Source organism: Lutimaribacter saemankumensis (assembly GCF_900100005.1).
Classification (GTDB): domain Bacteria; phylum Pseudomonadota; class Alphaproteobacteria; order Rhodobacterales; family Rhodobacteraceae; genus Lutimaribacter; species Lutimaribacter saemankumensis.
Genome location: NZ_FNEB01000003.1, coordinates 1 through 214,499, shown reverse-complemented (window position 1 = coordinate 214,499; position 214,499 = coordinate 1). Strand labels below are relative to the sequence as shown.

239 protein-coding genes, 2 tRNA genes and 1 riboswitch (1 of these 242 running past the window's edge) are annotated in these 214,499 nt (G+C 64.6%); of the genes, 123 read left to right on the top strand and 118 right to left on the bottom strand.

Translation table 11 applies throughout. The features are described 5' to 3' along the window. On the top strand, positions 1–1,233 hold the 3' portion of the coding sequence (locus tag BLT50_RS08260) for a hypothetical protein (protein WP_425433941.1). It extends 1,140 nt beyond the left edge of the window; 1,233 of the gene's 2,373 nt are visible here — the last part of the coding sequence; the start codon falls outside the window, past its left edge; the stop codon is at positions 1,231–1,233. A gap of 60 nt (positions 1,234–1,293) precedes the next feature. Here BLT50_RS08260 and BLT50_RS08255 read toward each other — a convergent pair whose 3' ends face one another. Together BLT50_RS08255 and BLT50_RS08250 are read right to left on the bottom strand one after the other, a co-directional pair. After that, positions 1,294–1,524: a DUF2842 domain-containing protein gene (locus BLT50_RS08255; protein ID WP_090028189.1), complete on the bottom strand. Its 231-nt coding sequence runs from the start codon at positions 1,522–1,524 to the stop codon at positions 1,294–1,296. Beyond that, a complete protein-coding gene (locus tag BLT50_RS08250; protein ID WP_090028188.1) occupies positions 1,524–2,819 on the bottom strand; it encodes an adenylosuccinate synthase in 1,296 nt (431 codons plus the stop codon). The genes BLT50_RS08255 and BLT50_RS08250 overlap by 1 nt, the downstream gene beginning before the upstream one ends. Positions 2,820–2,959: 140 nt before the next feature. Here BLT50_RS08250 and BLT50_RS08245 point away from each other — a divergent pair, with 140 nt between their 5' ends. Continuing rightward, the gene (locus BLT50_RS08245; RefSeq protein WP_090028187.1) at positions 2,960–3,355 is read left to right on the top strand and encodes a DUF6524 family protein; all 396 of its coding nucleotides are present in this window, start codon (positions 2,960–2,962) and stop codon (positions 3,353–3,355) included. A 147-nt stretch (positions 3,356–3,502) separates the two neighbouring features. On the opposite strand, the gene BLT50_RS08240 is transcribed toward BLT50_RS08245, so the two are convergent. From BLT50_RS08240 to nthA, 3 genes are read right to left on the bottom strand one after another with little or no spacing between them, the layout of a single operon-like run. Further along, a complete protein-coding gene (locus tag BLT50_RS08240; RefSeq protein WP_090028186.1) occupies positions 3,503–3,820 on the bottom strand; it encodes a nitrile hydratase accessory protein in 318 nt (105 codons plus the stop codon). Then, complete coding sequence (nthB, locus tag BLT50_RS08235) at positions 3,817–4,488, bottom strand: nitrile hydratase subunit beta (protein WP_090028185.1); 672 nt, start codon at positions 4,486–4,488, stop codon at positions 3,817–3,819. The genes BLT50_RS08240 and nthB overlap by 4 nt, the downstream gene beginning before the upstream one ends. Continuing rightward, positions 4,485–5,105: a nitrile hydratase subunit alpha gene (gene nthA / locus BLT50_RS08230; RefSeq protein ID WP_090028184.1), complete on the bottom strand. Its 621-nt coding sequence runs from the start codon at positions 5,103–5,105 to the stop codon at positions 4,485–4,487. Before nthA ends, nthB begins: the two co-directional genes overlap by 4 nt. A 117-nt stretch (positions 5,106–5,222) precedes the next feature. On the opposite strand from nthA, the gene secG reads away from it, so the two are divergent. Together secG and BLT50_RS08220 are read left to right on the top strand one after the other, a co-directional pair. Further along, entirely contained in the window at positions 5,223–5,588 is a 366-nt protein-coding gene (gene secG, locus BLT50_RS08225) for a preprotein translocase subunit SecG (RefSeq protein ID WP_090028183.1), read from the top strand. A gap of 168 nt (positions 5,589–5,756) precedes the next feature. After that, a complete protein-coding gene (locus tag BLT50_RS08220; RefSeq protein ID WP_090028182.1) occupies positions 5,757–7,400 on the top strand; it encodes a CTP synthase in 1,644 nt (547 codons plus the stop codon). A gap of 16 nt (positions 7,401–7,416) precedes the next feature. On the opposite strand, the gene BLT50_RS08215 is transcribed toward BLT50_RS08220, so the two are convergent. Then, positions 7,417–8,013, bottom strand: a complete 597-nt coding sequence (locus tag BLT50_RS08215; protein ID WP_139170494.1) for a hypothetical protein — start codon at positions 8,011–8,013, stop codon at positions 7,417–7,419. Between the two features lie 849 nt (positions 8,014–8,862). On the opposite strand from BLT50_RS08215, the gene BLT50_RS08210 reads away from it, so the two are divergent. The 8 genes from BLT50_RS08210 (at position 8,863) to BLT50_RS08175 (ending at position 14,148) form a co-directional block, all read left to right on the top strand. Next, complete coding sequence (locus BLT50_RS08210; protein WP_090028339.1) at positions 8,863–9,156, top strand: DUF1330 domain-containing protein; 294 nt, start codon at positions 8,863–8,865, stop codon at positions 9,154–9,156. Beyond that, positions 9,156–9,623, top strand: a complete 468-nt coding sequence (locus BLT50_RS08205; protein WP_090028180.1) for a tellurite resistance TerB family protein — start codon at positions 9,156–9,158, stop codon at positions 9,621–9,623. The genes BLT50_RS08210 and BLT50_RS08205 overlap by 1 nt, the downstream gene beginning before the upstream one ends. A gap of 42 nt (positions 9,624–9,665) precedes the next feature. Further along, on the top strand, positions 9,666–10,406 hold the full coding sequence (locus BLT50_RS08200; RefSeq protein ID WP_139170493.1) for a hypothetical protein: 741 nt from the start codon (positions 9,666–9,668) through the stop codon (positions 10,404–10,406). Then, a complete protein-coding gene (locus BLT50_RS08195; protein WP_090028178.1) occupies positions 10,348–10,788 on the top strand; it encodes a tellurite resistance TerB family protein in 441 nt (146 codons plus the stop codon). The genes BLT50_RS08200 and BLT50_RS08195 overlap by 59 nt, the downstream gene beginning before the upstream one ends. Continuing rightward, on the top strand, positions 10,785–11,525 hold the full coding sequence (locus tag BLT50_RS08190) for a phosphate/phosphite/phosphonate ABC transporter substrate-binding protein (protein ID WP_090028177.1): 741 nt from the start codon (positions 10,785–10,787) through the stop codon (positions 11,523–11,525). The genes BLT50_RS08195 and BLT50_RS08190 overlap by 4 nt, the downstream gene beginning before the upstream one ends. A gap of 141 nt (positions 11,526–11,666) precedes the next feature. After that, the gene (locus BLT50_RS08185) at positions 11,667–12,443 is read left to right on the top strand and encodes an ABC transporter ATP-binding protein (RefSeq protein ID WP_090028176.1); all 777 of its coding nucleotides are present in this window, start codon (positions 11,667–11,669) and stop codon (positions 12,441–12,443) included. Between the two features lie 34 nt (positions 12,444–12,477). Beyond that, positions 12,478–13,209 (top strand): transporter substrate-binding domain-containing protein, encoded by a 732-nt coding sequence (locus BLT50_RS08180; protein WP_090028175.1) that lies wholly within the window; start codon positions 12,478–12,480, stop codon positions 13,207–13,209. Positions 13,210–13,263: 54 nt separating this feature from the next. After that, entirely contained in the window at positions 13,264–14,148 is an 885-nt protein-coding gene (locus BLT50_RS08175; RefSeq protein WP_090028174.1) for an ABC transporter permease, read from the top strand. A 26-nt stretch (positions 14,149–14,174) separates the two neighbouring features. On the opposite strand, the gene BLT50_RS08170 is transcribed toward BLT50_RS08175, so the two are convergent. Next, entirely contained in the window at positions 14,175–15,056 is an 882-nt protein-coding gene (locus BLT50_RS08170; protein WP_090028173.1) for a tellurite resistance TerB family protein, read from the bottom strand. 71 nt (positions 15,057–15,127) lie between these two features. On the opposite strand from BLT50_RS08170, the gene BLT50_RS08165 reads away from it, so the two are divergent. The 7 genes from BLT50_RS08165 (at position 15,128) to BLT50_RS08135 (ending at position 23,191) form a co-directional block, all read left to right on the top strand. Continuing rightward, positions 15,128–15,934, top strand: coding sequence for an ABC transporter permease (locus tag BLT50_RS08165; protein WP_090028172.1), 807 nt, complete (start codon positions 15,128–15,130; stop codon positions 15,932–15,934). Between the two features lie 105 nt (positions 15,935–16,039). Beyond that, positions 16,040–17,389, top strand: coding sequence for a glutamine synthetase family protein (locus tag BLT50_RS08160; RefSeq protein WP_090028171.1), 1,350 nt, complete (start codon positions 16,040–16,042; stop codon positions 17,387–17,389). Positions 17,390–17,454: 65 nt separating this feature from the next. Beyond that, positions 17,455–18,150: a type 1 glutamine amidotransferase gene (locus BLT50_RS08155; protein ID WP_090028170.1), complete on the top strand. Its 696-nt coding sequence runs from the start codon at positions 17,455–17,457 to the stop codon at positions 18,148–18,150. Then, entirely contained in the window at positions 18,147–19,505 is a 1,359-nt protein-coding gene (locus tag BLT50_RS08150; protein WP_090028169.1) for a glutamine synthetase family protein, read from the top strand. The genes BLT50_RS08155 and BLT50_RS08150 overlap by 4 nt, the downstream gene beginning before the upstream one ends. A gap of 102 nt (positions 19,506–19,607) precedes the next feature. Beyond that, the gene (locus tag BLT50_RS08145) at positions 19,608–20,912 is read left to right on the top strand and encodes an NAD(P)/FAD-dependent oxidoreductase (protein WP_090028168.1); all 1,305 of its coding nucleotides are present in this window, start codon (positions 19,608–19,610) and stop codon (positions 20,910–20,912) included. 117 nt (positions 20,913–21,029) lie between these two features. Continuing rightward, positions 21,030–22,229 carry a DegT/DnrJ/EryC1/StrS family aminotransferase gene (locus BLT50_RS08140; RefSeq protein WP_090028167.1) on the top strand — a complete coding sequence of 400 codons (1,200 nt, stop codon included), beginning with the start codon at positions 21,030–21,032 and terminating at the stop codon, positions 22,227–22,229. Positions 22,230–22,288: 59 nt separating this feature from the next. Beyond that, on the top strand, positions 22,289–23,191 hold the full coding sequence (locus BLT50_RS08135) for an aminotransferase class IV (RefSeq protein WP_090028166.1): 903 nt from the start codon (positions 22,289–22,291) through the stop codon (positions 23,189–23,191). A 12-nt stretch (positions 23,192–23,203) separates the two neighbouring features. Here BLT50_RS08135 and BLT50_RS08130 read toward each other — a convergent pair whose 3' ends face one another. From BLT50_RS08130 to BLT50_RS08115, 4 genes are all read right to left on the bottom strand, one after another. Then, complete coding sequence (locus BLT50_RS08130; RefSeq protein ID WP_090028165.1) at positions 23,204–24,169, bottom strand: LysR family transcriptional regulator; 966 nt, start codon at positions 24,167–24,169, stop codon at positions 23,204–23,206. 6 nt (positions 24,170–24,175) lie between these two features. Then, positions 24,176–24,742 (bottom strand): polyhydroxyalkanoate synthesis repressor PhaR, encoded by a 567-nt coding sequence (gene phaR / locus BLT50_RS08125; RefSeq protein WP_090028164.1) that lies wholly within the window; start codon positions 24,740–24,742, stop codon positions 24,176–24,178. Between the two features lie 141 nt (positions 24,743–24,883). Further along, entirely contained in the window at positions 24,884–25,330 is a 447-nt protein-coding gene (locus BLT50_RS08120) for a phasin, PhaP (RefSeq protein ID WP_090028338.1), read from the bottom strand. A 132-nt stretch (positions 25,331–25,462) separates the two neighbouring features. Further along, entirely contained in the window at positions 25,463–27,256 is a 1,794-nt protein-coding gene (locus BLT50_RS08115; protein ID WP_090028163.1) for a PHA/PHB synthase family protein, read from the bottom strand. 113 nt (positions 27,257–27,369) lie between these two features. On the opposite strand from BLT50_RS08115, the gene phaZ reads away from it, so the two are divergent. After that, a complete protein-coding gene (gene phaZ, locus BLT50_RS08110) occupies positions 27,370–28,644 on the top strand; it encodes a polyhydroxyalkanoate depolymerase (protein ID WP_090028337.1) in 1,275 nt (424 codons plus the stop codon). 7 nt (positions 28,645–28,651) lie between these two features. Here phaZ and BLT50_RS08105 read toward each other — a convergent pair whose 3' ends face one another. The 7 genes from BLT50_RS08105 to BLT50_RS08075 all read right to left on the bottom strand — a co-directional run bounded on the left by BLT50_RS08105 (position 28,652) and on the right by BLT50_RS08075 (position 35,037). Beyond that, a complete protein-coding gene (locus tag BLT50_RS08105) occupies positions 28,652–28,891 on the bottom strand; it encodes a hypothetical protein (protein WP_090028162.1) in 240 nt (79 codons plus the stop codon). After that, the gene (locus tag BLT50_RS08100) at positions 28,881–30,368 is read right to left on the bottom strand and encodes a citrate lyase subunit alpha (RefSeq protein WP_090028161.1); all 1,488 of its coding nucleotides are present in this window, start codon (positions 30,366–30,368) and stop codon (positions 28,881–28,883) included. The genes BLT50_RS08105 and BLT50_RS08100 overlap by 11 nt, the downstream gene beginning before the upstream one ends. Beyond that, entirely contained in the window at positions 30,365–31,075 is a 711-nt protein-coding gene (locus BLT50_RS08095; RefSeq protein WP_090028160.1) for an alpha/beta fold hydrolase, read from the bottom strand. Before BLT50_RS08095 ends, BLT50_RS08100 begins: the two co-directional genes overlap by 4 nt. 73 nt (positions 31,076–31,148) lie before the next feature. Next, complete coding sequence (locus BLT50_RS08090) at positions 31,149–32,129, bottom strand: alpha/beta hydrolase (protein ID WP_090028159.1); 981 nt, start codon at positions 32,127–32,129, stop codon at positions 31,149–31,151. Then, positions 32,129–32,890 carry an alpha/beta fold hydrolase gene (locus BLT50_RS08085; RefSeq protein WP_090028158.1) on the bottom strand — a complete coding sequence of 254 codons (762 nt, stop codon included), beginning with the start codon at positions 32,888–32,890 and terminating at the stop codon, positions 32,129–32,131. The genes BLT50_RS08090 and BLT50_RS08085 overlap by 1 nt, the downstream gene beginning before the upstream one ends. Positions 32,891–32,894: 4 nt before the next feature. After that, on the bottom strand, positions 32,895–33,716 hold the full coding sequence (locus BLT50_RS08080; protein WP_175491426.1) for a creatininase family protein: 822 nt from the start codon (positions 33,714–33,716) through the stop codon (positions 32,895–32,897). A 64-nt stretch (positions 33,717–33,780) separates the two neighbouring features. Next, a complete protein-coding gene (locus BLT50_RS08075) occupies positions 33,781–35,037 on the bottom strand; it encodes an MFS transporter (protein ID WP_090028156.1) in 1,257 nt (418 codons plus the stop codon). Positions 35,038–35,231: 194 nt separating this feature from the next. On the opposite strand from BLT50_RS08075, the gene thrS reads away from it, so the two are divergent. The 5 genes from thrS to BLT50_RS08050 all read left to right on the top strand — a co-directional run bounded on the left by thrS (position 35,232) and on the right by BLT50_RS08050 (position 40,021). Further along, positions 35,232–37,211 carry a threonine--tRNA ligase gene (gene thrS / locus BLT50_RS08070; protein WP_090028155.1) on the top strand — a complete coding sequence of 660 codons (1,980 nt, stop codon included), beginning with the start codon at positions 35,232–35,234 and terminating at the stop codon, positions 37,209–37,211. A gap of 229 nt (positions 37,212–37,440) precedes the next feature. After that, on the top strand, positions 37,441–37,731 hold the full coding sequence (locus BLT50_RS08065; RefSeq protein WP_090028154.1) for a BufA1 family periplasmic bufferin-type metallophore: 291 nt from the start codon (positions 37,441–37,443) through the stop codon (positions 37,729–37,731). Positions 37,732–37,797: 66 nt separating this feature from the next. Further along, the gene (gene bufB / locus BLT50_RS08060) at positions 37,798–38,649 is read left to right on the top strand and encodes an MNIO family bufferin maturase (protein ID WP_090028153.1); all 852 of its coding nucleotides are present in this window, start codon (positions 37,798–37,800) and stop codon (positions 38,647–38,649) included. Beyond that, positions 38,646–39,401 (top strand): HvfC/BufC N-terminal domain-containing protein, encoded by a 756-nt coding sequence (locus BLT50_RS08055; RefSeq protein ID WP_090028152.1) that lies wholly within the window; start codon positions 38,646–38,648, stop codon positions 39,399–39,401. The genes bufB and BLT50_RS08055 overlap by 4 nt, the downstream gene beginning before the upstream one ends. Beyond that, positions 39,398–40,021 (top strand): DoxX family membrane protein, encoded by a 624-nt coding sequence (locus tag BLT50_RS08050; protein WP_090028151.1) that lies wholly within the window; start codon positions 39,398–39,400, stop codon positions 40,019–40,021. The genes BLT50_RS08055 and BLT50_RS08050 overlap by 4 nt, the downstream gene beginning before the upstream one ends. Here the strand turns inward: BLT50_RS08050 and BLT50_RS08045 are convergent. Beyond that, positions 39,933–40,301, bottom strand: coding sequence for a hypothetical protein (locus tag BLT50_RS08045; RefSeq protein ID WP_090028150.1), 369 nt, complete (start codon positions 40,299–40,301; stop codon positions 39,933–39,935). The two genes, BLT50_RS08050 and BLT50_RS08045, sit on opposite strands and share 89 nt — an antisense overlap. Before the next feature lie 21 nt (positions 40,302–40,322). Then, the gene (locus tag BLT50_RS08040) at positions 40,323–40,637 is read right to left on the bottom strand and encodes an arsenate reductase family protein (RefSeq protein ID WP_090028149.1); all 315 of its coding nucleotides are present in this window, start codon (positions 40,635–40,637) and stop codon (positions 40,323–40,325) included. Positions 40,638–40,845: 208 nt separating this feature from the next. On the opposite strand from BLT50_RS08040, the gene BLT50_RS08035 reads away from it, so the two are divergent. Further along, the gene (locus tag BLT50_RS08035) at positions 40,846–41,052 is read left to right on the top strand and encodes a cold-shock protein (RefSeq protein WP_090028148.1); all 207 of its coding nucleotides are present in this window, start codon (positions 40,846–40,848) and stop codon (positions 41,050–41,052) included. A 60-nt stretch (positions 41,053–41,112) separates the two neighbouring features. On the opposite strand, the gene BLT50_RS08030 is transcribed toward BLT50_RS08035, so the two are convergent. From BLT50_RS08030 to BLT50_RS08015, 4 genes are all read right to left on the bottom strand, one after another. Next, positions 41,113–41,397, bottom strand: a complete 285-nt coding sequence (locus BLT50_RS08030) for a hypothetical protein (protein WP_090028147.1) — start codon at positions 41,395–41,397, stop codon at positions 41,113–41,115. A gap of 129 nt (positions 41,398–41,526) precedes the next feature. Then, complete coding sequence (locus BLT50_RS08025) at positions 41,527–41,934, bottom strand: DUF2177 family protein (RefSeq protein WP_090028146.1); 408 nt, start codon at positions 41,932–41,934, stop codon at positions 41,527–41,529. A 133-nt stretch (positions 41,935–42,067) separates the two neighbouring features. Beyond that, the gene (scpA, locus tag BLT50_RS08020; protein WP_090028145.1) at positions 42,068–44,194 is read right to left on the bottom strand and encodes a methylmalonyl-CoA mutase; all 2,127 of its coding nucleotides are present in this window, start codon (positions 44,192–44,194) and stop codon (positions 42,068–42,070) included. Continuing rightward, complete coding sequence (locus tag BLT50_RS08015) at positions 44,160–45,167, bottom strand: hypothetical protein (RefSeq protein WP_245723331.1); 1,008 nt, start codon at positions 45,165–45,167, stop codon at positions 44,160–44,162. The genes scpA and BLT50_RS08015 overlap by 35 nt, the downstream gene beginning before the upstream one ends. Before the next feature lie 111 nt (positions 45,168–45,278). On the opposite strand from BLT50_RS08015, the gene BLT50_RS08010 reads away from it, so the two are divergent. Then, positions 45,279–45,731, top strand: a complete 453-nt coding sequence (locus BLT50_RS08010; RefSeq protein ID WP_090028144.1) for a DUF4174 domain-containing protein — start codon at positions 45,279–45,281, stop codon at positions 45,729–45,731. 1 nt (position 45,732) lies between these two features. Here the strand turns inward: BLT50_RS08010 and BLT50_RS08005 are convergent, their stop codons facing one another. From BLT50_RS08005 to BLT50_RS07970, 10 genes are all read right to left on the bottom strand, one after another. Further along, entirely contained in the window at positions 45,733–46,275 is a 543-nt protein-coding gene (locus BLT50_RS08005) for a hypothetical protein (protein ID WP_139170492.1), read from the bottom strand. 48 nt (positions 46,276–46,323) lie between these two features. Next, positions 46,324–48,369, bottom strand: coding sequence for an acetyl-CoA carboxylase biotin carboxylase subunit (locus BLT50_RS08000; protein WP_090028142.1), 2,046 nt, complete (start codon positions 48,367–48,369; stop codon positions 46,324–46,326). 123 nt (positions 48,370–48,492) lie between these two features. Beyond that, positions 48,493–48,621 carry a hypothetical protein gene (locus BLT50_RS19695; protein ID WP_281241630.1) on the bottom strand — a complete coding sequence of 43 codons (129 nt, stop codon included), beginning with the start codon at positions 48,619–48,621 and terminating at the stop codon, positions 48,493–48,495. Positions 48,622–48,722: 101 nt separating this feature from the next. After that, entirely contained in the window at positions 48,723–48,926 is a 204-nt protein-coding gene (locus BLT50_RS07995; protein WP_090028141.1) for a hypothetical protein, read from the bottom strand. Positions 48,927–49,281: 355 nt separating this feature from the next. Continuing rightward, entirely contained in the window at positions 49,282–49,626 is a 345-nt protein-coding gene (locus BLT50_RS07990) for a hypothetical protein (RefSeq protein ID WP_090028140.1), read from the bottom strand. Between the two features lie 42 nt (positions 49,627–49,668). Continuing rightward, entirely contained in the window at positions 49,669–50,076 is a 408-nt protein-coding gene (locus BLT50_RS19000; RefSeq protein WP_139170491.1) for a hypothetical protein, read from the bottom strand. Between the two features lie 150 nt (positions 50,077–50,226). Beyond that, a complete protein-coding gene (locus BLT50_RS19260) occupies positions 50,227–50,370 on the bottom strand; it encodes a hypothetical protein (protein ID WP_175491425.1) in 144 nt (47 codons plus the stop codon). A 214-nt stretch (positions 50,371–50,584) separates the two neighbouring features. Further along, positions 50,585–50,995: a DUF6497 family protein gene (locus BLT50_RS07980; protein WP_090028138.1), complete on the bottom strand. Its 411-nt coding sequence runs from the start codon at positions 50,993–50,995 to the stop codon at positions 50,585–50,587. After that, a complete protein-coding gene (locus BLT50_RS07975; protein WP_090028137.1) occupies positions 50,985–51,347 on the bottom strand; it encodes a hypothetical protein in 363 nt (120 codons plus the stop codon). Before BLT50_RS07975 ends, BLT50_RS07980 begins: the two co-directional genes overlap by 11 nt. Before the next feature lie 63 nt (positions 51,348–51,410). Further along, complete coding sequence (locus BLT50_RS07970) at positions 51,411–52,943, bottom strand: acyl-CoA carboxylase subunit beta (protein WP_090028136.1); 1,533 nt, start codon at positions 52,941–52,943, stop codon at positions 51,411–51,413. 168 nt (positions 52,944–53,111) lie between these two features. Here BLT50_RS07970 and BLT50_RS07965 point away from each other — a divergent pair, with 168 nt between their 5' ends. Both BLT50_RS07965 and BLT50_RS07960 read left to right on the top strand, forming a co-directional pair. Continuing rightward, the gene (locus BLT50_RS07965; protein WP_090028135.1) at positions 53,112–54,326 is read left to right on the top strand and encodes a multidrug effflux MFS transporter; all 1,215 of its coding nucleotides are present in this window, start codon (positions 53,112–53,114) and stop codon (positions 54,324–54,326) included. A 72-nt stretch (positions 54,327–54,398) separates the two neighbouring features. Then, positions 54,399–55,796 (top strand): helix-turn-helix domain-containing protein, encoded by a 1,398-nt coding sequence (locus BLT50_RS07960; protein ID WP_090028134.1) that lies wholly within the window; start codon positions 54,399–54,401, stop codon positions 55,794–55,796. Between the two features lie 84 nt (positions 55,797–55,880). Here the strand turns inward: BLT50_RS07960 and BLT50_RS07955 are convergent, their stop codons facing one another. The 7 genes from BLT50_RS07955 to betI form a co-directional block, all read right to left on the bottom strand. After that, a complete protein-coding gene (locus tag BLT50_RS07955; RefSeq protein WP_090028133.1) occupies positions 55,881–56,120 on the bottom strand; it encodes an HP1242/YdcH family protein in 240 nt (79 codons plus the stop codon). A 106-nt stretch (positions 56,121–56,226) separates the two neighbouring features. After that, positions 56,227–56,793 carry a hemerythrin domain-containing protein gene (locus BLT50_RS07950; protein ID WP_090028132.1) on the bottom strand — a complete coding sequence of 189 codons (567 nt, stop codon included), beginning with the start codon at positions 56,791–56,793 and terminating at the stop codon, positions 56,227–56,229. 64 nt (positions 56,794–56,857) lie between these two features. After that, the gene (locus tag BLT50_RS07945; RefSeq protein ID WP_090028131.1) at positions 56,858–57,526 is read right to left on the bottom strand and encodes a thermonuclease family protein; all 669 of its coding nucleotides are present in this window, start codon (positions 57,524–57,526) and stop codon (positions 56,858–56,860) included. Between the two features lie 65 nt (positions 57,527–57,591). Further along, positions 57,592–59,250, bottom strand: coding sequence for a choline dehydrogenase (gene betA / locus BLT50_RS07940; RefSeq protein ID WP_090028335.1), 1,659 nt, complete (start codon positions 59,248–59,250; stop codon positions 57,592–57,594). A 25-nt stretch (positions 59,251–59,275) separates the two neighbouring features. Then, positions 59,276–60,736 (bottom strand): betaine-aldehyde dehydrogenase, encoded by a 1,461-nt coding sequence (gene betB, locus BLT50_RS07935; protein ID WP_090028130.1) that lies wholly within the window; start codon positions 60,734–60,736, stop codon positions 59,276–59,278. Positions 60,737–60,784: 48 nt separating this feature from the next. After that, a complete protein-coding gene (gene betC / locus BLT50_RS07930; RefSeq protein WP_090028129.1) occupies positions 60,785–62,293 on the bottom strand; it encodes a choline-sulfatase in 1,509 nt (502 codons plus the stop codon). Continuing rightward, entirely contained in the window at positions 62,290–62,874 is a 585-nt protein-coding gene (gene betI, locus BLT50_RS07925) for a choline-binding transcriptional repressor BetI (protein ID WP_090028128.1), read from the bottom strand. Before betI ends, betC begins: the two co-directional genes overlap by 4 nt. 93 nt (positions 62,875–62,967) lie before the next feature. On the opposite strand from betI, the gene choX reads away from it, so the two are divergent. Genes choX through choV form a run of 3 tightly spaced genes read left to right on the top strand, consistent with a single transcriptional unit; the run spans position 62,968 to position 65,819 of the window. Beyond that, positions 62,968–63,894 (top strand): choline ABC transporter substrate-binding protein, encoded by a 927-nt coding sequence (gene choX / locus BLT50_RS07920; protein WP_090028127.1) that lies wholly within the window; start codon positions 62,968–62,970, stop codon positions 63,892–63,894. Positions 63,895–63,948: 54 nt separating this feature from the next. After that, positions 63,949–64,800: a choline ABC transporter permease subunit gene (choW, locus tag BLT50_RS07915; RefSeq protein WP_090028126.1), complete on the top strand. Its 852-nt coding sequence runs from the start codon at positions 63,949–63,951 to the stop codon at positions 64,798–64,800. Further along, on the top strand, positions 64,797–65,819 hold the full coding sequence (choV, locus tag BLT50_RS07910; protein WP_090028125.1) for a choline ABC transporter ATP-binding protein: 1,023 nt from the start codon (positions 64,797–64,799) through the stop codon (positions 65,817–65,819). The genes choW and choV overlap by 4 nt, the downstream gene beginning before the upstream one ends. Before the next feature lie 21 nt (positions 65,820–65,840). On the opposite strand, the gene BLT50_RS07905 is transcribed toward choV, so the two are convergent. From BLT50_RS07905 to BLT50_RS07895, 3 genes are all read right to left on the bottom strand, one after another. Further along, complete coding sequence (locus BLT50_RS07905) at positions 65,841–66,749, bottom strand: DMT family transporter (protein WP_245723330.1); 909 nt, start codon at positions 66,747–66,749, stop codon at positions 65,841–65,843. 42 nt (positions 66,750–66,791) lie between these two features. Beyond that, positions 66,792–67,388: a LysE/ArgO family amino acid transporter gene (locus BLT50_RS07900; RefSeq protein WP_090028123.1), complete on the bottom strand. Its 597-nt coding sequence runs from the start codon at positions 67,386–67,388 to the stop codon at positions 66,792–66,794. Positions 67,389–67,839: 451 nt separating this feature from the next. Next, entirely contained in the window at positions 67,840–68,580 is a 741-nt protein-coding gene (locus BLT50_RS07895) for a YebC/PmpR family DNA-binding transcriptional regulator (protein WP_090028122.1), read from the bottom strand. Positions 68,581–68,750: 170 nt separating this feature from the next. Here BLT50_RS07895 and bchE point away from each other — a divergent pair, with 170 nt between their 5' ends. The 3 genes from bchE to BLT50_RS07880 are packed head-to-tail and all read left to right on the top strand — an operon-like array spanning position 68,751 to position 72,816. Beyond that, a complete protein-coding gene (gene bchE / locus BLT50_RS07890) occupies positions 68,751–70,412 on the top strand; it encodes a magnesium-protoporphyrin IX monomethyl ester anaerobic oxidative cyclase (protein ID WP_090028121.1) in 1,662 nt (553 codons plus the stop codon). Then, a complete protein-coding gene (bchJ, locus tag BLT50_RS07885; RefSeq protein ID WP_090028120.1) occupies positions 70,405–71,001 on the top strand; it encodes a bacteriochlorophyll 4-vinyl reductase in 597 nt (198 codons plus the stop codon). Before bchE ends, bchJ begins: the two co-directional genes overlap by 8 nt. A 42-nt stretch (positions 71,002–71,043) precedes the next feature. Beyond that, positions 71,044–72,816 carry an SLC13 family permease gene (locus BLT50_RS07880; RefSeq protein WP_090028119.1) on the top strand — a complete coding sequence of 591 codons (1,773 nt, stop codon included), beginning with the start codon at positions 71,044–71,046 and terminating at the stop codon, positions 72,814–72,816. 3 nt (positions 72,817–72,819) lie between these two features. Here the strand turns inward: BLT50_RS07880 and BLT50_RS07875 are convergent, their stop codons facing one another. The 8 genes from BLT50_RS07875 to fabA form a co-directional block, all read right to left on the bottom strand. Then, on the bottom strand, positions 72,820–74,598 hold the full coding sequence (locus tag BLT50_RS07875; protein WP_090028118.1) for an SLC13 family permease: 1,779 nt from the start codon (positions 74,596–74,598) through the stop codon (positions 72,820–72,822). 24 nt (positions 74,599–74,622) lie between these two features. Beyond that, positions 74,623–75,555: a DMT family transporter gene (locus BLT50_RS07870; protein WP_090028117.1), complete on the bottom strand. Its 933-nt coding sequence runs from the start codon at positions 75,553–75,555 to the stop codon at positions 74,623–74,625. Next, positions 75,552–76,364 carry a TIGR00282 family metallophosphoesterase gene (locus BLT50_RS07865; RefSeq protein WP_090028116.1) on the bottom strand — a complete coding sequence of 271 codons (813 nt, stop codon included), beginning with the start codon at positions 76,362–76,364 and terminating at the stop codon, positions 75,552–75,554. Before BLT50_RS07865 ends, BLT50_RS07870 begins: the two co-directional genes overlap by 4 nt. Before the next feature lie 138 nt (positions 76,365–76,502). Further along, positions 76,503–77,294, bottom strand: coding sequence for an enoyl-ACP reductase FabI (locus BLT50_RS07860; RefSeq protein WP_090028115.1), 792 nt, complete (start codon positions 77,292–77,294; stop codon positions 76,503–76,505). A gap of 7 nt (positions 77,295–77,301) precedes the next feature. Next, positions 77,302–78,531, bottom strand: coding sequence for a beta-ketoacyl-ACP synthase I (gene fabB / locus BLT50_RS07855; protein ID WP_090028334.1), 1,230 nt, complete (start codon positions 78,529–78,531; stop codon positions 77,302–77,304). A 102-nt stretch (positions 78,532–78,633) separates the two neighbouring features. Beyond that, on the bottom strand, positions 78,634–79,140 hold the full coding sequence (locus BLT50_RS07850; protein ID WP_090028114.1) for an REP-associated tyrosine transposase: 507 nt from the start codon (positions 79,138–79,140) through the stop codon (positions 78,634–78,636). A 56-nt stretch (positions 79,141–79,196) separates the two neighbouring features. Beyond that, complete coding sequence (locus BLT50_RS07845; RefSeq protein WP_090028113.1) at positions 79,197–79,526, bottom strand: zinc ribbon domain-containing protein YjdM; 330 nt, start codon at positions 79,524–79,526, stop codon at positions 79,197–79,199. A 13-nt stretch (positions 79,527–79,539) separates the two neighbouring features. Next, on the bottom strand, positions 79,540–80,049 hold the full coding sequence (gene fabA / locus BLT50_RS07840; RefSeq protein ID WP_090028112.1) for a bifunctional 3-hydroxydecanoyl-ACP dehydratase/trans-2-decenoyl-ACP isomerase: 510 nt from the start codon (positions 80,047–80,049) through the stop codon (positions 79,540–79,542). 176 nt (positions 80,050–80,225) lie between these two features. Between fabA and irrA the strand changes: the two genes are divergently transcribed. After that, complete coding sequence (gene irrA, locus BLT50_RS07835) at positions 80,226–80,648, top strand: iron response transcriptional regulator IrrA (RefSeq protein WP_090028111.1); 423 nt, start codon at positions 80,226–80,228, stop codon at positions 80,646–80,648. 230 nt (positions 80,649–80,878) lie between these two features. On the opposite strand, the gene BLT50_RS07830 is transcribed toward irrA, so the two are convergent. From BLT50_RS07830 to BLT50_RS07815, 4 genes are all read right to left on the bottom strand, one after another. After that, positions 80,879–81,208 (bottom strand): hypothetical protein, encoded by a 330-nt coding sequence (locus BLT50_RS07830; protein ID WP_090028110.1) that lies wholly within the window; start codon positions 81,206–81,208, stop codon positions 80,879–80,881. Between the two features lie 121 nt (positions 81,209–81,329). Next, positions 81,330–82,307, bottom strand: a complete 978-nt coding sequence (locus BLT50_RS07825; protein ID WP_090028109.1) for a threonine ammonia-lyase — start codon at positions 82,305–82,307, stop codon at positions 81,330–81,332. Beyond that, a complete protein-coding gene (locus tag BLT50_RS07820; RefSeq protein ID WP_090028108.1) occupies positions 82,304–83,128 on the bottom strand; it encodes an alpha/beta fold hydrolase in 825 nt (274 codons plus the stop codon). The genes BLT50_RS07825 and BLT50_RS07820 overlap by 4 nt, the downstream gene beginning before the upstream one ends. Continuing rightward, positions 83,128–83,814 carry a haloacid dehalogenase type II gene (locus BLT50_RS07815; protein ID WP_090028107.1) on the bottom strand — a complete coding sequence of 229 codons (687 nt, stop codon included), beginning with the start codon at positions 83,812–83,814 and terminating at the stop codon, positions 83,128–83,130. Before BLT50_RS07815 ends, BLT50_RS07820 begins: the two co-directional genes overlap by 1 nt. A 180-nt stretch (positions 83,815–83,994) precedes the next feature. On the opposite strand from BLT50_RS07815, the gene BLT50_RS07810 reads away from it, so the two are divergent. The 4 genes from BLT50_RS07810 (at position 83,995) to BLT50_RS07795 (ending at position 86,126) form a co-directional block, all read left to right on the top strand. After that, a complete protein-coding gene (locus BLT50_RS07810; protein WP_090028106.1) occupies positions 83,995–84,423 on the top strand; it encodes an FKBP-type peptidyl-prolyl cis-trans isomerase in 429 nt (142 codons plus the stop codon). A gap of 168 nt (positions 84,424–84,591) precedes the next feature. Then, positions 84,592–84,810 (top strand): hypothetical protein, encoded by a 219-nt coding sequence (locus BLT50_RS07805; RefSeq protein ID WP_090028105.1) that lies wholly within the window; start codon positions 84,592–84,594, stop codon positions 84,808–84,810. 72 nt (positions 84,811–84,882) lie between these two features. After that, on the top strand, positions 84,883–85,458 hold the full coding sequence (locus tag BLT50_RS07800) for a hypothetical protein (protein WP_090028104.1): 576 nt from the start codon (positions 84,883–84,885) through the stop codon (positions 85,456–85,458). Positions 85,459–85,577: 119 nt separating this feature from the next. Continuing rightward, complete coding sequence (locus tag BLT50_RS07795; RefSeq protein WP_245723329.1) at positions 85,578–86,126, top strand: hypothetical protein; 549 nt, start codon at positions 85,578–85,580, stop codon at positions 86,124–86,126. Between the two features lie 9 nt (positions 86,127–86,135). On the opposite strand, the gene BLT50_RS07790 is transcribed toward BLT50_RS07795, so the two are convergent. Then, positions 86,136–87,053, bottom strand: a complete 918-nt coding sequence (locus tag BLT50_RS07790) for a DMT family transporter (protein ID WP_245723328.1) — start codon at positions 87,051–87,053, stop codon at positions 86,136–86,138. A gap of 86 nt (positions 87,054–87,139) precedes the next feature. Here BLT50_RS07790 and BLT50_RS07785 point away from each other — a divergent pair, with 86 nt between their 5' ends. From BLT50_RS07785 to truA, 3 genes are read left to right on the top strand one after another with little or no spacing between them, the layout of a single operon-like run. Further along, the gene (locus BLT50_RS07785; RefSeq protein ID WP_090028101.1) at positions 87,140–88,765 is read left to right on the top strand and encodes an AMP-binding protein; all 1,626 of its coding nucleotides are present in this window, start codon (positions 87,140–87,142) and stop codon (positions 88,763–88,765) included. Between the two features lie 6 nt (positions 88,766–88,771). Beyond that, entirely contained in the window at positions 88,772–90,538 is a 1,767-nt protein-coding gene (locus BLT50_RS07780) for a carboxyl transferase domain-containing protein (protein WP_090028100.1), read from the top strand. A 51-nt stretch (positions 90,539–90,589) separates the two neighbouring features. Then, positions 90,590–91,357 carry a tRNA pseudouridine(38-40) synthase TruA gene (truA, locus tag BLT50_RS07775; RefSeq protein WP_090028099.1) on the top strand — a complete coding sequence of 256 codons (768 nt, stop codon included), beginning with the start codon at positions 90,590–90,592 and terminating at the stop codon, positions 91,355–91,357. Between the two features lie 94 nt (positions 91,358–91,451). On the opposite strand, the gene BLT50_RS07770 is transcribed toward truA, so the two are convergent. The 3 genes from BLT50_RS07770 to BLT50_RS07760 are packed head-to-tail and all read right to left on the bottom strand — an operon-like array spanning position 91,452 to position 94,380. After that, the gene (locus tag BLT50_RS07770) at positions 91,452–92,216 is read right to left on the bottom strand and encodes a LamB/YcsF family protein (RefSeq protein WP_090028098.1); all 765 of its coding nucleotides are present in this window, start codon (positions 92,214–92,216) and stop codon (positions 91,452–91,454) included. After that, positions 92,213–93,145 carry a hypothetical protein gene (locus BLT50_RS07765; RefSeq protein WP_090028097.1) on the bottom strand — a complete coding sequence of 311 codons (933 nt, stop codon included), beginning with the start codon at positions 93,143–93,145 and terminating at the stop codon, positions 92,213–92,215. The genes BLT50_RS07770 and BLT50_RS07765 overlap by 4 nt, the downstream gene beginning before the upstream one ends. Continuing rightward, positions 93,142–94,380: an NAD(P)/FAD-dependent oxidoreductase gene (locus BLT50_RS07760; protein ID WP_090028096.1), complete on the bottom strand. Its 1,239-nt coding sequence runs from the start codon at positions 94,378–94,380 to the stop codon at positions 93,142–93,144. The genes BLT50_RS07765 and BLT50_RS07760 overlap by 4 nt, the downstream gene beginning before the upstream one ends. A 144-nt stretch (positions 94,381–94,524) precedes the next feature. Between BLT50_RS07760 and BLT50_RS07755 the strand changes: the two genes are divergently transcribed. From BLT50_RS07755 to trpB, 10 genes are all read left to right on the top strand, one after another. Beyond that, complete coding sequence (locus BLT50_RS07755) at positions 94,525–95,226, top strand: hypothetical protein (RefSeq protein WP_090028095.1); 702 nt, start codon at positions 94,525–94,527, stop codon at positions 95,224–95,226. 117 nt (positions 95,227–95,343) lie between these two features. Continuing rightward, positions 95,344–96,690 carry a 3-phosphoshikimate 1-carboxyvinyltransferase gene (aroA, locus tag BLT50_RS07750; protein ID WP_090028094.1) on the top strand — a complete coding sequence of 449 codons (1,347 nt, stop codon included), beginning with the start codon at positions 95,344–95,346 and terminating at the stop codon, positions 96,688–96,690. A gap of 103 nt (positions 96,691–96,793) precedes the next feature. Beyond that, on the top strand, positions 96,794–97,159 hold the full coding sequence (locus BLT50_RS07745; protein ID WP_090028093.1) for a hypothetical protein: 366 nt from the start codon (positions 96,794–96,796) through the stop codon (positions 97,157–97,159). Between the two features lie 73 nt (positions 97,160–97,232). Further along, the gene (gene cmk / locus BLT50_RS07740) at positions 97,233–97,853 is read left to right on the top strand and encodes a (d)CMP kinase (protein WP_090028092.1); all 621 of its coding nucleotides are present in this window, start codon (positions 97,233–97,235) and stop codon (positions 97,851–97,853) included. Continuing rightward, positions 97,850–98,848, top strand: coding sequence for an aldo/keto reductase (locus tag BLT50_RS07735; RefSeq protein ID WP_090028091.1), 999 nt, complete (start codon positions 97,850–97,852; stop codon positions 98,846–98,848). The genes cmk and BLT50_RS07735 overlap by 4 nt, the downstream gene beginning before the upstream one ends. A 218-nt stretch (positions 98,849–99,066) precedes the next feature. Further along, on the top strand, positions 99,067–100,821 hold the full coding sequence (rpsA, locus tag BLT50_RS07730) for a 30S ribosomal protein S1 (protein WP_281241628.1): 1,755 nt from the start codon (positions 99,067–99,069) through the stop codon (positions 100,819–100,821). Positions 100,822–101,105: 284 nt separating this feature from the next. After that, positions 101,106–101,387, top strand: coding sequence for an integration host factor subunit beta (gene ihfB, locus BLT50_RS07725; protein ID WP_090028089.1), 282 nt, complete (start codon positions 101,106–101,108; stop codon positions 101,385–101,387). Positions 101,388–101,393: 6 nt separating this feature from the next. Next, positions 101,394–101,753, top strand: coding sequence for a lipopolysaccharide assembly protein LapA domain-containing protein (locus BLT50_RS07720; RefSeq protein WP_090028088.1), 360 nt, complete (start codon positions 101,394–101,396; stop codon positions 101,751–101,753). Positions 101,754–101,760: 7 nt separating this feature from the next. Next, entirely contained in the window at positions 101,761–102,408 is a 648-nt protein-coding gene (locus BLT50_RS07715; protein WP_090028087.1) for a phosphoribosylanthranilate isomerase, read from the top strand. A gap of 97 nt (positions 102,409–102,505) precedes the next feature. Beyond that, a complete protein-coding gene (gene trpB / locus BLT50_RS07710; RefSeq protein ID WP_090028086.1) occupies positions 102,506–103,759 on the top strand; it encodes a tryptophan synthase subunit beta in 1,254 nt (417 codons plus the stop codon). Between the two features lie 68 nt (positions 103,760–103,827). Here trpB and BLT50_RS07705 read toward each other — a convergent pair whose 3' ends face one another. The 4 genes from BLT50_RS07705 to pth all read right to left on the bottom strand — a co-directional run bounded on the left by BLT50_RS07705 (position 103,828) and on the right by pth (position 107,160). Then, positions 103,828–104,202, bottom strand: coding sequence for a DUF2237 family protein (locus BLT50_RS07705; protein WP_090028085.1), 375 nt, complete (start codon positions 104,200–104,202; stop codon positions 103,828–103,830). A 3-nt stretch (positions 104,203–104,205) separates the two neighbouring features. After that, positions 104,206–105,378, bottom strand: coding sequence for a serine hydrolase domain-containing protein (locus BLT50_RS07700; RefSeq protein WP_090028084.1), 1,173 nt, complete (start codon positions 105,376–105,378; stop codon positions 104,206–104,208). Between the two features lie 73 nt (positions 105,379–105,451). After that, positions 105,452–106,486 carry a DUF2332 domain-containing protein gene (locus tag BLT50_RS07695; RefSeq protein WP_090028083.1) on the bottom strand — a complete coding sequence of 345 codons (1,035 nt, stop codon included), beginning with the start codon at positions 106,484–106,486 and terminating at the stop codon, positions 105,452–105,454. Next, the gene (gene pth / locus BLT50_RS07690) at positions 106,483–107,160 is read right to left on the bottom strand and encodes an aminoacyl-tRNA hydrolase (RefSeq protein ID WP_090028082.1); all 678 of its coding nucleotides are present in this window, start codon (positions 107,158–107,160) and stop codon (positions 106,483–106,485) included. Before pth ends, BLT50_RS07695 begins: the two co-directional genes overlap by 4 nt. 87 nt (positions 107,161–107,247) lie before the next feature. On the opposite strand from pth, the gene hmuQ reads away from it, so the two are divergent. After that, positions 107,248–107,571, top strand: coding sequence for a heme-degrading protein HmuQ (gene hmuQ / locus BLT50_RS07685; protein WP_090028081.1), 324 nt, complete (start codon positions 107,248–107,250; stop codon positions 107,569–107,571). 63 nt (positions 107,572–107,634) lie between these two features. Here hmuQ and BLT50_RS07680 read toward each other — a convergent pair whose 3' ends face one another. Next, on the bottom strand, positions 107,635–108,285 hold the full coding sequence (locus BLT50_RS07680; RefSeq protein ID WP_090028080.1) for a 50S ribosomal protein L25/general stress protein Ctc: 651 nt from the start codon (positions 108,283–108,285) through the stop codon (positions 107,635–107,637). A 467-nt stretch (positions 108,286–108,752) separates the two neighbouring features. Continuing rightward, entirely contained in the window at positions 108,753–110,147 is a 1,395-nt protein-coding gene (locus BLT50_RS07675) for an MORN repeat-containing protein (protein WP_090028079.1), read from the bottom strand. 173 nt (positions 110,148–110,320) lie between these two features. Here BLT50_RS07675 and BLT50_RS07670 point away from each other — a divergent pair, with 173 nt between their 5' ends. Then, entirely contained in the window at positions 110,321–111,979 is a 1,659-nt protein-coding gene (locus tag BLT50_RS07670) for an NAD+ synthase (protein ID WP_090028078.1), read from the top strand. Positions 111,980–112,086: 107 nt separating this feature from the next. Next, the gene (locus BLT50_RS19255; RefSeq protein ID WP_175491424.1) at positions 112,087–112,245 is read left to right on the top strand and encodes a hypothetical protein; all 159 of its coding nucleotides are present in this window, start codon (positions 112,087–112,089) and stop codon (positions 112,243–112,245) included. Between the two features lie 6 nt (positions 112,246–112,251). On the opposite strand, the gene BLT50_RS07665 is transcribed toward BLT50_RS19255, so the two are convergent. After that, positions 112,252–112,644 (bottom strand): metallopeptidase family protein, encoded by a 393-nt coding sequence (locus BLT50_RS07665; RefSeq protein WP_090028077.1) that lies wholly within the window; start codon positions 112,642–112,644, stop codon positions 112,252–112,254. A gap of 128 nt (positions 112,645–112,772) precedes the next feature. On the opposite strand from BLT50_RS07665, the gene BLT50_RS07660 reads away from it, so the two are divergent. After that, a complete protein-coding gene (locus BLT50_RS07660) occupies positions 112,773–113,324 on the top strand; it encodes a 2OG-Fe(II) oxygenase (protein ID WP_090028076.1) in 552 nt (183 codons plus the stop codon). A gap of 10 nt (positions 113,325–113,334) precedes the next feature. Here BLT50_RS07660 and trmB read toward each other — a convergent pair whose 3' ends face one another. The 6 genes from trmB to ybeY all read right to left on the bottom strand — a co-directional run bounded on the left by trmB (position 113,335) and on the right by ybeY (position 119,093). Further along, positions 113,335–114,048, bottom strand: coding sequence for a tRNA (guanosine(46)-N7)-methyltransferase TrmB (gene trmB / locus BLT50_RS07655; protein ID WP_090028075.1), 714 nt, complete (start codon positions 114,046–114,048; stop codon positions 113,335–113,337). A 49-nt stretch (positions 114,049–114,097) separates the two neighbouring features. Beyond that, the gene (locus BLT50_RS07650; RefSeq protein WP_090028074.1) at positions 114,098–114,727 is read right to left on the bottom strand and encodes a glutathione S-transferase family protein; all 630 of its coding nucleotides are present in this window, start codon (positions 114,725–114,727) and stop codon (positions 114,098–114,100) included. Between the two features lie 120 nt (positions 114,728–114,847). Further along, on the bottom strand, positions 114,848–116,029 hold the full coding sequence (metK, locus tag BLT50_RS07645) for a methionine adenosyltransferase (RefSeq protein ID WP_090028073.1): 1,182 nt from the start codon (positions 116,027–116,029) through the stop codon (positions 114,848–114,850). A 6-nt stretch (positions 116,030–116,035) separates the two neighbouring features. Further along, positions 116,036–116,083: riboswitch (SAM-SAH riboswitch) on the bottom strand. Between the two features lie 33 nt (positions 116,084–116,116). Then, positions 116,117–117,655 carry an apolipoprotein N-acyltransferase gene (gene lnt / locus BLT50_RS07640; protein WP_090028072.1) on the bottom strand — a complete coding sequence of 513 codons (1,539 nt, stop codon included), beginning with the start codon at positions 117,653–117,655 and terminating at the stop codon, positions 116,117–116,119. Between the two features lies 1 nt (position 117,656). Next, positions 117,657–118,556, bottom strand: a complete 900-nt coding sequence (locus BLT50_RS07635; protein ID WP_090028071.1) for a hemolysin family protein — start codon at positions 118,554–118,556, stop codon at positions 117,657–117,659. 36 nt (positions 118,557–118,592) lie between these two features. Further along, positions 118,593–119,093, bottom strand: coding sequence for an rRNA maturation RNase YbeY (ybeY, locus tag BLT50_RS07630; RefSeq protein WP_090028070.1), 501 nt, complete (start codon positions 119,091–119,093; stop codon positions 118,593–118,595). 109 nt (positions 119,094–119,202) lie between these two features. Between ybeY and BLT50_RS07625 the strand changes: the two genes are divergently transcribed. Next, positions 119,203–120,015, top strand: coding sequence for a hypothetical protein (locus BLT50_RS07625; RefSeq protein ID WP_090028069.1), 813 nt, complete (start codon positions 119,203–119,205; stop codon positions 120,013–120,015). Between the two features lie 4 nt (positions 120,016–120,019). After that, positions 120,020–120,673 carry a Fe2+-dependent dioxygenase gene (locus BLT50_RS07620; RefSeq protein WP_090028068.1) on the top strand — a complete coding sequence of 218 codons (654 nt, stop codon included), beginning with the start codon at positions 120,020–120,022 and terminating at the stop codon, positions 120,671–120,673. Positions 120,674–120,725: 52 nt separating this feature from the next. On the opposite strand, the gene BLT50_RS07615 is transcribed toward BLT50_RS07620, so the two are convergent. The 4 genes from BLT50_RS07615 to miaB all read right to left on the bottom strand — a co-directional run bounded on the left by BLT50_RS07615 (position 120,726) and on the right by miaB (position 124,329). Continuing rightward, positions 120,726–121,739, bottom strand: coding sequence for a PhoH family protein (locus BLT50_RS07615; protein ID WP_090028067.1), 1,014 nt, complete (start codon positions 121,737–121,739; stop codon positions 120,726–120,728). Positions 121,740–121,888: 149 nt separating this feature from the next. After that, positions 121,889–122,206, bottom strand: a complete 318-nt coding sequence (locus BLT50_RS07610; RefSeq protein ID WP_090028066.1) for a hypothetical protein — start codon at positions 122,204–122,206, stop codon at positions 121,889–121,891. 12 nt (positions 122,207–122,218) lie between these two features. Next, the gene (locus BLT50_RS07605) at positions 122,219–122,806 is read right to left on the bottom strand and encodes an OmpA family protein (RefSeq protein WP_245723327.1); all 588 of its coding nucleotides are present in this window, start codon (positions 122,804–122,806) and stop codon (positions 122,219–122,221) included. Positions 122,807–123,006: 200 nt separating this feature from the next. Then, complete coding sequence (gene miaB / locus BLT50_RS07600) at positions 123,007–124,329, bottom strand: tRNA (N6-isopentenyl adenosine(37)-C2)-methylthiotransferase MiaB (protein ID WP_090028332.1); 1,323 nt, start codon at positions 124,327–124,329, stop codon at positions 123,007–123,009. A gap of 114 nt (positions 124,330–124,443) precedes the next feature. Between miaB and BLT50_RS07595 the strand changes: the two genes are divergently transcribed. Beyond that, complete coding sequence (locus BLT50_RS07595) at positions 124,444–125,310, top strand: glycosyltransferase family 2 protein (protein WP_090028065.1); 867 nt, start codon at positions 124,444–124,446, stop codon at positions 125,308–125,310. A 134-nt stretch (positions 125,311–125,444) separates the two neighbouring features. Here BLT50_RS07595 and BLT50_RS07590 read toward each other — a convergent pair whose 3' ends face one another. The 3 genes from BLT50_RS07590 to argH are packed head-to-tail and all read right to left on the bottom strand — an operon-like array spanning position 125,445 to position 127,298. Further along, positions 125,445–125,759, bottom strand: coding sequence for a DUF2834 domain-containing protein (locus tag BLT50_RS07590; RefSeq protein ID WP_090028064.1), 315 nt, complete (start codon positions 125,757–125,759; stop codon positions 125,445–125,447). 1 nt (position 125,760) lies between these two features. Further along, positions 125,761–125,910, bottom strand: coding sequence for an argininosuccinate lyase (locus BLT50_RS18995; RefSeq protein ID WP_139170490.1), 150 nt, complete (start codon positions 125,908–125,910; stop codon positions 125,761–125,763). Further along, positions 125,907–127,298, bottom strand: a complete 1,392-nt coding sequence (gene argH / locus BLT50_RS07585; RefSeq protein ID WP_090028063.1) for an argininosuccinate lyase — start codon at positions 127,296–127,298, stop codon at positions 125,907–125,909. The genes BLT50_RS18995 and argH overlap by 4 nt, the downstream gene beginning before the upstream one ends. Positions 127,299–127,319: 21 nt before the next feature. On the opposite strand from argH, the gene BLT50_RS07580 reads away from it, so the two are divergent. The 3 genes from BLT50_RS07580 (at position 127,320) to BLT50_RS07570 (ending at position 129,315) form a co-directional block, all read left to right on the top strand. Beyond that, positions 127,320–127,925 (top strand): TlpA family protein disulfide reductase, encoded by a 606-nt coding sequence (locus BLT50_RS07580; RefSeq protein ID WP_090028062.1) that lies wholly within the window; start codon positions 127,320–127,322, stop codon positions 127,923–127,925. Between the two features lie 62 nt (positions 127,926–127,987). Then, entirely contained in the window at positions 127,988–128,380 is a 393-nt protein-coding gene (locus BLT50_RS07575) for a hypothetical protein (protein WP_090028061.1), read from the top strand. Continuing rightward, a complete protein-coding gene (locus BLT50_RS07570; protein WP_090028060.1) occupies positions 128,377–129,315 on the top strand; it encodes a sterol desaturase family protein in 939 nt (312 codons plus the stop codon). Before BLT50_RS07575 ends, BLT50_RS07570 begins: the two co-directional genes overlap by 4 nt. A gap of 12 nt (positions 129,316–129,327) precedes the next feature. On the opposite strand, the gene BLT50_RS07565 is transcribed toward BLT50_RS07570, so the two are convergent. Next, the gene (locus BLT50_RS07565) at positions 129,328–130,314 is read right to left on the bottom strand and encodes an NADPH:quinone reductase (protein ID WP_090028059.1); all 987 of its coding nucleotides are present in this window, start codon (positions 130,312–130,314) and stop codon (positions 129,328–129,330) included. Between the two features lie 82 nt (positions 130,315–130,396). Continuing rightward, on the bottom strand, positions 130,397–131,971 hold the full coding sequence (locus BLT50_RS07560) for a bifunctional metallophosphatase/5'-nucleotidase (protein WP_090028058.1): 1,575 nt from the start codon (positions 131,969–131,971) through the stop codon (positions 130,397–130,399). Positions 131,972–132,096: 125 nt separating this feature from the next. Between BLT50_RS07560 and BLT50_RS07555 the strand changes: the two genes are divergently transcribed. From BLT50_RS07555 to arsC, 3 genes are read left to right on the top strand one after another with little or no spacing between them, the layout of a single operon-like run. After that, a complete protein-coding gene (locus BLT50_RS07555) occupies positions 132,097–132,435 on the top strand; it encodes a DUF952 domain-containing protein (RefSeq protein WP_090028331.1) in 339 nt (112 codons plus the stop codon). After that, positions 132,432–133,490: a quinone-dependent dihydroorotate dehydrogenase gene (locus BLT50_RS07550; protein ID WP_090028057.1), complete on the top strand. Its 1,059-nt coding sequence runs from the start codon at positions 132,432–132,434 to the stop codon at positions 133,488–133,490. The genes BLT50_RS07555 and BLT50_RS07550 overlap by 4 nt, the downstream gene beginning before the upstream one ends. Next, positions 133,487–133,825 (top strand): arsenate reductase (glutaredoxin), encoded by a 339-nt coding sequence (arsC, locus tag BLT50_RS07545; RefSeq protein ID WP_090028056.1) that lies wholly within the window; start codon positions 133,487–133,489, stop codon positions 133,823–133,825. Before BLT50_RS07550 ends, arsC begins: the two co-directional genes overlap by 4 nt. A 97-nt stretch (positions 133,826–133,922) precedes the next feature. On the opposite strand, the gene BLT50_RS07540 is transcribed toward arsC, so the two are convergent. From BLT50_RS07540 to BLT50_RS07530, 3 genes are read right to left on the bottom strand one after another with little or no spacing between them, the layout of a single operon-like run. After that, positions 133,923–135,251: an MATE family efflux transporter gene (locus BLT50_RS07540; RefSeq protein WP_090028055.1), complete on the bottom strand. Its 1,329-nt coding sequence runs from the start codon at positions 135,249–135,251 to the stop codon at positions 133,923–133,925. Then, on the bottom strand, positions 135,244–135,753 hold the full coding sequence (locus BLT50_RS07535; RefSeq protein ID WP_090028054.1) for a PaaI family thioesterase: 510 nt from the start codon (positions 135,751–135,753) through the stop codon (positions 135,244–135,246). The genes BLT50_RS07540 and BLT50_RS07535 overlap by 8 nt, the downstream gene beginning before the upstream one ends. Then, on the bottom strand, positions 135,750–136,169 hold the full coding sequence (locus BLT50_RS07530; protein ID WP_090028053.1) for a PaaI family thioesterase: 420 nt from the start codon (positions 136,167–136,169) through the stop codon (positions 135,750–135,752). The genes BLT50_RS07535 and BLT50_RS07530 overlap by 4 nt, the downstream gene beginning before the upstream one ends. Before the next feature lie 126 nt (positions 136,170–136,295). Here BLT50_RS07530 and BLT50_RS07525 point away from each other — a divergent pair, with 126 nt between their 5' ends. The 8 genes from BLT50_RS07525 (at position 136,296) to BLT50_RS07490 (ending at position 144,771) form a co-directional block, all read left to right on the top strand. Further along, positions 136,296–137,435, top strand: a complete 1,140-nt coding sequence (locus BLT50_RS07525; RefSeq protein ID WP_090028052.1) for a putative manganese transporter — start codon at positions 136,296–136,298, stop codon at positions 137,433–137,435. Positions 137,436–137,498: 63 nt separating this feature from the next. Continuing rightward, positions 137,499–137,873 carry a MerR family transcriptional regulator gene (locus BLT50_RS07520; protein ID WP_090028051.1) on the top strand — a complete coding sequence of 125 codons (375 nt, stop codon included), beginning with the start codon at positions 137,499–137,501 and terminating at the stop codon, positions 137,871–137,873. 227 nt (positions 137,874–138,100) lie between these two features. After that, the gene (locus BLT50_RS07515; RefSeq protein ID WP_090028050.1) at positions 138,101–138,502 is read left to right on the top strand and encodes a MerR family transcriptional regulator; all 402 of its coding nucleotides are present in this window, start codon (positions 138,101–138,103) and stop codon (positions 138,500–138,502) included. 42 nt (positions 138,503–138,544) lie between these two features. Continuing rightward, positions 138,545–140,323, top strand: a complete 1,779-nt coding sequence (locus BLT50_RS07510; protein WP_090028049.1) for an acyl-CoA dehydrogenase C-terminal domain-containing protein — start codon at positions 138,545–138,547, stop codon at positions 140,321–140,323. Positions 140,324–140,369: 46 nt separating this feature from the next. Then, entirely contained in the window at positions 140,370–140,582 is a 213-nt protein-coding gene (locus BLT50_RS07505) for a hypothetical protein (RefSeq protein ID WP_090028048.1), read from the top strand. Positions 140,583–140,704: 122 nt separating this feature from the next. Next, positions 140,705–141,337 (top strand): glutathione S-transferase family protein, encoded by a 633-nt coding sequence (locus BLT50_RS07500; protein WP_090028047.1) that lies wholly within the window; start codon positions 140,705–140,707, stop codon positions 141,335–141,337. Between the two features lie 14 nt (positions 141,338–141,351). Next, entirely contained in the window at positions 141,352–142,563 is a 1,212-nt protein-coding gene (locus BLT50_RS07495) for an acetyl-CoA C-acetyltransferase (protein ID WP_090028330.1), read from the top strand. A 12-nt stretch (positions 142,564–142,575) separates the two neighbouring features. Continuing rightward, positions 142,576–144,771 carry a 3-hydroxyacyl-CoA dehydrogenase NAD-binding domain-containing protein gene (locus BLT50_RS07490; protein ID WP_090028046.1) on the top strand — a complete coding sequence of 732 codons (2,196 nt, stop codon included), beginning with the start codon at positions 142,576–142,578 and terminating at the stop codon, positions 144,769–144,771. 147 nt (positions 144,772–144,918) lie between these two features. Here BLT50_RS07490 and BLT50_RS07485 read toward each other — a convergent pair whose 3' ends face one another. Further along, positions 144,919–145,569, bottom strand: a complete 651-nt coding sequence (locus BLT50_RS07485; protein ID WP_090028045.1) for a sulfotransferase family 2 domain-containing protein — start codon at positions 145,567–145,569, stop codon at positions 144,919–144,921. A gap of 11 nt (positions 145,570–145,580) precedes the next feature. Between BLT50_RS07485 and BLT50_RS07480 the strand changes: the two genes are divergently transcribed. Then, positions 145,581–146,891, top strand: a complete 1,311-nt coding sequence (locus BLT50_RS07480; RefSeq protein WP_090028044.1) for a lytic murein transglycosylase — start codon at positions 145,581–145,583, stop codon at positions 146,889–146,891. Positions 146,892–146,897: 6 nt separating this feature from the next. Here the strand turns inward: BLT50_RS07480 and BLT50_RS07475 are convergent, their stop codons facing one another. After that, entirely contained in the window at positions 146,898–147,467 is a 570-nt protein-coding gene (locus BLT50_RS07475) for a DNA-3-methyladenine glycosylase I (protein ID WP_090028043.1), read from the bottom strand. Between the two features lie 112 nt (positions 147,468–147,579). Between BLT50_RS07475 and BLT50_RS07470 the strand changes: the two genes are divergently transcribed. From BLT50_RS07470 to BLT50_RS07450, 5 genes are all read left to right on the top strand, one after another. Further along, the gene (locus tag BLT50_RS07470; protein WP_090028329.1) at positions 147,580–148,419 is read left to right on the top strand and encodes an EAL domain-containing protein; all 840 of its coding nucleotides are present in this window, start codon (positions 147,580–147,582) and stop codon (positions 148,417–148,419) included. 116 nt (positions 148,420–148,535) lie between these two features. Then, positions 148,536–149,711 (top strand): acetyl-CoA C-acetyltransferase, encoded by a 1,176-nt coding sequence (locus BLT50_RS07465; protein WP_090028328.1) that lies wholly within the window; start codon positions 148,536–148,538, stop codon positions 149,709–149,711. A gap of 165 nt (positions 149,712–149,876) precedes the next feature. Next, entirely contained in the window at positions 149,877–150,599 is a 723-nt protein-coding gene (phbB, locus tag BLT50_RS07460; protein WP_090028042.1) for an acetoacetyl-CoA reductase, read from the top strand. 149 nt (positions 150,600–150,748) lie between these two features. After that, positions 150,749–151,681 carry a VOC family protein gene (locus BLT50_RS07455; protein WP_090028041.1) on the top strand — a complete coding sequence of 311 codons (933 nt, stop codon included), beginning with the start codon at positions 150,749–150,751 and terminating at the stop codon, positions 151,679–151,681. Next, positions 151,674–152,276, top strand: a complete 603-nt coding sequence (locus tag BLT50_RS07450; RefSeq protein ID WP_245723326.1) for an alpha/beta hydrolase — start codon at positions 151,674–151,676, stop codon at positions 152,274–152,276. Before BLT50_RS07455 ends, BLT50_RS07450 begins: the two co-directional genes overlap by 8 nt. Positions 152,277–152,363: 87 nt before the next feature. Here the strand turns inward: BLT50_RS07450 and BLT50_RS07445 are convergent, their stop codons facing one another. From BLT50_RS07445 to BLT50_RS07435, 3 genes are all read right to left on the bottom strand, one after another. Beyond that, positions 152,364–152,537, bottom strand: coding sequence for a YdcH family protein (locus BLT50_RS07445; RefSeq protein ID WP_090028039.1), 174 nt, complete (start codon positions 152,535–152,537; stop codon positions 152,364–152,366). A gap of 107 nt (positions 152,538–152,644) precedes the next feature. Further along, positions 152,645–153,391, bottom strand: coding sequence for a tRNA1(Val) (adenine(37)-N6)-methyltransferase (locus BLT50_RS07440; protein WP_090028038.1), 747 nt, complete (start codon positions 153,389–153,391; stop codon positions 152,645–152,647). Further along, positions 153,384–153,599 carry a putative signal transducing protein gene (locus BLT50_RS07435; RefSeq protein ID WP_090028037.1) on the bottom strand — a complete coding sequence of 72 codons (216 nt, stop codon included), beginning with the start codon at positions 153,597–153,599 and terminating at the stop codon, positions 153,384–153,386. Before BLT50_RS07435 ends, BLT50_RS07440 begins: the two co-directional genes overlap by 8 nt. Positions 153,600–153,654: 55 nt before the next feature. Between BLT50_RS07435 and BLT50_RS07430 the strand changes: the two genes are divergently transcribed. Continuing rightward, on the top strand, positions 153,655–154,656 hold the full coding sequence (locus tag BLT50_RS07430) for a polyprenyl synthetase family protein (RefSeq protein WP_090028036.1): 1,002 nt from the start codon (positions 153,655–153,657) through the stop codon (positions 154,654–154,656). Here the strand turns inward: BLT50_RS07430 and BLT50_RS07425 are convergent. The 3 genes from BLT50_RS07425 to BLT50_RS07415 form a co-directional block, all read right to left on the bottom strand. Continuing rightward, complete coding sequence (locus tag BLT50_RS07425; protein WP_090028035.1) at positions 154,649–155,473, bottom strand: 4-(cytidine 5'-diphospho)-2-C-methyl-D-erythritol kinase; 825 nt, start codon at positions 155,471–155,473, stop codon at positions 154,649–154,651. The genes BLT50_RS07430 and BLT50_RS07425 overlap by 8 nt on opposite strands. Further along, complete coding sequence (locus BLT50_RS07420) at positions 155,463–157,136, bottom strand: tetratricopeptide repeat protein (protein WP_090028034.1); 1,674 nt, start codon at positions 157,134–157,136, stop codon at positions 155,463–155,465. Before BLT50_RS07420 ends, BLT50_RS07425 begins: the two co-directional genes overlap by 11 nt. Before the next feature lie 192 nt (positions 157,137–157,328). Beyond that, complete coding sequence (locus BLT50_RS07415; RefSeq protein WP_090028033.1) at positions 157,329–158,975, bottom strand: electron transfer flavoprotein-ubiquinone oxidoreductase; 1,647 nt, start codon at positions 158,973–158,975, stop codon at positions 157,329–157,331. A 241-nt stretch (positions 158,976–159,216) separates the two neighbouring features. On the opposite strand from BLT50_RS07415, the gene greA reads away from it, so the two are divergent. The 4 genes from greA (at position 159,217) to BLT50_RS07395 (ending at position 161,851) form a co-directional block, all read left to right on the top strand. Then, entirely contained in the window at positions 159,217–159,687 is a 471-nt protein-coding gene (greA, locus tag BLT50_RS07410; protein WP_090028032.1) for a transcription elongation factor GreA, read from the top strand. A gap of 28 nt (positions 159,688–159,715) precedes the next feature. Next, positions 159,716–160,732, top strand: a complete 1,017-nt coding sequence (locus BLT50_RS07405) for a hypothetical protein (protein ID WP_090028031.1) — start codon at positions 159,716–159,718, stop codon at positions 160,730–160,732. Between the two features lie 76 nt (positions 160,733–160,808). Continuing rightward, positions 160,809–161,528: an AzlC family ABC transporter permease gene (locus tag BLT50_RS07400; RefSeq protein WP_090028030.1), complete on the top strand. Its 720-nt coding sequence runs from the start codon at positions 160,809–160,811 to the stop codon at positions 161,526–161,528. Beyond that, on the top strand, positions 161,525–161,851 hold the full coding sequence (locus BLT50_RS07395; RefSeq protein WP_090028029.1) for an AzlD domain-containing protein: 327 nt from the start codon (positions 161,525–161,527) through the stop codon (positions 161,849–161,851). Before BLT50_RS07400 ends, BLT50_RS07395 begins: the two co-directional genes overlap by 4 nt. A gap of 6 nt (positions 161,852–161,857) precedes the next feature. On the opposite strand, the gene BLT50_RS07390 is transcribed toward BLT50_RS07395, so the two are convergent. The 4 genes from BLT50_RS07390 to BLT50_RS07375 all read right to left on the bottom strand — a co-directional run bounded on the left by BLT50_RS07390 (position 161,858) and on the right by BLT50_RS07375 (position 165,596). Continuing rightward, positions 161,858–162,565, bottom strand: a complete 708-nt coding sequence (locus tag BLT50_RS07390; RefSeq protein ID WP_245723325.1) for a hypothetical protein — start codon at positions 162,563–162,565, stop codon at positions 161,858–161,860. Positions 162,566–162,611: 46 nt separating this feature from the next. Then, entirely contained in the window at positions 162,612–162,746 is a 135-nt protein-coding gene (locus BLT50_RS07385; RefSeq protein ID WP_090028028.1) for an aa3-type cytochrome c oxidase subunit IV, read from the bottom strand. Between the two features lie 109 nt (positions 162,747–162,855). Next, positions 162,856–163,902: an MBL fold metallo-hydrolase gene (locus tag BLT50_RS07380; RefSeq protein ID WP_090028027.1), complete on the bottom strand. Its 1,047-nt coding sequence runs from the start codon at positions 163,900–163,902 to the stop codon at positions 162,856–162,858. Continuing rightward, the gene (locus tag BLT50_RS07375) at positions 163,902–165,596 is read right to left on the bottom strand and encodes an acyl-CoA dehydrogenase family protein (RefSeq protein ID WP_090028026.1); all 1,695 of its coding nucleotides are present in this window, start codon (positions 165,594–165,596) and stop codon (positions 163,902–163,904) included. The genes BLT50_RS07380 and BLT50_RS07375 overlap by 1 nt, the downstream gene beginning before the upstream one ends. 115 nt (positions 165,597–165,711) lie before the next feature. Between BLT50_RS07375 and BLT50_RS07370 the strand changes: the two genes are divergently transcribed. The 6 genes from BLT50_RS07370 to BLT50_RS07345 all read left to right on the top strand — a co-directional run bounded on the left by BLT50_RS07370 (position 165,712) and on the right by BLT50_RS07345 (position 173,587). Beyond that, positions 165,712–166,653, top strand: coding sequence for an L-threonylcarbamoyladenylate synthase (locus BLT50_RS07370; RefSeq protein ID WP_090028025.1), 942 nt, complete (start codon positions 165,712–165,714; stop codon positions 166,651–166,653). Positions 166,654–166,691: 38 nt separating this feature from the next. Further along, positions 166,692–167,480, top strand: coding sequence for a uracil-DNA glycosylase (locus BLT50_RS07365; protein WP_090028024.1), 789 nt, complete (start codon positions 166,692–166,694; stop codon positions 167,478–167,480). Then, positions 167,480–168,073 carry a metallophosphoesterase family protein gene (locus tag BLT50_RS07360; RefSeq protein ID WP_090028023.1) on the top strand — a complete coding sequence of 198 codons (594 nt, stop codon included), beginning with the start codon at positions 167,480–167,482 and terminating at the stop codon, positions 168,071–168,073. The genes BLT50_RS07365 and BLT50_RS07360 overlap by 1 nt, the downstream gene beginning before the upstream one ends. Positions 168,074–168,084: 11 nt before the next feature. Next, on the top strand, positions 168,085–168,627 hold the full coding sequence (gene moaB, locus BLT50_RS07355) for a molybdenum cofactor biosynthesis protein B (RefSeq protein ID WP_090028022.1): 543 nt from the start codon (positions 168,085–168,087) through the stop codon (positions 168,625–168,627). 97 nt (positions 168,628–168,724) lie between these two features. Then, on the top strand, positions 168,725–170,191 hold the full coding sequence (locus BLT50_RS07350) for an efflux RND transporter periplasmic adaptor subunit (protein ID WP_090028021.1): 1,467 nt from the start codon (positions 168,725–168,727) through the stop codon (positions 170,189–170,191). A gap of 3 nt (positions 170,192–170,194) precedes the next feature. Beyond that, positions 170,195–173,587: an efflux RND transporter permease subunit gene (locus tag BLT50_RS07345; RefSeq protein WP_090028020.1), complete on the top strand. Its 3,393-nt coding sequence runs from the start codon at positions 170,195–170,197 to the stop codon at positions 173,585–173,587. Positions 173,588–173,596: 9 nt separating this feature from the next. On the opposite strand, the gene rlmH is transcribed toward BLT50_RS07345, so the two are convergent. From rlmH to BLT50_RS07330, 3 genes are all read right to left on the bottom strand, one after another. Then, positions 173,597–174,067: a 23S rRNA (pseudouridine(1915)-N(3))-methyltransferase RlmH gene (gene rlmH / locus BLT50_RS07340; RefSeq protein ID WP_090028019.1), complete on the bottom strand. Its 471-nt coding sequence runs from the start codon at positions 174,065–174,067 to the stop codon at positions 173,597–173,599. Next, positions 174,068–174,439 carry a ribosome silencing factor gene (gene rsfS / locus BLT50_RS07335; protein ID WP_090028018.1) on the bottom strand — a complete coding sequence of 124 codons (372 nt, stop codon included), beginning with the start codon at positions 174,437–174,439 and terminating at the stop codon, positions 174,068–174,070. Between the two features lie 210 nt (positions 174,440–174,649). Beyond that, positions 174,650–175,987, bottom strand: a complete 1,338-nt coding sequence (locus BLT50_RS07330) for a mechanosensitive ion channel family protein (RefSeq protein WP_090028017.1) — start codon at positions 175,985–175,987, stop codon at positions 174,650–174,652. Positions 175,988–176,242: 255 nt separating this feature from the next. Here BLT50_RS07330 and leuC point away from each other — a divergent pair, with 255 nt between their 5' ends. From leuC to BLT50_RS07305, 4 genes are all read left to right on the top strand, one after another. Beyond that, entirely contained in the window at positions 176,243–177,646 is a 1,404-nt protein-coding gene (gene leuC, locus BLT50_RS07320) for a 3-isopropylmalate dehydratase large subunit (protein ID WP_090028015.1), read from the top strand. Further along, complete coding sequence (gene leuD, locus BLT50_RS07315) at positions 177,646–178,251, top strand: 3-isopropylmalate dehydratase small subunit (RefSeq protein WP_090028014.1); 606 nt, start codon at positions 177,646–177,648, stop codon at positions 178,249–178,251. The genes leuC and leuD overlap by 1 nt, the downstream gene beginning before the upstream one ends. 355 nt (positions 178,252–178,606) lie before the next feature. Beyond that, positions 178,607–179,440, top strand: coding sequence for a hypothetical protein (locus tag BLT50_RS07310; RefSeq protein WP_245723324.1), 834 nt, complete (start codon positions 178,607–178,609; stop codon positions 179,438–179,440). Between the two features lie 8 nt (positions 179,441–179,448). Beyond that, complete coding sequence (locus BLT50_RS07305) at positions 179,449–180,480, top strand: endonuclease/exonuclease/phosphatase family protein (protein WP_245723323.1); 1,032 nt, start codon at positions 179,449–179,451, stop codon at positions 180,478–180,480. Here BLT50_RS07305 and BLT50_RS07300 read toward each other — a convergent pair. After that, positions 180,477–181,340 (bottom strand): Rossmann-fold NAD(P)-binding domain-containing protein, encoded by an 864-nt coding sequence (locus BLT50_RS07300; protein ID WP_090028327.1) that lies wholly within the window; start codon positions 181,338–181,340, stop codon positions 180,477–180,479. The two genes, BLT50_RS07305 and BLT50_RS07300, sit on opposite strands and share 4 nt — an antisense overlap. Positions 181,341–181,431: 91 nt before the next feature. Between BLT50_RS07300 and BLT50_RS07295 the strand changes: the two genes are divergently transcribed. Together BLT50_RS07295 and leuB are read left to right on the top strand one after the other, a co-directional pair. After that, positions 181,432–182,328: a LysR family transcriptional regulator gene (locus BLT50_RS07295; RefSeq protein WP_090028012.1), complete on the top strand. Its 897-nt coding sequence runs from the start codon at positions 181,432–181,434 to the stop codon at positions 182,326–182,328. A gap of 61 nt (positions 182,329–182,389) precedes the next feature. Next, positions 182,390–183,496, top strand: coding sequence for a 3-isopropylmalate dehydrogenase (leuB, locus tag BLT50_RS07290; RefSeq protein WP_090028011.1), 1,107 nt, complete (start codon positions 182,390–182,392; stop codon positions 183,494–183,496). Here the strand turns inward: leuB and BLT50_RS07285 are convergent, their stop codons facing one another. Then, on the bottom strand, positions 183,497–185,164 hold the full coding sequence (locus BLT50_RS07285; protein WP_090028010.1) for a Na/Pi cotransporter family protein: 1,668 nt from the start codon (positions 185,162–185,164) through the stop codon (positions 183,497–183,499). A gap of 58 nt (positions 185,165–185,222) precedes the next feature. Between BLT50_RS07285 and BLT50_RS07280 the strand changes: the two genes are divergently transcribed. From BLT50_RS07280 to BLT50_RS07270, 3 genes are all read left to right on the top strand, one after another. Continuing rightward, positions 185,223–185,299, top strand: a tRNA-Pro gene (locus tag BLT50_RS07280). Positions 185,300–185,430: 131 nt separating this feature from the next. Next, the gene (locus BLT50_RS07275; RefSeq protein ID WP_139170489.1) at positions 185,431–185,724 is read left to right on the top strand and encodes a DUF6455 family protein; all 294 of its coding nucleotides are present in this window, start codon (positions 185,431–185,433) and stop codon (positions 185,722–185,724) included. 149 nt (positions 185,725–185,873) lie between these two features. Further along, on the top strand, positions 185,874–186,059 hold the full coding sequence (locus BLT50_RS07270; RefSeq protein ID WP_090028325.1) for a CTP synthetase: 186 nt from the start codon (positions 185,874–185,876) through the stop codon (positions 186,057–186,059). Between the two features lie 4 nt (positions 186,060–186,063). On the opposite strand, the gene BLT50_RS07265 is transcribed toward BLT50_RS07270, so the two are convergent. Further along, complete coding sequence (locus BLT50_RS07265) at positions 186,064–186,831, bottom strand: alpha/beta fold hydrolase (RefSeq protein WP_090028008.1); 768 nt, start codon at positions 186,829–186,831, stop codon at positions 186,064–186,066. Between the two features lie 65 nt (positions 186,832–186,896). Between BLT50_RS07265 and BLT50_RS07260 the strand changes: the two genes are divergently transcribed. Next, positions 186,897–187,268: a hypothetical protein gene (locus BLT50_RS07260; protein WP_090028007.1), complete on the top strand. Its 372-nt coding sequence runs from the start codon at positions 186,897–186,899 to the stop codon at positions 187,266–187,268. Positions 187,269–187,372: 104 nt separating this feature from the next. On the opposite strand, the gene glyA is transcribed toward BLT50_RS07260, so the two are convergent. Next, complete coding sequence (glyA, locus tag BLT50_RS07255; protein ID WP_090028006.1) at positions 187,373–188,656, bottom strand: serine hydroxymethyltransferase; 1,284 nt, start codon at positions 188,654–188,656, stop codon at positions 187,373–187,375. A 184-nt stretch (positions 188,657–188,840) separates the two neighbouring features. On the opposite strand from glyA, the gene BLT50_RS07250 reads away from it, so the two are divergent. Beyond that, positions 188,841–189,602, top strand: a complete 762-nt coding sequence (locus BLT50_RS07250) for an NAD kinase (RefSeq protein ID WP_090028005.1) — start codon at positions 188,841–188,843, stop codon at positions 189,600–189,602. Between the two features lie 120 nt (positions 189,603–189,722). On the opposite strand, the gene BLT50_RS07245 is transcribed toward BLT50_RS07250, so the two are convergent. Together BLT50_RS07245 and BLT50_RS07240 are read right to left on the bottom strand one after the other, a co-directional pair. Then, positions 189,723–189,986, bottom strand: coding sequence for a DUF6455 family protein (locus BLT50_RS07245; RefSeq protein ID WP_090028004.1), 264 nt, complete (start codon positions 189,984–189,986; stop codon positions 189,723–189,725). Positions 189,987–190,052: 66 nt separating this feature from the next. Next, a complete protein-coding gene (locus tag BLT50_RS07240) occupies positions 190,053–190,415 on the bottom strand; it encodes a YigZ family protein (RefSeq protein WP_090028003.1) in 363 nt (120 codons plus the stop codon). Positions 190,416–190,526: 111 nt separating this feature from the next. Between BLT50_RS07240 and BLT50_RS07235 the strand changes: the two genes are divergently transcribed. Continuing rightward, positions 190,527–190,808, top strand: coding sequence for a CBU_0592 family membrane protein (locus BLT50_RS07235; RefSeq protein WP_090028324.1), 282 nt, complete (start codon positions 190,527–190,529; stop codon positions 190,806–190,808). Here BLT50_RS07235 and BLT50_RS07230 read toward each other — a convergent pair. Then, positions 190,805–191,509 carry a M48 family metallopeptidase gene (locus BLT50_RS07230; RefSeq protein ID WP_090028323.1) on the bottom strand — a complete coding sequence of 235 codons (705 nt, stop codon included), beginning with the start codon at positions 191,507–191,509 and terminating at the stop codon, positions 190,805–190,807. The two genes, BLT50_RS07235 and BLT50_RS07230, sit on opposite strands and share 4 nt — an antisense overlap. Positions 191,510–191,627: 118 nt before the next feature. On the opposite strand from BLT50_RS07230, the gene BLT50_RS07225 reads away from it, so the two are divergent. Further along, positions 191,628–191,861, top strand: coding sequence for a hypothetical protein (locus BLT50_RS07225; protein ID WP_090028002.1), 234 nt, complete (start codon positions 191,628–191,630; stop codon positions 191,859–191,861). 9 nt (positions 191,862–191,870) lie between these two features. Here BLT50_RS07225 and BLT50_RS07220 read toward each other — a convergent pair whose 3' ends face one another. Then, positions 191,871–192,131: a DUF167 domain-containing protein gene (locus tag BLT50_RS07220; protein ID WP_090028001.1), complete on the bottom strand. Its 261-nt coding sequence runs from the start codon at positions 192,129–192,131 to the stop codon at positions 191,871–191,873. A 71-nt stretch (positions 192,132–192,202) separates the two neighbouring features. Here BLT50_RS07220 and BLT50_RS07215 point away from each other — a divergent pair, with 71 nt between their 5' ends. From BLT50_RS07215 to BLT50_RS07205, 3 genes are read left to right on the top strand one after another with little or no spacing between them, the layout of a single operon-like run. After that, on the top strand, positions 192,203–193,315 hold the full coding sequence (locus tag BLT50_RS07215) for a class II histone deacetylase (RefSeq protein ID WP_090028000.1): 1,113 nt from the start codon (positions 192,203–192,205) through the stop codon (positions 193,313–193,315). A 49-nt stretch (positions 193,316–193,364) separates the two neighbouring features. Beyond that, positions 193,365–193,943 (top strand): nitroreductase family protein, encoded by a 579-nt coding sequence (locus BLT50_RS07210; protein ID WP_090027999.1) that lies wholly within the window; start codon positions 193,365–193,367, stop codon positions 193,941–193,943. Then, positions 193,928–194,644, top strand: a complete 717-nt coding sequence (locus tag BLT50_RS07205) for an EI24 domain-containing protein (protein ID WP_245723322.1) — start codon at positions 193,928–193,930, stop codon at positions 194,642–194,644. The genes BLT50_RS07210 and BLT50_RS07205 overlap by 16 nt, the downstream gene beginning before the upstream one ends. A gap of 21 nt (positions 194,645–194,665) precedes the next feature. On the opposite strand, the gene BLT50_RS07200 is transcribed toward BLT50_RS07205, so the two are convergent. Together BLT50_RS07200 and mce are read right to left on the bottom strand one after the other, a co-directional pair. Then, on the bottom strand, positions 194,666–194,950 hold the full coding sequence (locus tag BLT50_RS07200; protein WP_090027998.1) for a DUF1467 family protein: 285 nt from the start codon (positions 194,948–194,950) through the stop codon (positions 194,666–194,668). Beyond that, a complete protein-coding gene (gene mce, locus BLT50_RS07195; RefSeq protein ID WP_090028321.1) occupies positions 194,950–195,354 on the bottom strand; it encodes a methylmalonyl-CoA epimerase in 405 nt (134 codons plus the stop codon). Before mce ends, BLT50_RS07200 begins: the two co-directional genes overlap by 1 nt. 159 nt (positions 195,355–195,513) lie before the next feature. Here mce and BLT50_RS07190 point away from each other — a divergent pair, with 159 nt between their 5' ends. Beyond that, positions 195,514–196,230 carry a response regulator gene (locus BLT50_RS07190; RefSeq protein ID WP_090027997.1) on the top strand — a complete coding sequence of 239 codons (717 nt, stop codon included), beginning with the start codon at positions 195,514–195,516 and terminating at the stop codon, positions 196,228–196,230. Positions 196,231–196,239: 9 nt separating this feature from the next. Here the strand turns inward: BLT50_RS07190 and BLT50_RS07185 are convergent, their stop codons facing one another. Both BLT50_RS07185 and aspS read right to left on the bottom strand, forming a co-directional pair. Further along, on the bottom strand, positions 196,240–196,953 hold the full coding sequence (locus BLT50_RS07185) for a GNAT family N-acetyltransferase (RefSeq protein WP_090027996.1): 714 nt from the start codon (positions 196,951–196,953) through the stop codon (positions 196,240–196,242). Positions 196,954–197,031: 78 nt separating this feature from the next. After that, positions 197,032–198,807: an aspartate--tRNA ligase gene (aspS, locus tag BLT50_RS07180; RefSeq protein WP_090027995.1), complete on the bottom strand. Its 1,776-nt coding sequence runs from the start codon at positions 198,805–198,807 to the stop codon at positions 197,032–197,034. Between the two features lie 269 nt (positions 198,808–199,076). Between aspS and BLT50_RS07175 the strand changes: the two genes are divergently transcribed. Beyond that, the gene (locus BLT50_RS07175; RefSeq protein WP_090027994.1) at positions 199,077–200,306 is read left to right on the top strand and encodes an SAM-dependent methyltransferase; all 1,230 of its coding nucleotides are present in this window, start codon (positions 199,077–199,079) and stop codon (positions 200,304–200,306) included. Positions 200,307–200,309: 3 nt separating this feature from the next. On the opposite strand, the gene BLT50_RS07170 is transcribed toward BLT50_RS07175, so the two are convergent. Next, positions 200,310–201,119 (bottom strand): protein-disulfide reductase DsbD domain-containing protein, encoded by an 810-nt coding sequence (locus BLT50_RS07170; protein WP_090027993.1) that lies wholly within the window; start codon positions 201,117–201,119, stop codon positions 200,310–200,312. Between the two features lie 138 nt (positions 201,120–201,257). On the opposite strand from BLT50_RS07170, the gene BLT50_RS07165 reads away from it, so the two are divergent. The 8 genes from BLT50_RS07165 (at position 201,258) to plsY (ending at position 206,811) form a co-directional block, all read left to right on the top strand. Next, complete coding sequence (locus tag BLT50_RS07165) at positions 201,258–201,824, top strand: YqgE/AlgH family protein (RefSeq protein WP_090028320.1); 567 nt, start codon at positions 201,258–201,260, stop codon at positions 201,822–201,824. A 69-nt stretch (positions 201,825–201,893) separates the two neighbouring features. Next, entirely contained in the window at positions 201,894–202,853 is a 960-nt protein-coding gene (locus BLT50_RS07160; protein ID WP_090027992.1) for an aspartate carbamoyltransferase catalytic subunit, read from the top strand. Next, the gene (locus BLT50_RS07155; protein WP_090027991.1) at positions 202,850–203,389 is read left to right on the top strand and encodes a hypothetical protein; all 540 of its coding nucleotides are present in this window, start codon (positions 202,850–202,852) and stop codon (positions 203,387–203,389) included. Before BLT50_RS07160 ends, BLT50_RS07155 begins: the two co-directional genes overlap by 4 nt. Continuing rightward, positions 203,386–203,832: a hypothetical protein gene (locus tag BLT50_RS07150; protein WP_090027990.1), complete on the top strand. Its 447-nt coding sequence runs from the start codon at positions 203,386–203,388 to the stop codon at positions 203,830–203,832. Before BLT50_RS07155 ends, BLT50_RS07150 begins: the two co-directional genes overlap by 4 nt. Further along, positions 203,825–204,283, top strand: coding sequence for a hypothetical protein (locus BLT50_RS07145; protein ID WP_090027989.1), 459 nt, complete (start codon positions 203,825–203,827; stop codon positions 204,281–204,283). Before BLT50_RS07150 ends, BLT50_RS07145 begins: the two co-directional genes overlap by 8 nt. Continuing rightward, positions 204,280–204,858 carry a hypothetical protein gene (locus tag BLT50_RS07140; protein ID WP_090027988.1) on the top strand — a complete coding sequence of 193 codons (579 nt, stop codon included), beginning with the start codon at positions 204,280–204,282 and terminating at the stop codon, positions 204,856–204,858. The genes BLT50_RS07145 and BLT50_RS07140 overlap by 4 nt, the downstream gene beginning before the upstream one ends. A 67-nt stretch (positions 204,859–204,925) precedes the next feature. Continuing rightward, positions 204,926–206,206: a dihydroorotase gene (gene pyrC, locus BLT50_RS07135; protein ID WP_090027987.1), complete on the top strand. Its 1,281-nt coding sequence runs from the start codon at positions 204,926–204,928 to the stop codon at positions 206,204–206,206. Beyond that, positions 206,206–206,811 carry a glycerol-3-phosphate 1-O-acyltransferase PlsY gene (gene plsY, locus BLT50_RS07130; RefSeq protein ID WP_090027986.1) on the top strand — a complete coding sequence of 202 codons (606 nt, stop codon included), beginning with the start codon at positions 206,206–206,208 and terminating at the stop codon, positions 206,809–206,811. The genes pyrC and plsY overlap by 1 nt, the downstream gene beginning before the upstream one ends. 9 nt (positions 206,812–206,820) lie before the next feature. Here the strand turns inward: plsY and ggt are convergent, their stop codons facing one another. Together ggt and BLT50_RS07120 are read right to left on the bottom strand one after the other, a co-directional pair. Then, complete coding sequence (gene ggt, locus BLT50_RS07125; protein WP_090027985.1) at positions 206,821–208,596, bottom strand: gamma-glutamyltransferase; 1,776 nt, start codon at positions 208,594–208,596, stop codon at positions 206,821–206,823. A gap of 180 nt (positions 208,597–208,776) precedes the next feature. Further along, positions 208,777–209,763, bottom strand: coding sequence for a 2-hydroxyacid dehydrogenase (locus BLT50_RS07120; RefSeq protein WP_090028319.1), 987 nt, complete (start codon positions 209,761–209,763; stop codon positions 208,777–208,779). A gap of 112 nt (positions 209,764–209,875) precedes the next feature. Here BLT50_RS07120 and BLT50_RS07115 point away from each other — a divergent pair, with 112 nt between their 5' ends. Further along, complete coding sequence (locus tag BLT50_RS07115; RefSeq protein ID WP_090027984.1) at positions 209,876–210,373, top strand: SH3 domain-containing protein; 498 nt, start codon at positions 209,876–209,878, stop codon at positions 210,371–210,373. A gap of 7 nt (positions 210,374–210,380) precedes the next feature. Here the strand turns inward: BLT50_RS07115 and hemP are convergent, their stop codons facing one another. Beyond that, positions 210,381–210,542 (bottom strand): hemin uptake protein HemP, encoded by a 162-nt coding sequence (gene hemP, locus BLT50_RS07110; RefSeq protein WP_090027983.1) that lies wholly within the window; start codon positions 210,540–210,542, stop codon positions 210,381–210,383. Next, positions 210,539–210,688, bottom strand: a complete 150-nt coding sequence (locus BLT50_RS19250) for a hypothetical protein (protein ID WP_175491423.1) — start codon at positions 210,686–210,688, stop codon at positions 210,539–210,541. Before BLT50_RS19250 ends, hemP begins: the two co-directional genes overlap by 4 nt. 187 nt (positions 210,689–210,875) lie before the next feature. Here BLT50_RS19250 and BLT50_RS07105 point away from each other — a divergent pair, with 187 nt between their 5' ends. The 5 genes from BLT50_RS07105 to BLT50_RS07085 all read left to right on the top strand — a co-directional run bounded on the left by BLT50_RS07105 (position 210,876) and on the right by BLT50_RS07085 (position 214,175). Continuing rightward, positions 210,876–212,219, top strand: a complete 1,344-nt coding sequence (locus BLT50_RS07105) for a mechanosensitive ion channel family protein (protein WP_090027982.1) — start codon at positions 210,876–210,878, stop codon at positions 212,217–212,219. A gap of 67 nt (positions 212,220–212,286) precedes the next feature. Beyond that, a tRNA-Gln gene (locus tag BLT50_RS07100) sits at positions 212,287–212,361 on the top strand. A 241-nt stretch (positions 212,362–212,602) separates the two neighbouring features. Next, complete coding sequence (locus BLT50_RS07095) at positions 212,603–213,202, top strand: VPLPA-CTERM sorting domain-containing protein (protein ID WP_175491422.1); 600 nt, start codon at positions 212,603–212,605, stop codon at positions 213,200–213,202. Between the two features lie 140 nt (positions 213,203–213,342). After that, positions 213,343–213,630 (top strand): hypothetical protein, encoded by a 288-nt coding sequence (locus BLT50_RS07090; RefSeq protein WP_090027980.1) that lies wholly within the window; start codon positions 213,343–213,345, stop codon positions 213,628–213,630. A gap of 191 nt (positions 213,631–213,821) precedes the next feature. Then, positions 213,822–214,175, top strand: coding sequence for a TetR/AcrR family transcriptional regulator (locus BLT50_RS07085; protein ID WP_217629229.1), 354 nt, complete (start codon positions 213,822–213,824; stop codon positions 214,173–214,175). A 3-nt stretch (positions 214,176–214,178) separates the two neighbouring features. Here BLT50_RS07085 and BLT50_RS07080 read toward each other — a convergent pair. Then, positions 214,179–214,499 (bottom strand): integrase core domain-containing protein (locus BLT50_RS07080; protein ID WP_139170487.1); only part of this gene is annotated, 321 nt, incomplete at its 5' end.

The window sequence follows — 214,499 nt, the reverse complement described above, 5'->3', positions numbered from 1 at the left end:
GACGACGTGGCCAGCATCCTCGACAAGCTGGCTGGCCTGTCGGACGACGAACCCGCCGAAGCGCCCGTGTTCGACGAAGCCGAAGACGAGGACGTGCCTGTCGCCAAGGATGCGCCGGTTACAGAAGACGACCTGGAGGCCTTTCTTTCCGGGCTTTCCAGCGAAAGCGAAGAAGACAGCGCAGAACCCGAAGCGGAAGCTGCCGAAGTCGCGGAAGAGCCCGCACCGCTTCGAGCCCGCGTTCTCAAGATGAAGCGCGCCGATTTCGAAGAGGCGATTGCCCAGGGCCACCTGGAAGAATCCGACGAAGACGACGACGCGTGGGACGATGACTGGAACGCGCTGGACGACACCGACCTGTCGCCCGAGGAAGAGGCCGAATTGCAGGCCGAGCTGGCAGAGGTCGAGGCCGAGCTGGACGACGATGATGCCGATACGCTCGACCTCGATGACGACGCCGAAGGCGAGATCGACTCGATCTTCGCGGAAACCGAAGACGACACCCCCGACCTGCAGGACCGCCGCCGTGCGCGCGACCAGCTGGACGGGGCCGCCTCGGAAAGCGATATGTCCCGCCTGATGGCCAAGACCATCAGCGAAATGGACGAGCCTGAGTCGGCCAACCGCCGCAGCGCCATCCAACACCTGCGCGCCGCGGTCGCCGCAACGCGCGCCGACAAGGAAGCCGGGATCAGCAACCGCCCCGACACCATCGGCGAAGCGTTCCGCGAGGATCTCGCCAGCGTCGTGCGCCCCCGCCGCCCCCGCACCGAAGGCAGCGGCACCGCACGTCCGACCGAGCCCACGCGCCCCGCGCCGCTGAAACTGGTGGCCGAGCAGCGCATCGACGCCCCCTCGGCCCCGCAGGCCCCGGTGCGCCCGCGCCGCGTGTCGATGTCGGAAATCCGCGACGAACAGCATGAGGACGTCCATGCAGCCCAGGACTCGGAAGGTTTTGCAGATTACGCCGAAACGATGGGCGCGCATGATCTTCCCGAAATCCTCGAAGCGGCAGCAGCTTACCTGTCCTTCGTCGAAGGCCGCGATCAGTTCTCGCGCCCGCAGTTGATGACCCGCGCCCGCGCGGTCATAGGCGACGATTTCAGCCGCGAGGACGGGCTGCGCAGCTTTGGCCAGCTTCTGCGCCAGGGCAAGATCCAGAAGCTCAAGGGCGGCCGTTTCACCGTTTCGGAGGATATCGGCTTTCAGCCCGGCGCGCGGCGCGTGGGCTGAACTTCGCCTCACCTGAATTGAAAAGGCGGGCCAGATGGCCCGCCTTTGTCGTTTCTGTCATCAGTTTCCCTGATCGGGATCGTCCGGGTCGGGCTGCCCCACCCCGCGAAAGATGAAGCGGAACGGCAAGGCCCAAAGAAACCCCAATGCCACGTAGACCAGGAATTCGGCCCAGATCGGCGGGCGTTCCAGCATGTTCACGACGGTGACCGCCGCCACGACATAGGCCGGCAATCCGATCAGCAGGATCACCAGAGACCATCTTTTTCGGGCTTTGTAGCTCAGGGCCATCAGTCAGCGAATGGGTCCGTTACAAGGATCGTATCGTCACGCTCGGGTGACGTGGAAAGTAGCGCGACAGGGCATTCGATCAACTCTTCGACCCGGCGCACGTACTTGATGGCGTTGGCCGGCAGATCGGCCCAGCTCCGTGCGCCTTCGGTCGATTCCGCCCAGCCCTCCATTTCCTCGTAGACCGGCACGCAGCGCGCCTGCTGCTCGGCCGCTGTGGGCAGGTAGTCCAGCCGCTGACCATCGAGATCGTATCCCACGCAAATCTTGAGCGTCTCGAACCCGTCGAGCACATCGAGCTTGGTCAGCGAAATGCCGTTCACCCCGCTGGTGGCGCAGGTCTGGCGCACCAGGGCGGCATCGAACCAGCCACAGCGGCGCTTGCGCCCGGTCGTGGTGCCGAACTCGTGCCCGCGTTCGCCCAGGCGTTGTCCGTCGGCATCGTGCAGTTCGGTCGGGAACGGCCCCTCGCCCACGCGGGTGGTGTATGCCTTTACGATGCCCAGCACATAATCGATGGCGCCTGGCCCAACGCCGACACCGGTCGCCGCCTGCCCCGCGATCACGTTCGACGAGGTGACGAACGGATAGGTGCCGAAATCGATGTCCAGCAACGCACCCTGTGCGCCCTCGAACAGGATGCGCTTGCCGGATTTGCGCTTTTCGTTCAGCACCTTCCAGACGGGCGCCGCGTATTTCAGGATTTCCGGCGCGATTTCCTTCAGTTGCGCAACCAGCGCGTCGCGGTCGATCGGATCGACGCCCAGCCCCTTGCGCAGCGGATCGTGGTGCTGCAGCGCGCGGTCCACCCGCGCCTCCAGCGTGGCGCCATCGGCCAGATCCGCGACCCGGATCGCGCGGCGTCCGACCTTGTCCTCATAGCAGGGGCCGATACCGCGGCCGGTGGTTCCGATCTTGGTGCCCTTGCTGGCCGCCTCTTCGCGGGCGCGGTCAAGCTCGCCGTGGTAGGGCATGATCAGCGGCGTGTTCTCGGCGATCATCAATGTTTCGGGGGTGATGTCCACGCCCTGCCCGCGGATCGTCTCGATCTCTTTCAGCAGGTGCCAGGGGTCCAGCACGACGCCGTTGCCGATCACGCTCAGCTTGCCGCCGCGCACCACGCCCGAAGGCAGCGCATGCAACTTGTAGACAGTGCCATCGATCACCAGCGTGTGGCCGGCATTGTGCCCGCCCTGAAAGCGGCAGATCACATCGGCGCGCTCGGACAGCCAATCGACGATCTTGCCCTTGCCCTCGTCGCCCCATTGCGCGCCAACAACGACCACGTTTGCCATGTCACGACCCTTTCCTGACGGCAGAAACCGACGCCCCGTATAGCGGTGCGCGCGGGGCAGCGAAACCGGAAATTCGCCGCAGGCTGGACAGGCCGCGCCAGGCCGGGCAAAACTCGGTCCCGGACAACCGGAGGGTCACGATGGGATTTGTGTTGCGCTGGTTCGCGGCCTTCGGGCTTTTGTCGCTCACCTACAATCCGACGCAATGGAACTTTGCCCGATGGGCCAGCCGCGACTGGGGCGATCAGATGCCGCTCATCGTGCTGAGCGGGCTGTTGCTGCTTGTGGGCTACATCATCTACCTGCGCGCCACGCTCCGTTCGATCGGGGCATTCGGCATGGCGCTGGTGCTCGCGATCGTCGGGGCGTTGATCTGGGTTGCGCAGGATTTCGGCTGGCTCGATCTGCGCGATCCCACGCTCAACACCTGGATCGCGCTTGTGGCGCTGGCCACCGTCCTGGGCATCGGCCTCAGCTGGAGCCATGTGCGCCGCCGTCTGAGCGGGCAGTCAGACATGGACGATGTCGACGACTGAGCGCTTCATCTTGCCGAAAATACTCATTCCGGACATTGCCAACGGGCGCTTCGGTCCGGTCCGTCCTGCCCGCGCCACCGGCGGCCCGAGGCCCGCAGCCGCAGGCGCAGGGCCGAGACACCCTGCGCGCGCAAGCGCACAAATGGATCAGGCCAGCTTTACCGGCGCACCATGCGGGGTCGACAGATAGGCGTGTTCCCAGGCCGCGCGCATCGCCTCGACCGTGCCGGGGTCGGCCACGGACAGTTCGCCCAGCACCCCTTCCAGCGCCTCGAGCCAGGCATTGAAATAATCGTCACCGCCATCGAGCTCTTTCGACAGTCCGTGCCGCGCAAGGCTGGCGCCGAACCTCTCTGCCCAATCTGGCCAGGTGAACAGGCCGCGTTCATGCAGGTGCACCGTCAGCGCGAAAAGCTGGGCGTGCCAAGGTTCGGCAAAGACGGGTTCGGGCGGCGCGTCGGTCATGCGGGCTCCAGGTAGCTTTGCCAAAGATCGCAGGTCACCTCGTCGCCGGCGCGTTCCGGTGCGCCCCACAGCTCGGCCGCGTCGAAGACAACGGTGTACAGGTGCTCGGGCGACTCGCCCCTGCCGTGGGCATTGGCGTCGGGCAGCACATGCGCGCCGTGATGGTGCAGGATGCGGCCCACCGCGCCCGCCGCATAGGACGGCAGCCGCGTATGACCGCCGGCGACAAAGGCATTGCGCGCGGGCCGGCGGGTGCGCACGACGTCGCCCGGTGCAAACTTGGGCGCGGAATCCACAGGCCGGTCGGCAGGCCCGCCACGCGCCAGCGCGCCGGCCACGGCATCGGCCCGCAATTTGCGCCCGGACAGCGGGCTTGGCCCTGCGCCCTGCCCTGCCATCAGTTCGTCGCGGGTGACGACGCCGTTTTCCTCAAGCAGGTCCGCCAGCGCCGATATCCATTTCTCGTAATAGGAAAACCGCGCGTAATCCTTGGGCGACAGCCGTTCGCGCGCGTGTCGCGACGTGTCCAGGTTCCATTGCCCCAGCGCGCCCGCCGCCAGCGTGACGGCCAGCGCCCGCGCGTGCCAGTCCTCCTTGAACACGGGTTCGGGCGACGGATCGACAGGCCCGTCGCCGAACCGCCCGCCCATATCGTGCACGCGGGTCATTCCGGCCGCCCCGGCAGGCCGGTGCCGATCATGCTGTCGCGGGTGACCCAGGGGATCAGGTCGTCCTCGTTCAAACCATCGGTGCCTTCGGGGCGCATCGGGATCACGAGATAGCGCAGTTCGGCCGTCGAATCCCAGACGCGCACCCGCGTGTCCCCGGGAAGGGTCACGCCGAACTCGGCCAGCACCTTGCGCGGCTCGCGCACGGCGCGGGCGCGGTAGGCGTCGGATTTGTACCAGCCGGGCGGGATGCCAAGCAGCGGCCAGGGGTAGCAACTGCACAGCGTGCAGACGACCATGTTGTGCTGTTCCGGCGTGTTTTCGACCGCGACGATATGTTCACCTTGCCGCCCGTAAAAACCCAGCTCGGCCACGACGGCGGTCGCGTCCTCGAGCAGCGCGGCGCGGAACGCGGGATCGGTCCAGGCGCGGGCGACGACAAGCGCCCCGTTCTTGGGGCCGATGCGGTTTTCATAGGTGTCGATGATCTCGTCCAGGGCGGCGGGATCGATCAGGCCCTTTTGCGTGAGAATGGTTTCGATCGCCTTCACCCGCAACGCGGGATCGGGCGGCAAAACGGCATGGGCGTGATCGTGGTCATGGTGGTCGTGTGGCATGACCGCGATGATGCGACAGCAGCGCCTATCCTGTCCAGCCCGGGAATGACCGCTTGCCCCTTGGGCCAAAGACTATTACATGGCCCCTGATACGAATATCCGGCAAGCCGAGGCCCCATGGAAAACGTCATCCTTATCGTCCACCTTCTTCTCGCAATGTCGCTGATCGGCATCGTGCTGCTGCAGCGTTCGGAAGGCGGCGGTCTTGGTATGGGCGGCGGTGGCGGCACCGCGACCGGGCGGGCTCCGGCCACGCCCCTGGGCAAGGTCACCTGGCTGCTGGCAATCGGGTTCATCTGCACATCGCTGGCGCTGACGATCGTCGCGGCACAGAAATCCGCGGGCAGCTCGGTCCTCGACCGGATCGGCAACCAGCCCCGCACCGAAGAACCCGCAGATACTGCGCCCGCCCTGCCCACGGGCGACGGGCTGCTGCCACCCAGCGGCGGCGACAACGCACCACTGGTTCCGCGGGCCGACTGAGGCCCGCACAACACAACCGTTTGCGGAGTAGCACAGGCCCACAACAGCATCTTGCGGTCTGCTTGCGCAAACGATCCGAATCCTTTATGACTTGAGTCCCGTGATGCTGCGGCCTTTTGGGCCGGGCGGGCGCTCATTTTTCGCGACTTCACGGGGGACTGCCACGACATGGCTCGATTCATCTTTATCACCGGCGGCGTTGTGTCATCCTTGGGCAAGGGTCTGGCATCGGCCGCGCTTGGGTCGCTGTTGCAGGCGCGGGGCTTTTCGGTGCGGCTGCGCAAGCTCGACCCCTACCTGAACGTCGACCCCGGAACGATGAGCCCGTTCGAACATGGCGAGGTGTTCGTCACCGACGACGGTGCGGAAACCGATCTCGACCTTGGGCATTACGAGCGGTTCACCGGCGTGCCCGCGCGCATGACCGACTCGGTCAGTTCGGGGCGGATCTATTCCAACGTGCTGGAAAAGGAACGCCGCGGCGATTACCTGGGCAAGACCATCCAGGTCGTTCCCCATGTCACCAACGAGATCAAGGAATTCATCTCGATCGGTGAAGACGAGGTCGATTTCATGCTGTGCGAGATCGGCGGCACCGTCGGCGATATCGAGGGCTTGCCGTTCTTCGAGGCGATCCGCCAGTTTTCCCACGACAAGCCGCGCGGGCAGTGCATCTTCATGCACCTGACGCTGCTGCCCTATCTGGCCGCATCGGGCGAGTTGAAGACGAAGCCAACGCAGCACAGCGTAAAGGAATTGCAGTCCATCGGCATCGCGCCCGATATCCTTGTGTGCCGGTCCGAACAGCCGATCCCCGACAAGGAACGTGAAAAGATCGCGCTGTTCTGCAACGTCCGCAAAGAGGCGGTCGTCGCGGCCTATGACCTGAGTTCGATCTACGAGGCGCCGCTCGCCTATCACCGCGAGGGGCTCGACCAGGCGGTTCTGGACGCGTTCCAGATCAGCCCCGCCCCGCGCCCCGACCTGTCGAAATGGGAAGACGTGGTCGACCGCATCCACAACACCGACGGCGAAGTGAACATCGCCATTGTCGGCAAGTACACGCAGCTTGAAGACGCCTACAAGTCGATCAAGGAGGCGCTGACCCATGGCGGCATGGCCAACCGGGTCAAGGTCAACGTGAACTGGGTCGATGCCGAGGTGTTCGACCGCGAAGACGCCGCGCCCCATCTCGAAGGGTATGACGCGATCCTGGTGCCCGGCGGCTTTGGCGAACGCGGCACCGAGGGCAAGATCAAGGCGGCCGAATTCGCCCGCACCCGCAAGATTCCCTACCTGGGCATCTGCCTTGGGATGCAGATGGCCGTGATCGAGGCCGCGCGCAACGTGGCGGGCGTGACCACGGCAGGGTCCGAGGAATTCGACCACGAGGCCGGGAAAAAGCGGTTCGAACCGGTTGTCTATCACCTCAAGGAATGGGTGCAGGGCAACCAGAAGGTCAGCCGCAAGGCCAGCGACGACAAGGGCGGTACGATGCGCCTCGGCGCCTATGACGCGGTGCTCAAGGAAGGGTCGAAGGTGGCGCAGGTCTATGGCACCACGACGATCGACGAACGCCACCGTCACCGCTACGAGGTGGATATCAAGTACAAGGACAAGCTGGAATCGGCGGGCCTTACATTCTCGGGCATGTCACCGGACGGGCGTTTGCCGGAAATCGTCGAATGGTCGGATCACCCTTGGTTCATCGGCGTGCAATTCCACCCCGAACTGAAATCGAAACCCTTCGATCCGCATCCGTTGTTCGCCGATTTCGTGCGCGCCGCGGTCGAGGCGTCGCGCCTGGTCTAGACGCAAGCCGCCAAGGTCAGCCCAGGATCGGGCCCAGAAGCTCGCGCAGCAGACCGGGGCGCTTGTTGCGGTTCGCCGGCGCGCCAAGCGACCTGTCTGTCAGTGGGCTTTCCTTTTCGCAGGGCAACGGATCGTCATCGTCCTCGTTGGCGTCCTGAACGGCCTTCAGCGTAATGGGCATGAACAGCCGCGGGTCGAACACCCAGCGACCGTGACATCCTATTGCGCGGTCGTCTTCCTGCCGCTCGACCCATTCGAGGATGCGGGCGAACACATCGCCCAGCCCCTGATCGGGGTCCGGCAGGTAAAAACCGCTGACGACACGGCGGTGGATGGCATCCAGCACCTGGCATCTCGCCCGCTCTTCCATCGGGACACGGTCTTTGCGAACGTAGTTGAAATGTGCGGGATCGCCGTTGAAAAAGACGATCATCGCGGTTCCGAGGTCGAGCCCCTTTTGCGACATGGACCAACCCAGCTTGCGCATGTCGCCCGTCGCCCAGTCAAATCTACGCAGTGAGTCGCGCCGTTCTTGCGAACTGCCGCCGCGGATTTCCTGCAGAAGATCCTGCAAGTCGGAATCGGAAAGCTTTTCACCAGGTCTATGTGCCACAAGCACGTCCCTTCACCAAACATACGCGGTAAGGCTAGGATTGAAATGTGGTCAGATTTTGGAGGAGCTGTGACACGATCTGTCCTGGCCGGGATGTGCCTTGCCCTGTGCGCCGCGTCATCGCAGGCCGAGCCGCTGCGCGTCGTTCCTTATGATCGGCTTGCGGCGGAACTGGACGGCCGCATCGGGTTCGACGCCCTGCCCCGGCGCCCCGAACCGGGCCTGTCGCTGGATCATCCGCTGCCGGTCGATGGCGCGTGGGTGGGGGCCGCGTTCGCGGGACAGGCGGGCGTCGTCCGCCAGCCCGGCGACGGCGCGCGCCACGACGGCATCGGTGACGCGCGCGCCGATGCGCCGCTGCGCCTCGTGGGGCAAGGACCGGGCCAGGGGCTGGCCTTTGCGCATCACCGCGGCTTCGGGTCGGTTGCCGTCTTTCCCCTTGGTCCCGACGGGTTCGGCCGGATTTCGGGCCGTGGTGAAGGCGCGCTGGCGGTGTTGTTCGCGCAGGATCAACGCGCCGTGGGCCTGCGCATCCATTCGGACTATCCAGATCCGCTTGGCAGCCGGCAGACCGCCGCCGGTGATGTCGAAATCCTGATGATGGCACGCGATGGTCGGATGATCGGGCGTCATGCCGTGCGTCTGGGCCCCGGCATCACCGAAATCGGGCTGGAGCGCAGCGACGGGCAGCCCGGCATCGCGGGGTTCGTTCTGCTCAATACCGATCCGGGCGGCATTGCCGTCGACGACATACTTTTCGCCCGGGCGGCCCTGCTCGGGGCCGCGCCGCGCTTGACCGCGCCGGGACAGGCGCGCAGGATATCCACCGGAAAAGAACGAGAGACTGCAATGACCAAAGGCTACTGGGTGGCACATGTCCAGGTGGACGACCCCGAAATCTACGAGGAATACAAACGCGCGAACGCCGCACCCTTTGCAGAGTTCGGCGCGCGGTTCATCGTGCGCGGCGGCGAACAGCAGGTCCGCGAAGGCGAGGCGCGCGGCCGAACCGTGGTGATCGAATTTCCCACATACGAGGCCGCGCTGGCCTGCTTCGATTCGCCTGCCTACCAGCAGGCCAAGGCGATCCGCGATCCGATCTCGTCGGCGGACATGGTCATCGTCAAAGGGTATGACGGCTGATGTTCGAACGCCTGTTGTCGCGCTTTCGCGCCGGACAGCCTGCCCCTCTGCCACAACCCGATGCCGACCTTGCGCTCGGGGCGTTGCTGGTGCGCGTGGCGAAATCCGATCACACCTACCGGGTCGAGGAAATACAGCGCATCGACCGGCTGATCGCGCGCCTGTTCGAACTGAACCCCGTTCAGGCCGCCAAGATGCGCGCGACCTGCGAAAAGCTGGAAAAACAGGCCCCGGGCACGGGCCATTTCGCGCAACTCATCCATGACAACGTGGATCATTCACACCGGCTGGACGCGTTGCAGGCCATGCACGAGGTGATGATCGCGGACGGCACCGCCGTGGAAGAGGAGGTTGCGCTGATCCACGCCCTGACCGAGGCGCTTGGCCTGACACCCGAGGACGAGGCGGCCGCACGTGAGCGTGCCGAGGCGGGACATGTGCTGCCGCCGGCGCATCCCAAAGGCTGACATTCGCGAAAACGTGCTATCATTCGCGCCATGCGGCGTATCATGTGGTGGTTTATGTGCATCTGGCCCGCGGGCGCGCTGGCCTGCGAAAGACCGGTCTGTGCCATCGACCCGTCCGAGTTGTCGCTGGCACGGCTTGTCGATTTCGAAAACCTGCCCAGCGGTTTCGGCCCCGGACGCCTGTATCGCGACGTGATCGAGGCCGACGACGTATCCTTCGGCGAGCACCTGATCGGTCAGGCGCGCGATGCAGAGGGCGATTATGACCGCATCGACGGGCCGGCGATGCCGCCCTTGCGACTGGGCCGCGCGCCGCGCGGAGAGTTGCTGAGCATCACGCGTGTCGGCACCAGCCAGGTTCTGAACGGCCAGGGCCCCGCCGGGTTTCCGAAACGCGAGGCCGAGGGCGAAGGCGCCATCGCGATTCTTTTCGCGCATGACCAGGCGGCTTTGTCCTTCGATGTGGTCGGCGGCGAAGGGGGCACCGGTTTCGTTCTGTTCCTTGCGCGCGACGGCACGGTGCTTGACCGGCATGATCTGCCGGACCTTCGCGAAGACATCCGGGCCTTTCACACGCCGGGCATGGTGGAACGGATCGCCGCGCTGATCATGATGAACGACGACCCCGAAGGTATTGCCATCGACAACCTGCGCTATGACCTGATCCGTCAAATGGGTGCGATTGGGCTTGGCGGCGCCGGACGCGCGTCTTATGTCTTGGCGCATGCTGTCACAATTCCTGTCCCGCCTCCTGACCCCGCAACCGCAAACCCTCCCCGATGAGGACGCGCGCCTTGCGCTGACCGCCCTTCTGGTGCGCCTGGCGCGATCGGATGGCGATTACGCGCCCGCGGAAATCGCGCGTATCGACCGGATCGCACAGGCCCGTTTCGGCCTGACCGAGCACGAGGCGCAGGCCCTTCGCACGCAGGCAGAGGCCGTCGAGGCCGAAGCCCCCGACACCCACCGCTTCACCCTCGCCATAAAAGAGGCCGTTCCCTATGACGACCGGCTGGGCATCGTCACCGCCCTTTGGGAGGTCGTGCTGGCCGACGGTGTGCGCGAGGCCGAAGAGGACGCGCTGGTGCGCATGGTGTCCTCGTTCCTTGGCGTGTCCGACCAGGACAGCGCCCGCGCCCGCCAAAGGGCGGAGCGCGAGGGGTGATCGCCGCCCTGCCGATGTACGACCTGCCCTGGCTGCGCGCCGAAACGGACAGGCTGTGGCAGGCGATACACGACGAACTGCCCGATGCGCCGAACGCGCTGACGCGGGACCGGGACGCCTGGGAAATCTGGCAATCGCCCAACCTTTTGCTGGCGCAAACCTGCGGCCTGCCTTTTCGGGCGCGGCTGAAGGATCGCGTGACGATGGTGGCAAGCCCGGATCACCGGCTGCCGGATTGCCCGCCCGGGCATTACTACAGTCAACTGATCCGCCGCTGTGACGACACGCGCGACCTGGCGGCTCTGGTGGAAGGCGTGATGGCCTATAACGAGCCGTTGTCGCAATCGGGCTGGGCCGCCCCGTTTGCACATCTGGCGGCACGCGGGCTGGCGCCGGGACGGCTGCTGAAAACAGGCGCGCATCTTGGATCTGTTGCCGCCGTGCTGGACGGCCGCGCCGATTTCGCAGCGATCGATGCGGTGACGCTGTCGCTGTTCGCCCGGCATGATGCGGATGCGGCGGCGGGGCTCGACCTGTTCGATCGCACGGCGCCCACGCCCGCCCTGCCCTACATCACCGCGCCTGCGCATGACGCCGCGGGTCTGGCCGCGGCAATGACCCGCGCCATCGCCGGGCTGAGCCAGGACGACCGCGACGCGCTGTGCCTGCACGGGATCGTGTCGATTCCGGCAGCGCGCTACACCGCGCTGCCCCTTCCGCCGGCGCCCAAAGACTGAGCATCGCTGCCGAAATGACGGTTGACCACGGGTCAAATTGCGCAAATCCCGCGCATACCCGGCGCTTTGCAAGTTGCAATAGCCCAAAATTTCAGCCCTATTGGCTGCCGAATAACAAAAAACACCGCAACGGGGGGATACGTGGCGGATACAGATCCGGTCATCGAAATACGTGACCTGCACAAGGCCTATGGCGCGCTCGAGGTGATCAAGGGCGTCGATATCGTGGCCCGCAGGGGCGACGTCGTATCACTTATCGGGTCGTCAGGCTCGGGCAAGTCCACGATCCTGCGCTGCGCGAACCTGCTGGAAGACAGCCAGCAAGGCGACATCCTGTTCAAGGGCGAGCCGGTGAAATGGCGCGGCACCGGGCATGGCCGCCATCCCGCCGACCCGGCCCAGGTGCTGCGTATCCGCACGAATCTGTCGATGGTTTTCCAGCAGTTCAACCTCTGGGCGCACATGACCATCCTGCAAAACGTGATGGAGGCCCCGGTGACGGTGCTGGGCCGTCCGCGCGCCGAGGTCGAAAAAGCCGCGCGCGCGTACCTGGACAAGGTCGGCATCGCCGACAAGGCCGATGCCTTTCCGGCCCAGCTTTCGGGCGGGCAGCAACAGCGCGCCGCCATCGCCCGCGCATTGGCGATGGAGCCCGAGGCGCTGCTTTTCGACGAACCGACCAGCGCACTCGACCCCGAGCTGGAACAAGAGGTCGTCAAGGTGATCAAGGCGCTGGCCGAAGAAGGCCGCACCATGCTGGTCGTCACCCATGACATGCGCATGGCGGCCGATATTTCGAACCACGTCGTTTTCCTGCACGAAGGCCGGATCGAGGAACAGGGCCCGCCCGACTCGATCTTTGGATCGCCGCAGACAGAACGGCTCAAGGGGTTTTTGTCGGCCACTCTTCACGAGTGACCGGCCAAACAACACTCAACCAAGGGAGAAATCCATGAACAAACTGATCCTGACCACAGCCTCGCTGGCGCTCTTTGCCAGCATGGCCGCCGCAGGCAGCCATTCCGTGACCCGCCTGGGCACCGAGGGCGCCTACCCTCCGTGGAACTTCATCAACGACTCGGGCGAAGTCGACGGGTTCGAGCGTGAACTGGGCGACCAGCTTTGCGAACGCGCGGGCCTGACCTGCGAATGGGTCACGAACGAGTGGGATTCGATCATCCCGAACCTCGTTTCGGGCAACTACGACGTGATCATCGCGGGCATGTCGATCACCGACGAACGCGAAGAAGTAATCGACTTTTCCGAGAACTACACCCAGCCCGATCCCTCGGCCTACCTGGCGGCATCGCCTGACGTCGATCCGGCAAACGCCGTGATCGCGGCCCAGGCCAGCACGATCCAAGCGGCCTTCATTGCCGAAAAAGGCTGGACGCTGCTGGAATTCGCAACGCCCGAGGAAACCATCGCCGCCGTGCGCAACGGCGAAGCCGACGCGGTTCTGGCCGACAAATCCTACCTCGCGCCCGTGGCCGAGGAAGATTCCGGTCTTGTCATGCTCGAGCAGGAAGAACTGATCGGCGGCGGCGTGGGTCTGGGCCTGCGCGAGTCCGACGGCGAGCTGAAGGCGAAGTTCGACGCGGTCATCTCCGAGATGAAATGCGACGGTTCGCTGAACGCGCTGATCGAGAAATGGGAAATCGGCGAAGCCTTCCCGGACTGCTGATCCTGACAGGCGGGGCGTAACCACACGCCCCGCCCCTTTTTTCCTGCGGAACCGATGTTTTCCTACTGCACCGATCCAGAAACCCTGTCCGGCCTGAGCTGGCTGTCGTGTTACCTCACGACGGGCAAGCACATGTCGTTCTACTGGTCCTTCGGAACGGTGCTGTTGCTGCTGGCGATCACCGCGCCGGCGGCGCTCTTGTTCGGGTTCGGCGGCGCTTCGGCGGCACGGTCGCGCATCGCGCCTGTGTGCTGGCTGGGCAAGGGTTATATCGCGGTCGTGCGCGGCGTGCCCGATATCGCGTTTTTCCTTTTCTTCGTGATCGCACTGGACCAGGGGTTCGAATACCTGCGGCACCAGTGGATGTGCCCCGACTGGGATCAGCCGATCCGTCAGGGCAACGATTTCATCGTCTGCGCGCAAGCCAAGCTGCCGCTGTCGACCTCGCCGCAAATCTGGCATGAAATCTACGGTTTCTTCCTGGCGGTCCTGACCTTCGCCATCGTGTTCGGCGCATTCGCCGCCAACGTGCTTTACGGCGCGATGCGCGCCGTGCCGCAGCCACAGCTTGAAACCGCCGCCGCTTACGGCATGACCCCGCGCCAGACCTTCTGGCGCATCCTTGTGCCGCAGATGTGGGTCTATGCCCTGCCCGGCCTCGGCAACCTGTGGATGGTGCTGATCAAGGCCACGCCGCTTCTGTTCCTGCTGGGTGTCGAGGATATCGTCTACTGGGCGCGCGAACTGGGCGGAACCAAGACCGCGCGCTTTACCGACTACCCCCATGGCGACTGGCGCATGTGGTATTTCGGGGCGCTGCTGATCTTTTACCTGCTGTTCACCCGCGTTTCGGAAATCTTCCTCGACCGCACGATGAAAAAATTGACCCACGGCCAGGCCACGATGGGCGGCGAAGCGCAGAGAAAGGCCGCGGCATGATGGGCTTCAGCACAGGTTTGGGCAGGCTATTCGCCTACGGCGTAAGTTTCGCTCATCCAATCGGCTATTTCTGCAAGGAAGTTGTATTCCTCTTCAACAATTATGCCGTCTGCTTCGACAACGCGGCAAAGAAACTTGAAAAGCCTCTTACAGCGGTCTTCCGGCCAAGTGACGATAACGCGCAGCGCTTCGTCCAAGTCCTCTCGCGTGGGGCGAAGGCGGCCTATGAGGCGGCCAAGTTTGTCAAGGTCATCAATACTGGGAATGTCCGCCACAACACCGGACTCGCACAGATGATTGGCCTCGGTTTCCGAGTATTGCATGATACGGTCAACTTCCTCGGGGGGAAGAAGACTGTCCGCTCTGGCGGCCGCGGCAAGAACAACCAGTGCCGGCTTCATTTCGCGCCGCATAAGAGTGTACATAGAAGCACCAGAGCGCACCCCGCCGTTCTTCGGTTTCTTCTGCTTCGCAGGGGTCGCGTAACCGATTTCATCTACAAGAAGGCTGTTGAAGAAGAGCATGGCGTCTTCAACAACCCCGTCATCGTCGATAACGCCCTCGATGCGGTCGATCCGAAATGTTCTAGCGGCCTTTCTCTCGTGACAAATGGCACCAAGAAAGACATTGGAACCCCGCCGGTCGACCCAGCGTGTCGTAATGCGCCTTCGGCTGTGATTTTTGGCAGCGTCGCAGTAGTCGATGACAAGAAACATCGGCTCGAGATCGTAACGGATTTTCTCACTCGTATTGGTGTCCGGGGCGAGACACCCGGCTTCTTCGAGCTCGCTCAGCAAGTCTTCTTTTGGTTCAACCGCGACAAACACATCAGGAGGAGTGGCGATCTCTATCCCAACGGCGTCGGTGTCAGAGGGGGTTCTTCTCTTCAACCATTCGAGAATTCTCATTTGGCACCTTTCACCTCATTCTCCCATAAGGTGATTTCAAATGAATCAACTCCCGGCAAGGGTTTGTTTGCATGAGTTGCTGGGAAACCATCGCCGACTATGGCCTGCGCAGTATCGGGGTGGGCGAACGCCTGTTGCCGCGCTCGGATTTCACGCTGTGTCAGCAGGTCGTGCTGATCGGCTCGGGGATGATCTGGAACGTCTATTTCGGTGCGCTTGCGCTGGCCTCGGGGTTTTTCCTGGCGACGGCGCTGGCGATGGGCAAGGCCGCGCGTAGCTGGCCCATCCGCAAGCTCAGCGAATGGGTGATCTTCGTCTTTCGCGGCAGCCCTCTCTTCATCCAGTTCTTCTTTGCCTATTTCCTGTTCCTGTCGCTGAAGAACGTGGTGCCGTTCTTTACACCGCTCACCAGTGCGTGGGCCGGGGCGCTGGTCGTGCTGTTTCTCAATACCGCGGCCTATTCGGGCGAGATTTTCTATGGCGCGCTGCTGTCCGTGCCCAAGGGCGAAACCGAAGCGGCCGATGCCTACGGGTTTTCCGGCTGGAAAAAGTTCCGCAAGATCACCTGGCCCACGATGCTGCGGCTGGCATGGCCCGCCTACACGAACGAGGCGATCTTTCTTTTCCATGCCACCACGCTGGTGTTCTTCAGTGGATTTCCCGCGCAGGGGCAGCAGGGCGACGCGCTTTATTACGCAAGCTATTTTGCCGACAAGACGTTCAACCCCTTCGTGCCCTACCCGATACTTGCGACCTATTTCATCATCCTGACATTGCTGATCGTGGGGCTGTTCGGGCTGGTGAACCGGCGGCTCAACCGCCACCTGCCGCAGGATCAGCGGCGCAGGATGAAACTGCGCCCAAACCTTTTGCGCTGACAGCCCGAAAACCGCCTGCCGGCACGAAACCGCGCGATTTGCCTTGATTTCCGCGCGGTTTGAAGGCTATCCAATATTTGATCAAATTTTCAGACGGCCCTTCCAATGACCTCCTTCACGCCCACAGACTGGCTCCGCGCGCATCCCGAAGTGCGCACGATCCGTGTCGCCGCCTCCGATCTCAACGGTCAGCCGCGCGGCAAGCGCATCCCCACCCGTTTTGCCGATCGCGTGGTCAAGGACGGGACACGGTTTCCGCTTTCGGCCCTCAATCTCGATATCTGGGGCGAGGATATCGACGACAGCCCGCTTGTCTTCGAAAGCGGCGATGCCGATGGCGTGCTGCGCCCGACCGAGAGGGGTTTCATGCCGATGCCGTGGCTGTCGGCGCCCACGGGTCTGTTGCCGATCTGGATGTTCCACGAGGATGGCCGCCCCTTCGACGGCGATCCCCGCCACGCGCTGGCGCGTGTGGTCGAGCGTTTCAAGGCGCGTGGCCTGACCCCCGTGGTCGCGGTCGAGCTGGAGTTTTTCCTGATCGACGACAGCGGCAAGTCGCTGCAGGTGCCGATCAGCCCGCGTTCGGGCAAGCGGCGCAAGGCGGCGGAAATCCTGTCGATCCGCGCACTCGATGCGTTCGACCAGTTCTTTACGGACCTCTACGACGCCTGCGAGGAAATGGACATTCCCGCCGACACCGCGATTTCCGAGGCGGGGTTGGGCCAGTTCGAGATCAACCTGATGCACCAGGACGACGCGCTGCGTGCCGCCGACGATGCGTGGCTGTTCAAGATGCTGGTCAAGGGCATGGCGCGGCGGCACGGGTTTGCCGCGTCCTTCATGGCGAAACCTTACGAGGACTACGCCGGCAGCGGGCTGCATGTGCATTTCTCGGTGCTGGACAAGGACGGCAACAACATCTTCGACGATGGCGGCCCCAAGGGTTCGGACGCGCTGCGCCATGCGATTGCAGGCTGCCTCAAGGCGCTGCCCGACAGCATGCTGATCTTTGCACCGCACGCCAACAGCTATGACCGGCTGGTGCCGGAAAACCACGCCCCCACCGGCATCGCCTGGGCCTATGAAAACCGCACCGCCGCGATCCGCGTGCCCGCCGGCAGCCCGGCCGCGCGGCGTATCGAACACCGTGTCGCGGGCGGCGACGTGAACCCCTATCTGCATCTGGCCGCCGTTCTGGGCGCGGCGCTGACCGGCATCGAGGATGGCGAAGAGCCGCCCGCGCCGATCACCGGCAACGCCTACGCGCTGGATCTGCCCCAGGTGCCGAACACCTGGGCCGACGCCATCGCGGCCTTCGATCAGAGCGACCGGATCAAGCGCATCTTCGCGCCCTTGCTGATCCAGAACCTGCTGCTGACCAAGCGGCAGGAGATGCACTACATGGCCGAGCTTACCCAGCAGGAACAGGTGGAAATCTACCTCGACACGGTCTGAGGCGGGCCTTGCCCGCCTGCACCGCCCTGCGATACGCTCTGACCATCCAAACCCATTGGTGACCCATGAAAATCGGCATCCTGCAAACCGGCCACGCCCCCGACCAGATCCGGGAGAGCGTCGGCGACTACGAAGACATGTTCCATCGCCTACTTTCCGCGCATGGTTTCACGTTCCAGACCTGGAACGTCGTGGACGGCGAGTTCCCGTCCGGCCCCGACGCCGCCGACGGCTGGCTTGTCACCGGCTCGAAACACGGCGCCTACGAGGACCATCCCTGGATTCCCCCGCTCGAAGCGCTGATCCGCGCGATCCGGGACAGCGGCCGGCCGCTGGTCGGTGTCTGCTTCGGGCACCAGATCATCGCCCAGGCGCTGGGTGGCAAGGTCGTGAAATTCCCCAGCGGATGGGCCACCGGCCCGCAAGAATACGACCTGGCAGAAGGCGGAAAGATGACACTGAACGCGTGGCATCAGGACCAGGTGGTAGACCTGCCGCCCAAGGCAAAGGTTCTGGCACGCAACGCGTTTTGCGAAAACGCTGCGCTGGCGATCGGCGACACGGTTCTGACCGTGCAGGCCCATCCCGAATTCGGGCGTGACGTGATCGAGGGCCTGCTCGATCACCGGGCCACGGGACTGGTGCCCGACGACCAGATCGCCGCCACGCGCGCAAATCTCGACACACCCACGCAAGGACCGGATTTCGGGGCACGCATCGCCGCCTTTTTCCACCAGCACGCATCGGAGGACGCGGCATGAGCGACTGGACAGACCAACTGCCCGAGGCCGCCAGCGCCTATCTCGAAGGCCGGCGCCTCGACGAGGTGGAATGCATCATTTCTGACCTGCCCGGCATCGCTCGCGGCAAGGCGGTACCGGCATCGAAATTCGGCCGGATGGAATATTTCCACCTGCCCGACAGCATCTTTTACCAGACGATCACCGGCGACTGGGGCGAGGCCGCGGGCGAAGAGGGTTTTATCGAACGCGACATGCTGCTTTACCCCGACATGTCGACGGCCACCGCCGCGCCCTGGACGGCGGACTGGACGCTGCAGGTGATCCACGACGCCTTTGACCGCAAGGGCGATCCGATTCCGTTTTCGCCCCGCAACGTTCTGAAGCGCGTGGTCAAGCTTTACCATGACCAAGGCTGGAAACCCGTGGTCGCCCCCGAGATGGAATTCTATCTTGTGGCGCGCAATCTCGACCCGGCCAAGCGGATCGAACCGATGATGGGCCGTTCGGGCCGTCCGGCTGCTGCGCGGCAGGCGTATTCGATGTCGGCGGTGGACGAGTTCGGGCCGGTGATCGACGACATCTACGACTTTGCCGAAGCGCAGGGCTTCGAGATCGACGGCATCACGCAGGAAGGCGGTGCCGGGCAGTTGGAGATTAACCTGCGCCACGGCAGCCCGGTCAAGCTGGCCGACGAGGTGTTCTATTTCAAGCGCCTGATCCGCGAGGCGGCGCTGCGGCACGATTGCTTTGCCACCTTCATGGCGAAACCCATCGCCGAGGAACCCGGCAGTGCGATGCATATCCACCATTCCGTGCTGGATATCGAAACAGGGCAGAACATCTTTTCGGGCCCGCAAGGGGGTGAAACCGACGCGTTCTTCAACTTCCTCGGCGGGATGCAGAAATACCTGCCCTCGGTCATCGCGGTCATGGCGCCCTATGTGAACAGCTATCGCCGTTACGTGCGCGATCATGCGGCGCCCATCAACCTGGCCTGGGGGCGCGACAACCGCACCACCGGCATCCGCGTGCCGCTGTCGCAGCCCGAAAGCCGCCGGATCGAGAACCGGTTGGCGGGCATGGACTGCAACCCCTATCTGGGCATCGCGGCCTCGCTGGCCTGCGGGTATCTCGGGCTGATGAACGAGGAATGGCCGGACAAGCAGTTCAAGGGCGACGCCTATGAAAGCGAAGAGGACATTCCCCGCGTTCTGGGCGAGGCGCTGGACCTGTTCGAAGGCGCGGACAAGGTGCACGAGGTGCTGGGCGAGGAATTCGCCCGCGTCTACGGGATCGTGAAACGCACCGAATACGAGGAATTCCTGCAGGTCATCTCGCCCTGGGAGCGTGAGCATCTGCTGCTGAACGTCTGATCCTGCTGGGGTTCGCCACGCCTTTGGCGCGGCGACCATGCGGGGGGCGCTGCCCCCCGCCCCGGGATATTTCAGGCAAAAGGAAGAACGGGGACCGTCCTGATGGATTTGCTTTATTCCAACGACCGCAAGGGGTCCTATCCGCAAAGCTGGTACGCAGCCACGGCCAATGACGCGCCGGACCGGCCATCGCTGAAGGGCGAGGTTCGGGCGGATGTCTGCGTGGTGGGTGGCGGGTTCACCGGGCTGTCGGCAGCACTGCACCTTGCGGAAAAGGGCGTCGACGTCGTTCTGGTCGAGGCGCATCGCGTGGGTTTTGGCGCGTCGGGACGCAACGGCGGACAATTGGGCAGCGGCCAGCGGCAGGACCAGGAGGCGCTGATCCGCATGGTCGGGCGCGACTCGGCACGCCAGATGTGGCAGTTGGGCGAAGAGGCCAAGCAGGTGGTACGCGGGCTTATCGACACCCATGGGATCGACTGCGACTATCGGCCCGGTGTGGCCTGGACCGGGTTTTCCGACAAGGAAACGCGCGAGCTGCATGGCTATGCCGACCTGCTGGAACGCGAATACGGCTATGACCAGATCGAACGGCTGGATGCCGGGGCGTGCCAGGCGCTCTGCCCCTCGCCCGCCTACAAGGGCGGCATGCTGGATATGGGGGCGGGCCACCTTCATCCGCTGAATTTCGCGCTGGGGCTGGCGCGCGCGGCCGAGGCGGCGGGCGTGCGGATATTCGAACGCAGCCATGTCCACCACATCGAGGACGGCACCCCGGCAGAGGTGCGCTGCGACACGGGCCGGGTGGTCGCCGAAACCGTGGTGCTGGCGGGCAACGGGTATCTTGGCGGGCTCAACCGCAAGGTCGCGGCGCGGGTCATGCCGATCAACAATTTCGTGGCCGCCACCGAACCGCTGGGCGACCGCGCAGCCGAAGTGCTGACCCGTGACGTGGCCGTGGCCGACACCAAGTTCGTCGTCAATTACTTTCGCCTCAGCCGCGACAAGCGCCTGCTTTTCGGTGGTGGCGAGAGCTATGGCTACCGCTTTCCCGACGATATCGCGGGCAAGGTGCGCAAACCGATGCTGGAGATCTTTCCGCATCTGCGGGACGTCAAGATCGATTACGCCTGGGGCGGCACGCTGGCGATCACGATGAAGCGCCTGCCCTATCTGGGCCGCGTCGGCAAAAGCATCCTGTCGTCCTCGGGCTATTCCGGGCATGGCGTCGGCACCGCGACCCATGCCGGCATGCTGATGGCGCAGGCGATCATGGGGCAGACCGCCGGGTTCGACGCGATGGCGCGGCTGCCCGTGCCGCCGTTTCCGGGCGGGCCCGCCTTTCGCACGCCCCTGCTGACGCTGGCGATGACGTGGTACGCGTTGCGCGACCGGCTGGGCGTCTAGCATCACTGAAAAAACGGCAAACTGTCGCGCGCAACGCCTTGCGGGCGCGCGTGCCCTTGTATTTTGCAGCCAAGCATTTAAGAAAAACGGAAAGGGACTTTCAGGAAAGCCGAAAACATGACACTCGCCCCCAATGTCTACGACGCCGAACCGATCCCCCCCGCCGCGCGCGAAGAGATCGAGCGGCTTCTGCAATCCGGCGATCTGTTCCGCTATACCGCACCGCAAGATGCACCGGTGGCGCTGCTGGAACGCGAATTCGCCGAGATGATGGGCGCGCGCTATGCGCTGGCGGTGTCTTCCTGTTCGGCGGCGCTGTTCCTGTCTCTCAAGGCGCTGGACTTGCCGCGCGGTGCGAAAGTCCTGATCCCCGCCTTCACCTTTGCCGCCGTGCCCTCGTCCATCGTGCACGCGGATTGCGAACCGCTGCTGTGCGAGGTTGGCGAAAACTACCGCATCGACCTGGCCGACATGGCCGACAAGATCAGCCAGGCGGATGCCGTCATGATCAGCCACATGCGCGGCCACACCAGCGACATGGACGCGATCATGCAGGCCGCGGCGATCCATGGCCTGCCGGTGATCGAGGACGCAGCCCATTCGCTGGGCACCCGCTGGGACGGGCAAAATATCGGTACGCTGGGCAAGATCGGCTGCTTCAGCTTTCAATCCTACAAGCTGCTGAACAGTGGCGAGGGCGGCATCCTGATCACCGACGATGCCGATATCCTGGCCCGTGCGGTGATCATGTCGGGCGCCTATGAACACAATTGGCGCAAGCACGGCACCGATCCCGCGCTGGAGGCTGCCTTCGCGCGGCATCAGAACCAGCTGCCGCTTTATAACCTGCGGCTGGGCAACCTGTCGGCCGCAGTGGTGCGCGCGCAACTGCCCGAAGTGGCGCGCCGCGTGCGCGACGGTCGGCGCAACCACGATCATGTCGCGGCACAGCTGAACCTGTCGCCCTGGATCGAGGTGCCTGACAAGCTGGCCAAGGAAGACCGTGCACCCGATTCCATCCAGTTCAACCTGTGCGGCATGTCTGAGGACGAAATCCGCGCCTTTGCCGACGCAGCGGCCGCGCGCGGCGTCAAGGTTCAGGTCTTTGGCCTGAGCACGGACAATGCGCGCGCCTACTGGAATTGGCAGTTCCTGCATGACCTGCCCGATCTGCCGCAGACGCGCGCCATGCTGATGCGGGCCTGCGACGTGCGGCTGCCCGCGCGGCTGACCCTGGAGGAATGCGATTTCGTCGCCGATGCGCTGGTGCGCGCCGCCCAGGAGATCAAGGGCAACCTGCGCGCCACCGGCACCTGAGCCCACTTGCCAAGCGCTCCGCCCGCGCCCATCCTGCCTGCGTAGACAGGAGGGACGCGATGGCGGATCTGAGCAAGGGCGCAGCATGGATGGCGGGGGAAATCCTGCCTATATCCGAGGCGAAAATCGGCGTGACGGATTGGGGCCTGACCCATTCCGACGTCACCTATGACGTGGTGCCGGTCTGGAAGGGCGGCTTTTTCCGGCTGGACGATTACCTCGACCGGTTCATGGACAGCCTTGCGGCGATGCGGCTCGATCCCGGTTTGACGCGGGCGCAGATGGCGCAGGCGCTGACCGAGATGATGGCGGCCAGCGGGCTGCAGGACGCGTATTGCGCGATGGTCTGTGCGCGTGGGGCCCCAATCATCCCCGGCAGCCGCGATCCGCGCGAATGTGCCAATCATTTCTATGCCTGGTGCGTGCCTTACGTGCATGTCATCCCCTTCGACGTGGCTGAGGCGGGCGCCAGTGCGCTGATCCCCGACACGCCCCGCCGCATCCCCGAAGACAGCGTGAATCCGCGCGCAAAGAATTATCATTGGGGCGATTTCACCGACGGGCTGTTCCAGGCGAAGGACGCCGGGTTCAACACGGTGATCCTGCTGGACCACGCCGGAAACGTGACCGAAGGGCCGGGCTTCAACGCGTTTGCGATCAAGGGCGACAGGTTGATCACGTCCGGGCATGGGGTGCTGGGCGGCATCACCCGGCGGACGGTTCTGGAAATGGGTGCCGAGGCTGGCCTGACCTGCGAAGAACGCCCGCTGCCGCTGGAGGAATTCCTGGAAGCGGACGAAGTGTTCCTGTCGTCATCGGGCGGCGGCGTGACACCGGTTGTGCGCGTGAACGACCGCGTCTTCGGCAATGGCGCGCCGGGGCCGAGGGCGCGGGCGTTGCGGGGCACCTATTTCGAATGGCTGGAGGCGCCGCGTTTCCGCACGGAAATCGCCTATGCCTGAAGGACGGCCCGACTAGTGCAGGGTCAGCACATCGGCCATGAACGGATAGGCCGCGATCGCGGGGTTTATCACGACCTCTTTCAACAGCGGCTTCAACTCGCCCGCGACGCGCGCGGGCATGTCCTGCAGGATGCCCTTGCGCGCCGTCAGGGAAATCGTGCGCGACAGAGGCGCGAATGGCAGCGGCATCACGTCGATCTGGTCGGCAAAGCGGCGCGCGCGCATCAGCGCGAGGGGCGTCAGGATCGTCCAGCCCGCCCCCTGCCCGACCATGGCAAGGATGGCGTGATAGCTGTCCAGTTCGAACCGGTGCGACAGGGTCAGGTTCTGCCGTGCCAGGTGCGCGGCGATCAGCCGGCCCATGTGATGGCGCGTGGTATATTGCACCAGCGGCAGCGTCTTTAGCTGTTTCAGCGCATCGCGGTCGGGCCTGAGCCGCCCGCGCGGGGCGGCCACGACGAACCCTTCGGTCAGCAACGGATGCAGTTCCATCCAATCGGCCTCGGCGCCCATTTCGGCGGCCACGATCACATCCAGAGCGCGGGCGTCCAGCAGGTCATGCAGATAGTGGCTGGCCCCGGTTTCCAAAAGGAATTGCGAGGTTTTCAGATCGCCGGCCAGCCGCGTCAGCAGGCGCGGCGTCACGTCGGCCTCGAAATCCTCGATCATGCCAAGGCGGAACCGGGTGAGGTTCGTCATGTCCGCCATCGCCAGTTCTGCGCGGGCCAGAGCGGCCTCGTTCAGGATGGTTCCCGCGCGGCGGCGAAAGATTTCACCCGCGGGTGTCAGAACCACGGGGCGCGTGTTGCGTTGCAGCAAGGTGGCCCCGATCGCGCCTTCGAGGTTCGTCAATTGCTGGCTGACGGCCGATGGGCTGGCCCCCAGCCGCCGGGCTGCGGCCGAGATGCTGCCCTCTTCCGCGGTGGCAACGAACACCTCGACGCCCCAGAGCGTGATCCTGCCGGGGCTGTCCACCATGTGCGCTTACTTGTCCATCTTCGACAGCTTGGCCTGCAGATCGGCCAACTGGCGCTTGATCTCGTCCAGGTCGTCGGTTTCTGCAGGTGCCTCGCCGCCGGTTTCGGCATCCTTGCCCGGCCCGCTCCACTGGCCCGACATGCCGCCCGTCATCGCCTTGAGAAAGGCCTGTTGCTGCGCCTGCAGCGCCTCGAACCCGGGCATCTGGGCCATCGGGTTAACCTTGGCCATGTTTTCCATCATCTTGGACTGGCCGTCGCGCAGCATCTCGAACGAGGCCTGCAGGAATTGCGGCACCATCGACCCGGCCTGATCCGTGTAAGAGCGCACGAGGTCGGTCAGCACGTTCACCGGCAGCATGGTTTCGCCACGGCTTTCGTGTTCTGCAATGATTTGAAGCAGATATTGGCGTGTCAGGTCGTCGCCCGATTTCAGATCGACGATCTGAACCTCTCGGCCCTCGCGAATGAAGCCCGCGATATCCTCGAGCGTGACGTAATCGCTGGTCTCGGTGTTATAGAGCCGCCGGCTGGCGTAACGTTTGATGAGCAGCGGTTTTTTATCTTCGGCCACCTGGCGGTCCCTCCCCAATGCAGCAGTGCAGCGAAACACTAGGACAGGCCGAATGAAAAAGAAAGGGCGGGCACAAAGGCCCGCCCGATGTCTGCATCCGTCAGGGAGGAGGGAGGATGCAGTTTCCTGTTGCCGGTCGCCTTACTTGGCGGCAGCGGCCTTCTTGGCTGCTGCGGTGGCGTCTTTGGTCATCTTCTGGACGGTTGCCGATGCTTCTTCGGTCATGTCCTTGCCGGCTGCCATCATCAGTTCGACGGTGTCCATCTGAACCTTCTTCGCGATTTCAGCGAAAGCGGCCATGTTTTCGGCGGCCACTTCGGCCTGGGCCGATGCGAAATCTGTCATTGCCTTGGCGTAGTCGGCGGGTTCTGCCTTCGCCTTGGTCATGTCAGCCATCTTGGCGATGGTTTCCTTGGTCCACTTGGCGGAGATTTCCGAGGATTTCTCGGCTGCGGTCAGTGCGACGCCGGCCAGCTTTTCGTTCAGCGTGGCTTGGGTCTTGAACGCGTCTTCCATCACTTTGGTGTCCACGGGGAAGGCACCCATCATGTCCTTCATCATCGCGGTGAAATCTTGTGTCTTTGCCATGGTCTCGATCCTTTGCATTTTGCGCCGGGCCATCCCCGGCTTTCTGCGTCTGCAAAGAATATGCACGCTGCACCGCAGCATTTCAAGTGTTTATGCTGCAGTGCAGCAAAAAATCTGCTTACCCTGCGTAAATCAATGATTTTCCGTCCGCCGGACATAGGTTCCGGGGGCCGGACACAGCGCCGGATGGCTCGAATCACCCGGTTCACGCGCGGGAACCATCTTGCCCGACCGCTTGGTCAGCCACTTGTCCCAGCGCGGCCACCACGACCCTTCGTTGAAACTTGCCCCTGCCAGCCAATCGTCGGCCGACAAGCTCAGGTCGGCATTGGTGTAGTGGCCGTATTTCTTCTTGCTGGGCGGGTTCACGATGCCGGCGATATGACCAGATTGCGAAACGATAAAGGTCTTGTCCTTCGCCCCCATCTTCTGTGCGCCGCGATAGCTGTCTTTCCACGGCGCGATATGATCGGTTTCGCAGGCGACGAAACAGACGGGTATATCCACGTCCTCGAGCGCCAGACGGTCGCTGCAGAGTTCGATCCCCCCGCTTGCGAATTCGTTGCGCTGACACAGCCCACGCAGGTATTCGCGCGCCATCTGCCCCGGCAGGTTGGTGCCGTCGCCGTTCCAATAAAGAAGATCGAAGGCCGGCGGCGTTTCCCCCAGCATGTAGGACCGGATCGCCGGGCCATAGATCAGGTCGTTCGAGCGCAGGAACGAAAACGTCCGCGCCATGATAAAGCTGCGCAGATAGCCCTGCGCCTCGACCTCGTCCTCGATCCCGTCGATGAAATCGTCCTGCAGGAACGGCGTGAATTCGCCCTGGTCGGAAAAATCGGTCAGGGTGGTGAAGAACGTGGCCGATTTCACGGTCTTGTCGCCGCGATGCTTGAGCAGGGACAGAACCATCGCCAGCGTCGTTCCGGCGATGCAGTAGCCGACGGCGTTGAGCTGTTTCTGCCCGGTGATGTTCTTGATCTCGCGGAAGGCGGCGAGGTAGCCGTCTTCGATATAATCCTCCAACCCGACGTCGCGATAGCTGGCGTCGGGATTGACCCAGCTTACGACAAACAGCGTATAGCCCTGTTCGGTGATCCACTTGATCAGGCTGTTTTCCGGTTTGAGATCGAGAATGTAGAACTTGTTGATCCAGGGCGGAAAGATCACGATCGGCGTGGCGTGGACCTGTTCGGTCGCGGGCGCGTACTGGATCAGCTCCATCATGCGGTTGCGATAGACCACCTGCCCCGGCGTGGTCGCGATGTTTTCGCCCAGGCGAAACGCTTCTTCGTCGGCCAGCCGCACCAGCATTTCGCCGTTGTTGGCCTCGAGATCGGCCACAAGGTTTTCCAGCCCCTTCACCAGGCTTTCGCCGTCGGTTTCGATCGCGCGTTCCAGCGCGTCGGGATTGGTCGACAGGAAATTCGTCGGCGCCAGCATGTCGATGATCTGGTTCGAGAAATATTCGAGCCGCCGGCGTTCCTTGGGCTCCAAATCCTCGATATCGGCCACCGCCTTGCGGATCGCCTCGGCGTTCAGAAGGTATTGCTGCTTGATGTAGTTGAAATAGGGATGCGTCTTCCACAGCGGGTTGGCAAAGCGCCGGTCGGTCGGGGTGTCGTCCTCGGGCGCCTCGAGCTTGCCTTGCGCCAGTGCCTGCTGCGCCTCGAGGAAATGTTTGACCGACTTGCCCCAGTATTCCACCTGCTGCTCGAAAATCCGGGCGGGGTTGTGCATCATCTCCTGCCAGTAGCCCTGGGTGGCCTTGACCATCAGGTCGGGGCCAGGGGCGTTCAGTGTCGGATTGACAGGGTCGCGCCGCGACATGGCCGCGATCAGGCGCTGGGACAGCTCTTCGACCTTGGCGAGATTCGCGTTGAGCCGTTCCAGATTTTCACCTGCGACGTTGTCTTTAGTTGTCATATTAACAGATTCCCCGTATCTTCGCTGCTACGCAGCATAAGGTCGCCAAGTAGACAGGGCGGACGCGACCGGCAAAAACGGGCAACATGCCCGGCAACATGGAGATACCGCAAATGCGCTACATGGCCACATACGATCTGATGGAAACCATGCGCAACACAAATCAATGGCTGGGTGCCTCCGCCCTTTCCTTTGCATCCTACCCAATTTTCAGCATGGTGCCAAATCCCGCACTGCAGTGGATGGCCGCCTGGGGCGAGGTGACGGAACGCACCTTCCAGCGCATGGTCGCCAAACCGGATTGGGGTATCCGCACCTTCACCTGCGAAGACGGCAAGGACCATCTGGTCAACATCGAAACGGTGGTCGAAAAGCCCTTTGGCGACCTGATCCATTTCAATGTCGGGGGCCGCGCCGAACAGCCGCGCAAGATCCTTCTCGTCGCGCCGATGTCGGGCCATTACGCGACGCTTCTGCGCTCGACCGTGAAGTCGCTGATCGTCAACAACGAAGTGTATGTCACCGACTGGCATAACGCGCGCGACATCCCGGTGTCCGAAGGCAAGTTCGATGTCGAGGATTACACCCTCTACCTTGTCGATTTCATGAAGCATCTCGGCCCCGACACGCATGTGATCGCCGTGTGCCAGCCCGCGCCGCTGACGCTGGCCGCAACCGCATACCTGGCCGAGGAAGAGCCCGACGCACAGCCGCGCACCCTGACCCTGATCGGCGGCCCGATCGACCCCGACGCCACCCCCACCGACGTGACCGATTTCGGCAACCGCGTCACCATGGGCCAGCTCGAGGAAATGATGATCCAGCGCGTCGGTTTCAAATACGAAGGCGTGGGGCGCATGGTCTATCCGGGCCTCTTGCAACTGGCATCGTTCATGTCGATGAACGCCGACCGCCACTCCAAGGCGTTCCAGGACCAGATTTCGCGCGTAATGCGCGGCGAGGCGTCGGATCACGATGCGCATAACCGCTTTTACGACGAATACCTTGCCGTGATGGACATGACGGCCGAATTCTACCTGTCGACGGTGGAGCGGGTCTTCAAGAACCGCGAAATCGCGCGCAACGTCTTTACCGTCGCGGGCAAGAAGGTGGATATCGGCAAGATCACCAAGGTCGCGGTCAAGACGGTCGAAGGCGCGAATGACGACATCTCGGCCCCCGGTCAGTGCGTCGCGGCGCTTGGTCTTTGCACGGGTCTGCCCGACAGCATGAAGGCCAGCCATGTCGAACCCGGCGCGGGTCATTACGGCATCTTCGCGGGCAAGAGCTGGCGCAACAACATCCGCCCGCTGGTTTTGGATTTCATGAACGCCAACAGCGGCAAGAAGGCGCTCAAGCCCGCCAACCGCAACGCGGCGGCCAAGTAGGCCGGGTCTAGTCGTCCTTGCGGTGGCGCCCACGCAGCCACCGCCAGAGCGGCACAACGTCCAGCGCGGCGATGGCAAGGCCCAGCGGGATCATCCAGAACCCCAGCACCGGCAAAAATCCGAACACGCCGCCCACCATCACGATCAGGCCGACCACCAGACGCAGGCCCGGCGGAATGTGCCGGCGTGCCCATATCTGGGTGCGCTGGCGGGCGCGCTTCAGGCTCTTGCGCCAGTCATCCGCCATCGCGCCCCCTGACCAGGTCGATCACGCTGCCGTCGCGGTATTCGCACACGGCCACGACCGGACCCTGATCGCCCCGAGTTTCCGGTAGCGGCAGGCCCCTGCGCATCTCGTCCAGCGAAACCACGGGCAGACCCGCCGCGCGGGCGCGGTCGATCAGTTCGGTGCGGGCGGGGTTGATGGCGATACCGGCCTCGGTCACGACGGCGTCGATATCGCGCCCCGGCGTCGTCCGGCAGGTCACGCGGTCGACGATGCGGCTGCTTCCGCGCGCGGCACGGCGCGTGACGATGATCGTCAGATCGGCCCCGGCCGCACAATCGGCGTGACCGCCCGATCCGCCAAGGATCGCGCCATCGCTGCCGGTGGTGACGTTCACGTTGAACTCCAGATCGACCTCGGCCGCACCCAAAATCACCACATCGAGCGCCCCAACGACTGAATCGGCCCGGTCGGGATGGGCATATTCGCTGGCAGACATCGGGCTGTGGCCCGGATCGTCCCGCAGGCTTTCGACACCCGCAAGATCGAAGCACTGCACATCGCGAAGCACCGGAAACAGGCCCGCGCGGTGCAGGTCTACAAGCGGTGCCGTGATACCCCCGCAGGCGAAGCCGCCGGTCACGCCGGCATCGCGCATGAAACTGCCAAGCCGCGCCGCGACGGCCAGCGACACCGCCCCTGCCCCGGTCTGAAAGTTCAATCCGTCACGCATTGCGCCGGATGCCGCGATCAGACGTGCGGCCATGTCTGCGATGCGCAGCCCCTCGGGGTCTTGCGTGATCTGCGTCGTGCCCGAAACGATCCCCGCCGCCGCGCCGATGCGGGGCAGAACGACGATCTGGTCGACCTGATGGCCGGGAATGGCCGGGGCCACGGGCAGCGTGTCGACAAGGCAATCCGTCACCGCGATGACATGGCGCGCATGGGCGGCATCGGGTTGGGCATATCCCATCGGGCCGAACGCCTCGTCCCCGTAAAGCCCGGTCAGGTTGCCCGCGCGATCCGCCATCGCCGCGGCGATCACGGCGACGTCCGGCACGGTACGGCCGCTTTCGACATCGCGCGCACGGCCCCCATGTGTCGTCAGAACCGCCGGGCGCGCCAGCACACCTTGCCCCAGCGCCTGCGCCACCGGACCCGAGACATAGCCCGTGCGCAGCCCCGTCACCGTGCCGCGCGCCATGTGGCCCACCAGCGGGGCATGAACCGGAAAGACCGAACTTGGGCAGAGCGTCAGATCGCCCACGCCAAGCCCCGCCGCCGCATCGAGCGTGGCGTTCAGAACCCCGTCGCCGTTGCGCAGATGGTGATGAAAGGACACGGATTGCCCATCCTGCAGACCGGCCGCACGCAGCGCGCTTTCCAGGTCGGGCGCGAATGACAACCCCGCCGCCCGCCGCTCTGGCCGGGTAGGCCACGCGGGCATGGCCGTGCCGAAGGGCACGACAGGGCCGTATCCTGCCAAACGGTCCGTCATTGCAGCACGAATGGCTGCGCCAGCCAGCCCCGCAGAGCCGCGGTCACCGCGTCCGGGGCTTCCATCGTCGGCAGGTGACCGGCATCTTCCAGGATTGCCAGTTCCGCATAGGGGATCAGCTCGGCCATGAAACTGTGGCGCTTGGGCGGGGTCAGCCCGTCATGCGCGCCGCACAGCACCAGCGCGGGCACCTTGCAGCGGCGCAGGGTCGGCTGCTGGTCGCGGCGGCGTTGCAGCGCGCGGATCTGGCGGGCGAACACCTCGGGGCCATGATCGGCGGCCATTTCCAGAAAACGGTTCATAATCCCCGCGCGCCCCGGCCCCGGCGCCAGGTAATCGGGGCGCATCATGTCGCGCAGGGCCTCGTCCAGCCGCCCGGCGCGCGCCTTGATCAGAAGCGGCTCGTAGGCGCTGGCGCTTTGCGGCGTTTCCGCCAGCGGGTTGGTATCCATCAGCGCGATACGCGCCACGCGATCGGGTGCACGACGCAGGATTTCCATCGCGACGATACCCCCCATGCTCAGCCCGGCCAGCGCAAACTTGCGCGGCAGCGCATCGAGCAGCCCGCTCGCGATTTCCTCGATACGTTCTCCGGCGCTGATCGGGGCGACCATGACCGGGCGCTCGCGCGACAGCTCGTTCACCTGCGGTTCGAACAGGCGCGCGTCACACATCATGCCGGGCAGAAAGACCAGCGGCTCAGCCATTTTCTAACGCCCCCCTCACGCTTTCACACTGACGCGATATGCCTTGGCGGCCGAGCTCCTGCAATCCCGCACCTCACATCCCCCGCACCCAGTCGAGGATTATTCCGGTCGCCTCAGCGGTCGTTCCGGGCGACATGATATCGCCGGTGATCACGTGGGCGTTGGGATCGTCCCGCGGCCCAAGGCGCGGCGCCATCACCGTGACAGGCCCGCCCCAGCGTTCGATGATCTCGTGGGTGCGGGACGGAACGACCACCTTGTCGTGTTCCGAGAAATAGAACAGCGCCGGTGCGGTCGCCCGGCCGAAATCCTGCGCCACGGCATGTTGCACCAGCGCGGCCAGCGGCAGAACGGCGGTCGATGGATAGCTAGTCGTCCAGCTTGCGGCCTGCGCGTCGCTTGCGGGCTCGTAGCTGCGGGTCGCGCCGAAAAGGACGGGCAGCCATTGCCGCGCGGCGGGCAGGGTCAGCAGCGGCGCGGCGGGGTTGTTGATACCGAAATTGGGCGCGACGAACACGATCCCCTTCAATCCTCGCGACATCTCCGGGTCGATTGCCGCCAGCGCGGCCAGCGTTCCCCCGGTCGAGGTCGAGATGATCACCACCTCGTCGCCCACGGCGCGGGCCACCTCCATCGCTTCGGCGGCATCCGCGATCCAGTCACCGGCGCGGGCCTCGCCCATCGCGCCGCTATCGCGCCCATGACCGGCGAACCGGGTGAAGACAAGGTTCGCGCCCAAGGCCCCTGCCACGTTGTCGGGCACCGGACGGATTTCGTTGGCACTGGCGGAAAAGCCATGGAAATACACCACGCTCAGCGGGGTCTTCGCGCCCGGCGCACCGGCCCAGACGATCTGCTTTTGCTGACCCGGCCGGATGTCGCCGAACCGCGCCTCGCGCATGGCCAGATAACCCGCCGGATCGGCGGCAATCGCATCCCGGTCCAGAGTGATTTCTGCGTCGACGGGTTCGTACGGGCCCAGCACGAAAAGGCCGGCGGCACACACGGCCAAGAACAACAGCCCCCGGCCAAGCCATTTGACCGCGCCGCGCATCACGCGCCCCCTATCCGCGCTGTCACCTCCTCGATGGACTGCACGATCAGGCCCAGGCAATCGCTGTCCGAGAACCGGTGATCCGCCCCGTCCACCAGCGTCAGGCGCATGTCCGGGCCCTGGGCATGTTCCAGCAGCCGCAACGCGACCGACATGTCCACATCCGCATCCGCCGTGCCCTGCAGGAACCGCACCGGAAACGGCAAGGGCAGCGCGTCGCGCAAAACCAGTTGATTGCGGCCATCCTCGATCAGGCGCCGCGTGATGACATAGGGGCTGTCATCGTATTCGCTGGGCAATTCGACCCGGCCGTCCTTTGACAACGCGGCACGCTGCGCGTCGTCGAAACCCGCCCACATCGAATCTTCGGTGAAGTCGGGCGCGGCGGCGATGGTCACCAGACCGGCCACGCGTTCGGGCATCGCGCGGCATGTCAGCAGGGAAACCCAGCCGCCCATGGACGATCCGACAAGGATCTGCGGCCCCTCGGTCAGGCCCGCGATCGCGGCCATGGCATCCGCCGCCCAATCGCCGATGCAGCCATCCTCGAAATCGCCCGAGCTCTGGCCGTGACCGGAATAATCGAACCGCAGAAAGGCCCGGCCCACCGTACGCGCCCAATCTTCGAGATGCAGCGCCTTGGTGCCTTCCATGTCGGATTTGAACCCGCCCAGGAACACCACACCTGGGCCAGTGCCTTCGGTCTTGTGATACGCGATGCGCCGCCCCTGCGGCGTGTCGATGTAGCTGGGTTCGGTCATACCGTCACTCTTTGCGAAAGTTCACGCCCTGGGTGCCGGCGCCGCGCATGTCCTGCGGTGCGGCCCATGTGGCCGGATCGGTGATCAGCGCAGCGACCGCCTCGGCGCCCGCCTGCAGCAGGCGTTCCCCTTTTTCCGCGCTCGAACGCGTCGGGTTACCCGCAAGGCCGTTGGCCGTCATGTGGGCGAATGGCCGCCAGCGATAGCCGGATTTGCCGGCCTTGAGAAAACTGGCGCCGCTGTCTTCGCCCATCTGGACGATACCGCCCAGATCGGAAGTGTCGACCAGATCGCCCTCGCAGGCCATCATCATGGATGTCTCGCCCTCGCCCGCATGCATGATCTGGGCCTGATCCTCAAGTATCCCGCCATAAGCCTCGGCGGCTTCCATCGGATAGGTGACGAAGGCCAACGTGGCCTCTACCTGCGGGGCAAGTTCGTCGATGATCTGCTGACATGAGATGATATTACCGCCATGGCTGTTGGAAATCAGGATGTCGCGGAACCCGAGCCGCGTCAGAGCGTCGATCAGATCGGCCAGGATGGCCCGGAACGTCGCATGGCTGACCGTCAGGGTGCCGCCGAAGGGCATGTGATGTTCGCTCAGCCCCGACCAGACAACGGGCGTCACCACCACGGGCCGCGTGTCATAGGCGATGCGCGCGGCGCGGTGGGCGATTTCGTATCCCAGCCGGGTGTCGGTCATCGTCGGCAGATGCGGGCCGTGCTGCTCGATCGAGGCGACGGGCAGGATTACCACGGCGTTTTCGTCGGCCAGCTGGCGCAGTTCATGCGCCTTCAGGCGCGCCCAGTCGGTTTCCGGCATGTTGCTCTCCCTTTTGCGCCCATAGTGCATGCGAGAACAGCAGGTGCAATCGGGTATTCGGGCGTCAGGTGTCTTCGACTTCGCGCAGGCCCAGCGCGAAGGCCGCGCCCAGAACCGACAGCACCGCAAACCCGGTCAGCGCCCAGCCCGCGCCGATGGCGGATAACGCCCCACCCAGCGCGCCAACGATCAACAACAATGTGCCGATGACCGTGTTGGCCAGCGCCGCGTAGGAGGCACGGGCATCCTCGGGCGACATGTCGACCAGGTAGGTCGAGCGACCCTGCCGCACGCCATGATAGGCGATCATCTGCACGAACAGCACCGCCGGGATGCCCCAGCCGCCCGCCTGCCCCGCCAGGTGCAGGCCGACCGCGCCCAGCATGGCGATGGCGGCCACGATGCCCGCAAGGACCAGCACCAGCCGCGAAGACCGGTCGGAAAGCCGCCCCCAGACATACGAGGACAGGAACGCCGCCGCGCTCGATGCCAGCACCAGAGCGCCCAGCTGGTCCAGCCCTGCCGCCCCGGCCTGACCGGCAAGCACGACGAAATAGGGCGGCGCCAGCGAGGTGACGACCAGCAGCCCGCGCACGGCGATGAAGCGGCGCAACTGCGCATCGCGGCGCAGGATGCCGACATAGTCGGGTCGGTCCTTGGCGCCGGGGTCTTCGCTTGCGGGTTCGGCCAGCGTGGCGAGGATCGCCGCCGCCACGACCCAAAGAACCGCCGCCAGAACCACGGCCCAGATCACGGCGGCGCGGCTTTCCAGCAAGCCCGACAACAGCAGCAGCGCAAAGCCGAACACAGCCGCCGCCGACACCGACCCGGCAAACCCCGTCACCGCGCCCCGCCGCGTGTTGCCGACGGTCTTGCCGAGGATATCCTTGTAGCTGACCGAACAGGCCGCACGCGCCAGCGCCAGCACCGCGAGCAGTGCGCAGACAACAAGCCCCGCCTGCCAGCCCGACAGCATGGCCGTGGCAATCGCAATTCCCGCCGCGGCCATCCCCTGCACCGCCGAGCCCGCGACCCACATCCATTTGCGCTGCGTCATGCGGCGCAGGATTGTGGCCAGACCAAGCTGCGGCAAAAGCGCGCCAGCCTCGCGTATCGGGACCAGCGCACCGACGAAGGCCGCAGGCGTGCCCAACCCGGTGAGCAGCCAGCTCAGAACCAGTTTGGGGTCGATCAGCCCGTCGGATATCTTCGTCAGGCTCAGCGCGGCCATGTGGCGCAACCCGTTGCGGGCCTCGTGCTGTCCGCCATCGGCCTCGCCGGCCAGCGTTTCGAACAGCTCTTGTGAGCGGCTGTCGGTCATTCCCTCATCCAATCGTCACGCGGCAGGCACCCGCGCCGTGCCTGTCCTTACCTAAGCGCGACCGCGCGGTTTTCCACCGATGCCGCGCGGTTTCGCGTGCTTGACTTTGCCTTTGCAGAGGGGCAGAAGCGCCCCACACCATATACCCGCAACCGGGCGTTCCGTGGGCGCCAAACCGACGAGGAGCCAGCCAGATGGCACAGATTTCCCTCACATTCCCCGATGGCAATGCGCGCGACTACGCAGCAGGCATAACCCCTGCCGAAGTGGCCGCCGATATTTCCAAATCGCTTTCGAAAAAGGCCATCAGCGCCACCGTGAACGGCCAGCACTGGGATCTCCAGTGGCCGATCGACGGGGATGCGACGATCGCCATCAACACGATGCAGGATGCCGCGCCCGCGCTGGAGCTGATCCGCCACGACCTGGCGCATATCATGGCCCGCGCCGTGCAGGAGATCTGGCCCGACGTGAAGGTCACGATCGGCCCGGTGATCGACAACGGCTGGTATTACGATTTCGACCGCGCCGAGCCTTTCACCCCCGAAGACCTGGGCGCCATCGAAAAGAAGATGCGCGAGATCATCAACAAGCGCGACCCCGTCACCACCGAGGTGTGGGATCGCGACCGCGCCATCAAGTACTACGAGGCCAACAACGAGCCCTACAAGGTCGAACTGATCGAGGCCATTCCCGGCAGCGATCCGATCCGCATGTACTGGCATGGCCACTGGCAGGATCTTTGCCGCGGCCCGCACCTGCAGCACACCGGGCAGGTTCCCGCAGACGCCTTCAAGCTGATGAGCGTCGCGGGCGCCTATTGGCGCGGCGACAGCAGCCGACAGATGCTGCAGCGCATCTATGGCGTGGCTTTCCAGAACAAGGAACAGCTCAAGGCGCACCTGCACATGCTGGAAGAGGCCGCCAAGCGCGACCACCGCAAGCTGGGCCGCGAAATGGACCTGTTCCACATGCAGGAAGAGGCGCCCGGGCAGGTGTTCTGGCATCCCAACGGCTGGACGATCTACACCACGCTGCAGGATTACATGCGCCGCAAGCAGCGCGCCGGTGGCTATAACGAGATCAACACGCCGCAGGTCGTCGACCGCAAGCTGTGGGAAGCTTCGGGTCACTGGGAAAAATACCAGCATCACATGTTCATCGTCGAAGTCGACGAAAGCCGCGATGGCGAGAAAGACGATGCCAGCGCAAAGAACAAGGACCAGACCCGTATCAACGCGCTCAAGCCGATGAACTGCCCGTGCCACGTGCAGGTCTATAACCAGGGGCTGAAATCCTATCGCGACCTGCCGCTGCGCCTGGCCGAATTCGGCTCGTGCGCGCGGTTCGAACCGTCGGGTGCGTTGCACGGCATCATGCGTGTGCGCGGCTTTACCCAGGACGATGCGCATATTTTCTGCACCGAGGATCAGATCCAGCAGGAATGCGCGCGCTTCATCGACTTCCTGGCAGATGTCTATCGCGAACTCGGGTTCCCCGAATTCGAGATCCGTTTCGCCACCCGCCCCGAAAAGCGTGTGGGCACAGACGAAAGCTGGGACTACGTCGAAGGCGCGCTGGAAAACGCGATCAAGGCCGTGGGCCGCGATTACACGCTGGAACCGGGCGACGGGGCGTTCTACGGGCCCAAGCTGGATTTCTACCTGACGGACGCGATCGGGCGGGTCTGGCAATGCGGCACGTTCCAGGTTGACCCGAACCTGCCCGAGCGGCTTGGCGCCAGCTATATCGGCGCGGATGGCGAACGTCACCGCCCGTTCATGCTGCACCGGGCCTGCCTCGGCTCGTTCGAGCGGTTCATCGGCATCCTGATCGAGAACTGGGAAGGCAAGCTGCCGTTCTGGCTGGCCCCGCGCCAGGTGGTTGTGGCGTCGATCGTGTCGGATGCCGACGATTACTGCCGCGAGGTGGTGGCCGCGCTGAACGCCGCCGGCATCCGCGCCGAAGCCGACCTGCGCAACGAAAAGATCAACTACAAGATCCGCGAACATTCGGTGGGAAAGGTGCCGGTTATCCTGGCCTGCGGGATGAAAGAGATCGAAGAGCGCACCGTATCGGTCCGGCGCCTTGGCGAGCAGAAGACCTCTGTAACATCTCTGGATGAGGTCGTGAGCACGCTGGCCAAAGAGGCGACACCGCCCGATCTTCTGTAACAAACTGTGCCATTCTGTCGCGGCCCGTCGGTAACAAAACCGGCGGGCCGCGATGCGTTTTGCATTATTTATTTGGTTTCAAACGATTTTCTTCTCTCACGTGCATCACGCCCCGTGACGCAACCGTGATGCACGGTCCTGTGAGTGGCCTGTGACGTGCTCCGACTGGCAGCCTTTCAACACCACCGCATCGGTGGCCTGTATTGAAACCCAGTTAGGGAGAGAACCCATGTCGACCACCCTGAAAACCGCAGCCCTCGTGGGCGCCGTCGCAACCGCCATCGCCGCACACGGCACCGCCGCAAGCGCGATGGAAAAGGAAAAATGCTATGGCGTCAGCCTGGCCGGGCAGAACGATTGCGCGGCTGGCCCCGGCACGACCTGCGCCGGCACCTCGACCGTCGATTACCAGGGCAATGCCTGGACGCTGGTCGACGCGGGCACCTGCGCCGAGATCGACCTGCCGGGCGACCGCATGGGCAGCCTGGAGCCGCTGGACCGCGACCTGCCCCAGACCTGAGCCTGCGCCCCAAGGGATGGCCGGCTGCGGCCGTCCATCCCGCCTTGCCTGCCAGAGGATGTCCCGATGTTCGATTCCGCCCGCGCGCCCCTGCCCCCGAAACCCGGTGTCGGCTACAAGCCGCAGCATTATGCCGCGATCATGGAGTCGCCAGGTGCGCTCGGCTGGCTGGAAATTCACGCCGAAAACTACATGGGCGCCGGCGGGCGCCCGATCGCGCAGTTGCGCCATCTTTCAGACCGGTTTCCCGTATCCGTCCATGGTGTCGGTCTGTCGATCGGGGGCGAGGGACGGCTTGACCCCGATCATCTGGCGCGGCTGCGCCACCTGTGCGACTGGCTGAACCCGGCCAGCTTTTCCGAACACCTTGCATGGTCGACGCATGAAGGCGCGTTTTTCAACGACCTGCTTCCCCTGCCCTATACCGACGCGACCCTGACGCGCATCTGCGATCATATCGACGAGGTGCAGGAAGTGCTGGGCCGGCGGATGCTGCTGGAAAACCCGTCCTCCTACCTCGCCTTTGCCGACAGCACCTGGGACGAACCCGGGTTCCTGGCCGAGATCGCGCGGCGGACCGGCTGCGGGCTGCTGCTGGACGTGAACAACGTGTTCGTGTCGGCCATGAACCTCGGGTATGACCCGCGCGCTTTTATCGATGCCTTCCCGCTGCAGGCGGTCGGCGAAATCCATCTCGGCGGCCATGACGAGGATCATGACGATCATGGCGCGCCGCTGCTGATCGATAGTCATGGCGCCGAAGTGGCCGACCCGGTCTGGGCATTGCTGGACCATGTGCTGGCGAAAAGCGGCCCCCGCCCGGTGCTGATCGAATGGGACACCGACGTGCCCGACTGGCCCGTTCTGGAGGCCGAGGCCGCGCGCGCCGGCAGGGCCCTTGCGCAGGTGACGGCATGACCGGGCTGATCGCCGATTTCCTGCCTGCCTTGCGCGATGCGGCCCGCCCCGTGCCCGACGGGGTCACGGACGGCGCGGGGCGCCCGGCCGGGCGGCGGTTCGACGTCTACCGCAACAATGTCGCGGTGTCGCTGATCGAGGCGATGGAAACCGGGTTTCCGGCCGTCGCGCGGCTGATCGGATCACGCAATTTCCGCCATCTGGCGCGTGGTTTTGCGGTGGCGCACCCACCGCGCACGCCGGTGATGATGGGATATGGCCAGGCTTTCCCCGGCTACCTGGCAGGCATGGAGGCGCTGGCGCATGTCCCTTATCTGCCGGATGTGGCGCGGCTGGAACTGGCGTTGCGCGGCAGCTACCACGCTGCCGATCATGTTCCGCTGACCCCCGATGCGCTGGCCGCGATCCCGCCCGAACGGCTGGAGGATACGCGACTGCCGCTTGCGCCTTCGGTACGGCTGTTGCGCAGCGACTGGCCGATCGTGGAAATCTGGGCCTACACCATGCGCGACGGCGCGCCCAAACCCGCGGGCACGGGCCAGGACGTCGCCGTCCTGCGCCAGGGGTTCGACCCGGAACCGGTTGCCCTTCCTGCCGGCGGCTTTGCCTTTCTGCGGGCCCTGCAATCGGGCGCGCCGTTGGGCCGCGCCACGGAACTGGCCCTGCAAGACACCCCCGATTTCGACCCCGGCGCCAGTCTCGGCCTGCTTCTGGGCCATGGCGCGCTTTGCCAACCCGAGGACTTGCCATGACTTCGCTATTGAACCTCTACGACCGCCTGACATCGCCCCTGTCACGCCTCGACGCGATGCTGCCCGTGCTGGCGCGGTTCGTGTTCGCGGCCGTGTTGCTGCCCTATTTCTGGGCCTCGGGCCTGACAAAGCTGGGCGATGGCGTGCTGGGTATATTTCAGCCATCGGTGGGCGCCTATGCCCAGATTTTCCCGCGCGCGACCGAGGCGGTTGGCTATGACGTCAGCCAATTGCCGCCTTGGCACGGGATCGTCGTGCTGGCAGGCACCTGGGCCGAATTCTTGTTGCCCGCTTTGCTATTGCTGGGTCTTTTCACCCGTGTCGCCGCACTTGGGATGATCGGATTCATCACGGTCCAGAGCCTGACCGATCTTTATGGTCATGGCGGCATCGAGCATGCCGCGACCCTTGGCGCGTGGTTCGACCGGATGCCCGACGGCGTGATCCTGGATCAACGCGCACTTTGGGTGTTCGTTCTGCTGGTCAGTGCGATCAAGGGCGCAGGCGCGCTTTCGCTGGATCGGGTGATGTTCAGAAATGCGCCTTCGGCTCGTCCGGTTTCCCGGCCGCAATCGCCAGAACCCCACCCAGCAGGCAAAAGCCCAGCGGGAACATCGTGAACACGTTGAAGCCAAAGGCAATGTACATGCCTGCCGCCGACACCAGCATCAGCACCCCGCCCCACAAGGCCCGCGCCCGGGCCATCGCCCCGCCTGCGATGGCCAGCAGCGGCGCGGCGAAACTGACGGTGCGTATCAGGTCGCGGTTGGCAATCGGGCCGAAGATCTCTTCGATCTCGGCATAGCGCGCCGCGGCCTCGGTATAGCCGTAGCTGAAAAAACCGACCAGCATCGCGAACAGTCCGCCGATGATGCCAAGAACCAGTGCCGCATTCCGCATTCTTTGCCTTTCCAGCCACGCTTACGCCAGCGCGGCTTCAACTTCCTTGCTCCAGCCGAGATAAAGACTGCCATCCGCGGTTTCAATCAGCGGCCGCTTCATCAGGCTGGGATGATCGGCAAGCAGCTCGAGTTCGGGTCTTTCACGCTCGGATTGCCCAAGATTTCGCCAGGTGGTCGAGCGGCGATTCACAAGATCGGCACCAAACCGCGCATAGGCACGGGCCAGCACATCGGATGGCATCGGTGTTGCCCGAACATCTACCAGTTCCGCATCTTCAAGGGATTTCAAAGCCTTGCGACAGGTATCGCAATTCTTCAGACCATAGATTTTCACCTGGAGTTCCTTTCTCAGCGGGCTGTTTTCGCCGATTTTCTACGTCACTGCCCGATATGTTTTGCTTGTGTTTTACAAAACTGCTGCAATCCTTTCAGGTGCAAAATGGCTTTCAGACCCAGCTTTTTTCCAAGCCGGCCCCCTGAATACCGGCATGCATACCCCGGAATATCCGGGAAGGATTGAGAAGTAGAAGGAGACACGGGACATGCCTACTGGCACCGTGAAATGGTTCAATACCACAAAAGGTTACGGGTTCATTGCACCTGACGATGGCGGCAAGGACGTATTTGTCCACGTTTCGGCCGTCGAGCGTTCGGGCCTGACCGGTCTGGCGGACAACCAGAAAGTCGGGTTCGAACTGAAAGAGGGCCGCGACGGCCGCATGATGGCGAGCGACCTCACGCTTATCTAAGCCGGAAATCGTTAGAAACGGGGCGTGCGCATGTTGCACGCACGGCCCCCGTGGATCGGTTTACTGGTAGAAACAGCCCTTTTCACCCGCCGGGCACACCATCCGGCGACCGCTGCGTTCGACCGTCTTGCGATAGCCCGCGGGATGCGCCTGCATCTGCGAATAGGTCATCGGCTGGTTGGGGGTTCCGCAGCAGATCACGCCCGCCATGACGATTGGCTGCAGGCCGCTCGGGCAGTGGTTTTCCTTGGCGTGATACGGGTAGGTCTTGGCCTCGGTGGCCGAAGCCGGAACAGCGGCGGCCAACGTGATGGCGATGGCGGTGAAAACTGACTTGAACTTCATATCGGGAACCCCCTGCACTGACCGGACATCCGGTGAACAAACATGATCGCAGGCTAGGATCAGACGCGCGGCCGGTCAATCCTTTGGGTGTCCGTCCAAGGCGGCCGCCACATGCTGTGGCACAATCGCCTATCCCGATGACGACAAGGCCCGCGCCGCCAGAACGCCGATCATGGCCGAGCCACCCGTCAGCACCGCGCCCCATGCCGTATCGAGCGCCACCATCTGCCAGTGCCAGCTTTTCATGACGGCGAAGTTCGTGAATTCGTAGGTGCCATAAGCCACCGCCCCCAAAAGCGCGCCCATAAACAGCGCCTGCAGCGGCGCGTCGGCGCGAAGCGCGGGCAAGGAGACAAAGACCAGCACGCCGACCACGTAGAACAGGTAAAACAGCGCCGCAGGCGCAAGGCGCGGGCTGTCGAGCAGCTGATCGCCAAGATGGGTTTCGAACAGCGGGCGCATCACCTTGGTCAGCATCACAGCGTCCACGGCCAGGAAAACCACCGCCGTTACAACATAAAGAATGATGAGCTGCATCTTGCCGCCTTTCGCCTGCTTTAAAGGTAATACGGGCACGGGACGGGGCCAGATCGGTTTTCGACGAAAAGAAGCCCCGCCGCGCGGACGCGCAGCGGGGCTGGATGTTTCGTGCCAGGCGCCGCGATCGGGATCAGCCGCGCGCCTCGCGGATCAGGCGCAGGATGTCCTGGGCCGCCTCCGGGATGTTGGTGCCCGGGCCGAAGATCGCCTTGACGCCTGCCTTTTTCAGGAAATCGTAATCCTGCTGCGGGATCACGCCCCCGCAGATCACGATGATGTCGCCCGCATCCTTTTCGCGCAACGCGTCGATCAACTGCGGCGCCAGCGTCTTGTGCCCGGCCGCCTGCGACGAGATCCCGACCACGTGCACATCGTTGTCGATGGCATCCTGTGCCGCCTCATCCGGCGTCTGGAACAGCGGGCCCACGTCGACATCGAAACCGATATCGGCAAAGGCGGTGGCGATCACCTTGGCGCCGCGATCATGGCCGTCCTGGCCCATCTTGACGACCAGCATGCGCGGGCGGCGGCCTTCCTGTTCCGCGAACTCCTCGACCGACTTCTGGATCGCGGCAAAGCCTTCGTCGCCTTCGTAAGCCGCGCCATAGACGCCTGCCAGGGTCTTCACCTCGGCGCGGTGGCGGCCGAATTCCTTTTCCATAGCCATGCTGATTTCCCCCACGGATGCACGTGCGCGCGCGGCCTCGACCGCCGCTTCCAACAGGTTGCCGCCCTCTTTGGCGCGGCGGGTCACTTCGTCGAGAGCGGCCCGACAGGCGGCCTCGTCACGGCTGGCGCGGATGCGTTCCAGCCGCGCGATCTGGCTTTCGCGCACCTTGACGTTGTCGATATCGAGGATGTCGATCGGGTCTTCCTTGTCCTTGCGGTACTTGTTGACGCCAACGATTAACTCGTCCCCGCGGTCGATCATGGCCTGCCGGGTGGCGGCGGATTCCTCGATCCGCAGCTTGGGCATACCGCTGGCGACGGCCTTGGTCATGCCGCCCATTTCTTCGACCTCTTCCATCAGGGCCCAGGCCTTTTCGATCAGGTCGTTGGTCAGGCTTTCCACGTAGTAGGAGCCCGCCAGCGGATCGACCACCTTGGTGATCCCGGTTTCTTCCTGGAGGATCAGCTGCGTGTTGCGGGCGATACGGGCGCTGAACTCGGTCGGCAGGGCAATCGCTTCGTCGAAGCTGTTGGTGTGCAGGGACTGGGTGCCGCCGAGGACCGCGCTCATGGCTTCGACCGCGGTGCGGATCACGTTGTTGTAGGGGTCTTGTTCCTGCAGGGACACGCCCGATGTCTGACAGTGGGTGCGCAGCATCTTGGAGCGGTCGGATTTGGCGCCGAATTCCGTCATGACGCGGTGCCACAGCGTGCGCGCGGCGCGCAGCTTGGCGATTTCCATGAAGAAATTCATGCCGATGGCAAAGAAGAACGACAGCCGCCCGGCGAACTTGTCGACATCCATCCCCGCCTCGATCGCGGCGCGCACGTATTCGCGCCCGTCGGCCAGGGTATAGGCCAGCTCCTGCACGAGGTTCGCACCGGCCTCCTGCATGTGATAGCCCGAGATCGAGATCGAGTTGAATTTCGGCATGTTGTCCGAGGTATAGGCGATGATGTCCGAGATGATCCGCATCGACGGCTCGGGCGGGTAGATATAGGTGTTGCGGACCATGAATTCCTTCAGAATGTCGTTCTGAATGGTCCCCGACAGCAGCGCCTTGTCATGGCCCTGCTCTTCGCCCACCACGATGAAGTTCGCGAGGATCGGGATCACCGCGCCGTTCATCGTCATCGACACGCTGACCTGATCCAGCGGGATGCCGTCGAACAGGATCTTCATGTCCTCGACGCTGTCGATGGCCACGCCCGCCTTGCCGACATCGCCCACGACGCGGGGGTGGTCGCTGTCATAGCCGCGGTGCGTGGCAAGGTCGAAGGCCACCGAAACGCCCTGCTGACCGGCTGCCAGAGCCTTGCGGTAAAAGGCGTTCGAATCCTCGGCCGTGGAAAAGCCGGCATATTGCCGGATCGTCCAGGGACGGCCGGCATACATCGTGGCCTTCACGCCGCGCGTGAAGGGGCCGAACCCCGGCAGGCTGCCCATATGCGGCAGGTCTTCGACGTCCTCGGCCGTGTAAAGCGGCTGCACCTCGATCCCTTCGAGCGTGTTCCAGGTCAGATCCTCCAGCGGGCGGCCGCGGAGTTCCTTTTCAGCCAGTTTGCGCCACTCGTCCTTCTTGGTCATGAGCGTGTCCTCTTTCTGTTTGTCCCGGAACGGGGGTTTTCCCCTCTGGTCCGGGTACTTTCTCTGTCATCAGGGTGGCCAGACCATCCGCGCCGGCGGCCAGCCAGAACAGATCGTCCGAATATTGTTCCCGCATCCGCGCGGCCTGTGCGGGGGTGAAAGGGGCGAAATGACCGTCACCGGCGGGCAGATGCCCGGTGTCACGGCCCGCCGCCGCAAGCGCGGCGCGCAATTGCGGCAGGCGCGGCGCCATGTTCAGCCGCCGCCGGGCATGGGTGGCCGGCGCAAGGGCAGCGTCCCCCAGCATCCGGGCAAGCCGGCGTTCGGGCGCGGCGCCGTATTCCTCGTGCGGCATGACGGCAAGCGGCACCCCTGGCAGCGCGCAGGCCACATCGGCGACAACGTCGCGCCAGCCGCGCGGGCCGTCCGACAACGCGGCAAGCCGCATCGGCCCCGGCAAGGGATGGCCGCGCGCGGCCGTCATCGCGATCAGCGAGGCCCAATAGGCATCGGGGCAACGGATCGACAGCACAGCCTGCGTAATGCGGCCCCGGAATGCTGCGGCCAGGCGCGCCACGCGTTCGCCCGCCGCCGGATACAACGCCGCCGCCCGCACCCCCTGCCGGGGGTTTCCCAGGATGTTTTCGTCCGACACAATCACCTGACGGGCGCCCCTGCCCGCCTCGGCCGCCAGCGCCAGCGCGATCCGCCCCTCGGCCCGCTGCGGCCCGCAGTTGAACATCTGCGGCGCAGGCCAGATACCCGCGAACAGCCCGTTGCGGGTGCGGCGCGGATCCCAGACCGAAATTCCATGCCGTGACAGCCCCGCGGAATTGTCGCGCAAGTAGGCCTGAAATGTGGTCGAGGCGGTGCGGTGCGCCCCCAAGTGCAGAATGACGTCCATCGCCGTGCGGATCCAGCTGAAGGCCGCCTGCAGGGGCGGGCGGCGGTATGAATGACAGGCCGTCATCATCCGCGCATCTCCGTGACCAAGCGCTTAAAGGCTGCATTTGGCCGAAGTTTCACGAAAAACCTATTCGCATCCCCCGGCAAGCTTCCTATATCTTTGCAGACAGGAGACCGCATGAAACACGTCTTAGCCTTTGGGATCGCATTGTTTTTCACCCTGCCCGCACTGGCGCAGGAGTCGTCCGATACCGCGCCGGAATTGCCGCTGCTGTCGTCGGAAGGTGTGGAGTTGAACCAATTTTTGTGGGTATCGCGGCCCGTCATCGTGTTTGCCGACAGCCCCAACGATCCACGATATGTCGAACAGATGCGGCTGCTGCGCGAAGACCCTGGGCCGTTGTTGTACCGGGATGTCGTGGTGCTGACGGACACTACGCCCGAGGCACGCTCGCCCTTGCGGCGCGAGCTGAACCCGCGTGGATTTTCACTGGTCATCATCAGCAAGGACGGTTTGTCGCGCATCCGCAAACCGCTGCCCTGGGACGTGCGGGAAATCACCCGCTCGATCGACAAGATGCCGATCCGGCAGCAGGAAATCCGCGAGATGAACAGCCGCGAAGCCGGCTGAGTCAGGGCGCGCGCCGCATCACGATGGCGTGGCGCGATCCGAAATCCAAAAGCATGACGGCCCTCTGCGCCGGGTCGTACACCGTTACAAGCCCGCGGGCGGTCAGCAGCCGATGAACGCCCTGCGCGACCTCGTCCGTCATGCAGGCGCGCGGCTCCATCACGCTGGCCAGAAGGCCAAGACCGGCATGCAGATCCGCGGACATCACGGCCTGGGCCAGCGCGTCCGGTGTCACGCTGGTATCCGCAAAGGCCACGGCGCGGCCCTGCCGCAGCATCGCCACGCCCTGCCGCAGATCGTAGACACGCGGGGCCTGCGGGCGCAAAATCCCTGCCTTCAGCCGGAATACCGCAACGGAACAGGTGCGGCGGGACATGAAGAACGTGTTCGCGCCGGGCCACGCCCAGCGTGCCACGTAAGTCCGCGCCGTTGACGGGTCGTCCAAATCGCAGGCCGCAAGCACGGCCAGCGCCATCGTGATCATCCAGATACGCGCCATGAACGCCATGCGAGCCGCCCCCGAAACAGGTCCGGGGGGCAGCATCGGGGAAAACCCCTTTCCGCATCGTTACGGCGCGCAGGGTCATCGGGGTTATTCGAACTCCATGATCACGTCGTCCACGGCAAGGCTGTCGCCCGGTCCCGCGTTGATCCTCGAGACGATGCCCTTGCGCTCGGCGCGCAGGATGTTTTCCATCTTCATCGCCTCGACCGTGCAGAGCGCCTGGCCCTCCTGCACTTCCTGGCCCTCTTCAACGTCGATCTTCACGATCAGGCCGGGCATCGGGCACAGCAGCATCTTGGATGTGTCGGGCGGCAGTTTTTCCGGCATCATCCGGGCCAGTTCGGCCTGGCGCGGGGTGCGCACATGCGCCTTGATATCCGCCCCGCGGCTGCGAATGCGGAACCCGCCCGAAATCTTGCCGACCTTCATCACCAGCGGCGCGCCGTCCACCAGCATGTCGGCGATCTGGTCGCCCGGCGTCCAGTCGCCGGTCACGCGATGGCTGTTGCCATCTTCGAAGGTGATCGTCGCGCCGTCACGATCCGCTGCGATCTTGACGTCGAAGGAATGACCCTGAAGCGAAACATTCCATTCCTCGCCCACATGGCGTTCGTGGTTGTCCATCCGGCCGGACACGCGGGCACGGCGGATTTCGGCCACGCGATGCATCGCCGCGCAAGAGGCCGCGATGCGGCGCAGCGCGTCCTCGCCCAGTTCGACCCCTTCGAAACCGTCGGGATATTCCTCAGCGATGAAGGCCGTGGTCATGTCGCCCGACACGAATTTCGGATGATCCATCACCGCGCTGAGGAATGGCAGGTTGTGCCCGATCCCCTCGACCTCGAACCGGTCGAGCGCGACGCGCATCGCCTCGAGCGCCTCGGCGCGGGTGGGCGCCCAGGTGCAGAGCTTGGCGATCATCGGGTCGTAATACATGCTGATCTCGCCGCCCTCGTAGACGCCGGTATCGTTGCGCACCGCCGTGTCGCCCGCGGGTGCGTCGCCCTGCCACTTACCGGTTTCCAGCAGCGGCCCTGCGGCCACCTCCATCGGCGGGCGATAGCGGGTCAGACGCCCGATCGACGGCAGGAAGTTGCGATACGGGTCTTCGGCGTAAAGACGGCTTTCCAGCGCCCAGCCGTTCAGCTTCACGTCGTCCTGGGTGATCGACAGCTTTTCGCCGGCGGCCACGCGGATCATCTGTTCGACAAGATCGACACCGGTGATCAGTTCGGTCACCGGGTGTTCCACCTGCAGGCGCGTGTTCATTTCGAGGAAGTAGAAATTCTTGTCACCATCGACGATGAATTCCACCGTGCCCGCGCTGGCGTATCCCACGGCCTTGGCCAGGGCCACGGCCTGTTCGCCCATGGCGCGGCGGGTGGCCTCGTCGAGGAAGGGGCTTGGCGCCTCTTCGATCACCTTCTGGTTCCGGCGCTGGATCGAGCATTCGCGCTCGCCGAGGTAGACGCCGTTGCCATGTCCGTCGCACAGAACCTGGATCTCGATATGGCGGGGCTGGGTCACGAATTTCTCGATGAAGATGCGGTCGTCGCCAAACGAATTGGCCGCCTCGTTCTTGGAGCTTTGGAAGCCCTCGCGGCATTCCTCGTCATTCCAGGCGATGCGCATGCCCTTGCCGCCGCCACCGGCGCTGGCCTTGATCATGACCGGGTAGCCGATTTCGCCCGAGATGCGCACCGCGTCATCGGCGCTGTCGATCAGGCCCATATAGCCGGGCACCGTGCTGACATTCGCCTCCTGGGCGATCTTTTTCGATGTGATCTTGTCGCCCATCGCCTCGATCGCGCCCTTGGGCGGGCCGATAAAGGCGACGCCCGCGGCCTCGAGCGCCTCGGCAAATTTCGCGTTCTCGGACAGGAAGCCATAGCCCGGGTGCACGGCCTCGGCACCGGTGCCCTTGATCGCGGCCATGACGTTGTCGATCACGATATAGGACTGGTTGGCCGGCGGCGGGCCGATGTGAACCGCCTCGTCGGCCATTTCGACATGCAAGGCGTTCTTGTCGGCGTCCGAATAGATCGCAACGGTCTTGATGCCCATCTTGCGGGCGGTCTTGATCACGCGGCAGGCGATTTCGCCCCGGTTGGCAATCAGGATCTTGTTGAACATGCGCTGTCCCTTTTCCTCATGGTGCAGAACGCAAGACAGCGCCGGCCGCCCAAGGGCGATCGACGCTGTTTCGCGTGTGGTTCGGTTGATGGCGGGCCGGCACCCGGTTGCGGGTGCGCGGCGTCAGTCGATGCCCAGAAGCGACGCTTGCGCCGGGCTGAATTGAAAGCGGCTGGACGTTTCGGGTTGCACCGAACATCCAGCGATCGCCGCGATGATGCCCATCGCAGCCAGGATTCTGACGGTTTTCATGCTCGTTGCCTCGGTTTTTATGTTCAGGCTTTGAGCAGGAGCTTACAGAAACCGGTCGTTTCCCGCTAGGGGAGAGCCGCCTTACCCGGCAAAGTGTTGCGTCAACACCGCGATGGGTATTGCTGGCAATAGGCCACGTTGGCGACGGCACCGACAAGGGCGCCACCGGCCAGGCTGGTATCAAGAACCGCGGCACCCGCTGCACCGGCGCCCGCCCCCATGAGGCTTTGCTCCAATGCGGTGTCGCCACAGCCGGCAAGCGCAGCGGTCGATGCGACAGCGAAGAGTATCGGTTTGATCTGCATGCTTTGTCCTGTTCCTGGATTGCGTTGATCGCCAGACGCCATCTTGCAACACCAGCGCCCGAAGGAAAGGGCGCAACGCGCATCCGCACGTTTCCGGCGAACCCTTGCCGATGCGAACCAAGCTTTTGTTCAAACAGGAAAAAATTGGGCGGCCGGCCTTGGGGGTAGCCGTGCCGCCCGACAGGGGAAGGGTAACGGTTCAGACTGATCATCCCGGTGTGGGATGTCCGGTTTACCACTACGGAATCACGATGCATGCCACGCCCGCGCACGGCAATCGGCTTTGCGAGAATACCGGCCGGATAAGCCATTTCCCGCCAAAGTTGCGATGTCTTGCGCAGGAAAATGCCGATCATCACTCGAACACCTCCGGGAAAGAGGCGCGCGCGACCGCTTCGTCGATCACGAGAAGGGCGTCATAGCTTTCTGGATCGAACGGATCTTCGGCAGCGATGACCTCGCGGCCGAACAGCCAGCTCAGCCTGCCGGCATCCAGATTGCCCCTTTCGAACGGCTGGTCGCCAAAATGGTCCCACAGCGCGCCAAGAAATGCCGCGTCGGCGCGTTTGTCCACCGCCTTGCGGTCGCGGTAACGTTCCCGCCGGGTCAGGGGCGTTGCGCCTTTCGGGTTGGCGCGTCGGATCGTGAACTGAAAATCGGACCCGGGAAGACGGCCCGGGAAACCACGGTGTTTCAGCATGCCGCGCCCTCCATGCATCCGAAGAGCGCGGCGCCGGATGCGTCAGTCGTTCGGATTGCCGCTCTGGTTGCTGTTCTGGTTGCTGTTCTGGTTGCTGTTTTGATTGCTGTTCTGGTTGCTATTTTGATTGCTGTTCTGGCTTTGGTTCTGGTTTCCACCGCCGCCATTGTCATCATCGCCGGGCGTGTCGGTATCCGTATCGGTTCCGGTGTCAGAACTGTCATCCGTGCCGGAATCGGTTGACGCCGTCGTTCCATGCCCGTCGTCAGACATGGACGCGCTTTTTGCAGGGATGCAGACATCGCCAGACAGCGCATACCCGACCGGGCAGTAAGCGTTTCCGAGTTTATCAAATGTAGGTGCAACCCCGACAGGCTCGGGCGCCTGGGCACATGCCGCAACACCGGCAAGGATTGCAGTCGCCAAAACAGGTTTAATCTTATTGAACATCTTTTTTGGCCTCCATCTTCTCCAAATCCGCGCCCTAGCCAGGCCCGGCTTGAAAAAGAAACGCTATTCGAGGCCTCTACACCTTGATCTTTATCAAGCTGCGGAAATGGGACAGGCCTTGTGGCCTGCCCCGGCAATCCACGGAAGGGATTACTTGTACTTGCCGGTGTAAGTCGGCTCGACCGAGATCGGTTCGGGCTCGACCACGACGTATTCTTCCTCGGGCGCTTTTGCGCAGGCTGCCAGACCGGCAACCAGCCCAAGCGCGAGCATGCTCTTGATGCACTTCGACATCTGTTTCTCCTGTCTCTTGTTTTGGACAAATCGGCACCTTCAGGCGCCACCTGCCCCTCGTACGAGGTGTTGGTCGCTCGGGTGCAACCGCCGCGCAGAATACAAGAAGGACGGGAAAATTGATACGTCGCCGGCCACAGCCCGGCGCGCTGTGACGGGAAAGCCGCATTCGCCGCGATTTCTGAACTATGTCCCGCAACATATTGTGGCATGGTCAGAAATTCTCCCAGATGCAGGTGCCGTTTTCGACGCGGAAGGCATCGAAAAACTGCACGATCTCGGGGTCGATCGCACCGAACTCGATGTCGCGCGCAGCATAGGAAATGACGACGCGCGGCACGTTTTCACCGCGCTCCGCCAACCAGGGCAGCGCGAGGTTTTCGCAAAGATACGCAAAATCCGCCTCTACGTCGGCAAAGCTTGCACCCTCGCCGATCGCGGGGGCCACAAACCGGAAGCGTGCTGCGCGCGGCTGGCCGAAAATGCCATCCTCCAGACGGACTTCCTGCAGGCGCAAGTCGAGCCCCGAGGGCACGGCGAGGGCCTCCTCCTGCCCTGTCGCCGTGGTCGCGCAGGCTAACGCCCCCCAGAGCGCGACGAAAACGCCAATCCGCCTATGTGTCATGACGGCCTCCGGCAAATCGCTGCCAGCGCGCACGGTTGGCCGGGTTTTCAAGAATGTCGCGAATGACCGCTTCGGCGCGTTGCCTGGGAAACGGCGCATCGACCGCGCCGCCCGCGACGACCCGCAGCCCGCCGCCGTCGCGCATGACCTGCACCGCAGGGCGAAACCCACGCAGGCGTTGCAGCGCTCGCCACATGTCCTGGCGGATCTGGCGGGCCAGCCTTTCCCGGCCCATGACGGGAAAGCGCGCCTCGACCGCAAGGTCGAACCGCACGGGCCGCCCACGCGAAACGGTGACCGCCGCGTCGGTGCGCTCCGCATGCCAGCCGTTTCTATGCGTTGCTTCCGCCAAAACATGGTCCTCCGGGCGACGAAAAGTCGGGCGAGGGCCGTCAGCCCCCTGCCCGGCCAGCGATCAAAGCGGGATGTTGTCGTGCTTTTTCCAGGGCATCGACTGCTTCTTGTTGCGCAGCATCGCGAAGGCGCGCGCCACGCGTTTGCGCGTCGAGCGGGGCTGGATCACCTCGTCGATGAAGCCGCGCTCGGCCGCAACGAACGGGTTGGCGAACGCGTCCTCATACTCCTTGGTGCGCTGCGCGATCTTGTCGGCATCGCCCAGCTCCGAGCGATACAGGATCTCGGTCGCGCCCTTGGCGCCCATCACCGCCACCTCGGAGGTGGGCCAGGCATAGTTGACGTCGGCGCGCAGGTGCTTGGACGCCATGACCACGTAGGCCCCGCCATAAGCCTTGCGCGTGATGACCGTCACCTTGGGCACCGTCGCTTCGCCATAGGCAAAGAGCAGCTTTGCGCCGTGCTTGATCACGCCGTCATATTCCTGCTTGGTCCCCGGCAGGAAGCCGGGAACATCCACAAGCGTCAGGATCGGGATCTCGAACGCATCGCAGAACCGCACGAAGCGGGCCGCCTTGCGGGCGCTGTCGATATCCAGCACGCCGGCCAGAACCATCGGCTGGTTCGCGACCACACCCACGGTCTGCCCCTCGAGACGGATGAAGCCGGTGATGATGTTCTTGGCGAAATCTTCCTGGATCTCGTAGAAATCCCCCTCATCCGCGACCTTGAGGATCAGTTCCTTCATGTCATAGGGCGTGTTGGGGTTTTCCGGCACCAGCGTGTCCAGGCTTTCCTCGACCCGGTCGACATCGTCGAAGAACGGGCGCACGGGCGGCTTTTCACGGTTGTTGGCGGGCAGGAAGTCGACAAGGCGGCGCACTTCGGCCAGGGCCTCGACATCGTTTTCAAACGCACCATCCGCGACCGAAGATTTCTTGGTGTGGGTCGATGCGCCGCCCAGTTCCTCGGCGGTCACGACCTCGTTCGTCACGGTCTTGACCACGTCCGGGCCGGTCACGAACATGTAGCTGCTGTCCTTGACCATGAAGATGAAGTCGGTCATCGCCGGGCTGTAAACCGCGCCGCCGGCGCAGGGGCCCATGATCAGGCTGATCTGCGGCACCACACCCGACGCCATGATGTTGCGCTGGAAAACCTCGCCGTAGCCGGCCAGCGAATCCACACCTTCCTGGATACGCGCACCGCCCGAGTCGTTGATGCCGATCACGGGCGCACCGTTTTGCATGGCCATGTCCATGATCTTGCAGATCTTCATCGCGTGGGTGGCCGACACCGACCCGCCCAGAACTGTGAAATCCTGGCTGAACACATAGACCATGCGCCCGTTGATCGTGCCCCAGCCGGTCACCACGCCGTCGCCGTAGGGACGGTTCTTTTCCATCCCGAAATCGGTGCAGCGATGCGCGACGAACATGTCGTACTCTTCAAAGCTGCCTTCATCCACCAGCAGCTCGATACGTTCGCGGGCGGTCAGTTTGCCCTTGCCGTGCTGGCCTTCGATGCGCTTTTCGCCCCCACCCAGCCGGGCGGCGTTACGACGGTCTTCCAATTCCTGCAGGATGTCTTTCATGGCGGTCCCCTTCCGTTTGTGCGGGTTATAATGTTGCGCGGCGTCGTGACAAAGCGGAATCCGGCAAATTTGCAAATCTTGTGAAGAACGAGTGCAGCGAATTGCAAAACAGCAAATGACCCAGCGGCAAATATGGACACTCCCAAGCTATATGCATACGCATATGTCATGAGTGACTCACCTGACGTGCGCTATTTGGACCGCACGACGCCTCCTCATATCTCGACGCTGATCCTGCTGGCCGGCATTTCCGCGCTTAGCATGAACGTCTTCCTGCCGTCCCTGCCCGGGATGACCGCGTATTTCGAAACAGAATACCGGCTGATGCAGCTGTCTGTGGCGATCTACCTGGCCATGAACGCGATTCTGCAGATCCTCGTCGGGCCGATCTCAGACAAGTTCGGGCGGCGGCCGGTGATCCTGGGTGGCTTGACGCTGTATCTGCTGGCGACACTGGGCTGCATACTGGCGCCGAACGTAACCGTCTTTCTGATGTTTCGCATGCTGCAGGCAGTGGTCGCCGTCGCAATGGTGCTGAGCCGGGCCGTTGTGCGCGACATGTTCACGCAGGACCGGGCCGCATCCATGATCGGTTATGTCACGATGGGCATGGCGGTCGTGCCGATGATCGGCCCCGCCATCGGCGGCCTTCTCGAAGAGTTGTTCGGCTGGCATGCGAATTTCATACTGCTCTTTCTCGCCGGTCTTCTGGTGTTCTGGCTGTCCTGGCGCGATCTCGGCGAAACGGCACGGGAATCGGAAAACAGCCTTGCCGATCAGTTCCGCGAATATCCCGAGCTTTTGAAAAGCCCGCGTTTCTGGGGCTATTGCATGGCGGCGGCCTTTGGATCGGGGGCGTTCTTTGCCTATCTCGGCGGCGCGCCGTTCGTGGCCTCGAACGTGTTCGGGCTGAGCCCGGGCGAAATGGGCATCTATTTCGCGGCCCCGTCGATCGGGTATTTCCTTGGCAACTGGATCACCGGCGCGTTTGCCGCGCGGACAGGCGTGAACCGCATGGTTCTGTGGGGGACTATCATTTCGACCCTCGGCATGGCGCTGTCGCTGCTGTCGTCCTACACCGGGCATTCCAGCCCGATCAGCTTTTTCGGGTTCATGACCCTTGTGGGCGTGGGCAACGGAATGACGATCGCGAACGCCACGGCGGGCATGCTGTCGGTGCGCCCGCATCTGGCGGGAACCGCGTCGGGGCTGGGCGGGGCGATCATGATCGGCGGCGGCGCGGCGCTGTCCGCGCTGGCCGGCGCGCTGCTGGTGCCGGGGGCCGGTGAGTTCCCGCTGATCTGGATCATGTTCGTCACCTCGCTGCTTGCAGTCATCGCGATTGCCGGAGTCATCGTGCGCGAACGCCAGCTTGGCTTGTAAGTCCGGCACAGTCTGGACATCACCAGTTTGCAAAGGCAGTCTGCGTCAAACGCAAATCTGCAAAGCGACCCGATGCCCACGAAAAAACTCTATGCCGGCGCGAAACTGCGCGAGACGCGTCAGCGTCTTGGCCTGACCCAAAAGGATTTTGCCGCCAAGCTGGGCGTGTCCCTGCCCTATCTGAACCAGATGGAGAACAACAACCGCCCCGTCAGTACCACCGTGGTGCTGGCACTGGCGCAGGAGTTCGGGTTCGACGTGACCGAGCTTTCGACCGGCGACAGCGAAAGGCTGGTCAGCGACATGCGCGAAGCGATGGCCGACCCGATTTTTGGCGACAGCCCGCCACCGCTGGCCGATCTGCGGCTGACCGCGTCGAACGCGCCTGCACTGGCGCGCGCCTTCATCGACCTGCACCGCGCCTATCGGCAGACACACGAACGCCTTGCCAGCCTGGACGAAGCGCTGGGGCGCGAGGAATCGCGGCTGCAACCCAGCCCATGGGACGAGGTGCGCGACTTTTTCCACTATTGCGACAACTATATCGACGCGGTGGACCGCGCGGCAGAACATGCGGCATCCCAGGCAGGCCAGCGCCCCATGCGGCTTTATGCGCCCGAGATGCTGGAAAAGGCCGGGATCACACTGCGCGTGGCAGACAGCGACCGCCTGCGCCATTTCGATACCGAAGCCCGCACATTGACGCTGTCGAACCGCGCGGCGCCCGAAACCCAGACCTTTCAGATCCTGTTGCAGATCGCGCTTTTGCAGCAGAACAAGCTGCTTGAGGCGACGCTGGATTTCGCACGATTCCGCAGTGAAGAGGCCCGCGCCATCGCCAAGATCGGGCTGGCCAACTACTTTGCCGGGGCGGCGCTGATGCCTTACACTCGGTTTCTCGAAGCGGCGCAGGCCGACCGTCACGATCTGGAAAGGCTTGCCACCCGGTTTTCCGCCTCGATCGAACAGGTGGCGCACCGGCTGTCGACCTTGCAACGGCCGGGCGCCAAGGGCATCCCGTTCTTTTTCGTGCGCGTCGATCAGGCAGGCACCATCACCAAAAGGCACTCGGCCACGCGATTGCAATTCGCGCGCTTCGGCGGGGCCTGCCCGCTTTGGAACGTACACCGCGCGTTCGAAACGCCGGGGCGGTTTCTGCGGCAGCTTGCCGAAACGCCCGACGGGGTGCGCTATATCAACCTGGCCCGCGATGTCAGCAAACCGGGCGGCGCGTTCGGCGCGCCCACGCGGCGCTATGCCATCGCGCTGGGATGCGAGGTGCGCCACGCCGATGCGCTGGTCTATGCCGACGATCTGGACCTGACCAACCCGCGCGCCTACGAGCCCATCGGCATTTCGTGCCGTATTTGCGAGCGTACGAAGTGCCACCAGCGGTCGGTACCGCCACTGGAGCGGCGCCTTTCGATCGACAGTAACGAACGCGGCGTTCTGCCCTACCGGGTCGAGTGACATTCACGCGGAAGGGGCGGCACCCCGTGGCGCCGCCGCCCCCCGTTTTCATCCGCATGACTTTCGGAACTCGCCCGGCGCCAGTCAGGCCGCCGACAGCATCCGGTAGATCTCGTCCTTCAGCGCCGCGCGCTTCTTGCGCATTTCACCCATATGCAGATCGTCGGTGGGTTCCACATCGGTTTCGGCGCGGTGCACGGCGCGGTTAATCTCGTGATACTCATCCGCCAGCTTGGCGAAATGGGCATCCGCCGCCTTCATGGCGGACATCTTTTCAGCGAATTCGGGGAATTCTTCCTGCAGCTCGTGCGGGGTGTGGGACATTGCGCGGTCTCCTTCCTGAGTCTTTGTCGAAGGTCAGACTAGGCGGTTTGGCCGCACGCCATCCTTGATACGGATCAAACCGGGCGGCAGAGGCGAAAAAATTGCGTCATGCCATGTCGGCCCCGTATTCCAGCACAAGCGGCACGATCACCTCTTCCTCGTCGGTCAGGTGCCGGTCGAGGAACCGCTGGAACCCTTCGTGCCGGGCCAGCAGGGCGCCCGCCTCGTCCCGCGCGTTGCCGCCCTTCTGCAAGGCGCGCAGCACGGCGTTCGTATGGTCGGCCAGCGCATGCAGGTGCCCATCCAGCGCGTGGTGGTCGTGATCGAGCAGGTCGAACGCCCCCGAAACGCGCGCGTCCAGCGGTTTGAATTGAGGAAAGTAATGCGCGTCCTCAATCCCGTGGTGGCCATGCAATTGCTGCAGGAAGAACCCGGTGTAACGGCTGAGTTCCGCGCCATAACGCGGCCCGGCCTTGTCATCGAGATGCGCCTGCGTGTCGCCGATCAGCTTTTCCATGATCTGCCGGAACATCAGGTGGCGATCCAGCCAGAATGCCGTCAGCTCGTTGAAATTGGCATGCCCACGCCAGGTTTCGCGCGGGTATTTGTCGGCCAGAACGCGCAGGTGTTCGGGCAGTCCGGTGCGGGTGTCGAGGGTCAGCTTGCTATCCATGACCAAGACTTAGCCGAGAATCGCCACGCTGCCAGCCACCGCGATTGCACAGCCGGTGTGCAATTCAGCGGGCTGCACGGCGCCATCCCGCGGCGCGGGCCTCGGCCTCGGAACAGAACCAGCGTTCGCCCTTGGCGGTGTTGATGCGGGTGCGGCTGTACCATTCCTGCCCCGGCATATGGTAAATGCGCCGCCCCTTTGACGAAATGTTGCCCTTGATGACGCAGCCCGCAGGTGCGCCGGGATCGGACGCCGCCGCCAGCCCCGCGCGGCTGGCCCGGCGAAAGGCCGCGGGCGACTGGATGCCCGTGCCATGCAGGCCGCGATCCTTCACTGCGGCGGATTTTTCATCCAGATCGTAATCCCAGCTGTACTTGCGATAGGCGAATGCCAGCCCGTCGCGCACCAGCTCCTGACCGATGTCCTTGCCATCCACGAAACACTTGGCCACGACGCGGCCGTAGCGGTCCGTGTCGATCGCGCGGCACGTCGCGTGCCGCCCCTGGACGCGGGCGCGCAACTCGTTGCCGACCCACGCACCACAGGGCCAGGAGGGCGCGCCATTGCCGCCGCAGAACTGATCGGTTTCGGGGGCGTCGATGCCATGCAGGCGCACCGTTACCCCACCGACGCTAAGCGTATCGCCATCGACAACGCGCACGGTGCCCGAGGGATCGGCCAGAGTCACTGTGGCCAGAACGGAAAGGACGAGAGCAGCAGAGAGTCTTAACATTTGGTTAATTTCGGCACCGGCGCGCGCGAAATCAACGGCTGAAGTTAACGAATGTTAAGAATTGGTTAACGCTGCGAGGTCTGCCAGTCGGGATGCATCCAGGGCTGCGCGTTTTCAGGCGGCAACGGGTCCACCCCCAGGATGTGATCGCTGACCTTTTCGCCCACCATGATCGACGGCGCGTTCAGGTTTCCGTTGGTGATCCGCGGAAAGATCGAACTGTCGGCCACGCGCAGACCCGAAACGCCAATCACCCGCGCCTGCGCATCGACCACCGCTTGCGCGTCGTCGGCGCGCCCCATCCGGCAGGTACCGCAGGGGTGATAGGCGCTTTCGACATGCTCGCGGATGAAATCGTCCAGCGCGTCGTCGGATTGGACGGCGTCGCCGGGCTGGATCTCGTGTTTGACATACGGCTTGAAGGCATCCTGCGCGAAAATCTCGCGCGTGAGCCGGATCGCCTTGCGGAAGTCGCGCCAGTCGCTTTCGTCGCTCATGTAGTTGAACAGGATCTTCGGCGCGTCGCCCGGATCGGTGCTGCGCAGGCTGACCTGCCCCCGCGATACCGACCGCATCGGCCCGACATGCGCCTGGAACCCGTGCCCCTCGGCCGCGGTCTGCCCGTCATAGCGCACGGCGAGCGGCAGGAAATGATACTGGATATCGGGATAATCCACGCCCGCGCGGCTGCGGATGAACCCCGCGCTTTCGAACTGGTTCGATGCGCCGGGGCCGCGCCGGGCCAGCAGCCATTGCAGGCCGACCCAGGCCTTTCCGAACAGGTTCCAGTACTTGTAAAGGCTGACGGGCTGTTTCGCCGCCATCTGGATGTAAAGCTCCAGGTGGTCCTGCAGGTTCGCGCCGACGCCGGGCCGGTCGGCCACGACCTCTATGCCATGGGCCGCCAGATGCGCTGCCGGCCCGATCCCCGACAGCATCAGCAGCTTGGGCGAGTTGATGGCGGATGCCGCGACGATCACTTCGGTCCCGGCGCCGATGACCTCGGTGCGGCCGTTCCGCGTGACCTCGACCCCGGTTGCGCGGCCGCCCTCGATGATCACGCGCCGGGCGAAGGCGCGCACCAATGTGCAGTTCTGGCGCCGCAGCGCGGGCTTGAGGTAGGCACTGGCCGCCGACCAGCGCCGCCCTTGCCAGACGGTCATGTCGAAGGGGCCGAACCCTTCCTGCTGGTGGCCGTTGTAATCGCCCGTCGCGGGATAGCCCGCCTGCACGCCCGCCTCGACAAAGGCCCGGACCAGCGGGTTGTCGCGGCGTCCGCGCGTGACATGCAGCGGACCATCGGTGCCGCGCCAGGACGGGTCGCCGCCATGGCCGCCATCGTGCCAGTTCTCCATCCGTTTGAAATAGGGCAGCACATCGGCATAGCCCCAGCCATCGGCGCCCTGGTCGCGCCAGTGGTCGAAATCGCGGGCATGCCCACGGACATAGATCATCCCGTTGATCGAGGATGATCCGCCAATCACCTTGCCGCGCGGACAGGCCAGGCGCCGCCCGCCCAGATGCGGCTCGGGCTCGGTCGTGTAGCCCCAGTCATAGCGCGCCATGTTCATCGGATAGCTCAGCGCGCCGGGCATCTGGATGAAGGGGCCCGCGTCGCTGCCGCCATGCTCGATCACGATCACGCGCCGGCCGGCCTCGGCCAGCCTGTAGGCCATCGCGCACCCGGCGCTGCCTGCGCCGACGATCACGTATTCCGCTTTCATTTCGGACCCTTGCACCATGCCAACCTCAGAACGGCGCCTCGACCCGGCCCATGCGGACATAGACGGATTTCATCTGGCTGTAATGTTCGATGGCGGCCTTTGAATTCTCGCGCCCCACACCCGACATCTTGACCCCGCCAAAGGGCAGCTCGACCGGGGCATCGTTGTAGGAGTTCAGAAAACAGCTGCCCGCCTGCAGTGCCGCGATCACGCGGTGGCCACGTCGCAGGTCGCGGGTGAAGACACCCGCCGACAGACCGTATTCGGTGGCGTTGGCGCGGGCGATCACCTCGTCCTCGTCATCGAAATCCAGAACGCACATGACGGGGCCAAAGATCTCTTCGCGGGCAATGACCATGTCGTCGGTGACATCGGCAAAGACCGCGGGCGTGATCCAGTAGCCTGGCCGGTCGAGCCGCTGCCCGCCGGTGACCAGCCGCGCGCCTTCCCCGACGCCCTTGGCGATATAGGACTGCACGATCTGCAACTGTGCTTCGCTGACCATCGGGCCGAAACTGGTGGCCGGGTCCAGCGGGTCGCCGATCACCGCCCCCTGCAGCCGCTCGGCAAGGCGGTCAAGGAACGTATCGCGGATCGAACGGTGGACGAACACCCGCGTGCCGTTGGAACAGACCTGCCCCGAAGAATAGAAATTGCCAAGGATCGCACCGCCCACCGCATCGTCGAGATCGGCATCCTCGAAGATCACCAGCGGCGACTTGCCCCCCAACTCCATCGTGACATGCTTCATCTCGGCGGCGGCAGCGGCGTAGACCCGTTTGCCCGTAGGCACCGAGCCGGTCAGCGATACCTTGGCGACGCGAGGATCGGTCGTCAGTGCCGCGCCGACCCGGCCCGCCCCCTGCACGACGTTGAACAGACCCGGCGGTGCACCCGCCTCGGTCAGGATTTCGGCCACCTTCAGCGCGCAAAGCGGCGTCGTCTCGGAGGGCTTGAACACCATCGCATTGCCGCAGGCCAGCGCGGGCGCCGCCTTCCAGCAGGCGATCTGGGTGGGGTAGTTCCACGCCCCCAGCCCCACGCACACCCCCAGCGGTTCGCGCATCGTATAGGCCCAGTCGCCCCCAGGCAGCGGGATATGCTCGCCCGTCAGGCTGCCGGCCAGACCGCCGAAATATTCCAGCGCATCCGCGCCACTGGTGGCGTCGGCCACGCTGGTTTCCTGGTACGGTTTGCCGGTATCGCGGGTTTCCAGAACGCTGAGGTCGTGATTGCGCGCGCCGATGATGTCGGCCGCCCGGCGCAGCACCCGGCCCCGTTCCGTCCCGCTTAGCGCGGCCCATTCCGCCTGCGCTTCCCGCGCCGCGTCGAGCGCCCGGTCGACGATCGCCGGCGTCGCCTCGTGCAACGTGGCGATCACCTCGCCCGTGGCGGGATAGTTCACCTCCATCGGCGCGCCTGCGCTGTCTTCGACATAGGCGCCGTGGACATAATGGCTGGCAACAGGCTGGGTCGGATAGGTCATTGCGGAATTACCGCCTCCGGCGGGAGTATTTGCAGCAAGATGAAGGGGTTATTCGCCACGCGGGAAACGTTGGTTTTCCTCCAGCACGTTCAGATCCATGTGGTTGCGCATGTAGCGTTCCGAGGCTTTCTGAAGCGGCTGGTAATCCCAGGGGAAATACCCGCCCTGGCGCAACGCCTCGTAGACGACCCAGCGGCGGGCCTGGCTTTGGCGCACCTCGGCATCGAAGCGTTCCAGATCCCAGCGCGCGGCGGCCATGATGCGGAACCGCTCCAGCGTGTCGGCATGGGCGGGATCGTCCGCGAGATCCGTCAGTTCCAGCGGATCGGCCTGCAGGTCGAAAAGCTGTTCGGGATCGAGCGCGCAGTTCGTATATTTCCAGCGCCCCTCGCGCAGGGCGACCATCGGGGAATAGGATGCCTCGGCGGCGTATTCCATCGCCACCGGGCTTTTGCGGCGTGCGCCCTGCCCCAGCGGCACAAGGCTTTCGCCAGTGGTCCAGGGCATCACCTCATCCATCGGCACACCGGCCAGATCGCAGAGCGTGGGGCAGATATCGATGTTGCTGACCGGATCGGAGACAAGGCCCGGCTGCATCTGCGGTGCCGCGATCATGAGCGGCACACGCGCCGAGCCTTCATAGAACGACATCTTGAACCACAGGCCGCGTTCTCCCAGCATGTCGCCGTGATCGGACACGAAAAGGATGATCGCTTCCTGCCGGGTCGCCTCGAGCGCTTCGAGCACCTCGCCGATCTTGTCGTCGAGATACGAGATATTGGCGAAATAGGCCCGCCGCGACCGGGCGATGTGATCGTCGGTGATGTCGTAGCTGCGCCAGTCGTTGGCATCGAAGATGCGCTGGCTGTGCGGGTCGTGATCGTCATAGGCCATCGCCGGCACCTGCGGGGCGAGATGCGCGCAATCCTCGTAGAGATCCCAGTATTTGCGCCGCGCGACATAGGGGTCATGCGGGTGGGTGAAGCTGACGGTCAGGCACCAGGGGCGGTCGTCCTTGCCGCGCGCAAGATCATAGACCTTTTGCACGCCGTGAAACGCCACTTCGTCGTCGTATTCCATCTGGTTGGTGATCTCGGCCACACCCGCGCCGGTGACCGAGCCCATGTTGTGATACCACCAGTCGATCCGTTCCCCCGGTTTGCGGTAATCTGGCGTCCAGCCGAAATCGGGCGGGTAGATATCCGTGGTCAGGCGGCTTTCGAACCCATGAAGCTGGTCGGGGCCCACGAAATGCATCTTGCCGGACAGGCAGGTGTAATAGCCCGCCCTCCGCAGGTGATGGGCGAAGGTGGGGATGGACGAGGCGAATTCCGCCGCATTGTCGTAAACGCCGGTCTGGCTGGGCAATTGCCCCGACATGAAGGCCGCCCGACCCGGCGCGCAAAGCGGGCTGGCGGTGTAGGCGTTGGCAAATCTCGTGGACCGTTCCGCAAGCTTGCGCAGGTTTGGCACATGCAGCCAGTCGGCAGGCCCATCGGGGAAGAACGTGCCGTTCAACTGGTCGACCATGAAGATCAGGATGTTCGGACATGTCATTTCGCGGCTCTTTCCAGTTCGAGTTCGAGATACCCCAGCACCTGCGCCGCGGCCTGCGCGCCCTGCGGCGCATCGCGCCCGAGGCTTTGCTGCAGGTAAACGCCGTCGATCAGCGCCGCGATGCGGTCGGCCGCACCGGCGGCGCGCGCACCGATCAGCGGGCGCAGCGCATGGGTCAGATTCGCGCGAAGCCGGCGCTGGTAGATGATCAGCAGCCGCCTTGCCTGGGGTGCGCGCCGGGCCAGCACGTAGAAATTCATCCAGGCGGCCACGGTGTCGGCGCGGAAATTGCGCGGGCTGAACGAGGCGCGCACGATCGCCTCGACCCGGCCCTGCGGGCCTTCCGCCATGGCCAGCGCGCCGCGCACCTCGGCGGCATAGACACCCATCGTATGGCGCATCGCGGCCACGAGGATCTGCTCCTTGCCGCCGAAATAATGATGCGCCAGCGCCGAGGACATCCCCGCGCGCCTTGCGATCTGCGCGACGCTGACATCCAGCGTGCCGACCTTGCCGATCTCGGCAATCGTGGCTTTCACCAGCGCGTCGCGGCGTATAGGCTCCATCCCGAGCTTGGGCATGATCTGCGACCCCCGAGTTGACTTCGAATGACCTAATTGGTTTTTTATTGACTCGTCAATCAATAATAAAACCACACAACATGGAGACCCGTAATGAGCCTGAAACACACGCTATCCGCCCTGGCCCTGATGGCCGCTGCCCCTGCGGTACTGGCCGATTGCGGCACGGTGCGCTTCTCGGATGTGGGCTGGACCGACATCACGGCCACCACCGCCGCCACCACAACCGTGCTGCAGGCACTGGGGTATGAAACCGACGTCAAGGTTCTGTCCGTGCCGGTCACCTACACGTCGATGGCCGCCGGCGACATCGACGTCTTCCTGGGCAACTGGATGCCCACGATGGAAGGCGACATCGCCCCCTACCGCGATGCCGGAACCGTCGATACCGTCCGCGCGAACCTGGAAGGCGCGAAATACACCCTGGCCACCAATGCCGCCGGCGCCGAGATGGGCATCCGCGATTTCGCCGACATCGCCGCCCAGGGCGAGGCGCTGGACGAAACCATCTATGGCATCGAGCCGGGCAACGACGGCAACCGCCTGATCATGGACATGATTTCCGCCGACGCGTTCGGCCTGTCCGGTTTCGAGGTCAAGGAAAGCTCGGAACAGGGGATGCTGGCACAGGTCGGCCGCGCCGACAGCCGGGGTGAGCCCGTGGTGTTCCTTGCCTGGGAGCCGCACCCGATGAACGCGAAATACGACCTGACCTACCTGACCGGCGGCGATGACTGGTTCGGCCCCAACCTGGGCGGCGCGACCGTCTATACCAACACGAGGGCCGGGTATGTCGCCGAATGCCCGAACGTGGGCAAGCTGCTGGAAAACCTGGAATTCTCGCTGGCCATGGAAAACGAGATCATGGGCGCGATCCTGAATGACGGCGAAGATCCCGACGATGCGGCAAGCGCCTGGCTCAAGGCCAATCCGGGCGTTCTGGACGGCTGGCTCGATGGTGTGACGACCAAGGATGGCGGCGACGCTATGGCCGCCGTCAAATCGTCGCTCGGCCTGTAAAGAAGAGGCGCGGCGCGGGATCACCCGCGCCGCCAATCCGACGAAGGGACAGACATGGCCGACAGCGCCTTCAGCGACTGGATGCACGAGAACAAGATACCGATCGGCGACTGGGCCGAGGACGGTTTCGACTGGTTGCAGCGCAATTTTTCAGTGGTCTTCGACGGGCTGTCGGACGCCCTTGAGGCATTGATCGACGCGATCCTGTGGGTGCTGCAGACGCCCCACCCGCTGGTCGTGATCGGCGCGTTTGCCGCCCTCGCCTTTGCGCTGCACCGCCGCTGGCAGGCGCCCGCGCTGATCGTGGCGGGGTTCCTGTTCATCCTCAACCAGGGCTATTGGGAGGAAACGACCGAAAGCCTGACCCTCGTGCTGTCGGCCTGTGTCGTGTGCATGGGGCTGGGTGTGCCGATCGGCATCGCCGCCGCCCACCGGCCCAGGCTGTATGCCGGGATGCGGCCCGTGCTCGACCTGATGCAGACGCTGCCCGCCTTTGTCTATCTCATTCCCGCGATTGTCTTTTTCGGCATCGGTATGGTGCCGGGCCTGATCGCCACCGTGATCTTCGTGCTGCCGGCGCCGATCCGGTTGACCCATCTCGGCATCACCGCCACGCCCAAACCATTGCTCGAGGCCGCGCAGGCGTTCGGCGCGACACCGCGCCAGACGCTGTGGAAGGTCGAGCTGCCCTATGCCCTGCCGCAGATCATGGCCGGGCTGAACCAGACGATCATGCTGTCGCTGTCGATGGTGGTGATCGCCGCGCTTGTCGGCGCCGACGGTCTGGGCGTGCCAGTGGTCCGTGCGCTCAACCAGGTGAATACCGGGCTAGGGTTCGAATCCGGGTTCGTGATCGTGGTGCTGGCGATCCTTCTTGACCGTCTTCTCAGGGTGGACCGCAAATGAGCGCCGTCAGCTTTCACAACGTGTCGATCGTCTTTGGCGACAAGCCCAAGACCGCCCTGCCGCTGATGGACGACGGCAAATCCCGCGAAGATGTACAGCGCGACACCGGCCAGGTGCTGGGCGTGCACGATTGCAGCCTCGAGGTGGCCGAGGGCGAAATCCTTGTGCTGATGGGGCTTTCCGGGTCCGGCAAATCCACGCTGCTGCGCGCGGTCAACGCGCTGAACCCGGTGGTGCGCGGCCATGTGGAGCTGGCCACGCCCGAGGGCCGCGTGAACGTGACCGCCGCCGATCCCGCGACGTTGCGCCGGCTGCGGCAGAAAACCGTGGCGATGGTGTTCCAGCAATTCGGCCTGCTACCCTGGCGCAGCGTGCGCGAGAACGTCTGGCTGGGGCTGGAACTGGCGGGTATGCCGAAATCCGAACGCAGCGCCCGCACAGACGAGGAACTGGCCCTGGTCGGCCTGTCCGACTGGGCCGACCGCAAGGTGGGTGAACTGTCGGGCGGCATGCAGCAGCGCGTTGGCCTGGCCCGCGCCTTCGCCACCCGCGCACCCGTCCTGCTGATGGACGAGCCGTTTTCCGCGCTCGACCCGCTGATCCGCACCCGGCTGCAGGACGAGTTGCTGGACCTGCAGGAACAGCGCAAACGCACGATCATCTTCGTCAGCCACGACCTCGACGAGGCGTTCAAGATCGGCAACCGCATCGCCATCATGGAAGGCGGGCGCATCGTCCAGTGCGGCACCCCGCAAGAGATTTTCACCAACCCCGCCACCGAATACGTCGCCGATTTCGTGGCACATATGAACCCACTGGGCGTGCTGTGCGCGCGCGACGTGATGGAGCCGGCGACAGCCGCCACCGGCATCACCCTGCCCGATGACGCGACGATCCAGCAGGTCATGGAGGCCGCCCGCAATTCCGAGGCGCCAGTCGGCGTCACCAGCAATGGCGAACTGGTGGGCCAGATCACGCGCGCCCGGATCTTCGACAAACTTCTGGACCCGCGCGGCTGAACGGTCTTTGCCGGGCGCGGATCAGACCTTGGTCGCGGGCGCTGCTGGCGTCACCGCGCGGCGTTTCAACATCGCCTCGCGCCAGGTGATGAAGCTGACCGATCCAAGAATGACAAGCCCGCCGACGATCACCCAAGGGTCGACCGCCTCGCCAAAGAACACGGCGCCGACAAGTACCGCCCAGACAAGCTGAAGGAAGGTGACGGGTTGCGTCACCGTCAGCGGCGCGCATCGAAAGGCCAGCGTCATCGTGTAATGTCCGCTGGTCGCAAGGCAGGCCACGCCGAACAGCACCGCAATCGTGTGCAGGTCGGTCGGAACCCAGACGCTGGCCGCCATCGGCGCCAGCCCCACAGTAACCCAGAGCGACAGCATGCCCACCACGACAATCGCGTTCACCTCGTCGGTCAGAACCTTGGCCAGCAGGTAGGACGCCCCGAAAACCACTGCCGCCAGAAGCATCGCCATATGCCCGGCGCCCACTTCGCGAAAGCCCGGGCGCAGGATGATCAGCGCGCCGATCAGCGCCACGACCACCGCGATCACACGCCGCAGCGCCAGTCGCTCACCCAGGAAAAGTGCTGCGCCTATCGTGACATAGATGGGCGAGAGATAGTTCATCGCCGTCACGTCCGCGATGGGGATTCGCGCCATCGCGAAGAACCACAAGGAAACCCCCGCCGAATGGGCAAGGCCGCGCAACGTGAACAGGCCCCATTGCCGGCGTGTCAGGCGGGCGTTCAGGATCGGCCGGATCATGGGAATCACGAAAATCAGGCCCAGCGCATAGCGGATGAAGGCCGCCTGAGGCGCGGGAATATCCGTGCCAAGGTACTTCACCAACGCCGTCACGCCCACGAAAAGGATGCCTGTGACCAGCATCCAGAAGACCCCCAGAACCGGGCGTTGTGTCGCAGGCGATGTGCTCATGCGCACATTGAACACATGTTAACGCGTTAACTTCAAGTGGGCTCATCCACCCAGCACAAGCTTTGCAGCGATAGCCCACATGATGGCCCCCACAAGGACGTCGAGGACGCGCCAGGCCACCGGCCGTGCGAACAGGGGGGCCAGCAGGCGCGCGCCGTATCCCAGCGAAAAGAAGAACACGAAACTGGCCGTCATGGCCCCCAGGGCAAAGGCCACCGCGTTGTCGTACTGCGCCGAGATCGACCCAAGCAGAACCACCGTATCCAGATAGACATGCGGATTGAGCCAGGTCAGCGCCAGGCAGGTCAGCAGCGCCGTGCGCAGGCTGCCAGCCGCCCGGCCCACCTCCATCGCCTCACCGCCGCGCCACGCCGCGCGAAAGGCGCGCGCGCCATAGACTGTCAGAAACGTCGCACCGCCATATCGCATGACGGATTCCAGCCAAGGCAGGGCTTCGGCCAGCGCACCGAACCCCGCAACGCCCGCCGCGATCAGCGCCGCATCGGACAGCGCACAGGTCAGGACGATCGGGAACACATGTTCGCGCCGCAGCCCCTGCCGCAAAACGAATGCGTTCTGCGCCCCGATCGCAAGTATCAGCGAAAACCCCAGCGAAAACCCTGCAACAGCCGCACCCATGCCATGCCCTCTTTTTCAAGCGGCGATAGACTGCCCCGAGGGTCCACGCAATAGGGCGCAGTTCCGGCGCAAAACAGTACAAAACAGCGTGCGAACGCCGCACCCGGACAGGGCTTGGGAAAAACCGTGGGCAGTCTTGCAAAAAAACAAGTGCCGGGCTCTATCCTGTGAATAACTTGGACGCTTCCATCGTGAAAATGAAAGTCACAAGAGATGGCGGCACCCATGATTGCGTGACATCAGACACGCACGGATGCGGCAAAACTCCTGAGAGAATGAATCAAAAGCGTACCGCAATCCTTTGGATTTTCGGGCTTTCGTGCGAATTTCGATTTCGTCGCGATTTTAGCCGACTTTCCGGTCATTCATGCGATGTGGGGACACGCCTGTTGCGCACATGAAAACGGCGCCGCAAATTGCAGCGCCGCAACGATTTTTCGCTCTGGCAGGATCAGAGCTGCGCCATTACTTCGTCGGACGCTTCGAAATTGGTGGTGACGCGCTGCACGTCGTCGTCATCCTCAAGCGCGTCGATCAGCTTCATCAATTTCTGCATGCCGTCGAGGTCCAGATCGGTCGTGGTGGTGGGCTTCCACACCAGCTTGGTGCTTTCGCTTTCCCCCAGCTCAGCCTCGAGCGCGGTGGCCACATCGTTCAGATCGGTGTCCGCACACCAGATGACATGGCCGTCCTCGCTGCTTTCCACGTCCTCGGCCCCCGCTTCGATCGCGGCCATCATCACGGTGTCGGCATCGCCCACATCCGCCGGGTACACGACCTCGCCCTTGCGTTCGAACATGAAACCGACGCTGCCGGTTTCGCCGAGGTTGCCCCCGTTCTTGGAAAAGGTCGACCGCACGTTCGACGCGGTGCGGTTGCGGTTGTCGGTCATCGCCTCGACGATCACGGCGACGCCGCTGGGGCCATAGCCCTCGTAGCGGATTTCCTCGTATTCTTCGCCCTCACCGCCGATGGCCTTCTTGATGGCCCGTTCGATGTTGTCCTTGGGCATGGACTGCGACTTGGCCTCTTTCACGGCCAGGCGCAGACGGGGGTTCTTGTCCGGGTCGGGGTCGCCCATCTTGGCGGCGATGGTGATTTCCTTCGACAGCTTGGAAAACAGCTTGGCCCGCACGGCGTCCTGACGCCCTTTGCGATGCTGGATGTTTGCCCATTTTGAATGGCCTGCCATGGTGCACTCCCCGAGGAAAAACTTGCGCCCGTGTCTATAGGCGAAAGGCCGTGGCGGGTTCAATCCCCTACCACACGGTCAAGCGCGCGCATTTTCATGAGTTGATCTGTGTCAAGTAAAGTTGACAGATGTGATGTTAGCTTGGCGATACACAATGGGGAGTCCTGCCTATGCGTATCGTCCTTGTCCACCCGAATTACCATTCCGGCGGCGCCGAGATCGCCGGGAACTGGCCGCCCGCCTGGGTGGCCTATCTCGCCGGCCACCTGCGCGATGCGGGATATACCGATGTCACCTTTCTGGATGCAATGACCAACCACATGGAAGACGGCGAACTGGCCGCAAAACTGGCCGAGTTGCAGCCGGATGTCGTGGGCGTCACTGCGATCACGCCGTCGATCTACAAGGCCGAAGAGGTGCTGAAGATCGCGCAAAGCGTGGTGCCGGATGCGGTGCGGGTGCTGGGCGGGGTGCACGCGACCTTCATGTACAAGCAGGTTCTGTCCGAAGCGCCATGGGCCGACGTCATCGTACGCGGCGAAGGAGAAGAGGTTTTCACCAATCTCGTCAAAGCGATAGATGACGGCCGGTGGCCAGACGACCGCAAGCGGATTCACGGCCTGGCCTATCGCGATGGCGAACGGATCGTGGCGACGCAAGCGGCCTCGACCGTCAAGGATCTCGATGCGATCAACCCCGACTGGTCGCTTCTGGAGTGGGACAAGTACATCTACATCCCGCTGAACAAGAAGGTCGCCATCCCCAACATGGCGCGCGGTTGCCCGTTCACATGCTCGTTCTGCAGCCAGTGGAAGTTCTGGCGCGACTACCGTGTGCGCGACCCCATAAAGGTCGTCGACGAGATCGAAGACCTGGTCGAGAACCACGATGTCGGCTTTTTCATCCTCGCCGACGAGGAACCCACCATCAACCGCAAGAAATTCATCCAGTTCTGCGAGGAACTGATCCGCCGCGACCTGCCCCGTCGTGTCCAATGGGGGATCAACACCCGCGTCACCGACATTTACCGCGACCGCGAGTTGCTGAAATTCTACCGCAAGGCCGGGCTGGTGCATGTGTCGCTCGGCACCGAGGCGGCCGCGCAGCTCAAGCTCGACATGTTCAACAAGGAAACCAAGGTCGAGGAAAACAAGGAGGCGATCCGCCTCCTGCGCGAGGCCGACATCTTCACCGAGGCGCAGTTCATCGTCGGGCTGGACAACGAAACGCCCGAAACGCTTGAAGAAACCTTCCAGATGGCGTGGGACTGGCAGCCCGACCTGGCCAACTGGTCGATGTACACGCCCTGGCCTTTCACGCCGCTGTTCCAGGATCTCAAGGACCAGGTCGAGGTATTCGACTTCTCGAAATACAACTTCGTCACCCCGATCATGAAACCCGCCGCGATGACGCGGGGCGAGTTGCTGGACGGCGTGATGAAGAATTACCGCCGCTTCTACATGCGCAAGGCGTTGTTCCACTATCCGTGGCGCGGCACCGGGTATCGCCGACGCTACCTGCTGGGATGTCTAAAAGCATTCCTGAAGGCGGGTGTCGGGCGCACCTTCTATGACCTTGGCAAGGCCGGGTATTGGGGGCCGCAAACCAAGGGCAAGGTCGATTTCCATTTCGACGAAACCCGCACCATCGCCGAGGCACAGATGGAGGATTGGGAAGCCGCCGCCGACCGTGCCGCCCGCGCCGCGGAAAGACGCGAGGCCGTGCGTGCACAAGGCAAGGAACGCGCGGCGGAACGCAACGCACTCAAGATGCCCGAGGACGCCGCCAAGGTCATGGCCTGTGGCGGCAGCACGGAGCAAATGGATGCTTGACCATTCCGGCCTCACCGGGGGCCGGATCGGCCCCAACGCCCTGATGCAGCTGGCCCCCGTGCTGGACCGCACCGAGGGCGAGGCCGCGCGGCGCGCCCTTTTCGCCGCGCATGGCCTGATGGAGGTGCCTGACGGCAGCGCGATGATCGACGAAGGTCTTGTAGCCGCGATCCACCAGGACATGCGCCTGCGTTTTCCGCACGAGGCACGTTCAATGGCGCGCAAGGCGGGGCTGGCCACCGGCGATTACATCCTTGCCAACCGGATTCCGGCCCCGGCGCGGGCACTTTTGCGGACCCTGCCCGCGCCGCTGGCTGCGCGGGCACTGACGCGGGCGATCACCGCCCATGCCTGGACATTCTGCGGCACCGGGCGGCTTGCGGCGCATCCTGGCCATCCGACGGTGTTCGAGATCGCCGCCAACCCGGTCGTGCGCGGCGAAATCCGCATGCGCCCGATCTGCGACTGGCACGCGGCGGTGTTCGAACGGCTGTTTTCGGCGCTCGTCCACCGACAGGCCCGCGTGCGCGAGGTGACGTGCTGCGCGATGGGCCATGATGCCTGCCGGTTTGAGATACGGTGGAAATAGCCCCCCCGTGACGCGCCCCCGCAAAGCGTCTAAACCTTGGGCATGACCCAGGACCAGATCATCTTGTTCGCGCTTTTCGCCGGTGTTTTCGCCATGCTGCTGTGGGGGCGTTACCGCTATGATATCATAGCGTTTTCCGCCCTCATGATCGGGGTGGTGGTCGGGGTCGTTCCGACCGATCAGGCATTTTCCGGCTTTGGCCACCCGGCCACGCTGGTCGTGGCGCTGGTGCTGGTCGTGTCGACGGGGCTGATGCGCTCTGGCGCGGTTGGGCTGATCACGCGCACCCTGATCGACAGCGGCCGGAGCCTGGGCGGCCATATCACGCTGATGGGCGGTGTCGCGGGCGTCCTGTCGGCCTTCATGAACAACGTGGCCGCGCTGGCGCTGCTGATGCCGGTCGACATCCAGACCGCGCGCAAGGCCGGGCGCAGCCCGTCGCTGTCGCTGATGCCGCTGTCGTTTGCGACGATCCTGGGCGGCATGGCCACTCTGATCGGCACACCGCCCAACATCATCATCGCGGCGATCCGGGGCGACAGCCTGGGCGAACCCTTCGCCATGTTCGATTTCGCCCCCGTCGGCGCGCTGACCGCGCTTGTCGGGCTGGTCTTTGTCGCGACCATCGGCTGGCGGCTGATCCCGCAGCGCGACGATGCGATGGCCGAGGCGCGCGATTTCAACGCCTATATCGCCGAGCTGACCGTGCCCGAGGACTCCGACCTGCCGGGCCGCCGCGTGGCAGAGCTGATCCCCGACGCCGACGAGGCGGATGTCGCCATCATCGGGCTTGTGCGCGGGGGAAAGCGGCTCTACGGCAGCGCCCACAACACCGAGATACGCGCAGGCGACGCCTTGGTGATCGAGGCCGCGCCCGACGCGCTGGACGAGTTTCGCAGCACGCTTGGCCTCGCCTTTTCCGACGAAACCCGCGAAGAACGGCTCAAGGCCGAGGGCGAAGGACTGTCGCTGCTTGAGCTTGTGGTGCCGGCGGATGCCCGCATCCTTGGCAAAACCGCGCAATCCGTGGGACTTGCCTGGCGCCAGCGCGCGGTGCTGCTGGGAATTTCACGCCAGGGCCGGCGCATCACCAAGCAGGTCCGCAAGACCGAGGTCAAACAGGGCGATATCCTTCTGGTCCTGGCCCCGCGCGACCGTGCCGCTGATATCGCCGACTGGCTCGGGTGCCTGCACCTTGCCGATCGCGGCCTGACCGTCACGGACGACAGCAAGACCTGGGCCGCAATCGGCCTGTTCGCCGTCGCCGTGGCGCTGGCCAGTTTCGGCTTTCTTTACCTGCCCATCGCGCTTGGCATCGTCGTGGTGTTCTATGCCCTGCTCAAGATCGTGCCCCTGTCCGAGCTTTACGACAGCATCGAATGGCCGGTGATCGTCCTGCTTGGCTCGATGATCCCGCTGGGTGCCGCGCTCGAGGATGCGGGCGGCACCGCGCTGATCGCCGGTGGCCTTGTGACCCTGACGGAAGGTTGGCCGGCCTGGGCGATCCTGGCGACCCTGATGGTCGTCACGATGACGCTGTCGGACGTGCTGAACAACACCGCCACCGCCATCGTCGCCGCCCCAGTCGGCATCCAGATGGCGCAATCGCTGGGCGTGTCGCCCGATCCCTTCCTGATGGCCGTGGCGATCGCGGCATCGTCGGCGTTCCTGACGCCCATAGGGCACAAGAACAACACGCTGGTCCTGGGCCCTGGCGGCTACCGGTTCGGCGATTACTGGCGGATGGGTCTGCCTCTCGAGGCGCTGGTGATCGCGGTCTCGGTGCCGCTCATCCTTGTGTTCTGGCCGCTCTGAGGCTCAGAACGGAAAGAAAAACGGGATCAGCGCCGAGGCCAGGATTCCCACGCTCAGGTTCAGGGGCACACCCACACGCAGGAAATCGGTGAACCGGTACCCGCCCGGCCCGTAGACCAGCATGTTTGTCTGGTATCCGATCGGCGTGGCGAAACTGCAGCTTGCCGCCACCATGACCGCCACCACCAGCGGGCGCGGATCGACGCCGATCGCCTGCGCCAGACCGATGGCGATGGGGGTGATCACAACCGCCACCGCATTGTTGCTGACCATCTCGGTCAGCACACTGGTCAGCAGGTAGATGGCCCAGATGATCGCGAATGGCGGAAGAACGGACAGGACCGGCGAAATCGCGTTCACGATCAGCGCCACGGCACCAGTGTGCTCCAGCGCCGCACCGATGGCCAGCATGGCAAAGATCAGCGCCAACAGGCGCCCGTCGACAAAGGAAAACGCCTCGTCCGCATCGATGCAGCGCGTCAGCAGCACCAGCGCCACCGCGATGACCGCCAGCGGCAGGATCGGCGCAACCCCCATCCCCGCAAGCGCAACGACGCCGACTAGGGCGGTGATGGCAACCGGCGCATGGCCGCGCCGGAAAGCGCGCGCCGAGGGGTGGCTGACATCGACAAGGTCCATTTCCTGCGCCAGGCGTTTGATGTCTTCGGGCGCGCCTTCCAGCAGCAGCGTGTCACCGACACGGACGACCAGTTCGTCGAGCTGCCGGCCGATATTCTGGTTCCGCCGGTGCACCGCCAGCGGGTAGACGCCGAACCGCCGCCGCAGCCGCAACGCACCCAGACGGCGGCCCACCATCTTGCAGCCCGGCGTGATCAGCACCTCGACCGTGGAGGTTTCCACCGCGCTCACCTGGTCCACGCGCTTGAGGCTCTTGTTGCGCTGCAGGCTCAGCAATTCGGTCATCTGGGTGCGCAAGACCACCCTATCGCCCACCTGCAACGTCACGCCCTGCAAGTCGCGCCGGAGAGACTGGTCCCCCCGGATCACGTCGACCAGCCGTACGCCTTCGCGCTTGAAAAGCTGCACGCCCGTGACCTCGCGCCCGATCAGGTTGCTGTCGGGCGGAATGACCGCCTCGGTAAAGAATTTCATCTTCGAGCGGTCCGACAGCATGGTGGCCATGCTGTCACGCTCGGGCAGCAGCAGCGGGCCGATCACGGCCAGATAGAACATGCCCCATACCACGAGGATGATCGCCAGGGGCGTGACCTCGAAAATCGAAAACGCCTCCAACCCGTTGGCGCGGGCCACGCCGTCGACCAAAAGGTTGGTCGATGTCCCGATCAGCGTCAGCGTGCCGCCCAGGATAGCGGCATAACTCAGCGGGATCAGCAACTTGGATGCCGAATGACCCAGTGTGCGCGCCAGCTGGACGAACACGGGGATCATCACCACGACGACGGGCGTGTTGTTCATGATGGCCGACGCCACGATCACGAAACCCAGAAGCATCGCGATGGCCAGGCGCGGATGGCTTTGCGCGCGCCTGTCTGCAAAGGCGGTGAACACGTCCAGCGCCCCTGTGCGCACCAGGGCACCCATCACGATGAACATGGTCGCGATCGTCCAGGGCGCAGGGTTCGACAACACATCGAGCGCCCGGTCATAGGGCACCAGCCCCAGAACCAGCATCAGCGCCGCGCCACCGATGGCCACCACCTCGGCCGGGTACCATTCCTTGACGAACAGCACGAACATGACCAGCACGACAACAAGCGTCAGAGCGGCCTGTCCCGACTGGGAAAACTGGATGATGTCCATGACTGCGCCTCGTGCTGCCCGCGCTCAATTCGCGCCAGTTTCGCCGATGCCCTGTGCCGGGGCAAGGGCCGCCGCGCGCCGCGGCTGAACAAGGAAAAGCCCCGCCAGCATCAGCGCAAGCGCCGCCCAGATGAACGGCGAATAGGTTTCGCCAAGTATCAGCATGGCCCAGAGCATGCCAAACCCCGTGACAAGGTAACTGACCTGCGCCGCAAAGACCGACCCCGCGCGCCCCACCAGCCAGACGTAGCTGCTGTAAACCAGCGCATGCACCACAGACGAGGCGGCAAGCGCCCATTCCGGAGCGCCCAGCGGCCAGCGCGGTGCAATCCACTGCCCGCTGAACCACGCCAGCGGCAACGCCAGCCCGGTTCCGAACACCGAGGCCCAGAACAGCAATTGCAGCGGCCCCAGACCAGCGGTTCCCCATTTCGCGACCATGTTTCCCTCGAAGGCATAGCAAAGCGGCGCGATCAGCCCCAAGGGGATGAACAGCGCCATCGCCGGGTCCGGCAGGCTGGCTTCGGGTGCGACCAGCAACCAGACCGCCGCCAACCCCAGCGCCAGCCCCAAAAGCCGCACGGGGCGGAAACGGTCGATGCCCAGCGCCAGAGCGATGGGAAAGGCCAGCATCGGGATCAGCGACAGCAGGATCGACATCACGCCCGCAGGCAGGCGCGCATAGGCGGCATAGCTGGCGCTGTTGGGGATCAGCGTGCCGATCAGCGCAATGACCAGCGCCCAGCGCACCTGCGGCCAGCCGATCCGCAGCGGCCGCCCGGTGGCGCGGCAGATCACGCCCAGCACCGCCGCCGAAATCGCCAATTGCCAGAAAATCAGGCCCAGCGGGCGATAGCCCGTACTGACCGCGATCTTGCTCAGCGGTCCGGTCACGCCCCAGCCCGCGCCGATCACCACAAGCGCGGCAACCAGCCCGGCCCATGCGGTGCGCGTCACGGGCCCGCCTGCGGCAGGTGCCCGCCCTGGCGCACCATCTCGATCCGTGTGGCGCGCCCAGTGCGGTCGTCGGTTTCGATATAGACCCCCGACAACGTCGCCTCACCCAGCGCCGGGGTGAACCGCCCCTTGGCCATGCCGGTGACGAAGCGGCGCATCGGCTCGGCCTTTTCCATCCCGATGACCGAGTTGTAGTCGCCGCACATCCCCGCATCCGACAGCAGCGCCGTGCCGCCGGGCAGGATCTGCGCATCCGCCGTCGGCACATGGGTATGCGTGCCCACCACAAGGCTCGCCCGCCCGTCGCAGAAATGGCCCATGCCCATCTTCTCGCTCGTGGCCTCGCAGTGCATGTCGACCACCGCCGCCTGAACCGCACCGCCCAGCGGGTGCGCGCGCAGAACCCCGTCGATGGCCGAAAACGGATCGTCGAAGGCGCGCTTCATGAACACCTGCCCCAGGACCTGCGCCACCAGGATCTTGCGCCCGCGCGCGTCCGAAAACACCCGCGCCCCGCGTCCCGGCGCCTGCTTGGCGAAATTGATCGGGCGGATGATGCGCGGCTCGGCCTCGATCGCCTGCAGCATCTCCTTCTGGTCGAAGGCATGATCGCCCAGCGTCACGCAATCCGCGCCTGCCTCGAACAGCAGCTTGGCATGGGCCGCGGTCAGCCCGGCCCCGTTGCTGGCGTTCTCGCCGTTCACGATCACGAAATCCAGGCCCCAATCCGCCCGCAGCCCCGCCAACCTCTCGGTCACCGCGGTGCGCCCGGCCCGCCCCATCACATCGCCCAGAAACAATATCTTCATGGCCCTGCCCTACTGCGCCCCGCCCCGGCGGGCAAGCGCCCGCATCTTCATCTTGCCTCAAATACTCCCGCCGGAGGCATCCCGAGGCGCGGCACGCGCCGAGACACAAAGCGCGCGCCAGGGGCGCGCACAATCGTCTTACAGGTTCTCGGGCTGCGGCATCCCCAGCACGTGGTACCCGCCATCGACAAGGATCACCTCGCCCGTGGTATACGCTCCCGCATCCGAGGCCAGCCAGACAGCCGTGCCGCCCACCGCCTCGAGCGTCGCGTTCGACCGCAGCGGCGCGTTCATCTCGGTATGCTTGTAGGTCTTGCGCGCGCCCCCGATGGCCGCGCCGGCCAGCGTCTTCATCGGGCCGGGGCTGATCGCGTTCACCCGGATGCCGTCGGGCCCGAGATCATTGGCCAGATAGCGCGTCGTGGCCTCGAGCGCGGCCTTGGCCACGCCCATCACGTTGTAGTTCGGCACGACCCGCTGGCTGCCCTGATAGGTCAGCGTCAATAGCGTCCCGCCGTTTTCCTTCATCAACGGATAGGCACGGCGCGCCACCTCGATGAAGGAATAGGCCGAGATATCCATCGAGTTCTTGAAATTCGCCCGGCTGGTATTGATGAACCGCCCGGTCAGTTCCGTCTTGTCGGAATAGGCGATGGCGTGGACCAGGAAATCGATCGTCGGCCAGCGCTCGGCCAGCTCGGCAAAGGCGCGGTCCAGCGTTGCGTCGTCGGTGACGTCGCAATCGACCATGAAATCGCTTCCGACGCTTTCGGCCAGCGGCTCCAGCCGCTTGCCGAACGCCTCGCCCTGGTAGGTAAAGGCCAGTTCCGCCCCGGCTTCGGCCATGGCCTTGGCGATGCCCCACGCGATGGAGCGGTCGTTCGCCACCCCCATGATCAGGCCGCGCTTGCCCTCCATCGGTTTCGTCATGCTCGCCTCATTCGCGGAATTTCGACAGGATCATCGACCCGTTCGTGCCGCCAAAGCCGAACGAGTTCGTCATAACCGAGTCGAGCCCGGCATTTTCGACGAGCGCCGTCGCGATCTCGGACGGTTTCAGCGCCGGGTCGAGCGTTTCGACGTTGATCGAGGGGATGATGAAATCATGTTCCAGCGCCAGCAGGCAATAGATCGCCTCCTGCGCGCCGGTGGCGCCCTGGCTGTGGCCGGTCATCGACTTGGTCGAACTGACGGGCGGGGTCTGGCCGTCGCCAAAGACGCGGCGCACGGCCTCGATCTCGCCCACGTCGCCCACCGGGGTCGATGTGCCATGCGCGTTGATGTAGCTGACCTTGCGATCCTCGGACAGCGTCTGCAGGGCCAGGCGCATCGCGCGCTCGCCCCCCTCGCCCGAGGGGGCCACCATGTCATGCCCGTCCGACGTGGCGGCATAGCCCGTCACCTCGGCATAGATCTTGGCGCCGCGCGCCTTCGCATGTTCCAACTCTTCCAGCACGACGATGCCACCGCCGCCACCGATCACGAAACCGTCGCGGTTCGCGTCGAATGCGCGCGACGCCTTTTCCGGCGTGTCGTTGTATTTCGAGCTCATCGCGCCCATCGCGTCGAAAAGGCACGACAGCGTCCAGTCCAGCTCTTCGCCGCCGCCGGCGAACATCACGTCCTGCTTGCCCATCATGATCTGTTCCGCCGCGTTGCCGATGCAATGCAGCGAGGTCGAGCAGGCCGAGGTGATGGAATAGTTGATGCCCTTGATCTTGTAGGCGGTCGACAGGTTCGCGCTGATCGTCGAGGACATGCATTTCGGCACGGCGAACGGCCCGATCCGCTTGGGGCTGCCCGAATTCAGAACCGTCTGGTGTGCGGCCAGCATCGCGGATGTGGACGGCCCGCCCGACCCTGCCACCAGGCCGGTGCGCGGGTTGGAGATGTCGCTGTCATCCAGCCCGGAATCGGCGATCGCCTGGCCCATGGCGATGTAGGCATAGGCGGCACCCGGTCCCATGAAACGCAGCGTGCGCTTGTCCACGTGCTCGGTGACGTCCAGTTTCACGTCCCCCGCGATCTGGCTGCGGAACCCGTGCTCTTTCATCGCCTCATTGGCGGTGATCCCGGATTTGCCAGCCTTGAGTGCGGCCAGAACCTCTTCGGCGTTGTTGCCGATGCTGGAAACGATGCCCAGCCCTGTTACGACGACGCGGCGCATATGGCCTCCCTTCATGTGTCCGTGGACTGTGTAGGGCATGGGGGCGGTCAGGTGCAAGCAGGGAAGGCGGCGGCGGGGTAAACCCCGCCCTACCGGCACGGGTCACGCGGCCCGCCTGTCACGGTGGATCGAAGAATAGGGCCAGTCCACGGCGGAGTCGGCCAGACCCAGTTTCACCGGGCTTGTCAGGCAATGCAGCAGATGGCGCTCATAATCTTCACGGTCGCGGATGTGATGCTCCCAGAAACGGGGCTGCCAGATGCCCGTTTCGCCCTTGCGTAGGGCGGGGTTCACCCCGCCGCGCACCGACAGCGGCGCGGCTTCGGGCGCGCGCCCGGCAAGGCGCAGATTCTTGGAAAACCGTGCCTTGATCGCGCCCCAGCGTTGGGAATAGCTGCTGTCGCCTTCAGGCAAGGTCCACATGGCATGCATGTGGTCGGGCAGCACCACCCAGGCGTCGATGTGAAACGGGCGCCGGTCGCGGGTGACCTGCACCGCCTCGCGCAGGATGCGGATTTCGTCGGTTAGCAAGGTGCTGCCCCGCCGGGCAAGGCAGACAGTGAAGAAAACGGTCGCACCCGCGACCCGTGGGCGTCGATAGTTGGGCATGGCCCACCCTGACGCGCCATTGGTTCAGAACCGGTAAACAGGCGAATGACGCGCTGCTACTTGGTCACTTTCTTCACGAACTGCGATTTCAGACCGATCTGGCCGACGCCGGGGATCTTGCAATCGATGTCGTGATCGCCCGCCACAAGGCGGATGTTACGCACCTTGGTGCCGACCTTAACCGTGGACGAGGTGCCGCCCAGCTTGAGATCCTTGATCACCGTCACCGTGTCGCCATGGGCGAGCGGGTTGCCAACGCTGTCGCGGATCACGTCGTCCTGGGACGTGGTCGCGGACCATTCGTGGCCGCATTCCGGGCAGACCAGCAGCGCGTCGAGTTCGTAGGTGAAGGCCGAGCCGCACTCGGGACAGGGGGGCAATTCCATGCGCCTAAGCCGCTCAGCTTTCGCTGAGCGCCACTTTCATGTCCTTGACCTCATAGATCACTTCGCCATCGGCCTCGACGATACCATCGGCCACACCCATGGTCAGGCGGCGGGTCTGCACGGCCTTGGTGAAATCCACCTTGTAGGTCAGCATCTTGCGGTCCGGTCGCACCATGCCTTTCAGCTTGACCTCGCCCACACCCAGCGCATAGCCGCGCCCCGGCCAGCCGCGCCAGCCGAGGTTGAACCCGGTCAGCTGCCACAGCCCATCCAGGCCCAGGCAGCCCGGCATGATCGGGTTGCCGGGAAAGTGGCATTCGAAAAACCACAGGTCGGGGGTGATGTCGAATTCGGCCACGACATGGCCCTTTCCGTGTGCGCCGCGATCCTCCGAGATGTCGGTGATGCGGTCCATCATCAGCATCGGCGGTTCGGGCAGCTGTGCGTTGCCGGGGCCGAAAAGCTCGCCCCGCGCGCATTTCAAAAGGTCTTCCTTGTCGAAGCTGCTCGGATAGTTGGCCATGCAGGCGCGTCCTTCTGTCGTGTCCCAAAGTTGCGCCTCCTCTAGCACCCTGCCGCGGCGCGCTGCAAGTGGCTGGGATGTTGCGTTGCGGCAATGGGCGTTGGGTTTTGCGGTGTTTTCGTTTGAAATCCCCCGGGTGCAGCCCCTATATTACCGTTTGAACAGGGGAAATCGGCATGATCGTGACCAAGCAGCATCTCGAACGCGGAACCGACTGGCTGGCCGGGGGCGGATTGCGCCCGACGCGGCAGCGCGTGGCGTTGGCGGCGCTTCTCGTCGGGGATGGAAACCATCGGCACGTCACCGCTGAAAGCCTGTTCGCAGATGTGCGCGACAGTGGAGAAAAAGTAAGCCTGGCAACGGTTTACAACACGCTCCGCGCGTTCTGCGAGGTCGGATTGCTGCACGAGATCACGGTGGACGGGACGAAAAGCTATTTCGACACCAACACCCATGACCATCCGCATTTCTTCTGGGAGGACAGCGGCACGTTGCAGGACGCCCCGAGCGAAGAGCTGGAAATCAAACGCCTGCCGACCGCGCCCGAAGGGGCCGAAGTGGCGGCTGTCGACGTCGTGATCCGGCTGCGCCGAACCTGACCGACCCACCCGATTTAAATGGTTAACCGCGCGGTTCCGCCGTGAAATCGCGCGCTTCTGAACGAAACGTTACCGGAAATCGCGCGATCCGCGCCCAGAACCGCGCGGGTTATCGGCGCGCGCTGCCGCAGGGTTTCGTCAACCCGGTATCATGCTACCCCAAATCCACCCGGCCCGGACGGGACCGCACGGTTTCGCCTGAAAACCGCGCGGTCGTTAAGGGTTTGCCCCTACGCCCCCACCAGGATCGTTCCGGCGATCACCAGCCCTCCGCCAGCGATTTCGCGGGCGGTGAGTGTTTCGCCAGCCCAGAGCGCGTAACCGAGGACCATCAGTGTCTCGGCCGCGATGATGGCGATGTAGACGTTGGACAGGTCCATCTGGCGCAAAAGCTGCACCTCGGCCAGGACAATCACCAAAAAGACGACCGCCAGCAGCGCCATGAACGGGGGCGTCGTGCCGGATTGCGCCATGAGCTTCATCGCGATGGCGGCAAGCGCATAACCGGCAGCCGCCAATACGATAAGAAAGACCCGCGAAGAGGTCAGGAAGACATCCATCGAAATATCCCTCGGGGGCGAAAAATGCTGCCCCTCGTCATGTGAAAAGTGACGACAGGATGCCACGGAACCGGAGACCGGCCTATACGGAAATTCCTTACCACTGCCCGCGCGGGGCGGCCTAGCCTTCGAGCGTATCGAGCGCGCGGGTGAACATGGCGCGATCGACGTTGCCGCCGGTCGCCACGGCAATCACCGCCTCGCCTTCGATGCGGTCGCCGTGGAAGATGGCCGCGGCAAGCGCCGCGGCGCCACCCGGTTCGACAACGATCTTGAGATGCTGCCAGGCCAAGGCCATGGCGCGCAGCACCTGGTCGTCGGTGACAACCATACCCGGCCCGCACAGCGCCCGCATGATAGGAAAGGTCAGCTCGCCCGGTGCGGGGGTGACAATGGCATCGCAGATGCTGCCCGAGGGGCGGTCATTGGTCTGGATCGTGCCGACCGCGAGCGAACGCGCGACGTCGTCGAAACCTTCGGGTTCGCAGGGACGCGCGCGCAGGCCCGGCGCCTCGGCGGCCAGGGCCAGTGCGATGCCCGAGGTCAGACCACCGCCGCCGCAGCAGACCAGCACGTCGCCGTCCTCGACTCCGACCTCGGCGGCCTGTTCGGCGATTTCCAGCCCGGTCGTGCCCTGCCCGGCGATCACCTGCGGCTCGTCATAGGGCTTGATCAGCGTCATGCCGCGCTCGGCGGTCAGCTTTGCGCCCACTTCCTCGCGGCTTTCGCCGCCGGCGCGGTCATACAGAACCACCTCGGCCCCGTAGGCGCGGGTGTTGGCGATCTTCATCGCGGGGGCGTCGGCGGGCATGATGATGACGGCAGGCGCGCCGTGCATCGCCGCCGCCAGCGCCACGCCCTGTGCATGGTTGCCGCTGGAATAGGCGATGACGCCCCTTTCGCGGGTCCGGGCATCGAGCGCGGACACCGCGGAAAACCCGCCGCGGAACTTGAAGCTGCCGGTGAATTGCAAGCACTCGGCCTTGACGTAGAGCTTGCGCCCGACAAGCTGGTCGAGCAGTGGCGCGTTCAAGAGCGGCGTGACCCGCTTTTGCCCGGCGAGCCGCCCGTTCGCGGCATGGATCATGTCGATGTTCATTGCATTTTCGCGATCCACGCCTGCAGGGCTTCGAGGGCCGGTTTTTCGTCCAGGAAAGGGATATGCGCGCGGTCGGGGACGCGCGCGACGATCAGGTCGGGGTTGCGACGGGCCATTTCGTCGACGGTCGCCGCGCTGAGGATGTCGGAATTGACGCCGTGGATCACCGCCGCCGGCAAGGGCGCGATGGCATCGTAGAGCGGCCAGAGATCAGGCGCACCGGTGGCGCCCGCCGCGATCACCGCGTCGCGCAGTTTCGGGTCGTAGTTGATCCTGACGCCATCGGCCGTTTCGGTGTGGGTATGCGTCACTTCCTTGCGCCAGCGCTCCAGCGGCACGCCGGGAAAGGTGGGCTCCATCGCCTGCTTGCGGGCGGCGGCCATGCTGTCGAAATCGTCAAAGCCGGGATCGCGCCCGAGATAGCCCATGATGACATCGAGCCCGGCGGGTTCCAGCACGGGGCCGATGTCGTTCATGGCGACGCCCAGCAGCCGGTCATGGGCGGTGGCGGCCAGCATCATGGCGATGATCCCGCCGCGCGACGTGCCCAGCACACCGGCCTTCTGAAGGCCGAGGTGGTCCATCAGCTCCAGTGCATCGCGCGCCTCGCGCGGAACGGTGTAGGTGGCGGGATCTGCCCAGTCGGACTGCCCGCGCCCGCGGTAATCCAGCCGGATCAGGCGCGCGTGGCCCAGATGCGGCGCGACGAAATCGAAGTCGCGCGCGTTGCGCGTCAGCCCGGACAGGCACAGCACCGGCAGGCCGGTGCCTTCGTCTTCGTAATGGAGCCGCAGCCCGTCGGACGTGGTGAAATCGGACATCAGCCCCTCGCGAGTTCGGGTATGGTGGCAAGATCGTTCAGGATGTGGTCAGGGCGGCCGGGCAGGCGGTCGACCGGTTCGCCCGCGCGGTTGACCCAGACGGTGGCAAAGCCATAGGCCGCCGCCGCGCCCGCATCCCAACCGTTCGAGGACACGAACAGAACGTGGTTCTTGGCCACGCCGAACCGCTGCAGCACCATGTCATAGACTTGCGGGGCGGGCTTGAAGATGCCGACGCTTTCCACCGACAGCACGTCGTCGAGCACCTCTTCGAGGCCGGCGGACTGCACGGCGCCGGCCAGCATGTCGGGGCTGCCATTGGACAGGATTGCCGTGGCAAAACCGTTTTCCTTGAGCCGGGTCAGCATCTGCGGCACCTCGGGGTAGGCCTGAAGCTGCCAGTACAGCGCCAGCAGGCGGTCGCGCAGCGCGGCATCGCCATCGAGCCCCTGCGCCTCGAGCGCCCAGTCCAGCCCGTCCTGCGTGACGGTCCAGAAATCGGTGTGATCGCCGGTGATCGCGCGCAGCCAGCTGTATTGCAGCTGCTTGGCGCGCCAGTCGGCCGCCAGCTGCGGCCAGTGTTCGGCCAGTTTCTCGCCACCGGGGCTTTCAGCGGCTTGCCGGGCTGCGGCGGACACGTCGAATAGCGTCCCGTAGGCGTCGAATACGCATGTCGTTATGGCCATGCCACCCTCCTGTTCACGGGGGCAGACTGGCACGGGGAAAAAGATTGGAAAAGCGCAAAAAGCGCGCGAACGGACCTGTTTGCGCCTTCCGGGCCTTTGGGATAGGATCGCCCGCGACGCATGAGAACCCGCGCAGACACGCGGCCTCGCAATTCACCCCCTCAAAGACAGGATACATTCATGACGCAGGTCAAACCGGGCGATACCGTCCGCATTCATTACACGGGCACGCTGGCTGACGGCTCGACTTTCGACAGTTCGGAAGGGCGCGATCCGCTGGAATTCACCGTTGGGTCCGGCCAGATCATTCCCGGTCTCGACAAGGCGATGCCAGGCATGGAAGTGGGCGAGAAGAAGGTCGTCGAGGTGCCCTGCGACGAGGCCTATGGCCAGCCCGACCCGAATGCCCGCCAGGCGGTGCCGCGCGCCGAGATCCCGGCCGAGATCCCGCTGGATATCGGCACCCAGCTGCAGGTTCAGACGCCGCAGGGCCAGGTGATGCCGGTGACCGTGGCCGAAGTGACCGAAAGCGAGGTCACGCTGGACGCCAACCACCCGCTGGCCGGCCGCGACCTGACCTTCGCGATCGAGCTGGTGTCGATCGGCTGAACGAAATCCGAAAAAGTTAAGCGCCACGCGGGTCTGCGTGGCGCTTTTCATACACCATCGCGTAACAATTTCATGCGACTTCGGCCGCGCTTGTGCATAAATTCGTTTGATGGTAGCGAATCAACGCAAGCGCTCAGGAGTATTGCCCCGATCGCTTGTAAGTTGACGATGGAGACTGTTTTGACACCTTCTGCATTCACCGGGTCCGACGACGCAGAACTTGCGCGCACGAAGGACAAGGCCCACGCAAGGTGGCTTAAGCGCCGCGCGCAGTCGAACCGGCAACAGGCCGACCATGCCGCGTGGTCCAAGAACGGCCTGCCGAAAACATATGACGTCGATCAAAAGGACGCCGAGGCGATCAAAACCGCCACGCTGCCGGATTAATCGCATCCACCGCTTGCACCGAGCGACGCTTCGTGACAATCACCTAGGTCCGGTAAGCGGTGAGTTTGTTTCATGTCCTATAACCTCATTCAGAAAGATATCCTGACCCTCATGCGTGAAGGGGACGGGGAGAACAGGCCCGTAGATATCTTTGTCGAGGTGATTTCGAAGGAAATCGACGAGATCGCCGGCAATTTCGGTGTCACCGCCCATGTATCCAAGGAAAAGCTGATCCAGGCTTGGGAAGTCTGGGACAGCGACCTTATGGAACTGAACATCCGCGAAAGCGAAGAACCGTGCCATTTCAAGCACGCGGGCTGGCTGTGCCATTGGCTGCGCCGCAAACAGCCCATCTACAAGCTGGAGCCGCTGTTGCCGCACCGGCGGCAGGACATTTTCGACGATCACCACAACGAGGTGATCGGGCTGCGGGTGGCGACGTATTACGAATGTTGCCGGCATAATCTGCCAAAGGGCTCGATCAGCGCATCCATGCGGAAGGTAATCGATCGGGAATACTACACCGATTTCGTGAACTACCTGAGCCACAAGAGCGTGTCGCCCCACGCCATATTCCTGAGCCTGCGGTCGATTTTCGCGCAGCCACCACTGGTTTGGGCGACAGAGGGTCCCGTTGCCGTCGAATGACCGCGCCATTGCCCGCGGGTTCTGCAATATGCGCCATTTTCTGCTAGGGTAGTTCCGACCACCCAGCGGAGACCGCCCATGCCATCACCGCCGAAACGCTGATCGCCCGCATCCGCGCGTTGCAGGACGAGCTGGAAGAAGAAATCTCGCGCCGGGGGGAGGCGTTCCGCTACAGCCTGCGCCACGGGCGGGTCGAGTTCGAGGAAGAGGCCCGGCGCCGGCACCGGGAAATGCGGGTGCGTCTGGGTACTTTCCTGCGCCAGACCCGGCCCATGGTGGTGCTGACCGCGCCGGTGATCTACGCGATGATCGTGCCTTTCGCGCTTCTGGACCTGTTCGTGACGATCTATCAGGCGGTGTGTTTCCCGGTCTACGGCATCCCCCGCGTCCGGCGCCGCGACCACATCCGCATCGACCGTCATCACCTGCAATATCTAAACGGTCTGCAAAAGCTGAACTGCATCTATTGCGGCTATGCCAACGGGCTGATCGCCTATGTCCGCGAAATCGCCGGCCGGACCGAGGCCTATTGGTGCCCGATCAAGCACGCCGCGCGGGTCGAGGGGCGGCATGGCCATTATGCCGAGTTCCTGGATTACGGCGATGCCGAAGGGTTCGAGGCGGGGTTGCAAGCGTCGCGCGAAAAGGTTTTGAAGGAAGGCGACTAGACCCGGCGGTCAGATCGGGTCGGGCGTTTGCAGCCTGTGCCCGCGCCATGCGATCAGCAGCCCTGCAAGGATGATCAACGCGATCCCCGCGCCCTGCCACGACCCCACGGACTGCGCGAACAGCACCCAGCCGAACAGCGGGCCCCAGATCATCACCGAATATTCGAAGACCGAGACATGGCTGGCTTCGGCCAGTTGGTAGGCGCGGATGATGCCGAACACCCCCGCGACCGAGCCCACGGCCTGCAGCCAGATCAGGCCCCAGCTTTGCTGCACGGGCCAGACCCAGGCGCGGGTCAGGAACCCGTCGCCCTGCAGGCCGGCGAGTGGGATCAGGCCCAGCACCAGGGCCGACACCGCCACCTGCATCGCCAGCATCCAGGCAAGCAGGCAGATGGTGCTTTCGCCCGTGCACCAGCTGCGGGTGGCAAGGGCGCTCATGGCATAGAACGCCCCGCCGGCCAGCGGCAGGACCAGCCAGGCTGACACCCCCTGCCCGCCCGGCTGCAGCACCAGCAGCACACCGGCAAACCCCACCAGAACCGCCACCGCGCGCCATGGCCCGAAGCGGTGGCCCAGCACCGCCCAGCCGATCAGCAGAACGAAGATGGGGGATGTAAACAGCCCCGCCAGTGCCTGCGCGATCGGCATCAGCCCCAGCGCGCCGAAATAGCACAGCATCGCAAGCGTCAGCAGGAAACTGCGCCCCAGCACGGGCCACCAGCGGCGGGGCCAGAACGCGCCCATCCCCAGCCTGGACATGATCCAGACCAGCGGGATCGCGATGGCCGACCGCAGGATGAAGAACTGCCACAATCCGATTTCCCGCGCGATCACGGTGACGTAATTGTCGATGAACCCGATGACCAGCATCGCGGCCAGCATCCACAGGGCGGCAGCGGCCGGGGCGTTTTGCGGATTCGTCATTCGGGGCCTTTTCATTTCCTGCCTTCGCGCAATACTCTGTCCGCCGGGCCGCGCGCCAGACAATTTTCTTGCGAGGGAGGAAGCCGATGGGCTGGATGAAGGATGAAACCGGGCTGGGCAAGACGCCTGCGAATTACGTGCCGCTGACGCCGCTGTCGTTCCTGCGCCGCGCGGTGCAGGTTTTCCCCGGCCACGAGGCCGTCGTCTATGGCCCGGTGCGGCGCAGCTATGCCGAATATCACGAGCGGGTGACGCGGCTGGCCTCGGCGCTGGCGAAGCTTGGCGTGAAACCGGGCGACGTGGTGGCGACGCTTTTGCCCAACATCCCCGCCCAGGCCGAGGCACATTTCGGCGTGCCCGCCTGCGGGGCCGTTCTGAACACGATCAACACGCGTCTCGAGGCGGATACCGTGGCCTACATCATGGATCACGGCGAAGCGAAGGTGCTGCTGGTCGATCCGCAATTCCTGCCGATGGCGGCCGAGGCGATCGAACGGATGGAGGGGGCGGCCCCCATCGTGATCGAAGTGGCCGACGATCATGCCGGGGTCCATGCGCATGGGCACTACATGGAATACGAGGCGCTGCTGGAAACGGGCGACCCGGAATTCGACTGGATCATGCCCGAGGACGAATGGGAATCGATCGCGCTGAATTACACCTCGGGTACGACGGGCCGGCCCAAGGGCGTGGTCTATCACCATCGCGGGGCTTATCTGAACGCGATGGGCCAGGTCATAAGCTGGCGCATCACGCTGCATCCCCGCTATCTGACGATCGTGCCGCTGTTTCACTGCAACGGCTGGTGCCACACCTGGATGATGCCGTCGGTGGGCGGCACGGTGATCTGCTGCCGCGACATAAGGGCGGATTCGATTTTCGACGCGATCGCGGATGAAAAGGTCACGCATTTCGGCGGGGCGCCGATCGTGCTGAACACGCTGATCAACGCGCCCGAAAAGGACCGCCGGGATTTCGACCATGTGGTCGAGGTGTTCACCGCCGGCGCGCCCCCTGCCCCCGCGACGCTCGCCAAGATCGAGCCGATGGGATTCAACGTCACGCATGTCTATGGGCTGACCGAAACCTACGGGCCGGCGACGGAATGCACCTGGCAGGGCGAATGGGACGGGTTGCAGGGCGATGACCGCGCCGCCGTCAAGGCGCGCCAGGGCGTCGCCATGCCCTTCATGGAGCCGGTGCAGGTCTGGGACGAAAAGCACAATCCCGTGCCGATGGACGGCAAGACCCAGGGCGAGATCGTGTTTCGCGGCAACGGCGTGATGAAGGGGTACCTGAAGAACCCCGAGGCCACGGCCGAGGCGTTCGCGGGCGGCTATTACCATTCGGGCGATATCGCCGTGCAGCATCCCAACACCTACCTGCAGATCGCGGACCGGGCCAAGGACATCATCATCTCGGGCGGCGAGAATATCAGCTCGGTCGAGGTCGAGGGCGTCCTGATGGGGCACCCGGACGTGCTGCTCTGTGCGGTGGTGGCCAAGCCGGACGAGAAATGGGGCGAGGTGCCATGCGCCTTTGTCGAGCTCAAGGACGGGCACAGTGCGGACGAGGCGGCGCTGATTTCCTATGCGCGCGAAAGGCTGGCCGGCTTCAAGACGCCCAAGCATGTCGTGTTCCAGGAATTGCCCAAGACATCGACAGGCAAGATCCAGAAATTCCAGCTTCGCAACATCGCGAGAGAGATGTAGCGGCCCATGACCACGCTGACGGCCGAGGGTGCGGCGATCATCGCCGAATTGCGCGTGGGCGCAGGTGACACCGTGCCCGAAGGCGCGGTGCTGCTGGTGACCGAACTGATGAAGATGCGCCACGATATCCGCGCCGGTTTCGGCGCGCGGGTGACGGCGGTGCATGTCGCGGTGGGCGACGAGGTGCGGCAAGGCACGCCGTTGATGACGCTGGAGCCCGCCGAAGTGGCGCAACCCGCGCCCGAGGCGCAGGCGGAACGCGCCGATCTGGCGGAATTCGCCGCACGCATGGCGCTGGTGCGCGATGACGCACGCCCTGACGTCGTGGCCGCACGCCATGCCAAGGGCAAGCGGATGGCACGCGAAAACCTGGACGACCTGTTCGATCCGGGCAGCTTCACCGAATACGGCGCGCTCGCGGTGGCCGCCCAGCGCGGCACCCGCCCGCTGGACGCGTTGCAGGCGCGCACGCCGGGCGACGGTATCGTCTGCGGCACCGGGCTGGTCGGGGGCCGCCCGGTGGCGGCCATGGCGGTGGACTACACGGTGCTGGCAGGCACGCAGGGATTCAACCACCACCGCAAGATGGACCGGCTAATCGAAGTCGCCGCGCGCGATGCCCTGCCCATCGTGCTCTTTGCCGAGGGCGGCGGCGGCCGGCCCAACGACACCGACGTGGCCGACATCATGGCGGCCTGGCTGAACGTCACCTCGTTCCGGCATTTCGCCGCCCACAAGGGGCCCAAGATCGGCATCGTCACCGGCTATTGCTTTGCCGGGAACGCGGCGCTTTTCGGCACCTGCGATCTGCGCATTGCCACGACGGACAGCTTCATCGGCATGGGCGGGCCCGCGATGATCGAAGGCGGCGGGCTTGGCGTGGTCGCCCCGACCGAGATCGGCCCAAGCGACGTGCTGGCGGCCAACGGGGTGATCGACCTGCTGGTCGAAGACGAGGCGGGCGCCGTCGCCGCTGCGCGTCAGGTGCTGGGCCTGCATGGCGCGGCGGACGATGTCGCGCCGCCCACCGGTGCACCGCGCGACGCGGTGCCGGCAGACCGCACCCGCGCCTATGACATGCGCGCGGCCATCGGCACATTGGCGGACGCGGGCAGTTTCCTGGAACTGCGCCGCGATTTCGGCAGCGGCATGATCACCGGGTTCGCCCGCATCATGGGGCGTGAGGTCGGCCTTTTGGCGAACAACCCGCTGCATCTGGGCGGTGCGATCGACGCGCCCGCCGCAGACAAGGGCGCGCGGTTCCTGCAGCTTTGCGATGCCTGGGGCCTGCCGGTCGTCACGTTGTGCGACACGCCCGGTTTCATGGTCGGCCCCGAGGTCGAAAAGACCGGCCAGGTCGCCCATGTGTCGCGCCTGTTCCTGGCGGGGGCGCATTTCGGCCAGCCGATGGTCACGGTGATCCTGCGCAAGGCCTATGGGCTGGGCGCGATGGCGATGGCGGGCGGCGGGTTCGACCGGCCGCAACTGTGCTGCGCCTGGCCCACCGGCGAGGTCGGCGCGATGGGTCTGGAAGGCGCGGTCCGGCTGGGCGCACGCGACCACCTGGCCGCGATCGGGGACGAAAGCGCGCGCGAGGCCGAGTTTCGGCGGCTTGTCGACCAGCTCTATGAACGGGGCCGCGCGCTGAACGCGGCGAGCCTGCTGGAATTCGACGCGGTGATCGACCCCGACGACACCCGCACGGTGATCGACCGCGTTTTGGCCACAGCGGGCCCGGCACGGCCCGGACCGCGCTATGCCGATGCGTGGTAGACCGCCGCGCGCGCCTGCGGCATAAGGCGCGCGATCCCAGGGAAAGGTGCGATGCCCCGCTACGCGTTGAAAATCGAATATGACGGCGCGCCCTTCGCGGGCTGGCAATGGCAGGACGACCAGCCATCCGTGCAGGGCGCGGTCGAGGCCGCGCTGCGCCGGCTGGAACCCGAGGTGCCGCGCATCGCCGCAGCAGGGCGCACAGATGCCGGCGTGCATGCGCTGGGACAGGTCGCGCAATGCGACATTGCCAGGGACTGGGAGCCGTTCCGCCTGTCCGAGGCGCTGAACTATCACCTCAAGCCCCTGCCCGTCGCAATCACCGCGGCGGCGCGCGTGGCCGATGACTGGCATGCGCGTTTCTCGGCCACCGAACGGCGCTATCTCTTTCGCCTGCTCACCCGCCGCGCCCCGGCCACGCACGAGGCGGGCCGCGTCTGGCAGGTGAAGACCCCGCTCGACATCGACGCGATGCGCGCGGGCGCGGCGCATCTGTTGGGCCATCACGATTTCACCACGTTCCGCTCGACCATCTGCCAGGCGAAAAGCCCGGTGAAGACGCTGGACGAGATCGCCATCACCGAAGCGCCCGGCTTCAACGGGCCCGAGATCCATTTCCACCTGCGCGCACGGTCCTTCCTGCACAACCAGGTGCGCTCGATCGTGGGCACGCTCGAACGGGTCGGTGCGGGGTCATGGGCGCCCGAAGACGTGAAAACCGCGCTTCAGGCGCGCGACCGCGCGGCCTGCGGCCCGGTCTGCCCGCCCCACGGGCTCTACCTGGCGGGGGTGGGATACCCCGACGATCCCTTCGCCTGACCTGACTGTTTTCTCTTTCCGGAAATATCCTGGGGGGTCCGGGGGGCAACGCCCCCCGGCCGGTCGGATCGGCGCAGCCGATCCGAAACCTCTCTCAGACCGGGAACCGTTCGACCGCCACGCCCGCCGTTTCCAGATGCGCACGCACCGCGCGGGCGATGCCGACCGCCTCTGGGGTGTCGCCATGCAGGCAGATCGTGTCGATCCGGGCCGGGATGCGGCGGCCGCTGGCGGCGATGATCGCGCCTTCCTGCACCATCTCCAGCACCCGCGCCGCGGCCGCGTCGGGGTCGTGGATCACCGCGCCGGGCAGGCGGCGGTCGACCAGGGTGGCGTCGTCGTTATAGGCACGGTCGGCGAATATCTCGCCCACCCAATTGCAGCCCAGGTCTTCGGCGGCGCGTTGCTGGGCGGTGCCGGCGATGACCATGATCGTGATTTCCGGCGCGACCGACAGCGCCGCCTCATAGCAGGCGCGCGCCAGGGCCGCGTCCTCGCTGCACATGTTGGCAAGCGCCCCGTGCAGCTTCAGGTGCCGCACCGTGCCACCTGCCGCACGCGCCATGCCAAGCGCCGCGCCCAGCTGATAGCGCAGGTCGTTGGCCAGCGTGGCCGCCGGCACCTGCATGCGGTAGCGGCCAAAGCCCGCAAGGTCGCGAAAGCCCGGATGCGCGCCGATGCCGACGCCCTTTTCCACCGCGCGGGCCATGGTCGCGGCCATCACGTTCGGGTCGCCTGCGTGAAAGCCGCAGGCGATATTGGCCGAGGTCACCACGTCCAGCAGCGCCGCGTCGTCCCCCAGCGTCCAGGCGCCAAAGCTTTCGCCCATATCGGCATTGAGGTCCACGCGCAGGGTCATGTAGGGTCTCCTTTCGGGCTCGGGCGGCCATAGAGCCGCGCCAGCAGGATGGGTGTCAGATACATGGGCAATTGATAACAGCCCAGCAGGATGAGCAAGGGCTCGGTCACCGATGCGGGCAAGGCCATCAGGAAAAGCGCCGCGTTGCGGTTGCCCGCAACGATCGCGGGGCCGACCGGTTCGGGCAGGCCGAGCGTGCGAAACAGGCGGTATCCGGCGATCTGCAGGCCGAAATTCACCGCCATGACGCCCGCGACCAGCCACAGGACCGGCACCGGATCGGCGCGCAGCGCGGGGCCGAGCGCCGCCATCAGCCCCACCACGATCACCGCCAGCGCAATCGCGTTCAGCCCGTCGAGCGTGCGCAGGTCGGGCGCGCGCCACACGAAAGCGCGGGTGGCGAAGCCGGCCGCAGCGGCTGCGAAGATCACCACCAGCAGCCGCGCCGAGGCGCCCAGCGCCTCGGTTCCCGCGCCGATCTCGGGGCCGAGCCACAGGATCGGCAACACGGTCAGCGGCAACAGCGCGGTGCCCAGGATCAGCAGCCGCAGCGCCGGGGCCGGGTCGCGGCCCAGAATGATCGTAAAATTGACCGAGCCGGTCACCGATGGCGCCGACAGCATCAGCAGGAACGCCAGTGCATAAGGGTGATCACGCAGGCCCAGCGCCCAAAGCGCGCCCAGTGCCGCCAGCGGCAGGGCCAATTGCAGCAGCAGCACAAGGCCCAGCGTCCGGCGCGCCTCGGCCAGCCGGCCAAGCGCGGCGCGCGCCCCGATCCTGAGCGCCGTGAGATAGAGAAGCAGCGCAACCAGATGCGGCAGCCAGGGTTTCAGCTGCGCGGCAAGCCCCGGCAGCCCCAGCCCGCCCGCCAGCCCCAGCACCAGCGCCCAGCGGGCATTCCGGGCGACGAAATGCAGCGCGCCGATCATCCGAACCGCCCCGGCGCATAGGGCGAAAGGTCGGTATTGGGCCGCTGCCCGAGGATCAGTTGCGCCAGCCAGCGGCCGGTCCTGGCCCCCGCTGTCAGGCCCACATGCTGGTGCCCCACGCCGACCCAGGCCCCCGCCACGCCCGGGACCGGGCCGATCAACGGCAGGCTGTCGGGGGTCGACGGGCGGTGGCCCATCCAGGTCGTCTCGCTTTCCCAGCGCAGATCGGGCATCGAGCGCGCCAGCGCCCGGCGCAGCAGGTTGAACGGCGCCCGCGACGGCCCGGCCTGCAGGCCGCCCAGTTCGACGATGCCCGCAAGGCGCAGGCGGCCCTCCATCGGGGTGGCGACGAACTGCCCTGCTGCCACCATCGTGGGCGCGCGCGGCATCGAAGACGGGCCCCAGAGCTCGATATGGTAGCCGCGTTCGGTTTCCAGCGGCACGTGCAGGCCCAGCGCCTTGAACAGCGGGCCGGACCAGGCGCCGGCCGCAAGCACCAGGTCGTCGCAGGGCAGAGTCTCGCCGCCCGCGCGCAGCCCCGTGACGTGGCCGTTTTCGGTGGCGATGCCCGTGGCCTCGGCCCGCAGGACACGCCCGCCCTGCCCGCGGAAATGATCCGCCAGCGCGGTGACATAGGCGCCCGGATCGCTGATGCGTCCGTGCCCGCCCATGCGTGCGGCAAAGCCGAAGCGCGACAGGAACGGATCCCAGCGGGCCAGTGCCGCGCCCTCGATTTCGTCCCATGTGACGCCGTGGGCGCGTTTCATGGCCCAGCCCGCCGCGCCTGCGGCAAAATCCGCGCGGTCGCGGTAGGCATAGACGTAATCGCAGGGATGCAGGTAGCGCGCGGCACCGGTGCCATCGGCCAGCGCGCGGTGCTGGTCGTAGGTGTCGCGCACCAGCGGCGCCAGCGCATCGGCGATGCGGGCCGTGTCGCGCGCGTTGCACCTGCGCATGAAGCCCCACAACCACGGCGCCATGCGCGGCAGGTAGGACCAGCGCAGAAACAGCGGCTGATCGGGGTCGAGCGCCATGCGCGGCGCCCGCCATATCAGCCCCGGCTCGGAATTGGGCAGGACGGCGGCGGCGGCCAGCAGGCCCGCATTGCCCTGGCTCGCCCCGGCGGCAGGCCCGTCGCGGTCGACCAGCGTCACGGACGCTCCGCCGCGCTGCAGCCAGAGCGCGGTGGCCACACCCACGATGCCCGCACCGATCACGATCACCTGCCTGTTCATGCGACTCCCCCCCCCTTGGCGGTGGACGCACATTCCCGCCTGCGCGGCGGCTTGCCAACCCCAATTACAATCGCGTGTAGGGCGATTGGCAGCGCCCGCGCGCTTGCCTATGGTCGGGATGAAACAGCCGAAGGGATCGGGCGGATGGCAGGAGATGACGGGCGCGCGGCAAGGTTCGGACCGCCGCGCAAGCTGGTGGTCTGGGGCGGCATGTTCGTTCTGGTGGCGCTGGTCGCCGCGGCGGTCGCGATGTTTCTGAGCCTGCCCGACGCCAACGTGTTCAACGACCGCGTGGCCCAGATATTCGAGGAAAACGACGCGCTGGTGAACCCCAACGAGATCAACCTGCTGATGGTTCTGGGGCAATCCGGCACGACCTTTGCCGAGGTTCTTTCGTCCTACCGGCTGATCATCCTTGTGCTGCTGGTGCTGGCCTTCTGCCTGCTGCTGTCGTCGCTCTATTTCCTGCTGACCAACGCGGCGCTGAACCAGCGCCTGCTAGAGATCGAACGGTCGGGGCTGCATATCACCTCGCTCGTGCTGAACCGCGAGCAGAAGATCGTCGAGATCAACAACATGGAATTCGGGCTGACCGACAATGCGCTGGAAACGCTGTCGGTGCTGTGCGAGGCGCGGCTGGACGACGAGATCATATCGGGGGTGGAGCTGGAGGCCACGATTTCGGGCAAGCCCTCGATCGACTGCGAAGAGGCCGGGGGTGCCACGCGCATCAAGCGGCTGCGCGATCATCTGGGCAACCAGCTGCTCAGCCAGCTTCTGATCCGGCACGTATCGCGCGAGGGTTACATGCTGACGATCAGCCCGGACGTGATCAAGCTGCAGTGACAGCCCGGCGGGCGGCGGGGCCGCGCGTGCGTATTTTCGGCATGATGCAGGTCAGGGCGATGGACCTTGCCCGGTCGGCGCGCTAGAGGGTTGGCGACGTCAGGAAAGAGGTATGCGATGTCCGCACATGGTCCGGCCCAGAAGATGATTGCGCGGCGCAGCGAGGGATTGCGCGGCGAGGCGCATGTGCCCGGCGACAAGTCGATCAGCCACCGCGCGCTAATCCTTGGTGCGCTGAGCGTGGGCGAAACGGTCGTGACCGGCCTGCTCGAAGGGCAGGACGTGCTGGACACCGCCAAGGCGATGCGGGCCTTCGGGGCCGAGGTGACGCGCGACGGCGACGGCACATGGCATGTGCACGGCGTGGGCGTGGGCGGCTTCGCCGAGCCGGGCGAGGTGATCGATTGCGGCAATTCCGGCACCGGCGTGCGGCTGATCATGGGGGCGATGGCCACCTGCCCGATCACTGCGACCTTCACCGGCGACGCCAGTCTGAACAAGCGGCCGATGGCGCGGGTGACCGACCCGCTGGCGCTGTTCGGCGCGCAGGCGGTCGGGCGCTCGGGCGGGCGGCTGCCGATGACCATCGTGGGCGCCGCCGACCCGGTGCCGGTGCGCTATACCGTGCCGGTGCCTTCGGCGCAGGTGAAATCGGCGGTGCTGCTGGCCGGGCTGAACGCGCCGGGCCAGACCGTGGTGATCGAGCGCGAGGCGACGCGCGATCATACCGAACGGATGCTGGCGGGGTTCGGCGCGGAAATCGTGACCGAGGACAGCGACGAGGGCCGGGTCATCACCCTGACCGGGCGCCCCGAGCTGCGCCCGCAGACCATCGTGGTGCCGCGCGACCCCAGCTCGGCCGCGTTTCCGGTCTGCGCCGCGCTGATCGTGCCGGGATCGGACGTGCTGGTGCCCAATATCGGGCTGAACCCCACGCGGGCGGGGCTGTTTTACACCCTGCAGGAGATGGGCGCGGACCTGACATTCGAAAACCTGCGCGAGGAAGGCGGCGAACCCGTGGCCGACCTGCGCGCGCGCCATTCGCCGGGCATGAAGGGCATCGCGGTGCCGCCCGAGCGCGCGGCCAGCATGATCGACGAATACCCGGTGCTGTCGGTGGTGGCCGCCTTTGCCGAAGGCGCGACCGAGATGCGCGGCGTCAAGGAGTTGCGCGTGAAGGAATCCGACCGCATCGCCGCGATGGCCGACGGGCTGCGGGCCGCGGGCGTCGAGGTAGAGGACGGGCCGGACTGGTGGATCGTGCATGGGCGCGGCGCGGCTGGTGTGCCGGGCGGCGCAACGGCGGCCACGCATCTCGACCACCGGATCGCCATGTCGTTCCTGGTTCTGGGGCTGGCTTCGGACGCGCCCATGACGGTGGATGACGGCGGGCCGATCGCCACGTCCTTTCCGGTTTTCGGCACGTTGATGACCGATCTGGGCGCGGATATCGGGCCTGCCTGAGCCACAACCGCGCCGCATCGCCGGACACTTCTTTTCACCAGCGGGTCAAAAACGGGCCGCATTTCGCTTGTATTCCAGCCCTGTGGCAGACCGGGATGGTTGCATGACGCTGTACGACAGATTCTTGATCGCATTCAGTTTTCCGCTCGGATTCCTGTTCGGGGCGCTGGCGATGTCGGTGGCGGCCCTGTTTGCCATCGGCGGTGAGGCGATGGGATCGGTTTTCCTGATCGTCGCGGGGTTTGTCATCGTTGCCGATCATGCAATCGGCCGACTGTCGCACGGCTTTTTCCGCCGCCTGAGCGACCGCACCGAGGCCGAGATCACGCGGCTGGAACAATCCTTCGCACAACGCTCGCGGCTGTCTCGCTTCGTGTTCGTCATGGGCTTTGCCGTGGCGGTCGGCGCATCGCTGATCTGGTCGGTGGAAACGGTGGCGGGGTTCGCCACGGTTCTCTGGCCAGCCTGAAGACGCGGGTCACTTTCCATTCTTCCGATGGCTTGCTAGTGGTTTTGCCAGCACCGCCGTGCAGGGGAATGCCATGAGTTTCACCATCGCAATCGACGGGCCCGCCGCGGCCGGAAAGGGCACCATCTCAAGGGCCGTGGCCGCGCATTACGGGTTTGCGCATCTCGATACCGGGCTGCTTTACCGCGCCGTGGGCGCACGGCACCTGGCGGGGGCCGATCCGGTCGAGGCGGCCCGGACGCTGACGGCCGCGGATCTCGAGGCGGGCAACCTGCGCACGCCGGACGTGGCGCAGGCCGCGTCCAAGGTCGCGGCCATCCCCGAGGTGCGCGCGGCGCTGGTGGATTTCCAGCGCGCCTTTGCCCGCCGGGCGGGCGGCGCTGTGCTGGACGGGCGCGACATCGGCACGGTGATCTGCCCCGAGGCAGAGGCCAAGCTGTTCGTCATCGCCAGCCCCGAAGTGCGCGCCGAACGGCGCTATCGCGAGCTGCGCGAGAAAGGTGTCGAGACGGATTTCGCCACGGTTCTGGAAGACGTGAAAGAGCGTGACGCCCGCGACATGGGCCGCGCCGACGCACCGCTGCGCCCGGCCGACGACGCGGTGGAACTCGATACTTCGCATCTGAGCATAGACGAGGCCGTGGCCACCGCCATCGCGGCCGTGGACCAGGCAATGAAGGAGCGCATGACATGACCCTGCCCAACCGCAAGATCGGCCCGCTGAGCACATCCGCCCTTGGCGTGGGCGCGATGAGTTTCGCCGAATTCTATGGTCCGACGACCGAGGAAAACTCTTACGCCATCCTGGATGCCGCGATGGAGCTGGGCGTGCGCCATATCGACACCTCGAACATCTACGGGATGGGGCGGTCGGAACGCGCAATCGGCGCGTGGCTGCGGGACAATCCGGGCGCGCGCGACACCCTGCATATCGCCACCAAGGGCGGAATCACCCGCGATGCCGAGGGCAACCGGAAATTCGACAACTCTCTGGCGCATCTGGAGGCGGAACTGGACCAGAGCCTAGAGCGGATGGGGATCGACTGCGTGGATCTTTATTATATCCACCGCCGCGAGGCCGAGATGCCCATCGAAGACGCGACCGAAGCGCTGGCCGCGCTGGTGAAAAAGGGCAAGGCCAAAAGCATCGGTTTTTCCGAGATCGCACCCTCGAGCCTGCGGCGTGCGCATGCGGTCCATCCGGTCGCGGCGGTGCAGTCGGAATATTCGCTGTCGACCCGCGCGCCCGAACTGGGCCTGCTTCAGACCTGCGCCGAACTGGGCGTGGCGCTGGTGGCCTTTTCGCCGGTGGGCCGGTCGCTGCTGACCGACACCCCGCTAAACGCCGAAGCGGTGGCCGATTTGCCGTTCCTGCGCGAAAACCCGCGATTCCAGGCGCCGAACTTCGCCGCCAACCTGGCCGCGACCGACCGGTTCCGCGCGCTGGCCGCGGAAATGGGTGTGCCCGCCGCCGCGCTGGCGATCGCGTGGGTGCTGGCGCAGGGCGACCATGTGGTGCCGATCCCCGGCACCCGCTCGGTCAGCCATTTCCGCGAACTGGTGCAGGGCGTGACGCTGGAATTGTCGGGCGACGACATCGCGCGGATCGAGGCGGTGCTGCCCGTTGGCTGGGCCCATGGCGACCGCTATTCCGCCGGGCAATGGGTGGGGCCGGAACGGTTCTGCTGACGTCCTTCGACTGCGCCGGGGCCGAAAGAGGCCCTGCGGCCGGTGCCTGGCGATGGTCAGCCATATCCCGCCGCACTGGCCGAAAAGCGCGCAAAGCCCTTGCCATGCTGGCCTGCCTTCGCTAAACACCGCGCGTCGACACGGCATTCATGCCGCTATAACAAAGAGATCGAGCAGGGTCGGGACGCACCGGCCCTCTTTGTTTTGCGGCGGCCCAAATGACCAACCCAAGACCGGCGGAGACAACCGCACGGCCAGATAAACCGATACGTAAAGGAAATAGACGCCACATGGCTCAGAACGCATCCATGGAGGAATTCGAAGCCCTCCTTAATGAAAGCTTCGAAATGGACACACCCGAAGAGGGTTCTGTCGTCAAAGGCAAGGTCATCGCAGTCGAAGCGGGCCAGGCCATCATCGACGTCGGCTACAAGATGGAAGGCCGCGTTGATCTGAAAGAATTCGCAAATCCCGGCGAAGCCCCCGAAATCACCGTCGGCGACGAGGTCGAGGTTTACCTGCGCGCGGCTGAAAACGCCCGTGGCGAAGCCGTCATTTCCCGCGAAATGGCCCGCCGCGAAGAAGCCTGGGACCGCCTGGAAAAAGCCTATGCCGACGATGCCCGCGTCGAAGGCGCGATCTTTGGCCGCGTCAAGGGTGGCTTTACCGTCGATCTGGGCGGCGCCGTGGCGTTCCTGCCCGGCAGCCAGGTCGATGTGCGCCCCGTGCGCGACGCCGGCCCGCTGATGGGTCTCAAGCAGCCGTTCCAGATCCTCAAGATGGACCGCCGCCGTGGCAACATCGTCGTGTCGCGCCGCGCCATCCTGGAAGAAAGCCGTGCCGAACAGCGCGCCGAGGTGATCGGCAAGCTGAACGAAGGCGACACCGTGGACGGCGTGGTCAAGAACATCACCGAATACGGTGCGTTCGTCGACCTGGGCGGCGTTGACGGCCTGCTGCACGTCACCGACATGGCATGGCGCCGGGTCAACCACCCGTCGGAAATCCTGTCGATCGGTGAAACGATCAAGGTGCAGGTCATCAAGATCAACAAGGACACCCACCGCATCAGCCTGGGCATGAAGCAGCTGGAAGATGATCCGTGGGATCTGGTCGGCGCCAAGTACCCGCTGGGTTCGGTGCATTCCGGCCGCGTGACCAACATCACCGATTACGGTGCGTTCGTCGAACTGGAACCGGGCGTCGAAGGCCTGGTCCATGTCAGCGAAATGTCCTGGACCAAGAAGAACGTGCATCCCGGCAAGATCGTGTCGACCAGCCAGGAAGTGGACGTCATGGTCCTGGAAATCGATCCGGCCAAGCGCCGCGTATCGCTGGGCCTGAAGCAGACCATGCGCAACCCGTGGGAAGTGTTCGCCGAAACGCACCCCGAGGGCACCGAGGTCGAGGGCGAGGTCAAGAACATCACCGAATTCGGTCTGTTCATCGGTCTCGACGGCGACATCGACGGCATGGTTCACCTCAGCGACCTGAGCTGGGACGAGCGTGGCGAAGACGCGATCCAGAACTACAAGAAGGGCGATGTCGTCAAAGCCGTCGTCACCGAAGTGGACGTGGAAAAAGAGCGTATCTCGCTGTCGATCAAGGCGCTGGGTGGCGACAAGTTCGCCGAGGCCGTTGGCGGCGTGAAGCGCGGCTCGGTCATCACCGTCGAAGTGACCGCGATCGAGGATGGCGGCATCGAGGTGGAATACGAAGGCATGAAATCCTTCATCCGCCGTTCGGACCTGTCGCGCGACCGCGCCGAGCAGCGCCCCGAGCGCTTCCAGGTCGGTGACAAGGTCGATGTGCGCGTGACCAACGTGGACAGCAAGACCCGCCGTCTGGGCCTGTCGATCAAGGCGCGCGAAATCGCCGAGGAAAAGGAAGCCGTGCAGCAGTATGGTTCGTCCGACTCGGGCGCATCGCTGGGCGACATCCTGGGTGCGGCGCTGAAGGGCGACGACGACTGATCGCAGCCCTGCGCATCACATGGAAACCATTGAAAGGCCCCGCCCGCGCGGGGCCTTTTTTCGTTCCCCGGCGCCCGAATCATGGCATGGCCGAAAAGCGTGCCAAGCCGTTGCGCCGCGCCGTATAATCCGGTCTGGGTGCGAGACCTACCCGGAATCGCCCTGAAATCGCGTCAGAATTTCCGCAAAGCCCGTGCGCGGCTATTTCCGTAGCCGCTTTTTCTTCCTATAGTCGGGCCAAAGGAACTGCGACGCTAAAAAACCGCGCGGGGGGGATTGCTGGAATGATCAGGTCAGAACTGATTCAGAAGATCGCAGACGAAAACCCACACTTGTATCAACGGGATGTCGAAAGGATCGTGAACACGATCTTCGAAGAGATCACCGCCGCCATGTCGCGGGGGGACCGGGTTGAACTGCGCGGCTTTGGCGCGTTTTCCGTCAAGAAGCGCGACGCGCGCGTGGGCCGCAACCCGCGCACCGGTGAATCCGTGCATGTCGAAGAAAAGCATGTGCCGTTCTTCAAGACCGGCAAGCTGCTGCGGGATCGTCTGAACGGAAAGTAGGTTGCCATGCGTTACATCCGCTATGCCATCCTTGCCGCCATCGCGGTGGTGCTTATCGTGCTGGCTTTGGCCAACCGCGGCAGCGTGACTCTCAATACGCTGCCCGGCGGACTGGCCGAATTTCCCGGCATGAGTGTGCTGAGCTATTCCGTCGAACTTCCCTTGTTCATCGTGGGCTTTGGCGGCGTGCTGGCGGGGCTGTTGCTGGGCTTTGTCTGGGAGTGGATCCGCGAGCACAAGCATCGCGCCGAAGTCGTCCGCAAGCAATCCGAGGTGAAAAAGCTCGAACGCGAGCTGCGCCGCAAGGAAGCCAAGCAGAACGAGGGCAAGGACGAGGTCCTGGCCCTGCTCGACAAGGCCGGCTGACCCGGAAATGCCCGATATTCGCGTGAAAATCTGCGGGCTGACCCGGCCCGCCGACCTGCAGGCCGTTGCCGACGCCGGAGCGGCCTATGCCGGGTTCGTCTTTTTCGCCAAGAGCCCGCGCAACCTGTCGGTGGCCGACGCCCGCGCGCTGGCGCTGCAGGCGCCTGCCGGGTTGGCCAAGGTGGCGCTGGTGGTGGATGCCGATGACGCAACGCTGGACCGCATCGTTGGCGAAGTGCCGCTCGACATGCTGCAACTTCATGGCTCGGAAAGCCCCGACCGCGTGGCCGAGATCCGCGCCCGCCACGGGTTGCCGGTGATGAAGGCGATCGGGATCGCCGATGCGGGCGATCTGCAGAAGATCGATCTTTATTCCCCGGTGGCCGATCAGCTGCTGATCGACGCCAAACCGCCCACCGGGGCGGACTTGCCGGGTGGCAACGGGCTGAGTTTCGACTGGCGGCTGTTGCAGGGGCGCAAGTACTGGCAAAAGCCCTGGATGCTGGCGGGCGGTCTGACCCCCGAAAACGTCGCCACGGCCGTGCGTCTGACCGGAGCGCGGCAGGTGGATGTGTCCTCGGGGGTGGAAAGCGCGCCGGGCGTCAAGGATGCGGACCTGATCCGCGCTTTCGTGGCGGCGGCACAGGCCGAATAAGGCACGCGCGCCCGCGTCCACCTCGTCTTGCGTCGGAAGGCCCCTACCTTTACACCAGCGCAAGCAAGACAGCCCTAGCAGCCGGGAGAGCGCCACGATGGCCGACGATCTTTTCAACTCTTTCATGAACGGTCCTGACGAAAAGGGCCGGTTTGGCGATTTCGGCGGGCGGTTCGTATCCGAAACGCTGATGCCGCTGATCCTGTCGCTGGAAGAGGAATACGACCGCGCCAAGGATGACCCCAGCTTCTGGGCCGAGATGGACGACCTGTGGAAGCACTATGTCGGGCGGCCCTCGCCTCTCTATTACGCCGAGCGGCTGACCGAGCACCTGGGCGGGGCCAAGATCTATCTCAAGCGCGACGAGCTGAACCACACCGGCGCGCACAAGATCAACAACGTGCTGGGCCAAATCCTTCTGGCGCGCCGTATGGGCAAGCAGCGCATCATCGCGGAAACCGGCGCCGGTCAGCATGGCGTCGCCACGGCCACTGTCTGCGCCAAGTTCGGCCTGAAATGCGTGGTCTACATGGGCAAGCACGACGTGGAGCGCCAGGCGCCCAACGTGTTCCGCATGCGCCTTCTGGGCGCCGAGGTGATCCCGGTGACGTCGGGGCGCGGCACGTTGAAGGACGCGATGAACGACGCGCTGCGCGACTGGGTGACCAACGTGCATGACACGTTCTACTGCATCGGCACGGTGGCGGGGCCGCACCCCTACCCGGCGATGGTGCGCGATTTCCAATCGATCATCGGCAAGGAAGTACGCTGGCAACTGGCCGAACAGGAAGGCGAAGGCCGCCTGCCCGACACGGTGATCGCCGCGATCGGCGGAGGGTCGAACGCGATGGGGCTGTTCTTTCCCTTCCTCGACGATCCCAGCGTTCGGATCATCGGCGTCGAAGCCGGTGGCAAGGGCGTGGACGAAAAGATGGAGCATTGCGCCAGCCTGACGGGCGGGCGCCCCGGTGTGCTGCATGGCAACCGCACCTACCTGCTGCAGGACGACGACGGCCAGATCCTAGAAGGGTTCAGCATTTCGGCGGGCCTGGATTATCCGGGCATCGGGCCGGAACATGCCTGGCTGCACGATATCGGTCGGGCCGAATACGTGTCGATCACCGACCGCGAGGCGCTGGAGGCGTTCCAGCTGTCCTGTTCGACCGAGGGAATCATTCCCGCGCTGGAACCCAGCCATGCGCTGGCCCATGTGATGAAGATCGCGCCGGACCTGCCGAGCGACCATATCATCGTGATGAACATGTGCGGACGTGGCGACAAGGACATCTTTACCGTGGCGCGGCACCTGGGCTTCGACATGTCGGACACGGTAGGCCGCGACGCGGACTGAACAGGTTTCGACCTGCACGTATCAGGGGCGGTGCGCCGGGCGCGCCGCCCTTTTTTCATCGCCACGGGTCAGACGGCGTAGCGTTCCAGGATTTCCAGCGGCACGATGTCGAGCGCGCGCATGTGTGTCGACGACAGGCGGACATTGGGGGCGCAGCCTTCGTCATGGGCTTGCAGAAAGCGCGCGGCGCACAGGCACCATTGATCGCCGGGTTTCAGCCCGGCAAAGTTGAACTCAAGCCGCGGTGTGGACAGATCATTGCCCACATATTTCGAATAGGCCAGGAATTCGGCCGTCATGATCGCACAGACCGTGTGACTGCCCTGATCAGCCGCGCAGGTGTTGCAGTGGCCGTCGCGAAAAAAGCCGGTCAAAGGATCGGCCGAGCAGCTTTCCAGCGTTCCACCCAGCACGTTGATCGAGGCGTCTTTTTCGATGCTCATCCCCTACCCTCCTGCGGCGGCGCGGGCGATCCGGCGCAGAGCCGCGATATTTCCGTCGTTTATACCATCTTCGCGAAACTGGCGGTCAGCGGATGTGACGACGATCACCACGTTCCGCGCGCGGTCGATATAGAGATATTGCCCATAGACGCCGCGGCCATAGACCTCGCCCTCGGCGGCATCCCTGGGCATCCACCACTGGTAGCCGTATTTCTCGGCGTCATCGGCCGTTGGCGCAGAAGGTACGGTGCTTTCGGCCAGCCAGTCGGCGGACACGATCTGCCGGCCCTGCCATTGCCCGTCCTGCAACACCATCTGCCCGAACCGCGCGTAATCGCGGCTGCGAAGGTTCAGCCCGCCCAGCACGAAGGCCGTGCCGAACCCGTCCGTGACGTAGTATGGATCGGCCTCGAGCCCGAGCGGCGCGATCAGTTTTTCCTGCATCAGGTCGGAAACGCTGCGGCCCGTCGCGCCGCGCAGGACCATGCCCAGAACATGCGTGTCGATCGACACATAGCGCCAGGTCTTGCCGGCGGGGCCTGCGCGCTTTTGCTGGCTGGCGGCAAACCCGTCCATCGATCCGCCTAGGGCAAGAACACGGCCCATCCGGTTGATGTCGGACGAAAATTTCAGGTAATCCTCGTCGAATTCAACGCCGCTTGCCATTTGCAGCACGTCACGCAGGCTGGCCCCGTCATAGGCGCTGCCGCGCAGTTCCGGGGCGTAATTCGTGACGGGATCATCGAGGCTGTCGATTGCCCCATCGTCAATGACGATGCCGGTCAGCACCGACAAAAAGCTTTTGGCGACCGACCAGGAAATGCGCCGGTCCTCGGGGCCGGTGCCAAGGTAGTAGTCTTCGTACCGGAGCGCGCCATCATGCAGCACGACAAGCGACGTGACCGCACGGTCGGCGATCCAGCCATCGGTGCCTTCGGGCAGCGCCATCGCCGGGCCTTCGGGCAGTGGAGCCACCGGCCCATCACCGCGCGACATCGTGCGGGCAAAGAACAACTGATCCATGGACGAGAAATTGCGCACGATGCGGTCTTCGGAAAATAGCGAATTGACCGCCATGAGCCGCGACAGCTCTTCACGTTTCCAGATGCCCACAACGACTGCCGCCAGAACCAGCAGCAGCGCGATGCGCGCGAGTATGCGCAGGATATTCCGCATGCCCCTCACCTCTTCCACTCTCACGCGGTCAAGTGCAGCATGGCGCACGGTCAAAAACAAGGGGAACGGTAGGTCAAACGGGTTCGGGCATCCACTGCACCCACCGCCCGTGGAAACAGGCCCGGCCCAGCGAAAGATGAAGATCGCCGGGCCAGAGCCGCAGCGTGACAGCGGCGCCGGGTGTGTGGCCGTCAGCCTCCATCCCCAGCCAGGCAAGCGGCGCATCGTGGGTCGCCGCCATGCCTGCCGCTTCGATCATGGCCTGACCGCGGGCCTGGGTTTCGGCGGGGAAATACTGCCAGGCGATCGTATGAAAGATCAGGTGCAGATGGCCGGGCTTCGGTGCGGCAAGGCGCATCCGCAGCCAGTCGATGGCATCGCCCTGCGCCACCGGCGCGGGCGGCAGCGCCAGCGCCGCGCGGGTGCGGGCCAGCCGCTCGGGCTGATCGGGCCAGAGATAGGCCAGCAGGCGCAGCGCGTCCTCGTCATCGGTGGGATCGAGCGGGTTCAGATCGGCCCCCGCGCGGTCTGTGACCTTTATGCCGGCGGCCGCGGGATCGGGGCCGCGCCAGTCGGGTTCCAATGCGAGCACGGGATTGGCGGGGCCGTAATCGCGCCCGCCGACGCGCAGCGCGTAGCGGTCGAAATGCAGGTTCAGCCCCGCGCTGGCGCCCAGTTCGCTCAGTATGAGCGGCAGATCATGGCGGGCGGCAAGCCAGCGGGCAGCGGCGATCAGAACGGCCGAGCGGCCCAACTCGTTCGTTTGCGGCGCGCTGTCGATCCAGCGGTCCAGGAAATCGGCATGCTGCAGCATCGCGCCACGCAGGGCGGCCAGCAATTGCGCATCGGGCACCTCGTTCGGCGGATAGGCTGCGGCCAGGTCCGGGGCCACGCCCAGCAATTTCAGCGCGTGCAGACCACCCGCCAGCCGCAGCGGCAAAGACACACCCTTTGGCCCGACGTCGCCCGGCCATGCCTCCATCCGGGCGGCCAGCGCCCGGTCAAGCGGCCAGTGCCCAGCCATAAGCCCCATCAGCCGCGCCATGAAGGGCGATCCGAGCGCGGCGCAATGCCCGGCCTGATCACGAAAGGCCGCGTTCAACCTCACTTGAAGCGGTCCAGCAGTTTCTGCATCGGGCTGCGGCTGTCTTCGGGCGCGGGTTCAGGCGCGGGCTCCGCTTTGGTATCCGCCTTTGACGGTTTCGGCCTTTGCGGCGCGGGCCGGGCCTGTGCGATGGCATTGAGGAATTTCGGCCCGTCCCCTGCCGCAAGATCGGGCGCGCCCCGCGCGATCCCGCGCAGCAGATCATCCAGCCAGTCCTGATCGGCCTTGGCGAAATCCGACAGCACGTAGGCCGCCACGCGATCCTTGTGGCCGGGATGGCCGATGCCAAGACGCACGCGGGCATAGGCCTCGCCGATATGCTGGTGGATCGAGCGCAGGCCGTTGTGGCCGGCATGGCCGCCGCCCTGTTTCAGCCGCACCTTGCCGGGGGCCAGGTCCAGCTCATCATGGAACACGGTCACGTCTGCCGGGGTCAGCTTGTAAAACCGCATCGCCTCGCCGACGGACTGACCCGACAGGTTCATGAAGGTTTCGGGCTTGAGCAACAGCACCTTGTCACTGCCAAGCCGGCCCTCGGTCAGTTGCCCCTGGAACTTGGCGCGCCAGGGCGCGAAACCGTGGTCGTCGGCGATGCGGTCAAGCGCCATGAACCCGATATTGTGGCGGTTTGCCGCGTATTTCGCACCGGGATTTCCCAATCCCACCCAAAGCTGCATTGCCGACGCTCCTGTTTTTTCTGCGGTGCAGGATATTGACCCTGCCCCGCCTTTTCAATGAACTGCCCCGGGAAAAGGAGGGCAAGCATGGCCTATATCGCGATGAACCGTTTCCGCGTCCTACCCGGGCAGGAGGAAACCTTCGAAACGATCTGGCGCGAGCGCGAAAGCCGGCTTGGCGAAATGCCCGGTTTCGTCGAATTCCGCATGCTCAAAGGGCCCGAACGGGACGGTGTGCGGCTTTACGTTTCGCATGCGACATGGGCCACGGAAGAGGATTTTCGCGGCTGGCTGACCTCGACCCAGTTTCGCGGCAGCCACAAGAACGCGGGACGCAGCCGGATGGATGGCGTGATCGACGGCCCGCCCGATTTCGAAGGCTTCGAAACGGTGTTGCACCAGACCACGTAGAAAACGAAAAACGGCGCGAGATGACCCCGCGCCGTTCGATACTGTCCCTCGTGGGAGCGTGGATTACTCCTCGCCGCCCTCTTCGGTTGCGGCTTCGACCTCTTCGCTTTCTTCGGCGGCGGCCTCATCCTCGGCCGAGCGCAGGCCCGACGGTGCCGAGATATTGGCGATCACGAAGTCGCGGTCGATCGTGGGCTTTGCGCCTTCCGGCAGGGTCACCGACGAAATCGTGACGGTGTCACCGATGTTCAGGCCGGACAGGTCCACTTCGATCTTCTCGGGGATGTCGCCGGCGGTCACCACCAGTTCCACCTCGGGGCGGACGACGGTCAGAACGCCACCCTTCTTGATGCCGGGCGCGATTTCCTCGTTCAGGAAATCGACCGGGATGAAGAGGTTGATCTTGGTCGTCCGGCGCAGGCGCATCAGGTCCAGATGCGTCGGCAGGTCCTTGACCACGTCGCGCTGCACATCGCGGCAGATCACGCGCACGTCGTCGTGGCCTTCAACCTTCAGATTGAAGAGGGTCGACTTGAAGCGACCGGACTTCAGGCGCTTGAGCAGCGCGTTGAAGGGAATATTGATGGGAAGCGGATCGACGTCACCACCGAAAACGATTCCCGGCACCATGCCGTTGCGCCGTGCCTGACGAGCGGCGCCCTTGCCTGTCCCCGTCCGGACTTCGGCGTGAAGATCAGGAATTTCTCCAGCCATTTGAATTCTCCATAAGCTAGGGCGGGGTGCCTCCAAGGCTGTCACCCCGCGTGAAGCCGCGCGTATAGACCGGAACGAGCCGCTTGGAAAGAGGTAAAAGGCCGCTTTTTGCAGCTTTACAGCCTGTCCACACCACGACCGGACGATGACGTGGCCGGCGGCGCGCCCCGTGGGGGTTTTGCACCCCCACACCCCCGCAGAGTATTTCCGGCAAGATGAAGCTGCCGGCTTAACCCTAGATTAAACGGGGCCGCGCCAAGGTGCATGGGCGCTACAGGCTGGAGAGCCGATGGGCGCGCAAGGTGAAGCCCCGCGCCCGGCCGGATGCGAATACGCCAGCGCCGGGGCGGGGTGGACCATGAAGCTTCATCTTGCTTCAAATACTCCCGCCGGAGGCACCCCGAGGCCGAAGGCCGAGATGACCTGCGCGCGCGGCAGCGCGCTCGATTGAAACGGGCCGAGGCCGCTTATTCCTGTGTCAGCGCGCCGTTTTCCCAGGTTCCGCTGGCCTCTTCGCCGGTGGCATAGCGCATGGTGCCTTCGCCCTGGCGCTTGCCGGCGCGGAACATGCCTTCGTAGACGTCGCCATTGGCATAGGTTGCCACACCGCGCCCCGAAATCTCGCCCGCCTGCCACTGGCCTTCGTATTTGAACCCGTCGGGCATCACGATCGCGCCGATGCCCTCGCGCTGGCCGTTCGCGAACTGGCCCTCATAGATGGTGCCGTCGGGATAGGTGGCCTTGCCCTGCCCGTGGCGCTGGCCGTTCAGCCACTCGCCCTCGTAGCGGTAGCCATCGGAATACGTCATCACGCCAAAGCCGTGATTCTTGGCATCCTTGTAGGCGCCTTCATAGACAAGGCCGTTGGCATAGGTGGCCTTGCCCTGCCCTTCGATCACGCCCGCGCGCCATTGGCCTTCATAGGTCGAACCGTCGGGATAGGTGATCTTGCCCTCGCCATCGGCAAGGTCGTTGCGGAACTGGCCTTCGTAGACCGAGCCGTCGGGATAGACCACGCGGCCCTGGCCCTCGATCTGGCCAGCGACCCACGATCCTTCATAGCGATAGCCGTCCGAACCGGTGAAACTGCCCTGGCCATGGCGGCGGTCGTCCTGGAATTCGCCTTCGTAGACATCGCCATTGGCATAGGTGAGCTTGCCCAGCCCTTCGCGGCGGCCCGACACGAAGGCGCCTTCGTAGACGTCGCCGTTGGGCTGGGTCAGCTTGCCCTGCCCCGTCATCTGCCCGGCGCGCCATTCGCCTTCGTAGACCAGCCCGTCCGGCAGGGTCAGCGTGCCGCGGCCTTCGCGTGCGCCCCGCGCCATTTCACCTTCGTAAACGGACCCGTCGGGATAGGTGATCGTGCCGAGCCCTTCCTTGACGCCGTTCACCCAGTCGCCTTCGTAGACATAGCCGCCGGGCGATTCCATCGTGCCGCGGCCGTGGTGCATCGCGTTGCGGAACTCGCCCTCATAGCGCACGCCATTGGCATAGACGGCGACGCCGCGGCCGGTGATCTTGCCTTCGACCCAGTCGCCTTCGTAGGTGCCGCCATCGGTAAAGACGATCTTGCCGATGCCGTGGGGTTTGCCCTTTTCGAACTCGCCCTCATAGACAGAACCGTTCGGAAAACGCGCGACGCCCTGGCCGCGAATCTCGCCCTCTACCCACTGGCCGGTATATTCATAGCCGTTGGGCAGCCGATAGGTGCCCTGGCCGTGCTGCAGGCCGTTCTTGAACTCACCCTCGTAGACACCGCCGTCGTCGTATTCCTTGGTCTGGGTGCCGTCCTGCGCCCATGCGGGTGCGGCCAGCGCGACACTCAGTGCCAGCAATGCGGTTTTGGCGGATTTGATGGTCATGTGATACGTCCCTGCTCTGCCCCCCCGGGGCCGGTCCCGTGCGCGTGCCAGAAACCTAATGGAGGCATCGGGGTGTATCAACGCCTTTTGGGCCGCGCGGGCGGGTGCTTGCCCTTTCCCTTCGCCCGCGATCTGTTACATGGAAGCCGAGACTGGCAAGGGAACGAGCAAAGATGGCCGACCGGTTCCGCATCACACTGGCCCAACTGAACGCCACGGTTGGCGATATCGAGGGCAACGCCGCCAAGGCAAAGGCGGCCTGGGACGAGGCGCGCGCGGCGGGGGCCGACCTGGTCGCCCTGCCCGAGATGTTCATCGCCGGCTACAACATGCAGGACCTGATCCTGAAACCGGTGTTCCACCAGACCGCGATCGACCGGATCGAACAACTGGCGCGCGAGTGCGCCGACGGCCCGGCCATCGCCATCGGCGGCCCGACGCTGGACGGCGTGCGGCTGCACAACGCCTATTACGTCCTGCAGGGCGGCGAGGTGCGTGCCCAGGTGCTGAAACATCACCTGCCGAACTTCAACGTCTTCGACGAGGAACGCACCTTCGAATCCGGTGACGTGACCGGGCCCTATGTCGTCAACGGGCTGCGGATCGGCAGCCCGGTATGCGAGGACGCCTGGTACGAGGACGTGGCGGAAACGCTGGCCGAGACCGGGGCCGAAATTCTGCTCGTGCCCAACGGCTCGCCGTATTTCCGCGACAAGCTGGAACTGCGCCAGAACGTGATGGTGTCGCGGGTGATCGAAACCGGCCTGCCGGCGATCTATCTGAACCTCGTGGGCGGGCAGGACGACCAGGTGTTCGACGGCGGGTCTTTCGCACTCAACCCCGGTGGGGCGCTGGCGCTGCAGATGCCCGTGATGGAAGAGGCGATCGCCCATATCGACCTGGTGCGCGGGGCCGAAGGCTGGCGGATCGAACAGGGCCCGCTGGCACACGTGCCCGACGCGATGGAGCAGGATTATCACGCCATGGTGCTGGCGCTGCGCGATTATATGCGCAAGACGGGGTTCAAGAAGGTATTGCTGGGCCTGTCGGGCGGCATCGACAGCGCAATCGTCGCGACCATTGCAGCGGACGCCTTGGGGCCGGACAACGTGCGCTGCGTGATGCTGCCGTCGGAATACACGTCCGAGCATTCGCTCGAGGATGCAAAGGCGGTCGCGAAGAACCTTGGCTGCCGGTATGATTTCGTGCCGATCACCGAGGGGCGGCAAGCCATCACCAACACGCTTGCGCCGCTCTTCGAGGGCACGACACCCGACCTGACCGAGGAAAACATCCAGTCGCGCCTGCGCGGTCTGCTGCTGATGGCGCTTTCGAACAAGTTCGGCGAGATGCTGCTTACCACCGGCAACAAGTCCGAGGTCGCGGTGGGTTATGCCACGATCTATGGGGACATGGCGGGCGGCTACAACCCGATCAAGGATGTCTACAAAACGCGGGTTTTCGACCTGTGCCGCTGGCGCAATGCCCATCACCGCGACTGGATGATGGCGCCCGAAGGCGAGGTGATCCCCCAACGGATTATCGACAAGCCGCCCAGCGCCGAACTGCGCCCCGACCAGAAGGACGAGGACAGCCTGCCGCCCTATGACGTGCTGGACCGCATCCTGGAACTGCTGGTGGACGAGGATGCCAGTGTCGCCGATTGCGTGGCCGAAGGGTTCGACCGGGCGACCGTCGAGAAGGTCGAGCATCTGCTTTACATCAGCGAATACAAACGCTTCCAGTCGGCGCCCGGCACGAGGTTGTCGCGCAAGGCGTTCTGGCTGGACCGCCGTTATCCCATCGCCAACCGCTGGCGCGACCGGGGCTGACCGGGACAGCCCGTGCCATCATCGGGGCACAAATTCACCATGAATCGCAGGTATTCTGCACTGGTTGGTGTTGGCGAGGATGCGATATGGCGGTTTCGAGTAACTTGATGATCCTGCTGATGGCGCTGACCGTCTTTCTGACGATCGAACCGCGCGAGGTTCCGGCCAGCCCGTCGATCTGGGCGCTTTACAGCCCCGACGACCTTTGCCTGACGGACGAGGCGGATATGCCTGAAATGTCGATGATGTCGATGCCGGTCAACTGAACCGGGTCATTCCCACCATCGGTCGACACTGGCGATATCGTCGTCGGACCAGCCGAAATGATGCGCGAATTCGTGCACGGTGACATGCGCGATCAGCCGGGTCAGCGCAACGTCGCCGCGGTCGCGCCATTCGGCCAGGATCGGTTCGCGGAACAGCCACACCACGTCCGGCCCGAGGGGCTGATCCCAGACCGATTTCTCGGTAACCGGAATGCCATCATAGAGCCCCGTCAATTGCAGCGGATCGTCGAACCCCATGTCGTCGAGTATGTCATCGGGCGGCCAGTCCAGCACGCGCAGCGCCACGTCACGCGCCAAGGCGGCGAAAGGCGCGGGAAACGCCGCGACGGTGTCGCGCGCCACCTGTTCGAACCCGTCGAGATCCAGCACCCTGTCCATGCCCGCGATATGGGGCACCGCGCGCTGCGGGAAAAGGCCAAAAGCGACCTGCAGGGCGAAAACGGGCAAGCGGCGCCTGCCTTGCCGGGCTAGGCGTCGCCATCCCGCAACAAGGAAAGACAAATCAGGTGATCCACGTCCACCATGTCGAAGGCGCGTTTTCGCCTGCCGAAAGCAATGCCATCGTCGAACTGGCCTCGACCCGGACCAGCCGCGACGCAGGGCTTGTGGGGCAGACCCGTGATCACAACCTGCGCCGTGCCGATCTTGTCTGGCTTGACGATGTGCCCGGCACGGACTGGGTGATGGACCGCATCATCGACGTGGTGCGCAGCGCCAATCGCGATGCCTTCGGGTTCGAACTGACGGAGTTCGCGGAAAGCCCGCAGGTCGCGCGCTATGGCGCCGAACGCGAGGGTCATTTCGACTGGCATGCCGATATCGGCGACGCCCCGCTGGCGCGCAAGCGCAAGCTGACCTTCGTGGCGCAGCTATCCGACCCGCAGGATTACGATGGCGGCGTGCTGGAACTGATGCCGTCGGCCCATGTCATGCAGGCCCCGCGCGCGCAGGGCACAGCAACGCTTTTTGCCAGCTACCTGCTGCACCGGGTCACACCCGTCACGCAGGGCGCGCGCCATTCGCTGACGATCTGGGCGCATGGGCCGGCGTTCCGCTGAACGGCGCCGATCACAGCTTGCGGAAGGTCAGGTAATGCGGCGTACGGCCCTCGCGCAGGGCCTTTTGTTCATACCGGGTTGAAATCCAGTCGTCCCACGGCTCGCGCCAGTCGGCGGGGCGTTCGGCAAGCCATTCGAAACCGTGGCGCGGCACCTGTTCGAGCGTCTGGCGCACATAGTCGGGAATGTCGGTCGCCACCCGGAAGATCGCACCGGGTTTCAGCACACGGGCCAGCGGCTCCAGATGCTCAGGCGTCACGAAACGGCGGCGGTGATGGCGCTTTTTCGGCCACGGATCGGGATAGAGCAGGAATGCCCGGTCGATACTGGCATCGGGCAGAACATCGAACATGTCGCGCACGTCGCCGGGATGGACGCGCAGGTTTTCGACGCCCGCCTGCCGGATCTTGCCAAGCAGCATCGCGACGCCGTTGATATAGGGTTCGCACCCGATGATGCCGGCCTGCGGGTTCAGACTGGCCTGGTGCACCATATGTTCGCCCCCGCCGAAACCGATTTCCAGCCAGACGGGGCGATCCCCGAAAAGGCCGGACAGGTCCAGCGGCGTGCGGTCGGGGTTCACGTCCCAATCCACCGGACCCGGCGACAGCTTGCCGAGGTCTTCGTCCAGATACGCCTCCTGGCTGGGGCGCAGACTCTTGCCCTTGAGGCGGCCATAGAAATTGCGCCAGGGCGCGCCGGATTGGTGTTTTTGCTTGTCCATGGCCCGCCTCCTAGCGCCCGTTCGGGCCGGGATCAAGCGGGCGGATGGATCAAAGCGCGGCGCTGGGGCGGGCGCGCATGCGCTCCAGCCAGTCCTGCGTGGCAGCGTGATCTTCGGCCGGGCGCATTTTCACAACGCGGGCGAAATCGGTGAAAACGAATGCGGTGATATCGGCCATACTGAACGCCTCACCGGCCAGCCACGGGGTTTCGGACAGCCGCGCATCAAGCAGATCGAAGAACGCGGCCACGCGTTTGCGTCCGCGTTCGGCCAGTTCCGGGATCTGCGGCAGATCCAACGGCCCGGGCAGCGCGCGGCCCTTCATCGCGGGATGGGCGTTGCGGAACGCCTCGGCCACGGCCATGCCGCCCTGCGCCTCGGCAATCGCGTTCCACATCGCGACAAGCCCCTTTTCATCGGCCGTGCGCCCAAGCAATGGCGGTTCCGGGTGCATTGCTTCGATATAGGTGGCGATGGCCACGTTTTCGGACAGGACCGTGCCCTTGTCGGTGATCAGGACCGGAACGGTGGCGCGCGGATTCACCTTGAGAAAGGCGGGCGACATCTGTTCGCCATCGGCGATCGAGATGTTGCGGGTTTCGATATCCAGCCCCTTTTCGGCGATGAACATGCGCGCGCGGCGCGGGCTGGGGGCTGTCGGGCAGTCGTAGAAAATCATCGCGTGGCTCCTGTGCGTGCACGGGCAGTGTCGGGCCTGACCGCGCGGCGGACAAGAAAAACCGCGCGTCACCGGGTATGGTGGCGCGCGGCTTTGGTTTTTCTTCGCTATCGAAACGGCTCAGAGAACGCCTTTCAGGGCTTCGGCCAGATCGGTGCGTTCCCAGCTGAAACCGCCATCGGCATCGGGGTTGCGGCCGAAATGACCATAAGCCGCGGTGCGCTGGTAGATCGGCTTGTTCAGCCCCAGATGGGTGCGGATGCCGCGCGGCGTCAGGTCCATCACCTTGGGGACAGCGGCCTCGATCTCGGCCTCCGGGATTTCGCCGGTGTCATGCGTGTTGACGTAAATCGACAGCGGCCGCGCCACGCCGATCGCATAGCTGAGCTGCAGCGTGCACCGCTTGGCCAACCCCGCCGCGACGATGTTCTTGGCCAGATAGCGCGCGGCATAGGCGGCCGAGCGGTCGACCTTGGTCGGATCCTTGCCGGAAAACGCACCGCCGCCGTGCGGGGCCGCGCCGCCGTAGGTATCGACGATGATCTTGCGCCCGGTCAGGCCGGCATCGCCATCGGGGCCGCCGATCACGAACTTGCCGGTCGGGTTCACATGCCATTCCGTTGCGGCGCTGATCCATTCGGTCGGAAGAACCTCGCGGATATAGGGCTCGACCAGGGTGCGCACGTCGTCGCTGGTCATCGTTTCGTCCAGGTGCTGTGTCGACAGCACGATCTGCGTCACCTCGACGGGCTGGCCGTTTTCATACCGCACCGAAAGCTGCGACTTGGCGTCCGGGCCCAGCTTGGGTTCGGTGCCGTTCTTGCGGACCTCGGCCAGGCGGCGCAGGATCGCGTGGCTGAACTGGATCGGGGCCGGCATCAGCGCATCGGTTTCGTCGGTCGCATAGCCGAACATGATGCCCTGGTCGCCTGCGCCTTCGTCCTTGTTGTCGGACGCGTTCACGCCCTGCGCGATATGCGCGGACTGTTCGTGCAGCAGGTTGGTGATCTCGCAGGTGTTCCAGTGGAACTTGTCCTGCTCGTATCCGATGTCACGAATGCAATCGCGGGCGATCTGGTCGATTCGCCCCATGTATTCGGTAAGCTTGTCCTGATCGCTCAGCCCCACTTCACCGCCGATCACCACGCGGTTCGTCGTCGCAAATGTTTCGCAGGCGACGCGCGCCTCGGGTTGTTCTGCCAGGAAGGCATCCAGCACCGCGTCGGAAATACGGTCGCACACCTTGTCGGGATGCCCCTCCGATACGGATTCGGAGGTGAAAATGTAGTTCTGTCTTGCCATGAAAAGTGCTCCATTGGGTCAGCCCGCCACGCCAGGAAGCCGTTGTGACGGTGGGTCAGCATTCGTTACGCGCACGGACGCGCGGCGTCAATGCAGTTTTGTTCTCCGCGACATGGCGGCGGACAGGCCAAGCCCCGCCAGCACAACGACAATCAGGACGGCCAGCGGCGCATCGCCGGTACGGGCATAAGGCGTTGGCGGCAACGCCACGGGCAAAGCGGCATCGACAAAGCCGGCCTGTCCCAGCGGCACCTGCGCGGTCACGACCCCTCGGGGACCGATCATGGCTGACACCCCGGTATTGGCAACGCGCACCATCGGCAGGCCCTGCTCGACCGCGCGCAGCCGCGCCTGCGCAAGGTGCTGATACGGCCCCGAGACCCGGCCGAACCAGGCGTCGTTGGTGATCTGCAAAAGCAGGCGCGGGCGCGCGGGGGCGGCGGCCACGTCTTGCGGGAACACCGCCTCGTAGCAGATCAGCGGCAGCGCATGCCCGATCCCGGGCAGGTCCATCAGGCGCGCGCCCGGCCCCGGAGAATATCCGCGCCCCTCGGACGAAGCGAGCCCGTGAATGCCCCATTGCGCAAGCACGTCGCCCAACGGCATGTATTCCCCGAACGGCACAAGGTGATGCTTGTCGTAAAGCGCGCCCACCTGCCCGTCCGCATCGATACGCACCGCGCTGTTGAAGATGCGCATGTCGTCATAGCGCTGGATGCCCAGCACAACGGACACGCCCCCTGCCGCATCCGCCACCGCCGCCAATGCGTCTTCGGCCTGGTTCAACCAGACAGGCACCGCCGTTTCCGGCCAGACGATCAGGTCCGGTCGCGCGCCGTTTGGGGCGGCGGTGAAGGAAAGCTGCCGGTTGAAGAACACCGGGGCCTTTCGCGGATCCCATTTCTCGTGCTGCGGCGCATTCGGCTGCACCAGGCGCACCAGTGGGGTGTCGCCAGCAGGCAGCGGGCGGCCGGTTTCGTGCTGTCCCCAGGCAAAAACCGCGGCGAAAAGCGCGATCACAGGCAGGGTTTTCCATCGGTCGGGCGTGAAAATCCGCCATAGGCTGACCGCCATCGCGAGGGCAAGCAGCGACAAACCTGCCGGGCCGGCAAATGCAGCAACCTGCAAAAAGGGCGATGCGATCAGAACATGCCCGACAAGCGCCCAGGGAAATCCGGTGAAAATGTATGACCGCAGCAGCTCGGCCCCCGCCAGCGCGACGATCCAGGCCAGCGCCCGCCCCCCCAGGGCGCGCGCAACGCCAAAGGCCAACGCCCAGAACAGGGCCAGCCCGCCGGCCATGAACAGGATGGCAAACGGCGCCATCCAACCGTGGCGGGCAATGTCGACAAGGAAGGGTTCGACAATCCAGCTGAGTGCGGGCAGGAAATACCCCGCTCCCGCGGCCCAGCCGATCCAGGCCGCGCGCCGCCATCCCGATGTCATGCGGAACAGCGCAAACAGCACCCCAAACCCGACGAGCGCGAGCGGCCACAGGTTCAGCGGCGCCTGCCCCGAAGCCGCGACCATGCCGCCAAGTGCGGCAAACAGCATCATACGGCGTGTGGATTGCCCCCGGCCCCGGCTTTCCAGCCGCTCGATCAAACCGGGGGGGATGTCCTGCATCTCAGCCGTCTGCGCCGCCGTTCAGGCGCACACGCAGCCGCTTGATGCGGCGCGGGTCGGCCTCGACCACCTCGAATTCGGGTCCGACCGGGTGCTTGACCACCTCGCCCCGCACCGGCACCCGCCCCGAAAGCATGAAGACCAGCCCGCCCAAGGTGTCGATCTCTTCCTCGTCCACATCCTCGGTATCGGTAAGGGACTGGCCGATCTCGGCTTCGAACTCTTCCAGCGGGGTCTTGGCAAGGGCGAGATACTGCCCCGGCTTTTCGACGGTCCAGAACTTGTCGTCCTCGATATCGTGTTCGTCCTCGATCTCGCCGATCACCTGTTCGATCAGGTCTTCGATCGTGACGAGCCCGTCCACGCCGCCATACTCGTCGATCACCAGCGCCATGTGCTTGCGTTCGGTCTGCATTTTCTGAAGCAGGACGCCGATGCTCATCGACGGGGGCACATACAGCAGCGGCCGCAGCATTCCCTTGAGAGAAAAGGTTCCGCCCTTGCCGTTGAAGCCGTGGCGCAGCGCGAAATCCTTGAGGTGGACCATGCCCTGCGGGTTGTCCAGCGTGCCTTCGAAGACCGGAAGCCGGGTCAGCCCGGTTTCGCGGAATTGCTCGACCAGTTCATCCTTGCTGATGGTGCATGGGACCGCGACGATATCGGCCTTGGGAACGGCCACGTCTTCGACCCGCATTTGACGCAGGTTGGTAAGGCCCGGCAATGCCTCGAGCCTCGCGACACCCGCCTCGGACGAGTCGTCGCTGTCATCCGCGGGGCTGAGCGCCCCGATGATACGTTTGAAAAAACCACCCCCCGCGTCCTGCGAGGGATCATGCGTTTCGGTCTGTTCGCCCCGCGCGCTTTGCGCTGCGATAGAAGACCCGTCGGTACTGTCGCCCATCTGTCCTTTCCAAAAAGCGGGCCACAGGCCCTTCGATCATGAATATGGGTCACCGATACCCAGTTTGCCAAGTATCTCGACCTCGGTTCGTTCCATCAAAGTGGCGTCACGGTCACGAATGTGGTCATATCCCAGCAAATGCAACGTCGCATGAACGATCAGATGCGTCACATGATCGGCCATGGGTTTCCCGGCATCGGCGGCTTCGCGCGCGCAGGTTTCATAGGCGATCGCGATATCGCCCAACTCTTCCGGCGGTCCGGCATCCGGCGCTTCGGGCACGTCCGGTTCCCCACCGTCGTCGTCGGCAGCGCGCTCTTCGGCAGGCCAGCTCAAGACATTGGTCGGCTGCGGTTTTCCGCGAAAATCCGCGTTCAGGGATGCGATACGCGCATCGTCACAGGCCAGCAGCGCAATCTCGAACCGGTCCGGGGCAAGCCCCAGATGCACCAGCGCAGCCTGCGCGGCGCGGTCGGCCAACCCTTGCAGCGCAAGAGCGGTCCAGCGGTCGTCTTCGATGATCGTATCCACAAGCATGTGCTTGCCTTACCGCTTCGCACAGACCCGGAAAAGCGAGAAATCGCTTGACGGGGATGCGGACCCCTAATACCCAACCAAATTAATCGGAATTAAAAGGAGGCGCGAAATGACTGATGATTCCCCCAAGGCGCGCAAGGTGTCCGCCCGAAAATGGGCTGCCGTCACGATGGCCGGGCTGGCGGCGGTGCAGCCGGTCGCTTCGATCAGCCTGATGGCCGGACCCGCGTTCGCAAGCGAAGCCGGAGAGGCGGGCGAAGCCGGTGAAGCAGGCGAAGCCGGAGTGGCCCGGCAGGACGGGCCGACCGAGCTGCTGACCTCGCTGGGCTATTTCGAAGGCACCTACCGGATCGCCGCTGCGCTTTACCTGTCGGGACAGCGCGATCTTGCGCGCGAACATCTGGAAATGTCGCACCACGCCTTTTACGACGACATCGCACCCGAACTTGCGGAATACGACGCCCCCGGGTTCGAGGCGCAGGCCAACGCCCTGACCGATGCGATCGTGGCAGATGCCGACGACGATACCGTTCGCGCGGCCTATGACACCGTGCTGGGCGCGTTGACCACATCGGCCGCCGCCGCCGGTGCCAGCGGGTCTGAACGGCTGATGTCGATCAAGGAGCTGATCGCCCTGGCCGCCGCCGAATACGAAGGCGGCGTTGCCGCCGATGGCACGGTCGAGGTGCCGATCGAGTATCGCGACAGCTGGGGTTTTGCCGAAACCGCCCGCGCCCGCGCCGAGGCTTTGGCCGGCAGCGATCAGGCGGAATTGGCTCAGGCCGGCCGGGACGTACTGGCACAGCTCGACGGAATCGCCGCGCTGTATCCCGCTCTGTCGGCCGACAAGGGGGCCGCGGATGCCGGTCAGTTGAATGTCGCCGCCGGCTGGAGCGAAATCATCGCCCTGCGGCTGAAGTGACGGCATGACGATCGTTCTCAGCGATATATTGCCCGCCGGGCAGGCACAGGCGCTTTACCAGGCGGCCTGTGCCCTGCCCTTCGAAGACGGGTCGAAAACCGCCGGCCGCATCGCCGCGGCGGTCAAGGACAACGCGCAAGCCGCGGACAGCGGGGAAACCGGGGCCGTCCTGGAAACCGTGCGAAAGGCATTGCTGGCGCATCCGGTTTTCGCCGCGATGGCCTATCCCAAGCAGTTTGCCCGCATGATCGTGTCGCGCACCGAAGGCGGCGGACAATATGGCGATCACGTTGACAACGCCTTGATTGGCGGGGCGCGGGCAGATCTGTCCTTTACCTTGTTCCTGACACCTCCGAACACCTATGCCGGGGGTGAACTGGTGATTGCCGACCGGGTCGAGGACCGGGCGTTCAAGCTGGATCAGGGCGAAGCGGTGCTTTACCCGTCCGACAGCCTGCACCGCGTTGCCCCGGTCACGGACGGCGCGCGCATCGTCGTTGTCGGGTGGGTCACCAGCCGCATCCGCGACCCGCGCCAGCGCGAGATCCTGTTCGACCTCTGGCAGGCGGTCAATGCCGCCGAGGCGGCGGGCGACAGGGCACAACTGAACCTGTTGTCGAGATCGCGCAGCAACCTGTTGCGCATGTGGGCGGACTAGGCGCCGCTCCTGGCGGGCCGTTGGCCCGCCGGGCTTTCAGGCCGATCGAAGATCAGACAGTGCCGTCTGCGTCATATGCCTCGATGATCGCGGCCACCAGCGGGTGGCGCACCACGTCCTTGGCCGTGAAGTAGTTGAAGCTGATCTTGTCGATGCTTTTCAGCAGCCTTTCGGCGTCATGCAGGCCCGACGACACACCGCGCGGCAGGTCGATCTGGCTGCGGTCGCCGGTGATCACCATGCGCGAACCTTCGCCCAGGCGTGTCAGGAACATCTTCATCTGCATCGAGGTTGCGTTCTGCGCCTCGTCCAGGACCACGAAGGCATTCGACAGCGTGCGCCCCCGCATGAAGGCAAGCGGTGCGATCTCGATGCGCTTTTCCTCGATCAGCTTGGCGACCTGCTTGCCCGGCAGGAAATCGTTCAGCGCGTCGTAAAGCGGCTGCATGTAGGGATCGACCTTGTCCTTCATGTCGCCAGGAAGATAGCCGAGCTTTTCGCCCGCCTCGACCGCCGGCCGGCTGAGGATGATGCGATCCACCACGCCATTGATGAACATGTTCACGCCCACCGCGACGGCGAGGTAGGTCTTGCCCGTCCCCGCCGGCCCGATGCCGAAACACAGTTCGGACTGGAACAGGTTCTTCACATAGGCCTTCTGGGCGTCGGTGCGCGGCTCTACCAGTTTCTTGCGCGTCTTGATCTCGACCGCGCCGCCCTTGAACATTTCAAGCTGGTCGCCATCGCGGCTGCCGGTGTCCGCATCCGAGGCGCCCATGCGAATCTCGCGGTCGATATCGGCGCGTCCGACCTCGCGCCCGGCTTCGAGCCTGGTGTAAAGCGCATTGAGAACTTCGACCGCTTCGGCTGTGGCGTCTTCTTCGCCGATCACCGCCAGCTCGTTTCCCCGGCGCAGGATTTGCACACCCAGCTTGGATTCTATCTCTGCAAGGTTGCGGTCATATTCCCCGCAAAGATCGATCAGAAGACGGTTGTCGGGGAAATCTATCAGGCGCTCGCTAAGCGCGGTCAGATCGGTCGCCGGGGGCAGAACGCTGGTAGCCAATCAGCTCTCCTTGTCTGTGTTCGGTTTCATGGTGCCAATTTGGGTGGGCAGGTGCAAGCGGATGGTCGGAAATGTCATCTGCCTGACACGAAAAACGCCGCAGGCCTGGCAACCTGCGGCGTTTCTTTGAGCAATGCGGCCCACGGCGATCAGAGCGGATCTTCGATCGTCTGGCCGGCCTTGTAGGGCCCGGTGGCCGTGTTGGGCGGTGCCGCGCCCGAGCAGACGGGCTTGCCGTATTTGTCCAGCCGCTGCGACAGGTAACCTTCGACGCCGTCATCGATGATCCAGTGATCGCAGCCGTTCGGGTCGACCCAGATACCGGCGGTCATCGTGCTCAGGTGATGGCTGCGGAACCCGTAGTCGCGGGTCTTGTCGGTCTTCACCTTGCCAAAGCCGCCTTCGCCAAGACATCCCGACAACGCCATCGCGGCAACCAGGAGCGTTCCAATCTTAAACTTGTTCATCGCAACGCCCCCTTACTGGATACAGATGATTTCGACGCGGCGATTCTGTGCCATGCCGGCCGCGGTGCCGTTGGGCGCCTTCGGCATACGTTCGCCGTATCCGCGCACATCGACAATCTTGGCGCCGATGCCCGCTGCCACGCGGGCAACCGCATTCGCCCGGTTATAGCTGAGGCGCATGTTGTATTCGTCAGAGGCGCGGCTGTCGGTATGACCGGCGATGATGTAGGCCCGCGCCTTGGAAGAGCGGAAGAAATTCTGCAACTGGGCCTTGCCCGCTTGCGAGATGCGATAGCTGTCGGTCGCGAAATACTGATCCGAATTGACCACGCCGCAGACATTGCCGCGGCGGCAAACCGGGATGCCCTGGCGGTTGACATGCGGGGTCATGTACCCCTCGAAGCCGTCATCCATGACCCAGTGTTCGCACCCGTCCGGGTCGATCCAGATCGTGGGTGCGTAGCGTTCGTTCGTCGCGCCGCCTCTTTTACCGAAAAGTCCCTCTTGCGCGACTGCGCCCGAGGCGAATACCGCACCCGCCAAAACGGACAGGGCCGCAGCCCGTGCCGTCTGTTGGAGTGCCTTGGAAAAACTAACCACAGCTCTCGTCCTAACTTGTTGTCCCCCAGGCCCTGATACCCACAGATGTGGGACCAGTTGACCTCACGGGTACAGAATGTAGGAATTTCAAGCCGCTGTGAAGAAAAAAAGCCCCGTTATTGTATCCCATCGGGAAACACCGGGACGAAAACCGCGCTTCGCCCTGCCCGATCGACCCGGCAAGCGTAAGATGCGCGCCGTCAGACGATTTCCCCGGCCAGCGAGTTGGGCCCGCTCTGCGTGATTCGAACGCGAGCGATCTTTCCGATCTCGGCGCGTGGGTCCGTCACATGCACGGCGTGAAGGTAGTCGGACTTGCCGACCATCTGGCCATCCATCCGGCCCTTCTTTTCGAACAGAACGCCAACCTCACGGCCGACCATCGCGTCCTGGATGGCGCGCTGTTGTTCTGTGATCAGCGCCTGCAACCGCGCAAGCCGGTCGCTTGCGACATCCGGGTCGACCTGCGCGCGTTCGGCGGCGGGGGTGCCGGGACGCGTAGAATACTTGAACGAAAACGCCTGTCCGTAATTGACCTGCCGGATCAGATCCATCGTGTCCTCGAAATCCTGGTCGGTCTCTTCGGGGAAGCCCACGATGAAATCGCCCGAGATCAGGATGTCGGGGCGCGCGGCGCGAATTTTCTCGATCAGGCGCAGATAGCTGTCGCGGTCATGGCTGCGGTTCATCCGCTTGAGGATGCGGTCGCTGCCCGACTGCACGGGCAGGTGCAGATACGGCATCAGCTTGCCGCATTCGCCATGGGCTGCGATCAGGTCGTCGGTCATGTCGTTTGGGTGGCTGGTGGTAAAGCGGATACGCTCCAGCCCGTCGATGCGGTCAAGCTCCCAGATCAGCCGCGCCAGCGACCAGTCGGCGCCATCCGGGCCTTCGCCGTGATAGGCGTTGACGTTCTGGCCAAGCAGGGTGATTTCGCGCACGCCGCGTTCTACAAGATCGCGCGCCTCGTCCAGCACGCGGATCACGGGGCGGCTGACCTCGGCGCCGCGCGTGTAGGGCACGACGCAGAAGGCGCAAAACTTGTCGCAGCCTTCCTGCACGGTCAGGAACGCGGTCGGGCCGCGCTTCGCCTTGGGGCGGGATTTCAGGATCTCGAACTTGTCCTCGACGGGAAAATCGGTGTCGAGCGCCTTTTGCCCCTGCCCCGCCTTCGCTTCGAGTTCGGGCAGGCGGTGATAGCTTTGCGGACCGACCACGAGATCGACCATCGGCTGGCGGCGCATGATTTCCTCGCCCTCGGCCTGGGCGACGCAGCCCGCAACGCCGATCTTGAGATCGGGTTTCTCCGCCTTCAGCCCCTTGAAGCGGCCAAGCTCGGAATAGACCTTTTCGGCCGCCTTTTCCCGGATGTGACAGGTGTTGAGAAGGATCATGTCGGCGTCTTCGGGGCTGTCGGTGGTGACATATCCCTGCCCGCCCAGCGCCTCGGCCATGCGTTCGCTGTCATAGACGTTCATCTGACAGCCATAGGTCTTGATATAGAGTTTCTTGGCCTCGCCCATCGCGCCGGTCCTGTCCTGTCGCATTGCGCGTCCCTATAACAGATCGGTCCTGCCTTGCAATGCGGGGCGAATTGTCCGACCTTCCGCAACAATCACGATCAAGACACGGGCAGTATGCGACACCCATCGTTGAAAGAGTTTCTGAACAAGGGGGCCAAGGTACTGGCCCGAGGCCCGGTGGCCCTGATTTTTGCCGAGGACGACACCGAACTCGACAGTACCCTGCGTCACCATCTGAGCTGCGGCTTCAAGACGGTGATCCTACTGGCCCCGCCCGATCTTCGGATCGCGGCCGACGTTACCGACAAGGTCATCCGCATCGACCACGACACGCTGGCGGACAACGCCCTGACCGATGCGGTGAACGCGATGATCGAGGCCGCGCCGGGGACGTGGTTCTATTACTGCTACAACGCGGAATACCTGTTCTACCCGTTCTGCGAAACGCGCACCGTCGGCGAAATGCTGAGCTTTCATACCGAGGAACGGCGCGACGCGATGCTGACCTACGTGATCGACCTGTATGCCGGCGATCTTTACGCCCACCGGAACGCAGTATCGCTGGAGGACGCGCATCTGGACAAATCGGGCTATTACGCGCTGGCCCGCCCCGACCCGGCGACAAAGGAGCCGAAGGAACGGCAGCTGGATTTCTTCGGCGGACTGCGCTGGCGGTACGAGGAACACATCCCCGCCCCGCGCCGCAAGATCGACCGCATCGCCCTGTTCCGGGCCGGCCCGGGCCTGCGTCTGCGCGAAGATCACACGTTTTCGGACGAAGAGTACAACACCTACGCCTGCCCCTGGCATCACAACCTGACGGCGGCGATCTGTTCGTTCCGCACCGCCAAGGCGCTCAAGCGCAATCCGGGATCGACCTTCGATATCGAAACGTTCCGCTGGCACAACTCGGTGCCGTTCGAATGGCATTCCCGGCAATTGCTGGATCTTGGCCTGATGGAACCGGGGCAATGGTTCTGAGCCGGGTGTGATCCCGCGGTGCGCGCCTGAAGGCGCGCGCAGGTCTTGCATCGCTTACGCGATGCGGTCAGGGGGCGCTGCCCCCGTCCGCGCCTGCGCGGACTCCCCCGGGATATTTCCCGAAAAGAGAAAACTCAGACAGGCCGCGTACGCAGGAACAGGTAGAGCGGCAGCCCGCAGCTTACGCCAATGCAGAATGTGGCCGGGATCGCGACAAGCGCCGTCCAGTTGCGGCGGGTTGCGACCTCGGCCAGGATCCAGACGGTCAGCGCGATGGCCGCGATCGTCAGATCCCAGGTCAGGCCGGTGGTCGAGGTGTTGACGTACCACGCGTCGATCAGCCCGGACAGCCCGGTGCCGGTTTCCGTCATGTAGCTGACGAAATAGTACATCGGGTGGATGGCGCCCCAGACCGCCAGCCCGAGATAGATCATGCGCAGCGGCGACATCTCAGCCCGACACCCCGATGGTCACGTCGCCGGTGACGCTGATACCGGTGCTGGTGCCTGCGTCGATCGCAAGGCTGGGGCGGATCGGTTCGCCATCCGCGCCGCAAGCGGCAAGCAGGGCGAGGGTCAGCAGGGCGGCGACTGGTTTCATCCAAGAACCTCTTTCCAGCGGGCGATCTGTGCACGCACCTGTTCGGGGGCGGTGCCTCCGTAGGATGTGCGCGAGGCGACCGAGTTTTCAACCCCGAGCACGCCAAAGACGTCGTCGGTGATTTCCGCATGCACCGATTGCATGTCCCCGAGCGTCAGGTCCGGCAGGTCGCAGCCCTTTTTCTCGGCCAGCGCGACCAGCGTTCCGGTGACGTGATGGGCATCGCGGAACGGCATGTTGAGAACGCGCACCAGCCAGTCGGCCAGGTCGGTCGCGGTGGAAAACCCGCTGCCCGCCGCCGCCGCAAGGCTTTCGCGGTTGGCCGACATGTCGCGCACCATCCCTTCCATCGCGGCAAGCGCCAGCATCAGGTTGTCGGCGGCGTCGAAGACCTGTTCCTTATCTTCCTGCATGTCCTTGGAATAGGCCAGCGGCAGCCCCTTCATCACCGTCATCAGCGCGACATTGGCGCCGAAGATGCGCCCGATCTTGGCGCGGATCAGCTCGGCCGCGTCGGGGTTCTTTTTCTGCGGCATGATCGACGAGCCGGTCGAGAACCTGTCGCTGAGCGTGACGAAGCGGAACTGTGCGCTGGACCAGATCACCAGCTCTTCGGCGAAGCGCGACAGGTGCATCGCGCAGATCGAGGCGTCAGCCAGGAATTCCAGCGCGAAGTCGCGGTCGCTGACAGCGTCGAGGCTGTTGGCGGCGGGCCGGTCGAATCCCAGCGCCTGCGCCGTCATGTGCCGGTCGATCGGGAACGAGGTACCCGCCAGCGCCGCCGCCCCCAGCGGGCATTCGTTCATCCGCGCCCGCGCGTCGCGGAACCGTCCGACATCGCGGCCGAACATTTCCACATAGGCCATCATGTGGTGGCCCCAGGTGACGGGCTGGGCGGTCTGCAGGTGGGTAAAGCCAGGCATCACCCAGTCGGCCCCGGCCTCGGCCTGCGCCAGCAGCGCGCGGATCAGCGCCTGCAGCCCCTCGATCGCGGCATCGAACTGGTCGCGGACCCACAGCTTGAAATCCGTGGCGACCTGGTCGTTGCGCGACCGGCCGGTATGCAGACGCCCCGCCGGTTCGCCGATGATTTCCTTCAGCCGTGCCTCGACATTCATGTGGATGTCTTCCAGCGCGGTGGAAAACTGAAAGGTTCCGCCCTCGATCTCTGACAAAACGGTGAGCAAGCCTTTCCGAATGGCCTCGGCGTCGCTATCACTCAGGATGCCTGTCGCCGCCAGCATCGCGGCATGGGCGCGCGAGCCGGCAATGTCCTGTGCCGCCATTCGCTGGTCGAACCCGATCGAGGCATTGATCGCCTCCATGATCGCGTCTGGCCCGGCGGAAAAGCGGCCGCCCCACATCTGGTTCGAGCTGTCGTTACCCATGTCTGTCCCTTCGGAGGAAAAATGCGTCTGAAACGGTCCCTGGTGCTTTATACGTCCATCGCCGCCTGTGCAATTGCAGCGATCGGCTGGGTCGCCATGAAAGACCCCGCGCAGGTGATCCCCGCCGGGCTGGAGAACCGGGCCGAGCTGGAAGGGCTGCGCACCGGCGACATGAAGAAGCTGCAGTTCCACGCCGCACCCAAGGCGCTGCCCGTCATCGCCTTCGACACCGCCGAGGGCGGAAAGGCCACGCTGGCCGACTATGCCGGCAGGGTGACGGTGGTGAATTTCTGGGCCACCTGGTGCGCGCCCTGCCGCAAGGAAATGCCGATGCTCGACGCGCTGCAGGACGAGTTGGGCGGCGAGGCGTTCGAGGTGGTCACCATCGCGACGGGCCGCAATGCACCACAGGCGATGAAGGCATTCTTCGAAGAGATCGGGGTGAAACACCTGCCGCTGCACCGCGATCCGAATTCGGCGCTGGCGCGGGGCATGGGGGTGCTGGGCCTGCCGGTGACGGTGATCCTGTCGCCCGAGGGTGTCGAGGTGGCGCGGCTGACCGGCGATGCGGACTGGTCGTCGGACAGCGCCAAGGCGATCCTGCGCGCGATGATGACAGGCGGCTGACCCCACGCCACCTTTGACAGCCTTCGCCTACCCCGCTTTGATATCGGGCGGGAGGAAGGCGGATGCCGCTGCACATTCTGGGAATTCTGGTGATCGGCGGGATCGCGGGCATTGCGGTGCTGTTGCATCTGCTTGGCCTGTCGCGTCCCCGGCGGTTCGAGGATGAGGCCGCCGCGCGGTCGGCCTGGGCCGAAGAATTCCCCGAAATCCCCGCAAACCGCGCAGTTTTGTGCCGGAACCGCGCGGCCGCGCTGATCCAGACGGCACAGGGGCCGGGCGTCGTCTGGCCGATGGGTGCGGACAGCACGGCGCGGTTCCTGCATGGCGCACGGATCACGCGAACGCGCGACGGGCTGCTGATCCGGCTGCCCGACTACACCGCCCCGCGCATCCGGCTGGTGCTTGAGCCCGACGAGGCCGAGGCGTGGCTTACAGACCTGGAGCAAACCGCATGAGCGATCAATTGACCTACCCGGACGTCGTACAGATGGCGGTGCCATTCTTCATCGCTGCGATCCTGATCGAGCTTTTGTGGATCGTCATCAAGGGGCGCGGCGGGCGGTACGAGACGCGCGATGCACTGACCAGCCTGATCATGGGCGCGGGCAACGTGATCTCGGGCATCCTTCTGGGGTTCATCGCCTACGGGTTCTTCATGCTGCTGTGGGAGATCACGCCGCTGGACCTTGGCACCGCCTGGTACGTGGTGCTGTTGTGCTTCGTGCTGGACGATCTGCGCTATTACTGGGTGCACCGCTTTGGCCATCGCATCCGCTGGGTCTGGGCCAGCCATGTGAACCACCATTCCAGCCAGCATTACAACCTGACCACGGCGCTGCGGCAAACATGGACCGGCACGTTCACCTTCATGATGATCGTGCGCGCGCCGCTGATCCTGCTGGGGTTTCACCCGGCGATGGTGCTGTTCTGCGGCGGGCTGAACCTGATCTACCAGTTCTGGATTCACACCGAGGCGATCGGCCGGATGCCCCGCTGGATCGAGGCGGTGATGAACACGCCCAGCCACCACCGGGTGCATCACGGACGCAATCCGCGCTACCTGGATGCCAACTACGCGGGTGTGTTCATCATCTGGGACAAGGTGTTCGGCACCTTCGTGCCCGAGCTGGACGAGGAGAAACCCGATTACGGGCTGGTGCACAACCTTGGCACCTTCAATCCGATCCGGGTCGCGTTTCACGAATGGATGGGCATTTTCCGCGATGCCACGCAACCGGGGCTGACATGGCGGGAGAGGCTGAATTACTGCATTCAGCCGCCGGGCTGGAGCCATGACGGCAGCCGCGACACATCCGAGGCGATCAAGCGCAAGCATCTTGCCCGCAACCCGCAGGATGCGGGCACACCGGGTTTTTCCGAACCGCGCTGAGCCCGCCTGCGATCAGGTTTCCAGCAACACCGCGCCTGCGCGTCCGCCTGCCTCTATGCACGCGTGCGCCTTGGCGCAATCGGCCAGCGCAAAGCGCGCGTGGATCGCGGGCGACAGCGCGCCTTCCTTGATCGCATTGTGCAGCGCGTCGATGGCCGCCTGGCGGGGTGCCGCCTGCAACAGGTAGATCAGCACGATGTCGATGGTGATCGCCTTGAACAGGTAAGCCCCGAATGGCAGCACCGGGTTCATATCGAGCGCCGAGCCATAGGCCGCGACCGTGCCGTTTTCGGCCATCGCCTCGGCCAGCATCTGCGCGTTGACGCCGAATTCGGTTTCGACCGCGCGGTCGATGCCGCGCCCGTCCGTCATGTCGATCAGTTTCGCGGGCAAATCGGGGTCGCGGTAATCCAGCACCTCGGCGGCGCCCGCCGCGCGCACGCGGTCGGCGTCCCGGGGCGAACAGGTGGCGATGACGCGGGCACCTGCCCAGGCGGCCAATTGCACGGCATTGTGGCCCACGGCCCCGCCCCCGCCGGAAATCAGCAGCGTCTTGCCCGCGACATCGCCGCCACCCAGAACCGCGTGCGCAGCCGTCAGGCCTGGAATGCCGAGGGTCGCCCCGACTTCGGCGCTGATCCAGTCGGGCCGCCTGACCGCCTGTTCGGCGGGCAGCGCAATGTGATCTGCGGCCGTGCCAAAGGCCCGCCGCCATTGGCCGTTCCAGATCCAGACCGCTTCGCCCACGCGTGCGGGGTCGACGCCTTCGCCCACGGCCACGATTTCGCCCGCACCGTCGGAATGCGGGATGATCTGCGGGAATGGCGGCTTCGTCACGCCGGGGCGGCTGCCTGCCCGCGCCTTGACGTCAGACGGGTTCGCACCCGAATGGCTGAGGCGCACCAGAACCTCGCCGGGCGCCGGATCGGGCGTGGGCAGGTCGTGCAGTTCCAGCACATCGGCTGCTGGGCCGAACTTGGAATAGGTGATCGCTTTCATGATGTCTCCCCCCGTTTTGCTGCGAAGCTAGGGGATTTTGGCCGGGCCGAAAAGGCCCGGCCTGCCGGACCGCACGAGCGGTTCAGCGCGCGGTGATGCGGCCATCCAGATAGGGCGCATAGGGTGCGTTCTGCGCCAGGAATTCGGCCGTCACATCCGCAAGGTCCGGGCCGAAATCATAGACGTTGGTGGCCTCGGTCGCGAACATCTTGTAGCCGTCCCCGCCGTTGCGCACATAGTTGTTCGACACAACGCCATATGTCTTGGCAGGATCGAGCGTGGCCCAGCCGTCGGCCCCCATCACCTCGACCGAGATCACGCGGCTTCCCGGTTCGGCCCTGGGATCGTAGGCGAATTTCATGCCGGCCACCTGCGGGAACCGGCCCGCGCCGTCCTCGATCTGGCTCAGGCCGTTTTCCAGCGCGTCCAGGATCACCGCGCCCGTCACCTGGAAGGTCGACAGCGTGTTCTGGAAGGGCAGCACGGTCAGAACCTCGCCCATCGTCACCTCGCCCTGATCAATCGAGGCGCGCAGGCCGCCACCGTTCTGGATGGCAATCTGGATGCCCTGGTCGCGGACCCGCGCCAGCATGGCATCGGCCACCAGGTTGCCCATGGTACATTCGCCCGCGCGGCACGATCCGCGCTCGCCGTCGATGGCCTGCGCGGTTTCAGCGACCACGCGGTTACGGATTTCATCCAGCGGCTGCGCCAGCTCGGCGATGCGGGCAACGGTGGCCTCGTCCTCGGGGATGGCGGCGTCCATGATCAGCGGCTCGCCCGTGGCCTCGGTCAGGTTGCCGGCATCGTCGAAGGTCACCTTCAACTCGCCCAGGAACTTGCCATAGGCATAGGCCGACACGATGGCGGTGCCGTTGATCATGGTTGGGTACGGCCCCTCGGCCCGGTCGGAAGTGTTGGACAGGTAGGTGTTGGTGTGCCCGCCCACGATCACGTCGACGCCCGTGGTTTCGGCCGCAACCCGCTGATCCACGCCATAGCCCGAATGCGACAGCACGATGATCTTGTTCACCCCTTCGGCGGTCAGGCGGTCGACCTCGGCCTGAACGGCATCGACCGGGTCGGTGAAGGTGATGTTGGGGCCGGGGCTGGCCAGTTCGTCGGTGTCCTGCGGCGTCAGGCCGATCAGGCCCAGCCTTTCGCCGCCGCGTTCGATCACGGTGGATTTCTTGAGCACCCCGGCAAGCTGCGGTTCGCCCGAGACATCGGCGTTCGACATCAGCACCGGAAATTCCACCGCATCCATGAACCCGCGCAGCACTTCGGGGCCGTCGTCGAATTCGTGGTTGCCGACGGTCATCGCGTCGTAGCCGAGCTTGTTCATGAACTCGGCCGCCATCTTGCCCTTGTAGTAGGTGTAGAACAGCGTGCCCTGGAACTGGTCGCCGCCGTCGAACAGCACGGTGTTGTTCGACCGCGCGCGCGCATCGGCGATGGCGCTGACCAGCCGCGCGGTGCCGCCGAAACATTCGCCGGCCTGGTTGTCTTCGGCCGAACAGCCGCTGTCATACTTGCTGATCGGTTCGAAGCGCGCGTGGAAATCGTTGGTGTGCAGGATGGTGAGGCTGTAATCGGCCTGCGCCACGCCGGCACAGAACATAAGCGCCGCGGCGCTCGTCATCGGTCGGAACGACATCGGGAATCCCCCTGTTGGTTTTTATGGTATTGCGGGAATGGTGCTACGCTTGGTTGCACCTGTCAAAACATGATGCGGCGGGAAGCCGCTTGACCGCGCGGCAGCGCACGGGCAATGAGCACCCCATGCTGATCTACAAGATTTTCCGCACTCCCGAATGGGACGAGTTGAACCGGGCCGGCGTCACGGCCGGAGCGCCTGTCGATGTGGCCGACGGCTTCGTTCATTTCTCGACCGCCGAGACCGTGGCCGAGACCGCCGCAAAGCATTTTGCGGGCGAGGACGGGCTGATCCTGGTCGCCTGCGAGGCCGGGGCGATGGGCGATGCGCTGAAATGGGAAGTGTCGCGCGGCGGGGTCGCGTTCCCGCATCTTTACAGGGACATGCGGCTGACGGATGTGGCATGGTCGCGGCCTTTGCCGCTGGAAAATGGCGTGCACAGGTTTCCCGAGAGGCTGGCATGAGCGTGATCGAGCAATTGGGCCTGGCCGCCTTGCGCAGGGTCGATCCCGAACGCGCACACGGGCTGGCGCTGAAGGCGCTGAAATCGGGGCTGGCGCCCCTGCCCGGCACCGTCACTTCGGCGCGGTTGCGCACGCGGGTTGCCGGGCTCGATCTGCCGAACCCGGTGGGTCTGGCGGCCGGATTCGACAAGAACGCCGAGGCGCTGGCGCCGCTGGCGCGGGCGGGGTTCGGTTTCGTCGAGGTCGGCGCGGCAACCCCGCGCCCGCAACCGGGCAATCCCAAACCGCGTTTGTTCCGCCTGACCGAGGACCGCGCGGCCATCAACCGCTTCGGGTTCAACAACGAAGGGATGGAGGCGATCGGCCGCCGCCTGTCGCAGCGCCCGGCGGACATGGTGCTGGGGCTGAACCTGGGCGCCAACAAGGACAGCACCGACCGTGCCGAGGATTTCGCCCGCGTGTTGGCGCATTGCGGCAAGTGGCTGGATTTCGCGACGGTCAACGTCTCGTCCCCCAACACCGAAAAGCTGCGCGACCTGCAGGGGGCCGAGGCGCTGTCGGCCCTGCTGGCGGGCGTGATGGAGGCGCGCGACTGGCTGCCAACCCCGATCCCCGTCTTCCTGAAGATCGCGCCGGACCTGTCGGATGCCGAGCTTTCCGAGATCGCGGATGTGGCGCGCGGCGCCGGGGTGGATGCGATCATCGCGACCAACACGACCCTGTCGCGCGACGGGCTGCGCAGCGCCCATCGCGACCAGGCCGGAGGGCTTTCCGGTGCGCCCCTTTTCGAGAGATCGACGCGCGTTCTGGCGCGGCTGAGCCAGCTGACGGCAGGAGAGATGCCGCTGATCGGGGTGGGCGGGGTCGGTTCGGCCGAACAGGCCTATGCCAAGATCCGCGCCGGCGCCAGCGCGGTGCAGCTTTATACCGCGCTGGTTTACGAGGGGCTGTCGCTGGCCGCGCGGATCGCGCGGGGATTGGACGATTTGCTGGCGCGGGACGGGTTCGCAAACGTGGCCGACGCTGTCGGCACCGGACGGGGGGACTGGACATGATCACGTTCTGGCACAATCCGCGCTGTTCGAAATCGCGGCAGGCGCTGGCGCTGCTGGAGGGCAAGACCGGGATCGCGCTGCGCCGCTATCTCGAGGATGCGCCCGACGAGGCCGAACTGCGCCGGGTCCATGCGTTGCTGGGGCACCCGGTCATCGACATGGTGCGCAGGGGCGAGCCCGAGTTCACGGCGGCGGGGCTGAGCCCGGACGCATCGGATGACGCGCTTTTCGCGGCGATGGCGGCGCACCCGAAACTGATCGAACGGCCGGTTGCGGTTTCGGCGGATCGCGCGGTGATCGGCCGCCCGCCGGAAGCGGTGCTGGACCTGTTGTGATGCGGTTTCGGATCGGCTGCGCCGATCCGACCGGCCGGGGGGCGTTGCCCCCCGGACCCCCCAGGATATTTGCAGAAAGAGAAAACGCAGGGCCGCGTCAGGCGGCATTGCCCGCCACGGCGCGTTCCAGCGCGGGGTAGCGCAGGGCGAGCGTCAGGCCGCGCGCCAAGAACGAGATATGCAGCGCCAGCCACAGGCCGTGGTTTTCCAGCGGACCGATCAGCAGCGACACGGAAATTGCGTAGATCGCGGCGGCAACGGCCATCATGTTGCGCATATCGGCGCTGCGGGTCGCGCCGATGAAGATACCGTCGAACATCACGAGCCCCAGGATCATGGGCGGTGCGGCGATCATCCAGGGCAGGTAGGCGCGCGCCTCGGCCCGGACCTCGGGGGCGGTGGTCATCGTATCGATGATCGCCGGGCCGAACGCGGCGAACCCTGCGGCCATCAGCAGCGCGGTGACTCCACCCCAGAAAGACGCCATCAACGCCGAGCGCCGCACCAGATGTGCGCTGCGCGCGCCGACCGCATGGCCCACCAGCGCCTCGCCCGCGAAGGCGAACCCGTCCATCGCGTAGCCCGTGACATGCAGGAATTGCAGCAGAACCTGGTTGGCCGCCAAGGTGACGTCGCCAAAGCGCGCACCGAGCAGAAGGAACGACACGAAGATCGCCTGCAGCAGAAGCGACCGGATCAGGATATCGGTGTTGACCACGGCCATGCGGCGCAGCTTTTCGCGGTCGAAGACGCGGGCCCAGTCGCGCCAGTCGGGCACGCGAAAGGCCGCGCGGCAGAGCCAGAGCCCGAAGGCCAGGCCCGACCATTCCGCGATGAAGGTCGCGGTGGCCACGCCGCCCACGCCCCAGCCGAGGCCGAGGACGAACCAGAGGTCCAGCCCGACGTTCAGGCCGTTCATCCACAATTGCAGCAGCAGCACCGCGCGTGTGCGCTCTTGCGCGATCAGCCAGCCGGTGATGCCGTAGATCGCGATCGCGGCGGGCGCCGACCAGATGCGGATGCGCATGTAGGTTGCTGCGAGGGTCTCGACCTCGTCACTGGCGGGCGCGGCGAGAAAGCCGCCCCGGATCACGAGGCCCTGCAAGGCGATCAGGGCGAGCCCGCCGGTCAACCCGATGGCCAGCGCACGGGTCAGCAGGGCCGCGACCTCGGCGCGGTTGCCCTGGCCTGCGGCCTGCGCGGTCAGCCCCGTGGTGCCCATGCGCAGGAAACCGAATATCCAGTAGACCGCCGACAGGATGATCGCCCCCACGCCCACGGCCCCGATCGGCGCGGCAAGGCCCATCTGCCCGACCACGGCGGTATCCACGGCGCCCAGGATCGGCACGGTGACATTGGCCAGAAGGATGGGCAGCGCGATCTTGAGAACCCGTTTGTGGGTCAGGGGCGGGACGGGCTCATTCATTCCGGCGCGGCATCAGGAAATGCCCGGTGGCCTGGGCGAAGGCGCGGTTGCGGTTGTCCTGCCAGGCTTCGACATGGACGCTGGCATAGCGCCGGCCCGAGCGGTTGACCTTGGCCCGCGCATAAGCATCGCGCGGCAGGCCCGAACGCAGGTAATCGACGGTGAAGTCGATCGTCTTGGGCAGGCGCGGCAAATGACCGGTGATCAGCTGGTCGGGGTCAAGCTCGCCGCGCTCCAGCTCTTCCCAGAGCACCGCCCAGCTGAGACCGATCACGGCCGTGACTTCGAGAAAGGCAGCCGTCACGCCGCCATGGATCGCGGGCAGCAGGGGGTTGCCGATCAGTTTTTCGTCGAAAGGCAGGACTGCGGTCAATTCATCGCCACGGCGGTCGAACTCGATGCCGAGGAACTGGATATAGGGCACGCCATGCACCAGCGCGTTCAGCGCGGCGTCGCGGCGTTGCTTGACGACCTGCACGGGTTCGGGGCGTTTGCGGCTCATTTCACGCCCTCCACGGTGAAGGTGCCCGTGGCGGTGGCGACGGGGTTGTCCTCGTCCTCGTCCAGGGCCCAGGCGCGCACGAATGCGACCGTGCGCGTCAGGTGATAGCATTCGGCCCGGGTGCGGATCGCCTGGCCGGGTGTTGCGGCGCGCATGTAGTCGATGCGCAGGCCGATCGTCGCGGTGGCGCCGGGATTCGCCGGATGGGCGATGACCGCCGCGCCGCAGGTGGTGTCGAGCAGCGCATAGACCGCGCCGCCATGGATCACCCGCGTTTCCGGGTCGCCGATGAACCGTTCGTCATAGGGCATGCGCATCTCGGCCTTGCCCTCGCCGATCGAGGTGAATTCCATGCCCAGCGCCTTGGCATGCGGGATCGCCTCGGTGAATTGGCGCGCCATTTTGACCTTGTCCATGCCCTGCCCCTGCTGCGTTTTTTCGCTTTGTGTCGCGGCCCAAGTTATTCGGTCTTGTCAAGCGGGGTTCAAGTGCTAACTTGTGCAATTGAGAATTATTCGCATTTGCATGAACGAGGAGCAGACATGGCCATGGAAAGCACGGCAGGCGTGGAACGGGTCGGGTTCGGCCGCCCCTTGCGCCCCAAGAGGCTGGCCATTGCCCTGTTGTTGGTGGCGCTTGCGGTGGTGCCGGGCGAATTCGGCGCGCTGACCCGCGAATTGATGGTCGACGCCTATCTTGCCGTATCAAGCTTTGTCGCGGCGACCCTGTTGCTTTTCTACGGGGCCGAACGCGTGTTCGGATTCCGCATTGGGCCGGCCCTGACCCGCGCACGCGCTGCGCAGGTTCCACTTGCGGCGCTGCTGGGTGCGACGCCGGGATGCGGCGGGGCCGTGGTGGTCGTCGCCGCGTTCAGTTCAGGGCATGTAAGTTTCGGCGCGGTGGTCGCCGCGTTGACGGCGACGATGGGCGATGCGGCCTTTCTGCTGATCGCCACTCGGCCGGATGCCGCGGCGGTGGTGCTGCCGCTGTCCTTCGCCGTCGGCGTTATGTCAGGTTGGATCATCGACGGCTTCAAACTGAGCCCCGCATTCCACGAGACTCACAATCATGGTGAGCTGGCCCCGCGCATCGGGCGGCTCCGGCTGCGGGACATGGCCTTTGTCGCGATCGCCCTGCCCGGCCTGGCTTTGGGCATCACCGACCTGACAGGCGCGGATGCCGCCGAGATTTTCGGCGCGCAGACGGTCGCGGCTGTCGGGTTGGCCGGAACGGCGCTGGCGCTTGCGGTCTGGACCGCTTCGCCCGTTACGGCGATGACGAACCCCAGCGACGGACCGCTGACGCGGATGGCCGAGGAAACCTCGTTCATCTCGGTCTGGGTGATCGGCGCGTTTCTGGCCTACGACTACGCGGCCGCCTATGCCGGTCTGGACCTCGAGGCGATGTTCGGCGCGGTCGCGCCGCTGTTGCCGCTGATCGCCATCCTGATCGGTTTTGTGCCCGGATGCGGGCCACAGGTGTTGGTGACAACGCTTTACATCAACGGTCTGGTCCCTTTCGCCGCCCTTTTGGGCAACGCGGTGTCCAACGACGGGGACGCGCTGTTCCCGGCGATCGCACTCAACCCGCGCGCGGCGGTTCTTGCCACCGTCTATTCGGGGATTCCCGCGCTGATCGTCGCCTACGGGTTCCACTTTTTCGCACCCGGCTTCATGAACTGACGTAGCGGCATTGACGCCGCCGATCACACGGGTAAGTTCGGGCCCTCACGGGAGGCTGGTGCAATGTCCGATACCCGACTGACATTCAAGGAAATGTGCGCGAAATTCGATGTGACCCCGCGCACCTTGCGATATTATGAGTATATCGAACTGCTTGCGCCCGAGCGTGACGGCCGGTCGCGGTTTTATGGCCCGCGCGAATGCGCGCGGATGACGCTCATCCTGCGTGGGCGCAAGTTCGGCTTTCCTCTCGAAGAGATTCGCCAATGGCTGCTGATCTACGAAAAGGAAGGCACCGAGGCGCAGATGCATGCCTGGATCGACATGGCCGACCGCCAACTGCTGGAATTGTCCGAGCAGAAGGCGCTGCTGGATGAGGCCATGACAGAGTTGCGCGCCTTGCGCGGCGAAACTGCAAAGGCGCTTGGAATCGATTGAATCCGACTGAATCCGGCCCCTTGGGGTCAGGTTTTCCAGACCCGCCATGCGCGCGAAGCGTGTGCGGCGCGAAAGGAAGTTGCGCGTCGCAGCGGTTGACGCGACTTGATCTTACGTCAACCAAAAAGTGACGTGACGTCCCGGTTACGTCAACTTTGATCCCTGTTGTAACGACAGCGGCGAACGCACAGGTGTGGCGCATGACATCAGCATCAAAGAGTTGACCGATGACCGAGAAAACCATGACCATCCGCGAGATGTGTGACGCTTTCGACGTCACCCCGCGCACGTTGCGATTCTACGAGGCCAAGGAACTGCTGTTTCCCATCCGCGAAGGCCAGAAGCGTCTTTTCACCCGTCGCGACCGCGCGCGGCTCAAGCTGATCCTGCGCGGCAAGCGTTTCGGTTTCAGCCTCGAGGAAATTCGCCAGCTTCTGGATCTCTACCACGTTGGTGACCAGCAGCAGACACAGCTGTCGCGCACCTACGAGATCGCGCAGCAGCGCCTCGACGACCTGATCCGCCAGCGCGACGAACTGAACGCCGCGATCGCCGATCTGCAGGAACAGATGAAGTGGGGCGAAAAGATCATCGCCTCGACTAACAGCCAGAAAAAGGCAGCCGAGTAATCGGCACGCCCGTTTCGCGATATCATTTCCAGGGAGAGAGAGATGCCCAGTTATACCGCCCCCGTTAAGGACATGCAGTTCATCCTGCACGACGTGCTGAAGGTGACCGGCCAGGACGTGCCGGGCTATTCGGAACTCGAAGCCGATTTCACCTCGGCGATCCTGGAAGAAGCCGGCAAGCTGACCTCGGAAGTGCTGGCGCCGCTGAACGCGGTCGGCGACACCGAGGGCTGCATCCTGGAGAACGGCGTGGTGCGGACGCCCACAGGCTTCAAGGCGGCATTCGACCAGGTGCGCGAAGGTGGCTGGCCCGGGCTCGACATGCCCGAGCAATATGGTGGCCAGGGCATGCCTTACGTGATCGGCACCGCCGTGGGCGAATTCTTTTCGGCAGCCAACCAGGCGTTCACGATGTACCAGGGCCTGACCCACGGTGCGGCCTCGGCGATTCTGGCGCATGGCTCGGATCAGCAGAAAGACACCTACCTGCCCAAGATGGTCAGCTGCGAATGGACCGGCACCATGAACCTGACGGAACCGCATTGCGGGACCGACCTGGGCATGATGCGCACCAAGGCCGTCCCGCAAGAGGACGGCACCTACAAGATTTCCGGGCAGAAGATCTTTATCTCGGCCGGCGAGCATGACATGGCCGACAACATCATTCACCTGGTGCTGGCCAAGATCCCCGGCGGCCCCGAAGGCATCAAGGGCGTGTCGCTGTTCATCGTGCCCAAGTTCATCGTGAACGAAGACGGCAGCCTTGGCCCGCGCAACGGCGTGAGCTGCGGCAAGATCGAGGAAAAGATGGGCATCCACGGCAACTCGACCTGCGTGATGAACTATGACGAGGCCACGGGCTACCTGCTGGGGCAGGAGCACAAGGGCATGCGCGCGATGTTCACCATGATGAACGAGGCCCGCATCGGCGTAGGCATGCAGGGCCTGGCGCAGGCCGACGTGGCGTATCAGAACGCGCTGGACTACGCCAAGGACCGCCTGCAGGGCCGCGACGTGACTGGCGTCAAGAACCCCGATGGCCCGGCCGATCCGCTGATCGTGCACCCCGACATCCGCCGGTCGCTGATGGACCAGAAAAGCTTTGCCGAGGGCGCGCGTGCCTTCATGCTTTGGGGCGCGTCGATGATCGACCGCGCGCATCGCAACGAGGACAAGGACGCCGATGGCCTGATTTCGCTGCTGACCCCGGTCATCAAGGGGTTCCTGACGGACGAAGGCTTCGACATGACGATCCTGGCGCAACAGGTCTATGGCGGACACGGCTATATCGAGGAATGGGGCATGTCCCAATTCGCCCGCGATGCCCGGATCGCCATGATCTATGAAGGCGCGAACGGTGTGCAGGCGCTTGACCTGGTGGGCCGCAAGCTGGCCACCGATGGCGGCAAGCACGTGATGGCGTTCTTCGACCTGGTGAAGAACTTCATCAAGGAGAACGAAGGCAACGAGGCGCTCAAGGCCGATTTCCTCGACCCGCTCAAGGCCGCGTCGAAGGATCTGCAGGCCGCCGGCATGTTCTTCATGCAGAACGGGATGAAGAACCCCAATGCCGCGCTGGCCGGATCGTATGACTTCATGCATCTCTTCGGTCATGTCTGCCTGGGCCTGATGTGGGCACAGATGGCCAAGGCGTCACATGACGCGCTCGAAGCCGGCGCACAGGACGAAGAGTTCTACCGCACCAAACTGGCCACGGGGCGCTACTACATGCAGCGCCGCCTGCCTGCGACCGGCCTGCACCTAGCGCGCATCAACTCTGGCGCGGACACGGTGATGGAACTGGAGGCCGCGAACTTCTGAGCCTAGGGTGGGCAGAAATGCCCACCTACCCTGACCGGAGCCCAGCATGCCCAAACGTTTCCGCCTGACCCGCCGCTTTCCCGTCGCGATGACCGAAGATGGCTACCGCCGTCTGAAAAAGTTCGCGTCTGAGGCGGGCCTGGACGAAGGCGAGGCATTGTCGTTCCTGTTCGAGAATTTCGACAGCGTCATCGATGAGGACACGTTCGGGCACCGGTTGCGCCTGTTCAACGCCGAACTGGATGCACGCAAGCGCTGAGGCACGGACAGGCCGGACAAACCGGCGGCTGAAGCCCCGCAGCTTCATCTTGCCGGAAATACTCTGCGGGGGTGTGGGGGTGCAAAACCCCCACCGCGACGCAAACCAATGGGAGGAACGTCATGAAGATCAAGCTGCATTGCTTCGGTGAATCCGGCAACGCCTACAAGGCGGCGCTGCCGCTTGAACTTTCCGGGCTCGAGTGGGAGCCGGTCTACGTCGACTTCTTCGGCGGCGCCTCGCGCAGCCCGGAGTTTCGCGCCCTCAACGTGATGGGCGAGGCGCCGGTTCTGGAAGACGGCGATTTCCGCCTGACCCAATCGGGCGCGATCCAGCAATACATCACCGAAAAGTCGGGCAAGTTCGGTGGCACGCCGGAACAGAAATACGAGGTTCTGCGCTGGGTTCTGTGGGACAATCACAAGCTTTCCTCGATGGCGGGGATGACCCGGTTCCTGATGAACTTCCTGCCCGAAGACAAACGCCCCGCCGAGGTGATCGGCTTCAACCAGGGGCGCCTGAAAACCGCCTATCAGACGCTCGATGCGCATCTGGACGGCCGCGACTGGATCGTGGGCGACGGGCCGACCAACGCCGATTTCTCGTGCTGCGGCTACCTGTTCTATCCCGAACCCTTCGGCTTCGAGCGCAGCGAGTGGCGCAATATCGACCGCTGGCTGTCCAACATCCAATCGCTGGACGGCTGGAAACACCCCTACGACCTGATGCCCGGCAATCCGTCGGACCGGGCGTGACAAAGGAGACGATGATGACTGACGCCTTTATCTACGACACCGTGCGCACCCCGCGCGGCAAGGGCCGCACGGACGGCAGCCTGCACGAGGTCACCTCGGTGCGGCTTTCGGCCCAGGTTCTGAACGCGCTGAAAGAGCGCAACGGGCTGGACGGTCATGCCGTCGAGGACGTGATCTGGGGCAACGTCACCCAGGTCATGGAACAGGGCGGCTGCCTTGCACGGACTGCCGTGCTGGCCTCGGATCTCGATGAATCGATCCCCGGCCTTGCGATCAACCGCTTCTGCGCCTCGGGCATGGAAGCCGTGAACCTTGCCGCCAACCAGGTCAGGGGCGGCGCGGGCGAGGCGTATATCGCCGGCGGCGTCGAAATGATGGGCCGTGTGCCGATGGGCAGCGACGGCGCGGCGATTGCCGTCGATCCGTCCGTGGCGATGAACACCTATTTCGTACCCCAGGGCATCAGCGCCGACATCATCGCGACCGAGTACGGGTTTTCGCGCGATGACGCCGACGGGCTGGCCGTGGAAAGCCAGAACCGCGCGGCGGCGGCATGGGCCGACAACCGTTTCGAAAAGTCGATCATCGAGGTGAAGGACCAGAACGGTCTTACGATCCTCGACCGTGACGAATACATGCGCCCGGGCACCGACATGCAGACGCTGGGCGCGCTGAAACCCAGCTTCAAGGATATGGGCGAGGTCATGCCCGGTTTCGATGCCGTGGCGCTCATGAAGTATCCGCATCTCGAGCGGATCAACCACATCCACCACGCCGGCAACAGCTCGGGCATCGTGGACGGCTCGGCCGGTGTTCTGATCGGATCGAAGGAATTCGGCGAGAAATACGGCCTCAAGCCCCGCGCGCGCATCGTGCAGACAGCCAAGATCGGCACCGACCCGACGATCATGCTGACCGGCCCCGTGCCCGCCACCGAAAAGATCCTGAAAGACAGCGGCATGTCGATCAAGGATATCGACCTGTTCGAGGTGAACGAGGCTTTCGCCTCGGTCGTGCTGCGCTTCATGCAGGCCTTCGACGTCGATGACAGCGTGGTGAACGTCAACGGCGGCTCGATCGCGATGGGCCATCCGCTGGGTGCCACCGGCGCGATCATCATCGGCACGCTGCTGGACGAGTTGGAGCGGACCGGCAAGGGCACCGGCCTTGCCACGCTCTGCATCGCGTCCGGCATGGGTGCCGCAACCATCATCGAACGCGTGTAAGGGGGCAGGACAATGACCGATTTCACCATTCAGAAAGATGCCGAAGGCATCGCGACGATCACCTGGGATTGCCCCGGAAAATCCATGAACGTGATGAGCGGCGAAGCTCTGGAAGAGCTGAACGCCTGCATCGACGACGCACTGGCCGACGAGGCCGTCAAGGGCGTCGTCATCACCTCGGCCAAGGCCGATTTCGCCGGCGGCATGGACCTCAACGTTCTTGCCGAAATGAAGGCGCAGGCCGGCGACAACCCCGCCAAGGGACTGTTCGACGGGATCATGCAGATGCATGGCCTGCTGCGCAAAATCGAACTGGCCGGGATGGACCCGAAAACCAAGAAAGGCGGCAAGCCGATCGCGGCCGCCCTGCCCGGCACCGCCGTGGGCATCGGCCTGGAACTGCCGCTTGCCACGCACCGCATCTTTGCCGCCGACAATCCCAAGGCCAAGATCGGCCTGCCGGAAATCATGGTCGGCATCTTCCCCGGCGCGGGCGGCACGACGCGGCTGGCGCGCAAGCTGGGTGCGATGGCGGCCTCTCCCTTCCTGCTGGAAGGCAAGCTGCTCGACCCGAAAAAAGCCAAGGGCGCCGGGCTGATCGACGAGGTTGTCGACGACCCCGTGGCCGCCGCGCGCGACTGGGTTCTGAACGCCACAGATGCAGACCTGGTGAAGCCCTGGGACGCCAAGGGCTACAAGATGCCCGGCGGCGCGCCCTACAACCCCGCGGGCTTCCCCACCTTCGTCGGTGCGTCGGCGATGGTGAACGGCAAGACCAAGGGCGCCTTCCCGGCGGCCAAGGCCCTGCTGTCGGCCGTCTACGAAGGCGCGCTGGTGCCCTTCGACACCGCGCTCAAGATCGAGGCGCGCTGGTTCACCAACGTGCTGATGAACCCGTCCTCGAGCGCGATGATCCGGTCGCTTTTCCTGAACAAGGAAGCGCTGGAAAAAGGCGCCAACCGCCCCGAGGCCCCAGACCAGCGCGTCAAGAAGCTGGGTGTGCTGGGTGCGGGCATGATGGGCGCGGGCATCGCGCTGGTCAGCGCACAGGCCGGCATCGAGGTCGTGTTGATCGACGCCAAGCAGGACGCCGCGGACAAGGGCAAGGCCTATACCGAGGCGTATCTCGACAAGGGCATGAAGCGCGGCAAGGTGACCGAAGAGAAGAAACAGCAGATGCTGTCGCTGATCACGCCGACCACCGATTACGCCATGCTCGATGGCTGCGACCTGATCATCGAGGCCGTGTTCGAGGACATGGGCGTCAAGGCCGAGGTCACGAAAAAGGCGCTGGCCGCCGTCGGGCCCGATTGCATCTACGCGTCGAACACCTCGACCCTGCCGATCACCGAACTCGCCAAGGCCAGCGACAATCCCGAGCAATTCATCGGCATCCACTTCTTCTCGCCCGTCGAAAAGATGCTGCTGGTCGAGATCATCAAGGGCGAAAAGACCGGCGACCGGGCCACGGCCAAGGCGCTGGACTATGTCCGCCAGATCCGCAAGACGCCGATCGTGGTGAACGACGCGCGTTTCTTCTACTGCAACCGCTGCATCATCCCCTACATCAACGAGGGGATGCGCATGGTGAAGGAAGGCGTGGCCCCTGCCCTGATCGACAACGCGGCAAGGATGCTCGGTTTCCCGGTCGGGCCGCTGCAGCTGGTCGATGAAACCTCGATCGATCTCGGCGCCAAGATCGCCCGCGCCACCAAGGCCGCGATGGGCAACGCCTATCCCGACGACGAGGTGGACGAGATCATCTTCTTCATGGAAGGCGAAGGCCGGCTGGGCCGCAAATCCAAGGGCGGTTTCTTCGACTACGACGAAAGCGGCAAGCGCCAGGGCTATTGGGCCGGGCTCGAGGACAAGTATCCGCGCCTCGAAACCCAACCCGACCTGATCGAGGTGCAGCACCGCTTGATGTTCGCGCAAGTGCTCGAAGCGGTGCGCGCGCTCGAGGAAAACGTGCTGATGGACATCCGCGAAGGCGATGTCGGCGCGATCCTGGCCTGGGGCTTTGCGCCATGGTCAGGCGGGCCGTTCAGCTGGCTCGACATCCTCGGCGCCGAATATGCCGCCGAACGCTGCGACCAGTTGCAGGCCGCCTATGGCGACCGTTTCGCCTGCCCCGACCTGCTGCGTGACATGGCCGACAAGGGCCAGAGCTTCTACGGCCGGTTCGGCAGCGAGGCAAAAGCCGCCTGATTTCGGCACGGGCTTCATCTTGCCGGAAATACTCCTGGGGTGAATTGGGCCGAAGGCCCAAGAGGGGGCAGCGCCCCCTCCCCCGGCGCGGGCCACCGGCCCGCGCAAACCCTGCAACCGCGCCCCTTGGGCGCGGTTTCCTTTTTCTCAGGGGTCGAACCCGTAGCCGAAACGCGCGATATCCTCGGCGCAAAGGCGGCCCACAAGCGCCGCGCCGGCGTCGGAATAGTAGCCCCGCCAGTCGCGGGCGCGGTCGCTGGCATTGATCCGCTCCGGCACCAGCGGAAATCCCAGATGTTCCACCAGCGGCGCGGCATCCTCGGCGAAACGCTCCAGCCGGATATAGGCGTCGCACCGCTCCTGACCCGCCGCATCGGTCATGTAGCTGCGCGCCGGTGTCGCGCGGATGCTAGCCTGCGTCGCAGGGTGGGCGAGAAAGCCGTCGAAATCCAGTGTCTGCGCCAGGGTCACTGCGGGGTGGTCGAACCGCTGGCCTTGCAGCCAGTGGTAATAACTGACCATCCGGTCCCAGGGGTTGCGCACCAGTGTAAAGCAGAACAATCCGTCCAGCTCGCCGGGCGCAATGAGCCCGTCCAGATCGGACAGGGTCGAATGTTTCCACAACCGCCCCGCCGTCGTGATCCCCTGCACGCGCTTGCGCCGGTTGCGCGCCTTGGGTGTGTCGCCCAGCATGATGTCATCATTCATCGCCCGCGCCTCGAGCGCCAGCGCCAATGCGGTTCCCCCGGTCTTGGGGATATGGATGAACAGGTATTTTCGGCCGCGCGACAGTATCATGGCGCCACCCTATGGCGGCTTTCGACGGCACGGCAAGGCGCTTCGATGCGCGATGCCTTGCCAATGCCGCCTGCGCGCCGGTTGCCGGGGCACGCCCGCGCGTTCTAACCTCGCCCGAAAGAGGAGTGTCGCCCGTGCCCGTATTGTCGAGACGCGCATTTGCCCTGGGGGTTTGCGCCACCGCCCTGCCCCGTCCCGTTCTCGCCCAGGGCTTTGACGGATGGGTCGCGGGGTTCCGCACACGGGCCCGCGCCGCGGGCATCAGCCAACGCACGCTCGACGCCGGGCTGGCCCGGCTTTCCTACCTGCCCAAGGTCATCGCCAATGACCGCAAACAGGCCGAGGTCGCCCGCCCGCTGGGCGATTACGTCGCCACCGCCGCATCGCCCGCCCGCATCCAGGGCGGGCAGCGCGCGCTCAAGCGTCATGGCCGCACACTGGCGCGCATCGAACGCCAGACCGGCGTCCCGCGCGAGGTCGTGGTGGCGATCTGGGGCATGGAAAGCAGCTATGGCGGGTTTCGCGGCAATTTGCCGGTGATGTCCACGCTGGCCACTCTCGCCTACGAGGGGCGGCGGCGCGCGTTGTTCGAGGACGAGTTGCTGGCCGCATTGCGCATCCTGCAGGCCGGCGAAATTCAGGCCGGGCAGATGACGGGCAGTTTCGCCGGCGCGATGGGCCACACGCAGTTCATGCCGTCGACCTATCTTGCGAACGCCGTCGATTTCGACGGCGACGGGCGGCGTGACATCTGGGGCGATGCACCGGGCGATGCGCTGGCCTCGACCGCGGCGCTTCTGGCGCGCAACGGCTGGCAAAAGGGGCAGCCCTGGGCGATCGAAGTGCTGTTGCCGCAGGGTTTCGACCTTGCGCTGACGGGGCGCATTTATCCGCGTGCGACGCGCGACTGGCGCGACATGGGGGTGCGTGCGGCCGATGGCGGCCGCCTGCCCGATCACGGGGCGGGCGCGCTGATCCTGCCGGCCGGGCCCGAAGGACCGGTTTTCCTGATCTACCGGAACTTTCACGTTCTCAAGACCTACAATTACGCCGACAGCTATGTCATCGGCGCGGGCCATCTGGCCGACAGACTGGCCGGGTCCGGGCCGATCCGTGCGGGATATCCCCGGCAACCCTGGGGCATGAGCGACGCGGAACGGGTCGAATTGCAAAAACGGCTGAATGCCGGCGGCTATGGCGCAGGCAACCCGGACGGGGTGATCGGTGAAAAGGGCCGCGCCGCGATCCGCGCCTATGAACAGGGCAACGGGCTGCGCGTGACAGGTGTGCCGTCGCGGGCGCTGCTGGACCGCTTGCGCTAGCCGCCGTCAGCCCAGCTCTGCAACCGCCGTGTGACGCGGGCACGAGATCACGTGATCGTTCACCATGCCTGCGGCCTGCATGAAAGCGTAGGCAATCGTCGGCCCGACGAAGCGAAACCCGCGTTTCTTCAAATCCTTCGAAAGTCTTTGCGAGATTTCGGTCTGTGCCGGCACCTCGGCCAGGTTGGCCCGGTTGGTCTGGGAGGGGCGGCCATCGACGAAATCCCACAGGTAGCCGGCAAAGCCGCGGCCGGACTCGATCTCGGCCCATGCGCGGGCATTGCCGATCGTCGCCTCTATCTTGCCGCGATGCCGGATGATCCGTGTGTCGGCCAGAAGGCGCACGACCTGGTCTTCGCCCCATCCGGCGATCTCATAGGGGTCAAACCCCTGGAATGCCTCGCGAAACCCTTCGCGCCGCTTGAGGATGGTAAGCCAGTTCAATCCCGCCTGGAACCCTTCGAGGGTGAGCAGCTCGAACAGTTCCCGGCTGTCATGGACCGGTACGCCCCACTCGGTGTCGTGGTAGGCGATGTATAGCGGATCGTCGGTTACCCAGCCGCATCGTTCGCCCATGTTCCACCCGTCCTTTCGCCTTCGTATCGAATGCAAACCAAATGGTCATATTTACCGCCTGTCAACACTCACGGGCGCAGCCTTGGCTTTGGATTGCGTGATGGAGGTCGAGATGCCGCGTGGGGTGGACAAGAGATGGGCGGACCTGCCGCCGGGGGCGGACAATCCGCTGGACATGGCCGTGCAGGCCCGCGACCGCGAGACTTTGAAACTGGTGGCGGACGCCTTGCGCCACAAAGAGGTGCTGCTCGCTTTTCAGCCGGTGGTTTCGTCGGCCGATCCACGTCGCGTGGCATTTTACGAGGGGCTGATGCGCGTTCTCGACGCCACCGGTCGCGTCATTCCGGCCCGTGATTTCATCGCGGCGGTGGAGGAAACGGAAACCGGGCGCGTCCTGGATTGCGTTGCGCTGGAAATGGGCCTGAACACGCTGGCGCGCGTGCCTGACCTGCGCCTTTCGATCAACATGTCGGCGCGGTCCATCGGGTATCCCCGCTGGATGAAATCTCTGCGCAAGGGCATACAACGCGACCCCACCGTGGCAGAGCGGCTGATCCTCGAGATCACCGAACGCTCGGCAATGACCGTTCCCGAGCTGGTGGTCGCCTTCATGTCGAACCTTCAGCGAAAAGGAATCAGTTTCGCGCTCGACGATTTCGGGGCCGGGTTTACGTCGTTTCGGTATCTGCGTGACTTCTATTTCGACATCCTCAAGATCGACGGGCAGTTCACACGGGGCATCCACCACGACGCGGACAACCAGGTGCTGGTCAAGGCGCTGGTCGCGATCGGGCGGCAGTTCGACATGTTCACAGTCGCCGAAAGCGTCGAGACGCAGGACGATGCGCTGTGGCTGGCGCAGGCGGGCATCGACTGTCAACAAGGCTATTTCCATGCCGCGCCAACGGTCACCCCGCACTGGGACGTGACACAAAACCGCGCCGCTGGGTGAAGTATGCAATGGGATACAGTTGCCGCATCGCGGCATTTCCTTTATGACGCGGGGGAAGACCGGGCAAGCGCGGCCCGGGCGGCCGCGCCCCTACCCTGCAATTGGTGGAGGAAACCATGACCAATGTCGTAATCGCATCCGCGGCCCGTACCGCTGTCGGATCGTTCTCGGGCTCGTTTGCCAACACGCCTGCCCATGACCTCGGCGCTGCCGTGCTCGAGGCGATCGTCGAACGTGCCGGCATCGAAAAGTCCGACGTTTCGGAAACGATCCTCGGTCAGGTTCTGACCGCCGCGCAGGGACAGAACCCGGCACGCCAGGCCCATGTGAACGCGGGCCTGCCCATCGAAAGCGCCGCCTGGGGCATCAACCAGGTTTGCGGCTCGGGACTGCGCGCCGTGGCGTTGGGCGCCCAGCACATCCAGTTGGGCGATGCCGGGATCGTCGCCGCCGGCGGCCAGGAAAACATGAGCCTCTCGACCCACGCCGCGCATCTGCGCGCCGGCCACAAGATGGGCGACGTGAAATACATCGACACGATGATCCGCGACGGCCTTTGGGACGCGTTCAACGGCTACCACATGGGCCAGACCGCCGAGAACGTCGCCGAGAAATGGCAGATCAGCCGCGACACGCAGGATGAATTCGCCGTCGCCAGCCAGAACAAGGCCGAAGCTGCACAGAAAGCCGGCAGGTTCGCGGACGAAATCATCCCCTTCACCGTCAAGACGCGCAAGGGCGACATCGTCGTGGATCAGGACGAATACATCCGCCATGGCGCGACGCTGGACGCGATGGCCAAGCTGCGCCCGGCATTTACCAAGGATGGCAGCGTGACCGCCGCTAACGCATCGGGCATCAACGACGGTGCCGCCGCCGTGCTGCTGATGAGCGCAGACGAAGCCGAAAAGCGCGGAATCGAACCGCTGGCGCGTATCGCATCCTATGCCACCGCCGGCCTGGACCCGTCGATCATGGGCGTCGGCCCGATCCACGCCAGCCGCAAGGCGCTGGAAAAAGCCGGCTGGTCGGTCGAGGATCTGGACCTCGTGGAGGCGAACGAAGCCTTCGCCGCCCAGGCCTGCGCCGTGAACAAGGACATGGGCTGGGATCCGTCGATCGTGAACGTGAACGGCGGCGCCATCGCCATCGGCCACCCCATCGGCGCGTCGGGCGCGCGCATCCTGAACACGCTGCTGTTCGAGATGAAACGCCGCGACGCCAAGAAAGGGCTGGCGACACTCTGCATCGGCGGCGGCATGGGCGTGGCCATGTGCCTGGAGCGCCCGTGACGACCTTCCGATCTAAATAGCAAGGGCGCCTTTGGGCGCCCTTTTTTCTGCACTGCGTCAAAAATGTTCTGCAAAGCGGAAATTCTACGCGAAATAATATTGCGCATCGGTTTTTGAAAAAGTAACAAGGTTACCAAGAGAATAACGCCAGACCTGGAGGATATCATGGCAAGAGTTGCACTCGTCACAGGCGGATCGCGCGGCATCGGCGCGGCCATTTCCAAGGCTCTCAAGGCAGAAGGCTACGAAGTGGCAGCCACCTATGCCGGAAACGACGAAGCCGCGGCCCAATTCACCGAGGAAACCGGCATCAAGACCTACAAGTGGAACGTGGGGGACTATGACGAATCCAAGGCCGGCATCGAAAAGGTCGAGGCCGATCTTGGCCCGATCGACGTCGTGGTGGCCAATGCCGGCATCACCCGCGACGCCCCGTTCCACAAGATGACACCGCAACAGTGGCACGAGGTGATCGACACCAACCTGACCGGCGTATTCAACACCATCCATCCGGTCTGGCCCGGTATGCGCGAACGCAAATTCGGCCGCATCGTCGTGATCTCGTCGATCAACGGCCAGAAAGGCCAGTTCGCCCAGGTGAACTATGCCGCGACCAAGGCCGGCGATCTGGGTATCGTGAAATCGCTGGCCCAGGAAGGCGCGCGCGCCGGCATCACCGCGAACGCGATCTGCCCCGGCTACATCGCGACGGACATGGTGATGGCGGTACCCGAAAAGGTGCGGGAATCGATCATCGCGCAAATCCCGACCGGACGTCTGGGCGAGCCCGAGGAAATCGCGCGGTGCGTGGTGTTCCTTGCATCGGACGATGCGGGCTTCATCAACGGATCGACGATTTCCGCCAACGGCGCGCAATTCTTCGTCTGACCCACAAGGCGTCGAACCGTTTGAAATGCACAACGCGCCCCGCCATGCCGGGGCGCGTTTCTTGTGCGGCACTGCACAAATGACGCGCGGGAATGGGCGTTTTCGTGCGTATGAATAATGTCATATCCCCTGCAAATGGAGGATTTGCCATGCTGACCCAGATCAACGGATTGCACCACGTTACCTCGCTTGCGAGCGGGGCACAGGAAAATAACGACTTTTTCACCAAAGTGCTCGGCCTGCGCCGGGTGAAGAAAACGGTGAACTTCGATGCGCCCGAGGTGTATCACCTTTATTACGGTGACGAGTTGGGCACGCCGGGTACGGTGATGACCTATTTCCCCTTCCCCAATGCGCGGCGCGGCCGCCCCGGTGCAGGCGAAGTTGCCGTGACAGCGTTTGCGATTCCCAAAGGCAGCCGCGACTGGTGGGCCGACAGGCTGGCGTCGCTTGGCGTCAAGGGGATCGAAAAGCAGGATTACCTTGGCGAAGCGCGGCTGCGCTTTCAGGGCCCTGACGGTGACGGATTCGCCCTTGTCGAAGCGGATGACGGGCGCGCACCGTGGACCGGGGGCGATGTGGACGCCGATCACGCCATCCGTGGCTTTCATTCCACGCAAATGCGCCTGAACGACAAAGGCGCCACCGCCGAGCTGCTGAAATTCATGGGCTACGAGGCGCAGGACAACGCCGGTGACATCACCCGCTTTTCGCTGCAAAACGGCAATGGCGCGCATGTGATTGACGTCGAAACCCTGCCGCAGGCGCCGATGGCCGCGCAAGGGGCCGGTTCGGTGCACCACGTGGCGTTCTCGGTCGACAATCGCGAGGCGCAGCTTGCCGTTCGGAAATCGCTCATGGACACCGGGTATCAGGTAACGCCCGTGATCGACCGCGATTATTTCTGGGCGATCTATTTCCGTACCCCGGGCGGTGTCCTTTTCGAAATCGCCACGAACGAACCCGGCTTTGACCGCGACGAGGACCGCGCGCATCTGGGCGAGGCTCTCAAGCTGCCCAGCCAGCATGCCCATCTGCGCGATCTGCTGGAACGCGAATACCTGGAGCCCATTCGTGACTGACCTGCATTTCGCCGAAACGATCGGCCAACCGGGTGCGCCGCTTGTCTTTACCTTTCACGGGACAGGCGGCAACGAAATGCAGTTCCACGGGCTGGCCCGCGACCTGATGCCCGCCGCGCATGTCGTTTCGCCGCGTGGGCAGGTCAGCGAAGGCGGCATGAACCGGTATTTCCGGCGCAAGGCCGAGGGCGTCTATGACATGGACGACCTCGCCAGGCGGGTCGAGGACATGGCCGCGTTCCTTACCTCTGCGAAAGAGCGCAGCGGCACGGACCGTGTGATTGCGCTGGGATATTCCAACGGCGCCAATATCGCCGCTGCCGTTGCGTTTCGGTATCCCGGTATTTTCGACGAGATGGTACTGATGCACCCGTTGATCCCCTGGACGCCCGATCCCCAGCCCGGTTTGAAGGGTCGGCGCATTCTGATAACGGCTGGCCGCGCAGACCCGATTTGCCCGGCACCGCAGACGGATGCACTGTCAGACTGGCTGACGGCGCAAGGCGCGGATGTCACGCTGGAATGGCATGCAGGCGGGCACGAAATCCGGCCAGAGGAACTGACCGCCCTGTCACGCTTTGTCACCAGCACATAAAACCAGTGACCCGGGTCGCAAAGCGCCCGGAAATCTTCGGTGAATCTGCGCCGGGCTACGTCAGGCCCGGCGCAAAATATGCAAGGGTCAGGACACGTCAGCCGTCAGGCGTTCGATCTCGTCCTTCAGACGCAATTTCTGCTTTTTCAGTTCGGCGATTTCGGTATCGGGCGTGCCCGGCGCGCGCAGCGCCGCCTCTACCCGGTCCGAGAGGGTCTGGTGTTTCTTCTTCAGTTCCTCGATATGCGAACTCAAGCTCATTGGCGTCCTCCTCTCGTTGCGATGTAGCCACGGGACAGTGCAGCACATTCCACGGCTTCTGTCACGCCGCAGTCGCAGCATGTGGCAAATATTCTCTTAATCCCGGCTCAGGGGAACGGCAGCGCTGTCGCGTCGCGCAAAACGGCGCGGATCGCGGGGCTGTAATCCTCGCGGTCACTGTCGTGGCGCGGCGCTTCGTGCATCACGACGCCCGCATGCAGCCGAAAGGCCGCTTTTCCGCCCTTGCGTCCACGCACGATCACAAGCTGGCAGTCGCGTCCCGGTCGTGGGATCAGAGGCAAAAGCTGAACGGACCCCAGGAAACGGTCGAAAAGCGCCAGAAGTTCGGGCAGGCGTTCGACCCGTTGGATCATCGTCACCTGCCCCCGGTCGCGCACCCGGCGGGCGGCCGCACGCACCCAATCGGCAAGCGGGGCGGCCTCGCCCATCGCGTGTTCGCGCGCCTCGTCGCGGGCCGGAACGCTTTGATCGCGCCGGAAATAGGGCGGATTGGCGATAACGTGGTCGAACTGACGATCGCGCAGTTCGCGCGGCATCCGGGTCAGGTCGCCCTGGACGATTTCGAAGGCCAGGCCGGTTTCTTCGGCATTGCGGCGGGCCAGGTCCGCATAAAGCGGCTGCAGTTCCAGCCCGGTCACGGTCAGTCCAGGTACGCGCGCGGCAAGGCAAAGCCCCGCAGCCCCCACACCGCAGCCGAGATCCAGAACGGTCCGCGCATCGTCAGGCACGGTCGCCGCAAGAAGAACCGGGTCGACGCCCGCGCGATACCCCCGGCGGGGCTGCCACAGTTTCAACCGCCCGCCGAGGAACTTGTCGTGGGTCAGATCATTCATCCACCGCGATCCCGTTGTCGCGCAGGGCGCGCCGGGCCTGGTCCAGATCGTCTTCGCGCACCATCAGGCGGCGCGGCAAAATGCCGATGGACCCTTCGAGGACGCTCATGTTTACGTCCATTTCAAAGCAGTCTATATCCTCGCCCTGGAGCAGCGCCTTGGCAAAGGCCATCACGGTCGGGTCGTTGGTACGCAAAAGCTGTTTCATGACACCGAGATAAGGCCATGGCGCGGCAAATGTCGAGCCATGCGATGGGGATAGTATGAGCCTGGACGAAGCCGCCACAAAGCCGCACGAGGAACTGGCCGCAACGCTTGCCGAGGGCATGGACGCCGTGAACGTCCTGATCCGGGAACGGATGGCCAGCGAAAACGCGCCCCGCATCCCCGAGGTCACCGCCCACCTGGTCGAGGCCGGAGGCAAGCGCCTGCGCCCGATGCTCGTGCTCGCCGCGGCGCGGATGTGCGGCTATGCCGGCCCTTACGACATTCACCTGGCCGCGACGGTCGAATTCATCCACACCGCGACGCTGCTGCATGACGACGTCGTGGACGAAAGCCAGCAACGCCGCGGACGGCCCACCGCGAACCTGCTGTGGGACAACAAATCGAGCGTTCTTGTCGGCGACTACCTGTTTGCGCGCGCGTTCCAGCTGATGGTCGAACCGGGCAACCTGCGCGTCCTGTCGATCCTGTCGAACGCCGCGGCCACCATCGCCGAGGGCGAAGTTCTGCAACTGAGCGCGGCACAGGATCTGCGCACGACCGAAGACATCTACCTCAAGGTCGTACGGGGCAAGACCGCGGCGCTGTTTTCTGCCGCGACCGAGGCGGGCGGCGTGATCGCGGGCGCGACCGAAGAGCAGGTCCAGGCCTTGTTCGATTACGGCGATGCGCTGGGGATCGCCTTTCAGATCGTCGATGACCTGCTGGATTACCAGGGCGACGCAAAGGCCACTGGGAAAAATGTCGGTGACGATTTCCGCGAGCGAAAGCTGACCCTGCCGGTGATCAAGGCGGTGGCGCTGGCCGATGACGAAGAGCGTGCCTTCTGGACACGCACGATCGAAAAGGGCCGCCAGGAAGACGGCGATCTCGAACACGCGATTGCGCTGCTGGAAAAGCACGGCACACTCGAGGCGACGCGCCGCGATGCGCTGGACTGGGCGGCCAAGGCCAAGGCGGCGATGGCCGCCCTGCCCGAATCCGACCTGCAGCGGATGCTCGGTGATCTTGCCGACTACGTGGTCGCGCGGATCAACTGACCGCTTGCGGCCTGGCGCTGATCGTACGGGCCGCAACGCTCCACCAACCCGGATTGGACTGCGCGATGCGCGCAGCGGCGGCCATGGCCTGCATCCGGTCCGGGTAGACCCCGAAACAGGTCGCGCCCGAACCCGACATCCGTGCCAGCTCGGCCCCGCTCAAGGCATCCAGAACATCCGCGATCTGCGGCACAAGCGCGACGGCCGGGGCCTGCAGATCGTTGCGCTGCGAGGCAAGCCAGCGCACGAAGCCATTGCGCGTGATCCAGCTTTCCAGCCCGTCCATCTGATCGTTGACCTTTTCCGACAAGGCATCGAACACATCGGGCGTGGCGACGTGACCACCGGGATTGACCAGCACGATATCCAGTTCCGGCAATCCGGGCAGCGGGGTCAGGATTTCCCCGATCCCCTGCATCCTTTTTGGAACCGCGCTCAGGCAGACGGGAACGTCCGCGCCCAGGCTTTCCGCGGTTTCAAGATCCGCACAGCCCAAATGCCGCAAGACTGCGGCCGCATCCGACGATCCGCCCCCGATGCCCGCGCCATGCGGCAGGTTCTTTTCCAGCGCGATATGTCCGGTCCAGCCAGCAGAGCGCGCCGCGCGCCAGACAAGGTTGCGATCGTCCGCCGGAACGCCTGCGGCGAAAGGGCCGGTCACGTCCAGCGCCATGTCCGGCCCGGGGGTAAAGCCCAGCCGGTCGCCGACATCAGCGAAAACGACAAGGGAATCAAGCATGTGATACCCGTCCGGCCGCTGTGCGGTGACGTGGAGCGTCAGATTGATCTTGGCCGGGGCAAATGCCTCAGTCACCATTGGCAACCTTCAGCGGCGGGGCCCCTTCTTCCTCAAGCACCTGATCCAGCCCAACCTCGAGCTTGCGGCGGATCCGGTCGGGATCGACGTCTTCCGAGGTTTCGGCGGTGCCGTGGAAAGACAATGCACGCTTCCACTGGAACCGCGCCTCAAGCTTGCGGCCCACGGCCCAGTAGACATCGCCAAGGTGATCGTTCACCACCGGATCGGTCGGCATCAGCTCGGCGGCGCGCTCCATGTGGCCCACCGCCTCGCCATAGCGGCCCAGCCGGTACAGAACCCAGCCAAGGCTGTCGACGATATAGCCGCTGTCCGGCCGCGCCGCGACCGCGCGTTCGATCATGTCGAGCGCCTCATCCAGCTTTTCGTGCTTTTCGACCAGCGAATAGCCCAGGTAGTTCAGCACCTGCGGCTGCTCCGGGTTCAGTTCCAGCGCACGGCGAAAATCGGCTTCGGCCTCGGGCCACATGTCCTGCCGCTCATAGCTGATCGCACGGGCGTAGAAGATGAACCATTGCTGCTCGGTCGGTTCTCCGAACAGGTCCAGCGCGCGAGTGTAAGAGGCCGATGCGGCCTCGTAATCCTTGGTCTGGCGCATCATGTCGCCCAGCGTCATATGGACGATGGGCAGGTCGCCATGGGTTTCCGCTAGTTGCTCCAGCACCTCGACAGCGGCATCCACGCGCCCGTCGCGCCGCAGGGCCTCGGCCCGGCCAAGTTCGGCCGCATGATAGGATTCGTGGTCGCGCGGCAACCGCTTGTAGGTTTCCACGGCCAGTTCGAACCGGTCGAGTTTTTCCAGCAATTGCGCGGACATCAGCAAGGCGTCGCTGTGATCTGGGCGCAGGAACTCGGCCACGCGGCTGTAGATCAGCGTGTAGTCGTCGCCCGCCTCATTCGACAGGGCGGCCGCCACTGTGAAAAAGACTTCGGCCATGCCGTCGCGGGGCGATGTCACGAAATCGAAGCGCAGCGTATCGTTCGCCTGCAGGCGATCGCGGATATCGCGCAGCGCGGGATCGAGATCGGGGCCAAACAGCGTGATCATCAATTCCAGCGCACGATCGTTCTGACCAAGCTGGCTGAGGATCTGCATCCGGGCGATCGACGCCCGCCGGGTCATCTGGAGCGGGCCTGCACCATCCGCGGCAAAGATCGCCTCGGCGCCTTCGAAATCGCCGACCGACGCCAGCGCAAGCGCCTTGTGATACAGGGCAAACCCGCTCAGGCCCCGTTCCTGCGAAAGGGCGTCAAAGGCCGCGAGCGCCTCTTTCGCGGCGCCCTCGCCCAGATGCGCCCAGCCACGCAGCAAACCGTCGACAAGGGGGCCGACGCCCCTGTCCTCGTCAAGCCGGGTCAGCAGAGCGCCATATTCGCCGTTCGCCACCTCATCGGCGACCAGAACCATCTGTGCGATCTGGCTGCGCAGGCCATCGGCTTCCATCTTGCGGGCGGTGGGCACGGCGCGGGGCAGTTCACCCACGGCAAGTTGCGAAAGCGTCGCGTCCTCGAGCAGCTTGGGGTTGGACGGGTCACGCGCAAGGGCGCGCGTGAAATACTGCGCGGCTGCCTTGTAATCCGAGTTGAACGCCGCCTGCCGTGCCGCAAGGTAAGACCCGGCAAGCCCGTTTTGCGCCATGACCGGCCCGGCGGCCACCGCCATCGCCAATGCCGCCGTCAGTCCCAGTAGTCGCGCCCTTGCCTGTGCCACTCGTCGCCCCTTTGCCTGCTATTCCCGCCCAAGGTAGCGTGCCGGCCCCGAAACGCAATGCACCGTGATGTGAGGCGCGACAATGGGCGGCAGAACGCAAACAGGCGGCCCCGGGGCCGCCTGCGCGCGCAATCCGAAACCGGATCACATGTTGGGATAGTTCGGGCCGTCCCCGCCCTGCGGCGTGGTCCAGTTGATGTTCTGGCTGGGGTCCTTGATGTCGCAGGTCTTGCAGTGCACGCAGTTCTGGAAATTGATCACGAACTCGGGCTTGCCGTCCTTTTCCACGAACTCGTAAACGCCGGCCGGGCAATAGCGCGCCGAAGGACCGTCGTATTTCGCCAGGTTCACCGCCACCGGCACGCTCGCATCCTTGAGCTTGAGGTGACAGGGCTGGCTTTCCTCGTGGTTGGTCATCGAGAAGCTGACATTCGTAAGACGGTCGAAGGACAGCGTGCCATCGGGCTTGGGATAGTCGATGTCCTTGTGCCTGGACGCGGGTTCGGTCGCCTCGGCATCGGTCTTGCCGTGGCCCAGCGTGCCGAACAGGGAAAAGCCCATGGTGTTGGTCCACATGTCCAGACCGCCCAGCACCAGCGATGCCGTCAGCCCGAATTTCGACCACAGCGGTTTGACGTTGCGGACCTTTTTCAGATCCTTACCGATCGCGCCTTCGCGGACGGACTTTTCATAGGCGCTCAGCTCGTCCGACTGGCGGCCTGCCTGGATCGCCTCGTACGCGGCTTCGGCCGCGGCCTTGCCCGACAGCATGGCGTTATGGTTGCCCTTGATGCGCGGCACGTTGACCATGCCCACGGAACAGCCCAGCAGCGCCACGCCGGGCGCAACCATCTTGGGCATGGACTGATACCCGCCTTCCGAGATCGCCCGCGCGCCATAGGCCACGCGCTTGCCGCCCTTCAGCAGCTCGGCCACCATCGGGTGATGCTTGAACCGCTGGAATTCCATGTAGGGGAAAAGATGCGGGTTCTTGTAGTTCAGGTGAACCACGAAGCCGACATAGACCTGGTTGTTTTCGAGGTGATAGATGAACGACCCGCCGCCGGCATTGCTGCCCAGCGGCCAGCCCATCGTGTGGGTGACCGAGCCTTCCTTGTGCTTCGCGGGGTCGATCTCCCAGATTTCCTTCATGCCAAGGCCGAATTTCTGCGGCTCCTTGCCCTTCTGGAGGTCGTATTTCGCGATCACTTCCTTGGCGAGCGATCCGCGCACGCCTTCGGACAGGAACACGTACTTGCCGTGCAACTCCATCCCCGGTTCTGTGTTCTCACCGATCGAGCCATCGGGTTCGAGCCCGAACACACCGGCGACCACGCCCTTGACCTCGCCGTTTTCGCCATAGACCATTTCGGAACAGGCCATGCCGGGGAAGATTTCCACGCCCAGCGCTTCGGCCTGCTCGGCCATCCAGCGGCAGACATTGCCCATCGACACGATGTAATTGCCGTGGTTGTTCATCAGCGGCGGCATCGGCCAGTTGGGGATACGGACCTCGCCGGCCTCGCCCAGCATGTAGAAGTTGTCTTCGCGTACCGGCACGTTCAACGGCGCGCCCTTTTCCTTCCAGTCGGGGATCAGCGCATCCAGCCCGCAGGGATCGAGCACGGCGCCCGACAGGATATGCGCGCCCACCTCGGACCCTTTTTCGAGGACCACAACGTTCAGGTCTGCGTCCAGTTGCTTGAGACGGATCGCTGCCGACAGGCCGGCCGGACCCGCACCAACGATAACGACGTCATATTCCATGGCTTCGCGTTCGATCTCGGACATCTAGGCCCCCTTCTTTGTTGGCGCGCGCAAGAAAATTTCGCCTTGGTTACCGCGCTGCAGCATTGACAGTCAATCGCGACACAACGTTAAACCGCGCGAAATCCCCGGCAAGGGGCATCGCGGGCGGAATTGCACCTCGACGCGGCTTGGCCTATTGCAAATCCAAGCCCCGTTGGGGCAGGTTTGTTTGCAACGAAAAACGCACCATGGCCAAACTGTGCCGGCCAAGGGAGAGTAGTTTATGGAAAAGATACCGATGACCCGCGCCGGACACAGCGCGCTGGAAGCCGAGTTGAAGCAGCTCAAGAGTGTCGAGCGGCCCGCCATCATCAAGGCGATCGCCGAGGCGCGCGAGCATGGCGATCTTTCGGAGAACGCCGAATATCATTCCGCGCGGGAAAAGCAGTCCTTTATCGAAGGCCGCATCAAGGAGCTTGAGGGCATCATCGGTCTGGCCGAGGTGATCGACCCCAAAACCTTGTCCGGCGCGATCAAGTTCGGCGCGACCGTCACGCTGGTCGACGAAGACACCGACGAGGAAAAGACCTGGCAGATCGTGGGAGAGCACGAGGCCAACATCGAAAAGGGTCTGCTGAACATCAAGTCGCCCATCGCGCGTGCCCTGATCGGCAAGGAAGAGGGCGACAGCGTGGATGTGCGCACGCCCGGCGGCGAGAAATCCTACGAAGTACTGAAAATCGAATACAAGTGACATCGGGGCGTCTGTCGCGGGGGTGCGAATGGCCAACAAGAACGACAGCACACCGACGCCTCTGGGCATTTACGACCGGCCAAGCGCACCCAAGGTGACGGCCATCGAATGGGTCGCCGTGGGCCTGTCCGTATTGTGGCTGGCGGGCACTGCGGTGTTCTTTGTCGTCCTCAAACCCGCCGCCGGACCCGAGCAGGGCGCAGGTATGCGTTTGTTGATGACGATGCTTGCGATCTTCATGCCGGTTGCGATGATCTGGGTGGCCGCCACAGCGGCCCGCGCAAGCAAGGTCATGCGCGAGGAAAGTCAGCGCCTGCAGACCGCCATAGACGCGATCCGGCAGGCCTATATCGCGCAGTCGCAGGGGCGCGACCTGGGAACAGAACCATCGGTGGCCCGCAAGCTCGATGAAATTGCGGCGACGGCCAAGAAGACGGAAACCGCGCTGGCGACGTTCACGTCGATCCGAAGCGCACCGGCCGCCATGCGCCCTGCCCCTGCACCTACCGCAGCGCCCACCGCGGATGACCAGGCGCCTTTGCCCCTGGGCACCACGTCCGAGGACATGGCCCCGCCGCTGGACCGGTCGGATTTCATCCGTGCGCTGAACTTCCCGGAGACCGCCGAGGACGAAGAAGGCTTTGCCGCCCTGCGCAAGGCGCTGCGCGACAGGCAGGCAAAGGAGTTGATCCAGGCCAGCCAGGATATCCTGACCCTGCTCAGCCAAGACGGCATTTACATGGACGACCTGCGCCCCGATCTGGCACGCCCCGAAATCTGGCGGCGCTTCGCGACCGGCGAACGCGGCCGCGCGATTGCCGCGCTTGGCGGTATCCGCGACCGCTCGTCCCTGGCGCTGACCGCAGGCCGGATGAAACAGGATCCGATCTTTCGCGATGCGGCACACCACTTTCTGCGCAAGTTCGACCATATGTTCATCGCGTTCGAACAGGCGGCCAGCGACAGCGAAATCCAGGATCTGGCGGGCACACGCACGGCGCGCGCCTTCATGCTGCTGGGGCGCGTGGCGGGCATGTTCGACTGAGCCTGCGCATCGCCTTGCATCCCCCGGCCCGCAAGGATAGGCCTTGGGGGAACCGTAATGCCGGGGCATTCCACCCATGACAGAAGAAGCGAAAAGCGCCTATTGGCAGGGCTTCCGCGATGGCGCGCCATTTTTCCTTGTGGTGACCCCATTCGCCCTGCTGTTTGGCGTCGTCGCGACCGAATCCGGGCTGTCCGTGATCGAGGCGCTCAGCTTTTCGGTCGTGGTGATCGCGGGCGCGGCGCAGTTCACCGCGCTGCAGTTGCTGCTCGATAACGCGCCGGTTTTCGTGGCGCTGGCTTCGGCGCTGGCGGTCAATCTGCGCATGGCGATGTATTCGGCATCGCTGACGCCGCATCTGGGCCGCGCGCCAATGTGGCAGCGCGCGCTGATTGCCTATTTCCTTGTGGACCAATCCTATGCCTGCTCGATCATCGCCTATGAAAGGCACCGTGATTGGACCGTGCCGGAAAAGGTCGCCTATTTCTTTGGTGTGATCACGCCGATCTGCCCCATGTGGTACGCGATGACGCTGCTGGGCGCGCTGATCGGCAACGCCATCCCCCCGGAATTCGGGTTGGATTTCGCAGTGCCCATCACCTTCATCGCCCTTATCGCGCCGATGCTGCGCACGGGGGCGCACAGGGCCGCGGCGCTGGCCTCGGTCGTTCTGGCGCTGGGGTTTGCCTGGATGCCGTTCAATCTGGGCCTGATGGTCGCCGCACTGGGGGCGATGATGGTGGGCGCACAGGTCGAAGTGGTGCTGCGGCGCCGTGGGCTTTGGGTGGATCCATGATCGACAAGACCGACCTCTGGATCATCATCATCGGGCTGGGCATCGGCAGCTTCGGCTTGCGGTTCGTTTTCCTTGGCCTGGTCGGGGAACGGCCGATGCCCGAATGGGTACTGCGCCACCTGCGCTACACGGCCGTCGCGGTTCTGCCGGCCATCGTGACGCCGCTTGCGATCTGGCCGAACGCCACGGGCGGACAACCCGACCCGGCACGGCTTGCTGCTGCAATCGTGACCCTGGCAGTGGGTTATTTCACAAAGAATGTGCTGCTCGCGATCGGATCGGGCGCGGCGACGCTGGTCGGCGGACTGTTCCTGCTGGGCTGAAGGCCGTTATTCGTCGGCCTGCTGACCGCCGCGACCCTGGCGGCCACCCCCCTGATAGGCCGCCTGCTGGGCTTGCTGTTCGACGTTCTGCCGTGCGGCCTGCTGGGCTGCCACCCGGTCCGGGTCGAAAGCGGCCAGAACCGCACGGTTGTCGTCGGAGTCGTATTCGTAAAGCTCGCGTGACGTGACGCCCGGAAGCTTGGCGAACTGATCGGCCAGGTTATTGGGATACCAGGTCGAGGAAATTCCCAGTTGCGGGAACGCGGCCAGAATCTCGGATGTGCTGGCTGCACAGCGCGCATCGGCCTGACGACCCTTTGCAAGGGCCTCACGCAACACACCTTCGGCCAGTTCGGACGACACCTGCAGGCGCTGCACCTGAACATAGAATGTCTCACGCGCATGATAGCGGGTGTAGACATCCAGCATACCGGGCGTCACGCCGAAAATCACGTCACCACGGCGAACGATCGCCTCGTTGCGGAACGAACCCGCCGGATCGAAGATCACGCGCTGACTGCCATTGATGAGAAGAGATGTATGCGCACCCTGGCCGGTGCGGTTGCTTTTCATTGTGAAAAGCACAAGTTCGGGCGGCCCATCATGACGGTAGGCCGCCTGCTGGATCACGTCGTCGCTGCGGGGTATTTCGGGTTTTACCGTACAGCCGGCAAGAGATAGCGCCACGAGTGCGGCCAGCAGCAAACGGTGCATACCCATACCCTCCGAAAGCCCGCGACGACGCGACCCGTGCCTGGCGTCAACCGTTGACGATGGCGATAAAAATCAGAACTGCGATGATGGCGACAACCGACCATTTCACCGTGTTGACGAACCCGTCGAACGTCTTTTTCTGAACTGTGATGTCCATATCGCCGTGCTTGTACTCGCCCATGTGTCGTGTCCTTTCGCTTGGTCCCTTGGCGTTGGTCCGTTGATTAACGGATTCACGAACGCCTGTCACGCCTCAACAAAGGCTGTTTTGACGCATTTGCGGCCCGGCGTCAGCCCACCCGCTGCCAAAGCCACGCGCCATCGCCGGTGCGGCGATGACGGGTGACGTCGCCCTTGTGCAGCAGGTGATTGAGATGCGCCACCGTTTCCGACAGCGCAAGGCCATAGGTGCCAGCATCGATCGAACGCTTGAAGAGCGGCGCGAAACAGTCGCCAGCCACGCGCGGCGTGGCCAGGTGGTCGCGCAACCGCTCGAGCGCGCCGTGATGGTTCTCGGCCAATTGGTGCATCCGCAGCGGCAGACCGGTGAATGGCAGCTTGTGGCCGCCCAGGACCAGGTGATCCTCACGCGCAAGGGGGGCAAGCCGTTCACAGCTTTCCAGCCATTCCGCCAGCGGGTCAGCCATGGGTTCGGCAGGATAGACCCCGATATTGGGGCTGATCGAGGGCAGGATCTGGTCGCCCGCGATCACCAGGCTGTCGTCGCGGCTCCACAATGTCAGGTGCTCGGGCGCGTGGCCGTTGCCGATATGCACGTCCCAGTCCCTGCCCCCGGCATGCAGGCTGTCGCCCTGTTGCAGCCGCACAAAACCGGTCGGCAGCATGTGCGACAGGTCCGACAGGTTGAAGGGCCGTTCGGCAAGGCGCTTTTCATACATTTCCGGCGACATGCCGGCGTCGCGCCAGAATTGCTGCGCCTGCGGGCTGGGGGTGTCCTCCACATCCAGCATCAGCATCCGCGCCATCGCGTAGGTGGTACGCGTGGTCCAGTTCTCGGCGCCGAAACGCTCCATCAGCCATCCGACCATCCCGACGTGATCGGGGTGATAATGCGTCAGGATCACCCGTCCGACAGGCTTGCCGCCCAGGACGCGGGCCAGGATGTCTTCCCAGATGGCGATGGATTTACGCGACTTCACTCCACTGTCGACCACCGTCCAGTGATCGCCCTCGTCCAGCGCGTAGACGTTGACGTGATCCAGTTTCATCGGCAGCGGCAGGCGGACCCACAGCACGCCCTCGGCGACTTCGATGGCCTCACCGGGTTCGGGCGCCCTGTCCCAGGGATAGCGGATACCGTGCGCCGCGCCGTCCATCATGCCGCCAGCTCGTCTTCGCTGACCGAAAACAGATCGTCCGCCCCGGCCATCGCGTGCGACAAAAGCGCGGCATGTTCAGGCAGCAGACGGGCGATGTAGAAACGCGCCAGCTTGGTGCGGGCCCCTTCGCCCTGCTCGGCCAGTGCGGCACGCAGGTGGTAATGGCCGCCCAGCACGCGCGCAAAGGCCCGCAGGAACGGCACCGAGCCCGCGAAGCGCGTGCGCATGTCGGACTGCGCGACCAGCCATTCCACCGCCTCGCGCAGCGTTTCCGAAGCCTGCCAGACCGGTTCGGCCAGTTCGGGCATATCGCCACGCACCTGTTCGGCATGGGCCTCGATCTCGTCCAGAAGGCGGAACGCGGCCTCGCCGCCATCCATCATCTTGCGGCCCACGAGGTCCATCGCCTGAATGCCGTTGGTGCCTTCGTAAATCGGCGTGATCCGCGCGTCGCGCAGGAACTGCGCCGCACCGGTTTCCTCGATAAAGCCCATGCCGCCGTGGATCTGAATCCCGATGCTCGACACTTCGCAGCCGATATCGGTGGCGAACGCCTTAGCGATCGGGGTCAGCAACGCGGCGCGCGCCTTCCATTCGGGATCGTGGGTCGCGGTCTCCATGTCGATGGCCACGGCGCAGTTCAGCGCGATGGCGCGCGCGGCAAAAGTTTCGGCCTTCATCGTCAGCAGCATGCGGCGCACATCCGCATGCTCGATGATCCGGCCCATCTGCTTGCGCTCCTGCGCATAGGCAAGGGCGTGCTGATACGCGCCCTCGGCACAGCCCACACCCTGCGCGCCAACGGCAAGGCGGGCGTTGTTCATCATGGTGAACATCGCAGCCATGCCCTTGTTTTCCTCTCCTACAAGCCACCCGGTCGCACCGTCATACTGCATGACGGCGGTCGGGCTGCCGTGAATGCCCATCTTGTGTTCCAGGCTCACGACTTTCAGCGCGTTGGCCACGCCGGGATTGCCGTTTTCGTCGGGAATGAACTTGGGCACCATGAACAGGCTGATCCCCTTGGTTCCGGCGGGCGCACCGGGCAGACGCGCAAGCACCAGATGGCACACATTCTCGGTGAAATCGTGATCGCCAAAGGTGATATAAATCTTTTGACCAGAGATCCGGTAGCTGCCGTCGCCCTCGGGTTCGGCCCGTGTGGTCAGCGCGCCCACGTCGGACCCGGCCTGCGGCTCGGTCAGGTTCATCGTGCCGGTCCATTCGCCCGAAATCAGCTTCGGCAGGTAGATTTCCTTGATCTCGTCGCTGGCGTGATGTTCCAGCGCCTCGACCTGGCCCTGGGTCAGCAGCGGGCACAGACCCAGCGACATGCAGGTCGATGCCGCCATTTCGTTGAAGGCGGTCGTGATCGTGATCGGCAGGCCCATGCCGCCGTGTTCCTGCCCGGCAGACAGCGCGATCCAGCCACCTTCGGCCAGTTGGCCGAAGGCGTCCTTGAACCCGTCCGACGTGCGGACGACGCCGTTTTCCAGGCGCGCGGGCTGCAAATCTCCGGTGCGGCGCAGCGGGGCAAGCACCTCTTCGCAGATGCGGCCTGCACCCTCCAGGATGGCGTCGACCATATCGGGGGTGGCATCGCTGAACCGCTCGGTGTTCTGGACCAGGGCAAAGCTCGACACGTTGTCCAGGATGTAACGCAAATCGGCGACGGGGGCACGATAGGGCATCGGATTTCTCCTGCGGAGGCAGCTTGGCAAATTGAGGGGCTGCCTGTATTCGGTTGAGTTCTGTGGCAGACTAGTCGGCCGCACTCACGCATCAACCGGAACGCGGCGTCAGAGCATGGGGAAAACAGAGCTTCTGCCAGGAGATGAGGGTGGCATTGTCCGCGCCGCGGAATTGCTTTCCGAGGGGCGGCTTATCGCGCTTCCGACCGAGACCGTTTACGGCCTCGCGGGCGATGCCAGAAGCGACCGTGCTGTGGCGCGAATCTACGAGGCCAAGGGCCGGCCCAGCTTCAACCCGCTGATCGTCCACCTGCCCGACGCGCGGCTGGCGCGTGACTTCGTGACATGGACGGACACCGCCCAAAAACTGGCCGATGCGTTCTGGCCCGGCCCGCTGACATTGGTTTTGCCGCTGCGCGCGGGTCACGGGCTGTCGGCCCTGGTCACGGCGGGACTGGATACCGTGGCGTTGCGTGTGCCTGCGCACCCGCTGGCACGGGCGGTTCTGCGCGCCTTCGGCGGGCCGGTCGCGGCGCCCTCGGCCAACCCCTCGGGCCGGATCAGCCCGACAACCGTCGCGCATGTGATGGCGGGCCTCGATGGCCGGATAGACGCGGTGATCGACGGCGGCGATTGCGACGTAGGGCTGGAAAGCACGATCGTCGGGCTGGCGGGCGTCCCCACCCTTCTGCGCCCCGGCGGCGTCCCCGCCGACAGGATCGAGGCCGTGCTGGGCGCGCCGCTTGAGCGCGATGCGGGCGACGCGATCACCGCGCCGGGGCAACTGGCATCGCATTACGCGCCCGGCGCGCGCGTCCGGCTGAATGCCACGCAGGCCGATCCGGGCGAGGTTCTGCTGGGTTTCGGCCCGATGGCCTGCGATCTGAACCTGTCGGAAACCGGCGATCTGGTCGAAGCCGCGGCGAACCTGTTTCGCCACCTGCACACGCTCGACCGGCCCGGCATCGCGGGTATCGCCGTGGCTCCGATCCCCGACACAGGGCTTGGCGTTGCGATCAATGACAGGCTGCGGCGCGCCGCCGCCCCGCGCGGCTGAGCCTTTTCGCCCAACGTCCCAACGCCTAGGTTAGAACCATGGAATCGGCAACCGACACATATGCGGCACTGGCTGCGCTGGAATGGCAGGTCGAACTGGGCGCGATAGACGCGATCGGTGACGCGCCCGTCAACCGGTATGAATTGCCGAAAGAAGCGCCCGCCCGCCCCACATCGGCAAACCCGGCCCCGCAGCCCGCGCCCATCGTCAAACCGGCCGAGGTCGATACCGTGGCGATCGCCCGCCAGATGGCCGAGGCGGCCAACGACCTCGATCAGCTCAGAACGGCGCTTGGCCAGTATGAGCATTGCGAATTGAAAAAGGGCGCGCGCAACCTCGTGTTCGCGGATGGCAACCCGGCCGCCCGCGTGATGATCATCGGCGAGGCGCCGGGCCGCGACGAGGACCGCGAGGGCAAGCCTTTCGTCGGACGGGCCGGGCAATTGCTGGACCGGATGCTGGCCGCCATCGGGCTGGACCGCCATGCCGGGGACGCGTCGAACGCCGTCTACATCACCAACGTCCTGCCCTGGCGCCCGCCGCAGAACCGCGACCCCAAGCCCGAGGAAATCGCCATGATGCTGCCCTTCGTGCAGCGCCATGTCGCACTGGCAAAGCCCGAGATCATCGTGCTGATGGGTAACTACAGTTGCCAGGCCGGGCTTGGAAAACGCGGCATCACCCGGCTGCGCGGACAATGGCACGAGGCGTATGGCCATCCGGCCCTGCCGATGCTTCACCCCGCTTACCTGTTGCGCCAGCCGCATGCCAAGCGCGAGGCCTGGGCCGACCTTTTGTCTCTCAAGGCAAAGCTGGGAACCGGCTGATGCATATACTTGCGTTTTCCGATCTGCACCGTGCCCGCAACCGCGCCGAAACCCTGACCGAGGCCAGCACCGAGGCCGACCTCGTCATCGGCGCGGGCGATTTCTGCAACACGCGCGAAGGGCTCGACGAGGCGATGGAGATGCTGCGGGGCATCATGGCGCCGATGATCGTCGTGCCCGGCAACGCCGAAAGCGTCGAGGAACTGCGCGCCGCCGCCCGCCCCAACATGACCGTTCTGCACGGGCAATCGACCGAGGCCGCGGGCCTGCGCGTCTTTGGCCTTGGCTACGGCGTTCCGCTCACGCCGTTCGGCGCGTGGTCTTGCGACCTGTCCGAGGCCGAGGCCGAAAAAATGCTGGCGGGCGCCGAAGGCTGCGATCTGCTGGTCACCCATTCCCCGCCCAAGGGCGTGGCGGATGTGACCTCGGGCGGGCAATCCGTCGGCTCGATCGCGATCCGCGATGCGATCGCGCGGTTTCAGCCCAAAATCGCGCTGTGCGGGCACATACATGACAGCTGGGGCCGGTCGGGCAAGATCGGGGACACGGCCGTTCACAACCTTGGCCCCAAACCCAACTGGTTCGAAATCTGAGGCGACCCATCATGTCACGCATCGACGAAACCAAGGAATTCATCCCCGTCCGCATCGCGGTTCTGACGGTCAGCGACACGCGCGGGATCGAGGATGACCGCTCAGGCGACACTCTGGTGCAGCGCATCGAAGGCGCGGGCCACATCCTGGCCGACCGCATGCTTGTCCGCGACGAACGCGACGCCATCGCCGCGCAACTGCGCGAATGGGTGGAAAGCCCCGATGTGGACGTCGTGATCTCGACCGGCGGCACCGGCCTGACCGGCCGCGACGTGACGGTCGAGGCGCATCGCGACGTCTATGAAAAGGAAATCGACGCGTTCGGCACGGTGTTCACCATCGTCAGCATGAACAAGATCGGCACCAGCGCGGTGCAGTCGCGCGCCACCGGCGGGGTTGCGGGTGGCACGTATCTATTCGCGCTGCCCGGCAGCACCGGCGCCTGCAAGGACGCGTGGGACGAGATCCTGCAATACCAGCTGGATTACCGCCACGCGCCCTGCAATTTCGTGCAGATCATGCCCCGGCTGGAAGAACACAAGCGACGGAAATAGCGCGGCGATGCGTAACAGCCTTGTGGCTTGGCATTTCATACATCCCGGCTACACTTGAGCGCCGGGATGTATCCCGCCTTGCAAGGGTCTAAAATCGATGCGTTTTCTGCGGCAAAGCCTGTCGGGTCTGTTTCTGTTTGCGGTCACTCTCGCGCTGCTGGTCTATGCTGGCGCGATGGTGCGCGACGCGATTCAGGACCGTCTCAGCCAGGAGGCCCGCGTGCCGCCACAGCGCGAGCGCGTCTTTGCCGTCAATGTCGAAACCGCCGAGCCGCGCACCGTGGCGCCCATCCTGACCGCATTCGGCGAAGTCCAGAGCAGGCGCACCCTGGAATTGCGCGCCGCCGCGAGCGGCACCGTGATAGAACTGTCCCGCGATTTCGAAGAAGGCGCGCATGTACGGGCTGGCGACGTGCTGCTGCGTATTGATCCTGCGGACGCGCAGGCCGCGCTGGAGCGTGCGGAAAGCGACCTGATGGATGCCGAAGCGGAAGGCCGCGAGGCCGAACGCGCGCTGGCGCTGGCACGCGACGAACTGGACGCCGCGCAGGAACAGGCCGACCTGCGCGAACGCGCTTTCCAGCGGCAGAAGGATCTGGAGGCGCGCGGCGTCGGCACCGCGGCGGCCGTGGAAACCGCCGAACTTGCGGCCTCGGCCGCGCGTCAGGCGGTTCTGACGCGGCGCCAGGCCGTCAGCACCGCAGAGGCGCGGGTCGATCAGGCGCAGACCCGTCTGGCGCGCGCCCGTATCGCGCGTGACGAAGCGCAGCGCCGACTGGACGACACCGTGCTGCGCGCGGAATTCGATGGCTCTCTCAGCGGGGTGTCGGTGGTCGAGGGCGGGCTGGTGGCCACCAACGAGCGTCTTGCGCAACTGGTGGACAACAACGCGCTTGAGGTGGCGCTGCGCATCTCGACCCCGCAATATGCGCGGCTGCTTGACGATCAGGGCAATCTTGCCCCCCTGCCCGTCACCGTCACTCTGAGCGTACTGGGCGCCGAGCTTGAGGCTACGGGCGTGCTGACCCGCGACAGTGCCGCAGTCGGCGAAGGCCAGACCGGGCGCCTGATATTTGCCAGGCTCGACAATCCGCGCGGGTTCAAACCCGGCGATTTCGTCACCGTCGGCGTGACCGAACCGGCGGTCGAAAATGTCGTGCGCCTGCCTGCCACGGCACTTGCGGCGGATGGCGCGGTACTTGTCCTGGGGGCCGACGAGCGGCTGGAAATCCTGCCCGTGACGCTTGTGCGCCGGCAGGGCGACGACGTCCTGGTGCGCGGGCGCGGCCTTGCGGGCCGCGAGGTGGTGCGCGAACGCTCGCCGCTGTTGGGACCAGGGATCAAGGTGCGCCCGCTGCGCCTGTCGGGTGACGATGCCCAGTCAGCACCGGCCGAGCCCGAGATGCTGGAACTGACCGAAGAACGCCGCGCGCGGCTGGTCGCTTTCGTGGAAAACAGTTCCGGTATGCCGGACGAGATCAAATCCTCGATCCTGGCGCGCCTGCAACAGCCGCGCGTGCCGGCACAGATGGTCGAACGGCTCGAAGCGCGGATGGGGGGCTAGGCGATGGTCCGCCAGATACCGGACCGCGCGGGCGGGATCCTGTCCTATTTCACGCGCCACCGGACGGCGGCGAACCTGTTGCTGGTGGTGTTGCTGGTCCTTGGCATGGCCGCCGTTCCGCGGATGCGGGCGCAGTTCTTCCCCGATGTCGTGATCGACGACGTGTCGATTTCCATCATCTGGGAAGGCGCCGGCGCCGAAGACGTGGACCGCGGCATCGTCCAGGTGCTGGAACCCGCGCTGCTGGCCGTCGAAGGGGTCGAAGCCTCGTCCAGCTCCTCCTTCGAGGGGCGCGCCTCGATCAGGCTGGAATTCGAGCCCGGCTACGACATGAGCCGCGCCACCGATGACGTGCAGCAGGCGATCGACTCGGTCACCACTCTGCCGGACGAGGCGGAAGACCCCGAGATCTGGCGCGGCACCTGGTACGACCGCGTGACCGATCTTGTGATCACCGGCCCGGTCGGGACCGAGCAGCTGGCGCTGTTCACCGACGAGCTGGTGAACCGCTTGTTCGCGGCCGGCGTGACGCGCACGACGATCCGCGGGATCGCGGCGCCGCGCACCATCATCGAGGTGCCTTCGGTCAATCTCATGGCGCATGACGTGACGATCCAGCAGATCGCCGCCGCCATCGCCGAAGAGGTCGACGCCGACCCTGCAGGCGACATCACTGGGGCCAATGCCCGCGTGCGCACGGGGGTTGAGAAACGCGACCCCGACCAGATCGCCGGGATCGTTCTACGCTCCAATCCCGACGGATCGACCCTGACGGTGGGCGACGTGGCCGAGGTGCGCATCGAAGGCGTGACCCGCAACCGCAGCTATTTCGTGGGCGAGCATCCGGCCATGTCGATCCGGGTGGACCGCTCGGCCTCGGGCGATGCGATCGCGCTGCAGCACCAGGTCGAAGAGGTCGCCGCCGAGATGGAGGCAACGCTGCCGGCCGGCGTGACGATCGACCTGATCCGTACCCGCGCCGAGGCGATCACCGGGCGCCTGAATATCCTGATCGACAACGGTCTGATGGGGCTGGGCCTGGTGCTGGCGCTGCTTTTTCTGTTCCTGAACGCGCGCACGGCTTTTTGGGTGGCGGCCGGTATCCCGGTGTCGATGCTGACTGCCATCGCGCTGATGTATGCCGCCGGTATCACGATCAACATGATCTCGCTGTTCGCGCTGATCATCACGCTTGGCATCGTGGTGGACGACGCGATCGTGGTGGGCGAACACGCCGATGCCCGCGCGCGCCGCCTGCGCGAACCGCCCGTGGTGGCGGCCGAGAACGCGGCCCGGCGCATGGCGATGCCCGTCTTTTCCGCGACGCTGACAACCGTGATCGCGTTTTTCGGCCTGACCGCGATCAGCGGCCGGTTCGGCGACCTGATCTCGGACATTCCGTTTACCGTGATCGTCGTGCTGGCCGCGTCGCTGATGGAATGTTTCCTGATCCTGCCGCATCACATGGCCCATGCCCTGACCCACACCGAAAAAGACCATTGGTACGATGTACCGTCGCGTATCGTGAACCGGGGATTCCGCTGGCTGCGCGACCGCCTGTTCCGCCGCGTGATCGCCTTTGTCGTCTGGGCGCGCTATCCCGTCTTCGGCCTGACGATCCTCATCCTGGCCAGCCAGATCGCGATGTTCGCGCGCGGCGACGTGCAATGGCGGTTCTTCAATGCGCCCGAACAGGGCAGCGTGACGGGCAATTTCGCCATGCTGCCCGGCGCATCGCGCGCGGATACGCTTGCCATGATGCGCGAGATGCAGCGCGCGACCGATGCGCTGGGGCAGCAATACGAAGAACGCTACGGGCGCAACCCGCTGGATTACGTGATCGCCGAGATCGGCGGCAATTCCGGCCGCCCCCTGCCCGGCTCGGAGACCAAGGACGACGATTTGCTGGGCGGCATCTCGATCGAGCTGATCGACGCCGATCTGCGGCCCTATTCCAGCTTCCAGTTCGTCGCCGAATTGCAGGACATGGTGCAGCAGCATCCGCTGGCGGAAACCGTCAGCTTCCGTGGCTGGCGGTCGGGACCGGGCGGCGAGGCGCTGGACGTGCAGTTCTACGGCGCGACGGCGGACACGCTGAAAGAAGCAAGCGAGGCGCTGAAATCCGCGCTCTTGCGGTTCCCCGAGGTGTCCGCGGTCGAGGATGACCTCGCCTATGACAAGGAAGAGCTGATCCTGGAACTGACGCCGCAGGGGCAGTCGCTGGGCTTTACCATCGACGGGATCGGGCGGGTGTTGCGCCACCGGCTGAACGGCCTTGAGGCCGCGACCTACCCGATGGGCCCGCGCAGCGCCGAAATCCGCGTGCAATTGCCCGAAACCGAGCTGACCGCCGATTTCATGGAACGGATGCAGATGCGCACGCCCTCGGGGGCCTATGTGCCGCTGGCCGATATCGTCAGCGTCGAACGGCGCACCGGCTTTTCCACGGTCAAGCGTGAGAACGGCATCCGGCTGATTTCCGTCACCGGCGACATATCCGAAGACGATCCCGCCCGCGCCGAAGAGGTGATGCGCGCATTGGAGCAGGAGATCCTGCCCGACATCGCCGCGCGCCATCAGGTCGAATGGCGCCTGTCGGGCCTGAGCGAGCAGGAAGACGAGTTCCTGGGCGATGCGCTGACCGGGCTGATCCTGTGCCTGACCGGCATCTACATCGTGCTGGCCTGGGTATTTTCCAGCTGGACCCGGCCCATCGTGGTGATGGCGATCATTCCCTTCGGCCTCGTCGGTACGATCTGGGGGCATTACATCTGGGATATACCTCTGTCGATGTTCACCGTGGTGGGGCTGCTGGGCATGACGGGGATCATCATCAACGACTCGATCGTGCTTGTGACCACGATCGACGAATACGGGCAGGAACGCGGGCTGATCCCGTCGATCATCGACGGCGCGGCGGACCGCCTGCGCCCGGTGATGCTGACCACGATGACAACGGTCCTGGGTCTGGCCCCTCTTCTTTATGAACGCTCGCAGCAGGCGCAGTTCCTGAAGCCGACGGTCATCACGCTGGTCTACGGGCTTGGCTTTGGCATGATCCTGGTGCTGATCGTGGTGCCCGCCCTTTTGGCGATGCAGCAGGACGTGTCGCGCCAGATCGCCGCGCTGAAACGCAGCCTGCGCGCACGCGCCCTCCGCGGGGCGATGTGGCCCGCGCTTATCGCGGTTCTGGCGTGGCTGGGCCTGACGATGGGGTGGGCTGCTGCGACAGGCATGCTCCAACCAGAGCTTGCCGCCGCCTTGCCCGCCTTCGCGGCGCTGCCCGCAATGATCGCCTCGGCGGCACTTTTCCTAATCGGGGTCGCAGCGCTGTCGCTGCTGCTGTTCATCGGTGTCGGCATCTCGCACGCCTTGCGCAGCCGCCGCCCGGGCTGATCCGCGCGCCTAGACCCGGTGATACGGGCTGCCGGCCAGGATCGAGGCCGCGCGGTAGAGCTGCTCGGTCAGCATCACGCGGGCGAGCATGTGCGGCCAAACCATCTTGCCGAAACTCAGCGAGGCATCGGCCCGCGCCCGCAGGCCAGGGTCGATCCCGTCGGCCCCGCCGATGACAAAGGCCACATCACCCCGCCCCGCATCGCGCCATTTCGCCAGCAAGGCCGCGAAATCGGGCGAGGACATCAGCTTGCCGCGTTCGTCCAGTGTGCAGACCAGCGCACCGTCAGGGATGGCACGGTCCAGCAACGCGGCCTCGGCGGCCATGCCGCCGCCCTTCTTGTCCTCGACCTCGTGGATTTGCGCCGGTCCGAGGCCAAGGCCCCGGCCGGTGCGGTCGAAACGTGTCAGGTAATCGTCGATCAGCGCACGTTCGGGGCCCGCCCGAAGGCGCCCCACGGCGCAGAGATGGACGCGCATTCAGCCGCGTGCCTGATCCGATGCCGGATGGTTGGGCAACCACATCTTTTCAAGCTGGTAGAATTCGCGCACTTCGGGGCGGAACACATGCACCACCACGTCACCGGTGTCGATCAGAACCCAGTCGCCGGTTTCCTTGCCCTCGGTCCGAACGGGAATGCCGAATTCGTCCTTCAGGCGTTCGACCAGCTTTTCGGCGATCGCCGTCACCTGCCGCGACGAGCGGCCCGAACAGACGATCATGTAGTCGCCAATGGACGATTTCCCGCGCAGGTCGATCTGCACGATGTCTTCGGCCTTGTCGTTTTCCAGTGAAGTCAGAATGCTTGCCAGCAGTGCATCGCTGGTCACATCCGTGCGGGCGCCTGTCATAGGTGCCCCGTTGTCAGCGGCCCGGGCCGCGTCTGCGATAAGAGACAGGACATTGTCCTCCTATGCTGCGCACCGTCCGTGCCCCGGTGCTGGGCGTGGTTTGAAAATAGCAACGCAAGGGCAAAAAAACAATGTCGTTCGGGCACGAATGACACCAGCGGCGATGCTTTGCTGAACGTCCGCCGCCAAGATCACACCGGCGCGCCGGCGTCAATCGGGCAAACGCGCCGGATCGTTCAGCATCCGAACCTCGCGCTGCGGGAACGGGATCGAGATGCCGTGCTCCTGGAACGCATCCCAAAGCGCCAGGTAGACATTGCCGCGAATATTGGTCAGCCCGCCGGTCGGGTCCGAGATCCAGAAGCGCAGGATGTAATCGACCGAGCTGTCGCCAAAGCCCACGATGTGGCAGACCGGCGGCTTGAAGCTCAGAACCCGGTCCACGGATTTCGCCGCCTCTATCGCGACGCGGCGCACCGTGTGCGGGTCGTCGCCGTAGGCGGTGCCGAAATAGATATCCAGACGCACGTAATCGTTCGAATGGGACCAGTTGACCACCTGCCCGGTGATCAGATCTTCGTTCGGGATAAGGTATTCCCGCCCGTCCCGCGTCACGACCGAGGTATAGCGCGCGCCCAGCGTGTTGATCCAGCCGAAGGTTTCCCCCAGGCTGATGACGTCGCCCGGTTTGATCGACTTGTCGAGAAGGATGATCACGCCCGACACAAGGTTCGACACGACCTTTTGCAGACCGAAACCAAGGCCGACGCCGATGGCGCCCGACAGAACGGCCAGCCCGGTCAGGTCGACGCCAACCATCCGCAGCCCGAGGAAAAACGCCGCGCCGTAAAGAAGCAATTGCAGGAACTTTACCGCAAGCACCTGCATCGAGGGGCTGATATCCTCGTTCTTTCGGATGCGGCCTGCCGATGTGACCGACAAAAAGCGCGCCACGAAGAAAAGCGCCCCGATGATCGCGACGGCCTGCAGCACGATCCAGACGGAAAGCCGGGTCTCCCCCAGCGATATCGCCATGCTGTCCAGCACCTGCTGCGCCTCGTCCGTCAGGTTGAGGATCGACAGCGTGACCCATGTCCAGCCGGCATAGCGCACGACGCTTCGCAGGAAGGAGTTCACGATCAGCCGCGATGCAAGGGCGATCAGCAGCCATGCCAGCGAAAGCTGCCCGATGATACCCAGCAGGTAGGTGCGTGACGGCCAGGTGATTTCGCGCATGGCCCAGATCACGGGCCATATCAGTGCAACGAACAGGATCAGCCGCATCCGGTTGCGCACCAGCAGCCCAAAGCGCTTGCGCCACATGGGCCAGTTCTCGCGGGTGCGCAGCCAGGCATCCCAGCGCGCCGCCAGCCCCTTGGCCACGAAATGCGCCAAGATCAGGACGGCCAGCGCGATCAGGATCTGATAGGCATTCCAGGGCCGCAGGAAGGATTGCAGGAATGCCTCGATCTGACCCAGAAGGCCCTGGCCTATTTCGGCGATATTGGCAGCCTGCTCGGCCAGGTCGTTCGGTTCGTCGGGGTTCATTGCGCCTTCCTTTCGGTCAGTTTGGCCAAAGGGGCAGATCAGGGCAAGGGCATAGAGGCTTGCGGGACTCAGCGGGGCGGTATATCCCCTGCGCCATGACACGCGTTTTCGACATGGATGATCGCGCCCGCCTGCCGTGGCGCTTTTACGGCGCAAGCCACACGGTTCTGGCACGTCTATGACGCGCCTGGCGCGACGCCGCGCCCCCATGCACCCGTACTTTCCCGAAGAACAACCTGAAAACGGAGAGGACCAATGTCCCCCAAGACGCTTTATGACAAGATCTGGGATGCCCATGTCGTCCACGAGGACACCGACGGCACCTGCCTTCTTTATATCGACCGCCACCTCGTGCACGAGGTGACCAGCCCGCAGGCCTTCGAAGGGCTGCGCATGGCCGGGCGCAAGGTGCGCGCACCGGAAAAGACGATCGCCGTGCCCGATCACAACGTGCCGACGACGCTGGGGCGCGAGAACCCCGACCAGATGCCCGAAGACAGCCGCATCCAGGTGGCCGCGCTTGACCAGAACGCCAAGGATTTCGGTATCCACTACTACCCGGTCAACGACGTCCGCCAGGGCATCGTGCATATCGTCGGCCCCGAACAGGGCTGGACGCTGCCGGGCATGACCGTGGTCTGCGGCGACAGCCACACCGCGACGCACGGCGCGTTCGGCGCGCTGGCGCACGGGATCGGCACGTCCGAGGTTGAACACGTGCTGGCCACGCAAACGCTGATCCAGAAGAAATCCAAGAACATGAAGGTGGAAATCACCGGCAAGCTGCGCCCCGGCGTCACCGCCAAGGACATCACCCTGTCGGTGATCGGCGCCACCGGCACCGCCGGCGGCACGGGTTACGTCATCGAATACTGCGGCGAGGCGATCCGCGATCTGTCGATGGAAGGCCGCATGACCGTCTGCAACATGGCGATCGAGGGCGGCGCCCGCGCCGGCCTGATCGCGCCGGACGAAAAGACCTTCGAATACGTTCAGGGCCGCCCGCACGCCCCCAAGGGCGCGCAGTGGGAGGCCGCGCTGGCGTGGTGGAAGACACTCTATTCCGATGACGACGCGCATTGGGACAAGGTCGTGACCATCAAGGGCGAAGACATCGCGCCCGTCGTCACCTGGGGCACCTCGCCCGAAGACGTGCTGCCGATCACCGCCACCGTGCCCACGCCCGAGGATTTCAAGGGCGGCAAGGTCGATGCGGCGCGCCGGTCGATCGAATACATGGGCCTGACGCCCGGTCAGAAACTTTCGGATATCGAGATCGACACCGTGTTCATCGGGTCTTGCACCAACGGCCGCATCGAAGACCTGCGTGCCGCGGCCGAAATCCTGAAGGGCAAGAAGATCAAGGTGAAACGCGCGATGGTCGTTCCCGGCTCGGGCCTGGTGCGGGCGCAGGCCGAAGAAGAAGGCCTGGCGGACATCTTCAAGGAGGCCGGTTTCGAATGGCGCATGGCCGGCTGTTCGATGTGCCTGGCGATGAACCCCGACCAGCTGTCCGAGGGCGAGCGCTGCGCGTCGACCTCGAACCGCAACTTCGAAGGGCGGCAGGGCTACAAGGGCCGCACGCACCTGGTGTCGCCGGCCATGGCCGCCGCCGCCGCCGTTACCGGCAAACTGACCGACGTTCGGGAGATGATCTGATGGAAAAGTTCGAAAAACTGACGGGCATCGCGGCGCCCCTGCCGCTGGTGAACATCGACACCGACATGATCATCCCCAAGCAGTTCCTGAAAACGATCAAGCGGTCGGGGCTGGGCGTGAACCTGTTCGACGAGATGCGGTATGACCGCCAGGGCAACGAAATCCCCGATTTCGTCCTGAACAAGCCGCAATACCGCGAGGCCGAGATCCTGGTCGCCGGTGACAATTTCGGCTGTGGTTCGTCGCGCGAACACGCGCCATGGGCGCTCAAGGATTTCGGGATCAAATGCGTGATCTCGACCTCGTTCGCAGACATCTTCTACAACAACTGCTTCAAGAACGGCATCCTGCCCATCGTGCTGCCGCAAGAGGCGGTCGATGCGCTGATGAAGGACGCCGAAAAGGGATCGAACGCGCGGATGATCGTCGATCTCGAGGCGCAGACGGTGACCTCTTCGGATGGCGACGTGTTCACCTTCGAGGTGGACAGCTTCAAGAAGCATTGCCTGCTCAACGGGCTCGACGATATCGGGCTGACGATGGAAAAGGCTGGCGCGATCGACACCTTCGAAAGCCAGGCAAGCCAGGCCAGGCCCTGGGTCTGACAGGCCCTGCATGCCCCGGGAAAAACCCGGGGCATGCCGCACAGGCCACTTGTGCGCCTTTAACTTCCCCCCACAAGATATTGAGAATGAACGCGAGTTTAATCAACTCGCGGGTACAATTGATGCATTCCCGCACCAGTTTTTCCATGAAAAGGCCCAATTGATTAGCCCAATATAAGGGGCCGCTTGAGCACTGTGACGAAAGAAGGCAAGAATTGGGCAAGAATGAGGCAAACCGTCGGCACCGGCGGCGTCAAGTTGGAAAAAGGGCGCGGCAACGCATCGCGTCCAGCCAGGTTGAAGGGAACGGGCAGTGATTGTTCAACTGTTCAAAGCGCTTTTCCGCGCTGTGTTGGTGGCTGTGCTTGTGGCACTGCCGGCGCTTGCGCTGCCCAGCGCAAGCGACGATGGCCCGCAGATCGTGGTGCTGATCTCGATCATCATCGCCTTGCTAGTCTTTCTTGAATACAACAGCGCCTACCCCAGCTTCGTCGAGTTCCGCTATGCGCCGCCGATCAACCGCTTGCGGTTCGGTGCGCTGTTCCTGACCGTGGCGGTTCTCAGTGCCGTCTGCGCCGATGAAAACACCACCAGCACCATCGGCGCCATTGCGGCATCTCTCGCCGGGTTGATCGCTGGATTTCTGGACATTCCGTTTTCGCCAGTCCGGCTGATCGGTCTGATCCTGCCGGCCGATGCGCCTGCAACGCTGGTCGAAACCCTCAGAATTGCGGCGGGATTTGCGTATTTCGTTTCGCTCTGCATCGTCGGGCTCTTTTTCCTGCTGGTGCATGTGGCCGGCTGGCCCGCCCGCCACGGGGCGTTCAATGTCTGGATCAACCTGCCGCTTTTCGACCCAACGGCCGGCAGCGATGTCGTTACACGGCTCCGGCGCCATGGCTTGATTAACCTCGTGTTAGGTTTCCTGTTGCCATTCTTGCTTCCGGCGGTCGCAAAGGCTGCCTCCGGTATCGTCGATCCGATGATCCTGGAAAACGAACAAACGATGATCTGGGTCGTGTCGCTATGGGCCATTCTGCCGGCCAGCATGATGATCCGCGGGATTGCCATGAACCGCATCGCGCAGATGATCCTTCAGAAACGCGAACGCGCCTATGCGGCCGCCCAGGCCGCCGGCGACGGCGAGGCCGCTTCGGAAAACGACGAAGACAGCTATCAGCTGGTCTGATCGCGCTCTTGCTGTCCGTCTTTGGGCCGCTGGCCTGGGCCGGCGACACGCTGCGCATCGCCACCTACAACACCGAGCTTTCCCGCGACGGTCCGGGGCTTTTGCTGCGCGACATCCGCAACGGACGCGACCCGCAGGTCACGGCGGTCATCGAGGTGATCCGTGCGCTGGGCCCCGACATCCTGGTTTTGCAGAACTTCGATTTCGACGCCGGTCACGCGGCGGCCTCGGCCCTGCAGGGCGCGCTGGGTGCGGCGGGTCTGGATATGCCGCACATGTTTCTGCGCGCGCCGAACACCGGCCTGCCGACGGGTCTGGACATGGATGGCGATGGCCGCACCGGGCGTGCGGACGATGCGCAGGGCCATGGCGGGTTCCGGGGTCAGGGCGGTCTGCTGATCCTGTCACGCCTTCCGATAGATCACGCGGCAGCCCTGGATTTCACCGCCTTGCCATGGCGCGACCTGCCCGGCGCGACCCTGCCCACACGCAACGCCGCCCCGTTTCCGTCACCCGAGGCACAAGCGGCGCAACGCCTGTCATCGGTCGCGCATTGGGCCCTGCCGGTCGCAACGCCTGACGGGCCTCTCTGGGTTCTGGCCTTTCACGCCACGCCGCCCGTGTTCGACGGCCCCGAGGACCGCAACGGGTTACGCAATGCCGACGAAATCCGGTTTTGGCAGGTCTTGCTGGATGGCGGCTTGGGCCCTGCCCCGCAGGCGCGCTTTGTCATCGCCGGCAACGCGAACATAGACCCGGACCGGGGTGAGGGGCGGCGCGGCGCGATCCGGGCCCTCGTGAATGATCGGCGCGTGGCCCCGCTGACGCCAATGGGGCATGCGGGGGCGAACACGGTGGACTGGTCGGATATCGGGCTGGGCCAGCGGCGGGTCAGCTATGTCCTGCCGTCGAACGACCTGCGCATCGTGGCAAGCGGCGTGTTCTGGCCGCCACCGGACAACCCGCTGGCCGATGCCGTTGCCCGTGCCAGCCGCCACCGCCCGGTCTGGGCTGATATCGCCCTGTCCGGCGCGGATTAGCGCAGCGGCGCGATCGCCGCCGCAAGGGCAATGTCCAGCGGTGTCGGCACGAAATCGGGCAACAGCGCATCGAAGCGGCGGCCATCCATGCGGTGTGGAAGCGACCAGAGATACCGCATCTCGAACATCCCGCCCACGAAGGGCATGAAAGGCCGGGCCAGCCGCAGCATCCACCACGGGACCGGGCGCAGACGTATCTTGCGCCCCGTTACGCGGCCAAGCGCCGTCGCCATCTCCTGCCCCGTCAGCGTATAGCCGGGAAAGGGGATGTCGGCATAGACGGGCAAGCTGTCGCGCTGTTCCGCCAGGTCCAGAAACGCACGCGCCACATCGGGCAGATACGCCCAGGCATGCGGCACGTCCGTGGCCCCCGGGTAGCGCAGAACACCCTTGGCGACAGGCTTCGCCATCATCGCATCGAACCAGTTGCCGGACGCTTCGGTGTCCAGGAAATCCCCCGCCCGCAGAAGGATCGTCCTGACGCCCTCGTTCCGATAGGCGGCCTCCATCTCGGCGCGCAACCGGCCCAGCGGGTTGGTCGCGGCGTGCGGGGTGGATTCATCCCAGACCGGTCCGCTGCCATCCCCGAAAACATACACGTTCCCCGGCAGCAGAACGGTCGCTCCATGACGCAAGGCTGCGCGGCGGACCTGAGCATGCAGGGCCGGCATCTCGGCCGCCCATCGGTGATAGGGCGGGTTCCACCCCATCGCGATCACGTCGGCACCGGCGGCGGCGCTGTCCAGATTGTCTTTTGCGCGGTCGAATCCGCGCACTGTCCAGCCGGCGGCCGCGAACACATCGGAAATGTTGCGCCCAAAACGGCCGCTTGCCCCAAGCACAAGGATAGTTCCTGACATCTTGTCCTCCTTAATCCATTCGCCACGCTTATCGTTCATTCCCTTGCGAATGGATATTGACAGATTTTGGATATCCTCCATTCATTATTGAATGGCCAAAACGCTCAAGATCACCGACTGGTCGCTCATCCCCGCATTCCTGGCCGTGGCCGAAACCGGCACACTGTCGGGCGCGGCGCGCCTGCTCGGAAGTAGCCAGCCGACACTTGGCCGCCAGATACGCAGCCTCGAGGATCAGTTCGGCACCGCCCTGTTCATCCGCCACCCGCGCGGCCTGACCCTCAGCGAGGCCGGCCAGGCGCTGCTGCCCGCCGCGCGCAGCATGCAAGAGGCGGCCGGCCGCATGGCGCTGGCCGCCATGGGTCGGGACCATGCCCTGAAAGGCGTGGTGCGGATCACGGCCAGCCACATCGTGGCCCATTACATCCTGCCACCGATCCTGGCCCGCCTGCGGCGCGAAGAGCCCGAGATCACGATCGAACTTGTGCCGTCGGACAGCCCCGAGAACCTGCTGTTCCGCGAGGCCGACATCGCGCTGCGCATGTTCCGCAGCACGCAGCTCGATATCGTCACGCGGCATCTGGGCGATCTGCCCATCGCCATCTTCGCAAGTCGCGAATACCTCGACAGGCGCGGCCGCCCGCGCACGCCGGACGACCTGATGCAGCACGACCTGATCGGCTATGACCGGTCCGACCTGATCCTGCGCGGTATGCGCGAGGCCGGGTTCCCCGCCACGCGCGACTGGTTCGCCCTGCGTTGCGACGATCAGGCCGCCTGCGTGGAACTGGCGCGCGCTGGCTGCGGCATAGGTTTCGTGCAGCGCCACATCGCCGAGCGCGACCCGTCGCTGGAAATCATCGACCTGGGCATTGACCTTCCCACCCTGCCCGTCTGGCTGGCCGCACCGCAATCGACGCGCCGGACACCGCGCATCGCGCGCGTCTGGGACGTGCTGGCCGACGGGCTGGCGCCTTTGCTTTCTTGACCCTTCCGGCGCCGGGCGCTACGCCACGCGCAACGCTTTTGCAGACGAAGGACAGCAGAACATGACCAACCCATCGCTTCTTATCCTGCCCGGTGACGGGATCGGCCCCGAAGTCATGGCCGAAGTGCGCAAGATCATCGACTGGTACGGCGCCAAGCGCGACCTTGCCTTCGACGTGAGCGAAGGGCTTGTTGGCGGTGCCAGCTATGACGCGCATGGCACGCCGCTGACGGACGAGACGATGGAACAGGCGCAATCGGTCGATGCCGTCCTGCTGGGCGCCGTGGGCGGGCCGAAATACGACAACCTGGATTTCAGCGTGAAACCCGAACGTGGCCTGCTGCGCCTGCGCAAGGAAATGGACCTCTACGCCAACCTGCGCCCTGCGCAGTGCTTTGACGCGCTGGCCGATTTCTCGTCGCTGAAAAAGGACGTGGTCGCCGGGCTCGACATCATGATCGTGCGCGAACTGACCAGCGGCATCTATTTCGGCGAACCGCGCGGGATTTTCGAGGAAGGCAACGAACGCGTGGGCATCAACACCCAGCGTTACACCGAATCCGAGATCGAGCGCGTCGCGCGTTCGGCCTTCGAACTGGCCCGCCGGCGTGGCAACAAGGTCTGTTCGATGGAAAAGGCCAACGTGATGGAATCGGGCATCCTGTGGCGCGAAGTGGTGCAAAAGGTCCATGACGAGGAATACCCGGACGTGGAGCTCAGCCACATGTATGCCGACGCCGGCGCCATGCAGCTTTGCCGCTGGCCCAAGCAGTTCGACGTGATCGTCACCGACAACCTCTTTGGCGACCTGCTGTCGGATGCCGCCGCGATGCTGACCGGCAGCCTTGGAATGCTGCCTTCGGCCAGCCTGGGCGCCCCGATGGCCAATGGCCGGCCCAAGGCGCTGTATGAACCGGTACACGGTTCTGCCCCCGATATCGCGGGCCAGGGCAAGGCGAATCCCATCGCCTGCATCCTTAGCTTCGCTATGGCGCTGCGCTATTCCTTCGATATGGGCGACGAGGCGGACCGGCTGGAAAAGGCCGTCGAAAAGGTGCTGGCCGATGGCGTGCGCACGGCCGACCTGCTGGGCGAAGAAGGCGTGACCCCTGTTTCGACATCGGAAATGGGCGATGCGATCGTCGCCGCGCTGGACGCCAGCGTCTGATCAATCCCGGTCCGCGGCCCTTTCGGGGGCCGCGGACAACCCCTCGCGCGCCTGCGCCTGGTAGTCGGCCACACGCACCGCGTGATGCAGGGTGCGCAGCAGCCACCGCATCGCATCGGTATGCGAAAACACATCAGCCAAGGAATAAAGCCCGGCATGTTCGCCCAGCAGCAGGCCCCGGCGATGCCGTGCCTGCCGGTGATCCAGAAGCGCCTGCAGGCGGGCCAGCCGGGCGGCCTCCTGCGTCGACGGCCCCTCGCCCAGACGCCTGAGGCAGGCACCGATCGCCAACGCCGGTCGGCGCAGCGCACGGTCATCCATCAGCGCCGTGAAATAGCCCCGGCTTTCCACCCGTGCGCGCATCCGCACCAGATGGTCGAGCTGGTGCAGCAACGCGGAATAGACAGCTTCGGCCGATTTGCGCCCCTCTGGCAGGCGTATGTTCTGCAGGAAGTTCCGCAGCTCTTCGACCGCGGTGTCACAGGGCCCCAGCGCGGAAAGCCCCCGGAAATCGGGATGCCCGGCCAGCGCCCCGCCAAGCGCACCGAAGAGCCGCGCCGCGATCTTGTCCGCCGCCACCTGCGCGGCGACCAGCGCGGTCTCGGGGTCGCGCAGCATCGAACGGTCCAGGCTGACCAGGGGCGGCTCTTTCCGTTCCGGCACCAACCGCGCGACAAAGTCCGCAAACCGCGCGGTTAGAGGCAGGAACATCGCGACGCCCAGCACGTTGAATCCGGTGTGCATCGCCAGAAGGATCGTCATCGCATCATGATCCGCGCCGAAATCGGTGATCCAGCCCGCAGCCAGCCAGACCACCGGAAAGGCCACCGCAAACGTTCCGATATTGAACAGCAGGTTGGCCACGGCCGTCTGCCGCATCGGTTTCGATCCGCCGACCGATGCAAGGATCGCGGTAAAGGTCGTGCCGACATTCATTCCCAGAACGATCGCCGCCGCCTGGATCAACGCCAGCGCCCCGCTGTCGAGCAACACCAGGGCAAGCGCCAATGCCGCGCTGGACGATTGCATGAGCACCGTCACCGCGACCCCCAGGCCCGCCAGAAACAGCAACCCGGCCAGGGTTGGTCCGGGCAGCCGTTCGGGCGTCAACTGTTCGGTCAGGTCTGCCGCGCCGTTCTGCATCAGCGCCAGGGCGACCAGCAACAGGCACAGCCCCGCCGCCACGCGTCCGGCCCGCGCCACCGCGCCGCGGCCCAGCAGGACCATCAGGCTGGCGGGCAAAAGAGCCGCCATCGCGACCGCATCGAGCTGCAGCTTGAACCCCAGGATCGACACAAGCCATCCGGTGGCCGTGGTGCCGATATTCGCGCCGAATATCACACCCAGCGCCTGCGGCATCGACAACAGGCCCGCCCCGACGAATCCGACGGTCATGACCGTCGTGGCGCTGGACGACTGGATGATCGCGGTCGCCCCGGCCCCGGTCAGGACACCGCGCATCGGGGTCGTGGTAAAACGTGCAAGAACCGCCCGCAGATCGCGGCCCGCCGCATCGCGCAACGCGGCCGTCATGACCTCCATTCCCAGAAGGAACATGCCCACACCGCCAATCAGGGAAAGAACGTGATCCATCGGCCCCTTGTCCCGGCACGGGCCGATCTTGCCCTTGGCCGTGCCCGTGCGCAAGGCGCGACAGGGCCCGTGCATTTCCTGCGCGTTAGCCCTTGCAAATCGCGCAAGGCAGCGGTAATGCACGCGCCACGGTCGGAGTGTAGCTCAGCCTGGTAGAGCACTGTCTTCGGGAGGCAGGGGCCGGAGGTTCGAATCCTCTCACTCCGACCAGATAATCCAAAAAATCCCTGCAATAGCCCGGCGCGTTTTCGCGCCCGGAAAAAATTTTCACCTTCCTGTGATCCGGCCAAGGCATGCCGGCGTATACACTGTAAACCAAAATTTACACAGGGAGAGAGGAAATGTCAGGTGCGCTTAACAGAATGATGTCCGATTTCCGGCGCCGCCAACGTGTACGCCATGCGATGTTCGACCATCTGGGGATCGACATCACCGATGAACAGGCCCCCGCCCATTTCGACGAATTGCGCGACACGCTGGTTGCCTGCAACCGATGCAACTGCACCGACACCTGCGCACGCTGGATCGCGCAGGGGCATCCCGGCACGCCGCATTTCTGCCGCGCGCGCACGGCGTTTCAAAAACTCGAACTTGCCTCGGCGGCACGGCCGCGCCTGCGCGAAGCGGCCGAATAGGCGCCCCCGGCCACCTGCGTCAATTGCAGCCCCGAGACAGAGCCGCGCAACAGCTTTCGATCTGACACAGATCAAGGCGCAAGTATTGTTGAATTGCTAATGTATGTTTCACGGGAACGCGCCTGTGCAAACAATACATGAGGCCCGCCATGATGCGCCTTGCTTCTATTCTCTATTCGCTCATCAGCACCACGCTGGCAGGAAGTCTTATCATCGTGTCGCTCGTGGCCGGGTACACGACGCTTCAGCCGATCCTGATCGCCGCGGCTGCGGGGTTTGCGCTTGCCTTGCCCATGTCTTGGGCCGTGGCGCGCCAGCTTTACAACAACGCCTGACCTGTCACCCCGCCGCCGTCACGGTCAGCCAGTGGCTGACGGCGGCTTCGAATTCGCGTGGTTTCTCGGCGTGGAGCCAATGGCCCGCGCCGGGTATCTTGGCAAATTGCGCGCGCGGGAACAGTTCCTTGATCCGCGGGCGGTAGGCCCGGTCGACATAGTGCGAATCCGCCCCGGACAAAAACAGGGTCGGACCGTCGAACTGCGCGTCGATCTGCGGAAAGGACAGGATTTTCGGCATCTCGGCCGCAAGCACATCGAGGTTCAGCCGCCAGCGCCGGTTCGCCACATCCAGCGACTGCAGAAAGAACGCCTGCAATTGCGGATCGTCGACGCCCCCGAGTTGTTCCAGCGCGTCCGAGCGTTTCTGAACCCTCGAAAGATCCACGGCCTTCATCGCCTCGATGTACTGAATTTGCGAATGATCATACGCCACCGGCGCGATGTCGGCGACGATCAGGCGGCGCAGTTTTTCGGGATGGGTCAATGCCAGCGTCATCGCGGTTTTGCCGCCCATGGAATGGCCCAGAACGTCCCACGCCCCGCCCAGATGGCCGATGACTTCGGCCAGGTCGTTGGCCATGTCCTCGTAGCCATGGGTGTCGAACCACGGGCTGTCGCCATGATTCCGCATATCGACGGCGACGACGGGCCGGTCTTCGGACAGACGCTTTGCGATCTCGCCCCAGTTCCGCGCCGACCCATAAAGCCCGTGCGCAATCAAAAGGCCCGGACCTGCCTGCATGTTTCCATGGGTGATGTAGTTCAGCATCGTTGCTCCCTTGGCGTTTGACCCCGGCCGGAACGCGTTCTAGCCTGCCCGGCGGAGAGACGCCGATGGATTCCAAAGACCTTTCGCGCAAGACTGCGCATCTGAACGCATTGCTGGAGCAAAAGCTGGGCCTGCGCAAGGGGACGCTCGGGCACCGCGCCAACAAGGCCGGGCGCCTTTTGCCGGGATGGGTGCGGCGCAACCTGCGCCAGCTGGATGAAGCCGCGCAGATGTCGGAAAACCCCAAGCTGGCCCGCATGATGGACACCAGCGCACTGGACCGCGCTTATTCGACGGCTCTGGATTACCTCAAGACCATCAACCCGAAAGAGCGTCGCAAGGACTGGTGGCTCAGCCTTGCGAGCAGCATGGCATTCAACCTGTTGCTGCTGGCGGCGATCATCCTCGGCCTGCTGCGTTGGCAGGGCATAATCTGAGGCCGAGCGTCCTCTTGCGATGAATATTCCGGGGGAAGTCACCGCTTGTGGCGACGGGGGGCAAAGCCCCCCGCCCTGGCGCGCCCATGTGGGCGCACAACCGGTCAGATGTTAGGATAGATCGGGAATTTCTTGCACAATGCCTCGACCTCGGCCTTCACCTTGGCTTCGACCTCGGCATTGCCGTCCTCGCCATTGGCGGCCAGCCCGTCCACGACCTCGACGATCCAGTCGGCGATCTGGCGGAACTCGGCCTCGCCAAAGCCGCGGGTGGTGCCGGCGGGCGTGCCCAGGCGCACACCGCTGGTGACGGTGGGCTTTTCGGGGTCGAACGGGATGCCGTTCTTGTTGCAGGTGATGTGCGCGCGCTCCAGCGCGGCTTCGGTCGCGTTGCCCTTGACGCCCTTGGGCCGCAGGTCGACCAGCATCACATGGCTGTCGGTGCCGCCGGTGACGATGTCCAGGCCGCCCTTCATAAGCTGGTCGGCCAGCGCCTGGGCGTTTTTCACGACCTGCTGCTGATAAGCCTTGAATTCGGGACGCAGCGCCTCGCCAAAGGCCACGGCCTTGGCCGCGATCACGTGCATCAGCGGGCCGCCCTGAATGCCGGGGAAGATCGCGCTGTTGATCTTTTTCGCGATCGCCTCGTCATTGGTCAGGATCATGCCGCCGCGCGGGCCACGCAGGGTCTTGTGGGTGGTGGTGGTCACGACATGGGCATGCGGGAACGGGTTGGGATAGACGCCCGCCGCGATGAGGCCCGCGAAATGCGCGACATCGGCCAGAACGATCGCGCCCACGGTGTCGGCGATTTCGCGGATCTTGGCAAAGTCGATCACCCGCGGGATGGCCGAACCGCCCGCGATGATCATCTTGGGCTTGTGCTCGGCGGTCAGCGCGGCGATCTGGTCGTAATCGATCAGGCTGTCCTGCTGGCGCACCCCGTATTGCACGGCATTGAACCACTTGCCCGATTGGTTGGGCTTGGCGCCGTGGGTCAGGTGCCCGCCGGCATCCAGCGACATCCCGAGGATCGTGTCGCCCGGCTGCAGCAGCGCGGTATAGACGCCCTGGTTGGCCTGGCTTCCCGAGTTGGGCTGCACATTTGCGAATTCACAGCCGAAAAGCTGCTTGGCGCGGTCGATGGCAAGGTTCTCGGCCACGTCGACGAACTGGCAGCCGCCGTAATACCGCCGGCCCGGGTACCCTTCGGCGTATTTGTTCGTCATGACCGAGCCCTGGGCCTCCATCACGGCGGCCGAAACGATGTTTTCCGAGGCGATCAATTCGATCTCGTGGCGCTGGCGGCCAAGCTCGTCGGTGATCGACTTGAAAAGCTCGGGGTCGCGCGAGGCGAGGGATTCGGTGAAGAAACCGGTGTCAGACATCAAGGGCTCCGTTGCGGTGAAATCCAAAGGAATGGTTTGGGCGTTGTCCTAAAGTAAACCCCGCCCCACGGAAAGTGCCGAATGCGACGCAGGCGCATGCACATGCGGCGGGGCTGGTTATGTTGCGAAGTTTGTGTTTCTTTCGGAACCGAATTCAGCCCTTCGGAAACGGGATTTCCGCCAGATGACGCTTTCCATCGCCTTTACGGCCAGCGATGCGCCCAGCGCGCAAACCGCGCGTGCGGCCCTGGTGGCGCGCTACGGCGATGCGCCCGAAGACAGCGCCGACGTGATCGTCGCATTGGGCGGCGACGGTTTCATGCTGCAGACACTGCACCGCACGCAGGCCCTGGATGCGCCGGTTTACGGCATGAACCGGGGCACGGTGGGTTTTCTGATGAACGCCTTTCACGAAAGCGACCTGATCGAGAGGCTGCAGGAAGCACAGGAAGAAGTGCTGAACCCCCTACGCATGCGCGCGACACGCATGGACGGATCGGTGCACGAGGCCCTGGCGATCAACGAAGTGTCGCTGCTGCGGCAAGGCCCGCAGGCCGCCAAGCTGAAGATCACCGTCGATGGCCGGTTGCGGATGGAGGAACTCGTCTGCGACGGCGCGCTGGTGTCCACGCCGGCCGGATCGACCGCCTACAATTATTCGGCACATGGGCCGATCCTGCCGATCGGCTCGGACGTGCTGGCCCTGACGGCGATCGCGCCGTTCCGGCCCCGCCGCTGGCGCGGGGCGCTTTTGCCCAAGACCGCCCATGTGCGCATCGACGTCACCGACCCCGAGAAACGGCCGGTGATGGCGGATGCGGATTCGCGGTCGGTGCGCGATGTCGTTTCGGTGGAAATCCAGAGCGCACCGGAGGTCGCGCACCGGATATTGTTCGATCCCGGCCACGGCCTGGAAGAGCGGCTGATCCGGGAGCAGTTCGTCTGACGAAAGGGGATTGCGCGCCCTTGCGGGCGCGCCGGGTTGGGGGGCTTTGCCCCCCGCCGCCGCAAGCGGCGCCTCCCCCCAGGATATTTTCGGAAAGAGAAAACGCTGATGCGCGTTATTTCAGACGGTTTCGCGTAGCCGGTCGAACACCGCGCGGTTCGCGCATCCGGGCGGCACCTCGGCGTCGGCGCCCTGTTTGTTCGCATCCAGCCAATGTTCACAGCCTTCGGTCCATTGGCAGCCCCGGCAGCGGGTCACCATTGCCGACCAGTCTTCGGGGGAAAGCCGCCCGTCGCGGCGGGCCTGCGCCAGATCGACGCCGGTGCTGCGCGCCATGTCCTGAACCAGCCAGAAATGCTTGATCGGATTGCCGAGACTGTGCATTGCGCCCTCCCCTGCTGAGACGTTGCCAAGGTTAGGCCTTCGGTCGGGCCGCAGCCTTGATCCTGATCAATCGCCCGCGCGCCACTGTGCAAGGAAGGCCTCCACGCAGCTTTGCACATGGCGGAACCGGTCGCCGCCCAGGTGCTTGCCCCCATACCAGCGCGTGACCACGACGATCACGTCGTGCAGCCCTTCGCGTTCGAGCATCCGCAGGATCACCATGCCGGCGCCCGCCTCGCCGTCATCGCCCTTGAGCTGGGTGCCGTCCGCCAGGATCAGCCCCCAGCTGTTATGCGTGGCCTTGGCGAATTTCTTTTTACGCTTCAATTCCTTGATGAATGCGGCTGCGTCATCCGCATCCCGCGCCGCGCCGCCCGAGACCGCATAGCGCGAACCGCGATCGCTCAGGACGTTGGGCAGGACCAGCATGGTCAGGTTTCTCCTACTGTTGCGGATGGGCCGGACATGTATGATCGCGGTGTTTTCAGCACGGCGGCAGGTTTTCAAGTCGCCTTTGTCACTTTTGTACGGGTATTTGATATGTTCGATTTTTCCGCGGTCCGTTTCCCGGACCTTGTCGGCGTCGCCGGCTGCGCGCTCTATATCCTCAATTACAGCCTTCTGACGGTGCGCCGGATGTATGGCGATTCGCTGGCCTATTTCGGGGTGAACCTGGCGGCGGCGGCTTGTGTTCTGTTCAGCCTTGCAGGCAACTTCAACCTTGCCGCGGCCGTGATCCAGTGTTTCTGGATACTCGCGTCGCTTCTGGCCATCGGCATCCGGCTGGCGCGCAGCCGCGGCCCCGGCTGGGAAGACGGCTAGAGCCTTGCCGCCGTTTCGCGCACGGCCTGGATGCGTTGCGCATTGGGCGGATGGGTGCCGAGGAACCGGTTTCCGGGGTCGGGGATACGGGTAAAGAACTCGGCCCCGCGCAGCGGGTCGTATCCTGCCCTTTTGGTGATGATGGTGCCGAGGCGGTCGGCCTCCAGCTCGAATTCCTTGGAATAGGTGCGCGCGCCAACGGCCGCACCCAGTTCCTGCGCGCTGCGCACGCCGCTTTCGTTGGCCCCGGTCAGCGTGGCCAACCCCGCAAAGATCACGGCGCCGGCGGCGGCGGCCTGCCTTTGCCGGTCAAGGTGCCCGGCGATATGGTGTGCGGCCTCGTGCCCCATGACAAAGGCCAGCTCGTCGGCGTTGCGCGCCTCGGCGATCAGCCCGAGATTGAAGGCGATCACCGGGCGCCCGTTCGCATCCAGCGTCTGGAAGGCGTTGGGCGGCTGGCCGGGGCGGTCGTCGACGACGATCTGGAAATCGCAATTCGCCCCCGGCGCGACGCGGCGGCATTCGCGCTCGGCCACGGGTTCGACGGTTTCCACGACCTCGATGAACTGCCGCGCGGCGGTGCGCGCGGATTGCGGCGGCGGCACCGCGCCGGTCGGCTGCGCGGCCGGAACCGGCGCCCCGGTCGTGACGCATCCCGCAAGGCCCATCGCGGCCATCAGGATCAGGGCCAGTGCGCGCATCGTCTTCCTTTCGTAACGCGGATACGGGTTTGTTTTAACATGCCAGTGCCGCGCCGCCAGACCGATCACGCGCTGTTGAATCGCTTGCGCTGGCGAAATCCCGCCATAGACTGGCCTCATGTTCAGCATCGAGCACGAATTTGACGCCACCGTTGTCACCCTCGTGGACGAGGGCGCGGCACCATTGCAGGAAGACATCGTCATCAACGCCTTCGAGGAATGCGTGACGGTGGAACAATACGACGCGCGCACCGACCAGATGCAAAAGATCACACTGTCGATTTCACAGCTCAAGGATCTGGCGGCGGCGCTGAACCTGCCCGAAGGGATCTATTCGCGCGTGCGCAAATAGGCGCCCAGATCAATCCAGCCGGAACAGCTTGTCGCGCGAGGTCTGCCCGCGCATCAGCGTCAGGCGCGATTTCGCGACCCCAAGCGCCTTGGCCAGCAGTTTCTGCACTGCCGCGTTCGCCTTGCCGTCCTCGGGCGGGGTGGTGACATAGACCCGCAGCGCATCGCCTTCGGCCACGATACGGTCGCGCGACGCCTTGGGCGTCACGCGCAGGGCGAATTCGGCGCCCGGACGGGCGAGATGCGACAGGTCGGGCAGATCATTGGCCATCCGCCGAGCATGGACAATTCCGCGCCGGACTTGAATAGTCCGCGACAACCGCGACTGGCAGGAGACGCACGATGACCACAGGCTTTTTCCACGACGAACGGTGTTTCTGGCACTCGGGCGGCAATTACGCACTGACATTGCCCGTGGGTGACCTCGTGCAGCCGCTGGCGGCGGGCGGGCTGCCCGAAAGCCCCGAAACCAAGCGGCGGCTGAAAAACCTGATGGAGGTGACGGGCCTTTTGTCGGAATTGACCGTCGCTTCGGCGCCCGAGGCCACGCGCGACGACCTTCTGCGCATTCACCCCGACAGCTATCTTGATGAATTCAAGGAAAAATCCGACGCCGGCGGGGGCGAGATGGGGCCGCGCACGCCGTTCGGAAAAGGGGCTTACGAAATCGCGGCGCTGTCGGCGGGATTGTCCAAGGCCGCGCTGCTGGCCGTGATGCAGGGCAAGATGGACAACGCCTATGCGCTGTCGCGCCCGCCGGGGCATCACTGCCTGCCCGACTGGCCCAACGGGTTCTGCCTGCTGGCCAATATCCCCATCGCGATCGAAGCCGCCCGCGCCCAGGGGCTGCTGGGCCGTGTCGCGATCGTCGACTGGGACGTGCATCACGGCAACGGCGCCGAGGCGATCTATTACGACCGCGACGACACGCTGACGATCTCGGTGCATCAGGAGTTCAACTATCCCATCGACGGCGGCGCGATCACGGATCGCGGCCGCGGTGCGGGCGACGGGTTCAACATGAACATCCCGCTGCCGCCGGGCGTCGGCCATGATGGCTACCTTGCGGTGATGGACCGGATCATCACACCCGCGCTGGAACGGTTCCGCCCCGAGGCGATCATCGTCGCCTGCGGATATGACGCGTCCATCTTCGACCCGTTGGGGCGGATGGCCTGCAGCGCCGACACGTTCCGGCTGATGACGCGGCGGATCAAGGAAACCGCCGCGCGGCTATGCGGCGGCAAGCTGCTGTTGGTGCATGAGGGCGGATATTCCGAGGCCTACGTTCCCTTTTGCGGTCACGCCACGATCGCCGAGCTTGCCGGCAGCGCGACCGACGCGCCCGATCCGCTGGCCCACACGATGGAGCGGCGCCAGCCCAACGCCCGGACGGCTGCGTTTTTCGACGACCTGATCGGGGAAATGGCGCAGGAATTGCTGGCCAACCCTTGAACCCCGCGCGCGGCTGACCGACATAACACCGCAACCAGAAAGGATTTTCATGCCCGATCCCAATCCCCATGCGCTGGAGTTCCTGCTGTCGCGGCGCTCGCGCCCGGCCAAGACGCTGGTGCCTCCTGTTCCAGACCGCGACACGCTGACCACGTTGCTGACGGCCGCCGCGCGCACGCCCGATCACGGCAAGCTGGAACCGTGGCGGTTCATCGTGCTGGAACGCGCGGCGCTGGAACGGCTGGCGGGGTTGGCGCGCGAACGGGCTGCCGCTTTGGGCCATGACGCCGAAAAGGCGGACAAGGGCGCCAGCCAGTTCGAACAGGGCAACCTGGCCGTGGCCGTGATCGAGGTGCAAAAGCCCAGCGAAAAGATCCCCGCGCTGGAACAGACATACTCGGCCGGTGCGGCCTGCCTGGCGCTGTTGAACGCGGCCCTGGCCGCGGGCTGGGGCGCCAACTGGCTGTCTGGATGGCCCAGCCACGACCGCACCTTCATGGCCAGTGGCCTGGGGCTGAGCGAAAACGAACGCATCGCGGGCTTCGTCCATATCGGAACGGAAACCAGCGCGCCGCCCGAACGCCCCCGCCCCGACCTGGACAGGATCGTGACATGGATATCGGACTGATCCTTTCGGCCTTTCAGCGCACTCTGGGCCAGGTGCATGACCGCCGTTTCCTGCGGGTGCTGGCGCTTGGCGTCGGCCTGACCTTTGCGCTGCTGGTAGCGGCCTATGCCGCCGTGTTGTGGCTGCTGCAGACGATGATGGGCCCCGAGGCGACGCTGCCGCTGATCGGGACGGTGACCTGGCTGGACGACCTTGTGGGGTGGTCGAGCCTGCTGCTGATGCTGATCCTGTCGGTTTTCCTGATGATCCCGGTCGCGTCGGCCATCACGTCGCTGTTTCTGGAAACAGTGGCGGACGCTGTCGAGGACCGCCATTACCCGACCCTGCCCGACGTGCCGCCGGTGCCGTTTGGCGATGCGCTGCGCGATACGGTCAACTTCCTTGGTGTCCTGATCGCGGCGAACACGCTGGCGCTGTTCGTCTATGCCTTTGTTTTCTGGATACCTTTTGCCCCGCTGATACTTTTCTGGGGGTTGAACGGGTTCCTTCTGGGGCGGGAATATTTCACCCTCGCCGCGATGCGCCGCGAGGGGCGCGCAGGCGCGAAGGAGCTGCGCCGCAGGCATGCGATGACGATATGGGCGGCTGGGTTCCTGATGGCGATCCCGCTGACGATCCCGATCATGAACCTGCTGATCCCGATCCTGGGCGCGGCCACCTTCACCCACATCTATCACGGTGTGAAATCGCGCGGTTCCTGACCGGAACCGCGCGGTCTTGCGCTACCCCTGTTCGGACACCGGCGGCATCAGGTGGCGCCAGTCGATATCGCGCACGGTGATCGTGCCGGTCAGGATGATCGAGGCGATGATCGCCCACAGGACGCCCGCGACGATGGTCGTGATGATCGCCTTTTTCTTGAGGTTGTGAACCTCGGGGCTGGATGCGTGGGTTCCGGGCACGATCTCGCCCACATCGCCCTGCGTCTTGAGCCGGATCGGAATTGCGATCAGGAAGGTGAGAAACCACAAGACCGCGTAAAGGACGATGCCTGAGGTGATACCCATCAGACCTGCTCCAGTTCCGTCAGCGTGCCGTTCATGTCCTTGGGGTGCAGGAACAGAACCGGTTTGCCATGCGCGCCTATCTTGGGCTCGCCATCGCCGAGAACGCGCAGACCCGCCTCTTTCAGCTTGTCGCGCGCGGCGATGATGTCTTCGACCTCGTAGCAGACATGGTGGATGCCGCCCGAGGGGTTCTTTTCCAGAAAGCCCTGGATCGGTGAGTTCTCGCCCAGCGGATAGAGCAGCTCGATCTTGGTGTTGGGCAGTTCGATGAACACCACGGTCACGCCGTGATCGGGTTCGTCCTGGGGCGCTCCGACCTTGGCGCCAAGCGCATCGCGGTATTGCGCCGAGGCGGCCTCGAGATCGGGCACGGCAATGGCGACATGGTTCAGACGTCCGATCATGGCGGTCTCCTTTTCGGGTCGTGTTCGCGTTTCGCCTGTTATGGGGGCGCGAAAGCCCAAGGGCAAGCGACAGGGCGCCGCAATCCACGCCTTAACCGCACGTTAGCCAACTGGCGGCATGGTGAGTCGCGTCGTCGCTGCCAAAGAGGATCGCTTGCCATGGATGATCGCCATTTTCTGCCCGCTGCACCGCTGCCCAGCGCCAACCGCCCGCTTTTGGGGCTGACCGTTCTTGTGGTCGAAGACAGCGTTTTCGCGTGCGAGGCCCTGCGCCTGATGTGCCTGCGGTCGGGGGCGCGGCTGCGGCGGGCCGATTGCCTGCGCTCGGCGCGGCGTCATCTGCAGGTCTACCGCCCTTCGGCTGTGATCGTCGATCTTGGCCTGCCCGACGGGCCGGGCACCGAACTGATCGACGAGCTGAACCGCGCCCGTCCCCGCGTCGGCGTCATCCTTGCCACCAGCGGCGATGAAATGGCCCGCGCCACGGCAAGTGCGGCCGGGGCGGACGGGTTCCTGCCCAAGCCGCTGAATTCGCTTGCCAAGTTCCAGGACGCGTTCCTGAGCCGCCTGCCCGCCGACAGGCAACCCGCCGGCCCCCGTCTGCTGCGCGATCAGGTCATCGAACCCGATCTCGCGGCATTCCGCGACGACATGGCCCATGCCGCCGACATCCTTGAGGATGACATCAGCGACAGCATGCTGGACTATGCGCTGCAGTTCCTGCACGGCGTCGCGCTGAGTGCGGGCGACGGTGCATTGATGCAGGCAAGCCAATCGCTGGCCCGTGCCCGCAGCGAAGGAACCGTGACGCATGCCGGGCGCGCCCATCTTGCGGGCCTCGTGCATGACCGGCTGAGGGACCGGGTCGCGATCTGACGCGCGGTCCTATTTTGCCGATAGCGCGGGATCGCTGCTGATGCGCACAAGCCGGGTCAGATCGGACAGGCGTTCGCGTTGGCGGCCATCGGCATCGAAATTGCGGGGCGCCAACCAGACCTCGAACGCCTCTTTCAGGGCGGGCCAGTCGCCATCGGTCGCGGCGAACCAGGCGGTGTCGCGATTGCGGCCCTTGACGATCATGTGCTGGCGGAAAACCCCTTCGAAACTCAACCCAAGTCGCTGCGCCGCCCGCCGTGACGGCATGTTCCCGGCATCGCATTTCCATTCGAACCGCCGATACCCGCCGTCGAAGGCCCAGCCCATCATCAGGTAGAACGCCTCGGTCGCGGCGCGGGTGCCCTGGAGCGCAGGCGACAGGTTGATATGGCCAAGCTCGATCACGCCCATCGCGGGCGTGATGCGCAGGAACGAGGCGACACCGCCGAAAACGCCGGTTTCGCGGGTCTGGATCGCGTAGAAAAGCGGGTCGCTGCCCGCAGCGGCATCGCGCATCCAGCGGTGATACTGCGCCGCGGACCCGAAGGGGCCGTATGGCAGGTAATCCCACACGCTGTCATGCCCGTCGAATTCGCGAAACATCAGCGCCGCGTGGCGATCGGCATCAAGCCGTTCCAGCCGCGCGTAACGCCCCTCCAGCGCCGACCCGTCCGGCGCCGGCGGCGCCTGCCATCCCGCCAGCCTGTCCCCTTGTGCGGTCATGGCCGCCTCCGTCCCCGTTACTGTCGTGCGCGAGAGTGGCACGAAGACCGCGGTCGGGAAAGCCCTGTCCGCCGGGGATCAGTCCTGCGGGATCACCCGCAGGTTCAGTTCCATCAGCTGGTCGCTGGTGGGTTCGCTCGGGGCGCCCATCATCAGGTCTTCGGCGCGCTGGTTCATCGGGAACATGATGACCTCGCGGATGTTCTGTTCGTCGGCCAGAAGCATCACGATGCGGTCGATGCCCGCAGCACAACCACCGTGCGGCGGGGCGCCGAACTGGAACGCGTTGACCATGCCGCCGAAGCGCTTGCGCACTTCGTCCTCGCCATAGCCGGCGAGTTCGAACGCCTTGATCATGATGTCGAGTTTGTGGTTTCGGATCGCCCCCGAAATCAGCTCGTACCCGTTGCAGGCCAGGTCATATTGATAACCCAGCACATCGAGCGGGTCGCCCGACAGCGCATCGAGCCCGCCCTGCGGCATCGAGAACGGGTTGTGGCTGAAATCGATCTCGCCGGTTTCCTCGTCCTTTTCGTACATCGGGAAATCGACGATCCACGCAAAGGCGAAACGGTCCTTGTCGGTCAGGCCCAGTTCTTCGCCGATCACGTCGCGGGCCTTGCCGGCGACGCGTTCGAAACTGGCGGGTTTGCCGCCGAGGAAGAATGCCGCGTCGCCCTTGCCCAGGCCAAGCTGCTGGCGGATCGCCTCGGTGCGTTCGGGGCCGATATTCTTGGCCAGCGGGCCGGCCGCTTCCATCCCGTTTTCGCCATCGCGCCAGAAGATATAGCCCATGCCCGGCAGGCCCTCTTTCTGGGCAAAGCTGTTCATGCGGTCGCAGAACTTGCGGCTGCCGCCGCCCGGCGCGGGGATGGCGCGGATTTCGGTGCCGTCCTGTTCCAGCAGCTTGGCGAAGATGGCGAAACCGCTGCCGCGGAAATGTTCGGAACAATCCTGCATCTTGATCGGGTTGCGCAGGTCGGGCTTGTCGGTGCCATACCACAGCGCCGCATCCTTGTAGGAAATCTGCGGCCAGTGCTTGTCGACCTTCCGGCCGCCGCCGAATTCCTCGAAGATGCCTTCGATCACCGGCTGGATCGTGTCGAACACGTCCTGCTGTTCGACAAAGGACATTTCCATGTCGAGCTGGTAGAAATCGGTGGGCGAGCGGTCGGCACGCGGGTCTTCGTCGCGGAAACAGGGCGCGATCTGGAAATAGCGGTCAAAGCCCGACACCATGATCAGCTGCTTGAACAGCTGCGGCGCCTGCGGCAGCGCATAGAACTTGCCCGGATGCAGGCGCGACGGCACCAGGAAATCGCGCGCGCCTTCGGGCGACGAGGCCGTGATGATCGGCGTCTGGTATTCGCGGAACTTCTGATCCCACATCCGGCGCCGGATCGAGGCCACCACATCCGAGCGCAGTTTCATGTTGTTCTGCATCTCTTCGCGGCGCAGGTCGAGATAGCGATAGCGCAGGCGCGTTTCCTCGGGGTATTCCTGATCGCCGAACACCATCAGCGGCAATTCGTTCGCGGCACCCAGAACCTCGAGTCCGCGGATATAGACCTCGATTTCGCCGGTGGGCAGCTTGGCGTTGATCAGTTCAGGATCGCGGGCCTTCACCGTGCCGTCGATGCGGATGCACCATTCCGACCGGACCTTTTCGACCTCGTTGAAGACGGGGCTGTCGGGGTCGCACAACACCTGCGTGACGCCGTAATGATCGCGCAGGTCGATGAACAGCACGCCGCCGTGGTCGCGCACGCGATGAACCCAGCCCGACAGGCGGACGGTTTCACCAACGTTCTGCTTGGTCAGTTCGGCGCAGGTATGGCTGCGATAAGCGTGCATGATGGGTATCCCTTGGCGGATGTTTCGCGGTTCGCGCCGATACACCTTGCTTGGACCGGGAAGTCAAGGTGCCTGCCCGTTTTGCGGGCAGATCGGCGCCGCCTGCGCCCCGTTATCGACCGGATTCTTTACAGAATCCAATTCTGAGGTAAGATTTCTTTCACGAGCGGTCCGGGCGCACCCGGAAAAGGGACGGTTTTCGCCCGGTTGGCAGGTTCCAACTCGAACGGTCAAAGTGCCCGTCCGGCACGGCGACAAGGGGGTGAACCATGTGGAACACGGCTTTGGACCGGGTGTTGTCGCATCTGGTGCGGCAAGGTGAGTTGAGTGTCACTTATCCCGATGGCAGCGTCCGGCGCTATGGCAACGGCGCGCCGCGGAGTTCCGTACATCTGAAATCGCCCTCGCTGCCAAGGCGGCTGGTGCTGACGCCGCAAATGGCCCTGGGCGAAGGCTATATGGACGGCGAATTGACGATCGACGGCGACGACCTGCGCGGTTTCATGGACCTGATCGTGCGCAACGCCGCGCTGAACGGGCTGCCGGGGCCGCAACGGCTGTTCGAGATTCTGCGGCGCATGGGCCGGCGGCTGGCGCAGTTCAACCCGGCGCCCCGGTCACGCCGCAACGTGGCGCATCACTATGACCTTTCGGGCGAGTTGTATGACCTGTTTCTCGACGCAGACCGGCAATATTCGTGCGCCTATTACCCCCGCCCCGACATGACGCTGGAAGAGGCCCAGGAGGCCAAGAAGCACCACATCGCGCGCAAGCTGCTGATCGCGCCCGGCATGCGGGTGCTCGATATCGGCTGCGGCTGGGGCGGCATGGGCCTGACCCTTGCCCGCGACTACGGTGCGCAGGTCGTGGGCGTGACGCTGTCGCGGGAACAGCACGCGGTCGCGACCCGCCGCGCGCAGGAGGCCGGGTTGTCCGACAAGGTCCGGTTCGAATTGATGGATTACCGAAATGTCCGCGGCCCGTTCGACCGGATCGTTTCGGTCGGCATGTTCGAACATGTCGGCGTGCCGCATTACCGGGAATATTTCGCCAAGGTAAACGACCTGCTGACACCCGAGGGCATCGCGCTGATCCACACGATCGGGCGCACGACGCCGCCGGGCGCGACCAGCCCCTGGATCACCAAGTACATATTCCCCGGCGGCTATTGTCCGTCGCTTTCGGAAACTATGGAAGCGGTGGAACTGTCGGGGCTAGGCTCGACCGATGTCGAGGTGTGGCGCCTGCATTATGCGGAAACGCTGAAGGAATGGCTGCGCCGGTTCGAGGCGAACGAAGACCGTGCCCGCGCACTTTACGACGAAAGGTTCTGCCGGATGTGGCGGTTCTACCTGCTGGCCAGCGAATACACATTCCGCCATGCCGGGCAGGTGGTGTTCCAGATGCAGCTGAGCCGCGCGCAAGAGGCGGTGCCGCTGACCCGCGATTACCTATATCCGGTGCCGGACGCGGGGTCGCGCAAGCTGGCCGCCGAATAGCGGTCAGGGCGATGGGCAGCCGCGGATGTCGACGGCCTGCTGCGGGCCCAGAACGGTCAGGCGAAGCCCCGAGCGGTCCAGCGCGAAGGCGCCGCCTTCGATATGGACAAGATCGGTTTCGGCAACGAGATCGCCGTTTTCGCGGCGCATCTGCGGTTCTGCCACCCAGACCTGCGGATCGGCGGTTTCGATCACCATCGCCTCGGGTTGACTGCCCCCCGGCATGGCAAGACGTGCGGTCAGGCGCAGGCCGTCCTTGGTCGGCTGCAAGGTGCAGCCGATCACGCGAAAGCCCGTTTCCTTTACCGGCACGGGAACATCGGCCATCGCGGACGCAATGCGCGGATCGGGCCGGCCGCCATCGGGCAGCGTGCCCACGACGGTCAGGTCGACCGGGACGCAGATGTCATTGCAGATGCCGATCTGCACCCGCATGTCCAGGGCGATGTCTCGCCCGGCGCGGTCCGGTGTGATCCTGATCGGCAGGACGAGTTCATGCTTGTAGCCGATCGACCGCATCCCGTTCTGGGAAAAAACGATCGGCGTGGGCCAGATCGGCACGGCAGACTGCAGATTGCGCGACCGCGACCAGTCGAAGAGCGGCGGAATGCCCGCATCGCCGGGCGCGCGCCAATAGGTTTTCCAACCGTCGGCCAGCGTCAGGTGCAGCGCCGCCACATGCTCGCCGTCGGAGCGCCGCCACCCAGGTATCAGTTCGATGCGCACAAGTTCCGAATACGGGTTTGCCCGCGCCGGATCAGGCGTGGCGACCGTCATGCAAAGCAGGGCAAGAAGGGCAGCGATGTATCTCATGGCGAATACGTTTGCGCGAAACCGCGCTGAAATCCAAGTCACGTCTGAGAGAGGCGGAGCGACCCTTGCACTGACGCGCCCCCGCCGCCATGCTGGACACAGGCGGGGCGCATCCCCATATCGCTGAGGATGACGGAAATGAAACAAGAGCTGGACCTGACGGGCAAGCTGCTGATCGCGATGCCGGGCATGGGCGATCCACGATTTGCCAAGGCACTGGTGTTCATGTGCGCCCATTCCGAGGATGGCGGGATGGGGCTTGTGATCAACAAGCCCACCGGTGACATCAGCCTGTCGCAACTGCTGGAACAGCTCGAAATCCCGATGGAGCCGCAGGCGCCCAACCCGCCCGTTTACTTTGGCGGACCGGTGGAAACCGGGCGCGGCTTCGTGCTGCACAGCAACGATTTCACCTCGGCGCTGAATTCCATGCAGATCGACGGCGGCTTTGCCCTGACCGCCACGATGGACGTTCTCGAGGAAATGGGCCGGGGCCTTGGCCCCGCCCATTCCATCGTGGCGCTGGGATATGCCGGGTGGGGGCCCGGTCAGCTGGAAGGCGAAATCGCCGAAAACGGCTGGCTGACCTGCGACGCGACCTATGACCTTGTCTTCGGCACCGAACCCGACGCGCAATGGGAGGCGGCGCTGAATTCCATCGGGGTGGGCGCACTTACCCTGTCAGCGGATGCCGGGCGCGCCTGACCGGACCCCGTTGCCCACCGCCCCCTGCCCGCCTATAACGGACGCCGGTCAGCCAAGGGGTTACGCGGCATGAGCTTTTCGCAATCGCATCTTCTGGGGATCGAACCCCTTCACCCGACCGAGATCACGACGATCCTCGATCTGGCCGACCAGTATGTCGATCTCAACCGGCAGGCCAACAAGCACGCCGATGCGCTGACCGGGCTGACGCAGATCAACATGTTCTTCGAAAACTCGACCCGCACGCAGGCCAGCTTCGAGCTGGCGGGCAAGCGGTTGGGCGCGGACGTCATGAACATGGCGATGCAGGCCAGTTCCATCAAAAAGGGGGAAACCCTGATCGACACGGCGCTGACGCTGAACGCCATGCATCCCGATCTGCTGGTGGTGCGCCATCCGCATTCGGGCGCGGTCGATCTTTTGGCGCAAAAGGTGAATTGCGCGGTGCTGAACGCGGGCGACGGGCGGCACGAACATCCCACCCAGGCGCTGCTGGACGCGCTGACGATCCGGCGGGCCAAGGGGCGGCTGCACCGCCTGTCCATTGCGATCTGCGGCGACATCGCGCATAGCCGCGTTGCGCGCTCGAACATCATCCTGCTGGGCAAGATGGAAAACCGCGTGCGTCTTGTCGGGCCGCCCACGCTGATGCCGTCGGGCATTTCCGAATTCGGCGTCGAGGTCTACGACGACATGCGCGAGGGCCTGAAGGACGTCGATGTGGTGATGATGCTGCGCCTTCAAAGGGAACGGATGGATGGCGGCTTCATCCCGTCGGAGCGTGAATATTTCCACCGTTACGGGCTCGATGCCGAAAAACTGTCGCATGCCAAGGACGACGCCATCGTGATGCATCCCGGCCCGATGAACCGCGGCGTCGAGATCGACGGAACCATCGCGGACGACATCAACCGCTCGGTCATCCAGGAGCAGGTCGAAATGGGCGTCGCGGTGCGCATGGCCGCGATGGACCTGCTGGCGCGCAACCTGCGGGCCCGGCGCGCGGAGGGCAAAGAGGTGATGGCATGAGCGACCGGATGCAGATCAGTGCGACCGAGACCGGGCTGGTCCGGGTGTTTGCGATCGATCTGCCGCCCGAAACCATCGCCGAATTCACCAATCCCGACAGCCCCGACATCGCCGCCATCCGCGATGCACTTGGGGCCGAGGCGCTTTCGCCCGGCCATGTCGACCTCGTCCGCCTTGCCGATCTGGGCGAACTGGGCCTCGATGGCTACCTTGTCGATGGGCTGGGCGTGGCCGAGGACGAGATCGCGACCGACCGCACACGCCTGCGCCCGTTGAGGGGCTATGTTCTGGTGCTTCCTTCGCGTGCCTTCGCGGGGACCGCGCAAACGCTGACGCCCCGCGCGCCGCTGCGCTGGATCGGCACCTATGCCGAACCGCGCGCGAAAAGCGATTTCACCCCGCTGACCTCGGAAGGCGCGAAAGGCGCACCGCTTCAGACCGGGCCAAGCAACGCCGCGATTTCGGGGCGTGTGGCGTCCATCGTGCTGCTGGTGCTGTTCCTGCTGGTCGCGGTGATGGTGTGGATCGCGGGATGAGCGATTACGCCAACACGCCCAATACCGCGCTGGCCGACGGCGAAAGCGTGCAGGCCAGCTTTGCCGCCGATCGCGCGACCTATATCCGCGATCACGCCTGGCTGGCGGCGGCGGCGATGGCGGCGGGCATGGGCCTGTTGTGGGCGATGGGCAACCCGCATGTCTGGACCGGCGCGGTCGGCGGGCTGGCCGCCGTGGCGTTTCGCGCGTGGTTCATCGCCTCGGACGAACTGGCCGTGCGCTGGGATCTGACGGACCGCCGCCTGCTGGGCCCCGGCACCCGCGCCGTTCGCCTGGCCGAGATCAAAGCGGTCAATACCCTGGGCAGCGCGGTGCAGATCGTCACGCTGTCGGGCGACAAGCACTTGCTGAAGTACCAGAAGAACCGCGATGCCACCCGGACGCGGATCCTTGCGGCACAGGCGGGGCGGCGCGATGGCTGATCCGGTCACAGACTACCTCGAACCGGGCGAAGAGTTGCGCGGCGTTTATCATCCTTCGTTTCGCATCTACCTGCGCCGCGAGGTCTTTGTGGTCAGCGCGACGGCGCTTGCCTTTGCGCCGGTGGCGATGTTCATCGGCGACCCGCGTGCGTGGATCATCCTGCCGCTGGTGGTGCTGGTCGACCTGTTCGTGTTCGACAACCTCGGTGACTGGCGGCGCAACAGGCCGCTGATGTGGCTGCTGACAGACCGGCGGCTTGTGCAGGTCGACCGAAAAGACCCCCTGGACCTGCGCACCTTGCCGATTGCCGAAATCGCCCGGCTGCGCGGCATCCTGTGGTGGCGGCTGTTCGTCGTGGGCGAAGGGCGCGAGATCATCGACATCGCCTATGTCCCCCGCCTGCGCGACTTGCGCGCCGAACTCACCCGCGCGCGCGAGGCCGCGGCATGACCGCGCCGGATCCCTGGGCCGGCATTCTCGATCCCGGCGAGACCGTTCTGTGGCAGGGGCGTCCCGACACCCGGCCACAATGGGCCATGCTTTCGCCGCAGCGTCTGACGCTGGGCGTCGTGTTCATCGTGGCCGCCGCATTGTGGGGCTGGCAATCGGCGGGGCTGGCCTCGGCGGGCGGGGCGATGGCCCTTCTTCCCTGGCTTGCGGTGCCGCTGCTGGCGGTCGGGCTGTTCAACCTCGCGGGCCATGTGCTGTGGGACGCCTTTCGCCGGCGCTGCACGTGGTACACGCTGACCAACCGGCGCGCCTTCATTGCGACGGACATCCCGTTCCGGGGAAAGCGGTTGAAATCCTACCCGATCAACCGCGAAACTATCCTGAGCTTCGACGAGTCCGAGCCCGCCTCGATCGGGTTCGCCTTCGAACCGGTTCCGATGAAACGCAGCACCCGCATGAAAATGGTGGGGTTCGAACGGATTGCCGACGGGCAGACGGTTTTCGCGCTGATGCGCGGCGTGCAGGGCAAGATCGAGCGCGACTTCCCCATCGACCCGGAAAGCCTGCCAAGATGAACCCCGCCCCTTGCCCCCGCGCCCGCATGGGTGTTTACCCTTTGCCGCGCCAGAAAGGATAAGGCCCATGACCGCGACGCTGTTCACCAATGCCCGCATCATCGACCCCGAAGCCGGTGACATGACCCACGGCGCCCTGCTGGTCGAAAACGGCAAGATCGCCGGGCATGGACCGGAAATCGCCGTACCCGAAGGCGCGCAGATCGTCGATTGCGGCGGGCATCACCTGGCCCCCGGCATCGTCGATATCGGCGTCAAGGTTTGCGAACCGGGCGAACGGCACAAGGAATCCTATCGCTCGGCCGGGCTGGCCGCGGCGGCGGGCGGCGTGACCACGATGGTCACGCGGCCCGACACGACACCCGCCATCGACAACCCCGAAACGCTCGAGTTCGTTTCGCGCCGCGCAGCCGAGGCCGCCCCGGTGCGCGTCCTGCCGATGGCCGCCCTGACCAAGGGCCGCGAGGGGCGCGAGATGACCGAGATCGGGTTCCTGCTGGATGCGGGCGCCGTGGCCTTTACCGATTGCGACAACGTGGTGACGGATACCAAGGTGCTGTCCCGCGCGCTGACCTATGCCCGCAGCCTTGGCGCGCTCGTACAACTGCACCCGCAGGAACCGGGCCTGTCGCGCGGGGCTGCGGCGACATCGGGCAAGTTCGCATCGCTGCGCGGGCTTCCCGCCGTCAGCGCCATGGCCGAACGGATGGGCCTCGACCGCGACATCGCGCTGATCGAGATGACGGGCGCACGGGTGCATTTCGACCAGATCACCACCGCCCGCGCCCTGCCCGCGCTGGAACGGGCCAAGCGCAACGGGCTGGACGTGACGGCGGGCACCTCGATCCATCACCTGACCCTGAACGAGCTGGACGTGGCCGACTATCGCACCTTCTACAAGGTCAAGCCGCCGCTGCGCGCCGAAGAGGACCGGCTGGCCACTGTCGATGCGCTGCGCCACGGGCTGATCGACATCATCAGCTCGATGCACACGCCGCAGGACGAGGAAAGCAAGCGCCTGCCCTTCGAAGAGGCCGCCAGCGGCGCGGTCGCGCTGCAAACCCTGCTGCCCGCCGCGCTGCGGCTGTTCCATGCGGGCGACCTGACGCTGCCGCAGCTTTTCCGCGCGATGGCGCTGAACCCCGCGAACCGGCTGGGCCTGCCGCAGGGCCGGCTGACGCCCGGCGCGCCCGCCGACCTGATCGTTTTCGACACCGACGCACCCTTTGTGCTGGACCGCTTCACCCTGTTGTCGAAATCCAAGAACACACCTTTTGACGGCGCGCGCCTGCAAGGTAAGCTGCGCGCAAGCTATGTCGCCGGTACCCGCGTCCACGGAGAGCCCTGATGCCGCCCATCGAAACCGCCCTGCCCGTTCTGATCCTGTGGGCCGCCATCGGCTACCTTCTGGGGTCGGTGCCGTTCGGCGTTGTCCTGACGCGGCTGATGGGGCTGGGCAACCTGCGCGACATCGGCTCGGGCAATATCGGCGCGACGAACGTGCTGCGCACCGGCAACAAGGGCGCGGCCGCGGCGACGCTGCTGCTGGACGGCGCCAAGGGCGCCGTGGCCGTCTTGCTGGCCCGCGCGATGGCCGGCGAGGACGCCGCGCAGCTTGCGGGGCTGATGGCGTTCCTGGGCCATATCTTTCCGGTCTGGCTGGGCTTTCGCGGCGGCAAGGGCGTGGCGACGTTCCTGGGGCTGATGCTGGCCCTGTCCTGGCCCGTGGGGGTCGCGCTGTGCCTGACATGGCTGATCGTGGCCTATGCCGGGCGCATCTCGTCGCTGGCGGCCATATCCGCGGCGGCCGCGTCGACGATCTGGATCATGGTGCTGGTCCAGGGGCAGATGTTCGGGCTGGGCGTGATCCTCACGCTGCTGGTGTTCTGGACGCACCGCGCGAATATCTCGCGGCTGCGCGCCGGGACCGAGCCGAAGATCGGCCAGAAATAACCCCGCACATCAGTCGCCCAGCGCCACGCCCTCGCGCCGGGGATCGGCCCCGCCCCGCAATCCGTCAGGCCCGATGGAAATGGCGTGCAGCCCGGAGTTCAATTCGCGAAGCGCGACCTCGTATCCCATCGCGGCCAGCGGTTCGGCCAGGTCGGCGGCTGCCGTCCCCTCCTCGAGGTCGTAGGTGCCGAAACGGTTCACCAGATGCGGCAAGGAAACTGCCTGCTGAACGTCCATCCCCCAGTCGAGATGCGCGATGATCGTCTTGGCGACGTAACCGATGATGCGGCTGCCGCCGGGGCTGCCCACGACCAGCACCGGCTTGCCGCCGCGCAGGACGATGGTCGGCGCCATGGAAGAGCGCGGCCGCTTGCCCGGCGCCACGGCGTTGGCCACGGGCCGCCCGTCGTCATGCGATCGGAACGAGAAATCCGTCAGTTCGTTGTTCAGCAGGAAACCCCGCACCATCACCCGGCTGCCAAAGGCGTTCTCGATCGTTGTCGTCATGCTCAGCGCATTGCCATAGCGATCTACGATCGAGATATGCGAGGTCGCAGGCCGCGCCATGTCGCGGCCGGGCGCATAGTTCCAGCCATGATCGAATTCCGGGCGGCCCGGCGTCACCTCGGGCAACGCGTCATCGCCGCGCAGCAACGCGCCACGCCCCGCCATGTAGGCAGGATCGACCAGCCCGGCGACCGGCACCGGGACGAAATCGCTATCCGCCATGTAAAGCCCGCGGTCGGCAAAGGCGAGCCGGCTGGCATCGCCGATCAGCCGCCAAGCATCCGCGTTTGCGGGACCGGGTAGGTCATGCCCGTCCAGCATGCCCAGAATCTGCCCGACGCTCAGCGCCCCGGAACTGGGCGGCCCCATGCCACAGACATCCGCGCCCCGGTAGGCCACGCAGACAGGCGCGCGCTCTTTCACCTCGTAGACCGCCAGGTCAAGCGCCGACAGCAGCCCCGGATTGGCCGCATCACGCACAGCGCGGACGATATCGGCGGCGATCTCGCCGGTATAGAACGCCCCTGCCCCGTCGCTGGCGATCCTGCGCAGCACGGCGGCATAGTCGGGATTGCGCAGCACCGCGCCCTCGGCCACCGGTACGCCGCCGGGCAGGAAATAGCCGGCGGTCACCGGGTGGCTCGCCAACCGCTCGGCATCGCGCGCAACCGAGGCGGCAAGACGCGGCGACACGGCAAAGCCGTTCTCGGCCAGATCGATGGCCTCGGCAAACAGCCCGGCCCAGTTGGCCCGGCCCCAGCGCCTGTGCGCCGCATCCAGCAACGCGGGCGTGCCCGGCACCCCGACCGACCGGCCGCCCACGACCGCTTCGAAAAAGCCCAGTGGTTCGCCCGCGTCGTTCAGAAACAGCCGCGGCGTGGCAGCCAGAGGCGCGGTTTCGCGCCCGTCGAGCGTGGTCACCGCCCCCGTTCCGGCATCGTACCAGACCAGGAAGGCACCACCCCCCAGGCCCGAGCTTTGCGGCTCCACAAGCCCAAGAACGGCCTGCACGGCCACCATCGCATCTGCCGCCGTGCCGCCTGCGCGCAACACCCGCGCGCCCGCCTCGGCGGCCAGCGGGTTGGCGACGGCCACCATCCAGTCGGATGCGGCGACAGGCAGCCCCGCGGCCTTGGCCTCTTGTGCCCCGGCCACTGCGGCCGACGTGGCGACGGCCCCGGCGCCTGCGCCTTCGGGCGCGACCGTATCGGCCGCCTGCTGTGCCAGCGCCGCAGGCGCGGCCAACGCCAGCAGAACCGCGAAAAGACCGTGCCGCATATCGCCTCTCCCATGCTTCATCTTGCTAAAAATACTCGAACGCCCACATGGCCCCACGGACCGTCCCTGCCCATGGGCAAGGGCGCCGCCACAGGGCCCGCAGCGCAAGCTGCATCGTCGTTTGAGGGCGGCCGCGCCACCGGCGCGGCCCGCCTGAAAAGGACGATCCCCCCGCGCCGGTCAAAGCATCGAGGGCAGCACCTGGTCCGGTGGGCGGTGGCCATCGGCGAAGGTCTTGATATTGATCAGAACCTTCTCGCCCATTTCGATCCGGCCTTCGCGCGTCGCCGATCCCATATGCGGCAGCAGCACGACATTGCCCAGCTCGCGCAGGCGCGGGTTCACGTTATGGCCATGTTCATAGACGTCGAGACCCGCCCCGGCGATGTCGCCCGCGCGCAGCATGCGTGTCAGCGCGTTCTCGTCGATCACCTCGCCCCGGCTTGTATTCACGATCACAGCCTCGGGTTTCATCAGCTTCAGCCGCCGTGCGTTCATCAGGTGAAAGGTCGAAGGCGTGTGCGGGCAGTTGATCGATACGACATCCATCCGCGCGACCATCTGGTCCAGGCTTTCCCACCATGTCGCCTCGTGCGCCTCTTCGATCTCGGGGCGCAGACGGTGGCGGTTGTGGTAATGGATCTGCATCCCGAACGCCCGCGCGCGCCGCGCGACCGCCTGCCCGATCCGGCCCATGCCAAGAATCCCCAGCCGTTTGCCGCCGACGCGGCCGCCCAGCAGCGCCGTGGGCGACCAGCCCTGCCATTCGCCCGACTGCATCAGCGCCAGGCCCTCGGGGATGCGCCGTGTCACGGCAAGGATCAGCGCCATCGTCATGTCGGCGGTGTCGTCGGTCAGGACGCCGGGCGTGTTCGACACGAGGATGCCGCGCTGACGGGCGGTCGCGACATCGATATGGTCGACGCCCGCGCCGTAATTGGCGATCAGTTTCAACCGCGGCGAGGCCTGCCCCAGCATGCCGGCGTCGATCTGGTCGCCGATGGTGGGCACTAGGACATCCGCCGTTTGCATCGCCGCCACGAGGTCTTCGCGCGTCATGGGGGTATCGTCGTCGCGCAAGTGAACGTCGAACAGTTCGGTCATTCGCGTTTCGACCGCCTCGGGCAGGCGTCGCGTGACAACAACACTTAGACGTTCAGATGGCATCGCAATCCTCCCCAGGCTTTCCATTCTCCTGTCTTGTTGGCAGAGTGGCGGATGAATAGCCGGGGCACAAGAACCCGGGTGCAAAAACATCGGGCTTATGGGAACAGGCACCATGACATCGCATTTGGCGCGGTTTTTTCTGTGTGTTTTGCTGCTGACCACGGGCGCCGCCGGCGCGCAGGAGCGCGGACCGGAAACCAACCTGCCGATTCCGCGCTTCGTTTCGATCCGCGCAGCCGAAGCGAATGTTCGCCGCGGTCCGTCACTGACCCACAGGATCGACTGGGTGTTCACCCGCAAGGACATGCCCGTCGAAATCACCGCCGAACATGGCCATTGGCGCCGGGTGCGCGACCGCGAGGGCGCGGGCGGTTGGATTCACTATTCTCTGCTGTCCGGCGTGCGCACCGTCATCGTCGACGATGACATGCTGCCGCTTCGCGCCCGCCCCGACCCAGACAGCCCGGTCACCGCCCAATTGGAACTGGGCGTGATCGCGCGCCTGGGCGATTGCGGACCCGACTGGTGCCGCCTGAACGTGGGCGGCTACAGGGGGTGGGCGCCGAAAGCCGCCCTTTGGGGCGTAGGCGCTGACGAAATCCTGGAATAGCCGCGATCTATTTCGTGAGGATCAGCTTGCCCGCGCGGGTGATCCGCAAAGTATAGACCTGATCCCCCAACCGGATCAGCGCAATGGAACCCCCGGCCGTCAGGACCTGGGCGTCGTGCAGGGGCAGACTGGTGGCAGTGTCGCGCTCGAAGCTCTGACGCGGAATCATTTCCGCACCTCCCGGTGTTCGATCCGGTCGAGAAGCGCCTCGAGCGTGGGAAAATCGGGCATCACCTCATCGCCCAACAGGGAAAAGATGTCTGTCCGGTCCGGGCCGGTTGCCGGCGGTTCCCGGCGGATTTGTATCCGCGTCATGCGCAAAATCCTCGTTCAGATTTTCATTGCGTGAATCGGCTTCCCCGCCATCAGGGGTGGCTGCGGCAATTACTGATTGTTATTGTCAGGATATGCAAGACCCGAAAAAACTGCGCGGTTCGGATAGGAAACCGCGCTGTTCTGCCCTAACCTGCGCGCAATCAGGTTCAGGAACCCATCGAGACCCATGCTGCGCCTCATCGCCCTGCTGTTCGCGCTATGCGCCCTTCCCGTCCTGCCCGTCATTGCCCAGACGGCCGATCAGCCCACCGGAACGATCGCGGTGGCGGACACCGCAGAACAGGACGCCGCGATCGCCGTGCGCATCCGCAACATCCTGGCAGAGCTTGAAGGCTACGAAGATGTCACGGTGACCGTGTCGTCAGGCATCGTGACGCTGCGCGGCACCACGCTCGAGACCACCGAAGCGACGCGCCTGAACGAGCTTGTGGGCCGTGTGGACGGTGTTGTCGCCATCGAGAACGAGGTGACGGAAACGACCGATGTCGCCCGGCGGCTCGACCCGGCCTTCGAGAGGTTCAAGAAACGCCTGCTGCAGATGGTCAACTACACACCACTGCTGGCGGTCGCTCTGCTGGCTTTTGTCATTGTCGTGGCGTTGGGCTGGCTGCTGGCCGGGATGCGGCGCCCCTGGGACAGGCTGGCCCCGAACGCCTTCATCGCCGATCTCTACCGCCAGGTGATCCGGCTGGTTTTCGTGATCGGCGGGTTGGTGATCGCCCTAGATATCCTGGGTGCCACGGCGCTGCTGTCGACGATCCTCGGCGCGGCCGGGATCATCGGCCTTGCCATCGGTTTTGCCGTGCGCGACACGGTCGAGAATTTCATCGCCTCGATCATGCTGTCGATCCGCCAACCCTTTCGGCCCAACGACGCGATCGAAATCGGCGGCGACGAGGGCAAGGTGATCCGCCTGACCAGCCGCGCGACGATCCTGCTGAGCTATGACGGCAACCATATCCGCATACCCAATTCCACGGTCTTCAAGTCGCGGATCGTCAACTATACGCGCAACCCCGAACGCCGTCTTCTCTTTGATGTGGGCGTGGGTTACGGCACCGACCTGGCCGCCGCCCTGCACCTGGCCGAGGACACGCTGCGCGGGTTGCCCTTCGTTCTTGGCGCCCCGGCGGTTTCGGTCTGGACCGAGCAGCTCAACGGGTCGGACATCACGCTGCGCATGACGGCCTGGATCGATCAGCGCGAAACATCGCTGGTGGCGGCGCGCGGCGAAGCGATCCGGCAGATCCTGGCGGCGTTCGAAGCCGCAGGGATCGAGATGCCCGAACCCACCTATCGCATTGTGTCCGCAGACGCGCCGCCCTCGTCCGCCACGACGCACGAACCCACGCCGGAGACACCCGGCGAGGCCCCCGCCCCGGTGAACGATCCCTCCGAATCGCCCGACGTCCAGGCGCGCGCCGAACAGCAGCTTGAACGCATCGTGGAAGAGGAACGCGAGGGCGCGGCGGACGAAGACCTGCTCCAACACGACGCCCCGCGGGAATGATCGGCGATTTTTTCGCAAATCCGGTCTTGAACCCCTGCCCGCAAGCCAGTAATTAGCGCGTCACTGTTGGGGTGTAGCCAAGCGGTAAGGCAGCGGTTTTTGGTACCGTGTACCGTAGGTTCGAATCCTACCACCCCAGCCACCTTCCTCCGATACTTGAACCGATGACCCGCGCGGGATGCCGTCCGGGTGAAAGTGCCCCGAGGGGTGCCCCAGGCTTGGTGGTGTCTTGATCGACACCACGCTAGAGTTCTGTGGACAGCAACAGTACATCATCACGCTCTCTGACTGTCACCTAATCGATAACAAAGCGGCATTCTAAACTCTTGATTTTAGATGGCTACGAATGGATCATGCAATCAAGGAAATGGGAGAGTAATTCAATGAAAAGACTGAATAGGGTTTTGGCATTCGTCGCCGCACCATTCTTCTTAGCATCAGCCGGATCTGCCGCAGTGATTGATTTCAGTTCGGTCGACGAGTTTCATGGCAGCTACAACCTAGTGAAGAGGATCGACGACGTTTCATTTAGCTTTGGGGTGGGAGGTGACTTCCCAGATGGATTTTACTGGAACGGCGGAAATGTCCACAACTGGTATGGCGAACAAGGCGAGTATTTCGAGTTCGACAACACGGCATATTTGCAATCAATAGACATTGGCGGTGGTTGTTGCACCAAGCCGCAAACTCTTACGATGAGCCTGTTTGATGCATCGTATGCTCTTATTTCAGAGACAACGTTCTCCTACCCAGCAAGTATGACGACGATTAACTTTGGTGTTTCTGGCGTCAAGAAGGTGGAGTTCAATTTCACTGGCGGGGCAAAAGTTTACAATACAGGCCGTGATCACGCGTGGTACACGCTTGATAATATCGCTTACACGCCAGCCGCAGTAGTCCCCCTCCCCGCAGGCGCACCGCTGCTCCTGACCGGGATCGCCGGGTTCGCTTGGCTGCGTCGTCGCAAGGCCAAGAAGGCCTGATACGGCTTCACACATGACTAAGAACGGGCGGGCTTCGTGCTCGCCCTTTTCTTTCGGGCTATTCAATACCCTATCTTGGCCTTAGCTTCGATTGAAGTGCCTAGCGCCCAAACTGGTGTGTAGCGAGACAGATAGACCACATGCTATTCATCTTCTTTCTTGTCGGAAGCCTGCTGATCGGCTGGTTTATCCCGCAGGCAATACTGCGGCGTGCAAACTTCAGGTTCGCGGCGTTTTTGGCCGTGGTCTGCGCTCTCGTTTTAGGCGCGTTGTTTATTTGGCTGGGGGCTCAGATCGCGGGGTTGATCGGCATAGGAGACGCCGCGGCAAAGTTCGAACGAGGCTTCAACGCCTGGAAGATCATGATCTTCTTGGCTCCGGCATCTGCTATCCAGGCACAGAGCCGAAAGAAAAACCGAGGGTCTTAACTACTGCAAAGCAAACATCGAGGCTTTCCTGCACTGTCCGCTCTGGGCTCGTAGCTGCCGGTGGCTGCGATATGTGCCAACGTCTTCTTCGCGGGACAAAACTGGCATCATTAATCTCATAGAAGTCAGGTTGCCGCTGCAGCCAATTGAGGACAATGTTCCAATCGCTCTGACATAGGTGGGAACTTCCCGTGGGACGCTACAAATCGCAAAAGTTTGCAGATATGAAACGACGCGCCATTTTGGACGCTGCGACGGCAGAGTTTGAAGCGAAGGGTCCTGACAATGCCTCCATGCGTGCGATCGCCAGTGGAGCGGGGGTGACCACGGGCGCCATCTACTCAATGTTTGAGGGCAAAGAAGACCTATACTCGGCCTTGCTTTTGGAATCACTCGAACGTTTGGAAGTTCACGTCGCGGAACAGACAGCTTTGGCGCAATCCGTTGAAGAGGCGGTCACTGCGTCTGTGATGGCTTTCTTTTCGTACTATCGAGATAGGCCTTTCGAAGTTCATGAGCAGCCCGATCTGATTGGTCCAAGGTAATTGTTAGTGCATGATCGGGCTGGTTTCCATTGGGATGATGGTTTCGGGAGCCGGCGGCCGATAGCCCAATGCACTGTGTGGTCTCTTGGTGTTGTAGTGTTTCCTCCATTGCTCGATCAGGATTTGAGCCTCACGCAGGCTATAGAAGATTTCCCCATTGAGCAGTTCATCCCGCATCCGCCCGTTGAAGCTTTCGCAATACCCATTCTCCCAGGGCGAACCTGGCTCTATGAATGCCGTCTTTGCACCGACAGCCGTGATCCAATCCCGAACCGCTTGGGCAACGAACTCAGGTCCATTGTCCGACCGAATGAAAGAGGGAGC

Excerpts from the sequence above, each read along its gene's own strand:
- BLT50_RS08255 (WP_090028189.1), bottom strand. The coding sequence starts at position 1,524 with ATGGCCCTGAGCTACAAAGCCCGAAAAAGATGGTCTCTGGTGATCCTG.
- BLT50_RS08250 (WP_090028188.1), bottom strand. The coding sequence starts at position 2,819 with ATGGCAAACGTGGTCGTTGTTGGCGCGCAATGGGGCGACGAGGGCAAG.
- BLT50_RS08245 (WP_090028187.1), top strand. The coding sequence starts at position 2,960 with ATGGGATTTGTGTTGCGCTGGTTCGCGGCCTTCGGGCTTTTGTCGCTC.
- BLT50_RS08240 (WP_090028186.1), bottom strand. The coding sequence starts at position 3,820 with ATGACCGACGCGCCGCCCGAACCCGTCTTTGCCGAACCTTGGCACGCC.
- nthB (WP_090028185.1), bottom strand. The coding sequence starts at position 4,488 with ATGACCCGCGTGCACGATATGGGCGGGCGGTTCGGCGACGGGCCTGTC.
- nthA (WP_090028184.1), bottom strand. The coding sequence starts at position 5,105 with ATGCCACACGACCACCATGACCACGATCACGCCCATGCCGTTTTGCCG.
- secG (WP_090028183.1), top strand. The coding sequence starts at position 5,223 with ATGGAAAACGTCATCCTTATCGTCCACCTTCTTCTCGCAATGTCGCTG.
- BLT50_RS08220 (WP_090028182.1), top strand. The coding sequence starts at position 5,757 with ATGGCTCGATTCATCTTTATCACCGGCGGCGTTGTGTCATCCTTGGGC.
- BLT50_RS08210 (WP_090028339.1), top strand. The coding sequence starts at position 8,863 with ATGACCAAAGGCTACTGGGTGGCACATGTCCAGGTGGACGACCCCGAA.
- BLT50_RS08205 (WP_090028180.1), top strand. The coding sequence starts at position 9,156 with ATGTTCGAACGCCTGTTGTCGCGCTTTCGCGCCGGACAGCCTGCCCCT.
- BLT50_RS08200 (WP_139170493.1), top strand. The coding sequence starts at position 9,666 with ATGTGGTGGTTTATGTGCATCTGGCCCGCGGGCGCGCTGGCCTGCGAA.
- BLT50_RS08195 (WP_090028178.1), top strand. The coding sequence starts at position 10,348 with ATGCTGTCACAATTCCTGTCCCGCCTCCTGACCCCGCAACCGCAAACC.
- BLT50_RS08180 (WP_090028175.1), top strand. The coding sequence starts at position 12,478 with ATGAACAAACTGATCCTGACCACAGCCTCGCTGGCGCTCTTTGCCAGC.
- BLT50_RS08175 (WP_090028174.1), top strand. The coding sequence starts at position 13,264 with ATGTTTTCCTACTGCACCGATCCAGAAACCCTGTCCGGCCTGAGCTGG.
- BLT50_RS08170 (WP_090028173.1), bottom strand. The coding sequence starts at position 15,056 with ATGAGAATTCTCGAATGGTTGAAGAGAAGAACCCCCTCTGACACCGAC.
- BLT50_RS08165 (WP_090028172.1), top strand. The coding sequence starts at position 15,128 with ATGAGTTGCTGGGAAACCATCGCCGACTATGGCCTGCGCAGTATCGGG.
- BLT50_RS08160 (WP_090028171.1), top strand. The coding sequence starts at position 16,040 with ATGACCTCCTTCACGCCCACAGACTGGCTCCGCGCGCATCCCGAAGTG.
- BLT50_RS08155 (WP_090028170.1), top strand. The coding sequence starts at position 17,455 with ATGAAAATCGGCATCCTGCAAACCGGCCACGCCCCCGACCAGATCCGG.
- BLT50_RS08150 (WP_090028169.1), top strand. The coding sequence starts at position 18,147 with ATGAGCGACTGGACAGACCAACTGCCCGAGGCCGCCAGCGCCTATCTC.
- BLT50_RS08145 (WP_090028168.1), top strand. The coding sequence starts at position 19,608 with ATGGATTTGCTTTATTCCAACGACCGCAAGGGGTCCTATCCGCAAAGC.
- BLT50_RS08140 (WP_090028167.1), top strand. The coding sequence starts at position 21,030 with ATGACACTCGCCCCCAATGTCTACGACGCCGAACCGATCCCCCCCGCC.
- BLT50_RS08135 (WP_090028166.1), top strand. The coding sequence starts at position 22,289 with ATGGCGGATCTGAGCAAGGGCGCAGCATGGATGGCGGGGGAAATCCTG.
- BLT50_RS08130 (WP_090028165.1), bottom strand. The coding sequence starts at position 24,169 with ATGGTGGACAGCCCCGGCAGGATCACGCTCTGGGGCGTCGAGGTGTTC.
- BLT50_RS08120 (WP_090028338.1), bottom strand. The coding sequence starts at position 25,330 with ATGGCAAAGACACAAGATTTCACCGCGATGATGAAGGACATGATGGGT.
- BLT50_RS08115 (WP_090028163.1), bottom strand. The coding sequence starts at position 27,256 with ATGACAACTAAAGACAACGTCGCAGGTGAAAATCTGGAACGGCTCAAC.
- phaZ (WP_090028337.1), top strand. The coding sequence starts at position 27,370 with ATGCGCTACATGGCCACATACGATCTGATGGAAACCATGCGCAACACA.
- BLT50_RS08105 (WP_090028162.1), bottom strand. The coding sequence starts at position 28,891 with ATGGCGGATGACTGGCGCAAGAGCCTGAAGCGCGCCCGCCAGCGCACC.
- BLT50_RS08100 (WP_090028161.1), bottom strand. The coding sequence starts at position 30,368 with ATGACGGACCGTTTGGCAGGATACGGCCCTGTCGTGCCCTTCGGCACG.
- BLT50_RS08095 (WP_090028160.1), bottom strand. The coding sequence starts at position 31,075 with ATGGCTGAGCCGCTGGTCTTTCTGCCCGGCATGATGTGTGACGCGCGC.
- BLT50_RS08090 (WP_090028159.1), bottom strand. The coding sequence starts at position 32,129 with ATGCGCGGCGCGGTCAAATGGCTTGGCCGGGGGCTGTTGTTCTTGGCC.
- BLT50_RS08085 (WP_090028158.1), bottom strand. The coding sequence starts at position 32,890 with ATGACCGAACCCAGCTACATCGACACGCCGCAGGGGCGGCGCATCGCG.
- BLT50_RS08080 (WP_175491426.1), bottom strand. The coding sequence starts at position 33,716 with ATGCCGGAAACCGACTGGGCGCGCCTGAAGGCGCATGAACTGCGCCAG.
- BLT50_RS08075 (WP_090028156.1), bottom strand. The coding sequence starts at position 35,037 with ATGACCGACAGCCGCTCACAAGAGCTGTTCGAAACGCTGGCCGGCGAG.
- thrS (WP_090028155.1), top strand. The coding sequence starts at position 35,232 with ATGGCACAGATTTCCCTCACATTCCCCGATGGCAATGCGCGCGACTAC.
- BLT50_RS08065 (WP_090028154.1), top strand. The coding sequence starts at position 37,441 with ATGTCGACCACCCTGAAAACCGCAGCCCTCGTGGGCGCCGTCGCAACC.
- bufB (WP_090028153.1), top strand. The coding sequence starts at position 37,798 with ATGTTCGATTCCGCCCGCGCGCCCCTGCCCCCGAAACCCGGTGTCGGC.
- BLT50_RS08055 (WP_090028152.1), top strand. The coding sequence starts at position 38,646 with ATGACCGGGCTGATCGCCGATTTCCTGCCTGCCTTGCGCGATGCGGCC.
- BLT50_RS08050 (WP_090028151.1), top strand. The coding sequence starts at position 39,398 with ATGACTTCGCTATTGAACCTCTACGACCGCCTGACATCGCCCCTGTCA.
- BLT50_RS08045 (WP_090028150.1), bottom strand. The coding sequence starts at position 40,301 with ATGCGGAATGCGGCACTGGTTCTTGGCATCATCGGCGGACTGTTCGCG.
- BLT50_RS08035 (WP_090028148.1), top strand. The coding sequence starts at position 40,846 with ATGCCTACTGGCACCGTGAAATGGTTCAATACCACAAAAGGTTACGGG.
- BLT50_RS08030 (WP_090028147.1), bottom strand. The coding sequence starts at position 41,397 with ATGAAGTTCAAGTCAGTTTTCACCGCCATCGCCATCACGTTGGCCGCC.
- BLT50_RS08025 (WP_090028146.1), bottom strand. The coding sequence starts at position 41,934 with ATGCAGCTCATCATTCTTTATGTTGTAACGGCGGTGGTTTTCCTGGCC.
- scpA (WP_090028145.1), bottom strand. The coding sequence starts at position 44,194 with ATGACCAAGAAGGACGAGTGGCGCAAACTGGCTGAAAAGGAACTCCGC.
- BLT50_RS08015 (WP_245723331.1), bottom strand. The coding sequence starts at position 45,167 with ATGATGACGGCCTGTCATTCATACCGCCGCCCGCCCCTGCAGGCGGCC.
- BLT50_RS08010 (WP_090028144.1), top strand. The coding sequence starts at position 45,279 with ATGAAACACGTCTTAGCCTTTGGGATCGCATTGTTTTTCACCCTGCCC.
- BLT50_RS08005 (WP_139170492.1), bottom strand. The coding sequence starts at position 46,275 with ATGCTGCCCCCCGGACCTGTTTCGGGGGCGGCTCGCATGGCGTTCATG.
- BLT50_RS08000 (WP_090028142.1), bottom strand. The coding sequence starts at position 48,369 with ATGTTCAACAAGATCCTGATTGCCAACCGGGGCGAAATCGCCTGCCGC.
- BLT50_RS19695 (WP_281241630.1), bottom strand. The coding sequence starts at position 48,621 with ATGAAAACCGTCAGAATCCTGGCTGCGATGGGCATCATCGCGGCGATC.
- BLT50_RS07995 (WP_090028141.1), bottom strand. The coding sequence starts at position 48,926 with ATGCAGATCAAACCGATACTCTTCGCTGTCGCATCGACCGCTGCGCTT.
- BLT50_RS07990 (WP_090028140.1), bottom strand. The coding sequence starts at position 49,626 with ATGCTGAAACACCGTGGTTTCCCGGGCCGTCTTCCCGGGTCCGATTTT.
- BLT50_RS19000 (WP_139170491.1), bottom strand. The coding sequence starts at position 50,076 with ATGTTCAATAAGATTAAACCTGTTTTGGCGACTGCAATCCTTGCCGGT.
- BLT50_RS19260 (WP_175491425.1), bottom strand. The coding sequence starts at position 50,370 with ATGTCGAAGTGCATCAAGAGCATGCTCGCGCTTGGGCTGGTTGCCGGT.
- BLT50_RS07980 (WP_090028138.1), bottom strand. The coding sequence starts at position 50,995 with ATGACACATAGGCGGATTGGCGTTTTCGTCGCGCTCTGGGGGGCGTTA.
- BLT50_RS07970 (WP_090028136.1), bottom strand. The coding sequence starts at position 52,943 with ATGAAAGACATCCTGCAGGAATTGGAAGACCGTCGTAACGCCGCCCGG.
- BLT50_RS07965 (WP_090028135.1), top strand. The coding sequence starts at position 53,112 with ATGAGTGACTCACCTGACGTGCGCTATTTGGACCGCACGACGCCTCCT.
- BLT50_RS07960 (WP_090028134.1), top strand. The coding sequence starts at position 54,399 with ATGCCCACGAAAAAACTCTATGCCGGCGCGAAACTGCGCGAGACGCGT.
- BLT50_RS07955 (WP_090028133.1), bottom strand. The coding sequence starts at position 56,120 with ATGTCCCACACCCCGCACGAGCTGCAGGAAGAATTCCCCGAATTCGCT.
- BLT50_RS07950 (WP_090028132.1), bottom strand. The coding sequence starts at position 56,793 with ATGGATAGCAAGCTGACCCTCGACACCCGCACCGGACTGCCCGAACAC.
- BLT50_RS07945 (WP_090028131.1), bottom strand. The coding sequence starts at position 57,526 with ATGTTAAGACTCTCTGCTGCTCTCGTCCTTTCCGTTCTGGCCACAGTG.
- betA (WP_090028335.1), bottom strand. The coding sequence starts at position 59,250 with ATGAAAGCGGAATACGTGATCGTCGGCGCAGGCAGCGCCGGGTGCGCG.
- betB (WP_090028130.1), bottom strand. The coding sequence starts at position 60,736 with ATGACCTATCCGACCCAGCCTGTTGCCAGCCATTATGTCCACGGCGCC.
- betC (WP_090028129.1), bottom strand. The coding sequence starts at position 62,293 with ATGACATGTCCGAACATCCTGATCTTCATGGTCGACCAGTTGAACGGC.
- betI (WP_090028128.1), bottom strand. The coding sequence starts at position 62,874 with ATGCCCAAGCTCGGGATGGAGCCTATACGCCGCGACGCGCTGGTGAAA.
- choX (WP_090028127.1), top strand. The coding sequence starts at position 62,968 with ATGAGCCTGAAACACACGCTATCCGCCCTGGCCCTGATGGCCGCTGCC.
- choW (WP_090028126.1), top strand. The coding sequence starts at position 63,949 with ATGGCCGACAGCGCCTTCAGCGACTGGATGCACGAGAACAAGATACCG.
- choV (WP_090028125.1), top strand. The coding sequence starts at position 64,797 with ATGAGCGCCGTCAGCTTTCACAACGTGTCGATCGTCTTTGGCGACAAG.
- BLT50_RS07905 (WP_245723330.1), bottom strand. The coding sequence starts at position 66,749 with ATGAGCACATCGCCTGCGACACAACGCCCGGTTCTGGGGGTCTTCTGG.
- BLT50_RS07900 (WP_090028123.1), bottom strand. The coding sequence starts at position 67,388 with ATGGGTGCGGCTGTTGCAGGGTTTTCGCTGGGGTTTTCGCTGATACTT.
- BLT50_RS07895 (WP_090028122.1), bottom strand. The coding sequence starts at position 68,580 with ATGGCAGGCCATTCAAAATGGGCAAACATCCAGCATCGCAAAGGGCGT.
- bchE (WP_090028121.1), top strand. The coding sequence starts at position 68,751 with ATGCGTATCGTCCTTGTCCACCCGAATTACCATTCCGGCGGCGCCGAG.
- bchJ (WP_090028120.1), top strand. The coding sequence starts at position 70,405 with ATGCTTGACCATTCCGGCCTCACCGGGGGCCGGATCGGCCCCAACGCC.
- BLT50_RS07880 (WP_090028119.1), top strand. The coding sequence starts at position 71,044 with ATGACCCAGGACCAGATCATCTTGTTCGCGCTTTTCGCCGGTGTTTTC.
- BLT50_RS07875 (WP_090028118.1), bottom strand. The coding sequence starts at position 74,598 with ATGGACATCATCCAGTTTTCCCAGTCGGGACAGGCCGCTCTGACGCTT.
- BLT50_RS07865 (WP_090028116.1), bottom strand. The coding sequence starts at position 76,364 with ATGAAGATATTGTTTCTGGGCGATGTGATGGGGCGGGCCGGGCGCACC.
- BLT50_RS07860 (WP_090028115.1), bottom strand. The coding sequence starts at position 77,294 with ATGACGAAACCGATGGAGGGCAAGCGCGGCCTGATCATGGGGGTGGCG.
- fabB (WP_090028334.1), bottom strand. The coding sequence starts at position 78,531 with ATGCGCCGCGTCGTCGTAACAGGGCTGGGCATCGTTTCCAGCATCGGC.
- BLT50_RS07850 (WP_090028114.1), bottom strand. The coding sequence starts at position 79,140 with ATGCCCAACTATCGACGCCCACGGGTCGCGGGTGCGACCGTTTTCTTC.
- BLT50_RS07845 (WP_090028113.1), bottom strand. The coding sequence starts at position 79,526 with ATGGAATTGCCCCCCTGTCCCGAGTGCGGCTCGGCCTTCACCTACGAA.
- fabA (WP_090028112.1), bottom strand. The coding sequence starts at position 80,049 with ATGGCCAACTATCCGAGCAGCTTCGACAAGGAAGACCTTTTGAAATGC.
- irrA (WP_090028111.1), top strand. The coding sequence starts at position 80,226 with ATGATCGTGACCAAGCAGCATCTCGAACGCGGAACCGACTGGCTGGCC.
- BLT50_RS07830 (WP_090028110.1), bottom strand. The coding sequence starts at position 81,208 with ATGGATGTCTTCCTGACCTCTTCGCGGGTCTTTCTTATCGTATTGGCG.
- BLT50_RS07825 (WP_090028109.1), bottom strand. The coding sequence starts at position 82,307 with ATGAACATCGACATGATCCATGCCGCGAACGGGCGGCTCGCCGGGCAA.
- BLT50_RS07820 (WP_090028108.1), bottom strand. The coding sequence starts at position 83,128 with ATGTCCGATTTCACCACGTCCGACGGGCTGCGGCTCCATTACGAAGAC.
- BLT50_RS07815 (WP_090028107.1), bottom strand. The coding sequence starts at position 83,814 with ATGGCCATAACGACATGCGTATTCGACGCCTACGGGACGCTATTCGAC.
- BLT50_RS07810 (WP_090028106.1), top strand. The coding sequence starts at position 83,995 with ATGACGCAGGTCAAACCGGGCGATACCGTCCGCATTCATTACACGGGC.
- BLT50_RS07805 (WP_090028105.1), top strand. The coding sequence starts at position 84,592 with ATGGAGACTGTTTTGACACCTTCTGCATTCACCGGGTCCGACGACGCA.
- BLT50_RS07800 (WP_090028104.1), top strand. The coding sequence starts at position 84,883 with ATGTCCTATAACCTCATTCAGAAAGATATCCTGACCCTCATGCGTGAA.
- BLT50_RS07790 (WP_245723328.1), bottom strand. The coding sequence starts at position 87,053 with ATGACGAATCCGCAAAACGCCCCGGCCGCTGCCGCCCTGTGGATGCTG.
- BLT50_RS07785 (WP_090028101.1), top strand. The coding sequence starts at position 87,140 with ATGGGCTGGATGAAGGATGAAACCGGGCTGGGCAAGACGCCTGCGAAT.
- BLT50_RS07780 (WP_090028100.1), top strand. The coding sequence starts at position 88,772 with ATGACCACGCTGACGGCCGAGGGTGCGGCGATCATCGCCGAATTGCGC.
- truA (WP_090028099.1), top strand. The coding sequence starts at position 90,590 with ATGCCCCGCTACGCGTTGAAAATCGAATATGACGGCGCGCCCTTCGCG.
- BLT50_RS07770 (WP_090028098.1), bottom strand. The coding sequence starts at position 92,216 with ATGACCCTGCGCGTGGACCTCAATGCCGATATGGGCGAAAGCTTTGGC.
- BLT50_RS07765 (WP_090028097.1), bottom strand. The coding sequence starts at position 93,145 with ATGATCGGCGCGCTGCATTTCGTCGCCCGGAATGCCCGCTGGGCGCTG.
- BLT50_RS07760 (WP_090028096.1), bottom strand. The coding sequence starts at position 94,380 with ATGAACAGGCAGGTGATCGTGATCGGTGCGGGCATCGTGGGTGTGGCC.
- BLT50_RS07755 (WP_090028095.1), top strand. The coding sequence starts at position 94,525 with ATGGCAGGAGATGACGGGCGCGCGGCAAGGTTCGGACCGCCGCGCAAG.
- aroA (WP_090028094.1), top strand. The coding sequence starts at position 95,344 with ATGTCCGCACATGGTCCGGCCCAGAAGATGATTGCGCGGCGCAGCGAG.
- BLT50_RS07745 (WP_090028093.1), top strand. The coding sequence starts at position 96,794 with ATGACGCTGTACGACAGATTCTTGATCGCATTCAGTTTTCCGCTCGGA.
- cmk (WP_090028092.1), top strand. The coding sequence starts at position 97,233 with ATGAGTTTCACCATCGCAATCGACGGGCCCGCCGCGGCCGGAAAGGGC.
- BLT50_RS07735 (WP_090028091.1), top strand. The coding sequence starts at position 97,850 with ATGACCCTGCCCAACCGCAAGATCGGCCCGCTGAGCACATCCGCCCTT.
- rpsA (WP_281241628.1), top strand. The coding sequence starts at position 99,067 with ATGACCAACCCAAGACCGGCGGAGACAACCGCACGGCCAGATAAACCG.
- ihfB (WP_090028089.1), top strand. The coding sequence starts at position 101,106 with ATGATCAGGTCAGAACTGATTCAGAAGATCGCAGACGAAAACCCACAC.
- BLT50_RS07720 (WP_090028088.1), top strand. The coding sequence starts at position 101,394 with ATGCGTTACATCCGCTATGCCATCCTTGCCGCCATCGCGGTGGTGCTT.
- BLT50_RS07715 (WP_090028087.1), top strand. The coding sequence starts at position 101,761 with ATGCCCGATATTCGCGTGAAAATCTGCGGGCTGACCCGGCCCGCCGAC.
- trpB (WP_090028086.1), top strand. The coding sequence starts at position 102,506 with ATGGCCGACGATCTTTTCAACTCTTTCATGAACGGTCCTGACGAAAAG.
- BLT50_RS07705 (WP_090028085.1), bottom strand. The coding sequence starts at position 104,202 with ATGAGCATCGAAAAAGACGCCTCGATCAACGTGCTGGGTGGAACGCTG.
- BLT50_RS07700 (WP_090028084.1), bottom strand. The coding sequence starts at position 105,378 with ATGCGGAATATCCTGCGCATACTCGCGCGCATCGCGCTGCTGCTGGTT.
- pth (WP_090028082.1), bottom strand. The coding sequence starts at position 107,160 with ATGCAGCTTTGGGTGGGATTGGGAAATCCCGGTGCGAAATACGCGGCA.
- hmuQ (WP_090028081.1), top strand. The coding sequence starts at position 107,248 with ATGGCCTATATCGCGATGAACCGTTTCCGCGTCCTACCCGGGCAGGAG.
- BLT50_RS07680 (WP_090028080.1), bottom strand. The coding sequence starts at position 108,285 with ATGGCTGGAGAAATTCCTGATCTTCACGCCGAAGTCCGGACGGGGACA.
- BLT50_RS07675 (WP_090028079.1), bottom strand. The coding sequence starts at position 110,147 with ATGACCATCAAATCCGCCAAAACCGCATTGCTGGCACTGAGTGTCGCG.
- BLT50_RS07670 (WP_090028078.1), top strand. The coding sequence starts at position 110,321 with ATGGCCGACCGGTTCCGCATCACACTGGCCCAACTGAACGCCACGGTT.
- BLT50_RS19255 (WP_175491424.1), top strand. The coding sequence starts at position 112,087 with ATGATCCTGCTGATGGCGCTGACCGTCTTTCTGACGATCGAACCGCGC.
- BLT50_RS07665 (WP_090028077.1), bottom strand. The coding sequence starts at position 112,644 with ATGGACAGGGTGCTGGATCTCGACGGGTTCGAACAGGTGGCGCGCGAC.
- trmB (WP_090028075.1), bottom strand. The coding sequence starts at position 114,048 with ATGGACAAGCAAAAACACCAATCCGGCGCGCCCTGGCGCAATTTCTAT.
- BLT50_RS07650 (WP_090028074.1), bottom strand. The coding sequence starts at position 114,727 with ATGATTTTCTACGACTGCCCGACAGCCCCCAGCCCGCGCCGCGCGCGC.
- metK (WP_090028073.1), bottom strand. The coding sequence starts at position 116,029 with ATGGCAAGACAGAACTACATTTTCACCTCCGAATCCGTATCGGAGGGG.
- lnt (WP_090028072.1), bottom strand. The coding sequence starts at position 117,655 with ATGCAGGACATCCCCCCCGGTTTGATCGAGCGGCTGGAAAGCCGGGGC.
- BLT50_RS07635 (WP_090028071.1), bottom strand. The coding sequence starts at position 118,556 with ATGGGCGACAGTACCGACGGGTCTTCTATCGCAGCGCAAAGCGCGCGG.
- ybeY (WP_090028070.1), bottom strand. The coding sequence starts at position 119,093 with ATGCTTGTGGATACGATCATCGAAGACGACCGCTGGACCGCTCTTGCG.
- BLT50_RS07625 (WP_090028069.1), top strand. The coding sequence starts at position 119,203 with ATGACTGATGATTCCCCCAAGGCGCGCAAGGTGTCCGCCCGAAAATGG.
- BLT50_RS07620 (WP_090028068.1), top strand. The coding sequence starts at position 120,020 with ATGACGATCGTTCTCAGCGATATATTGCCCGCCGGGCAGGCACAGGCG.
- BLT50_RS07610 (WP_090028066.1), bottom strand. The coding sequence starts at position 122,206 with ATGAACAAGTTTAAGATTGGAACGCTCCTGGTTGCCGCGATGGCGTTG.
- miaB (WP_090028332.1), bottom strand. The coding sequence starts at position 124,329 with ATGGGCGAGGCCAAGAAACTCTATATCAAGACCTATGGCTGTCAGATG.
- BLT50_RS07595 (WP_090028065.1), top strand. The coding sequence starts at position 124,444 with ATGCGACACCCATCGTTGAAAGAGTTTCTGAACAAGGGGGCCAAGGTA.
- BLT50_RS07590 (WP_090028064.1), bottom strand. The coding sequence starts at position 125,759 with ATGTCGCCGCTGCGCATGATCTATCTCGGGCTGGCGGTCTGGGGCGCC.
- BLT50_RS18995 (WP_139170490.1), bottom strand. The coding sequence starts at position 125,910 with ATGAAACCAGTCGCCGCCCTGCTGACCCTCGCCCTGCTTGCCGCTTGC.
- argH (WP_090028063.1), bottom strand. The coding sequence starts at position 127,298 with ATGGGTAACGACAGCTCGAACCAGATGTGGGGCGGCCGCTTTTCCGCC.
- BLT50_RS07580 (WP_090028062.1), top strand. The coding sequence starts at position 127,320 with ATGCGTCTGAAACGGTCCCTGGTGCTTTATACGTCCATCGCCGCCTGT.
- BLT50_RS07575 (WP_090028061.1), top strand. The coding sequence starts at position 127,988 with ATGCCGCTGCACATTCTGGGAATTCTGGTGATCGGCGGGATCGCGGGC.
- BLT50_RS07570 (WP_090028060.1), top strand. The coding sequence starts at position 128,377 with ATGAGCGATCAATTGACCTACCCGGACGTCGTACAGATGGCGGTGCCA.
- BLT50_RS07565 (WP_090028059.1), bottom strand. The coding sequence starts at position 130,314 with ATGAAAGCGATCACCTATTCCAAGTTCGGCCCAGCAGCCGATGTGCTG.
- BLT50_RS07560 (WP_090028058.1), bottom strand. The coding sequence starts at position 131,971 with ATGTCGTTCCGACCGATGACGAGCGCCGCGGCGCTTATGTTCTGTGCC.
- BLT50_RS07555 (WP_090028331.1), top strand. The coding sequence starts at position 132,097 with ATGCTGATCTACAAGATTTTCCGCACTCCCGAATGGGACGAGTTGAAC.
- BLT50_RS07550 (WP_090028057.1), top strand. The coding sequence starts at position 132,432 with ATGAGCGTGATCGAGCAATTGGGCCTGGCCGCCTTGCGCAGGGTCGAT.
- arsC (WP_090028056.1), top strand. The coding sequence starts at position 133,487 with ATGATCACGTTCTGGCACAATCCGCGCTGTTCGAAATCGCGGCAGGCG.
- BLT50_RS07540 (WP_090028055.1), bottom strand. The coding sequence starts at position 135,251 with ATGAATGAGCCCGTCCCGCCCCTGACCCACAAACGGGTTCTCAAGATC.
- BLT50_RS07535 (WP_090028054.1), bottom strand. The coding sequence starts at position 135,753 with ATGAGCCGCAAACGCCCCGAACCCGTGCAGGTCGTCAAGCAACGCCGC.
- BLT50_RS07530 (WP_090028053.1), bottom strand. The coding sequence starts at position 136,169 with ATGGACAAGGTCAAAATGGCGCGCCAATTCACCGAGGCGATCCCGCAT.
- BLT50_RS07525 (WP_090028052.1), top strand. The coding sequence starts at position 136,296 with ATGGCCATGGAAAGCACGGCAGGCGTGGAACGGGTCGGGTTCGGCCGC.
- BLT50_RS07520 (WP_090028051.1), top strand. The coding sequence starts at position 137,499 with ATGTCCGATACCCGACTGACATTCAAGGAAATGTGCGCGAAATTCGAT.
- BLT50_RS07515 (WP_090028050.1), top strand. The coding sequence starts at position 138,101 with ATGACCGAGAAAACCATGACCATCCGCGAGATGTGTGACGCTTTCGAC.
- BLT50_RS07510 (WP_090028049.1), top strand. The coding sequence starts at position 138,545 with ATGCCCAGTTATACCGCCCCCGTTAAGGACATGCAGTTCATCCTGCAC.
- BLT50_RS07505 (WP_090028048.1), top strand. The coding sequence starts at position 140,370 with ATGCCCAAACGTTTCCGCCTGACCCGCCGCTTTCCCGTCGCGATGACC.
- BLT50_RS07500 (WP_090028047.1), top strand. The coding sequence starts at position 140,705 with ATGAAGATCAAGCTGCATTGCTTCGGTGAATCCGGCAACGCCTACAAG.
- BLT50_RS07495 (WP_090028330.1), top strand. The coding sequence starts at position 141,352 with ATGACTGACGCCTTTATCTACGACACCGTGCGCACCCCGCGCGGCAAG.
- BLT50_RS07490 (WP_090028046.1), top strand. The coding sequence starts at position 142,576 with ATGACCGATTTCACCATTCAGAAAGATGCCGAAGGCATCGCGACGATC.
- BLT50_RS07485 (WP_090028045.1), bottom strand. The coding sequence starts at position 145,569 with ATGATACTGTCGCGCGGCCGAAAATACCTGTTCATCCATATCCCCAAG.
- BLT50_RS07480 (WP_090028044.1), top strand. The coding sequence starts at position 145,581 with ATGGCGGCTTTCGACGGCACGGCAAGGCGCTTCGATGCGCGATGCCTT.
- BLT50_RS07475 (WP_090028043.1), bottom strand. The coding sequence starts at position 147,467 with ATGGGCGAACGATGCGGCTGGGTAACCGACGATCCGCTATACATCGCC.
- BLT50_RS07470 (WP_090028329.1), top strand. The coding sequence starts at position 147,580 with ATGCCGCGTGGGGTGGACAAGAGATGGGCGGACCTGCCGCCGGGGGCG.
- BLT50_RS07465 (WP_090028328.1), top strand. The coding sequence starts at position 148,536 with ATGACCAATGTCGTAATCGCATCCGCGGCCCGTACCGCTGTCGGATCG.
- phbB (WP_090028042.1), top strand. The coding sequence starts at position 149,877 with ATGGCAAGAGTTGCACTCGTCACAGGCGGATCGCGCGGCATCGGCGCG.
- BLT50_RS07455 (WP_090028041.1), top strand. The coding sequence starts at position 150,749 with ATGCTGACCCAGATCAACGGATTGCACCACGTTACCTCGCTTGCGAGC.
- BLT50_RS07445 (WP_090028039.1), bottom strand. The coding sequence starts at position 152,537 with ATGAGCTTGAGTTCGCATATCGAGGAACTGAAGAAGAAACACCAGACC.
- BLT50_RS07440 (WP_090028038.1), bottom strand. The coding sequence starts at position 153,391 with ATGAATGATCTGACCCACGACAAGTTCCTCGGCGGGCGGTTGAAACTG.
- BLT50_RS07435 (WP_090028037.1), bottom strand. The coding sequence starts at position 153,599 with ATGAAACAGCTTTTGCGTACCAACGACCCGACCGTGATGGCCTTTGCC.
- BLT50_RS07430 (WP_090028036.1), top strand. The coding sequence starts at position 153,655 with ATGAGCCTGGACGAAGCCGCCACAAAGCCGCACGAGGAACTGGCCGCA.
- BLT50_RS07425 (WP_090028035.1), bottom strand. The coding sequence starts at position 155,473 with ATGGTGACTGAGGCATTTGCCCCGGCCAAGATCAATCTGACGCTCCAC.
- BLT50_RS07420 (WP_090028034.1), bottom strand. The coding sequence starts at position 157,136 with ATGGCGGTGGCCGCCGGGCCGGTCATGGCGCAAAACGGGCTTGCCGGG.
- BLT50_RS07415 (WP_090028033.1), bottom strand. The coding sequence starts at position 158,975 with ATGTCCGAGATCGAACGCGAAGCCATGGAATATGACGTCGTTATCGTT.
- greA (WP_090028032.1), top strand. The coding sequence starts at position 159,217 with ATGGAAAAGATACCGATGACCCGCGCCGGACACAGCGCGCTGGAAGCC.
- BLT50_RS07405 (WP_090028031.1), top strand. The coding sequence starts at position 159,716 with ATGGCCAACAAGAACGACAGCACACCGACGCCTCTGGGCATTTACGAC.
- BLT50_RS07400 (WP_090028030.1), top strand. The coding sequence starts at position 160,809 with ATGACAGAAGAAGCGAAAAGCGCCTATTGGCAGGGCTTCCGCGATGGC.
- BLT50_RS07395 (WP_090028029.1), top strand. The coding sequence starts at position 161,525 with ATGATCGACAAGACCGACCTCTGGATCATCATCATCGGGCTGGGCATC.
- BLT50_RS07390 (WP_245723325.1), bottom strand. The coding sequence starts at position 162,565 with ATGCACCGTTTGCTGCTGGCCGCACTCGTGGCGCTATCTCTTGCCGGC.
- BLT50_RS07385 (WP_090028028.1), bottom strand. The coding sequence starts at position 162,746 with ATGGGCGAGTACAAGCACGGCGATATGGACATCACAGTTCAGAAAAAG.
- BLT50_RS07380 (WP_090028027.1), bottom strand. The coding sequence starts at position 163,902 with ATGGACGGCGCGGCGCACGGTATCCGCTATCCCTGGGACAGGGCGCCC.
- BLT50_RS07375 (WP_090028026.1), bottom strand. The coding sequence starts at position 165,596 with ATGCCCTATCGTGCCCCCGTCGCCGATTTGCGTTACATCCTGGACAAC.
- BLT50_RS07370 (WP_090028025.1), top strand. The coding sequence starts at position 165,712 with ATGGGGAAAACAGAGCTTCTGCCAGGAGATGAGGGTGGCATTGTCCGC.
- BLT50_RS07365 (WP_090028024.1), top strand. The coding sequence starts at position 166,692 with ATGGAATCGGCAACCGACACATATGCGGCACTGGCTGCGCTGGAATGG.
- BLT50_RS07360 (WP_090028023.1), top strand. The coding sequence starts at position 167,480 with ATGCATATACTTGCGTTTTCCGATCTGCACCGTGCCCGCAACCGCGCC.
- moaB (WP_090028022.1), top strand. The coding sequence starts at position 168,085 with ATGTCACGCATCGACGAAACCAAGGAATTCATCCCCGTCCGCATCGCG.
- BLT50_RS07350 (WP_090028021.1), top strand. The coding sequence starts at position 168,725 with ATGCGTTTTCTGCGGCAAAGCCTGTCGGGTCTGTTTCTGTTTGCGGTC.
- BLT50_RS07345 (WP_090028020.1), top strand. The coding sequence starts at position 170,195 with ATGGTCCGCCAGATACCGGACCGCGCGGGCGGGATCCTGTCCTATTTC.
- rlmH (WP_090028019.1), bottom strand. The coding sequence starts at position 174,067 with ATGCGCGTCCATCTCTGCGCCGTGGGGCGCCTTCGGGCGGGCCCCGAA.
- rsfS (WP_090028018.1), bottom strand. The coding sequence starts at position 174,439 with ATGACAGGCGCCCGCACGGATGTGACCAGCGATGCACTGCTGGCAAGC.
- BLT50_RS07330 (WP_090028017.1), bottom strand. The coding sequence starts at position 175,987 with ATGAACCCCGACGAACCGAACGACCTGGCCGAGCAGGCTGCCAATATC.
- leuC (WP_090028015.1), top strand. The coding sequence starts at position 176,243 with ATGTCCCCCAAGACGCTTTATGACAAGATCTGGGATGCCCATGTCGTC.
- leuD (WP_090028014.1), top strand. The coding sequence starts at position 177,646 with ATGGAAAAGTTCGAAAAACTGACGGGCATCGCGGCGCCCCTGCCGCTG.
- BLT50_RS07300 (WP_090028327.1), bottom strand. The coding sequence starts at position 181,340 with ATGTCAGGAACTATCCTTGTGCTTGGGGCAAGCGGCCGTTTTGGGCGC.
- BLT50_RS07295 (WP_090028012.1), top strand. The coding sequence starts at position 181,432 with ATGGCCAAAACGCTCAAGATCACCGACTGGTCGCTCATCCCCGCATTC.
- leuB (WP_090028011.1), top strand. The coding sequence starts at position 182,390 with ATGACCAACCCATCGCTTCTTATCCTGCCCGGTGACGGGATCGGCCCC.
- BLT50_RS07285 (WP_090028010.1), bottom strand. The coding sequence starts at position 185,164 with ATGCACGGGCCCTGTCGCGCCTTGCGCACGGGCACGGCCAAGGGCAAG.
- BLT50_RS07275 (WP_139170489.1), top strand. The coding sequence starts at position 185,431 with ATGTCAGGTGCGCTTAACAGAATGATGTCCGATTTCCGGCGCCGCCAA.
- BLT50_RS07270 (WP_090028325.1), top strand. The coding sequence starts at position 185,874 with ATGATGCGCCTTGCTTCTATTCTCTATTCGCTCATCAGCACCACGCTG.
- BLT50_RS07265 (WP_090028008.1), bottom strand. The coding sequence starts at position 186,831 with ATGCTGAACTACATCACCCATGGAAACATGCAGGCAGGTCCGGGCCTT.
- BLT50_RS07260 (WP_090028007.1), top strand. The coding sequence starts at position 186,897 with ATGGATTCCAAAGACCTTTCGCGCAAGACTGCGCATCTGAACGCATTG.
- glyA (WP_090028006.1), bottom strand. The coding sequence starts at position 188,656 with ATGTCTGACACCGGTTTCTTCACCGAATCCCTCGCCTCGCGCGACCCC.
- BLT50_RS07250 (WP_090028005.1), top strand. The coding sequence starts at position 188,841 with ATGACGCTTTCCATCGCCTTTACGGCCAGCGATGCGCCCAGCGCGCAA.
- BLT50_RS07245 (WP_090028004.1), bottom strand. The coding sequence starts at position 189,986 with ATGCACAGTCTCGGCAATCCGATCAAGCATTTCTGGCTGGTTCAGGAC.
- BLT50_RS07240 (WP_090028003.1), bottom strand. The coding sequence starts at position 190,415 with ATGCTGGTCCTGCCCAACGTCCTGAGCGATCGCGGTTCGCGCTATGCG.
- BLT50_RS07235 (WP_090028324.1), top strand. The coding sequence starts at position 190,527 with ATGTTCGATTTTTCCGCGGTCCGTTTCCCGGACCTTGTCGGCGTCGCC.
- BLT50_RS07230 (WP_090028323.1), bottom strand. The coding sequence starts at position 191,509 with ATGCGCGCACTGGCCCTGATCCTGATGGCCGCGATGGGCCTTGCGGGA.
- BLT50_RS07225 (WP_090028002.1), top strand. The coding sequence starts at position 191,628 with ATGTTCAGCATCGAGCACGAATTTGACGCCACCGTTGTCACCCTCGTG.
- BLT50_RS07220 (WP_090028001.1), bottom strand. The coding sequence starts at position 192,131 with ATGGCCAATGATCTGCCCGACCTGTCGCATCTCGCCCGTCCGGGCGCC.
- BLT50_RS07215 (WP_090028000.1), top strand. The coding sequence starts at position 192,203 with ATGACCACAGGCTTTTTCCACGACGAACGGTGTTTCTGGCACTCGGGC.
- BLT50_RS07210 (WP_090027999.1), top strand. The coding sequence starts at position 193,365 with ATGCCCGATCCCAATCCCCATGCGCTGGAGTTCCTGCTGTCGCGGCGC.
- BLT50_RS07205 (WP_245723322.1), top strand. The coding sequence starts at position 193,928 with ATGGATATCGGACTGATCCTTTCGGCCTTTCAGCGCACTCTGGGCCAG.
- BLT50_RS07200 (WP_090027998.1), bottom strand. The coding sequence starts at position 194,950 with ATGGGTATCACCTCAGGCATCGTCCTTTACGCGGTCTTGTGGTTTCTC.
- mce (WP_090028321.1), bottom strand. The coding sequence starts at position 195,354 with ATGATCGGACGTCTGAACCATGTCGCCATTGCCGTGCCCGATCTCGAG.
- BLT50_RS07190 (WP_090027997.1), top strand. The coding sequence starts at position 195,514 with ATGGATGATCGCCATTTTCTGCCCGCTGCACCGCTGCCCAGCGCCAAC.
- BLT50_RS07185 (WP_090027996.1), bottom strand. The coding sequence starts at position 196,953 with ATGACCGCACAAGGGGACAGGCTGGCGGGATGGCAGGCGCCGCCGGCG.
- aspS (WP_090027995.1), bottom strand. The coding sequence starts at position 198,807 with ATGCACGCTTATCGCAGCCATACCTGCGCCGAACTGACCAAGCAGAAC.
- BLT50_RS07175 (WP_090027994.1), top strand. The coding sequence starts at position 199,077 with ATGTGGAACACGGCTTTGGACCGGGTGTTGTCGCATCTGGTGCGGCAA.
- BLT50_RS07170 (WP_090027993.1), bottom strand. The coding sequence starts at position 201,119 with ATGAGATACATCGCTGCCCTTCTTGCCCTGCTTTGCATGACGGTCGCC.
- BLT50_RS07165 (WP_090028320.1), top strand. The coding sequence starts at position 201,258 with ATGAAACAAGAGCTGGACCTGACGGGCAAGCTGCTGATCGCGATGCCG.
- BLT50_RS07160 (WP_090027992.1), top strand. The coding sequence starts at position 201,894 with ATGAGCTTTTCGCAATCGCATCTTCTGGGGATCGAACCCCTTCACCCG.
- BLT50_RS07155 (WP_090027991.1), top strand. The coding sequence starts at position 202,850 with ATGAGCGACCGGATGCAGATCAGTGCGACCGAGACCGGGCTGGTCCGG.
- BLT50_RS07150 (WP_090027990.1), top strand. The coding sequence starts at position 203,386 with ATGAGCGATTACGCCAACACGCCCAATACCGCGCTGGCCGACGGCGAA.
- BLT50_RS07145 (WP_090027989.1), top strand. The coding sequence starts at position 203,825 with ATGGCTGATCCGGTCACAGACTACCTCGAACCGGGCGAAGAGTTGCGC.
- BLT50_RS07140 (WP_090027988.1), top strand. The coding sequence starts at position 204,280 with ATGACCGCGCCGGATCCCTGGGCCGGCATTCTCGATCCCGGCGAGACC.
- pyrC (WP_090027987.1), top strand. The coding sequence starts at position 204,926 with ATGACCGCGACGCTGTTCACCAATGCCCGCATCATCGACCCCGAAGCC.
- plsY (WP_090027986.1), top strand. The coding sequence starts at position 206,206 with ATGCCGCCCATCGAAACCGCCCTGCCCGTTCTGATCCTGTGGGCCGCC.
- ggt (WP_090027985.1), bottom strand. The coding sequence starts at position 208,596 with ATGCGGCACGGTCTTTTCGCGGTTCTGCTGGCGTTGGCCGCGCCTGCG.
- BLT50_RS07120 (WP_090028319.1), bottom strand. The coding sequence starts at position 209,763 with ATGCCATCTGAACGTCTAAGTGTTGTTGTCACGCGACGCCTGCCCGAG.
- BLT50_RS07115 (WP_090027984.1), top strand. The coding sequence starts at position 209,876 with ATGACATCGCATTTGGCGCGGTTTTTTCTGTGTGTTTTGCTGCTGACC.
- hemP (WP_090027983.1), bottom strand. The coding sequence starts at position 210,542 with ATGATTCCGCGTCAGAGCTTCGAGCGCGACACTGCCACCAGTCTGCCC.
- BLT50_RS19250 (WP_175491423.1), bottom strand. The coding sequence starts at position 210,688 with ATGACGCGGATACAAATCCGCCGGGAACCGCCGGCAACCGGCCCGGAC.
- BLT50_RS07105 (WP_090027982.1), top strand. The coding sequence starts at position 210,876 with ATGCTGCGCCTCATCGCCCTGCTGTTCGCGCTATGCGCCCTTCCCGTC.
- BLT50_RS07095 (WP_175491422.1), top strand. The coding sequence starts at position 212,603 with ATGAAAAGACTGAATAGGGTTTTGGCATTCGTCGCCGCACCATTCTTC.
- BLT50_RS07090 (WP_090027980.1), top strand. The coding sequence starts at position 213,343 with ATGCTATTCATCTTCTTTCTTGTCGGAAGCCTGCTGATCGGCTGGTTT.